The sequence below is a fragment of the Roseovarius carneus genome, assembly GCF_020141465.1.
Classification (GTDB): Bacteria; Pseudomonadota; Alphaproteobacteria; order Rhodobacterales; family Rhodobacteraceae; genus Roseovarius; species Roseovarius carneus.
The window spans coordinates 2567316-2794801 of record NZ_JAHSPD010000001.1; the positions used below are offsets into that span (position 1 = coordinate 2567316).

The 227486-nt window shown below is 61.6% G+C and carries 219 protein-coding genes, 3 tRNA genes, 1 other RNA gene and 1 riboswitch (2 of these 224 cut by a window edge); of the genes, 86 read left to right on the top strand and 137 right to left on the bottom strand.

The window, feature by feature from the left end; all coding sequences use genetic code 11:
• The 4 genes in view from KUD11_RS12740 to KUD11_RS12755 are tightly spaced (each overlapping or abutting the next) and all read left to right on the top strand, a layout consistent with a single transcriptional unit that may run on beyond the window.
• A protein-coding gene (locus KUD11_RS12740; RefSeq protein WP_109387823.1) for a SurA N-terminal domain-containing protein crosses the window boundary here: on the top strand, positions 1-152 show its 3' end. 1159 nt of this gene lie to the left of the window's left edge; the window shows 152 of its 1311 coding nt (coding positions 1160-1311); its start codon lies beyond the left edge, outside the window; the stop codon is at positions 150-152.
• A complete protein-coding gene (gene pdxA, locus KUD11_RS12745) occupies positions 152-1126 on the top strand; it encodes a 4-hydroxythreonine-4-phosphate dehydrogenase PdxA (RefSeq protein WP_109384335.1) in 975 nt (324 codons plus the stop codon). Before KUD11_RS12740 ends, pdxA begins: the two co-directional genes overlap by 1 nt.
• Positions 1123-1962, top strand: a complete 840-nt coding sequence (gene rsmA, locus KUD11_RS12750) for a 16S rRNA (adenine(1518)-N(6)/adenine(1519)-N(6))-dimethyltransferase RsmA (protein WP_109384334.1) — start codon at positions 1123-1125, stop codon at positions 1960-1962. Before pdxA ends, rsmA begins: the two co-directional genes overlap by 4 nt.
• Complete coding sequence (locus tag KUD11_RS12755; RefSeq protein WP_109384333.1) at positions 1959-2552, top strand: nucleotidyltransferase family protein; 594 nt, start codon at positions 1959-1961, stop codon at positions 2550-2552. The genes rsmA and KUD11_RS12755 overlap by 4 nt, the downstream gene beginning before the upstream one ends.
• Positions 2553-2570: 18 nt before the next feature.
• On the opposite strand, the gene KUD11_RS12760 is transcribed toward KUD11_RS12755, so the two are convergent.
• From KUD11_RS12760 to KUD11_RS12770, 3 genes are all read right to left on the bottom strand, one after another.
• On the bottom strand, positions 2571-3158 hold the full coding sequence (locus KUD11_RS12760) for a Hint domain-containing protein (RefSeq protein WP_109384332.1): 588 nt from the start codon (positions 3156-3158) through the stop codon (positions 2571-2573).
• A 385-nt stretch (positions 3159-3543) separates the two neighbouring features.
• A complete protein-coding gene (locus tag KUD11_RS12765) occupies positions 3544-7029 on the bottom strand; it encodes a Hint domain-containing protein (protein WP_109384331.1) in 3486 nt (1161 codons plus the stop codon).
• An 892-nt stretch (positions 7030-7921) separates the two neighbouring features.
• Positions 7922-8005, bottom strand: a tRNA-Leu gene (locus KUD11_RS12770).
• A 183-nt stretch (positions 8006-8188) separates the two neighbouring features.
• On the opposite strand from KUD11_RS12770, the gene KUD11_RS12775 reads away from it, so the two are divergent.
• From KUD11_RS12775 to KUD11_RS12785, 3 genes are read left to right on the top strand one after another with little or no spacing between them, the layout of a single operon-like run.
• On the top strand, positions 8189-8767 hold the full coding sequence (locus KUD11_RS12775; protein ID WP_109384329.1) for a YqaA family protein: 579 nt from the start codon (positions 8189-8191) through the stop codon (positions 8765-8767).
• The gene (locus KUD11_RS12780) at positions 8767-9234 is read left to right on the top strand and encodes a disulfide bond formation protein B (protein ID WP_109384328.1); all 468 of its coding nucleotides are present in this window, start codon (positions 8767-8769) and stop codon (positions 9232-9234) included. Before KUD11_RS12775 ends, KUD11_RS12780 begins: the two co-directional genes overlap by 1 nt.
• 32 nt (positions 9235-9266) lie before the next feature.
• On the top strand, positions 9267-10280 hold the full coding sequence (locus KUD11_RS12785) for an aromatic ring-hydroxylating oxygenase subunit alpha (protein ID WP_109384327.1): 1014 nt from the start codon (positions 9267-9269) through the stop codon (positions 10278-10280).
• A gap of 16 nt (positions 10281-10296) precedes the next feature.
• Here the strand turns inward: KUD11_RS12785 and KUD11_RS12790 are convergent, their stop codons facing one another.
• Positions 10297-10725, bottom strand: coding sequence for an Lrp/AsnC family transcriptional regulator (locus KUD11_RS12790; protein ID WP_109387821.1), 429 nt, complete (start codon positions 10723-10725; stop codon positions 10297-10299).
• Between the two features lie 115 nt (positions 10726-10840).
• On the opposite strand from KUD11_RS12790, the gene rocF reads away from it, so the two are divergent.
• Positions 10841-11770, top strand: a complete 930-nt coding sequence (gene rocF, locus KUD11_RS12795) for an arginase (protein WP_109384326.1) — start codon at positions 10841-10843, stop codon at positions 11768-11770.
• A gap of 21 nt (positions 11771-11791) precedes the next feature.
• The gene (locus KUD11_RS12800) at positions 11792-12844 is read left to right on the top strand and encodes an ornithine cyclodeaminase (RefSeq protein ID WP_109384325.1); all 1053 of its coding nucleotides are present in this window, start codon (positions 11792-11794) and stop codon (positions 12842-12844) included.
• A gap of 127 nt (positions 12845-12971) precedes the next feature.
• Here KUD11_RS12800 and KUD11_RS12805 read toward each other — a convergent pair whose 3' ends face one another.
• Positions 12972-13226 (bottom strand): EF-hand domain-containing protein, encoded by a 255-nt coding sequence (locus tag KUD11_RS12805; protein ID WP_109384324.1) that lies wholly within the window; start codon positions 13224-13226, stop codon positions 12972-12974.
• A 292-nt stretch (positions 13227-13518) separates the two neighbouring features.
• On the opposite strand from KUD11_RS12805, the gene KUD11_RS12810 reads away from it, so the two are divergent.
• Positions 13519-14037: an RNA polymerase sigma factor gene (locus KUD11_RS12810; RefSeq protein ID WP_109384323.1), complete on the top strand. Its 519-nt coding sequence runs from the start codon at positions 13519-13521 to the stop codon at positions 14035-14037.
• A gap of 5 nt (positions 14038-14042) precedes the next feature.
• Here KUD11_RS12810 and KUD11_RS12815 read toward each other — a convergent pair whose 3' ends face one another.
• From KUD11_RS12815 to KUD11_RS12825, 3 genes are read right to left on the bottom strand one after another with little or no spacing between them, the layout of a single operon-like run.
• The gene (locus KUD11_RS12815) at positions 14043-16115 is read right to left on the bottom strand and encodes an ABC transporter permease (protein ID WP_224380235.1); all 2073 of its coding nucleotides are present in this window, start codon (positions 16113-16115) and stop codon (positions 14043-14045) included.
• On the bottom strand, positions 16112-17164 hold the full coding sequence (locus tag KUD11_RS12820; RefSeq protein WP_109384322.1) for a quaternary amine ABC transporter ATP-binding protein: 1053 nt from the start codon (positions 17162-17164) through the stop codon (positions 16112-16114). The genes KUD11_RS12815 and KUD11_RS12820 overlap by 4 nt, the downstream gene beginning before the upstream one ends.
• 9 nt (positions 17165-17173) lie before the next feature.
• Positions 17174-18124: an ABC transporter substrate-binding protein gene (locus KUD11_RS12825; protein WP_109384321.1), complete on the bottom strand. Its 951-nt coding sequence runs from the start codon at positions 18122-18124 to the stop codon at positions 17174-17176.
• Positions 18125-18224: 100 nt separating this feature from the next.
• On the opposite strand from KUD11_RS12825, the gene KUD11_RS12830 reads away from it, so the two are divergent.
• The 10 genes from KUD11_RS12830 (at position 18225) to KUD11_RS12875 (ending at position 27544) form a co-directional block, all read left to right on the top strand.
• Positions 18225-19253: a GlxA family transcriptional regulator gene (locus tag KUD11_RS12830; protein ID WP_109384320.1), complete on the top strand. Its 1029-nt coding sequence runs from the start codon at positions 18225-18227 to the stop codon at positions 19251-19253.
• Between the two features lie 84 nt (positions 19254-19337).
• Positions 19338-20486, top strand: coding sequence for an aromatic ring-hydroxylating oxygenase subunit alpha (locus KUD11_RS12835; protein WP_109384319.1), 1149 nt, complete (start codon positions 19338-19340; stop codon positions 20484-20486).
• Positions 20483-21274, top strand: a complete 792-nt coding sequence (locus KUD11_RS12840) for an SDR family NAD(P)-dependent oxidoreductase (RefSeq protein ID WP_109384318.1) — start codon at positions 20483-20485, stop codon at positions 21272-21274. The genes KUD11_RS12835 and KUD11_RS12840 overlap by 4 nt, the downstream gene beginning before the upstream one ends.
• A 10-nt stretch (positions 21275-21284) precedes the next feature.
• Positions 21285-22022 (top strand): SDR family NAD(P)-dependent oxidoreductase, encoded by a 738-nt coding sequence (locus tag KUD11_RS12845; protein WP_109384317.1) that lies wholly within the window; start codon positions 21285-21287, stop codon positions 22020-22022.
• Complete coding sequence (locus KUD11_RS12850) at positions 22022-22960, top strand: 3-hydroxyacyl-CoA dehydrogenase NAD-binding domain-containing protein (RefSeq protein ID WP_109384316.1); 939 nt, start codon at positions 22022-22024, stop codon at positions 22958-22960. The genes KUD11_RS12845 and KUD11_RS12850 overlap by 1 nt, the downstream gene beginning before the upstream one ends.
• A gap of 153 nt (positions 22961-23113) precedes the next feature.
• The gene (locus KUD11_RS12855; RefSeq protein WP_109384315.1) at positions 23114-23986 is read left to right on the top strand and encodes an FAD binding domain-containing protein; all 873 of its coding nucleotides are present in this window, start codon (positions 23114-23116) and stop codon (positions 23984-23986) included.
• Entirely contained in the window at positions 23983-24459 is a 477-nt protein-coding gene (locus KUD11_RS12860; RefSeq protein ID WP_109384314.1) for a (2Fe-2S)-binding protein, read from the top strand. The genes KUD11_RS12855 and KUD11_RS12860 overlap by 4 nt, the downstream gene beginning before the upstream one ends.
• 1 nt (position 24460) lies before the next feature.
• Positions 24461-26704, top strand: coding sequence for a xanthine dehydrogenase family protein molybdopterin-binding subunit (locus KUD11_RS12865; RefSeq protein WP_109384313.1), 2244 nt, complete (start codon positions 24461-24463; stop codon positions 26702-26704).
• A 12-nt stretch (positions 26705-26716) separates the two neighbouring features.
• Positions 26717-26962, top strand: a complete 246-nt coding sequence (locus KUD11_RS12870; protein ID WP_109384312.1) for a MoaD/ThiS family protein — start codon at positions 26717-26719, stop codon at positions 26960-26962.
• A gap of 204 nt (positions 26963-27166) precedes the next feature.
• Positions 27167-27544, top strand: coding sequence for a RidA family protein (locus KUD11_RS12875; RefSeq protein ID WP_109384311.1), 378 nt, complete (start codon positions 27167-27169; stop codon positions 27542-27544).
• A 110-nt stretch (positions 27545-27654) separates the two neighbouring features.
• On the opposite strand, the gene KUD11_RS12880 is transcribed toward KUD11_RS12875, so the two are convergent.
• The 4 genes from KUD11_RS12880 to KUD11_RS12895 form a co-directional block, all read right to left on the bottom strand.
• On the bottom strand, positions 27655-30162 hold the full coding sequence (locus tag KUD11_RS12880) for a GcvT family protein (protein WP_109384310.1): 2508 nt from the start codon (positions 30160-30162) through the stop codon (positions 27655-27657).
• Between the two features lie 106 nt (positions 30163-30268).
• The gene (locus KUD11_RS12885) at positions 30269-30961 is read right to left on the bottom strand and encodes a hypothetical protein (RefSeq protein ID WP_109384309.1); all 693 of its coding nucleotides are present in this window, start codon (positions 30959-30961) and stop codon (positions 30269-30271) included.
• Between the two features lie 187 nt (positions 30962-31148).
• Positions 31149-32969 (bottom strand): gamma-glutamyltransferase, encoded by a 1821-nt coding sequence (gene ggt, locus KUD11_RS12890; protein ID WP_109387817.1) that lies wholly within the window; start codon positions 32967-32969, stop codon positions 31149-31151.
• A 156-nt stretch (positions 32970-33125) separates the two neighbouring features.
• The gene (locus KUD11_RS12895) at positions 33126-34112 is read right to left on the bottom strand and encodes a 2-hydroxyacid dehydrogenase (protein WP_109384308.1); all 987 of its coding nucleotides are present in this window, start codon (positions 34110-34112) and stop codon (positions 33126-33128) included.
• Between the two features lie 102 nt (positions 34113-34214).
• On the opposite strand from KUD11_RS12895, the gene KUD11_RS12900 reads away from it, so the two are divergent.
• Positions 34215-34715, top strand: coding sequence for an SH3 domain-containing protein (locus KUD11_RS12900; protein WP_109384307.1), 501 nt, complete (start codon positions 34215-34217; stop codon positions 34713-34715).
• A 105-nt stretch (positions 34716-34820) separates the two neighbouring features.
• A tRNA-Gln gene (locus KUD11_RS12905) sits at positions 34821-34895 on the top strand.
• Positions 34896-35086: 191 nt separating this feature from the next.
• On the opposite strand, the gene KUD11_RS12910 is transcribed toward KUD11_RS12905, so the two are convergent.
• Both KUD11_RS12910 and KUD11_RS12915 read right to left on the bottom strand, forming a co-directional pair.
• Complete coding sequence (locus KUD11_RS12910; RefSeq protein ID WP_146190817.1) at positions 35087-35275, bottom strand: hypothetical protein; 189 nt, start codon at positions 35273-35275, stop codon at positions 35087-35089.
• 255 nt (positions 35276-35530) lie between these two features.
• A complete protein-coding gene (locus tag KUD11_RS12915; protein ID WP_109384305.1) occupies positions 35531-36172 on the bottom strand; it encodes a DUF3047 domain-containing protein in 642 nt (213 codons plus the stop codon).
• 303 nt (positions 36173-36475) lie between these two features.
• Here KUD11_RS12915 and KUD11_RS12920 point away from each other — a divergent pair, with 303 nt between their 5' ends.
• Positions 36476-37021, top strand: a complete 546-nt coding sequence (locus KUD11_RS12920; protein WP_109384304.1) for a YaeQ family protein — start codon at positions 36476-36478, stop codon at positions 37019-37021.
• A gap of 315 nt (positions 37022-37336) precedes the next feature.
• Here KUD11_RS12920 and KUD11_RS12925 read toward each other — a convergent pair whose 3' ends face one another.
• The 10 genes from KUD11_RS12925 to KUD11_RS12970 all read right to left on the bottom strand — a co-directional run bounded on the left by KUD11_RS12925 (position 37337) and on the right by KUD11_RS12970 (position 46735).
• Positions 37337-38602, bottom strand: coding sequence for a M20/M25/M40 family metallo-hydrolase (locus KUD11_RS12925; protein WP_109384303.1), 1266 nt, complete (start codon positions 38600-38602; stop codon positions 37337-37339).
• Positions 38603-38990: 388 nt separating this feature from the next.
• Entirely contained in the window at positions 38991-39692 is a 702-nt protein-coding gene (locus tag KUD11_RS12930) for an ABC transporter ATP-binding protein (protein WP_109384302.1), read from the bottom strand.
• Positions 39689-40435, bottom strand: a complete 747-nt coding sequence (locus tag KUD11_RS12935) for an ABC transporter ATP-binding protein (protein WP_109384301.1) — start codon at positions 40433-40435, stop codon at positions 39689-39691. The genes KUD11_RS12930 and KUD11_RS12935 overlap by 4 nt, the downstream gene beginning before the upstream one ends.
• On the bottom strand, positions 40432-41373 hold the full coding sequence (locus KUD11_RS12940) for a branched-chain amino acid ABC transporter permease (RefSeq protein ID WP_109384300.1): 942 nt from the start codon (positions 41371-41373) through the stop codon (positions 40432-40434). Before KUD11_RS12940 ends, KUD11_RS12935 begins: the two co-directional genes overlap by 4 nt.
• The gene (locus KUD11_RS12945; RefSeq protein ID WP_109384299.1) at positions 41373-42299 is read right to left on the bottom strand and encodes a branched-chain amino acid ABC transporter permease; all 927 of its coding nucleotides are present in this window, start codon (positions 42297-42299) and stop codon (positions 41373-41375) included. The genes KUD11_RS12940 and KUD11_RS12945 overlap by 1 nt, the downstream gene beginning before the upstream one ends.
• A gap of 85 nt (positions 42300-42384) precedes the next feature.
• Entirely contained in the window at positions 42385-43566 is a 1182-nt protein-coding gene (locus KUD11_RS12950) for an ABC transporter substrate-binding protein (RefSeq protein ID WP_109384298.1), read from the bottom strand.
• Between the two features lie 110 nt (positions 43567-43676).
• The gene (locus KUD11_RS12955) at positions 43677-44921 is read right to left on the bottom strand and encodes a flavin-dependent oxidoreductase (protein ID WP_109384297.1); all 1245 of its coding nucleotides are present in this window, start codon (positions 44919-44921) and stop codon (positions 43677-43679) included.
• The gene (locus KUD11_RS12960) at positions 44918-45430 is read right to left on the bottom strand and encodes a cupin domain-containing protein (RefSeq protein ID WP_109384296.1); all 513 of its coding nucleotides are present in this window, start codon (positions 45428-45430) and stop codon (positions 44918-44920) included. The genes KUD11_RS12955 and KUD11_RS12960 overlap by 4 nt, the downstream gene beginning before the upstream one ends.
• Entirely contained in the window at positions 45427-46284 is an 858-nt protein-coding gene (locus KUD11_RS12965; RefSeq protein WP_224380236.1) for an alpha/beta hydrolase, read from the bottom strand. The genes KUD11_RS12960 and KUD11_RS12965 overlap by 4 nt, the downstream gene beginning before the upstream one ends.
• 7 nt (positions 46285-46291) lie before the next feature.
• A complete protein-coding gene (locus KUD11_RS12970; RefSeq protein WP_109384295.1) occupies positions 46292-46735 on the bottom strand; it encodes a cupin domain-containing protein in 444 nt (147 codons plus the stop codon).
• A gap of 141 nt (positions 46736-46876) precedes the next feature.
• Between KUD11_RS12970 and KUD11_RS12975 the strand changes: the two genes are divergently transcribed.
• Together KUD11_RS12975 and KUD11_RS12980 are read left to right on the top strand one after the other, a co-directional pair.
• The gene (locus KUD11_RS12975; RefSeq protein ID WP_109384294.1) at positions 46877-47392 is read left to right on the top strand and encodes an RNA polymerase sigma factor; all 516 of its coding nucleotides are present in this window, start codon (positions 46877-46879) and stop codon (positions 47390-47392) included.
• Positions 47389-48117 carry a hypothetical protein gene (locus KUD11_RS12980; protein WP_109384293.1) on the top strand — a complete coding sequence of 243 codons (729 nt, stop codon included), beginning with the start codon at positions 47389-47391 and terminating at the stop codon, positions 48115-48117. The genes KUD11_RS12975 and KUD11_RS12980 overlap by 4 nt, the downstream gene beginning before the upstream one ends.
• Before the next feature lie 42 nt (positions 48118-48159).
• On the opposite strand, the gene KUD11_RS12985 is transcribed toward KUD11_RS12980, so the two are convergent.
• The 5 genes from KUD11_RS12985 to KUD11_RS13005 form a co-directional block, all read right to left on the bottom strand.
• Positions 48160-48513: an aldehyde dehydrogenase gene (locus tag KUD11_RS12985; RefSeq protein ID WP_219930169.1), complete on the bottom strand. Its 354-nt coding sequence runs from the start codon at positions 48511-48513 to the stop codon at positions 48160-48162.
• Between the two features lie 73 nt (positions 48514-48586).
• On the bottom strand, positions 48587-49876 hold the full coding sequence (locus tag KUD11_RS12990; RefSeq protein ID WP_109384292.1) for a sulfite oxidase: 1290 nt from the start codon (positions 49874-49876) through the stop codon (positions 48587-48589).
• A 123-nt stretch (positions 49877-49999) separates the two neighbouring features.
• Positions 50000-51043 carry a lipocalin-like domain-containing protein gene (locus tag KUD11_RS12995; RefSeq protein ID WP_109384291.1) on the bottom strand — a complete coding sequence of 348 codons (1044 nt, stop codon included), beginning with the start codon at positions 51041-51043 and terminating at the stop codon, positions 50000-50002.
• Positions 51033-53417, bottom strand: a complete 2385-nt coding sequence (locus KUD11_RS13000; protein WP_109384290.1) for an ABC transporter permease — start codon at positions 53415-53417, stop codon at positions 51033-51035. The genes KUD11_RS12995 and KUD11_RS13000 overlap by 11 nt, the downstream gene beginning before the upstream one ends.
• Positions 53414-54070, bottom strand: a complete 657-nt coding sequence (locus KUD11_RS13005; RefSeq protein ID WP_181375243.1) for an ABC transporter ATP-binding protein — start codon at positions 54068-54070, stop codon at positions 53414-53416. Before KUD11_RS13005 ends, KUD11_RS13000 begins: the two co-directional genes overlap by 4 nt.
• 210 nt (positions 54071-54280) lie before the next feature.
• Here KUD11_RS13005 and KUD11_RS13010 point away from each other — a divergent pair, with 210 nt between their 5' ends.
• The 3 genes from KUD11_RS13010 to KUD11_RS13020 all read left to right on the top strand — a co-directional run bounded on the left by KUD11_RS13010 (position 54281) and on the right by KUD11_RS13020 (position 58565).
• A complete protein-coding gene (locus KUD11_RS13010; RefSeq protein WP_109384288.1) occupies positions 54281-55300 on the top strand; it encodes a putative 2-aminoethylphosphonate ABC transporter substrate-binding protein in 1020 nt (339 codons plus the stop codon).
• 104 nt (positions 55301-55404) lie between these two features.
• Entirely contained in the window at positions 55405-56541 is a 1137-nt protein-coding gene (locus KUD11_RS13015; protein WP_109384287.1) for a putative 2-aminoethylphosphonate ABC transporter ATP-binding protein, read from the top strand.
• Positions 56538-58565: a putative 2-aminoethylphosphonate ABC transporter permease subunit gene (locus KUD11_RS13020; protein ID WP_109384286.1), complete on the top strand. Its 2028-nt coding sequence runs from the start codon at positions 56538-56540 to the stop codon at positions 58563-58565. The genes KUD11_RS13015 and KUD11_RS13020 overlap by 4 nt, the downstream gene beginning before the upstream one ends.
• Positions 58566-58568: 3 nt before the next feature.
• On the opposite strand, the gene KUD11_RS13025 is transcribed toward KUD11_RS13020, so the two are convergent.
• Genes KUD11_RS13025 through KUD11_RS13050 form a run of 6 tightly spaced genes read right to left on the bottom strand, consistent with a single transcriptional unit; the run spans position 58569 to position 66452 of the window.
• Positions 58569-60251: a Na/Pi cotransporter family protein gene (locus tag KUD11_RS13025; protein WP_109384285.1), complete on the bottom strand. Its 1683-nt coding sequence runs from the start codon at positions 60249-60251 to the stop codon at positions 58569-58571.
• Positions 60252-60278: 27 nt separating this feature from the next.
• A complete protein-coding gene (locus KUD11_RS13030) occupies positions 60279-61124 on the bottom strand; it encodes a DMT family transporter (protein ID WP_181375242.1) in 846 nt (281 codons plus the stop codon).
• Positions 61121-62467: a (R)-1-hydroxy-2-aminoethylphosphonate ammonia-lyase gene (gene pbfA / locus KUD11_RS13035; RefSeq protein WP_109384284.1), complete on the bottom strand. Its 1347-nt coding sequence runs from the start codon at positions 62465-62467 to the stop codon at positions 61121-61123. Before pbfA ends, KUD11_RS13030 begins: the two co-directional genes overlap by 4 nt.
• 56 nt (positions 62468-62523) lie before the next feature.
• Positions 62524-63972 (bottom strand): phosphonoacetaldehyde dehydrogenase, encoded by a 1449-nt coding sequence (gene phnY / locus KUD11_RS13040; RefSeq protein ID WP_109384283.1) that lies wholly within the window; start codon positions 63970-63972, stop codon positions 62524-62526.
• Positions 63969-65213 (bottom strand): phosphonoacetate hydrolase, encoded by a 1245-nt coding sequence (gene phnA, locus KUD11_RS13045; RefSeq protein WP_109384282.1) that lies wholly within the window; start codon positions 65211-65213, stop codon positions 63969-63971. The genes phnY and phnA overlap by 4 nt, the downstream gene beginning before the upstream one ends.
• A 51-nt stretch (positions 65214-65264) precedes the next feature.
• Positions 65265-66452: a 2-aminoethylphosphonate--pyruvate transaminase gene (locus KUD11_RS13050; RefSeq protein WP_109384281.1), complete on the bottom strand. Its 1188-nt coding sequence runs from the start codon at positions 66450-66452 to the stop codon at positions 65265-65267.
• 120 nt (positions 66453-66572) lie between these two features.
• Here KUD11_RS13050 and KUD11_RS13055 point away from each other — a divergent pair, with 120 nt between their 5' ends.
• A complete protein-coding gene (locus KUD11_RS13055) occupies positions 66573-67421 on the top strand; it encodes a LysR substrate-binding domain-containing protein (protein WP_109384280.1) in 849 nt (282 codons plus the stop codon).
• Positions 67422-67659: 238 nt separating this feature from the next.
• Here the strand turns inward: KUD11_RS13055 and KUD11_RS13060 are convergent, their stop codons facing one another.
• Both KUD11_RS13060 and KUD11_RS13065 read right to left on the bottom strand, forming a co-directional pair.
• Positions 67660-68397, bottom strand: a complete 738-nt coding sequence (locus KUD11_RS13060; RefSeq protein ID WP_109384279.1) for an RlmE family RNA methyltransferase — start codon at positions 68395-68397, stop codon at positions 67660-67662.
• Positions 68397-69509: a Ppx/GppA phosphatase family protein gene (locus tag KUD11_RS13065; RefSeq protein ID WP_109384278.1), complete on the bottom strand. Its 1113-nt coding sequence runs from the start codon at positions 69507-69509 to the stop codon at positions 68397-68399. Before KUD11_RS13065 ends, KUD11_RS13060 begins: the two co-directional genes overlap by 1 nt.
• Positions 69510-69772: 263 nt before the next feature.
• On the opposite strand from KUD11_RS13065, the gene KUD11_RS13070 reads away from it, so the two are divergent.
• From KUD11_RS13070 to KUD11_RS13080, 3 genes are read left to right on the top strand one after another with little or no spacing between them, the layout of a single operon-like run.
• The gene (locus tag KUD11_RS13070; RefSeq protein WP_109384277.1) at positions 69773-70069 is read left to right on the top strand and encodes a virulence factor; all 297 of its coding nucleotides are present in this window, start codon (positions 69773-69775) and stop codon (positions 70067-70069) included.
• A gap of 59 nt (positions 70070-70128) precedes the next feature.
• Positions 70129-71061 (top strand): methylenetetrahydrofolate reductase, encoded by a 933-nt coding sequence (locus KUD11_RS13075; RefSeq protein WP_109384276.1) that lies wholly within the window; start codon positions 70129-70131, stop codon positions 71059-71061.
• A 21-nt stretch (positions 71062-71082) separates the two neighbouring features.
• A complete protein-coding gene (locus KUD11_RS13080; RefSeq protein WP_109384275.1) occupies positions 71083-72141 on the top strand; it encodes a methyltetrahydrofolate cobalamin methyltransferase in 1059 nt (352 codons plus the stop codon).
• 211 nt (positions 72142-72352) lie between these two features.
• Here KUD11_RS13080 and KUD11_RS13085 read toward each other — a convergent pair whose 3' ends face one another.
• The 6 genes from KUD11_RS13085 to pdxH all read right to left on the bottom strand — a co-directional run bounded on the left by KUD11_RS13085 (position 72353) and on the right by pdxH (position 79237).
• On the bottom strand, positions 72353-72859 hold the full coding sequence (locus KUD11_RS13085) for a hypothetical protein (protein WP_109384274.1): 507 nt from the start codon (positions 72857-72859) through the stop codon (positions 72353-72355).
• Positions 72860-72976: 117 nt separating this feature from the next.
• Positions 72977-76654, bottom strand: coding sequence for a vitamin B12-dependent ribonucleotide reductase (locus tag KUD11_RS13090; RefSeq protein WP_109384273.1), 3678 nt, complete (start codon positions 76652-76654; stop codon positions 72977-72979).
• A 605-nt stretch (positions 76655-77259) separates the two neighbouring features.
• Positions 77260-77336 (bottom strand) — tRNA-Pro (locus KUD11_RS13095).
• A gap of 44 nt (positions 77337-77380) precedes the next feature.
• Complete coding sequence (locus tag KUD11_RS13100) at positions 77381-77818, bottom strand: DUF192 domain-containing protein (RefSeq protein ID WP_109384272.1); 438 nt, start codon at positions 77816-77818, stop codon at positions 77381-77383.
• A gap of 14 nt (positions 77819-77832) precedes the next feature.
• Positions 77833-78387: a cold-shock protein gene (locus tag KUD11_RS13105; protein WP_109384271.1), complete on the bottom strand. Its 555-nt coding sequence runs from the start codon at positions 78385-78387 to the stop codon at positions 77833-77835.
• A gap of 127 nt (positions 78388-78514) precedes the next feature.
• Positions 78515-79237 (bottom strand): pyridoxamine 5'-phosphate oxidase, encoded by a 723-nt coding sequence (pdxH, locus tag KUD11_RS13110; RefSeq protein ID WP_109384270.1) that lies wholly within the window; start codon positions 79235-79237, stop codon positions 78515-78517.
• On the opposite strand from pdxH, the gene fabI reads away from it, so the two are divergent.
• From fabI to KUD11_RS13145, 7 genes are all read left to right on the top strand, one after another.
• On the top strand, positions 79236-80048 hold the full coding sequence (fabI, locus tag KUD11_RS13115) for an enoyl-ACP reductase FabI (RefSeq protein WP_109384269.1): 813 nt from the start codon (positions 79236-79238) through the stop codon (positions 80046-80048). The genes pdxH and fabI overlap by 2 nt on opposite strands.
• A gap of 40 nt (positions 80049-80088) precedes the next feature.
• Positions 80089-80586 carry a xanthine phosphoribosyltransferase gene (gene gpt, locus KUD11_RS13120; RefSeq protein WP_109384268.1) on the top strand — a complete coding sequence of 166 codons (498 nt, stop codon included), beginning with the start codon at positions 80089-80091 and terminating at the stop codon, positions 80584-80586.
• A 59-nt stretch (positions 80587-80645) separates the two neighbouring features.
• Positions 80646-81851 (top strand): aminotransferase, encoded by a 1206-nt coding sequence (locus KUD11_RS13125; RefSeq protein ID WP_109384267.1) that lies wholly within the window; start codon positions 80646-80648, stop codon positions 81849-81851.
• Positions 81852-81911: 60 nt separating this feature from the next.
• The gene (locus tag KUD11_RS13130; RefSeq protein ID WP_109384266.1) at positions 81912-83759 is read left to right on the top strand and encodes a SurA N-terminal domain-containing protein; all 1848 of its coding nucleotides are present in this window, start codon (positions 81912-81914) and stop codon (positions 83757-83759) included.
• Between the two features lie 27 nt (positions 83760-83786).
• Positions 83787-85298 carry an anthranilate synthase component I gene (gene trpE, locus KUD11_RS13135; RefSeq protein ID WP_109384265.1) on the top strand — a complete coding sequence of 504 codons (1512 nt, stop codon included), beginning with the start codon at positions 83787-83789 and terminating at the stop codon, positions 85296-85298.
• 90 nt (positions 85299-85388) lie between these two features.
• Positions 85389-85988, top strand: coding sequence for a rhodanese-like domain-containing protein (locus KUD11_RS13140; protein ID WP_109384264.1), 600 nt, complete (start codon positions 85389-85391; stop codon positions 85986-85988).
• A gap of 29 nt (positions 85989-86017) precedes the next feature.
• On the top strand, positions 86018-86563 hold the full coding sequence (locus tag KUD11_RS13145) for an rRNA large subunit pseudouridine synthase E (RefSeq protein ID WP_109384263.1): 546 nt from the start codon (positions 86018-86020) through the stop codon (positions 86561-86563).
• A gap of 245 nt (positions 86564-86808) precedes the next feature.
• Here the strand turns inward: KUD11_RS13145 and KUD11_RS13150 are convergent, their stop codons facing one another.
• The gene (locus KUD11_RS13150; protein ID WP_224380237.1) at positions 86809-88332 is read right to left on the bottom strand and encodes a divergent polysaccharide deacetylase family protein; all 1524 of its coding nucleotides are present in this window, start codon (positions 88330-88332) and stop codon (positions 86809-86811) included.
• Positions 88333-88470: 138 nt separating this feature from the next.
• Here KUD11_RS13150 and KUD11_RS13155 point away from each other — a divergent pair, with 138 nt between their 5' ends.
• The 6 genes from KUD11_RS13155 (at position 88471) to lexA (ending at position 93311) form a co-directional block, all read left to right on the top strand.
• Positions 88471-89052 carry an anthranilate synthase component II gene (locus tag KUD11_RS13155; protein ID WP_109384262.1) on the top strand — a complete coding sequence of 194 codons (582 nt, stop codon included), beginning with the start codon at positions 88471-88473 and terminating at the stop codon, positions 89050-89052.
• Positions 89049-90071 (top strand): anthranilate phosphoribosyltransferase, encoded by a 1023-nt coding sequence (gene trpD / locus KUD11_RS13160; RefSeq protein ID WP_109384261.1) that lies wholly within the window; start codon positions 89049-89051, stop codon positions 90069-90071. Before KUD11_RS13155 ends, trpD begins: the two co-directional genes overlap by 4 nt.
• On the top strand, positions 90068-90883 hold the full coding sequence (trpC, locus tag KUD11_RS13165; protein ID WP_109384260.1) for an indole-3-glycerol phosphate synthase TrpC: 816 nt from the start codon (positions 90068-90070) through the stop codon (positions 90881-90883). Before trpD ends, trpC begins: the two co-directional genes overlap by 4 nt.
• The gene (moaC, locus tag KUD11_RS13170; RefSeq protein ID WP_109384259.1) at positions 90883-91359 is read left to right on the top strand and encodes a cyclic pyranopterin monophosphate synthase MoaC; all 477 of its coding nucleotides are present in this window, start codon (positions 90883-90885) and stop codon (positions 91357-91359) included. Before trpC ends, moaC begins: the two co-directional genes overlap by 1 nt.
• The gene (locus tag KUD11_RS13175) at positions 91356-92528 is read left to right on the top strand and encodes a molybdopterin molybdotransferase MoeA (RefSeq protein WP_109384258.1); all 1173 of its coding nucleotides are present in this window, start codon (positions 91356-91358) and stop codon (positions 92526-92528) included. The genes moaC and KUD11_RS13175 overlap by 4 nt, the downstream gene beginning before the upstream one ends.
• Before the next feature lie 81 nt (positions 92529-92609).
• Positions 92610-93311: a transcriptional repressor LexA gene (gene lexA, locus KUD11_RS13180; RefSeq protein ID WP_109384257.1), complete on the top strand. Its 702-nt coding sequence runs from the start codon at positions 92610-92612 to the stop codon at positions 93309-93311.
• Here lexA and KUD11_RS13185 read toward each other — a convergent pair.
• A complete protein-coding gene (locus KUD11_RS13185; RefSeq protein WP_224380238.1) occupies positions 93305-95356 on the bottom strand; it encodes a ComEC/Rec2 family competence protein in 2052 nt (683 codons plus the stop codon). The two genes, lexA and KUD11_RS13185, sit on opposite strands and share 7 nt — an antisense overlap.
• Positions 95357-95432: 76 nt before the next feature.
• Here KUD11_RS13185 and gltX point away from each other — a divergent pair, with 76 nt between their 5' ends.
• The 6 genes from gltX (at position 95433) to KUD11_RS13215 (ending at position 102827) form a co-directional block, all read left to right on the top strand.
• The gene (gltX, locus tag KUD11_RS13190; RefSeq protein WP_109384255.1) at positions 95433-96839 is read left to right on the top strand and encodes a glutamate--tRNA ligase; all 1407 of its coding nucleotides are present in this window, start codon (positions 95433-95435) and stop codon (positions 96837-96839) included.
• Positions 96840-96913: 74 nt separating this feature from the next.
• Positions 96914-98209, top strand: coding sequence for a citrate synthase (gene gltA, locus KUD11_RS13195; protein WP_109384254.1), 1296 nt, complete (start codon positions 96914-96916; stop codon positions 98207-98209).
• 88 nt (positions 98210-98297) lie between these two features.
• Positions 98298-98951, top strand: coding sequence for an alternative oxidase (locus tag KUD11_RS13200; protein ID WP_109384253.1), 654 nt, complete (start codon positions 98298-98300; stop codon positions 98949-98951).
• A 333-nt stretch (positions 98952-99284) separates the two neighbouring features.
• Entirely contained in the window at positions 99285-100097 is an 813-nt protein-coding gene (locus KUD11_RS13205) for a TIGR00282 family metallophosphoesterase (RefSeq protein WP_109384252.1), read from the top strand.
• A gap of 41 nt (positions 100098-100138) precedes the next feature.
• Positions 100139-101032 carry a DMT family transporter gene (locus KUD11_RS13210; RefSeq protein WP_109384251.1) on the top strand — a complete coding sequence of 298 codons (894 nt, stop codon included), beginning with the start codon at positions 100139-100141 and terminating at the stop codon, positions 101030-101032.
• A gap of 79 nt (positions 101033-101111) precedes the next feature.
• Positions 101112-102827: an SLC13 family permease gene (locus KUD11_RS13215; protein WP_263478907.1), complete on the top strand. Its 1716-nt coding sequence runs from the start codon at positions 101112-101114 to the stop codon at positions 102825-102827.
• Between the two features lie 125 nt (positions 102828-102952).
• On the opposite strand, the gene KUD11_RS13220 is transcribed toward KUD11_RS13215, so the two are convergent.
• Positions 102953-104725 (bottom strand): SLC13 family permease, encoded by a 1773-nt coding sequence (locus tag KUD11_RS13220; protein ID WP_109384250.1) that lies wholly within the window; start codon positions 104723-104725, stop codon positions 102953-102955.
• A gap of 328 nt (positions 104726-105053) precedes the next feature.
• Between KUD11_RS13220 and KUD11_RS13225 the strand changes: the two genes are divergently transcribed.
• Both KUD11_RS13225 and KUD11_RS13230 read left to right on the top strand, forming a co-directional pair.
• On the top strand, positions 105054-105437 hold the full coding sequence (locus tag KUD11_RS13225; protein WP_224380239.1) for an ATP-binding cassette domain-containing protein: 384 nt from the start codon (positions 105054-105056) through the stop codon (positions 105435-105437).
• Between the two features lie 187 nt (positions 105438-105624).
• Complete coding sequence (locus KUD11_RS13230; protein WP_258305360.1) at positions 105625-106119, top strand: ATP-binding cassette domain-containing protein; 495 nt, start codon at positions 105625-105627, stop codon at positions 106117-106119.
• Positions 106120-106401: 282 nt separating this feature from the next.
• Here KUD11_RS13230 and KUD11_RS13235 read toward each other — a convergent pair whose 3' ends face one another.
• The 8 genes from KUD11_RS13235 to KUD11_RS13270 form a co-directional block, all read right to left on the bottom strand.
• Positions 106402-107181: an enoyl-CoA hydratase-related protein gene (locus KUD11_RS13235; RefSeq protein ID WP_109384249.1), complete on the bottom strand. Its 780-nt coding sequence runs from the start codon at positions 107179-107181 to the stop codon at positions 106402-106404.
• Between the two features lie 71 nt (positions 107182-107252).
• Positions 107253-107702 carry a cytochrome c-type biogenesis protein gene (locus tag KUD11_RS13240; protein WP_109384248.1) on the bottom strand — a complete coding sequence of 150 codons (450 nt, stop codon included), beginning with the start codon at positions 107700-107702 and terminating at the stop codon, positions 107253-107255.
• Positions 107699-109678, bottom strand: a complete 1980-nt coding sequence (locus tag KUD11_RS13245; RefSeq protein WP_109384247.1) for a heme lyase CcmF/NrfE family subunit — start codon at positions 109676-109678, stop codon at positions 107699-107701. Before KUD11_RS13245 ends, KUD11_RS13240 begins: the two co-directional genes overlap by 4 nt.
• Before the next feature lie 91 nt (positions 109679-109769).
• On the bottom strand, positions 109770-110336 hold the full coding sequence (locus KUD11_RS13250; RefSeq protein WP_109384246.1) for a holin family protein: 567 nt from the start codon (positions 110334-110336) through the stop codon (positions 109770-109772).
• A complete protein-coding gene (locus tag KUD11_RS13255; RefSeq protein ID WP_109384245.1) occupies positions 110327-110938 on the bottom strand; it encodes a holin-associated N-acetylmuramidase in 612 nt (203 codons plus the stop codon). The genes KUD11_RS13250 and KUD11_RS13255 overlap by 10 nt, the downstream gene beginning before the upstream one ends.
• A 65-nt stretch (positions 110939-111003) precedes the next feature.
• Positions 111004-111471 carry a cytochrome c maturation protein CcmE gene (ccmE, locus tag KUD11_RS13260; RefSeq protein WP_109384244.1) on the bottom strand — a complete coding sequence of 156 codons (468 nt, stop codon included), beginning with the start codon at positions 111469-111471 and terminating at the stop codon, positions 111004-111006.
• 18 nt (positions 111472-111489) lie between these two features.
• Positions 111490-112518 (bottom strand): N-acetyl-gamma-glutamyl-phosphate reductase, encoded by a 1029-nt coding sequence (gene argC, locus KUD11_RS13265; protein ID WP_109384243.1) that lies wholly within the window; start codon positions 112516-112518, stop codon positions 111490-111492.
• 75 nt (positions 112519-112593) lie between these two features.
• Entirely contained in the window at positions 112594-113406 is an 813-nt protein-coding gene (locus KUD11_RS13270) for a glutamate racemase (RefSeq protein WP_109384242.1), read from the bottom strand.
• A 339-nt stretch (positions 113407-113745) separates the two neighbouring features.
• Between KUD11_RS13270 and KUD11_RS13275 the strand changes: the two genes are divergently transcribed.
• Positions 113746-114651 (top strand): LysR family transcriptional regulator, encoded by a 906-nt coding sequence (locus KUD11_RS13275; protein WP_109384241.1) that lies wholly within the window; start codon positions 113746-113748, stop codon positions 114649-114651.
• A 308-nt stretch (positions 114652-114959) separates the two neighbouring features.
• Here KUD11_RS13275 and KUD11_RS13280 read toward each other — a convergent pair whose 3' ends face one another.
• The 3 genes from KUD11_RS13280 to prfA all read right to left on the bottom strand — a co-directional run bounded on the left by KUD11_RS13280 (position 114960) and on the right by prfA (position 117672).
• The gene (locus KUD11_RS13280; protein WP_109384240.1) at positions 114960-115574 is read right to left on the bottom strand and encodes a DUF4167 domain-containing protein; all 615 of its coding nucleotides are present in this window, start codon (positions 115572-115574) and stop codon (positions 114960-114962) included.
• Between the two features lie 215 nt (positions 115575-115789).
• Positions 115790-116623 (bottom strand): peptide chain release factor N(5)-glutamine methyltransferase, encoded by an 834-nt coding sequence (gene prmC / locus KUD11_RS13285; RefSeq protein ID WP_318010155.1) that lies wholly within the window; start codon positions 116621-116623, stop codon positions 115790-115792.
• Entirely contained in the window at positions 116620-117672 is a 1053-nt protein-coding gene (gene prfA / locus KUD11_RS13290) for a peptide chain release factor 1 (RefSeq protein WP_109384239.1), read from the bottom strand. The genes prmC and prfA overlap by 4 nt, the downstream gene beginning before the upstream one ends.
• Positions 117673-117736: 64 nt before the next feature.
• Here prfA and KUD11_RS13295 point away from each other — a divergent pair, with 64 nt between their 5' ends.
• A complete protein-coding gene (locus KUD11_RS13295) occupies positions 117737-118027 on the top strand; it encodes a hypothetical protein (protein ID WP_181375241.1) in 291 nt (96 codons plus the stop codon).
• On the opposite strand, the gene KUD11_RS13300 is transcribed toward KUD11_RS13295, so the two are convergent.
• The 3 genes from KUD11_RS13300 to KUD11_RS13310 form a co-directional block, all read right to left on the bottom strand.
• Positions 117962-118390, bottom strand: a complete 429-nt coding sequence (locus KUD11_RS13300; protein WP_181375240.1) for a DUF1499 domain-containing protein — start codon at positions 118388-118390, stop codon at positions 117962-117964. The two genes, KUD11_RS13295 and KUD11_RS13300, sit on opposite strands and share 66 nt — an antisense overlap.
• A gap of 68 nt (positions 118391-118458) precedes the next feature.
• A complete protein-coding gene (gene speB / locus KUD11_RS13305) occupies positions 118459-119424 on the bottom strand; it encodes an agmatinase (protein ID WP_109384238.1) in 966 nt (321 codons plus the stop codon).
• An 80-nt stretch (positions 119425-119504) separates the two neighbouring features.
• The gene (locus tag KUD11_RS13310; protein WP_109387801.1) at positions 119505-120668 is read right to left on the bottom strand and encodes a M20 aminoacylase family protein; all 1164 of its coding nucleotides are present in this window, start codon (positions 120666-120668) and stop codon (positions 119505-119507) included.
• A 64-nt stretch (positions 120669-120732) separates the two neighbouring features.
• Here KUD11_RS13310 and mazG point away from each other — a divergent pair, with 64 nt between their 5' ends.
• Positions 120733-121542 (top strand): nucleoside triphosphate pyrophosphohydrolase, encoded by an 810-nt coding sequence (gene mazG / locus KUD11_RS13315; RefSeq protein ID WP_109384237.1) that lies wholly within the window; start codon positions 120733-120735, stop codon positions 121540-121542.
• Here mazG and KUD11_RS13320 read toward each other — a convergent pair.
• Positions 121539-122699 carry a M24 family metallopeptidase gene (locus KUD11_RS13320; RefSeq protein WP_224380242.1) on the bottom strand — a complete coding sequence of 387 codons (1161 nt, stop codon included), beginning with the start codon at positions 122697-122699 and terminating at the stop codon, positions 121539-121541. The two genes, mazG and KUD11_RS13320, sit on opposite strands and share 4 nt — an antisense overlap.
• The gene (locus tag KUD11_RS13325; protein ID WP_109384236.1) at positions 122696-123724 is read right to left on the bottom strand and encodes a pyridoxal-phosphate dependent enzyme; all 1029 of its coding nucleotides are present in this window, start codon (positions 123722-123724) and stop codon (positions 122696-122698) included. Before KUD11_RS13325 ends, KUD11_RS13320 begins: the two co-directional genes overlap by 4 nt.
• 159 nt (positions 123725-123883) lie before the next feature.
• Here KUD11_RS13325 and purL point away from each other — a divergent pair, with 159 nt between their 5' ends.
• Entirely contained in the window at positions 123884-126049 is a 2166-nt protein-coding gene (gene purL / locus KUD11_RS13330) for a phosphoribosylformylglycinamidine synthase subunit PurL (protein ID WP_109387797.1), read from the top strand.
• A 262-nt stretch (positions 126050-126311) separates the two neighbouring features.
• Here purL and grxD read toward each other — a convergent pair whose 3' ends face one another.
• The 3 genes from grxD to KUD11_RS13345 form a co-directional block, all read right to left on the bottom strand.
• Entirely contained in the window at positions 126312-126674 is a 363-nt protein-coding gene (gene grxD / locus KUD11_RS13335; protein WP_109384235.1) for a Grx4 family monothiol glutaredoxin, read from the bottom strand.
• A 45-nt stretch (positions 126675-126719) separates the two neighbouring features.
• Positions 126720-126956 carry a BolA/IbaG family iron-sulfur metabolism protein gene (locus tag KUD11_RS13340; protein ID WP_109384234.1) on the bottom strand — a complete coding sequence of 79 codons (237 nt, stop codon included), beginning with the start codon at positions 126954-126956 and terminating at the stop codon, positions 126720-126722.
• An 80-nt stretch (positions 126957-127036) separates the two neighbouring features.
• Positions 127037-127570, bottom strand: a complete 534-nt coding sequence (locus tag KUD11_RS13345; RefSeq protein ID WP_109384233.1) for a type III secretion system chaperone — start codon at positions 127568-127570, stop codon at positions 127037-127039.
• Positions 127571-127728: 158 nt separating this feature from the next.
• Between KUD11_RS13345 and KUD11_RS13350 the strand changes: the two genes are divergently transcribed.
• Together KUD11_RS13350 and KUD11_RS13355 are read left to right on the top strand one after the other, a co-directional pair.
• Entirely contained in the window at positions 127729-128673 is a 945-nt protein-coding gene (locus tag KUD11_RS13350) for a glycosyltransferase family 2 protein (protein ID WP_109384232.1), read from the top strand.
• A 204-nt stretch (positions 128674-128877) separates the two neighbouring features.
• Positions 128878-130419 (top strand): DEAD/DEAH box helicase, encoded by a 1542-nt coding sequence (locus tag KUD11_RS13355; protein WP_109387795.1) that lies wholly within the window; start codon positions 128878-128880, stop codon positions 130417-130419.
• A 117-nt stretch (positions 130420-130536) separates the two neighbouring features.
• Here KUD11_RS13355 and KUD11_RS13360 read toward each other — a convergent pair whose 3' ends face one another.
• The 29 genes from KUD11_RS13360 to KUD11_RS13500 all read right to left on the bottom strand — a co-directional run bounded on the left by KUD11_RS13360 (position 130537) and on the right by KUD11_RS13500 (position 155111).
• Positions 130537-132204, bottom strand: coding sequence for a ribonuclease J (locus KUD11_RS13360; RefSeq protein WP_109384231.1), 1668 nt, complete (start codon positions 132202-132204; stop codon positions 130537-130539).
• 7 nt (positions 132205-132211) lie between these two features.
• Positions 132212-132982, bottom strand: coding sequence for a type III pantothenate kinase (locus KUD11_RS13365; RefSeq protein WP_109384230.1), 771 nt, complete (start codon positions 132980-132982; stop codon positions 132212-132214).
• Positions 132966-133745 (bottom strand): biotin--[acetyl-CoA-carboxylase] ligase, encoded by a 780-nt coding sequence (locus KUD11_RS13370; RefSeq protein ID WP_109387793.1) that lies wholly within the window; start codon positions 133743-133745, stop codon positions 132966-132968. Before KUD11_RS13370 ends, KUD11_RS13365 begins: the two co-directional genes overlap by 17 nt.
• 34 nt (positions 133746-133779) lie before the next feature.
• Entirely contained in the window at positions 133780-135222 is a 1443-nt protein-coding gene (nuoN, locus tag KUD11_RS13375; protein WP_109384229.1) for an NADH-quinone oxidoreductase subunit NuoN, read from the bottom strand.
• Positions 135223-135236: 14 nt separating this feature from the next.
• Positions 135237-136784, bottom strand: coding sequence for an NADH-quinone oxidoreductase subunit M (locus tag KUD11_RS13380; RefSeq protein WP_109384228.1), 1548 nt, complete (start codon positions 136782-136784; stop codon positions 135237-135239).
• Positions 136784-138925, bottom strand: coding sequence for an NADH-quinone oxidoreductase subunit L (gene nuoL / locus KUD11_RS13385; protein ID WP_109384227.1), 2142 nt, complete (start codon positions 138923-138925; stop codon positions 136784-136786). Before nuoL ends, KUD11_RS13380 begins: the two co-directional genes overlap by 1 nt.
• A 4-nt stretch (positions 138926-138929) precedes the next feature.
• Complete coding sequence (gene nuoK, locus KUD11_RS13390; RefSeq protein WP_109384226.1) at positions 138930-139235, bottom strand: NADH-quinone oxidoreductase subunit NuoK; 306 nt, start codon at positions 139233-139235, stop codon at positions 138930-138932.
• Between the two features lie 51 nt (positions 139236-139286).
• Complete coding sequence (locus KUD11_RS13395; RefSeq protein WP_224380244.1) at positions 139287-139745, bottom strand: hypothetical protein; 459 nt, start codon at positions 139743-139745, stop codon at positions 139287-139289.
• A gap of 22 nt (positions 139746-139767) precedes the next feature.
• Positions 139768-140379: an NADH-quinone oxidoreductase subunit J gene (locus KUD11_RS13400; protein WP_109384224.1), complete on the bottom strand. Its 612-nt coding sequence runs from the start codon at positions 140377-140379 to the stop codon at positions 139768-139770.
• Entirely contained in the window at positions 140376-140798 is a 423-nt protein-coding gene (locus tag KUD11_RS13405; protein WP_109384223.1) for a carboxymuconolactone decarboxylase family protein, read from the bottom strand. The genes KUD11_RS13400 and KUD11_RS13405 overlap by 4 nt, the downstream gene beginning before the upstream one ends.
• A complete protein-coding gene (gene nuoI / locus KUD11_RS13410; protein ID WP_109384222.1) occupies positions 140795-141289 on the bottom strand; it encodes an NADH-quinone oxidoreductase subunit NuoI in 495 nt (164 codons plus the stop codon). The genes KUD11_RS13405 and nuoI overlap by 4 nt, the downstream gene beginning before the upstream one ends.
• Positions 141290-141292: 3 nt before the next feature.
• The gene (locus KUD11_RS13415; protein ID WP_109384221.1) at positions 141293-142063 is read right to left on the bottom strand and encodes a class I SAM-dependent methyltransferase; all 771 of its coding nucleotides are present in this window, start codon (positions 142061-142063) and stop codon (positions 141293-141295) included.
• A gap of 5 nt (positions 142064-142068) precedes the next feature.
• Positions 142069-143106 (bottom strand): NADH-quinone oxidoreductase subunit NuoH, encoded by a 1038-nt coding sequence (nuoH, locus tag KUD11_RS13420; protein WP_109384220.1) that lies wholly within the window; start codon positions 143104-143106, stop codon positions 142069-142071.
• Between the two features lie 7 nt (positions 143107-143113).
• On the bottom strand, positions 143114-143497 hold the full coding sequence (locus tag KUD11_RS13425; protein WP_109384219.1) for a hypothetical protein: 384 nt from the start codon (positions 143495-143497) through the stop codon (positions 143114-143116).
• Positions 143494-145506: an NADH-quinone oxidoreductase subunit NuoG gene (nuoG, locus tag KUD11_RS13430; protein WP_109384218.1), complete on the bottom strand. Its 2013-nt coding sequence runs from the start codon at positions 145504-145506 to the stop codon at positions 143494-143496. The genes KUD11_RS13425 and nuoG overlap by 4 nt, the downstream gene beginning before the upstream one ends.
• Positions 145507-145513: 7 nt before the next feature.
• A complete protein-coding gene (locus KUD11_RS13435; protein ID WP_109384217.1) occupies positions 145514-145918 on the bottom strand; it encodes a DUF5333 domain-containing protein in 405 nt (134 codons plus the stop codon).
• 128 nt (positions 145919-146046) lie between these two features.
• A complete protein-coding gene (locus tag KUD11_RS13440) occupies positions 146047-146391 on the bottom strand; it encodes a hypothetical protein (protein WP_224380246.1) in 345 nt (114 codons plus the stop codon).
• Entirely contained in the window at positions 146388-146810 is a 423-nt protein-coding gene (locus KUD11_RS13445) for an MAPEG family protein (RefSeq protein ID WP_109384215.1), read from the bottom strand. The genes KUD11_RS13440 and KUD11_RS13445 overlap by 4 nt, the downstream gene beginning before the upstream one ends.
• Before the next feature lie 101 nt (positions 146811-146911).
• The gene (nuoF, locus tag KUD11_RS13450) at positions 146912-148207 is read right to left on the bottom strand and encodes an NADH-quinone oxidoreductase subunit NuoF (protein WP_109384214.1); all 1296 of its coding nucleotides are present in this window, start codon (positions 148205-148207) and stop codon (positions 146912-146914) included.
• 4 nt (positions 148208-148211) lie between these two features.
• A complete protein-coding gene (locus KUD11_RS13455; protein ID WP_109384213.1) occupies positions 148212-148445 on the bottom strand; it encodes a DUF5337 family protein in 234 nt (77 codons plus the stop codon).
• A 40-nt stretch (positions 148446-148485) separates the two neighbouring features.
• Positions 148486-149166 carry a hypothetical protein gene (locus KUD11_RS13460; RefSeq protein WP_109384212.1) on the bottom strand — a complete coding sequence of 227 codons (681 nt, stop codon included), beginning with the start codon at positions 149164-149166 and terminating at the stop codon, positions 148486-148488.
• Between the two features lie 43 nt (positions 149167-149209).
• Positions 149210-150397, bottom strand: coding sequence for an NADH-quinone oxidoreductase subunit E (locus tag KUD11_RS13465; RefSeq protein WP_109384211.1), 1188 nt, complete (start codon positions 150395-150397; stop codon positions 149210-149212).
• An 81-nt stretch (positions 150398-150478) separates the two neighbouring features.
• Positions 150479-151114: a hypothetical protein gene (locus KUD11_RS13470; protein WP_146190816.1), complete on the bottom strand. Its 636-nt coding sequence runs from the start codon at positions 151112-151114 to the stop codon at positions 150479-150481.
• A gap of 80 nt (positions 151115-151194) precedes the next feature.
• Positions 151195-152436, bottom strand: a complete 1242-nt coding sequence (locus KUD11_RS13475; protein WP_109384209.1) for an NADH-quinone oxidoreductase subunit D — start codon at positions 152434-152436, stop codon at positions 151195-151197.
• The gene (locus tag KUD11_RS13480) at positions 152436-153047 is read right to left on the bottom strand and encodes an NADH-quinone oxidoreductase subunit C (RefSeq protein WP_109384208.1); all 612 of its coding nucleotides are present in this window, start codon (positions 153045-153047) and stop codon (positions 152436-152438) included. Before KUD11_RS13480 ends, KUD11_RS13475 begins: the two co-directional genes overlap by 1 nt.
• A 26-nt stretch (positions 153048-153073) precedes the next feature.
• On the bottom strand, positions 153074-153607 hold the full coding sequence (locus KUD11_RS13485) for a NuoB/complex I 20 kDa subunit family protein (RefSeq protein ID WP_109384207.1): 534 nt from the start codon (positions 153605-153607) through the stop codon (positions 153074-153076).
• Complete coding sequence (locus KUD11_RS13490; protein ID WP_109387791.1) at positions 153598-153963, bottom strand: NADH-quinone oxidoreductase subunit A; 366 nt, start codon at positions 153961-153963, stop codon at positions 153598-153600. Before KUD11_RS13490 ends, KUD11_RS13485 begins: the two co-directional genes overlap by 10 nt.
• Positions 153964-154312: 349 nt before the next feature.
• On the bottom strand, positions 154313-154450 hold the full coding sequence (locus tag KUD11_RS13495) for a thioredoxin domain-containing protein (protein ID WP_224380248.1): 138 nt from the start codon (positions 154448-154450) through the stop codon (positions 154313-154315).
• 25 nt (positions 154451-154475) lie between these two features.
• Positions 154476-155111 (bottom strand): glutathione S-transferase family protein, encoded by a 636-nt coding sequence (locus KUD11_RS13500; protein ID WP_109384205.1) that lies wholly within the window; start codon positions 155109-155111, stop codon positions 154476-154478.
• A gap of 241 nt (positions 155112-155352) precedes the next feature.
• Between KUD11_RS13500 and KUD11_RS13505 the strand changes: the two genes are divergently transcribed.
• Entirely contained in the window at positions 155353-155976 is a 624-nt protein-coding gene (locus tag KUD11_RS13505; RefSeq protein ID WP_109384204.1) for an OmpW/AlkL family protein, read from the top strand.
• A gap of 106 nt (positions 155977-156082) precedes the next feature.
• Here the strand turns inward: KUD11_RS13505 and KUD11_RS13510 are convergent, their stop codons facing one another.
• The 3 genes from KUD11_RS13510 to KUD11_RS13520 are packed head-to-tail and all read right to left on the bottom strand — an operon-like array spanning position 156083 to position 158339.
• Positions 156083-156409 carry a hypothetical protein gene (locus tag KUD11_RS13510; protein ID WP_109384203.1) on the bottom strand — a complete coding sequence of 109 codons (327 nt, stop codon included), beginning with the start codon at positions 156407-156409 and terminating at the stop codon, positions 156083-156085.
• A 4-nt stretch (positions 156410-156413) separates the two neighbouring features.
• Positions 156414-157607, bottom strand: a complete 1194-nt coding sequence (locus tag KUD11_RS13515; RefSeq protein ID WP_109384202.1) for a DegT/DnrJ/EryC1/StrS family aminotransferase — start codon at positions 157605-157607, stop codon at positions 156414-156416.
• Between the two features lie 54 nt (positions 157608-157661).
• Positions 157662-158339, bottom strand: coding sequence for an HAD-IA family hydrolase (locus tag KUD11_RS13520; RefSeq protein WP_109387789.1), 678 nt, complete (start codon positions 158337-158339; stop codon positions 157662-157664).
• Positions 158340-158484: 145 nt separating this feature from the next.
• Between KUD11_RS13520 and glmU the strand changes: the two genes are divergently transcribed.
• The gene (gene glmU, locus KUD11_RS13525) at positions 158485-159840 is read left to right on the top strand and encodes a bifunctional UDP-N-acetylglucosamine diphosphorylase/glucosamine-1-phosphate N-acetyltransferase GlmU (RefSeq protein ID WP_109384201.1); all 1356 of its coding nucleotides are present in this window, start codon (positions 158485-158487) and stop codon (positions 159838-159840) included.
• Positions 159840-161663, top strand: a complete 1824-nt coding sequence (gene glmS, locus KUD11_RS13530; protein WP_109384200.1) for a glutamine--fructose-6-phosphate transaminase (isomerizing) — start codon at positions 159840-159842, stop codon at positions 161661-161663. The genes glmU and glmS overlap by 1 nt, the downstream gene beginning before the upstream one ends.
• Before the next feature lies 1 nt (position 161664).
• Here the strand turns inward: glmS and KUD11_RS13535 are convergent, their stop codons facing one another.
• Positions 161665-161976, bottom strand: coding sequence for a hypothetical protein (locus tag KUD11_RS13535; RefSeq protein ID WP_109384199.1), 312 nt, complete (start codon positions 161974-161976; stop codon positions 161665-161667).
• Positions 161977-162115: 139 nt separating this feature from the next.
• Between KUD11_RS13535 and moaA the strand changes: the two genes are divergently transcribed.
• The 3 genes from moaA to KUD11_RS13550 are packed head-to-tail and all read left to right on the top strand — an operon-like array spanning position 162116 to position 165455.
• Entirely contained in the window at positions 162116-163123 is a 1008-nt protein-coding gene (gene moaA, locus KUD11_RS13540; RefSeq protein WP_109384198.1) for a GTP 3',8-cyclase MoaA, read from the top strand.
• Complete coding sequence (locus KUD11_RS13545) at positions 163123-164421, top strand: 3-deoxy-D-manno-octulosonic acid transferase (RefSeq protein WP_109384197.1); 1299 nt, start codon at positions 163123-163125, stop codon at positions 164419-164421. Before moaA ends, KUD11_RS13545 begins: the two co-directional genes overlap by 1 nt.
• Entirely contained in the window at positions 164418-165455 is a 1038-nt protein-coding gene (locus KUD11_RS13550; RefSeq protein ID WP_109384196.1) for a glycosyltransferase family 4 protein, read from the top strand. The genes KUD11_RS13545 and KUD11_RS13550 overlap by 4 nt, the downstream gene beginning before the upstream one ends.
• Before the next feature lie 24 nt (positions 165456-165479).
• Here the strand turns inward: KUD11_RS13550 and KUD11_RS13555 are convergent, their stop codons facing one another.
• Positions 165480-166640, bottom strand: coding sequence for a M20 aminoacylase family protein (locus KUD11_RS13555; protein WP_109384195.1), 1161 nt, complete (start codon positions 166638-166640; stop codon positions 165480-165482).
• Between the two features lie 12 nt (positions 166641-166652).
• Positions 166653-168353 carry a dipeptide ABC transporter ATP-binding protein gene (locus tag KUD11_RS13560; RefSeq protein ID WP_109384194.1) on the bottom strand — a complete coding sequence of 567 codons (1701 nt, stop codon included), beginning with the start codon at positions 168351-168353 and terminating at the stop codon, positions 166653-166655.
• A 238-nt stretch (positions 168354-168591) separates the two neighbouring features.
• On the opposite strand from KUD11_RS13560, the gene KUD11_RS13565 reads away from it, so the two are divergent.
• Genes KUD11_RS13565 through KUD11_RS13575 form a run of 3 tightly spaced genes read left to right on the top strand, consistent with a single transcriptional unit; the run spans position 168592 to position 172240 of the window.
• The gene (locus tag KUD11_RS13565; protein ID WP_109384193.1) at positions 168592-170298 is read left to right on the top strand and encodes a peptide ABC transporter substrate-binding protein; all 1707 of its coding nucleotides are present in this window, start codon (positions 168592-168594) and stop codon (positions 170296-170298) included.
• A gap of 60 nt (positions 170299-170358) precedes the next feature.
• Entirely contained in the window at positions 170359-171366 is a 1008-nt protein-coding gene (locus KUD11_RS13570) for an ABC transporter permease (protein ID WP_109387787.1), read from the top strand.
• On the top strand, positions 171359-172240 hold the full coding sequence (locus KUD11_RS13575) for an ABC transporter permease (protein WP_224380249.1): 882 nt from the start codon (positions 171359-171361) through the stop codon (positions 172238-172240). Before KUD11_RS13570 ends, KUD11_RS13575 begins: the two co-directional genes overlap by 8 nt.
• Before the next feature lie 50 nt (positions 172241-172290).
• On the opposite strand, the gene KUD11_RS13580 is transcribed toward KUD11_RS13575, so the two are convergent.
• From KUD11_RS13580 to KUD11_RS13595, 4 genes are all read right to left on the bottom strand, one after another.
• Positions 172291-173571 carry a DUF3422 family protein gene (locus KUD11_RS13580; protein ID WP_109384191.1) on the bottom strand — a complete coding sequence of 427 codons (1281 nt, stop codon included), beginning with the start codon at positions 173569-173571 and terminating at the stop codon, positions 172291-172293.
• Positions 173572-173797: 226 nt separating this feature from the next.
• Complete coding sequence (locus KUD11_RS13585; protein ID WP_109384190.1) at positions 173798-175297, bottom strand: NAD(P)(+) transhydrogenase (Re/Si-specific) subunit beta; 1500 nt, start codon at positions 175295-175297, stop codon at positions 173798-173800.
• Positions 175298-175311: 14 nt separating this feature from the next.
• The gene (locus KUD11_RS13590; protein ID WP_109384189.1) at positions 175312-176886 is read right to left on the bottom strand and encodes a Re/Si-specific NAD(P)(+) transhydrogenase subunit alpha; all 1575 of its coding nucleotides are present in this window, start codon (positions 176884-176886) and stop codon (positions 175312-175314) included.
• A 146-nt stretch (positions 176887-177032) separates the two neighbouring features.
• Positions 177033-177482, bottom strand: coding sequence for a methyltransferase family protein (locus KUD11_RS13595; protein WP_109387785.1), 450 nt, complete (start codon positions 177480-177482; stop codon positions 177033-177035).
• Between the two features lie 395 nt (positions 177483-177877).
• Here KUD11_RS13595 and KUD11_RS13600 point away from each other — a divergent pair, with 395 nt between their 5' ends.
• Entirely contained in the window at positions 177878-178498 is a 621-nt protein-coding gene (locus KUD11_RS13600; protein WP_109384188.1) for a Hint domain-containing protein, read from the top strand.
• A gap of 19 nt (positions 178499-178517) precedes the next feature.
• On the opposite strand, the gene KUD11_RS13605 is transcribed toward KUD11_RS13600, so the two are convergent.
• From KUD11_RS13605 to KUD11_RS13615, 3 genes are all read right to left on the bottom strand, one after another.
• Positions 178518-179297 (bottom strand): gamma-glutamyl-gamma-aminobutyrate hydrolase family protein, encoded by a 780-nt coding sequence (locus KUD11_RS13605; protein ID WP_109384187.1) that lies wholly within the window; start codon positions 179295-179297, stop codon positions 178518-178520.
• 83 nt (positions 179298-179380) lie between these two features.
• On the bottom strand, positions 179381-179965 hold the full coding sequence (locus KUD11_RS13610) for an HNH endonuclease (RefSeq protein WP_109387783.1): 585 nt from the start codon (positions 179963-179965) through the stop codon (positions 179381-179383).
• Positions 179966-180172: 207 nt separating this feature from the next.
• Complete coding sequence (locus KUD11_RS13615; RefSeq protein ID WP_109384186.1) at positions 180173-180913, bottom strand: YebC/PmpR family DNA-binding transcriptional regulator; 741 nt, start codon at positions 180911-180913, stop codon at positions 180173-180175.
• 164 nt (positions 180914-181077) lie between these two features.
• On the opposite strand from KUD11_RS13615, the gene bchE reads away from it, so the two are divergent.
• Positions 181078-182739 carry a magnesium-protoporphyrin IX monomethyl ester anaerobic oxidative cyclase gene (gene bchE, locus KUD11_RS13620; protein WP_109384185.1) on the top strand — a complete coding sequence of 554 codons (1662 nt, stop codon included), beginning with the start codon at positions 181078-181080 and terminating at the stop codon, positions 182737-182739.
• A complete protein-coding gene (gene bchJ / locus KUD11_RS13625; RefSeq protein WP_109384184.1) occupies positions 182732-183328 on the top strand; it encodes a bacteriochlorophyll 4-vinyl reductase in 597 nt (198 codons plus the stop codon). Before bchE ends, bchJ begins: the two co-directional genes overlap by 8 nt.
• 157 nt (positions 183329-183485) lie before the next feature.
• On the opposite strand, the gene KUD11_RS13630 is transcribed toward bchJ, so the two are convergent.
• The 6 genes from KUD11_RS13630 to KUD11_RS13655 all read right to left on the bottom strand — a co-directional run bounded on the left by KUD11_RS13630 (position 183486) and on the right by KUD11_RS13655 (position 187747).
• The gene (locus KUD11_RS13630) at positions 183486-183959 is read right to left on the bottom strand and encodes an OsmC family protein (RefSeq protein WP_219930168.1); all 474 of its coding nucleotides are present in this window, start codon (positions 183957-183959) and stop codon (positions 183486-183488) included.
• Positions 183952-184512 carry a 5-formyltetrahydrofolate cyclo-ligase gene (locus tag KUD11_RS13635; protein WP_109384182.1) on the bottom strand — a complete coding sequence of 187 codons (561 nt, stop codon included), beginning with the start codon at positions 184510-184512 and terminating at the stop codon, positions 183952-183954. Before KUD11_RS13635 ends, KUD11_RS13630 begins: the two co-directional genes overlap by 8 nt.
• Positions 184509-185894, bottom strand: a complete 1386-nt coding sequence (gene mgtE, locus KUD11_RS13640) for a magnesium transporter (RefSeq protein ID WP_109384181.1) — start codon at positions 185892-185894, stop codon at positions 184509-184511. The genes KUD11_RS13635 and mgtE overlap by 4 nt, the downstream gene beginning before the upstream one ends.
• A gap of 115 nt (positions 185895-186009) precedes the next feature.
• Positions 186010-186465 (bottom strand): CAP domain-containing protein, encoded by a 456-nt coding sequence (locus KUD11_RS13645; RefSeq protein WP_109384180.1) that lies wholly within the window; start codon positions 186463-186465, stop codon positions 186010-186012.
• Positions 186466-186527: 62 nt separating this feature from the next.
• Complete coding sequence (locus tag KUD11_RS13650) at positions 186528-187328, bottom strand: inositol monophosphatase family protein (RefSeq protein ID WP_109384179.1); 801 nt, start codon at positions 187326-187328, stop codon at positions 186528-186530.
• 59 nt (positions 187329-187387) lie between these two features.
• Positions 187388-187747: a helix-turn-helix domain-containing protein gene (locus KUD11_RS13655; RefSeq protein ID WP_109384178.1), complete on the bottom strand. Its 360-nt coding sequence runs from the start codon at positions 187745-187747 to the stop codon at positions 187388-187390.
• A 292-nt stretch (positions 187748-188039) separates the two neighbouring features.
• Between KUD11_RS13655 and KUD11_RS13660 the strand changes: the two genes are divergently transcribed.
• Positions 188040-189002: an NADPH:quinone oxidoreductase family protein gene (locus KUD11_RS13660; protein ID WP_109384177.1), complete on the top strand. Its 963-nt coding sequence runs from the start codon at positions 188040-188042 to the stop codon at positions 189000-189002.
• Here the strand turns inward: KUD11_RS13660 and KUD11_RS13665 are convergent.
• Positions 188989-189861 carry a LysR family transcriptional regulator gene (locus KUD11_RS13665; RefSeq protein WP_109384176.1) on the bottom strand — a complete coding sequence of 291 codons (873 nt, stop codon included), beginning with the start codon at positions 189859-189861 and terminating at the stop codon, positions 188989-188991. The genes KUD11_RS13660 and KUD11_RS13665 overlap by 14 nt on opposite strands.
• A gap of 126 nt (positions 189862-189987) precedes the next feature.
• Between KUD11_RS13665 and KUD11_RS13670 the strand changes: the two genes are divergently transcribed.
• From KUD11_RS13670 to KUD11_RS13680, 3 genes are all read left to right on the top strand, one after another.
• A complete protein-coding gene (locus KUD11_RS13670) occupies positions 189988-190182 on the top strand; it encodes a DUF1127 domain-containing protein (RefSeq protein ID WP_109384175.1) in 195 nt (64 codons plus the stop codon).
• Positions 190183-190309: 127 nt separating this feature from the next.
• Complete coding sequence (locus KUD11_RS13675) at positions 190310-191032, top strand: Bax inhibitor-1/YccA family protein (RefSeq protein WP_109384174.1); 723 nt, start codon at positions 190310-190312, stop codon at positions 191030-191032.
• A 195-nt stretch (positions 191033-191227) separates the two neighbouring features.
• A complete protein-coding gene (locus KUD11_RS13680) occupies positions 191228-191665 on the top strand; it encodes a hypothetical protein (RefSeq protein ID WP_109384173.1) in 438 nt (145 codons plus the stop codon).
• Between the two features lie 89 nt (positions 191666-191754).
• Here KUD11_RS13680 and rpmG read toward each other — a convergent pair whose 3' ends face one another.
• The 8 genes from rpmG to KUD11_RS13720 form a co-directional block, all read right to left on the bottom strand.
• Positions 191755-191922, bottom strand: coding sequence for a 50S ribosomal protein L33 (gene rpmG, locus KUD11_RS13685; protein WP_037309480.1), 168 nt, complete (start codon positions 191920-191922; stop codon positions 191755-191757).
• Between the two features lie 181 nt (positions 191923-192103).
• An RNA gene (gene rnpB, locus KUD11_RS13690) (RNase P RNA component class A) lies at positions 192104-192506 on the bottom strand.
• 11 nt (positions 192507-192517) lie between these two features.
• Positions 192518-193219, bottom strand: coding sequence for an N-acetylmuramoyl-L-alanine amidase (locus tag KUD11_RS13695; protein ID WP_109384172.1), 702 nt, complete (start codon positions 193217-193219; stop codon positions 192518-192520).
• Entirely contained in the window at positions 193212-193955 is a 744-nt protein-coding gene (locus KUD11_RS13700) for a hypothetical protein (protein ID WP_318010156.1), read from the bottom strand. Before KUD11_RS13700 ends, KUD11_RS13695 begins: the two co-directional genes overlap by 8 nt.
• 26 nt (positions 193956-193981) lie before the next feature.
• Positions 193982-195463, bottom strand: coding sequence for an Asp-tRNA(Asn)/Glu-tRNA(Gln) amidotransferase subunit GatA (gatA, locus tag KUD11_RS13705; protein WP_109384171.1), 1482 nt, complete (start codon positions 195461-195463; stop codon positions 193982-193984).
• The gene (gene gatC, locus KUD11_RS13710; RefSeq protein ID WP_109384170.1) at positions 195463-195750 is read right to left on the bottom strand and encodes an Asp-tRNA(Asn)/Glu-tRNA(Gln) amidotransferase subunit GatC; all 288 of its coding nucleotides are present in this window, start codon (positions 195748-195750) and stop codon (positions 195463-195465) included. The genes gatA and gatC overlap by 1 nt, the downstream gene beginning before the upstream one ends.
• 39 nt (positions 195751-195789) lie before the next feature.
• Positions 195790-196446, bottom strand: a complete 657-nt coding sequence (locus KUD11_RS13715; RefSeq protein WP_109387779.1) for a ceramidase domain-containing protein — start codon at positions 196444-196446, stop codon at positions 195790-195792.
• 37 nt (positions 196447-196483) lie between these two features.
• Positions 196484-196936, bottom strand: a complete 453-nt coding sequence (locus KUD11_RS13720; RefSeq protein ID WP_109384169.1) for a nucleoside deaminase — start codon at positions 196934-196936, stop codon at positions 196484-196486.
• Positions 196937-196996: 60 nt separating this feature from the next.
• On the opposite strand from KUD11_RS13720, the gene KUD11_RS13725 reads away from it, so the two are divergent.
• The 7 genes from KUD11_RS13725 to KUD11_RS13755 all read left to right on the top strand — a co-directional run bounded on the left by KUD11_RS13725 (position 196997) and on the right by KUD11_RS13755 (position 204518).
• Positions 196997-197788, top strand: a complete 792-nt coding sequence (locus KUD11_RS13725) for a pseudouridine synthase (RefSeq protein WP_109384168.1) — start codon at positions 196997-196999, stop codon at positions 197786-197788.
• 319 nt (positions 197789-198107) lie between these two features.
• A complete protein-coding gene (locus KUD11_RS13730) occupies positions 198108-199004 on the top strand; it encodes a 5-bromo-4-chloroindolyl phosphate hydrolysis family protein (protein WP_109384167.1) in 897 nt (298 codons plus the stop codon).
• Between the two features lie 43 nt (positions 199005-199047).
• Positions 199048-200244: a toxic anion resistance protein gene (locus KUD11_RS13735; RefSeq protein ID WP_109384166.1), complete on the top strand. Its 1197-nt coding sequence runs from the start codon at positions 199048-199050 to the stop codon at positions 200242-200244.
• Positions 200245-200275: 31 nt separating this feature from the next.
• Positions 200276-201205 (top strand): DUF2927 domain-containing protein, encoded by a 930-nt coding sequence (locus tag KUD11_RS13740; RefSeq protein WP_109387777.1) that lies wholly within the window; start codon positions 200276-200278, stop codon positions 201203-201205.
• A gap of 26 nt (positions 201206-201231) precedes the next feature.
• Positions 201232-202344, top strand: a complete 1113-nt coding sequence (locus KUD11_RS13745) for an SPFH domain-containing protein (RefSeq protein ID WP_109384165.1) — start codon at positions 201232-201234, stop codon at positions 202342-202344.
• Positions 202345-202387: 43 nt separating this feature from the next.
• The gene (locus KUD11_RS13750) at positions 202388-203524 is read left to right on the top strand and encodes a TFIIB-type zinc finger domain-containing protein (RefSeq protein WP_109384164.1); all 1137 of its coding nucleotides are present in this window, start codon (positions 202388-202390) and stop codon (positions 203522-203524) included.
• An 85-nt stretch (positions 203525-203609) separates the two neighbouring features.
• The gene (locus tag KUD11_RS13755; protein WP_224380250.1) at positions 203610-204518 is read left to right on the top strand and encodes a DMT family transporter; all 909 of its coding nucleotides are present in this window, start codon (positions 203610-203612) and stop codon (positions 204516-204518) included.
• A gap of 24 nt (positions 204519-204542) precedes the next feature.
• Here the strand turns inward: KUD11_RS13755 and KUD11_RS13760 are convergent, their stop codons facing one another.
• From KUD11_RS13760 to KUD11_RS13775, 4 genes are all read right to left on the bottom strand, one after another.
• Complete coding sequence (locus tag KUD11_RS13760; protein WP_109387773.1) at positions 204543-205730, bottom strand: HlyD family efflux transporter periplasmic adaptor subunit; 1188 nt, start codon at positions 205728-205730, stop codon at positions 204543-204545.
• A gap of 1 nt (position 205731) precedes the next feature.
• The gene (locus KUD11_RS13765; RefSeq protein ID WP_109384163.1) at positions 205732-207942 is read right to left on the bottom strand and encodes an ATP-binding cassette domain-containing protein; all 2211 of its coding nucleotides are present in this window, start codon (positions 207940-207942) and stop codon (positions 205732-205734) included.
• Positions 207939-209168 (bottom strand): TolC family protein, encoded by a 1230-nt coding sequence (locus KUD11_RS13770; RefSeq protein ID WP_224380251.1) that lies wholly within the window; start codon positions 209166-209168, stop codon positions 207939-207941. The genes KUD11_RS13765 and KUD11_RS13770 overlap by 4 nt, the downstream gene beginning before the upstream one ends.
• Before the next feature lie 153 nt (positions 209169-209321).
• Positions 209322-212564, bottom strand: coding sequence for an Ig-like domain-containing protein (locus KUD11_RS13775; protein ID WP_109384161.1), 3243 nt, complete (start codon positions 212562-212564; stop codon positions 209322-209324).
• A 271-nt stretch (positions 212565-212835) separates the two neighbouring features.
• Here KUD11_RS13775 and argE point away from each other — a divergent pair, with 271 nt between their 5' ends.
• Positions 212836-213999: an acetylornithine deacetylase gene (argE, locus tag KUD11_RS13780; RefSeq protein WP_109384160.1), complete on the top strand. Its 1164-nt coding sequence runs from the start codon at positions 212836-212838 to the stop codon at positions 213997-213999.
• A 22-nt stretch (positions 214000-214021) separates the two neighbouring features.
• Here the strand turns inward: argE and trmB are convergent, their stop codons facing one another.
• From trmB to miaB, 9 genes are all read right to left on the bottom strand, one after another.
• Positions 214022-214735 (bottom strand): tRNA (guanine(46)-N(7))-methyltransferase TrmB, encoded by a 714-nt coding sequence (trmB, locus tag KUD11_RS13785; RefSeq protein ID WP_109384159.1) that lies wholly within the window; start codon positions 214733-214735, stop codon positions 214022-214024.
• Positions 214736-214932: 197 nt separating this feature from the next.
• Entirely contained in the window at positions 214933-216114 is a 1182-nt protein-coding gene (gene metK, locus KUD11_RS13790) for a methionine adenosyltransferase (RefSeq protein ID WP_109384158.1), read from the bottom strand.
• A 5-nt stretch (positions 216115-216119) separates the two neighbouring features.
• Positions 216120-216168: riboswitch (SAM-SAH riboswitch) on the bottom strand.
• A gap of 38 nt (positions 216169-216206) precedes the next feature.
• Entirely contained in the window at positions 216207-217727 is a 1521-nt protein-coding gene (gene lnt, locus KUD11_RS13795) for an apolipoprotein N-acyltransferase (RefSeq protein WP_318010157.1), read from the bottom strand.
• Positions 217728-217740: 13 nt separating this feature from the next.
• Positions 217741-218739 (bottom strand): transporter associated domain-containing protein, encoded by a 999-nt coding sequence (locus tag KUD11_RS13800; protein ID WP_109384157.1) that lies wholly within the window; start codon positions 218737-218739, stop codon positions 217741-217743.
• A gap of 37 nt (positions 218740-218776) precedes the next feature.
• Positions 218777-219280: an rRNA maturation RNase YbeY gene (ybeY, locus tag KUD11_RS13805; protein WP_109384156.1), complete on the bottom strand. Its 504-nt coding sequence runs from the start codon at positions 219278-219280 to the stop codon at positions 218777-218779.
• Positions 219273-220295, bottom strand: coding sequence for a PhoH family protein (locus KUD11_RS13810; RefSeq protein WP_224380252.1), 1023 nt, complete (start codon positions 220293-220295; stop codon positions 219273-219275). The genes ybeY and KUD11_RS13810 overlap by 8 nt, the downstream gene beginning before the upstream one ends.
• Positions 220296-220460: 165 nt before the next feature.
• Positions 220461-220763, bottom strand: a complete 303-nt coding sequence (locus KUD11_RS13815) for a hypothetical protein (protein WP_109384155.1) — start codon at positions 220761-220763, stop codon at positions 220461-220463.
• Between the two features lie 11 nt (positions 220764-220774).
• Positions 220775-221278, bottom strand: a complete 504-nt coding sequence (locus KUD11_RS13820) for an OmpA family protein (protein WP_109387767.1) — start codon at positions 221276-221278, stop codon at positions 220775-220777.
• A 313-nt stretch (positions 221279-221591) separates the two neighbouring features.
• Positions 221592-222914: a tRNA (N6-isopentenyl adenosine(37)-C2)-methylthiotransferase MiaB gene (gene miaB, locus KUD11_RS13825; RefSeq protein WP_109384154.1), complete on the bottom strand. Its 1323-nt coding sequence runs from the start codon at positions 222912-222914 to the stop codon at positions 221592-221594.
• Positions 222915-223026: 112 nt separating this feature from the next.
• Here miaB and KUD11_RS13830 point away from each other — a divergent pair, with 112 nt between their 5' ends.
• Positions 223027-223896, top strand: a complete 870-nt coding sequence (locus KUD11_RS13830; protein ID WP_109384153.1) for a glycosyltransferase family 2 protein — start codon at positions 223027-223029, stop codon at positions 223894-223896.
• Between the two features lie 227 nt (positions 223897-224123).
• The gene (locus KUD11_RS13835; RefSeq protein ID WP_109384152.1) at positions 224124-224984 is read left to right on the top strand and encodes an ATP-grasp domain-containing protein; all 861 of its coding nucleotides are present in this window, start codon (positions 224124-224126) and stop codon (positions 224982-224984) included.
• 105 nt (positions 224985-225089) lie between these two features.
• On the opposite strand, the gene KUD11_RS13840 is transcribed toward KUD11_RS13835, so the two are convergent.
• Together KUD11_RS13840 and KUD11_RS13845 are read right to left on the bottom strand one after the other, a co-directional pair.
• Positions 225090-225881: an enoyl-ACP reductase FabI gene (locus tag KUD11_RS13840; protein WP_109384151.1), complete on the bottom strand. Its 792-nt coding sequence runs from the start codon at positions 225879-225881 to the stop codon at positions 225090-225092.
• A gap of 5 nt (positions 225882-225886) precedes the next feature.
• Entirely contained in the window at positions 225887-227116 is a 1230-nt protein-coding gene (locus KUD11_RS13845; RefSeq protein ID WP_109384150.1) for a beta-ketoacyl synthase N-terminal-like domain-containing protein, read from the bottom strand.
• A gap of 227 nt (positions 227117-227343) precedes the next feature.
• Between KUD11_RS13845 and KUD11_RS13850 the strand changes: the two genes are divergently transcribed.
• Positions 227344-227486, top strand: the 5' portion of a protein-coding gene (locus tag KUD11_RS13850; RefSeq protein WP_109384149.1) for a hypothetical protein. Its footprint extends 127 nt past the window's final position; only the first 143 of its 270 coding nucleotides appear in the window; its start codon is at positions 227344-227346; its stop codon lies beyond the right edge, outside the window.

A 227486-nucleotide genomic window follows, 5' to 3' on the forward strand; every position in this document is an offset into this window, starting at 1 on the left:
CGGCTGAGGGCGAAGAGGGTGGCGAAACTGTAGAGCTTGCGCCTGATGAGACGGCTCAGCTTTCGGCGCAAATCGCCAATCAGCGGATGGAGAGCTTTTCCGACGGCTACCTTGAGCAGTTACGCTCCGAGGCGCGGATCATCGAGTACTGATGTCCGGCCCCCTACCGCCGGTCGCGCTCAGCTGCGGCGAGCCAGCGGGGATCGGCCCCGAGATAGCCGCCCGCGCCCGCACGGAACTGGGTTCGGCGCTGCCGTTTTTCTGGATCGGTGACCCGCGCCATTTGCCCTCCGGCACCGAAATCACCGAGATCGCATCGCCGCAAGAGGCGCTGAGCGCGCGGGGCCTGCCGGTTCTGGTGCATGAAATGCCGGGGCCACTGACGCCCGGCACGCCAAACCCTGACCACGCAGCAGGCGTGATCAGCGCCATCGCGCGCGGGGTGGAGCTTGTTCAATCGGGCGCGGCATCGGCGCTTTGCACGGCCCCTATCCACAAAAAAGCGCTTCAGGATGGGGCTGGCTTTGCCTACCCAGGCCATACAGAATACCTCGCAGCTCTCTGCGGTACACCGCGCGTTGTGATGATGCTGGCCTCTGATCAGCTGCGCGTCGTGCCAGCAACGATCCATATCCCGTTGAAGGATGTGCCTGCCGCGCTTGACGCCACAGGGCTACGCGAAACGATCCAGATCACCCATGCCGGGCTGATCCGCGATTTTGGGATCGAGGCACCCCGGATCGTGGTGGCAGGGCTCAACCCCCATGCGGGCGAAGGCGGTAAGATGGGGCTGGAGGAGATCGAGATGATCGCCCCTGTCGTGGCGGCTCTGCGCCATGAGGGGATGGATGTGCGCGGACCACTGTCTGCCGATACGATGTTTCATTCAGCGGCGCGCGCGCGCTATGACGCGGCGGTCTGTATGTATCACGATCAAGCCCTCATCCCGATCAAGACGCTGGATTTTGATCGCGGTGTGAATGTCACCCTCGGCCTGCCCTTCGTGCGCACCTCGCCTGATCATGGCACGGCTCTTGATATCGCGGGCGAGGCTCGGGCGAATCCAACCTCCCTGATCGAGGCCCTGCGCATGGCCGCGCGCATGGGCGCAGCGCGACGGGCATGAGCGGGGACACCCTTCCTCCCTTGCGCGACGTCATCGCGGCGCATGGCCTCACGGCGCGCAAGTCCATGGGGCAGAATTTCCTGCTGGATCTGAACCTTACGGCAAAGATCGCGCGGCAAGCAGGCGATGTGAGCGCTTGTGACGTTCTTGAGATCGGCCCCGGTCCGGGGGGTCTCACACGCGGGCTTCTGGAGGCCGGCGCGCGGCATGTTCTGGCCATTGAGAAAGATGCACGCTGCCTGCCCGTACTGGCCGATATCGCAGCGGCCTATCCTGACCGGCTTACCGTGCTGGAGGGCGACGCGCTGGCGATTGACCCGCTGGCACATCTCACACCGCCCATCCGCGTGGCCGCCAACCTGCCCTATAATGTCGGCACGGAGCTTTTGATCCGCTGGCTCACCCCGCCCGACTGGCCACCTTATTGGCAGAGCCTCACCTTGATGTTTCAGCGCGAAGTGGCCGAGCGGATCGTGGCCACCCCCGGCTCCAAAGCCTACGGTCGGCTCGCCCTTCTTGCACAGTGGCGCAGCACCGCCCGCATCGCGATGAGCCTGCCACCGGGGGCCTTCACGCCGCCGCCCAAAGTATCGTCGGCAGTGGTGCATATCGAGGCGCTGGCCGAGCCGCGCTATCCAGCCAACCAGAAGGTGCTGGAGCGGGTCGTGGCAAAAGCGTTCAACCAGCGGCGCAAGATGTTGCGCGCAGCCCTCAAAGGGCTTGCCCCGGATATCGAGGACCGCCTGATTGCGGCGGGCATTGCGCCCACCGACCGGGCCGAAACCGTCACGCTGGAGCAGTTCTGCGCGCTGGCACGGACGGTGGAAGCGGGATGAGCCTCGCGATTCTCATGCCCGCCGCAGGCGCGTCCCAGCGGATGGGCGGGCGCGACAAACTGATGGAGCTGGTGGGCGGCGAGGCGCTCTTGGTGCGCCAAGTGCGGCGGGCGCTGGCCACCGGGGCGGAGGTCTACGTGACGCTGCGCAAGGACAGGCCAAAACGGGCGGACGCGCTCAACAAAGCGCCGCGCGCGCGCCATGTGTGGGTGGAAAAGCCCAATGAGGGGATTGCAGCCTCCATCCGTGCAGGTATCGCCGCGTTGGGTGTCGACGTAACGGCGGTGATGGTTCTTCTGCCCGACCTGCCCGAGATTGAGCACTCTGATCTGGAGGCTGTGATCGCTGCTTACCGCGACCATCCCGGAGCCGTCTTGCGCGGTGCCACTGTGGTGGGTGCGCCGGGGCATCCGGTGATCTTCCCGCGGGCGTGGTTCGACGCGCTTGGGCGGCTCAAAGGGGATCAGGGCGCAGGTGCACTGCTTACAGGCAATGACATCCGCCTGCACCCCCTACCCGGTGCGCGCGCGCTCACTGATCTTGATACGCCAGAGGCGTGGGAGGCATGGCGCAAGCGCACTAGCCTGTAGCGAGACTCTAGCAGGACTTCATCGCGCAGGAGCACCAAGCAAGGCTTGCGCCTCGCGTGATTTCAACGACACGCGCGCCGCCCCGAATCCTGCGGTGTCACCATCGGCTAGCTCAGGGAAAAGCTCCAATATTTCAGCCTTTTGCGCAGCACTCACGCTTTGCATCGCCTGCGCGCCGGGTTGAAAGCTTTCGCTCCAGACATTATCCGCCAGAAGCACCTTGTGGCGGTTGTACATCACATGGGCATAGGTCGTGCCAGCATCAGGCATCATGCGCCGCATAGCGCGCAGCCCGGTCAGATCCTTAGCGGCGACCAAAGCCCAGCGCTCATCACACATCATCTCGGCCTCACTTGTCGTGGGAAGCATGTCGTGATTGGGGCTGACCATCATATCGCGGTCCGGCATACCCTCGCCCAACCCTCCCGCCTTGATAAGCACTGGACGCAAGCCGCGCGCGGGCTTCAAATCCGCATGGCTCAGCGCACGAATAAACTTGCCGCGGGTGATGGCCGTGTCGCAGGGGTGCAGATCCTCATCCTCCACCGAGTGCAGGCCTCGCGGCGTGTCCACGGCCGTGCCGCGCGTAAAGCAGATCTGCACCATCAAACCCGATGTTCAGATCGTCTTTATGGGTGCCGCGCAGCGTATCATTCCCTGAACTTCCGAGCATCGTGGCCATGGTTATCTTCTCCACCATAATAATGAAGCCGCATCCCAGCGCCGTCAGGGGCAGAGCCGACAATCTGTTACATATTATTTATGTAGGGGCGGAAATTGCCTCAAAAAGAATTCCCAATACTTATGCGCATATTGGCGTAAATGACGTACCATAACGCACTGTATGCCGCCTTATTGCCAGCCAAAACGAAACAATCCCGGCAAAATGCCGGGATTGTTCCCACTCGAAACCGATATAGCCCCCGCGACCGATTCCACGGGTCGGCCCGCCCCCCAACATGGGAGCCGGGCCCGACCCTGCTGCAAAGGCTTACCTCGTCAGAAGCTTCGCTTCGTGCTTTTTCAGCGATCGGCGTGCGGCCTGATACGCTGCAATACCGTCCGCATCGCGCAGCTCGGGGAAGAGCATATAGATCTCCTCGCGCTGCTCGGTGTCCATATCACCCAAAGTCTGCTCACCGGGTTGGAAGCTTTCGGTCCAGCTGCCGTTGGAAAGCACGACCTCGTGCTGGTCAAACATGAAGTGGATATATGTCACGGCATCCGTATCAACCGTATCCACCCCTTCTAGATCAGTCAGGTGCTTGGCCGCCACGAGAACCTCACGATCCTCGAAGTAGAGCGCCGACTTCTCGTTGTTGATCAGAACCCGGTGGTTCGGACTGACCAGCAGATCTGTCTCAGGCAGATTACGGCCCAAGGCGCCTGCGCCGATCAAAACCGGCTTCATCTGCGGGGCCTGAAGAAGCTCGCGCCCTTCCAAGTCCCGGCGACCAACCCAGCGGATCTCCTGAAGCCCGTTGTCACGGGTGATGACCTTGTCACCCACTTCAAGGTCCTCGACCAGACGCTCACCCTTGGGTGTCGCAATCTTGGTGCCCGGCGTGAAGCAGGGGATGATCCGCTCGATTTCCTGGAACGTCATGGAGCCTGTAACGGCCCCACCAGGTGCATCGAGGAAGTTGATCGTGCCGCTGGTAGAGTTGCCATCGGGATCAACCGTTTGGCCTGTGATCTCAAAATCTCCGGCACCCGTCAGGTCCAGCGTGTCAAAGTCATCGCCGCCCGAGCCACCATCGGCATTGTCGCCAAAGCCGTCTGCCGCGCTGCCGATGATGAACGTATCACGCCCGGTATCGCCCGACATGTCATCCGCACCGGCACCACCGATGATCGTGTCATTGTCGGCGCGCCCCTCGATCGTGTCGTCGCCATCGCCGCCTTCGATGATATCGTCACCGTTGCCGCCTTGGATGTCATCATTGCCGTCCCCGCCAAGGATGCTGTCATCGCCGTCTTGGCCACGGATTTCATCGTCGTCGATGCCGCCATCAATGGTATCATTGCCATCGCCACCGAGGATGGTGTCATTGTCATCCTCGCCAAAGATCACATCATCGCCAGCACCGCCGTCGAGGAAGTCATCACCATTGTCCAGCTCAGGGTCTGTTGCATCAGGGATGTTCGCACCGGCCAAGTTAACCCCACCAAAGATGGTGTCATCGCCATCGCCGCCGAACACGGTATCGCTGCCCTCGCCTGCGGTGATTTCGTCGTCACCGGTACCGCCTTCAATCTCGTCATCATCCAGACCGCCGTCGATCACATCATCGCCCGCGCCGCCAGTGATGGTGTCGGCATCATCGCCAGTGAAGATCGTGTCATTGCCAGCGCCGCCAGCAACCAGATCGCGATCATTGTCGGGGTCGGTATCGGCGGGCACGAAAGGTGTGCCATTGAACCCATCATCGGGCAGAGGTGTGTTCGCACCTGTCAGAGGTGTGTTCGCACTTGTCAAAGGTGTGTTCGCACCTGTCAAAGGTGCGCTCGTGTCGATGAAATCATCACCACCACCGCCAAGGGCAGTGTCCTGACCATCGCCGCCAATCAGGCTGTCCGCACCGGGGCCACCAATCAGGCTATCATCGCCTTCGCCGCCGACAAGCGTGTTGTCGCCCGCATCGCCGCGCAGCGTATCGTCGCCTGCGCCACCATCAAGGCTGTCATTACCATCGTCGCCGCGCAGGCTGTCGTCGCCCGCGCCGCCGTCAATCGTATCGTCGCCATCACGGCCACGCACAGTGTCGTCGCCATCACCCGCTTCGATGATATCATCATCGGTGCCTGTAGGCGTGCCGATCAGGCTGTCGTCATTGTCCACACGGTCGCCATCGGGATCGCCTGTATAGGGCAGGTCGATCACATCGTCGCCCGGCGTGCCGGATACGATCCCATCGGGAAACGCTCTGTCCTCCGCAACGACCACCGTGACTGTGGCCGTGTCCGTGCCGCCATTGCCATCGGAAACCGTGTATTCAAATGTATCGGTGCCGACAAAGCCCGCAGGCGGGGTATAGGCGATGGTGTTGTCGGCATTGACCGACGTCGTGCCGCCATTCGCGCTCGGGGTTGAGGAGATGACGCTGAGCGTGTCGCCTGCATCCGCATCGCTATCATTGCCCAGCACGGTGATGTCCGTCGCCAGATCTTCGACGGTGGATGCGGTATCATCCCCTGCGACGGGGGCCGCGTTTGCAGCAGGAAGTAGGATGTTTTCGATCTCGGTGAACGTGCTTGTTCCCGTCACATCGCCGGTCTCAGGGTCAAGAAACTCAATCGTGCCGCTGGTTGAATTGCCATCGGCGTCATCCACCACGTCAACGATGCGCAGCGGCCCGCTATCGCGCAGATCAAGCGTATCATCGTCATTGCCACCCGCACCGCCGTCAATCGTGTCACCGCCAGTGGCGCCCATGATCAGGTCAGCATCATCGCCGCCTTGGATATCGTCAGCGCCTTCGCCGCCGGTCAGCACGTCATCGCCACCCTCGCCGATCAGGATGTCGTCCCCCTCTTCGCCGTTCAGCGTGTCATCGCCCTCGGCAATTACGGGAACCGTGTCAAAGAAAACGTCCGTAAGCTTGATGCCCGATGTAGCAGGGCCGTTCTGCGCATGCTCAACAATGATCTGCGAAACTGGGCCGGGAATATCGACCAGCACCGAATAAGCTTGCGACGTATCAGGGCCGTAGCCACCATTACTGTCTGCGGTATCCGCACCAGCCACGCTATCGGTGTCCAGCAAAGTGACATTCGCACCGGCGGTGAGGGTCACGGTGATCGGGCCGTCGGGGCCAATCGCCGTGACGGTCACAACGCCGTCACCGTCGACATCGTTGATGCGGAAGGACACGTTCTCAACCGGGGCGGAGAAATCCAGCGTATACTCGGAGCTGTTGCCCGCGCCGCCCAGCACGTTGTCGAGCGAGGAATTGGGGTTCACACCAGAACCATCATCAACAACATCTGAAACCAGGTGGAAGTTATCAGCAAAAATCGTCGGATTGTTCGCACCGGTGGTGGTGGAGGAGAATGTCACATCCACATTGCCAGTGTTCAGCGTAAAGCCGTCCAGCGCATCGCCATTGTCGATACCGGCTGTGCCGTCCGCGCCATCGGGATCGGGTGCCTCGCTCCAGCGGAAAGCCTCGCGCCCGCCGCCGAGATTGTCTGTTGTGTCCCGGTCGCCAGCCAGTAAGTCGTCGCCCGCGCCGCCATTCAACTCGTCGTCGCCCGCGCCACCAAAAAGCTCATCATCGTCTGCGCCGCCAAAGACAGTGTCGTCACCGTCGCCCGCATTCACGATGTCCTGATCACCTGTCTCACCGGGAAGAGATGCATCACCGCCATCGATCATATCACCATCGGCATCGGGGCCCGCGGCTGCATCGATCAGATTATCGTTTTGGTCGCCATCATAAACGCCCGCACCAGTATCTGTTCTGTCAATCGCCATGCTACTCTCCAAAATACACAACCGTTTCCGGCGTGCCGCATAAACGCGGTCTCATTCAAAACGCCGCCGATAATGCCTGCACTCACAGAGCGACCATCACGGGGGCCTCGCATATTAAAATGGGGGAGAATGGTGAGAGCTTAATTGAGCACCACCTTGCAGGTTCAACCCTGCTTTTTTCGCGCGTTCATCACATCGCTAAGCAACATGGCGATCACACGTCTCCCGCATCAAATAATGCGTGTCCCGTGCGGTCGCCCCCGTGACCAAAAACATCGCCCCCCAGTTGGGCTGCACTTTTCTATGACAGGTACCGTGAGCCAGAAAGAAAAATCGGCGTGGACAAGTTCGTCAACGCGTCAAAAACTGGGCTATTTTGCGACATTGTGACTTCAGAAAATGCACGTTTAAAGAGATTGAAATTCATCCTGTGGATAAGTCGGAAGTTCAAATTTAAGCTTTATAAAGGGACTTTGGCGAAGATTATCTTATGGTAAAAACAACCTATGACTGTGCACTTTGTCCTGCACACCGCCAAAAGGGTCACACAAGAAAATGCGTTAACTATGAACAAACAACGGCAGATCTTTCGTCGCTGAATTTCAGTCAATCCTTCAAACTTGTCAGCTTTGACCACGATCTGGAAACTCGACAGCGCCGAATCAGTGAAACAGGCGCTCAAGCTGGTAGCGGTTTTGGGGGATCGGCACGATTGCCTTGATCACGCCACGTTCCAAGTGAGCACGCCAAGAGTCTCTGAGACCGCTTAGCCAGACAGACGCCATGTTTGCGGCCCAGTAAACAGCCATATTCAGGAATATGTCTTGAGCCCTCTTGGGCTGCCAGAACACCGTCAACCGGGGAATGCCGCAACCGGCCAAATTGATGTGCCTGGTACCCATGGCCGGACTCGAACCGGCACGCCTCGCGGCGGGGGATTTTGAATCCCCTGCGTCTACCATTCCGCCACATGGGCACGCGCCCTGCTTAGCGAAGCCGTGCAGGCCCGTCCAGACCCGCCAGTGCGGTTTTTATCCCCGCAGCGTTTACACCCGGTCAGAGCCGCGCCGGGCTTGACCGCCCTGCCCCTGCATGGTTTGACCCAGCCAAGCTTAGCGACCATGCTCTACCCGAACAGTCACCCAAAAGGACCGCCCGAATGATCAGACGCCTTTACGAGTGGATGCTGCGTATGGCCGAGCATCCGCAGGCCCTTTGGGTGCTGGCCTTCGTGGCGTTCATCGAAAGCTCGATCTTTCCCATCCCACCCGATGTCCTGATGATCCCGATGATCCTCGCGCGGCCCAGCCGGGCCTGGCTGATCGCCGGTGTGGCTTTGGCCGCGTCCGTTTTGGGCGGGCTTTTGGGCTATGCCATCGGCGCGCTTGCCTATGAGCAGATCGGACAGCCCATTCTCTCCGCGCTCGGCAAGGCCGATGCGATGGCAGAGTTCAACACACGCTTCAATGATCTGGGGTTCTGGGCCGTTCTGGTCGCCGGTGTCACCCCCTTCCCCTACAAGGTCATCACGATCATGTCGGGTTGGACGGGCATGTCGCTCGGCATGTTCATCTTCACCTCGATCCTTGCGCGCGGCCTGCGGTTCTTCCTCGTGGCCGCCCTTCTGTGGAAGTTCGGCGCGCCCATCAAAGAGTTTATTGAGCGCCGGCTGGGCCTTATGTTCACGCTTTTTGTCGTGCTTCTGGCGGGCGGGGTTTACCTGCTGAAGTTCCTGTGATGCTCGGGCGGCGCGGCCTTATCCTGCTGGCCGCTGGTGGCTCGCTCGTGCTGCTGCTGGCCGCGTTCGGGTTTCAGCATCTGGGCGGGCTGGCCCCTTGCCAGATGTGCCTGTGGCAGCGCTGGCCCCATGCGGCGGCAGTGGCCTTTGGCGTTTTCGCATTGGCTCTGGGCGGCGCGATCTGGCTTTGGCTTGGCCTTCTGTCGGCGCTCACCACCGCCGGGATCGGTGGCTATCATACGGGCGTTGAGCGCGGATGGTGGGACGGCCCCGCCTCCTGCGCTGGCGGCGCGGGGGGCTTGGGTGGATCGGGGGCCGATATGCTCAGCCTCGATGTACCCGCCCTTGTCGTGCAATGCGATGAGGTCGTCTGGTCCCTCGTGGGTCTGTCGATGGCCAGTTGGAATATGCTGGCCGCGCTGGTGCTGGCAGCCATTTGGGCGCTCGCCCTGTGTAAGAGCGCTTGACGCAAACCCCAGCGCGGTCCTAGCGTTGGCCCATGCTCAATCTCGATCCGCACCACTATACAAGCCCCGATATCCACGCCTGCGATGTCACCAATATTTTCACGCGCAGCTGGCAGCTTCTGGGCGCCGCTTCGCGTCTGTCACAGCGCGGCGATTACATCGCGGTAGAGATCGCGGGCCAAAAGGTCTTTGTCGTGCGCGCCAAGGACGGGTTGCGCGCCTATCGCAACGTCTGCCGCCACCGGGGCGCGCGCCTTCTGCCCGAGGGCACAGGGCGCTGCAACACGATCCGCTGCCCCTATCACCAATGGGTCTGGGGCGATGATGGCGCGCTCCTGAACGTGCCGTGGTGGGGCGATGACGCGGATTTCAAGATGGAGGACTGGGCGCTCGACAAGGTTGCGTGGCATATCTGGCGCGGGCTTCTCTTCGTGGCGATTGACCCCGAAATGCCGTTTGAGAAGCAACTTGGCGCAACCGAGGCTGAGCTCGCGCCCGAACCGATGGAGACCTATCAATGGGTGCATGAAGAGCGTCTGATCTTTGACGCCAACTGGAAGGTTTACACCGACAATTTTGTCGAGGGCTACCACATCCCCGGCATCCACCCCGCCTTTCACCGCGCGATTGAGTTTGAGGCGTTTGAGACGGTCGCGCTGGATGGTCTGGTGCGGATGAGCGCGCCGCCGCGTGAGGGGCTGTTTTACCGTGGCAAATGGATGTGGATGTGGCCCAACTGGACCCTCTCGCTTTTTGAAGGGGGTATGAACACGTCGCGGATCAATCCGATTGATCACCAGCGCACAGAGCTGATCTATAATTTCTACTTCACCGATACCTCAGACGCGACAGAGGCCGCGCGCACCAAGACGATCGAGGACAATCTGCAAGTGATCCGCGAGGATTTCGAGGTCTGTCTTGAGACCCAAAAGAACTACAAAAGTGGCGGATACCGCGCCGGGCCCCTGTCGCCGCACCATGAACAGGGCGTCGCCTATTTTCAGGACCGCCTACGCGCAACTCTTGCCCCCGAGGGCGGGCTGTAAGGACCGAGCGCGCCCCCTAACCGCTCGATTTGCGCGTGCTGAGGAGCAAGCTTGTCTCGCTCGTCGCCACCCCCTCCAGCCGCCGGATCTGGCTCAGCACCGCATCAAACGCCTCAAGCGAGGCTGTCCCGATGTCCACGATCACGTCCCAACGCCCGTTGGTGGAATGCACCGCGCGCACCGCGCTCAAGCCCCCAAGCTGGCGCAGCACCCGCTCGGTCCCGCGCCCCTCAATCCCCAGCATCATCAAACCGCGCACCGGATCACGCGCCACGTCCCCGCGCAGCACGACCGAGTATCCCACAATCTCGCCCCGCCGCTCCAGCCGCTCAATCCGCGCGCGCACCGTGGTGCGCGAAATACCCAGCTCCAGCGCCAGATCAGACAGGGCCGCGCGGGCATTATGGCGCAGGGCAGAGATCAGCCTTCGGTCCGTATCGTCCAATTCGGTCATATTTGCCTCCGATTTGATCAGCACTTGTGCGGATCGTGCATTTTGCGCAGTTCCATACACCCTAAATGCGCAGCACAGTACCTCAAACACAAGCGAGGAGCACGCCATGACCCCCAAAACCTGTTTTCTGATTGGCGCGCCCATGGATGCGGGCAAGACCAGGCAGGGCTGTCTCATGGGGCCGGATGCCTACCGCGTGGCGGGGATTGAGGCGGCGATTGCCGATCTCGGCCACAACGCTGTTGATCTTGGCAATATCGTGCCGGATGACGCCGAGGCCCCCGCCACGCTCCCCGATCATCTGCACGCACCTGCCGAGGTGATTGGCTGGACTGCCGCCCTCGCCCGCAGCGCCGAAGAGACCCTGCCGCGCGGCCTGCCCGTATTCCTTGGGGGTGATCACGCGTTGGCGCTTGGCTCTGTCCTTGGGGCGGCGCGATATGCGGCCGCGCAAGATCGCCCGCTCTTTGTGCTTTGGCTGGATGCACATAGCGACTACCACACGCCCGCCTCCACCGCATCTGGCAACCTGCATGGCACGCCTCTGGGCTATGTCACCGGGCGCGAGGGGTTCCACGGCTTTCCCGAGGTGACGCACCCTGTGCCGCATGAAAACATCTGTCTGCTGGGCCTGCGATCCGTCGATGCGCCCGAGCGTGATATGTTACAGAAGACTGCGATCCGCTATCACGACATGCGCCGGATCGACGAGACCGGGATCGCCAGCCCCCTCGCCGCGTTTCTCGCGGATGTGAAAGCCGCAAATGGCATGCTGCATGTCTCGCTCGATGTCGACTTCCTCGACCCGAGCTTTGCCCCCGCAGTAGGCACCACCGTGCCGGGCGGGGCCACCATACGCGAGGCGCATCTGGTGATGGAAATGATCTGCGACAGTGGCCTCATGACCTCGCTCGATCTGGTTGAGCTGAACCCGTTCCTGGATGAGCGTGGCCGCACCGCGCAAGTCATGGTCGATCTGGCCGCTTCCGCCCTTGGCCGCCGCGTGTTCGACCGCACCACCCGCGCCTTTTCATAACGCCTGTCTGAGGAGCCTCCCATGACCAATCTCTTTCCTTCTGACAAGGCCCTCGTGCCCTTTGTCAGCGTCGATCACATGATGCAGCTCGTCCACCATATCGGGATTGAGCCAATGCTGATCGGTCTCGCCGATGCAATCGAGCAGGATTTCCACCGCTGGGAGCTTTTCGACAAGACCCCGCGTGTGGCCAGCCACTCTGCCGAGGGCGTGATTGAGCTTATGCCCACGTCGGACGGCGAAGTTTATGGCTTCAAATACGTGAACGGCCACCCCAAAAACATGAAGGAAGGCCTGCAAACCGTTACAGCCTTTGGTCTTTTGGCGGATGTGAGCAACGGATATCCGGTGCTGCTCAGCGAAATGACTCTTCTGACGGCGCTGCGCACTGCCGCCACGTCGGCGATGGTGGCCAGGCATCTGGCCCCCAAAGGCGCACGCACCATGGCGATGATCGGCAATGGCGCGCAGTCCGAGTTTCAAAGCCTCGCGATGAAGGCGATCTGCGGGATTGATACGGTACGCCTCTGGGATATTGATCCTGCGGCCACGAAAAAAGCCGCTACGAACCTGCGCGGCACGGGCCTCACAGTTGTGGAATGCACCAGCGCCGAGCAAAGCATGGAGGGCGCGCAGATCATCACCACCTGCACCGCCGACAAGCAATGTGCGACGATCCTCACCGATAACATGATCGGCGCGGGCGTGCATATCAACGCCATCGGCGGCGATTGCCCCGGCAAGACCGAGCTTGCCGCCGAGATCCTGCACCGCTCTGACATCTTCGTGGAATTCCCCGAGCAGACCCGCATCGAGGGCGAAATTCAGCAGCTTGCGGCGGATCATCCCGTAACCGAGCTTTGGCAGGTGATCACCGGCACCGCCAAGGGCCGCACCTCTGAGCGTCAGATAACGCTCTTTGATTCCGTGGGCTTTGCTATCGAGGATTTCAGCGCCCTGCGCTATGTGCGGGCCGTGATCAAGGACACCGCGTTCTACCACGATCTGGACCTTCTGGCCGATCCGGATGATCCCCGCGACCTCTTCGGGATGCTCCGCCGCGCAGCCCCCTGAGGCAAACACCCCTAGAAATAGCTGAGGCGCGCCTGTGCCACACAGGCGCGCCTCATTTTCCCTCAGGTCCGTAATCTGCTCAGGAAGAGACCAGCACAGGCCCTGAGGGGTCGGTCACTCCGGCGGCTTAGCCGTCTGTCGCGGTCGGGATCAGGCCTTGTTCCTGACCTGAGACCATTTCGGCATCGTCGAGGGCACCATCGCCATTGGTGTCAATCAGGCTGAAGGTGTCGGCGGTGACTTCGGGGTAGACGGCCTGCACCTCGTCCATTGTCATCAGCCCGTCGCCATTGGCATCGATCTCAACCGCTCCATCGCTCATGGCGATTGCCGAATTGGCGAGTGCGCCGAGGGCGAGGGTCAGTGCGATGAATTTTGTCATGTCAGATCTCCGATTTTTATCGTTGCTGTATGGAAGGCCCCGTTATGCGGCCCTCACATCACAGGACGCATGGGGGCGGGTGTGCATCCCTCACACCTGTGCCGGGTGGGATGTGCGGCAGCGCGCCGCTCATAAAGGCCGCAGGCTTCGGCGCTCTGCCGCCCAAAAAGAGGGGTTTGCGCCCTTTGCGGAGGGATAGGCGGAAAGCCCCGGGATTGTCGGGAGTTTTGCACGGGCGCAGGGTCGCGCGCACAGACATCCCATACCGACACCCAATAAGGAGCCCGAGCCGATGCCCTGCCCCAGCCTCCCGACCCACGCCCCTCTCACCGAGGCGTTTTGCGATCTGAGCGGTGATCTGATGCGGCTGGCCCGGCGGCTTGCGCGCAGCGAGGCTGAGGCGCAGGACCTCGTGCAGGAGGTCCTCTTGCGCCTCTGGCGGCGGCGCGCGGAGGTGGCGGAGGTGGACGATCTGCGCGCCTATGCCCGCACCAGCCTGCGCAACCTCTATCGCCAAGGGCTGCGCCGGTTGCCGATGGAGGCCTTGGAGGACTGCGCCAGCCCCGCCGTGGACCCCGCCGTTTTTGGCGCGCTGGCCCTGCGTGATGTGGCCGGGGCAATTGAACGCCTGCCCGCAGATCAGGCCCGGCTTATCCGTCTGGTGGCGTCGGGCGAGACAAGCCCTGCCGTGCTCTCGGCGCTTACGGGTGTGCCCAAAGGCACGGTCATGTCGCGGCTGGCGCGTGCGCGCGCCGCGTTGCGCGGGGATATGGGGATCGCCCCCGATGCGCCGGTCAGCAGCCTGATCTGAAGGGCCTAGAGACCGAGGGCCTTGCGCCGCTCTGCCGCGAAGCCCTGCACCAGACGGTCCGCCACCAGCGCGAGAATGGCCATCGCCGCCCCCGCCGCGATCCCAAGCCCCACATCCGCCTGCCCCAGCGCCAGGAAAATAGATTGCCCCAGCCCGGTGGTGCCGATGAGGGCCGCAATGACCAGCATCGCAAACGCGTAAAGGATCGTTTGGTTCAGACCCAAAAGGATCGTGGGCGCGGCATAAGGCGCGCGGACCTGCACGAGGGTTTGCCATGTGGTGGCCCCTGACGAGATTGCGGCCTCAATCAGCTCCTCCGGTGTGTCGATGAGGCCTTGGCGCGTGTAGCGGATCATCGGGACGATTGCGTACATGCAGATGGCCAGAAAGGCCGAGAACTCACCGATTTGGAAGACCATCATAACAGGGATGAGAAAGACGAAGAGCGGGATTGTCTGGAGCATGTCACAGACCGGGCGCATGACGCGCCAGAGCATTGGGCTGAGCGCGCAGGCAAGGCCAATACCGCCGCCCACGACCGTGCATGTCAGCACCGCGGCACCAGACAGGTAGAGCGATAAAAGCGCCCTGTCCCACAGCCCCGAGATCAGCACAGCCGCCAGCATCAAAACTGCAAACCGCGCCAAGCGCACACCGCCCGCGACCCAACCAATTGCGCCTGCGCCGATCAGCACGAAAGGCCACGGCAATTGCGCAATGCCCGTCTCCAGCATGCCCGCAAAGATCAACAGCATCAGGCCGAGCGTCACCCGCCCGCTGAGTGCGACCAAAGCGCCGAGGGCGGCTGCCGCCCCGAGAAACCACAGCGACATTGCCCCGGTCCACTGAAAACCCCACGTGAAGGGCAGCACGGCCCCATCCAGCCCAATCTTGATGGGCAAGAGGCCATAGAACATCACCGTGTTCTTGAACCCGTCCAGCGCCAAGCCGTTTTCACGGGTGAACGTGCTGAGGCCTTCGTCCAGCCATTGGGCCGTGGGGGTCAGCAGGGCGAATTCCGACGGGGATGGCAGGCTTGAGTAAAGAACCAAGGCCACAAGGATGCCGATCCCGAAGATCGCAACCGCCACGCGCAGGTCATAGCGTTGCCGCTCCTGCGCCATCTGGCCGCTGATCCGGTCAATCACGATGGCAAATGCCACTATCACGAGCCCCGCCAGAAGCGCCGGCCCAAACTGCGCCTTGCGCATGGTCAAAAGGACTTCCCAGCCGATATCGTTGAACCCGCCGATCACGGCGGCGATGATGACCATGCTGAGGGCCGCCATGATACATTGGTTCACACCGACCATGATCTGGGTCTTGGCCGAAGGGATCTCGATCAGAAAAAGCTGCTGCGCGCGGGTGCCGCCGGACATGATGGCGGCTTCCTTGATATCGCTCTCGACCCGCTCAAGGCCCAGCATGACATTGCGCGCCATTGGCGGTGCTGCGTAAATCGCGCTGGCGATAAGGCCCACCACGGGGCCAAAGCCAAAGAGCAAGAGAAGCGGCGTGAGATAGGCGAAGGTCGGCACGGTCTGCATCACGTCCATCACCGTCTGAATGGCAGATTTGACGCGCGGCACCTCATTGGCCAAAAGGCCGATCGCACCCCCAAGCGCCAGCGCCAGAGGCACGGACACGGCCACCAAAGACAGCGTATTCATGCTCTCGACCCAATAGCCGGAGATCAGAACGAACCCGAGGCCTGAGAGGCTCAGAATCGCCAAAGACCAGCCCCCGACGAACCAGCCAAGCGCCGTCACAGCGGCGATGAACACCGGCCATGGCAGCCAGGAGAAAAACACATTGGCCCAATCCATCGGATAGCCAAGGGTCGCCGAGAAGACCCGCATCACGGGCTTGATCAGCTCCAGAAACCCGCCAAGACCCGTGCCGATCCATTCGGTCGCGGGGATGGTCCACGCACCGGGATATTGCACCAGCCATGGCATGGATGGACCCAGCAGCATGCACAAAGCGCCCGTGGCCAGCACCACAATCGCGGCCCATGTGCCGGGGGTGAGGCTGCGCGGGGCCGCCGAATCCGTCAGGCTGATCTCGGGGGCGCTCACGTCTCGTCCACCTGAAGGGCGGCGGCGAGATCAGAGGGGTGGATGACCCCCACTTGGGTGCCATCTTTGCCCCAGACTGGCACAGGCTCATAGCGCGAAATACACGCGGCAAGCGCATCCTCAAGGGTCATATCCTCGCGCAGGCCCGGATCATCGGCGGCGCGTATGGCGCCTTCGGCGGGGCGCAGGACGGATTTGATCCGCGCATGACGGCCCTTGACCACATCCTTGGAAAATTCGCGCACATAATCATCGACCGGGCGCAGCACGATCTCGGTTGGCGTGCCGATCTGGACGATCTTGCCATCGCGCATGATGGCAATCCGGTCCGCGATCTTGAGCGCCTCGGCAATGTCGTGGGTGATGAACACGATGGATTTGCGCAATGTGGCCTGAATATTGATGAACTCATCCTGAAGCTGGCGCCGGATGAGCGGGTCAAGCGCCGAGAACGGCTCGTCCAGAAACCAGATATCGGGGTTCACAGCGAGGCTGCGGGCGATCCCTACGCGCTGCCGCTGCCCGCCCGACAGCTCGCGGGGGTAGGACGCCTCGCGCCCACCAAGGCCCACAAGCTCGATCACCTCATGCGCGCGCTCCACCCGTTCGCGCTTGCCCTGCCCCTGCATCTTCAACGGAAAGGCCACGTTCTCGGCCACGCTCATATGCGGGAAAAGGCCAAAATGCTGAAATACCATGCCCAGCTTGCGGCGGCGCAGCTCGGTCATGCGGGATTTGGGCGCGTTGAGGATATCCTCACCATCAATGTCGATCTGCCCACCCGTTGCCTCGATGAGGCGCGAGATACAGCGCACGATGGTCGATTTGCCCGAGCCCGAGAGGCCCATGATCACAAACAATTCGCCCCGCGCCACGTCAAAGCTCGCGTCCTGCACCGCAGGCACAAGGCCCTGCGCGCGCAGAGTTTCGGCCACGCCGCCGCCCTCGGCCAGCGCCTTGTTCAGCGCAGGCTTGGCGTTTGAGCCGAAGACTTGCCAAACGCCCCGGCACGAAATGGCCGGGGCATTCTCGTCAGTTGGTTGCGTCATGCGCGTGGCTCAGTTCACCGCCGCGTCGACCACGGGCTTCCACTTGCCCTCATTGGCCTCCATCCACGCGCCCACAGCCTCTTCAACCGAGGCGCCATCGACGTCGATCTGGCCCATCAAGGGCTGCTGATCTGCCACGTCCATCTGGAACCCGGTCAGGATCTCGGCCGCGGCTGGCCATTTATCCGCAAAGCCGGACCATGTCGCCTTAAACACGCGCGTGGGTGCAAAGCCACAATCATTGATCGCATCTGGGTTCGGACCCCAGCTTGCATCCTCAAAGCACGCAGCCTCGCCCACCGGCACATCGACAAAGCGCACATCATAGGCGGACATGGCCCAATGGGGCTGCCAGAAGGTGATCAGCAGTGGGGATTTCTTCTCCGCCGATGCGCGCAGCTCGGCAATCAGAGCGCCCTCGGAGCCCGCAGGCACAGCCTTGAACGGCAGATCAAAACCCGTGAGACGGTCCGCACCGGGTGTGCCCCAGTCAGCGGGGTAATCCACAAGACGGCCCGCTGGGATGGTCTCGGCTGTGGCGAATTGCACGGCGCACTCCTTCAGCGCTTCCCACGCGGGCAGGCCGGGGCAAAGCTCCTCGACATGGGCGGGATAGGCCAGCCCTTCGGTCGCGGCGAGGCCCAGATCACCGATTTCGGTCACGGTGCCTTCCTCGATCTTCTTGGCGTAATCATCCGACACGTTGGACGACCATATCTCAAGCGCCGCGTGCAGCTCACCATCGGCCATGGCCTGATACATGTTCATGTAGCCTGCCGTCACGTATTCGACCGTGTAGCCCGCCTCCTCCAGCATTGCGCCTGCAACATGTGTGGTCACGTTCTGGCCGGTCCATTCGTTCATTGCGAGGCGGATCGGCTCGTCCACAGCGCCCATATCCGACGCAAGCGCCGTGCTGGCGGTGAGGGCAAAGGCAAGGCCAAAGCTCAAATTTTTCATGTTAGTCTCCCAATTGTTTTTGTTTTTACGCGCCTAGTATGGCGACCGCTCAGAGGCAGAATTTTATTGTTTCAGACGCCGTTTATGCGTCAATGGCCGTATGGAACACACATCCGCCGGAATATGCAAGGTAACTATCTTCGTCACCCCGCACTTCAATCTTGCGGCCACGGCGGGCTTCATTGATCCGTTCCGCGCAGCCAACTATCTGGACGGGGCCAGCTATTTTGCGTGGGACTATATTTCCGAGCGCGGCGGGCCAGTGCTTGCCTCCAACGGAATGGAGGTGCGGACCAAGGCCCTGTCGGAGGTATCCGCGCAACGGCGTGATCTTGTCATAGTCTCGACAAGCTGGACACCCGAGCGCCATGGCAGCGCGGGCTTGCGCAGTGCGCTCTGGCGGTGGGCACGGGGCGGCACAACGCTTGGTGCGCTTGATACGGGGGCGTTCCTGCTGGCGCAGGCGGGGCTTCTGGAGGGACGTCGTGCGACCGTGCATTACGAGCATATGGACGCGTTTGGTGAGATGTTTCCCCGCATCGAGTTGAGTGAGGATATCTGCGTCTTTGACGGGCCGCGCATCACCTGTTCGGGCGGGGCGGCATCGATGGATTTCGCGCTGCATATCATTGCAGGGCTGAAAGGTAATGCGCTGGCCAATGCGGCGGCGCGCTATCTTTTCCACCAATCCGTGCGCCCCCCCGGCACCGCCCAGAACCCTGCACCATTGGAGCCTATCGGCAGCGCTGCCCCCTCGCCCGTCCGCCGGGCAATAGCTCTTATGGAGCAACATCTGGAAGAGCCACTGAGCATTGCCGACATTTGCGCGCGTAGTGGCGTATCGCACCGGCAGATGAACCGCCTTTTCGCCACGCATGTGAAAAAGACACCCGCGCTTTATTACCGAGACATCCGGCTGGACCGGGCGCGCGGGCTGGTCACCCAGACCCAGATGCCGATGAGCCAGATCGCGCTGGCCTCCGGCTTTGCCAGTCAGGTGCATTTCAGCCGCGCCTATCGCGCGCGGTTTGGGATGCCGCCCCGGCGCGACCGGGTTGAGGGGCGCGTCCCGTTTGAGTTTCGCGCATGGCCCATGCACCGCGCAGCCCTCGCGCGAGATGGCGGGTAATGTATAATTGACGGCGATCTGCGCATAATTGGGGCGCACACCCTGCGGCAAAATCCAAGCAGACCCCTTCACGCGAGAGACGCCATGACCCAGCCAGCCCTCCCAAATGACTTTGATACGATCCGCACCGGATATGATGAAAACGCCTCGCGGAGCCTCTCGCTGCGGGCCGATGCCTATACCCAAGACAAATGGTGGGACGCCGATCTGCGCGCGGTTTTGGCGCGCACGTGGCAATGGGTGTGCCATGTGGAAAAACTGCGCGCGCCGGGCAGTTATGTGGCGCTCCAAGTGGCGGGGCAGCCCATCGCCGTGGTGCGCGACCGCGAGGGTGTGCTGCGCGCCTTCTATAACGTGTGCAAGCACCGCGCCCATGAGCTTCTGAGCGGCGAGGGTGTGACGAGCCGGATTATGTGCCCCTATCACGCATGGGTCTACAAACTCGACGGGCAGCTTGTCCGCGCGCCCGAGACGGACCATCTGGAGGATTTCACCCCCTCTGATATCTGCCTCGACGCCGTGCAGGTCGAAGAGTTCTGCGGCTTTATCTACGTGAATCTCGATCCAGAAGCCTCTGGCCTTGCTGCACAATCCGGCGATCTGGAAACCGAGATCCGCCACTGGGCGCCCGATATTGACAGCCTGACTTTCGGGCGTCGGCTGAGCTATGATATCAAGTCCAACTGGAAAAACGTCATCGATAACTTTCTGGAATGCTACCACTGCCCCACTGCACATAAGGATTTCTGCGATCTGGTGGATATGGACACCTACAAGGTGACCACGCATGGCATTTATTCATCGCATATGGCCGAGGCGGGCAACGGCACCAACAGCGCCTATGATGTGTCGAACGCCACGGTGCGCACCCATGCGGTTTGGTGGCTTTGGCCCACGACCTGCATCATGCGCTATCCGGGCCGGTCGTCCATCATCATCCTCAACGTGATCCCAATGGGGCCGGACCGGACGTTGGAGACCTATGATTTCTTCCTTGAAACGCCCGAACCCGATGCGATGGAAATAGACGCGATGCGATATCTCGATGAGGTGCTTCAGGTCGAAGATATCGGCCTTGTGGAATCGGTGCAGCGCGGGATGAGCACGCCCGCCTTCACCCAAGGCCGCATCGTCAGCGATCCGGGCGGGTCGGGCAAATCCGAGCACGCGGTGCATCATTTTCATGGTCTGGTTCTGGATGCCTATGCCGCAATTGCGGAGCAGACCGCATGAGATTAGCAGGCAAGACCGCCCTGATCACCGGGGCGCGCGGCGGGATTGGCCGCGCCATCGTTGCGCGGTTTTTGCGCGAAGGTGCCGATGTTTATGCCGCCGATCTGAGCGAGGGCGGCTCGCTACCCAGCCACGAGGCCGAAGGGCATTTCGTGCGCCTTGATGTGAGCTGCGAGACCGATGCGATCGCCGCGATGGAGCGTGTGGGCCGCGAGGCAGGCAAGCTTGATATCCTCGTCAACGCCGCCGGGATCGAGATCGAGAAGACCATCGAGCACACCACCCTTGAGGAATGGAACCGCAGCTTTGCGGTCAACGTCACCGGCACGTTCCTGACCAGCAAATACGCCCTGCCCTTGCTGCGGGCCGCCGCCAAAGAGGGGACCACCTCCAGCGTGATCAATTTCGGCTCCTATGACGGGTTCATAGCCGATCCCGGCCTTGCGGCCTATTGCGCGACCAAGGGTGCGGTCCACGCGCTCACCCGCGCCATGGCCTGCGATCATGGGCCCGAAGGCATCCGCGTGAACGCGATCTGCCCCGGCTATATCGACACGCCGATGCTGCAAAGCTTCTTTGAGGGCGATGGTTCGGGCGGCGCGGGGCAAACGATTGACCAGTTGCAACAGGCCGTGCGCGACGTGCACCCCATGCGCAATTACGGCACGCCCGACGATATCGCCAACCTCGTCACGTGGCTGGCCTCGGATGAGGCACGCTATGCCGCAGGCCAGCTTTGGGTGCTCGACGGGGGCCTCAGCGCGCAAGTGCAGCAGATGAAGTTGTGAGGGTATAGAAATGATATTGCAGGGAAAAACTGCGTTGATTACAGGGGGCCGCCAAGGCATCGGGCGCGGCATCGTCGAGGCATTTCTGGCCGAAGGCGCAGACGTCACGACATGTGGGCGCGGCGCACGGCCCGAGGGGCTGCCGGAGGCGGTGACATGGCACAGCGTCGATGTGGCCGATCCCGGCGATGTGGCGGAATTGGCCGACGCGGTGGGCTGGCTCGACATCCTCGTGAACAATGCGGGCGTGCAGGTGGAAAAGACGGTGATGGACAGCACCGATGCCGATTGGGACCTTGTGATGGGTGTCAATGCGCGGGGCGTGTTCAACTGTTGCCGGGCGTTTATTCCTTTCATGCCTTCAGGCGTCATACTCAACATCGGGTCCATTTCCGCACAGCATGCCGACCCGGCCATGGCGCTTTACAATGCGTCCAAGGCCTTTGTGCATGGGCTGACGCGCTCCATCGCCGTTGATCACGGACCGGGCCTACGGTGCAACGCGATCTGCCCCGGCTGGATCAATACGGGGATGTTGGAGGCGGGGTTTGATCTGGCGCGCAATCCGGGGGCCGCCCGCGCCGATGCGCTCGCCCGCCACCCCGCGCGCCGGTTCGGCGACCCTCGGGACGTGGCCGCAATGGCGGTCTGGCTGGCCTCCGATGCCGCCGGATTTGCCACGGGGCAGATGTTCACCGTCGATGGCGGCATGACGGCCGCCTCACCGATCAATCCGGGGCTGTTCTGATGGAGGTCACCCATACAGCGATCCTTGGCGCGGGCGTGATCGGCGCAAGCTGGGCTGCGCTCTTTCTCGCCTCGGGGCGCAGCGTGTCCGTCTACGACCCATCACCGGGGGCCGAGGCGGCGGCACGGGCCTATATCGAGCTCGCATGGCCCACGCTCACGCAGCTTGGCCTGACCACGCGCGGTGATCCGGGGCGGATCACATTCCACGACAACGCGAAGATTGCTATGGAAAGCGCTGATTTTGTACAAGAAAACGTGCCTGAGTGGCTACCTGTAAAACATGCACTCTTTGCCGAGATTTCTCCCGCGCTCAGCCCGCATGCGATTGTCGCAAGCTCCGCCTCCGGCCTCACGCTGAGCCAGATGCAGGCGGGCTGCCCTGATCCCGCGCGCCTTATCCTTGGCCATCCATTCAACCCGCCGCATCTCATCCCGCTGGTTGAGGTGATGGGCAACGACCGCACCGCGCCGGGCGTGATCGAGACCGCCGAAGCCTTCTACACAGATATTGGCAAGACCACGATCCGCGTGCAGCGCGAGGTTCCGGGTCATGTGGCCAACCGCCTTCAGGCCGCCGTGTGGCGCGAGGCGATCCATCTGGTGCAAACGGGTGTGGCCACGGTCGCGGATGTGGACCGCGCGATGAGCGCGGGGCCCGGCCTGAGGTGGGCGGCGATGGGGCCGACAACCTTGTTTTCCTTGGGCGCAGGGCCCGGCGGGATGCAGGCATTTTGCGATCATTTCCGGGACACGTTCAACGGATGGTGGGACGATCTGGGCCAGCCCTATCTCGATGACGCCACGATCAAGATGATCGTGGAGGGGGCTGCCGAGGCCGCAGAGGGCGAGGATCATGCCGCTTTATGCGCCCGGCGCGATGCGATGATCGCGGCGATGCAGGGCGCTTTGAGGGACTTGCGCGCGGCGAAACCGTAGCTTTTGCGCCCAAATGCGGCGCATGGCACCGCCGCAGCCGGAAACATGATCAAATTATGACCTATGCCCGTTTACAGTGGCGAAAAACCCGGTAGGTTACGCTATATAAAAAAGACAATTCGAGCCAGGGAAACCTGCAAGGGAGAACCAGCGATGCAATATATGAAACCGCAAACCGCCGCCGAGGCGGCGACGCTTCTGGCCCAAAATGCTGGAGCGGCCCGCGTTTTGGCCGGGGGGACAGACCTGCTGGTACAAATGAAATCGGGCATGATCGAGCCGCAGATGATCGTCGATATCAAGCATATGGCCGAGGTGCGCGAGATCGCCGAGGAAGATGGCGGGCTGCGCATCGGCGCGGGCGTCTCTGGTCAGCAACTGGGCGAACACGCAGGCGCTGTTGCCATGTGGCCCGGCGTTGTGGAGGCCGTTGAGCTTATCGGCTCCACCCAAGTGCAGGGACGCTGCACCATGGTCGGCAATATGTGCAACGGCTCCCCCGCCGCTGATAGCGTGCCCGCGATGATGGCCGCGGGTGCTGTGGCCCGGATCGCGGGGCCAAATGGCGTACGCGACTTGGCCGTGGAAGAGTTTCCCCTTGGCCCCGGCAAGATCGCACTGGAGGTGGGTGAGTTTGTCACCTCCGTGTTCCTGCCTGCGCGTCCCAAAGGCGCGTCGGACGCGTATCTGCGTTTCATTCCGCGCACCGAAATGGACATCGCCGTGGCCAATGCCGGGGTGAATATCGCGTTGGCCGCAGATGGCACCATCAAGGCCGCGCGCATAGCCATCGGCGCGGTTGGCCCCAAGGTGCGGCTGGTGGAAGAGGCCGCAGCGGCCATCATCGGCACCAAGCTTGAGCCGGAGGCAGAGGCCGCCATGGTCGCCGCCGCCCGCGCGGCGGCAAGCCCGATCAGCGACAAACGCGGCACGGTCGAGTTCCGCATTCAGGTGGTTGGGGTTCTCGTCAGACGCGCGGCGCATATCGCCATGGCACGTGCCAAAAAAGCCGGAGAAAACACATGAAAAACATACATGTATCGACCAAAGTGAATGGCGATGAGATGGAATTCATCTGCCCGCCCGACGAGACGCTGCTGGACGCGCTGCGCGGCCGGATGGGCCTGAGCGGCGCCAAGGAAGGCTGCGGCACCGGCGATTGCGGGGCGTGCACCGTTGTGATGGACGGGCGCGTCGTCGCCTCCTGCCTCGTGCTGGGGGCCGAGGCTGACGGGGCCGAGATCACCACAGTCGAGGGCATGAGCACCGGCGACACGCTGCATCCGCTGCAACAAAGCTTCATCGACAATGCCGCCCTGCAATGCGGCATTTGCACCCCCGGTATCCTCGTGGCGGCGCAGAACCTTCTGGAGCGCAACCCCGACCCGAGCGAGACCGAGATCCGCTATTGGCTCGCGGGTAATCTGTGCCGCTGCACGGGCTATGACAAAATCATCAAGGCTGTGCAGATCGCAGCCGCAGAAATGAGAGGGGCATGACATGAACTTCATCTCCAAGACAAAGGCCGATTTCAAAGTTGTCGGCACACGTGTCCCCCGCCCTGACGGCGTGGACAAGGTTACGGGCCGCGCGATGTATGGCGCCGATATCACCGTGCCCGGCATGTTGACCGGGCTTGTCCTGCGCAGCCCGCATGCCCACGCGACCATCGACAAGATCGACGCATCCAAAGCGCTTGCCCTTCCGGGTGTGAAAGCGGTCGTGACCTGCGATGATCTGGGTGTGCCCGAGGATGCATCTCTGCGCGATGTGCAGGATAACTGCCTTGCGCGCGGCAAGGTGCTCTATCACGGCCACGCGGTCGCGGGCATTGCCGCCATCGACATGGCGACGGCCAAAAAGGCGCTCAAGCTGATCGAGGTGAGCTACACGCCCCTGCCCCACGTCACGGATGTGGATGCGGCGATGGCCGACGGCGCGCCGGTGGTGCAGGAGGGCCGCGCGGATGAAAGCGTGCCCGCAGGCAGCCATCCCAACGTCACCACGATGCAGGAATTTGGCCATGGCGATCTCGACGCAGGCTTTGCCAAGGCCGACAAAATCATCAGCCGTAGTTTCAAGACCGCCGCCACCCATCAGGGCTATATCGAGCCGCATGCCTGCCTTGCCTCGGTCGGCACGGATGGTAAGGCGGACCTGTGGTGCTGCACCCAAGGTCAGTATTTTGTGCGCGAACTCTGTGCCGGGATAATGGGCATGGCCACAAGCCAGCTGCGCGTCACGGCCTCGGAAATCGGCGGTGGGTTTGGCGGTAAAACCACCGTATTCATCGAGCCTGTTGCGCTGGCGCTGAGCCGCAAGACAGGCCGCCCGGTGAAGATCGTGATGACCCGCGAGGATGTATTCCGCGCCACGGGGCCGACCTGTTCGTCCTCCATCGACGTGAAAATCGGCATGACAAATGAGGGCCGGATCACCGCCGCCGATGCGCAATTGCGCTATCAGGGCGGCGCGTTTCCATGCGAGACGGTCAGCATGGGCGCACAATCGGCCTTTGCCGCCTATGATCTGGACGCGGTGCGCACCCAAGGCTGGAACGTACTGACCAACCGCCCCAAGGAGGCCGCCTACCGCGCGCCCGGAGCGCCAATGGCGATTTTCGCCGTCGAGAGCGTGGTCGATGAGCTTTGCCAAGAGCTGGGTCTTGATCCGCTGAAAACCCGGCTGCTGAATGCCGCCGATGCGGGCACCAAGAGTTCTTATGGCCCCACGTTTGACCAGATCGGCCTCAAGGCAACGCTTCAGGCCGCGCTGGAGCATGACCATTACCGCGCGCCTCTGGGCGAGAACCAAGGGCGCGGCATCAGCTGCGGCTTCTGGTTCAACTTTGGCGGCAACACATGCGTGTCGCTGAACCTCAACTTCGACGGCACTGTGGGCATCACCGAGGGCAATCCCGATATCGGCGGTTCGCGCGCGGCGATCTCCATGATGGCCGCCGAAGAGCTTGGCATCCCTTACGAGAAGGTCCGCACCATCGTGGCCGATACCAACAGCCTCGGCCATAATGACGTGACCGATGGCTCGCGCGTTACTTTTGCCGTGGGTCTGGCCACCATTGAAGCCGCGCGGGCCGCGATCCGCGTGATGTGCGAACGCGCGGCGAAAGTCTGGGGGATCGACCCCGATGCCGTGGTCTGGGAGGATGGCTGTGCCAAACCCTCCGGCCCCAACGCGGGCGCGTTTGATCCGATGAGCATTGAAGAAATTGCCGCAAGTGCTTCGGATACGGGCGGGCCAATTGCGGGTCACTATGAGGTCAACGCCGAGGGCGCGGGTGTCAGCTTTGGCGTGCATATCGCCGATCTGGAGGTGGACCCGGAGACGGGCCACACCCAAGTGCTGCGCTACACCGTGTTCCAGGATGCGGGTAAGGCCGTGCACCCCGATTATGTCGAAGGACAGATGCAGGGCGGCGCGGTGCAGGGCATCGGCTGGGCGCTCAACGAAGAGTATATCTATGGCGAGGATGGCCGTCTGGAGAATGCGGGTTTCCTTGATTACCGGGTCCCCGTGGCATCGGACCTGCCAAGCATTGACACAGTGATTTTGGAGATCCCCAATCCCGGCCACCCCTACGGCGTGCGCGGTGTTGGCGAGACGCCAATCGTGCCGCCGCTCGCGGCACTGGCCAATGCGGCCAGCCGCGCCATTGGGGCGCGGATGACCGAGCTGCCCATGTCGCCGCCCAAGCTGCTCGCCGCGATAATGGCCAAGGGCTGAGAGGGCGCGGGCATGGTGCAGGTCGTATTGACCGGCGCCATGCGCGCGCTTGCCGGCGGGGTTGAGACCGTCGAAATCGAGGCGAGCACCTTCAAGGAGGTGCTTGACGGCCTGCGCGCCGCCCACCCTGCCCTCGCCCCGGTGATCGACCGGGGCGTGTCTCTTGCAGTGGACGGGCTTGTCTATCGCAACTCTTGGTTCACGCCAGTGAAGCCCGACAGCGAGGTTGTCGTGATGCCCTATATGAAGGGTGGGTGATGCAGCTATGTCCCTATGTGCCTGAGATATGCGCTTTTGCACCCACACTTCGATCTTCTAAAGCGGGGCATGTAACCGACGTTCTTTAACGTGCAGCCAAGGTTCAGCTTTTACACAAACAGTGTGTTACTGAGTAGATTGAGCGCACTGCACGCGGCGTTTCACATTGAATACAAACGCATTTAACTTAAAGGACATTCAAGAATGGCCAAACGCTTTATCATCGACGTTCCCGGCGTTCCAAGATCACCTTCGCCTATTTCCAATGCCGTTGTGGTCGGCGATACATGCCATATCTCCGGGCAATTGGCGGTATATGACGATGGGTATCGTGCCGGGACGGCGCGGCAAGAGGCAGAGCGCGCCTTTGATCTAGTCTTTGCTATTGCAAAGGAAGCGGGCTTTGAGCGGACCGACATAGTTTATGTTGATTTGGCCTTTTCAGACCTGAACGAGCTTCCAGAGGTCAATGAGCTTTACGGCGAACTTTTCGATCCTCGGCCAGCCCGCACCATATACCAAGCCGCCAAACTGCCATTTGGAGCCAAGGTGAAAATTCAGGCGATCGCGATGCGAGGATGAATCGTAAGAAAGCCCTTGTTGGGCGGTGATCATTCGGTGTCCAAGTCAGCTGCTACGCTTTGTGAGTTTTAGAAACAAAAACGCCCACTCCCCGAAGACGGGCTACACCCTCACCCATCCTTGCGGATCACCTCGTTTTTCGGATCATAGGGGCTGTCTTCGGTCACGGTCGCGTCCCAAAGCTGGTCCATGATCTTGACCTTCAGCACATTGCCCGGCACCACCAGTTCGGGCCGGATATAGCCCATGCCGATGCTCTTGCCGAACACCACCGAATAACCGCCAGATGTCAGCCGCCCAACACGCTCGCCGCCCGCCGTATAAAGCACTTCACGGCCCCATGGATCGGCACCCTCAGGCCCGTCGATCAAGAAAGTGCAGCATTTCACCCGCATGCCTGTTTCCTCAAGCGCCGCCTTGCCGTGGAAGTCCTTGCCCAGATCGACAAAACGCGGCAGATCGGCCTCCAGAGGCGTGGCGTCCCGGCCAAGCTCATTGCCGAATGCGCGGTAGGATTTCTCCTGCCGGAGCCAGTTTTGCGCCCGCGCCCCCACCAGCTTTAGCCCATGCGGCTTGCCCGCCTCCTCCAGTAGGTCAAAGAGATAGTTCTGCATCTCCATCGGGTGATGCAGCTCCCACCCAAGCTCGCCGGTATAGGCCACGCGGATCGCGTTCACAGGGCACATGCCCAGCTCGATGGGCTTTGCGCTGAGCCACGGGAAGCGTTTGTTGCTGAGCGCCGTGGCGGGGTCCGCATCCTTGATCACAGCATTCAGCACATCGCGTGATTTCGGCCCTGCGATGGCGAAAACGCCCCATTGCGTGGTCACGTCCTGAATTTCGATATAGCCAAACTCAGCCGCTTTATCCTCAACCGCCTTGCGCAGGAAATCGGCGTCATACTCAGTCCACGCACCGGCAGAGACGAGGTAATAGTGATCCTCGCCCAGCCGCACGATGGTGTATTCCGTGCGCGTGGTGCCATGCGCGGTCAGCGCGTAGGTCAGATTGATCCGGCCCACGCGGGGCAGCTTGTTACAGGTGAACCAATCGAGAAACGCAGTCGCGCCCGGTCCCTTGACCACATGTTTGGTGAAGGTCGTGGCGTCGATCAAGCCAACGCCGTGCCGAACCGCCTCGGCCTCCGCCTTCGCGTGCTCCCACCAGCCGCCCCGGCGAAAGCTGCGCGCGTCATGGTCGAAACTTTCCGGCGCATCCAGAGGCCCGAAATAATTGGGCCGCTCCCAGCCATTCACCCAGCCGAATTGCGCGCCACGCGCCTTTTGGCGGTCATAAGCGGGCGCGGTGCGCAGGGGACGGCAGGCGGGCCGCTCCTCATCGGGGTGATGCAAGACATAGACGTGGTCGTAGCATTCCTCGTTCTTGCGCGCGGCAAACTCGGTGGTCATCCACGACTGGCTGTAGCGTTTGGGATCAAGCGAAGCCATGTCGATCTCAGCCTCTCCCTCCACCATCAGCTGCGCGAGGTAATACCCCGTGCCGCCTGCCGCCGTGATGCCGAAGCTAAAGCCCTCGGCCACCCACATATTGCGCAGGCCAGGGGCCGGACCGACCAGCGGATTGCCATCGGGCGTATAACAAATCGGCCCGTTGAAATCATCCTTGAGACCCACCTCCTCCGACGACGGCAGTCGGTGGATCATCGACATATATTCTTCCTCGATCCGCTCCAGATCGAGGGGGAAGAGGTCGGCGCGGAAGCTGTCCGGTACGCCGAATTCAAACCGCGCGGGCGCGCCCTGCTCATAAGGGCCGAGGATCCAGCCACCGCGCTCTTCGCGCACATACCATTTGGCGTCCGCATCGCGCAAAACGGGATGCTCCGCGCCGCCCTGCTGGCGGTAGGCCACAAGCGCGGGGTCAGGCTCAGTCACGATAAACTGATGCTCCACGGGGATGGCGGGCACCTTGATCCCGAGCATCTTGGCCGTGCGCTGCGCGTGGTTGCCCGACGCCGTGACGACATGCTCGGCGGAGATCACGATCTGCTCGTCCGAAGGGATCAGGTTGCCGCCCTTCTCCACCATCTTGGTGCAGGTGACATCCCAGTGATCGCCCTTCCACGCAAACCCGTCCGCCTGCCATTTGCGCTCGATAATAGCCCCATGCTGACGTGCGCCCTTGGCCATCGCCATGGTCACATCGGCGGGGTTAATGTAGCCATCGGTGGGGTGATAGATCGCGCCGACCAGATCCTCGGTGCGCACCAGCGGCCAACGCTCCTTGATCTGCGCAGGGCTCATCCACGCGTAAGGCACATCGCAGGTCTCGGCGGTGGAGGCGTAGAGCATATACTCATCCATCCGCGCCTGGCTCTGCGCCATGCGTAGGTTGCCCACCACGGAAAACCCCGCGTTGAGCCCGGTCTCCGCCTCAAGCGCCTTATAAAAATCGACCGAGTATTTGTGGATATGGGTGGTGGCGTAGGACATGTTGAACAAAGGCAAAAGCCCCGCCGCATGCCATGTGGAGCCCGAAGTCAGCTCATCACGTTCCAAAAGCATCACATCGTCCCAGCCCGCCTTCGCGAGATGATAGGCAATCGACGTGCCGACGGCACCACCGCCGACGACAAGGGCTTTGACTTGGGTTTTCATGGGATGCGCGCTCCGGCTGGGCATAACTCTTGGCCCGTTCTATCACGGCCACAAATCGCGGTGCAGCCCAGCCGACCAAAGGCCGCACAAAACCGACCTGCTGCGTTTATTCCCCCCTCAGCGCGGCATCGAGACCCGCCAAAGGGAAATAAGGCGCAAGGATGCCGCGCAACTCGGCCCGGCGGGGGTTTTGCGGATCATAGAGCGCATGGCACAGGTAATCCTCCAAAAGGGCCGCCTGCTGCTCGTAGCCAAAATCGAGAAAAGTTCCCTCCTCACCCGGCACGTAAAAGTAAGGATCCATCATCACAATGCTCTCGAAGGCCGCGCGCGCCGGGCGGTATCCGGTCAGCTTGCGGTTTTGCCATTGCCAGACATGGACAAGCTCATGCGCAAAGATAAGCGCTTGCGGGAAAAGCGCACCCTCAGGCCAGCCCTCGGACATATCGGTGCGGTAGAGCCCCTCGATAAAATGCATGCGGTTATAAATGGCCCAAGCCGGCGGCGGGCCCGTGGAGGCCTGCGGCGCGGTGCGCGCGCAAAGGCCCGGACGCAGGCCGTCGCTGAGCGAGATAGGCGCGGCGCCGGTGGTCATCTCCGGCGGTGGGGAGAGGCCCAGCCCTTGGGTGACCCGCACCGCATCGGTGTCGAGCGTGGAGCCGAAAATATCCTGCGCCATCCGCGTCTCACCGTCGGTCAGCGGCCGTGCGCAGGCCGCAAGAAGCCCGACAAGGCACAACAAGGCCAAAGTGATCAGCCGCACATGCAAAGCCCCCTTCGCTTTCTCATAGCGCAGCATTGCGCGGATCGTGGCAAAGGGAAAGGGCTGCGCCTATTCAGTGACGCACCAAAACGTGCCGCTTGGGGAGCGGCTTCTCTTTGCCTTTGAGTAATCCAGAAATCTTGTGGTCCATGCATGATATATAGCAGGGAAATAACTTCATATTTTTGAGCGTTTGCTACCTAGTACCGCAGGTTTGCGGCCACTATTGCCCCAGCGCCAGCCCCTCACGGCGCGGATCAGCGCCCCCCGTCAGCCCATCCCGCACCGCGATTGCGTGCAGGCCCGAGTTGAGATCGCGCATATCGACGGCAAAGCCCATCTCCCTGAGCGGGCTAGCTAGAAGCTCCGCAGCCGTGCCCGCCTCCAGATCATAGGTGCCGAAACGATTGACGAGATGCGGCATGGACACCGCCGCCTGCACATCAAGTCCCCAGTCGAGATGAGCGATGATCGTCTTGGCCACGTAAGGGATGATCCGGCTGCCGCCCGGGCTGCCGATGATCAGACGCGGCGCGCCATCCTTGAGGACAATCGTGGGGGCCATCGACGAGCGTGGCCGCTTGCCCGGCTCCACCCGGTTGGCGATCGGCACACCGCCACGATGGCTGCGAAAGGAGAAATCCGTAAGCTCGTTATTGAGCAAGAAGCCACCCGCCATCAGCCGCGCACCAAACGCGTTCTCGATCGTGGTGGTCATCGACAGGGCGTTGCCATAGCTGTCGACGATGGAGATATGCGAGGTCGACGGCAGCTCGCGCCCATCATCATCGGCAAGTTTGAGCGCGTGATCGAACTCAGGGCTTCCGGGCTCCACCTCCGGCAGCGCCGTGTCGCGGTCCAGAAGCTGCGCGCGCTGGCCCAGATAGCCCTGCGCCAAAAGACCCTGAACAGGGACAGGCACAAAATCGCTATCGGCGATGTAGCGGCCCCTATCGGCGAAGGCGAGGCGTGAGGCATCCCCGATCAACCGCCACGCCTCGGCGCTCTCAGGCCCCATCGCGGCCAGATCAAAGCCCTCCAGAAGGCCCAAGGTCTGTCCCACGCTGATCGCGCCCGACGATGGCGGGCCCATCCCGCAGACCTCATGATCGCGGTAAGGCGCGCAGACAGCCGGGCGTGCCTTGACCGCATAGAGCGCCATATCCGCAGCACTCAGAAGGCCCGGATTGCCCTCGGCGGTTTGCACGGCTTGCACGATCTGACGGGCGATTTCGCCTGTGTAAAATGGCTCGGCCCCGTCCTTGGCAAATGCCTCAAGTGACGCGGCATAGGCCGGGTTGACCAAAATTTGTCCCGCCTCAAGCGGCGCCCCGCCGGGCAGGAAATAGTCCCTTGTCGCGGCATAACGGCTGAGGCTTTCGGCGTTTTGCCGGATCGACGATGCCATGCGTGGGGAGACCACAAAGCCCTTCTCAGCATGCCAAAGCGCCTCAGTAAACAGACTTCTCCACTCCGCACGGCCCCAGCGCCGATGCGCCTCCTCCAGCAATTTAGGCGTGCCCGGCACACCCACCGAACGCCCACCGATCACCGCATCGAAAAACCCCAAAGGCTCGCCTTCGGCATCCAGAAAGAGGCGCGGTGTGGCGGCCAGCGGCGCGGTTTCGCGCCCGTCCAACGTGGTGAGCGCGCGCGTCTCCGCATCCCACCAGACCAAAAAGGCCCCGCCACCAAGGCCAGAGCTTTGCGGCTCTACCAGTCCAAGGACAAGCTGCACCGCGACCATCGCATCGGCGGCCGTCCCACCCGAGGCAAGAACCCGCGCGCCCGCCTCCGAGGCGAGCGGGTTGGCGGCGACAACCATCCAGTCCCGCGCACGCACAGGCGGCTCGGCACCGGGCGGGACATCGGCTGAAGGCAAGGGACTGGTGACGATCTCTGGCGCTGGTTCCGTGCGCCCTTCCGGCGCGCTTTCCGTGCGCGCCTCCGGCGCGACATCATCAGCCACCTCTTGCGCCAGCCCCGGCGCGGCCCCAAACCCAAGAGAGATACACACCAACCACGCCGCAAAACTCCGCGTCATGAACATCTCCTTATCTACGTCTCTGTCCCCCGAACCCGTTCCCCTAGAGCGTATCGCGTCTAACTGGATTCAAGTATTCATCGGGCCGGGCGAGGCAGCGCTTGCGAAGCATAACGCGTTCGCTCGGTCCGGTGAATTCAATTGACGCGACACGCTTTAGAGCATTGCAGGCACCACCAGATCCGGTGGGCGGTGACCGTCGTCAAATGTCTTGATGTTGAGCAGAACTTTCTCGCCCATCTCAAGACGCCCCTCCTGAGTGGCCGAGGCCATATGCGGCAAGAGCACGACATTGCGCAACTCACGCAGGCGCGGATTGGCCTCAGCGCCATGCTCATAAACGTCCAGTCCCGCGCCCGCGATCTCGCCCGCGCGCAGCATCCGTGTGAGCGCGTTCTGGTCGATCACTTCTCCGCGCGAGGTGTTCACGATCACCGCGTCCGGTTTCATAAGACGTAGCCGCCGGGCGTTCATCAAATGGAACGTCGAGGGCGTATGCGGGCAATTCACGCTGATCACATCCATCCGCGCGACCATCTGATCAAGGCTCTCCCAATAGCGCGCGCCGAGCGCCTCTTCCGTCTCGGGGCGCAGGCGTTTGCGGTTATGATAGTGAATGTCCATGCCAAACGCGCGCGCGCGCAGCGCCACCGCCTGCCCCACCCGGCCAAGCCCGAGGATACCAAGCCGCCGCCCGGAAACCCGCCCGCCCAGAAGCGCCGTGGGCGACCAGCCATCCCATTTGCCCTCCTGCATCAGGCTCAGCCCCTCGGGGATACGCCGCAGCACAGACAGGATCAGCGCCATCGTCATATCCGCCGTATCCTCGGCCGAGACGCCGGGCGTGTTGGAGACCAAAATCCCCCGCTGACGCGCCGTGGCGACATCGATGTGATCCACGCCTGCGCCGTAATTCGCAATCAGCTTCAGCCGCTCCCCCGCCTGCCCGATCAGCCCCGCATCAATCCTGTCGCCAAGACTGGAGACCACGACATCCGCCTCTTGCAACGCCGCGCCAAGCTCCGCGCGGTCCATTTGCGCATCATCTTCCGACAGGCGCACATCAAACAGCTCCGACAAACGCGCCTCAACCGGCGCGGGCAAGCGTCGCGTTACGACAACACTCAAGCGTTGCTTTGCCACTTCGGCTCTCCTCCTGCTTTCCAACGGCCTCTCTTGCTGGCAGAGTGGCGCAGGAATGGACGGGGCACAAGAACCCCGCGCAAGTTACGGGCACTTTCAACGATGAAACCTCTCGCCACATCGCTCTTGGCGCTGGCCCTTATGCTGGTGCTCCCTGCAAGCCTCGCCGCAGAAGAGCGCGGCTCGGTCACCAATTTGCCGATCCCGCGATATGTCTCCATGAAGGCCTCTGAGGCCAATGTGCGGCGCGGGCCCTCGCGTACCCACCGGATCGACTGGATATTCAAACGGCGCGACACGCCCCTTCTCATCACCGCAGAACATGGCCATTGGCGCCGCATTCAGGACCGTGACGGCGCGGGCGGATGGATGCACTATACGCTGCTGTCCGGTGTGCGCACCGTGATCGTCGAGACCGACATGCTTGAGATGCGCGCTCAGCCACAGCCCGATGCCCAGCCCGTGGCGCAGCTTGAACTGGGCGTGATCGCCCGCATCGAGGAATGCGACGAGACATGGTGCCGCCTGCGCGCCGCCACGCACCGTGGGTGGGTTGAAAAGCAGCACCTATGGGGCGTCGCACCAGGTGAGATCGTGGACTGATTGCGTGAGCATGCGCCGCAAATGTGAGGCCATTTAACCCAGGGCAGTTTTTTGAAAACCGGGCTTGCGCCCCTGCCGCTTGCGGACTATTTAACGGCCCACAGTTGGGATGTAGCCAAGTGGTAAGGCATCTGTTTTTGGTACAGAGTACCGTAGGTTCGAATCCTACCATCCCAGCCATTTTTCAAGACACAGTTAAGAGATACGGAATCTTGTCTGGGCTGCAAGCTTAGGCGTGTTGTCTTTGTGTGGAGGTCTAAAGGGTTGGCTCAAAGCTAGGTAGTGGGTCAGTTTCTTCGCCAGTTGCAATCCTGCCGATCATTACGGCAAGGCCGATGGCGTCGGCGGGCCGCTTCTCGCCCTTTGGTCCTTTATGCATCGTCTTGCATCTCATCATATTGGCGGATCAATTCTTTTAAAAAATCAATCGTAGCGAAGACTCCATCGCGCTTAGAGGCTACTAGTGCAGGATCAGTTTGCCGCTCTATGTCCTGCCACTGGACTTTGATGCCATCGAGGTGACATTCAATCTCAATAGCTAATTTCTCTTTTTCGGTCATAACTTGGCCCTCACGCTTTGAGCTAAGCATAACATAGGATCAGGCCGGACAAGATTCAAATTTCAGACTGAGACACTACCCAAAGCTAAGCAGTACAACAACCATACCGACACAGCCTTGTGATGCAATCACATTGGACAAAGGGCCGTAGTGCCAGCCCAATGCTTGAGACGTAAAGTGACCCCAGAAAACTGGACCGTGCGTTAAGGTGTATCCAGCCCTTTTGGAAGGACACGAGAATGACAAAGCGCCGGGTTATTGCAGCCGTAGATTCCCAATCGCCGCCCGAATAACGCTGTCTGTGTCGTCGCTATCGCCTGATACGGCCAAGCCAACAAGCGCACCCTTCTCGCCCCCGAAAGCGCGTGCGTAATCCGCTGCAAGATCAACGCGTTCATTGTGGGACCCGGTCCCGGCTTGCCGCAAGGCAATGGTCACACCCTGGCCGGGCGGACCGTAGGGGGATTGTATGATCTGCCCCTTGCTATGGTTTCCGCCCCAAGCGTATTGGATCACCCGCACGTCCTCATTTCCCAAAAGGCTGCGGATATTGGCCCCTTTAAGATCCGGCGCAATGCGTTCTGGCACGAACACGAAATAAAGCGAAACATTCCGGTCATCTCCGCCCTTTTGCGCAAGGCTGGTCATCGGGACCGATTGCTCAACTGTCCAACTCCATGAGGCGCCGGTGCGGGTCCAATCTTCCTCTCCCACGCGGGTCCACGCGATTGAGACCGACCCTTCGGACACCATGCTGAGATTGGAGCCGAACACGTAATCATTTGAGCTAAACAGAGACAAACGCTGTTCGCGCCAGCCCTCAGAAAAACTAATTGGCCCCGCCCAAGCAGCGGTTGTTGCGGCGACGAACACCGAAGATAAAAGGGCAATGCGCATTGGTGGCTCCTGTGAATTATCCTATCTAAAATAGCATTTGCCCGCCCGAAACAAATGGGCGTATCACCGACATAACGCGATTGTCATGCGCGCAGTGCAAGCGGCACGATGCCCGGCTTTTACGACGCCGGCTCACCAGCGCGCATGCGTGTGTTGGCTTGATCCAGACCCGCCATCCCACACCATTAAAGTCAGACAAGTTGACCAAACCTGCTTGCCCCAGTTATTCGCGCCCTCTTTATCTACTTTCACACGGTCATCCGACGCAGTAGGTGTTCAATCTTTGAGGTGTTGGGGCAAATCATGGCGCAAAAAGCTACCATATATAAAGTTGAACTTTCAGTCTCCGACATGGATCGTCACTATTACGAAACCCATAAACTGACGGTTGCCAAGCATCCCTCAGAGACGGATGAGCGGCTGATGGTGCGCATTGTGGCTTTTGCGCTTAACGCCCATGAGCATCTGGAAATGACCAAGGGGATTTCGACAGATGACGAACCGGATATCTGGCAAAAAAGCCTGAGCGGCGAGCTTGATGTGTGGGTGGCCCTCGGCCTTCCCAGCGAGAAGGTAATCCGCCAATCCTGCGGCAAAGCCGACAGGGTGATTGTCTACCCTTACGGCGGCAGGACGGCCTATATGTGGTGGGACAAGATTAAAAACAGCACCACCCGTTTTGATAATCTTCAGGTGATAAACTTTTCCGAAACCGACACCGCTAAACTGGAAAAACTGGCAAGCCGCACCATGAAGCTTCAGATCAACATTCAGGACGGCGAGGTCATGGTCAGCGTCGGCGACAGCATCGTTTACGTGACCCCGGTGAAATGGAAGGCTGCTACGTAAGTCACGGATATCTGCTGCAAGAACGCTGGATTGCGGAGGTGCAGCCCCCCGCAATCTCGGCGTGGGTGTCGGCGACAATGACTTTATCGCCAAGTCAGACGGTCAGCTCCGCGCCACAGGGCAATATTTCGTAGGCGTGGGCGATGGACGCCGGGAAAGATCAGGCTTGTTTGAGTTGGCAGTCGCATTTGACCCCGAGGGCGGATCATTGTCGATCTGACGATCGAAATCGCCCGCACGGGCCTGCGCTGACACGCGCAGAGGTCGGTGCAGGTCCGTCCCGTCCAAGCTGACGTTATCTTGAAGACGTGCTGCTTATGCGCCGGGCCGTGAGAGATAGTCCCAAGCCGACAGGGCATGGGTGCGCACAACATGCAGGAACTCCTCGATCTCGACATGTTCGTCATGCGACCCCATGCCGTGCGGATACGGGCCATAGACATAGGCGGGAACCCCAGCATGCCGCCACAGGCGCGCGTCGGTGCCACCAAGGCTGACAATCGGCGACGGACGGGGGCGGCCAAACGCCTCCACATTGTCTTGCAATATCCCGACCATCTCATGGTGCGGATCGCACCACGAGGGCGCGTCCCCACCAATCACCTCCCACTCGACACCCGGATGGCGCTGCGCAATTTCTTCGATCAGCGGCAGCAGGTCCGTCTTGTCCATCCCCAGAGGCAGCCGCAGATCAGCGGTAAAGCGGCAGTCCGAGGGGATCATGTTTGCCTTCGCGCCGCCATTCATCAGCCCAATGTTCAGCGTCACGCGCGACACCAGATCGCCCGCACCCTTGCCCATCATACGGTCCATCATGCCCCGCCCGGCCTCAATGGCGCTGGCAACGTTGTCTGATACCGTGCCTTCCAATTCCGTCAGCTCTTCGAGGTCGCGCGCGACGGCCATGGCGATCTTGGTCGCACTTTCGGTGATATGCACATAGGCCCCATGTGCGCCCTTGGCCTTGACGGTAAATTCCACCCATAGCGGGCCACGCTCACCAAAGCGGATGGATTCGGGGCCTCCCGGCTCCCCGTTCAAAAGGCAATCACCATGCAGTTCGGGGTGGTGCTCCATCAGGTATCGCGCGCCCCAAGGGCCGAAGGTTTCCTCATCCGACACGCATGTCAGCGTCAGCCGCCCTTTGATCTGCTCACGCAGCCGATAGAGTAGACAATAGGTGACAATGGAGGCCGTCGTGCCCGGCTTCATGTCGCAGGCCCCACGACCAAAGATGCGCCCCTCATTGATATCGCCCGCCCATGGATCATGCGTCCATCCAGCGTGGCCTTCGGCCACCGGAAAGACGTCCATATGGCCATTCAGCACCAGATGCCGGCCGGGCGATCCACCATCGAAAGCCGCGACAATATTGGGCATTTCAGGATGGGGATTGATCACCCGGTGCTCTATCTCCGCCGCATTCAGATAGTTTTTGACCACCTCTGCGACGTCGAGCGTGTTGCCCGGCGGATTGGGCGACGGTGCGCACAAGAGCGCCTGTAACAGCGCGATGATCTCCTCGCGCTCATTGTCCAGCCAAGACAGGATCGCCTGCCGCCCACTCTCATGAGTATCCATGTCGACATGCCTCCTCGCGGGCCTCTGTCCGGTTGGGTCGCATCAGGGACCCTGATCCGATATCCCATACCTGAACCGCGATTTTGACAGGTTGCCGCCCAGTTGTGCAATAATCAAGCGCTCTTGGGCGCGCCGTGCCAATGTCTGCGCATCTGGCCCACGAGGAGGGCGCGATTTTTAGCCTCGGCGGTGGAACTGCACGGCTGCCGGTCTGATCAGCGCATGTCTGTACATCCCTGTCGAGCCAGTTGCGGGCGCTTTTGGCCGCGCGCACCTACACGGGAACGGGCGTGAAAAAGCTTTAAAGCCTGAGAAAATCCGAAGGGCTACGCCAGATCGAGCGCTTCACGCGATGCTATGGCGTGTTGGATCATGCGCAGTTGGCCTCTCAGAGGTGCAAAAACTGCTCAACATGGGCCTGCTGGGCGCTGAACTCCGCAGCACAGCCCTTCCAGACGATCTCACCCTTTTCGATCACGAAATACCGATCCGAAATGCGCGCAAGCTCGTCTAGGTTCTTGTCGATCAAGAGGATCGACAGGCCATCCTCCTTGAGACGCGCAAGCATGCCCCAAATCTCTTCGCGGATCAGCGGGGCAAGGCCTTCGGTCGCCTCATCAAGGATCAAAAGGCGTGGGTTTGTCATCAGCGCACGGCCAATGGCCAGCATCTGCTGCTCCCCGCCCGAAAGCTGAAAGCCGTAGGTGCCCTTGCGCTCGGCCAAGCGCGGGAAGGCATCATAGATGCGCGCCTCGGTCCAGCCATCCGCCTCCGGACGTGCAGTGGCGCGCAAGTTCTCGCTGACCGTGAGGGACGGAAAAATGCGCCGGCCTTCGGGGACAAGGCCGACGCCCGCTTGGGCCACTTTATAGGGCGGGGCGGCTGTTATGTCGGTGCCGTCGATCTCAATGCGTCCGGCGGAGGGCGCAAGCAAGCCCATGAGGCAGCGGATGGTCGTCGTCTTGCCCATCCCGTTGCGGCCCATGAGGGTGGTGACCTGCCCCTTGGTCACATCCATCCCGACCCCGAAAAGCACGGTTGTGTTGCCATAGCCTGCGCGCAAATCCTTGATGGTGACAAGCGCGCTCATGCGGCCCCCTCGCCCAGATAGGCCGCGCGCGCATTGCTGTCCGCGCGCACGGCGTCGGGCGTGCCGCGCGCAATAATAGCGCCATCGACCAGCACAGAGACGGTATCAGCCAACTGAAAGATCACATCCATGTCATGCTCGACCAGCAGCATGGGAAGACTGCCACGCAAGCCCCTCAGGAGCGTCACGAGAGCGGCGCCTTCGGTGCGGCCAAGCCCCGCCATCGGCTCATCCAGCAGCAAAAATTTGGGGCGTGCGGCCAGCGCTATGGCAAGCTCCAACAGCCGCAACTCCCCATGCGAGAGGTCAGCGGCGGGAATATGGGCGCGATCCGCGAGGCCCACCTGCGTCAGCGCGGCCAGCGCGGTGTCGTTGAGCGCCGTCTCGCGCGCGGCGTCACGGAAAAACCGCAGGCTGGAGCCGGATTTGGCCTGTGCCGCGATGGCGGCGTTTTCGAGCACCGTAAAGCTGGGCAGGACGGAGGTGATCTGAAACGTGCGGCCAAGACCCGCCTGCACGCGCTCAGACACGCTGAGCGCGGAGATATCGCGCCCCTCCAGCAGTATCTCGCCCGCATCGGCGCGCAACACGCCCGAAATCTGGTGGATCAGCGTTGTCTTGCCTGCGCCATTTGGCCCGATCAGCGCATGACATTCCTGCGCCCCCACGCTCAGCGATATATCGCGGCTCACGGCCAGCGCGCCGAAGCTCTTGCTCAGGTTGCGGATCTCAAGCGTGTTCATGTGGCGCGGCCCCGGCGCGGTTCCAGAAGGTCGCTCAGCCCGCCGCGGGCATAGAGCACCATGAGCACCAGAAGCGGGCCGTAGATGAGCCGCCATTCATGGAGGAAGGAGCCCAGAACCTCCTCCACCACCACGATGAAGAACGCGCCTAATATGGCCCCGTTGCGCGAGGCAAGCCCGCCGAGAACCACCACCACGATGAGATCACCCGAGCGTTGCCACGCGGCGAGCGAGGGGCTGACGAACTCGGCATGTTGCACCAGGAGAAGCCCTGATACCCCCGCGATCATCGCCGCGATCACATAGGCAATGAGGCGGTAGCGCGCGACCGGGAAGCCCATCACCTCGGCCCGCTCGGGGTTGTCGCGGGCCGCACGCAACACACGGCCAAAGCGCGCGCGGCTCATCGCCCAGACACCCCACCACGTCGCAAACATCACGCCCAGCACCACGAAGTAAAGCCCGCCGCCATTCTGCACCACATCGCTGCCGAACAGCGTGGCGAGCGACCAGAGCGTCAGCCCGTCATCCCCGCCATAGGACGCAAGAGAGGTGAGGGTGAAATAGATCATCTGCCCAAACGCCAACGTGATCATCAGGAAATAGACCCCGCTCGTGCGCAGCGCGAGCACACCCGTCACCAGCGCCACCAGCCCGGTGATGCCCAAGGTGATTGCCAGCAAGACAAGGATATTCTCGATCCCGTTTTCCAGCCCGATTGCGGCGGAATAGGCCCCTACCCCAACAAACGCCGCATGGCCAAGGCTGACCATCCCGCCATGCCCAATCAAAAGATCCAACGAAATCGCGGCAATCGCCAAGAGCATCGCCTTGATGATCAGGCCCAGAAGATAGCCCTCGCCAATAAGCGGCAGCACAAAAGGTGCCGCCAGCAAAAGGCCAAAGATCACGCCCGCGACAAGGCTCGCGCGCTCCATCACGCCACACCTTTGGCGGGCAACAACCCTTTGGGCCGCACCACGAGGATCGCCGCCATGAGGATGTAGATCAGCATGGAGGCCAGCGCCGGGCCGACCTGATTGGCAAAGGACGGATCGAACACGAACGACAAGACCATCGTGGCAAGGCTGCGCCCCAGCGTGTCAATGAGGCCCACAAGAAGCGCCGCGACGAACGCGCCGCCGATGGAGCCGATGCCGCCAATGATGATCACCACAAAGGCCACGATGAGGATATTGTCGCCCATCCCCGGCTCAATCGCAAAGATCGGCGCGGCGATCACGCCCGCAAACCCCGCCAGCATCGCGCCCACGCCAAAGACGATCATGAAGAGCCGCTTGATATCCACGCCCAGCGCCGAGACCATATCGGGCGTGGTGGCGCCCGCCCGGATCAACATGCCGATGCGGGTGTAGCTCACGATAACGAAAAGCCCCAGCGCCACGGCGAGCCCAGCCACGATGGTGACAAGCCGGTAGACCGGGTAGCGCAGTGTCTCGGTCAATTGAATAGAGCCGGACAGAAACTCAGGCGGCGCGATGGAGAGCGTGGCGGGGCCGAAAAGGACCTTGGCCAGCTCGTTGAGGAAGATGATGATGCCGAACGTGGCCAGAACCTGATCCAGATGGCTGCGCGCGTAGAGATGCCGGAACACCAGATATTCCAGCAAAAGCCCGATGATCAGCGCCGTGACCAGCGACAAGATCACCGCCAGACCGAAACTGCCGGTGAGGTCCGCGAAAGCGAAGACCAGATAAGCCCCGACCATATATTGCACGCCATGTGCAAGATTGATGAAGCCCATAACGCCAAACACAAGCGTCAGCCCCGCCGCAATCAAAAAGAGCAGCATCCCGTATTGAAGCCCGTTCAGGCACAGGATCAGGAAAAGCGTCATCGACATGGGGGGCGCATACTTTCTGGCAGCACGTTTGGCAACAAAAAGGCCCGCACCAACTTGGGCGCGGGCCTTTCAAAAGGGTCTGTGCTTACATCTCGCAATCTTGGTGGAAGCTGTCCGCGTAATCCTCGGCAATGGTGCGCACGAAGGAGGTGTGGAACTGCCCGTCATCGCGCTTGACCACTTGGAGCATATGGAAATCCTGCACCGGGTAGTGGTTGTTGTTGAACGCAAAATCACCACGCACGGACGTAAAATCCGCCGCCTTGATCGCCGCGCGCACTGCGTCCTTATCGCTCAGATCGCCGCCATTGGCCGCAACCGCGCTGTCGATCAGGTTGGCCGTGTCATAGGCCTGCATCGCGTAGGAGCCGGGGACGTAGCCGTATTTCGCCTCAAACGCCGTCACAAACGCTGTGTTGGCATCATTGGCCACATCAGGCGCCCATGTGCCTGCGGCGAGAAAGCCGACTGCGGCGTCTTTTTGGCCCGGCAGCGTTGTCTCATCCGTGGTGAAGACGGACATGAACTTCATGCTATCCGACAGGCCCGCATTGGAGAACTGATTGACCAACCGCACACCCATGCCACCGGGCATGAAGGTGAAGATCGCATCTGCACCCGAGGTGGAGATGCGCGCAAGCTCAGCCGAGAAATCCTGATGGCCCAGAGGGGTGAAGACCTCATCGGTCACGCTGCCTTCAAAGGTTTGCTTGAAGCCTTCCATGTTGTCGCGCCCCGCTTGGTAGTTGGGCACCATGGTAAAGACGTTCTCGAACCCTTCGGCATTGGCGATCATGCCGCTGACTTCGGCGTTTTGGTTGTTCTGATAAGATGTGACGAAGAAATATGGGCTGCAATTTTGCCCCGCGAAGGTTGAGGGGCCAGCATTGGGGCTGATCAGGAATGTCTCGGACTGCACGATCGGTTTGAACACCGCCGCGAGCATATTGGAGAAAACAGTGCCAACAACGAAATCAACCTCGTCGCGCTCCACCAATGAGGTGGCCTTCAGGAGTGCCACATCAGGTTTCAGCTCATCATCCTCGACGATCAGCTCGACCGATTGCCCGCCCAGCATCCCGTCTTTTTGATCCAGCGCCAGTTGGAAGCCATCCACGATCTGCTGACCCAATGCGGCGGGCGGGCCGGAGAGTGTCACGATCATGCCGATTTTCAGGTCTTCGGCCAAAGCCGCCGTGCTCATACCTGCGCCCATCGCCGCGCTGAGCATCAGCCCCGCCGTGGTGCGTGTCAGGGTCTTTTTCATTTCCGTCTCTCCCTATTGTCTCCCCCCGTTTTGGCCGGGGGTGATGTTGCGAGCAGCACTTTGGCCGCGTCCGGTCCATTCTTTGGTGAATTGGCGCGCGGGTTCAACCGTTAACGTGGCTTTTGCGGTGTCTTCGCCGCAAACCCTGCGGTTTTCGCATAGCCCTTCACGATCGCCTCGCGCTCGGCATGGCTGAGCACGTCCTCCACATCGTCAAACCCGGCGGGGCTGCGCTTTTCCACCTCGTCGATCACACGCTCCGGCCCGCCTGCGCGGTTCATGCGGACGACCTCGGCGGTTTTGGGCAGCCGCTCAAGCTCGTATCGGTAAAGGGCCTCGCGCGGATGCTCGGACCGCGCCAGAAGATCGGCAAGGCAGCGCGCGTCAAGAATGGCCTGCGCCGAGCCGTTGGAGCCCACGGGATACATCGGATGCGCCGCATCGCCCAAAAGCGTGACGCGCCCATGGGTCCAGCGCGGCAGCGCATCGCGGTCCGCCATGGGATACTCGAAAATCGCATCACTCGCGCGGACCAGCGCCTCGATATCCATGCCCGGCACGTGAAACCGCTTGGCAAAGGGCAACACCTTGGACAAGGGCGCAGTCTTTGACCAGCTTTCGGGCGGCGGGGGCGAGACGCTGGCGTCGGCCATGCGGATATTCACGACCCAGTTCATAAGCTGCTTGCCATTCTCAGCCCGCGTAATCGGATAGAGCACAAGCTTGCCGCCCAAGCCCCCGGCGATGGCCATTGTCTCGCCATCCTCCCAGACGGGCCAGTCCACGGCCCCGCGCCACATCACCACGCCTTCCCAGCTGGGCCGCCCCTCACGCGGATAGAACTGCCTCCGCCCGGCGCTATGAATCCCGTCGGCGCAGATCAGAACCTCACCCCGGATCGTGCGCGAGGCAAGGCCATCGCGCGTGTCCTTGAAATAGGCCGTCACACCACCCTCATCCTGCACAAACCCCGACAGGCGCAGTCCCGTCAGCACGGCGTCCGCGCCCATCCGGTCGATCACGGCCTCGTAGAGCATCTTTTGCAGCCGCCCCCGGTGGATTGAGAATTGCGGATGCGCGTGGCCTGCATGGGTTCCGCGCAGCTCGCGCCAGACCTCTTGGCCCAAGCGATTGAGGTAGCGCAGCTCGCGCGTCCTGAGCCCGATCCTGTCGAGCTCAGGCAAAAGGCCCAGCGCCTCCAGCTCGGCAATGGAATGGGGCAATGTGTTGATGCCCACACCCACCTCGCGCACGGTCGCGGCCTGCTCGATCACCTGCGCCTTGATCCCGCGCTGGTGCAGCATCAGCGCGGTGGTCAGCCCGCCAATCCCTGCGCCCGCGATCAGGATGGTCATGTGGCGCCCTCGGCTGTATCCTGTGGTGCGTCCGCAGGTCCATCCGCCGCCCCATCCGCATCGGGCGGCGGCAGGAAATCAATCGCATGGGCCGCAGAGACCGCCACCACCTCGGCCACATTCGGTTCAGGCCCCATATTATTGATCTCCCAGAACAAGTCGTAAAGCCTGAGGGCGGGCGTCACCCAGAAAAGCGTCTTGATCGTCCGGTCGGAGTGGTTGAAAATCCCGTGCGGGATGCCGCGCGGCAGCTTCACCAGATCGCCCGGCTCGCCAATCATTTCCTGCCCGTCCAGCAGGAAATCAAACCGCCCTTCGAGGATATAGAGAAACTCGTCCTGCTCGGGGTGGATATGGGGCGGCACGAAGGTGCCGGGCGGCAGGGTCGCGTGCCATGTGAAGCAATCGTCGGTCAGCTGCTTGGGCACATAGGTCTGCCCGAGGATGTTCCATCGGATGCCCTCAAGGCTGTCTTGAGATTTCACGATCCCCGGCTGCATTTTGGTCATGTCCTATCCTCTCCTTCTGGCGCATCGCCCAGCCATGCCTTGGTGATCGGCGCGTGGGCATCTTTCAACCCCTCCAGCACGGTAAAGTGGTTATGCGTGCGGTCGATATGGAGGTGCACAGGCACGTCCAGCCCCGACCACATCATCGCCATAAGCCGTGCTTGGCGGATAAACTCAGGCCGCTCACCGCCGCCGACCCACACGGTCAGGGGGCTGGTCTGGCCAGGCATATGCAGCACCGCGCTTTCCAACCGCGCCTCCTCCACGTCCATCCGTAGGGTCTCATTCATCGTGGTGTGCAGCAAGGGCCGCAGATCATGCAGCCCGCTGATCGACAAGGTACTCTGGATACGGGCCTGCACGTCCGCTCCGAGCGGCGTATCCTCGCACAGCATCCGCGTCACCAGATGCCCCCCCGCGGAATGGCCCGCCAAACAGATCGGACCGGGCACATGGGCTGCCGCGTGGCTGATCGCCTGCCCGATCTCGGCGGTGATCTCGCGCACCCGCGCATCGGGCGTGAGCGTATAGCTCGGGATGCAGACGGCCCAGCCATTGGCGAGCGCTCCTTCCGCCAGATCGCTCCAATAAGATTTGTCGAGCCGCATCCAATAGCCGCCATGCACGAACACGGCGAGGCCCTTGGGCGTGCCCTCAGGGCGCAAAATATCGAGGACGTGCCGGGGTGCTTGCCCGTAAGGCACACCTTCCTCCAAACGCTCAGGCGGCAAGCCCGCGCGATATGTGGCAGCGCGCCCAGCCCAGAAGGCAGGCAACGCGTGGGAATTTTCCACATGCGCCATATTGGCGAAGGCATCGTCCCAATCTATTTTGGCCGCCATATCTTCGCTCACGCCCCGGTCACCTTGAGGCCTCGGGCGGTGGCAGGAAATCCACCTCATGAAGCGCCGAAATACGCACAAGCTCGGCGGGGTCCGTCACGCCATCAAGCTGCACAAAGAGATCATAGAGCTTGCGCGCGGGCGCCACGCCAAAAATGCACCGCGCCTCCGCGCCGGAGCGGTTGAAAATCCCATGCGCCTTGCCGCGCGGCATCTGCACCGTGTCCCCTGCTGCGGCGACACAAAGCACGGGGCCAAACTCCACCTCAAGCGTGCCGTGCAGGACATAGATCCACTCATCCTGATGCGGATGGATATGCGGCGGCACGAAGCTCTCTGCGGGCAAGGTCGCGTGCCAGACGAACGCCTCCTCGCTGAGCAGCTTGGGCACATAGGTCTGCCCCACCACGCTCCAGCTTTGGCCGTTCAGACCTGCCTCTGCTTTCACCACACCTGATTGCATATCCCATCCCCCGCTTGCGCCTGTAAGGGTTTGACACTGCAATGATCCGGCCCGAAGAGCCAGCCGGAAATCGAAAAGGCCGCGCGAGCGCTTGGGTGCAGGAAACCTTTGCGGTGCGAGATGTTTGCGTTAAGCAGAGCTATGGACAGTTTGTCACACCTCGAACATCTCCTGCCCGAGCTGCGCGCGTATGCGCGCGCCATCTGCACGCAGCAGAGCAACGCCGAGGACCTTGTGCAGGATGCGGTAGAACGCGCGCTCCGGGCTGCAAACCGCCCTACGCTTGTGGATGAGCTGCGCCCGTGGATGTTTCGCGTCATTCGCAACCTGCATTATGACGAGTTGCGAAAAAGGCGGGTGCGGCGGGAATATTTCACCTCCCAGAAACGTCTTTTGGATGAATTGGACACTGGCGCGGATACCGCGCGTGACGTAATGGTGCGCCTGCTCTTTGAGCGGTTGCCCGAGGACAAGCGCGAGGTTTTGTGCCTCGTCGATATAATGGGTTTGAAATACGTGGAAGCGGCAATGGTTATGGATGTTCCTGTCGGCACGGTGATGAGCCGGGTCAGCCGCGCGCGAGCCGCGCTTCTCGATTTGGTGAACCGGCCAGAGGTTCCGCTCAACCCTGCGGCGACGGGTGCGCGCAAGCCATGACCACTCTGAGCGATGAGGATTGGGAGCGCGTCAACGCGTTCCACGATGGCGCGCTTACGCCGCCCGAGGCGCAGGCCTTTGATCAGCGCCTTGCGGCGGAGCCTGCATTGGCCGCAGCACTTGCCGAGGTGGCCGGGCTGTCGCGGAGCCTCGCCGTCTTGCGCCCCGCGATTGTGGCCGAGCCTGTCAGCCCGCCGCCCCCCACGGCCCTGCCCACCCGCCGCTGGTGGATTGGTGGGGCGCTGGCGGCGTGTCTTGCGCTTGCCGTGGGTCTGGCGCTGCCCCAGCGTGGCCCTGCGAGCCTTCTGGATATCCACCACGCCTATCTCGCGCAGGAGTTTGACGTGACCCGCAGCGCGGCGTTCTATGTGGGCACCACGCCCAGCGCAGTGCAGCCGGACCTTACGGGCGGTAACCTCACCCCTGTGGCGCTGCGCACCATACCGGACGGGACAGTGGCCCACTATGCCGGGCGCAACGGTTGTCGGCTGTCGTATTTTCGGGGTAAGGGCACGCTCGGCCTGCCCGCGCAGGCGGCGGTTCAGGCATCGGTTTGGACCACACGCGACGGGGTGCAACATGCGCTGGTGGCGTCAGGCATGGATGTGCCCAAGTTTGACGCAATTGCCAGCTATCTACATCAGGTCACACGACAAAGGGCAATTGATCACCTCTATGCCGCCATGACAGACGCCACGCGAAATGCCAGCCCTTGTGTGGGCTGACACTCGCGTGGCTACAGGTCGGGAGCGTGGTTTGAGGCCGGCTTAGTTGCTCACGGGCGTCGGGAAATTCGGGCGATCCTCGTTATAATGCGCCGCGAGATAATCGAGGATCTCCGTGCGCTCGGGCTCGTCGATCTCCATCATCCCCTGCTCGTCAACCATCCAGACCAGAAGCTCGTCCCAATGATCGCGCGACAGGCCCTGCTGCGCGATGATCATTTCCGAATGGCAGGCGATGCAGTTATAGTAGGTGGACTCCACCCCCGGCGCGTCCAAAAGCAGGCCGAACTCGGCCTCTTCTTCAGTGCTGGATTGCGCGGTGGCGGGGACAGCGCCAAGGGCGAAAAGCGCGCCTGTGGTCACGAGGCAAAGCGCTCGCAATGGTGCAAATGTCATAGTGTGTTCCTTGAGATTGGATGGTCAGGGCGGTCCCGCATAGACCGCCCTTTCATTGGCTTTTGCGCAGGGCTTACCCGACGCGCAGACCAACCCGGTGCATGGTATTGTTGAGATAACCCTTGGCGTTCCAATCAATCGCGAAGGGCTGCATCTCGCCCTCGCTGTCGATTGCGCGCGCCCAGACCTCGTAATACCCCGCTTGCGGGAAGGTCACGTTCGCACGCCAATTCTGCCAGGCACCGTCATTGACGGGCGCATCAAGCTCCGCATCCATCCATGTCTTGCCGAAATCCTTCGACAGCTCGACCTTGGTAATAGAGCGGTCCCCGGCCCACGCATGGCCGCGCACTTCCGTGCCCATTTCCGCAAGGTCGGTGCCATTGGCCGGGAAGGTCACAAGCGATTTCACGGGCATCCGCTCCATGATCACCCAATCCTCTTCCGGGATATCCTGCCCCGGCTCCACCGGATAGGCAGGCACCTTGTAGGATGTGCCGGTCATCTTGGCCCCATCATGCACCACATCGCGCAGCTCGATCCGGGTCAGCCATTTTTGCGAGCATGAGCCCGGCCATCCCGGCACCACCAAACGCAAGGGGGCGCCGTTCATCGGGTGAAGCGCCTCGCCGTTCATCTCGAATGCGATGAGGATGTTATCGGTCAGCGCCTTGTCGATGGGCAGGCCGCGCGACAGCGGGCTTTTCTCCGGATCGCCAGACAGGTGGATATCCGCGCCATAATGCGCCGTGTAGACCACGTTCGATTGCACGCCCGCCTTCTCCAGCACGTCCTTGAGGCGCACACCCGTCCATTCCGAGCAGGCAATCGCGCCATAGGTCCATTGATTGCCCTTGGCGGGCGGATCGAAGAACGCACGCCCGTTGCCACCACATTCCAGCGCCAGCGCACGGGTGACCACTTCGAATTGCTCGCGCAAATCGGCGATGGTCAGCTCCATCGGAGTGTCGGTGAACCCGTCGATGGTCAGCGTCCATGTGGAGGCGTCCATATCATCGGGCAGAAGGCCGTTGTTGCGGATGAAGTGCCGCTCCGTGGGCGTAATCGCATCGTCCAGATTTTCGGGCGGTGTTTCGGCATTGACCGGACGGTCATTGAGCAGCGTAAGCCCGTCCTTGCCCGCAAGCGGATTGTCCTGTGCGGTGGCTGCGGGCACAAAGCCGTGGGGCAAGTTGGCCCCAAACGGAATGGACGTGCCAACGATTGCGGCGATAGACGCCAGAGAAGTGTTTTGCAGGAATTTGCGTCGGTCCGGGCGGGACACTCCACCCTTGTCGCCAGCCTCGATTTGACCGTTTTCTCCCGAAACGGCCTCGATCTTTGTAAAGTCGTCTTTCGCCATTGTTTCCTCCCTAGGCTGCAAATGCGGCTTGCTTGACGCAAACCTTCATTAGGGAAGAGACGTTTGGGGGTTCGGGTTTATTCCGCCTGCGCGCAGAATTGATTTGCCTGACCCGCGCCCCGCTTAGTCATACCCGGTCATCTCAAGGTATCCGCGCCCCGTATGGCTGCCCGTGATGGCCACAGGCCCCTCCCAATAGGGGATCGCGAGGTCCATCCAGGCGCTGGGGTTGAGCGCCTCTACCCTCACATCCACGCCACGCTCGGGCAGGCGGACCTGCCATGTGGTGGGCACCTCGCGCCCCGCGACTTGGGTTGTCTCAAGCGGTGTCGCAGCGAAGGCCCCGTCCGGAAAAGCCGTTGTCGTACCATCTGGTGCGATCCATGTGGCGGCGCTGAAATCGGCGTCATCTGTTTGTCTGAGTTGAAAGCCCATCATCTTCGCCCCATCCTCAAAAGACAGCGAGAACCAGTCCCAGCCTGATTGCCGCTCCGACAAAGGCTGCGACGACCATTCACGGTCGAGCCACCCAGCCCCCGTGACGTCAATATCGCCTGAGGGCAAAGTCAACGTGCCTGAAATGTCATAAAAGGGCTGCGAGTAGTAATAACTCGCCTGCCCTTCGCTGGATTTGACCGAAAAGCCCTTGTCGCCATGGAAAACAAGAGGGCCTTGGGCGGTTAAGTCCATGTCATAGGCAAACTCCGCACCGCCCGCACGCAGCGAGAGCGTGTCGAAATCCGGGCCCTCCAGCGACCACTCGTCGATCCATGCGCGAAACGGCGCGGCCTCGGCCCCCGCCTGCCCAATCCCGCCGCGCGCGAAACGTTCGGTCGCAAAATGCGCCTCGGGCGTGGTGACGGCGGCATGGGCGAACCAGATCTGCGGCGAGGCCCAGCCCTCGGCCTCCCCCGGTGCGAGCGCGGTGCGAAAAAGCGTCCATTGCAACCCGTAAGGCGTGCCATCCGGGCCGCTGAGATTGGCGGTGAGATACCACCATTCGATGCGGTAATCGGGATGGGGTCCGTGATCCGCAGGAAAGCTGAAGGACGGGTTCGGCGCGGGCACGGCAAAATCCGCGCCAGCCTCGGTGCCGAGGCCAGAGAATCCTTGGGACTGCGCCGAAAAGGGCAAAAGCAAAAGGATAGCGGCCAGTCTAACGTTCATTTGCAAACACCTTCAGCAACATGGAGGGCGGCGTGCACATGAGCCGCAAGGCGGGCCACGCGGCGGCCAACCCGGCAGCGATCAGCGCGTAAAGACCCAGCCAGAGATAATCGAACGGGAAGAGGAACATCGGCAATTGCCAGCCAAACGCCTCCACATTCACGATGCTCAGAAGCACCCAAGCCAGCGCCAGACCCACGGGGATCGCGCAAACAAAAACCACCACGGTAAGCGCCATTGCGCGCACGAGTTCCAACTGCCCCAGCTTTCGCCGCGTGAGGCCCATCGCCCAGACCGGGGCAAGCTGTGGCACGCGCAGATCGGCCAGCGTGAGAAGGCTCATGAGGATGGCAAACCCGGCCACACCCAAGGTCAGCACATTGAGCGCGGCTGTGACGGTGAATGTACGCTCGAATACCTCAAGCGACATCGCTTTGATCGCGGCCTGATTGATGAACGCACTTTGGGGGATTCCAAGCTCTTCCTCGATCTCGCGACGGAGTGCGTCTGCGTCTTGCGTGCGGATGCCGAACTGGGCCGCATAAACCTTGGGGTGGAGCATGGAAAACACGGCGTCAGACACGATCACCTGCCCTTGCGGGTTGCCATAATCACCCACCACAGCGCCGATGGGCAGGCGCAGATCTGGCGTGACCTGCACCGTGTCGCCCACCCAAAGATCGCCGCGCCGGGCAAGCTGTTCGTTCACCACCACCGCCTCGCCCGCCGCCACGCGGTCCCACACGTCGGGGCTTTCGTCCAGAAAGGCCCAGTTCTCGCGATAGGTGGGCCCGACGCGGACACCGTAAAGGCGCGTGGGCTGCCCCTCGATCTGCGCGGGCCGCGACATAAGCGGCAGGGCCTCGATCCGCTGCGCCGCGAAATAGCTGTCGAGCGCCGCGCTTTGCGCTGCGCTCTCGACCCGTATGAAAAGCTCGGGCGCGAGACGTTGATCCAGAAATCCGGTAAAGGTAAGCCGGAAGCTCGACACCATCGTGGAGACGCCGATATTGGCCGAGACCGCCAGAAGAAGTGCCATGAGCGCAAGGCTCAGCCCCGGCAATTGCTGGCGCGTATCAGCCCAGAACCATGCCGCGACCGGGGCGTGCGCGCGCCGCTCCATCCAAGACAGCGCCCACGCCGCCAGCGCGGGCAGGACCAGTGCCGCCCCGATGAGCAGACACCCCAAAAGGGCAAACCCCGCGATCAGCCCATCGCCCAGAAGCGCTAAAATTCCCGCCGCTGACAAGAGCGCGATGGCCACCCATGTTTGCGCGCGAAACCGCCCGGCCCCGGCCATGACCCAGGCGCGCGGGCGCACCGAGGCCAGAAGCGGCATGCGCGCGATCTGCCAGATGCGCCCGGCAAGCGCCACCGCCGCCCCGAGCATCGCCAGCAAGAACCCCGACAGCCACCATTCGGACCGCAATTGCAGCGTGCCGGAGATCTGTGCGCCGTAAAGCCCCTCAAGCGTGGCGGCCACATCCGGGATCAAGAGCGCCGCAATCAGATAGCCCAGCACGATGCCAAGGGCGGCCCCAAAGGCCGCAAGCACCAGCATCTCGGCGGTAATGAGCACAATGAGTGTCCGCAAAGGCACGCCAAGCGAGCGCAGCGTGCGGATCATGCCGCGCCGCTGCTCAAAGGCCAGCCCAATGGTGCTGTGCACGATGAAAAGGCCCACGGCAAAGCTCAGCAGGCCAAAGGCGCGCAGGTTAAGGTGGAAACTGTCGGTCAGCTGCGCGACATCGGCCACTTGTTGTGAGGGCTGCACGATGAGGTCTGGTGCGACCTCTGCGAGGGGCACCTGCAAGAGCGGCTGTTCGGGCAACACAATGAGCCGGGTCAAATCCGTGCGCCCCAAAAGCGCCTGCACCGCACCGACATCCCCGATGGCCACCCCCGGCGCGATACCTGCATCGACGGTGATCTCATTACCAATCCCGTCCATCTGCCGAAGTCGCGCTGCCGTCTCGGCATTCGCAAAGAGCCGCCCCGACTGGCCAAAACTCACCGCCTCATCGAGCGCCGCCACCGCCCCAAGCCCCGTGGGCGAGGTCAGCGGATCAATCCCCACCAGCCGCACATCGCCGCGCTCCACATCTATGACGGGCGAGACAATCCAGCCCGCGCCGCGCAGCGCCAGATAAGTCTCCTGTCCGATGCTGCCGCCCTGCCGGGGAATGATCTGATCATACTGCCCCTCCCCAAGGGTCGTGGCGGCGGCATCATAGCTCGCGCGCGCCTCCGAGTTGATCGCCTCCACCCCCGACCAAAGCGCCGTGGCGAGCGCGAGCCCTGCAAGGTAGGCGAAGAGCTGAACCGGATTGCGCACCCAATGGGACAGAAGTGCGCGCAGGCAGACGCGGATCACGTCAATTGCCCGCCAATGAGATGCAACTCGCGGTCCATCCGCGCCGCCACGCTGGGCGAGTGGGTGACCAGCATCAGCGCCGCATCGGTTTGCGCAACAAGCCTGAGCATCTCGTCCAGCACACGGGCGGCGGTGCCTTCATCGAGATTGCCCGTCGGCTCATCGGCCAGCATCAGCTTGGGCTTGGCGGCAAGGGCGCGGGCGATGGCCACGCGCTGCTGCTGTCCACCGCTGAGGGCTTCGGGATATTTATGCATCTGATCGCCCAGGCCAAGCGCGTCCGTCAGGCCATCTATATAGGATTGGTCCGCAGATCCCGAGAGCGCGGCCTGAAACGAAATATTGCCCGCCACACTCAGCGAGGGGATAAGGTTGAACTGCTGAAACACCAGCGCAATATCGTTCCGGCGCACCATTGCGCGTGCGCCCTCATCCATCTGCGCAAGGTCTTGGCCCAGAACGCGCACCGCCCCCGCATCCGGAAACTCAAGCCCCGCCGCGATGTGCAGGACCGTGCTCTTGCCACTGCCCGATTCCCCGGTCAATGCAAGGGTTTGCCCCGCCTTGAGGCTGAAACTCACTCCCTGCAAAACGGGCACGCACCCATCGCTGTCAGTGTAGGACTTTTCGACAGATTCAAGCTCAAGCAACATCACACACTCCTGTTGCTCTCCTACCTAATGCATGCAGCCCCGCCTGCGCAAACCATGTGCTTTTCTCTCACCCCCCCCCTATAAGTATAGCCTATGGGGTTAGCAGAAATATCAATTGGGCTTGCGCTCATTATCTGACAAAATACAAAAATCTATCACGTAAAGAGGCTAACAAAAGCCCGTTACACATTCCCCAGGAGAGGATTTAACATGACCACACTGAAAAAGGCCCTGACCAGCGTTGCCGCCTTGGCGCTGAGCACGGCCGCTGCTCTGGCCGAGACTGAACTGACCGTCTACACCGCGATTGAGGCCGAAGATCTGGCGCGCTACGCCGAAACGTTCAACGCCACCCATCCCGACATCAAAGTGAACTGGGTTCGCGATTCTACCGGCGTCATCACAGCCAAGCTGCTGGCCGAGCGTGACAATCCGCAGGCCGATGTGGTCTGGGGCCTTGCCGCCACATCGCTTCTCCTGCTGAAATCCGAAGGGATGCTTGAGGCCTATGCGCCGGTTGGTGTGGAAAACCTCGACCCGAAATTCGTCGACAAAAGCGACCCGCCCGCATGGGTCGGCATGGATGCGTGGGTCGCCTCGATCTGCTTCAACACGGTTGAGGCCGAAAAGCTGGGCATCACCGCACCGACATCGTGGCAGGACCTGACGGACCCGCAATACAAAGGCCATGTGATCATGCCCAATCCGGCCTCGTCTGGCACGGGCTTCCTGGACGTCTCAAGCTGGCTTCAGATCTTTGGCGAGGACGAGGGCTGGGCCTATATGGACGCGCTGCATGAAAATATCGCGCGCTACACCCATTCAGGCTCCGCACCGTGCAAACTTGCCGCCTCAGGTGAGACCGTCGTGGGCGTGTCATTCGCCTTCCGCGGTGCCAAGTCCAAGGCCGCAGGCGCGCCGATCGACATCATCGTGCCCTCTGAGGGCGTCGGCTGGGACATGGAGGCCACGGCCATCATCGCAGGCACCGATGATCTGGAAGCGGCACAAAAGCTGGTCGATTTCACCGTCACCAAGGAAGCCAACGAGATGTATAACGTGGGCTATGCGGTCGTCGCCTATCCCGGCGTGGCAAAGCCTGTGGAATTCTTCCCCGAAGGCCTGCTTGATGCGATGATCGACAATGATTTCGAGTTCGCGGCCAACAACCGCGCCGATATCCTCAAAGAGTGGCAGAGCCGCTATGACGGGAAATCTGACGCGCAATAAGCGTCTGATCTCTATGAAAGAGCGCCTCAGCGGGGCGCTCTTTCCCTCTCCCTGCCTTCCCTCACAGCCGCGCGGCACCCGCGCTTCAAAAGGATATTGCCCCCGTGACGCCCACAGGACCCGAGCCCTATCTCAAAGTAACCAACCTGTGGAAAGCCTTTGGCAAATTCCTGGCACTGAAGGATGTATCTCTCGATATTTTTGAGGGCGAGCTGGTCTGTTTTCTCGGCCCCTCGGGCTGTGGCAAGACCACGCTGCTGCGCGCCATTGCCGGGCTGGACCTGCAAACCAAAGGCGGCGTGAGCCAAGGCGGGAAGGACGTGTCCAACCTGCCCCCGTCCGAGCGCGATTTCGGCATCGTCTTTCAATCCTACGCGCTGTTCCCGAACCTCACCATTGAGAAAAACGTGGCCTTCGGCCTGGAGAATACCGGCCGTTCCCGGTCCGAGATCATCGCCCGCGTGACCGAGCTTTTGAGCCTTGTCGGGCTGGAGGATCAGCGCCGCAAATACCCCGCACAGCTTTCGGGCGGCCAACAGCAGCGTATCGCCCTTGCGCGCGCCATTGCGACCAATCCGGGCCTCTTGCTTCTGGACGAGCCCTTGTCGGCGCTTGACGCCAAAGTGCGCGTGCATCTGCGCCACGAGATCAAAGAGCTTCAGCGCCAGTTGGGCGTGACCACCGTGATGGTGACACATGATCAGGAAGAGGCGCTGGCCATGGCCGACCGCATCGTCGTGATGAAGGACGGCGTGATTGAGCAGGTCGGCACGCCCACGGAAGTCTACCGCGCGCCGCAGACACTTTTCGTGGCGGATTTCATTGGTGAGATGAACCAGTTCCCCGCCACCGCCGGGTCGGGCGACACTATCGTCATCGGCGGCGGCGCGATGCAATCCCTGCCCCATGAGTTTGCCGAAGGCGAGGAAATCCTTGCCGCGATCCGTCCGGAGGATGTGATTCCGCATGGCGATGAGACAAATATGCTCGGCTCTGACGATGTGGTGGAGACGCCTGAGAATTGCCTTGAGGTGGTGATTGCAGAGATGGAGTTCCTCGGATCTTTCTGGCGCAGCCGCTTGAGGCATGCCCGCTTCGGCGATGGGGATCTGATCGCGGATTTGTCGATCAACGCCGTGCGCCGTTTCAGCCTTGAAACCGGCAGCAAGCTGACGGTTGAGTTGCCCCGCAACCGTCTGATGGCCTTTGCGCGTCCCGAGACGGCAGAGGCCCCGGAATGACCGCCGCTCCCGACACGCCCGATCTCAGCACCCTGCCGCCCGGCCCCAAGCTGCGTCCAAAGCTCTCGCGCGACGATATCATCATGCGCGGCTCGATGATCATTATCGGGCTCTACCTCGTGGCCACGCTGGTCTTTCCACTCTATGCGATGCTGTCGAAATCCTTCTCGACCTTCACCTACAACCTCTCGGCTTACGAGGTGCAGGTGAGCGATGAGGCGGGCGTGAACTTCTCCGATCCGGTGACATTTGCCGAGCTTGACGCGCTGTACGGCGTACTGGACGAAGGCGATCTGATCGCAGGCTCAGACGGGCGCCTTGGTGCGGCACAGTTCTTTCCGGATTTCAGCTTCCGAAGCCCCGTCAATTACCGCATCCGCAACCTCTCGCCCGAGGGGCGCTACCTCATCGGCTCCGATCTGGAAAGCTCCCTCGACTGGGTTGAGCTGGATAGCAACACGTTCCGCCGGGTGCAGTTACGGCCCGAACAATCCTTCGGGTTTGGTAATTTCCAGACCTATTTCAGCACGCCGGCGCTATCGAATTCGATCAAGAATTCGGTCTTCATCGCCACGGTCAGCACGATCATCACCGTCACGCTCGCCTTCTGGTTCGCCTTCGCGCTCAACCGCTCCTGCATGCGCTTCAAGGGGGTGTTTCGCCTGATTGCGATGGCCCCGATCCTTGTGCCGTCGCTCTTGCCGGGTATCGCGCTGGTCTATCTTTTCGGCAATCAGGGGATGCTGAAGGAGCTTCTTTTCGGGGCCAGCATTTACGGCCCTATCGGGATCATCATCGGCTCGGTGTTTTTCACCTTCCCGCATGCCTTCCTGATTATCTCCACCGCCCTGTCGATCTCGGACGCGCGGCTCTATGAGGCCGCAACCTCCCTGCGCGCCTCGCCCTGGCGCACCTTCTGGACGGTGACCATCCCCGGCGCGCGCTATGGTCTTGTGTCGGCGGCGTTCGTGGTCTTCAACCTCGTGATCACCGATTTTGGCCTGCCCAAGGTGATCGGCGGGCAATACAACGTGCTGGCCGTCGATATCTATAAACAGGTCATCGGACAGCAAAACTTCCAGATGGGTGCGGTTGTGTCGGTCGTGCTGGTGCTGCCCGCGATCGTGGCCTTCGCCATCGACCGTTTCGTGCAGAGCAAGCAAGTGGCGCTCCTCTCGGCCCGCTCAGTGCCTTACGAGGCCAAACCTAACAGAAAGGCCGATTGGGTCCTCTTTGGGTATTCCTGCCTGATCGGTATTTTCATCATCGGCATGCTGGCCGTGTGCCAATTCGCGGCACTGGTGAAATTCTGGCCCTATGACCTCAGCTTCAGCCTCAACAATTATGACTTCAACCGCATGGATGGCGGCGGTTGGGCGGCTTATTTCAACTCGATCAAGATGGCGCTTTTGACCGCCGTGATCGGCACTGCGGTGATTTTCTTCGGGGCCTATCTGGTGGAAAAATCCAACGGGTTCAAAACTGGCCGTTCGATTTTTCAGATGTTCGCGATGCTCCCCATGGCCATTCCGGGCATGGTGCTGGGCCTTGCTTACATCTTCTTCTTCAACAACCCCGAGAACCCGCTCAATGCGATCTACGGCACGATGACCATCCTTGTCGTCTGCACGATCACCCACTTCTACACGGTCTCGCACCTCACCGCCTCCACCGCCCTGCAACAGATGGACCGTGAGTTCGAATCTGTCTCCTCCTCGCTCAAACAGCCCACGCTGAAGCTCTTTGGCCGGGTGACGGTGCCGGTCTGTATGCCCGCCATTCTGGACATCTCAATCTATATGTTCGTGAACGCTATGACGACCGTTTCGGCGGTGGTGTTTCTCTATGCACCCGCCACCGCGCTGGCCTCTATCGCGGTGCTGAACATGGATGATGCGGGCGATATCGCCCCGGCGGCGGCAATGGGCATGATGATCTTCTACACAAACGCAGTGGCACGGATCATTCACCTCATCGCCTCACGCGGCATCCTCGGGCGCACGCAGGCCTGGCGGCAACGGTAGCAATCAGCGCTGCCGGATCTCGATATCGTCGATATCCTGATCGATGAGACGCGTCTCCAGAAGCTGCCCGCCGCGGTGCAGGATCGGATAGGCCGCAGAGGCGAGGTAGCTGTTGAAATCACGCAGGCTGCTCGCGGTCTCCAGATGGATATCGCTTGAATCGAAGCTGATCTGGACGCCTTCGCTCAGCCGTTTAAGATGCCGCTTGCGGCTTTTGCGTTCAAGCCGCGCCATCTCCTGCTTTTCCTCCAGCAAGAGCCGCGCCGATTCCAGATCGTCCGAGACCAACAGATTGCACGCAAGCGTCATGTTTGCCTCGGTCTGCTCGTGCATATGCGAAATCTCGGCCTGCCCTCCAGCGGAAAACTTAATGCCCTTCTCGTACTTTTCGCGCGCCAGCGGGATGAGCCGCTTGGCCACGATATCGCCCGCCGCCTCAATGGCGATGGCATATTCCGTCAGCTCGCGCAGGCGTTTGGCCTCGCCCTTCGGCAGGTCTTCGGTGCGGATCGCGGCGGCATAGCGGCGGATATCATCGAGCGCCATGTTGACGAAGCGATCCTCGGCGATGGCGGCGCGCGCGCGGACGGGATCATAGGTGTCAAAAAGCGTCAGCACGGGCTGCATCATCCCTTGGGTCATCTGCACCATGCGCAAGACCTCGCGGCGCAGCGTGGCCAGCGCCAGATGCGGATGCTCCAGCGCCGCCTGATCCAGCACCGAACGATGCAGCGGCGATTGCGCCTCGGCAGACTCGGGCGCATCGGGCAATATCCGCAGGAAGGGCCGTTCCAGCCAGTGCACCACAACGAGCAGGATTAGGAGCGTGGCATTGAAGAGAATATGCGCATTGATCAACCCTTGCGCCGATCCGGGCGCGCCCAGCATCGGCACCAGATCAAGACGCAGCACCGCGTAGAGTGCAAGCATCGCCCCTGCCCCGCGCAACATCAGATTGGCCAACGGCACCCGCCGCGCGGCAGGCACCATCGCGCGGGTGAGCCACACGGGGATCATCGCGCTCCCGAGGTTCGCACCCAGCACCAGAGACACGCCCGCACCAACCGGGATCGCACCCACCTGCACCAGCGTCACACACATCAAGATTGCCGCCACGCTGGAATGCATCACGAAGGCCAGAGCGGCCCCCACGATGAACGCCGTGATCGGATCAGCGGCAAGGTATCCGGCCACAGCTGGCAGGAAGCTGCTGTCTTGAATAGGCTCCATCGTCTCGCGCAGGAAGCGCAGCGAGATAAGGATAAACGCGATGCCGAGGATGATCCGGCCAAACTGGCGTGGGCGGCGTTGGGAGGCCTTAACAAACAGCCCACCCCCCACAGCCAGAAGCACCGGCACGAGCCAGTCCAGCTTGAACGAGAACACCTGAATGAGCAGCGCCGAGCCCAGATCTGCCCCCAGCACCACCGCCAGCCCCGCCCCAAAGCTGAGCGCACCCGCTGCCGAGAACCCCGCCACCAAAAGCGCCACAGCCGCGGAACTTTGCAAGACAATTGCCATCGCCAGCCCCGCGCTCGCGCCACGCACCGGGTTGCGGCTCTGCGTCAGAACCCGTTGAAAAGAGGCGCCAAACGCACGCTCGATCCCCGTGCGCACCATGCGCACGGCAAAGAGTAAGAGCATCGTTGCCCCGGCAAGCTGAATCAGAAATGAAACGATCAGCATATGATATTTCGGGCCCGCGCTATCATCTCAACTTCCTTCAAATCCGGCGATCAGCGCGATGCCAACCCCCACAAAAACCGACGCCGCGATGCGCCCCCGTTTCGGCCCCTCGGTGAACCACCACACCCCGATCAGGGCCGCAAAGATCACCGATGTCTCGCGCAGCGCCGACACGACCCCCAACGGGGCCATCGTCTTGGCCACCAGCACCAGCGCATAGGCCGCCGAGGATACGACACCGCCAAAGATCCCGAGCGCCACGCTGCGCATCGGCAGCGCCCGCATCCGCGCCCACTTCGTGCCCATCACATAGGCCACGACAAACCCCTCCAGCACAAAGAGCCAGCCGATATAGCCCCAAACGCTCTGTGCGCCCCGCACGCCAATCCCGTCAACCAGCGAATAGCTCGCGATCGACAGCGCCACGCCCCCGGCGGCAGCAAACCCCACCAGCGGCATGGCCCCAGCCCGCCCCTGCATGGCCAGCGCCATGATTCCGCCCGAGACGGCCAGGATGCCGATCCAAGCCGCCAGTGGCAGCACTTCGCCCGCCCAGACCTGCGCACCGACTGCGATCAAAATGGGCGAAAGCCCCCGCGCGATCGGATAGACCACGCTCAAATCGCCCACCCTGTAGGCCGTATTCAAGAGCGCGTAATAGGCCCAATGGATCACCGTCGAGGCGATGAGATAAGGCACCGCCCCCGCCCCCGGCGCACCTGCGAAAATCAGCACGACCACCCCGAAGATAACATGGCCAAACGCAATGAGGCCCAACATCACCGCCTTGTCGCCCGCCCCTTTGACGATGGCATTCCACAGCGCATGCAGGAACGCGGCGAACAAAACCAGGCAAAAGACCCAAAGACTCAAGGCGCGCAGGCCCGCACGGACCGCTCCACAATGCCAAGCGCCGCGTCCAGATCCCTCTCGGCAATCACCAACGGGGGTGACAGCGTCAGGACATTCCCGGCAGATATCTTGAAGCTCAAACCTTCCGCAAGACACGTGTAATAAATCGCCTCGGCCAATGCAGGGGCTGGCGTGCGTGCATCCCGGTCGCTGACAATCTCAACCCCCATCATCAGGCCGCGCCCGCGGATATCGCCCACATTGGGATGCGCACCAAGGCTCTGTTGCAGCCGCACCATCGCCACCTCGCCCAACCGTGCGGCGCGCTCCACCAGCCCCTCGTCTTCGATAATCTCAATCGTGGTCAGAGCCGCACGCGCCGTCACCGGGTTCTTTTCATGGGTGTAATGCCCAATCGCAAAATCCCCCGCGACATCCAGATCAGCCCGCGCCAGAACCGCCGCAATCGGCAGGATGCCCCCGCCCAGCGCTTTGCCCAACACCGCGATATCCGGCACCACGCCGTCATGCTCAAACCCAAACATGCGCCCCGTCTTGCCCAGCCCGGTAGGTATCTCATCCATAATCAAAAGCGCACCATGCTTATGACACGCCTCCCGCACCGCCTGCCAATATCCCGGCGGAGGCACCACAGGCACCGCCCGCATCGGCTCGGCCACCACAGCGGCCACATCGCCCTCGCGGGCCAGAACATACTCAACCATGGAGGCACAGGCCAAGCCGCAAGCCTCCGGCCCCGGATGCCCGTACGCACAATGATAGCAATGAAACGGCGCGACATGCTCGGACCCCGGAAGCAAAGGCCCGGCAATGTGGCTACGAAACGTTGCCTCTCCACCCACCGAGGCGGCCCCAAAGCCCGCACCATGAAACGCGTCCCAAAAGCTCAGCGTCTTGAACCGCCCCGTGGCCGCGCGCGCCAGCCGCATCGCCACCTCAACCGCATCCGATCCTCCGGTCGTGAACAGAACCTTGCTCAACTCCCCCGGCGCAATCGTTGCCAGCTTCTCAGCCAACGCCACAGACACATCATTGGTAAACCGGCGCGGTGAAAATGGCAGCCGATCCAGCTGATCCTTCACCGCCGCCACAAGGCGCGGATGCCCGTATCCGATATGATGCACCGAGTTGCCATGGAAATCCATGTAGCGCCGCCCGGCCACATCCTCGATCCAGATGCCTTCGGCCTTCGCAATTGTCGCCACACAAGGCGAGGACAGCGATTGGTGCAAAAACGCCCCAGCATCGCGCGCCAACAAATCGCGCGCAGCCTCGTCCCCCTCGCGCGCAGACCATGCGGCGCGCGCAGCACTGGTATTGGCCTCGCCCTCGGTATGCTGCATTGCGCTCCTGCTTTCTTCTTAGCCTAAATACTCACCTTGCCCCGGACCGACAAACATCACTCCGGCCATGGCAGGGAGTATGTCTTCACATTGGTGAAGAATTTCATCGCCTCGATCACGCCCTCTTTGACACCGTTGCCGCTGTCCTTGATACCGCCAAAAGGCGACATCTCGATGCGGTAGCCGGGTTGCTCCCAGATGTTGCAGGTGCCCACGTTCAGCCCATTGATATAGGCAATCGCGCGGTTGAGATCGTTGGTGCAGACACCTGAGCTCAAGCCAAATTCCGTCCCGTTGGAGATCCGCATCACTTCGGCGTCATCATCGGGCACGCGCACGATGGGAATGATCGGGCCAAAAGTTTCTTCCATCACCAGCTCCGACTCGTGCGGCACATGATCCACCACGATGGGCGGCAGCAAAGCCCCCTCACGGCCCGGATGATAAAGTATCTGTGCCCCCGCCGCCTCGGCCATGAACACGCGACGCTCAAAAAGCTCCGCCGCCTGGGCGTGGATCACGCAGCCAAGCTCGGTCTCGGGATCTTGCGGATCGCCGAATTTGATCCGCTGCGCCTTTTCCAGCACCAGCGACACGAAGATATCCGCCACGCTTTCCTGCACCAAAATTCGCTTGATCGCGGTGCAGCGCTGGCCCGAGTTCCCCGTAGCCCCCGCCACCGCAATCGTCGCCGCGCGGTCCAGATCGGTCTCCGACAAATCATTGCAGATGATCAGCGGATCGTTCCCACCCAGCTCCAGCGCCTGCCGCTTGTAGCCGGCCTTGCTCGCGATCATCTTGCCCACGGGAACCCCGCCGGTGAAGGTGATGATGTCGATATTGTCATTGGTGATCATCTCGTCACCAATGTCCGCGGGCAGGCCTGTCACGACCTGAAACATCTCGGGCGGAAGTCCCGCCTCATAGAGGATATCGGCCAGCGCGATACAAGTCAGCGGCGTCAGCTCCGTGGGCTTGCACACCATGCAATTGTTGGTGGCAATCGACGGCGCGATCTTGTGGCTGACCATGTTGAGCGGGTGGTTGAACGGCGTGATCGCCGAGATCGCGCGCACTGGCTCGCGCTTGGTGTAGATCTTGCGCGCCTTGCCATTATGCGTGAGATCACAGGAGAAAATCTCGCCGTCGTCGTTCATGGATTGCATCGCGGCAAACTGGTAGACGTCCTGCGCGCGCTTGGTCTCGTAGATCGCGTGCTGGTGACAAATCCCGAGCTCCAGCGTCAGCCATTTCGCGAGATACTCCCGCTTCTCGCCAATCAATTCGCCCGCGCGGGTCAGGATCTGGCTGCGCTCATACCGCGTGAGCTTTGCTTGATAAGCCGCTGCAATCCCAAACGCTTTTGCCGCATGCTCCGCTGTGCCCGCAGGCACGGTGCCGATCACCTCATCGGTGTAGGGATAGCGCACCTCGACGACCTTGTCGGTAAAGACAACCTCGCCTCCAATGCGCATGCCCTCATGGCGGATCTCCTGCCCGCTCATAGCGCCGCCGCCGTTGCGGCATAGAAGAACGCATCAAAGTTGCGCAGCTCGGGCTGGTTTGGCAGGTCGATCACCCGGTTCACGATGAAGGGCACTTCCTGCTCGGTCAGGCCCCCGTGACTGCGCAGAGGCTCGTTGAGGGCTGCAAGGTCATGGCGATGCTCGGATGTGCCAAGGGTCATGTTCTCTGTCGAGATCATCACGATATCACCGATCCGGTCGCCCGGAAGCTCAAACCGCGCCACCGCGTCAGCCTTGTTCATAACGTCTAGGATTTCATCGCGCGCAGCCAGCCGCTTGATGATGTCTGCCGCATCCGCGCCCTCGGGCAGATAGGCCGTGGCAAAGCTGCCCAGCGCGCCGTGGTGCACAACATAAGGATCGGTGATGGGCAGGATCACGCGGGCGGCGTCCTTGCCCAGCCATTCATCCATCAGGTCTTGCACGTAGATCACTTTGGGCTCGCCCGCTTCGTCATGCTTGGGCTTCATCCCGTGATCCGCCGTGACCACGATGGCCGCACCCAGCGCGTCCAGCTCGGCCAGGTATTTGTCGAACATGGCGTAGAAATCCTTCGCGCCCTGCTGATGCGGCGCGAATTTGTGCTGCACATAGTCGGTGGTCGAGAGATACATCACATCCGGTGCCCACTCCTTGAGGATTTTCACACCGGCGGCGAACACGAACTCCGACAGCTCGGCGGAGTAGACCTCCGGCACGTCCATACCCAACCACTCGCTGGCCCGGTCAATGCCGTGCTCGGCCACGGTGGTGTTGGCGGACCGCTCGCTTGAGAACGCAATCGCGCGGTCCTCGTCGAAGTGCAGCCCCGCCCCCAGAAGCGCGCGCAGCTTGTCCTTTGCGGTGACCACAGCGACCCGCGCACCCGCCTCATAGAATTTGGAGAAGATCGTCGGCGCGCGCAGGAAGCGCACATCGTTCATCATCACCTCGGTCTGGGTCTCGGGATCGTAGAGAAAGTTGCCACAGATGCCATGCACAGACGGCGGCCGCCCGGTGGCGATCGACATGTTGTTGGGGTTGGTAAAGCTTGGGATCACCGAATGGGCCAGCCTGTCAGTACCCTCCGCCCGCATCCGTTTTAACGTGGGCATCAGGCCCTCGGCAATGGCCACCTCAAGGTATTCCGGCTCACACCCGTCAAGGCAGATCGCGATGGCGCAGGTTTTGGGGGCCGGGTATGTGCGGTCATTTGCGGTGACCGGGGATGTGATGGGCATAGGGGTGTCCTTTTGGAATAAACGTCTGTCTCAGGCTGTTCGGCTACCGCGTCAAGCGGCGAGTTTCTTGCGCTCTTCCAGCGCTTTGGCGGGCGGCGCGGCAGAGACCACGCCCATCTCTGTAAGAGTGTCGCGTGCCGCATCCGTCACGGCGCGCATCACATATTCGTCCATCTGGCCGATACAGCCAATGCGGAAACTGTCCACCACGGTCAGCTTGCCGGGGTAGATGATGAACCCGCGCGCCTTCATCGCGTCATAGAAGGTGGCAAAGTCGAACGCCGGATCGGCGGGGCAGAAAAACGTCACGATAATGGGGCTGAGCCAGCGGTCGGCCAGAAGTGTTTCGAACCCAAGGGCGCGCATCCCGTCCACCATGGTATCACGGTTTTTCGCGTACCGCGCGCCGCGTGCGGCCACGCCGCCCTCGGCCTTGTGCGCGCGCAGCGCCTCAAGGAAGGCCGCGACCACATGGGTGGGTGGCGTAAAGCGCCATTGCCCGGTTTTCTCCATCGCGGCCCATTGCGCATGGATATCAAGGCTGAGCGAATGACAATTGCCCTTAGCGCTCTCAAGCGCCGTCTTGCGTGCGATGACGAAGCCGAAGCCCGGCACGCCCTCGATACATTTGTTGGCCGACGAGACCATGGCAGTATAACCGATTGTCTCGGCCTCCAGCGGGATTGCGCCAAAGGCCGACATGCTGTCGATCAGCACAGCGCGCCCGGCGGCATGGGCGGCGGCGGCGATCTCTTCCACGGGGTTGAGGATGCCGGAGCTTGTCTCGCAATGGATGATCAGCACATGGGTGATCGCAGGATCCTCGGCAAGGATCGCGGCCACTTCGTCACCACGCGGTGGCATATAATCGCCCTTGTCCAAAAGGCGATAGGCGCGTCCCAACACCTCCATCGTCTGTGCTGCGCGCTGGCCATAAGCGCCGTTCGACAGCACCAGCACCTTGCCGTCCTTGGGCACAAACGTGCCCAGCATCGCCTCCACGAGGTAGCTGCCCGAGCCTTGGATCGGCACGCAATCATAGGCGTCCGACCCTGGCCCGATCAGATCAAGAAGGCCGCTGCGCATCTCCCGCGTCATGGCGCGGAAATCTTCGTCCCAGCTGCCCCAATCACGTAGCATGGCCTGCTTGACCGCATAGGATGTGGTCAATGGTCCCGGCGTGAGCAGATAGGGCTCGCCCATCTCTGGGGCAGGAAGGGGGGCGGGGGTGGACGACATGGCGCGCGCTCCTCAGATGGCGTGTATGACGCCTTTCTATGCCGTACGCACCCATATGAAAAATTACTATTTGCAATAGGTCTAGAGGCTGCGCTTATACTTGGCCAAAAGGAGCCCAACATGCGTTATAGCCAGATCCGCGCCTTTCACCATGTCGCCATCCATGGCGGCTTTTCACGCGCCGCAGAGGCGCTGTCGCTCACGCAGCCTGCGGTCTCCGAACAGGTGCGCAAGCTGGAGGTGGATCACGATGTGTTGCTCTTTGATCGCGGCCAGCGGCAAGTCACCCTGACGCAAGCAGGCGCGCAGCTTTTGATCTGCACCAAGAAGCTTTTCGAGGTGGAGGATGAGATTACAGAAGTCCTCAGCGAGGGGCGCACGGCCCTTGAGGGGCGGCTCAGGATCATCGCCGATAGCGCGTTTCACCTCACCACCCGCTTGCGCGCCTTTCGGCAGCGGCATCCAGGCGTCTTTATCTCCCTGCGCACCGGCAATACGGCCCAGATCACCCGCGCCTTGCGCAGCTATGACGCGGAGATCGGCGTGGTCGGCGCGAAAGGTCCCGGCGCCGATATGCTGACCCGCGATCTGGGCACCTCACCCATCGTGGCCTTTGCCGCCCACAGCCTCGCCTTGCCTGCCGCCATGACCTTCGCCGAGATCGCGGCCTACCCCCTCGTGTTCCGCGAGGAAGGCTCCAAAACACGGCAGGAGGTCGAGCGCGCGGCCGCCGACGCGGGCCTTCCCCTCACCCCCGCAATTGAGGCCACGGGGCGCGAGGCGGTGCGCGAGGTGGTGGCGGAAGGCGCAGGTATCGGGTTCGTGTCGCGTGCGGAGTTCGGCCATGACGACCGTCTCGCGCAGATCGAGATCACCGATAGCGACCTCACCATGACCGAAACGCTGATTTGCCTGCGCCAACGCCGCGATGTGCGCCTCATTCGAAGCTTCATGGAGATGGACGGCTGACAGGCCCGCGCCGCAAACGCGCCACGATCCGGGCATAAAATTGGGCCAATGGCAGGGTATCCGGGCCGCTACCGCACCGTAATGAGGCCCCTATGCCGCGCCATGCCCGCCTGTTTGAATTGATCCGCCAGCAAAACCGCGCCACAGACGTGGCCGCACGCCTCGGGGGCGCACCGCTTGATGATACTACGCTGACAAAGATTGCCCAGCGCGCGGCGGAATCGTGGACAAAACTCTGTTAAGGCGTTTCGTCGTCTAGAGCGCCACGGAACCCGGTTGCCACCACGAATTTTTCCGAGCTGTCGGCCCGGCTGCTGGGCGGCTTGACGTTCGCCACTTTGGTAAAGCGCTTTTTCAGAAGCTTCTGAAGATCACCCTCCGCCCCGCCCGCAAGTACCTTGGACACGAAGGTGCCCCCCTCTTCAAGCACGTCAAACGCGAAATATGCGGCCGCCTCGCAAAGCGATATGATGCGCAGATGGTCCGTCTGCTTGTGCCCCGAGGAGGACGCGGCCATGTCAGAGAGCACCACATCCGCCTTGCCGTTCAGCCAGAGTTTCACCTGATCATCGGCCCCTTCATCCATGAAATCGAGCACATGAAGCTCCACGCCCGCAATCGGCTCCATCTCCTGCAAATCCACACCGAGAATGCGCCCCACCGCCTTGCCCTTCTTATCACCCAGCGCATTGACACGCGGCACCGCCACCTGACACCACCCACCGGGGGCCGCCCCCAGGTCGACGATCCGTGCGCCCGGCACGAGAAAGCGGAACTTGTCGTCAAGCTCCATGATCTTGAAAGCAGCGCGGCCCCGGTAGCCCTCGTTGCGGGCGCGGGTGACGTAAGGATCGTTGAGCTGGCGTTGCAGCCAGCGTGTGGACGAAGCCCGCCGCCCGCGCGCCGATTTCACGCGGATCGTGAGGTCACGTTGCCCGCGCCCCGATGTGTTTTTCCCGTCCGGTCCCTTGGCCATCAGTCTTCCTCATCCTCCAGCACGCCGTCCGCCGACATCTGGGCATATAACATCCCCTCGCGCAGGCCCCGATCCGCCACCGAAAGCTGATCTGTCGGCCAACAGCGCAAGAGCGCCTGCAAGATCGCAGCGCCTGACATGATAAGCGCCTGACGGTCAAGGCCAATGCGCGGATCATTGCGCCGCCCTGTGGGCCCGAGGGCGAGGTAATGCCGGATCACCTTGTCGATCTCGTCAGACGTCATGCAGAGCCCGTCCACCCGGTTGCGGTCGTATCGCTTCAGACCAAGATGGGAGGCCGCGACCGTGGTGACCGTGCCGGAGGTGCCGACGATCTGAAACCCCGCGCGCTTTTGTTCTTGCTTGTAGGGCGCGAATTCCGCGAGGTTTTCCTCAAAGAACCAGCTCATCAGCGCAAAGCGCGCGCCGTCATCCTCAACGTCCTGAAACTGATCGCGCAGGGTGGCCACGCCCAAAGGCACCGAGATCCAATCCACCACCTTGGCGCGCGGCACATCATCCGCATCCACATGAAAGCCACCATGCAAGCGCATGATCGCACCACGCCGCGCGTCTTGGGGCACATCGCGCAGGTCGATCCACACAAGCTCGGTCGAGCCGCCGCCGATATCGACCACCAAAAGCTGCTCGGTCTGCTTTGCCACCAATGGCGCGCAGCTGACCACGGCCAGTTGCGCCTCCTCCAGCGGGCTGATCACATCAAGCTTCAGCCCCGTCTCGCGCTTCACCCGCGCCATGAAGGCCGCGCCATTGGCCGCCCGGCGCGTGGCCTCGGTGGCCACCAGTTGCATCCGGCGCACTTTGTGACGGCGCAGCTTTTGCTGACACACGCGCAGCGCCTGAATGGTGCGCCCGATAGAGGCTTTGCTCAGATTGCCCGTCCGCTCCAGACCGGCCCCCAGCTGCACAGATTTAGAGAAGCTGTCCACAACACGGAAAGACGCGCCACGCGGCTCGGCAATCAGCATTCGGCAACTGTTCGTACCCAGATCGAGCGCCGCATAAAGCGGGGCGCGGCTGGGCGGCTTCGGCGCGGGGCTCTCAACCGTATCAGGGAACGCGCCCGCACCTTCGGGACGCTTGGGCGTCATATTGATACGCCCTCCATTTCGAGTTCTCCCAACGGTATGGGCATCCGCGCCCATACGCAAGCTCTGGCGGGATTGCGCGGCCCCCCGCACCGGGCCGTGGGTCGTATTTCGGCAATTTGACCGGGGGGAGCCCCGGCACTACGGTTCTCCCAAGTCGCGCAGCATCGGCGTTCTGTCGGAATTGGAACCTGCCCGCGCCCCGCGCTGCATTAGACAGGGCGAAAGGCGGACCGAAACACACAGGCTTGAGGGAATCACGAACCATGGTGGATGTCACAATCGTTTACTGGCGCGATATTCCCGCGCAGGTCATCGTCGGCAAGGGCCGACGCGGCGCAAAAAAGCAGCTGAGCGAGCGGTTCGAGCAGGCGATTGACCGTGCCGCCATGAAAACTGGCGCGGCTGGCACGGATGATTATCTGGCTGAATGGCGCAAAGCCGCCCCCTATACCGTAGAGGGCGATGCGGAAGCCGTGGTCGAGGCCGAGGCCGCGCGCATCGAAGCCGAATATGACCGTGACAAGCTCAAGGCGCTGATCGCCAATGACGGGCGGGCGTAACGCCATTGGGCCGCTCAACACCCTCTGAACCCCAGTCTAAAACCCTATGGGAGGCCGCTATGGCGCTTTTGAATTTCCGCAAACGTGATGTGGCCGCAGAGGCGGGGCCGGTGAATGGTGCAATCGAGGCGCTGCTCAAGGATTACTCCATCGAGGTGATGCCCCGCACCGCCGAGAAGGTTGAGGATTTCCGCGCCCTGCTGCCCGAAGGCACGCGCGTCTATATCGCCCATATCGAAGGCACACCCATCGACGATATGGTCGCCACCGCCAAGCGCCTGAATGAGGCGGGCTATCCCGTCATGCCGCATTTCCCGGCCCGTATTATCAAGGACCGCGCCACGCTGGTTGATTGGATCGCACGCTATCAAGGGGAGGCGAATGTCGATCAGGCACTTCTGCTCGCGGGCGGTGTGGAAAAGCCGCATGGGGACTATGACAGCTCCATGCAGCTGCTCGAATCCGGTGCGTTTGGCGATGCAGGCTTCAAGCGCCTGCATGTGGCGGGCCACCCCGAGGGCAACCGCGACATTGATCCCGATGGCTCCATGACCAATGTGGACGCGGCGCTGCGCTGGAAACAGGCGTTTTCCGAAACATCCGACGCCGACATGGCGCTGGCCACGCAATTTGCCTTCGATGCAGGCCCCATCATCAAATGGGCAGACGGTCTCAAGGCAAATGGCATCGACCTGCCCATCCATATCGGCATCGCGGGCCCGGCCAAACTGCAAACACTGATCAAATTTGCCATCGCCTGCGGTGTCGGCCCCTCGCTCAAAGTGCTGCAAAAGCGCGCGATGGACGTGACCAAGCTGCTCCTGCCCTATGAGCCGACAGATGTGCTCAGCGAGCTTGCCGCGCACAAGGCGGCGCACCCGGATTTCGGCATCACCCATGTGCATTTCTTCCCCCTCGGTGGCATAAAGGCCAATGCCGAATGGGCCATCAAAAACGGCGGCGCCTCGGGCGTTCCCGCCGACCTTTCCTGACCTCCCCTCAAAGGACCTTCCATGACGCGCACCATCGTCGAGAGCAAAACGAAAACCGCCATCATCGGCTTTGATCAGCCCTTCTGCGTGATCGGCGAGCGGATCAATCCAACGGGGCGCAAAAAGCTCGCGGCCGAGCTTGAAGCCGGGGATTTCTCCACCATTGAATCCGATGCGGTGGCGCAGGTCGCCGCTGGGGCCACGGTGCTCGATATCAATGCGGGCGTGGTCTACAACTCCAACCCCAATCCCAACGAGACAGAGCCGCCCTTGATGACCAAAGTGGTTGAACTGGTTCAGGGTCTCGTTGATGTGCCGCTGTGCATCGACAGCTCGGTGCCTGCGGCCTTGGAGGCGGGGCTCATGGCGTGTGAGGGCCGGCCCCTGTTGAATTCGGTGACGGGCGAGGAAGACCGGCTCGAATTTGTCCTGCCTTTGGTTAAGAAATACAACGTGCCCGTCGTGGCCATCTCCAACGATGACACCGGGATTTCCGAGGACCCCGCTGTCCGCTTTGAGGTTGCCAAGAAAATCGTGCAACGCGCCGCCGATTTCGGCATCCCCGCGCATGATATCGTGGTCGATCCCCTCGTCATGCCCATCGGTGCGATGGGCACGGCGGGTTTGCAGGTCTTCACCCTCGTGCGGCGCTTGCGCGAGGAGCTGGGCGTGAACACCACCTGCGGCGCATCCAATATCAGCTTCGGCCTGCCCAACCGCCACGGCATCAACAACGCGTTTTTGCCCATGGCCATGGGCGCGGGCATGACATCTGCGATCATGAACCCCATCGCCCTGCCCGTGAAACAGGCCGAGATGGAGGCGAAAAAGCTTGAGATCGCCGCCGCTGGCCTCATGATCCCCGACGATATGGATGACGAGACCTTCTGCCAGCTTTTCGGTCTCGGCTCGACAAAGCCAAAGGCGGGCAAAGAGATGGAAGCGATCCTCGCCGCCAATTTCCTGACCAACAATGACCCGCATGGCGGCAACTGGATCGAATTCAACAAGGTCGCCCCCAAAGCCGGGCAAGAAGGCCGGGGCCGCGCCGGCCGCACCGGCGGTCGCCGGCGGCGCTGAACGGCACGCCAGACCGGATCAAGGGCCTCGCTTTCGGCGGGGCCTTTTAATTTTATAGAGGCTTGAGTTTAAATGAAAAGAGGAGGCTACTAACGCCCCCCGATGAAGTTTTGCAGTTAGGCTTACTTTGTGTGAGATCGTCCGATTTTGGAATGCGGCCTGAACGCTGTCCAGAGCGAGCCCATCCGCCCCGTGATCTAAAAATCTTTTCTTAAAGCACGACCCTTACAACCGGTCGTTTTGGCCGCAAAAGTTCGCGTTGAAAGACATCGAGCTGAACAAAGCGCTGTGCTCTCTTTATGTAGTAAACGTCTGAACACGCACGATGCGCCAACTGGAGAGGGTCCCTACTTTTATCTTCAAGAGCAACGCCGCATTGCAAGAAGACAGCTGCAAAATTAGTCTCAAGTTCTTCTAGGGTCGGTGGAATGTTCGACATTCCATTAGGGCCAGAAAAAAGCTGGAAATTCTTAGTTACCGCACTTCTATCATGGTGCCCCAAAGCGACATGACCCATTTCGTGAGCGAGAATAAAGTTTGATAACTTGCAGCCCTCTTTCGCTTTTCTCCAAAGCGTTTCGTCCGCAGTCATTTTCACTTTGTTATCGAAAGCTGCAACACCGGCTTTTCTTTTGTAGGCCTGCGTTTCATCGGAACGGTATGTGTTTACAGACCATTCATCGCTTTCTTCGCACATATACTCCCAAAGTTCTGGCATTCTGAAAAATTGATTGTCGGCGCAAAACTCACGCCGACAATCAATCATTTCTTCGTAAACCTTTACGAGACGAGACGTCGTAAGAGATGAGATTGCTTTCCCCTCATCTCAAACCCCTCAGCTACACCCGCTTGTCGCGCCGCAGGTGTTGCACTTCATGCAGGTGCCGTTGCGGACCAGCGTGTAGTTGCCGCAATCGCCACAGGCTTCGCCCTCATAGCCTTGCATCTTGGCTTTGACGCGGGCGTCCATTTTGACCGCCCCAGTCGCGAGGGTGGTGGTCATCGTGGCTGTCGCCATGTTTCCGGCCACCTCCGGCACCAGTGTCTCCAGCATCGTCACCGGATTTCCGCCACCATCGAAGGAGATGCCGCCCAGCGATTGCCCACCATTCAGCACCACAAGCTCTTGGGGCAGACGTTTGCGCAGGTAGCCTGTGGAGCTGATCTGCTTGAGCACTTCGAGCGATTTCGACGCCGCTGCATCGCTCATCTCGCTGATATTGCTCACGCCATCCTGTTCACCCCGGCCCAGATCGTCAAAGCTGTGGCCTTCGGGCTTTACATGCGCGAGGTCCGTGCGGTCGAGATAGCTGACCGCCAATTCGCGGAAGATGTAATCGAGGATCGAAGTCGCGTTCTTGATCGAATCGTTGCCCTGCACCATGCCCGAGGGCTCAAATTTGGTGAAGGTGAACGCATCCACGAACTCTTCCAGCGGCACGCCATATTGCAGGCCCACGGAAACGGCGATGGCGAAGTTGTTCATCATCGCACGGAAACCGGCGCCCTCTTTGTGCATGTCGATGAAGATTTCTCCCAGCTGCCCGTCGGCATATTCGCCGGTGCGCAGGTAAACCTTGTGCCCGCCGACAATCGCCTTCTGGGTATAGCCCTTGCGCCGCTCCGGCATCTTGTCGCGGTGGGATTTCTGGATTTCCTTGATGATCACCTTCTCGATGACCTTCTCAGCCAGAACCGCCGCCTTCTGCTGTGGGTTCCCGCTCTCCAGAATTTCCGCCGCCTCATCATCATCCTCGACCAGCGCCGCCGCCAGAGGCTGGCTGAGCTTGGAGCCGTCACGGTAGAGCGCGTTGGCCTTCACACCGAGGCTCCAGCTATACTCGTATGCTTTCTGGCAATCCTCAATCGTGGCGTCATTCGCCATGTTGATCGTCTTGGAGATTGCACCCGAGATGAAGCTTTGCGCGGCGGCCATCATGGTGATGTGGCTGTTCACGCCGAGATAGCGCTTGCCCTTCTTGCCGCAGGGGTTGGCGCAATCGAAGACCGAATAATCGCTCTCGCGCAGATGCGGCGCACCTTCCAGCGTCATCGTACCGCAGACATGATCGTTCGCGGCCTCGATATCGGCGCGGGAATAGCCCAGATGCGCCAGAAGATCGAAGGTCGGATCGTTCAGCTTGGCCTCGGGGATGCCGAGCACATTGGTGCAGAACTCCACGCCCAGCGTCCATTGGTTGAACACAAATCGGATATCGAAGGCCGATCCCAGAGCCGCATCCACCTTGGCCAGCTCATTGGGGCCAAACCCATGCCCGATCAGCGAGGTGTGGTTGATCCCCGGCGCATTGCCTATGGTGCCGTGACCCACGGCGTAGCTGATGATCTCTTCGATCTGAGCCGAACCGTAGCCCATCGTCTCAAGCGCTGCTGGCACGGATTGGTTGATGATCTTGAAATACCCGCCCCCGGCCAGCTTTTTGAATTTCACCAAAGCGAAGTCAGGCTCGATACCCGTGGTGTCGCAATCCATAACCAGACCGATGGTGCCCGTGGGCGCGATCACTGTGGATTGTGCGTTGCGGTAGCCATGTTGCTCGCCCAACTTCAGCGCCTCGTCCCAGCTGGATATGGCCAACTCGACCAGACGGCTGTCGGGGCAGTTGGTGAGGTCCAGAGGCACAGGCTTCACGGCCAGCCCCTCATAACCTTCAGTCGCGCCGTAGGCTGCGTTGCGGTGGTTGCGGATAACACGGAGCATGTGCTCACGGTTACGCTCATATCCGGCAAATGGGCCAAGCTCCCCGGCCATTTCAGCCGATGTGGCATAGCTCACGCCCGTCATGATCGCGGTGAGCGAGCCACAAAGCGCGCGGCCTTCGTCCGAATCGTAGCCCAGACCCATATTCATCAGGAGGCCGCCGATATTGGCATAGCCCAGACCCAGCGTACGGAAATCATAGCTGCGCTGCGCGATCTCTTTCGAGGGGAACTGCGCCATCATCACGCTGACTTCCAGCGTCACAGTCCAGAGACGGGCCGCATGCATATAGGCTTCTGCGTCGAACTTGCCGTCCTCATAGAAGGTCAGCAGGTTCATCGATGCGAGGTTACAGGCCGTGTCGTCGAGGAACATATATTCCGAACAGGGGTTCGATCCGCGGATCTCGCCATCTTCGGGGCATGTATGCCATGCGTTGACCGTGTCGTGATACTGAATGCCGGGATCGGCGCAGGCCCAGGCGGCGTGGCCCACATCTTCCCACAGATCGCGGGCTTTGATGGTTTTGGCGACGCTGCCATCGGTGCGGTTGAGAAGCGCCCAGTCGGCATCATTCTCGACGGCCTTGAGGAACGCATCTGTGACGCGGATGGAGTTGTTGGAGTTCTGGCCCGACACGGAGGCATAGGCCTCGGAATCCCAATCCGTGTCATAGGTTGGGAATTCGATCTTGTCATAACCCTGCTTGGCGTAATCCAGCACGCGTTTGACGTATGTCTCCGGGATCGAGCATTTCTTGGCGCCGCGAATCGCGTCCTTGAGCTGCGCGTTCTTCTTGGGATCGACCGAATCCTCGATCGTGCCGTCCCACGCGCCGATTGCCGCAAATATCTCGTTCAGTTTCTGCTCGTGCATCTTGGAGCCTGCGACGATGCTGGCGACCTTCTGCTCTTCCTTTACCTTCCAGTTGATGAACTCCTCGATATCAGGGTGGTCCGCATCGCAGATCACCATCTTGGCCGCGCGGCGCGTGGTGCCGCCCGACTTGATCGCGCCCGCCGCCCGGTCCCCGATTTTGAGGAACCCCATTAGGCCCGAAGATTTGCCGCCACCGGACAAAGGCTCGTTGGCTGCACGCAGGCTGGAGAAGTTGGTCCCTGTGCCAGAGCCATATTTGAACAGACGCGCCTCGCGGACCCAAAGGTCCATGATGCCGCCATCGCCCACCAGATCATCAGCGACCGATTGGATGAAGCAGGCATGGGGTTGCGGATGCTCGTAGGCCGAAGTTGATTTGGTCAGCTCACCGGTTTGGTAGTCCACGTAGAAGTGGCCCTGCCCCGGCCCATCAATGCCATAAGCCCAGTGCAGGCCGGTGTTGAACCATTGCGGGCTGTTGGGCGCCCCCATCTGGCGCGCCAGCATAAAGCGCATCTCGTCGAAATAGGCGCGCGCATCGCTCTCGGCAGTGAAATATCCACCTTTCCAGCCCCAATAAGCCCAGGCGCCCGCGAGACGGTCGAACACTTGCTTGGCGCTGATCTCGCCGCCCTTTTTCACACTGTCGCCATCGGGGACCGACCGCCACAGGAACTCGGGCACGCCTTTTTCTTTGACCTTCTTGAGGCGTGCAGGCACGCCGGCCTTGCGGAAGTATTTCTGCGCGATCACGTCGCTGGCGACTTGGCTCCAGCTGCTGGGAACTTCGACACCCTCAAGCTTGAACACAGTCGTTCCGTCCGGGTTACGGATCTCCGAGCTTGTCGTGACAAATTCGAGCGCCGCATATGCGTCCTGCCCGGCCTTGGTGAATTTGCGTTCAATCTTCATCGTACTGCCCCATCTCTTTTTTCCGTTGTGTACTCTGCGCGACCCTGATTCGGCCCAACGCCTTGTTTTCTGCCCGGCGACAAAAGAAGACCCCCCGCACCCATATTTGCGGGATAAACAAGGCCGGATAGCACTTCCGGATATGTAGATTGGGTCCTGCCCTGTCCGGCTGGGCCACACTATATGTTGTGGCTTACCTACCGGTCCACACAACCTGACGCATTCAGGCATAGGTGGTCAACGCAAAATTTACCGTTTCTTGATCAAAAACTAGTTGACCTATCCGCCTCGGGCTGGGCCACAATCTGCAGTGTGATTCACCCACCGAAACATCCCCAACTTCATCCACCGCACATCGCTGCGCAGCCACCCGTAAAAGCGCTGTCTCTTAGCGGGTTTAGACGTGCACCTTGCCAAAGGGGGTGAAGCGAAGGGGGCGTTTCGGCATGTCGGAACTGTCCACAGGGAAAAAAGATTAACGCGCAAATTTAATATTGCAGCCGCGCAACAGCACTGAACGCGACCGCTCGCGCCACGCCACACGCTGTCAGACGCCACCACACGCCAGAGCGTGTTTGATCACAAATTGTGCGAATGGAAGTATATGGTCGGGGCGATAGGATTCGAACCTACGACCCCCTGTACCCAAAACAGGTGCGCTACCAAGCTGCGCCACGCCCCGAACCATGGCGCGTCTCTACTGCGAATTTTCGGCTTTGAAAACCCCTAACAGGGCCAAGCAGGTGCGCCATTTTCAAAGGCCGGGTGGCGCAGCTCGCTACCGGGCACAATTCCCAGCCGCTCCGACAGGCCGCCATTGATCTCCAGCACCGCCTTGATGTTGGGGCTGTCGCCAAAAATAGGGGTCTCGTCATGGGGGATGGCGTTGGCATGGACCTTGAGAACCGTGCCGGTCGGGTCGATAAAAATCATATCGAGAGGAATCAGCGTGTTTTTCATCCAAAAGCCAACGTGCTTCGGCTCGGGGTATACAAAGAGCATTCCCGCACTTTGCGCCATGCTCTCACGATTCATCAGCCCTTGGGCGCGCTCGTCCGGCTCATCGGCCAGCTCAATGGTAAAGCGTGCCTGCCCCCAATCGCCGCGCAATGTGACTTGATCGTCAGCGCAGGGTCCGGCCACAGCCGCCCCCGCGCTCAGCATCAGAGCTGCTGCAATCAGCCCTCTAACGCGCCCTCGGAGTCCGCATGCGCCGACACTCCAACCGCACTTTCCCATCCACACACCTCCGTGGCCATGCGGCCGCGCTTACCTTCAATCACACGTATGGCCAGCGCCTCGCCCGGTTGCAAGTCTGCAAGGCCCGACCGACGCAGCACTTCTACGTGAACGAACACATCTTCGCTGCGCCCGAAAGTATTGGCAAACCCGAAGCCCTTGCCCTTGTCGAACCATTTGATCCGCGCAGGCTCCAACTTGGCATTGGCGATTAGGGCGGGATCGATATCATCAAGATCCGCCAGCGTGGTGGCAGCAATGCCCTCGGGCGGCGCGATCTCGTGGACGGCGACGGCCTGCACCCCGCGGGTGGTGTCCTGCACGTCAATCTCAATGCCAGCGTCATCAGCGACAGAACTCTGACCGAAATTGCGCAGCACATTGGCGTGCAGCAGGATGTCGGGTCCCCCCTCATCCGCCACAACAAAGCCAAACCCCTTAACCGGGTCGAACCACTTTACGCGGCCTTTAATTTTGCGAATGGATTGCTCCATAGACAGCACCCAATTTTCACGCCGCAAGCTACCCCAAGCGACATGCGGAGTTTGAAGTATTCACTGTTGAGTTGCAAGGCCCGCAGGCCCATATTTTAAGGCCCGTGCATTTCACGTCGCGTGAATTTCACGGGTTTAAGCGTGTAATTCTCCAGTCAGACTGCGTTCCGTCACGCCGCCAGACGAAGCGGTCATGCAGACGAAAATCGCCATCCGCCCAGAACTCAATCTCGCTCGGTGTGATCTTGAAACCACCCCAGAATGGAGGGCGCGGCGGATTAGTGCCAAAACGCGCCGTGACCTTAGCCACCTCAGCCATCAGGGCCGTGCGCCCGCTCAAGGGGCGCGACTGCTCAGACGCCCATGCCCCCAGACGGCTTTTGAGCGAGCGGGAGGCATAATATTCATCCGCCTCCGGCCCCTCAAAGCGCGCAACGGTGCCACGCACGCGAACTTGGCGGCGCAAGCTCTTCCAATGCATGACAAACCCGGCTTTGCCAGTCGCCTGAAGCTCCTGCCCCTTGGCGCTGTCGTAATTGGTGTAGAAAATAAACCCGTCGGCAGCCACTTCCTTCAAAAGGACCATACGCACATTGGGCAGCCCCTCCGCATCGACAGACGCCAGCGCGATCGCGTTGGGATCGTTCACCTCCGTCACCTCCGCCTCAGTCAACCAGCGGCGGGCAATCTCGAATGGGTCGTCGCCGGCAAATTTTCCACTTCGGTCACTCATCTTGCTCTCCTCGTTTGTGCGTGCGCGTGCGAATCGCCGACCATGCGGGCCTTGATGGTCCAAGGGCGTTCCCTTAAGGATCAATCGAGCACCAAGAATGGGTCGAGGACAGCACATGTCAAATCAACTGATGGCCGGTAAGCGCGGCCTTATCATGGGTCTTGCCAATGATAAATCAATCGCATGGGGTATCGCACGGGCCTGCGCGGATGCGGGGGCCGAAATGGCCTTCACCTATATGGGCGATGCGTTCAAGAAACGGGTGGAGCCTCTGGCCGCCCAAATCGGCGTGGAACATCTGTTTGATTGCAACGTGTCGGATCCCGCCTCGATCGACACGGCCTTCGCCGAGGTTGAGCGCGTGTGGGGCAAGATCGATTTTCTCGTCCATGCAATCGGGTTCTCGGACAAGAACGAATTGCGCGGGCGCTATGTGGACACCAGCCGCGACAATTTCCTGATGACGATGGATGTCAGCTGCTACAGCTTTACAGCCGTGGCCCAGCGCGCCGAGAAGCTGATGACGGAGGGCGGCTCGATGCTGACGCTCACCTATTATGGCGCCGAGCAGGTCATGCCACATTACAACGTCATGGGTGTCGCCAAGGCTGCGCTTGAGGCATCGGTGAAATATCTGGCTGAAGATCTGGGCCGCGACGGTATCCGCGTCAACGCGATCTCCGCCGGGCCGATCAAGACGCTGGCCGCCAGCGGCATTGGCGATTTTCGCTATATCCTGAAATGGAACGAGCTGAACTCGCCCCTGCGTCGCAATGTGACCATCGACGATGTGGGCAAATCCGCGCTCTATCTGCTCAGCGATCTCGGCTCGGGCGTGACGGGCGAGAATCTGCATGTGGACGCAGGCTATCACATCGTTGGGATGAAGGCCGTGGACGCGCCTGATATCGACGCCGCAAAGGGCTAAGGCCCCCGGATCAAAAGTCAGACCCAGAAAAGGCCGCGCCATGACCGACCCCCTGCCACATGAAAAAGGCTTCCATGTCAGTTGGGATCAGCTCCACCGCGATTCGCGTAACCTTGCGCTGCGCCTTGATGCGATTGCGCCCGAGGGCGGCTGGCGCGCCGTGGTCGCTATTACGCGCGGTGGCATGGCGCCTGCGATGATCGTCGCACGCGAATTGGATATTCGCACCGTCGATACGATCAGCGTCAAGAGCTATGACCACCAGACCCAATCCCAGGCGCAGGTCGTCAAATCCCCCGATATGGACCTGATCGGCGATGGGACGGGTATCCTCGTTGTCGATGACCTGGTGGATACGGGCCGGACGCTCAAAGTGGTGCGCGCGCTCATGCCGAAGGCGCATATCGCGACCGTCTATGGCAAGCCGATGGGCCTCAGCCTTGTGGACACGTTTGTGGGTGAGGTGGCACAAGACAGCTGGATCTACTTCCCGTGGGACATGGCGCTGCTTTATGTGGCACCCTACCGGGGCGACTGATGCGCCACTTATTTATAAGAGACTGACGTAAAACCGATCCGCGTTTGAGGGCATTGCACATGAATTTCACCGGCCGCACCGCCGCCACGTTCTTCCCGCCCGTCATGGAGGCGCGCCGCTGGCTCGATGGCGTGACGCAGCCGCCGGGCCGTCCGCTGATCAATGTGAGCCAAGCCGCCCCCGTGGACCCGCCACCCGAGGCGCTGCGCCGGGTCATCGCCGAGGCGGCGATGAACACGCCTGAAGCGCATCTTTACGGGGCTGTTCTGGGGATGGAAGGTTTGCGAGCCGAGGTGGCCACGCAATGGAACGCAGGTTATGGCGCGTCGCTTGGACCTGCCAATGTGGGCATCACATCGGGCTGCAATCAGGCGTTTTGCGCCATGCTGAGTACGCTTTGCGCCGAGGGCGACGAGGTGATCCTGCCAACCCCTTGGTATTTCAATCACAAGATGTGGCTGGATATGACGGGGGTGCGCACCGTGCCGCTGCCCACCGGCGCAACCCTGCTGCCGGACCCCGAGGCCGCCGCCGCCCTCATCACGCCGCGCACGCGCGCGATCGTACTGGTCACGCCCAACAATCCGGGTGGAGTGGAGTATCCCGCGACCCTCGTGCGCGCGCTTTACGAGGTGGCCAAGGCCCACGGGATTGCCCTGATCATCGACGAGACATATCGCGATTTCGACGCGCGCTCAGGCGCGCCGCATGATCTCATGCAGGATGCCGATTGGGGCGAGACCCTGATCCAGCTTTACTCCTTCTCCAAGGCTTACCGGCTGACCGGGCACCGCGTGGGGGCTATGGTCGCCTCTGAGGCACGCATGGCCGAGGCTGAAAAATTCCTCGATGCGGTGGCCATTTGCCCCAACCAACTGGGCCAGATCGCCGCCCTTTGGGGGATGCGCAACCTTGGGGAGTGGCTGGCCGGGGAGCGGGCCGAGATCCTCGACCGCCGCGCGGCGATTGAAGAGGCGATGCCACGCCTGAGTGCAAAAGGCTGGCGGCTTTTGGGGTGTGGCGCGTATTTCGCCTATATGGAGCATCCGTTCGATATGCAATCGGACGAGTTGGCCAAACGGCTGGTGGCAGAGGCAGGCGTGCTTCTCTTGCCCGGAACGATGTTCACCCCCGAGGGTGACGCCGCGGGCAAACGCCAGCTTCGCGTGGCCTTCGCAAATGTGGACCGCGCCAGGATCGACACGCTTTTTACCCGGCTGGAGGGGCTGGGCTGGCCCCTTGCCCCGGGCTATACCAGCACGTAAGTAACACGGCATAGGCGGTAGAATTCGCCAAAAGATCACGGCAACAGGGGGCCGCGCGTCATGAAGGGCAAAAGCAGTATTTCGAAATCTGCCATGTGGGTCTTGATGGGTCTCTTGATCCTCGGACTCGGCGGCTTTGGCGTGACCAATCTGGGCGGCAATATCACGCGCGTAGGCTCGGTCGGGGAGGCCGAGATCAGCGTCACGGACTATGCGCAGGCGCTGCGCTCCGAGATCAACGCGGCACAATCTGAGGCTGGCCGCGCCATTTCCTTCCCCGAGGTACAGGCGGCGGGCCTTGATGATCAGATCCTCGCCCGGTTGGTGGCTGAGGCCGCTCTGGACGATGAGACACGCAAGATGGGCATTTCCGTCGGCGATGAGATTTTGCGCGAGCAAATCCTCGTGATCCCTGCGTTTCGCGGCATGGACGGCACATTCAACCGCGAGGCGTATCGCTTTGCGCTGGATCAGGCCGGGCTGAACGAGGCGCAGTTCGAGCAAAACATCCGCGACGAGACCGCCCGCACGATTGTGCAGGGTGCCGTCATTTCGGGCGTGAGCGCGCCCGACGCCTATACAGACACGCTTCTGAGCTACATCGCGGAAGAGCGCGACATCACGTTTACCACCCTTGACCGTGGCGATCTGGTTACCGGCCTGCCGACGCCAACCGAGGCCGATCTGCGTGCTTATCACCAATCCAACCTGCCCGATTTCACCATGCCAGAGGTGAAGCAAATCACTTATGCATGGCTCACGCCCGAGATGATCATCGACGATGTAGAGGTCGATGAGGCCAGTCTGCGTGAGGCTTATGAGGACCGCCTGCTGGAGTTTCAGCAGCCCGAGCGGCGTCTGATCGAGCGTCTGGTCTACCCTGATACCGCCGCCGCAGAGGCCGCTCTTGCATCGCTTGAGACGGGACGCAGCTTCGAGGATCTGGTGACGGAGCGTGGTCTAACCCTCACGGATGTGGATCTGGGTGATGTGGCTCTGGACGAGCTTGGCAATGCAGGCTTGCCGGTTTTCGCCGCCGAGACGGGCGATATCGTCGGTCCCGCCGAGACATCGCTTGGCCCAGCACTTTTCCGCGTCAATGCCGTGCTTCAGGCGCAAAACACCAGCTTTGAAGAGGCCGAGCCCCTTTTGCGCGCAGAGCTTGCGAGCGACCGTGCGTCGCGCGTGATCCTTGGCGCGGTGGACGGTGTGGACGATCTTCTGGCCGGGGGTGCGACGCTTGAGGAAGTGGGTGACGAGACCGAAATGCGCACCGGCACGATTGAATGGCACCCCGGCGTCACAGCCAATATCGCAGGGTATGAGGGCTTTCGCGCCGCAGCAGCCGAGGCGCAGCTGGGCGATTTCCCCGAAATCGGCTCGCTGGAGGATGGTGGGATTTTTGCCCTGCGCCTCGATGCTCTGGTCGATCCTGCGGTGCAGCCTTTCGAGGATGTGCGCGACGCGGTTCAGCAAGGCTGGACCCAAGAGGCGATCACAGAGGCACTGCGTGCCGAATCTGAAGCGACCGTCGCGGCCCTTGAGGGTGGTGCCAGCTTTGAGGATCAGGGCCTTGAGCCCCAAGTGACCGAGGCGCTCACCCGACGCGGCTTCCAGCCCGGCACGCCGGTTCTATTCATCGAGACGGTGTTTGGCCTTGAGCCGGGCGGCGTGGCCCTTTTGGAGGGCGAAGGCACCGGACGTCTCTTCATCCTGCGGCTTGATGCCGTGCGCCCCCCTTCTCAGGACAATGCCGATCTGGTGCAGATCCGCGACGCGCTGACAAATGCCGCCGCCGCCGATCTGAGCCAGGATCTCTATCAGGCGCTCGCCAATGATATCCGCGCCCGTGCGGGCATCGAGATTGATCAACAAGCACTCAACGCGGTGCATGCAAATTTCCGCTAAGCCCCGGCCGAGAAAGAGACCGCCCCCGTGGACCTGACCCCCTCATTTGATGCGTTCGCCGCCGGGTTCAACGCCGGACAGGCGCAGGTGGTTTATACCCGCCTCGCCGCCGATCTCGACACGCCCGTCTCGTTGATGCTGAAGCTGACCAGCGCCGCCCCCGATGCCTTCGTGCTGGAATCGGTCACGGGCGGCGAGGTGCGGGGGCGCTATTCCATCATCGGGATGAAACCCGATCTGATTTGGCAGTGCCACGGCGCGCAAAGCCGCATCAACCGTGAGGCGCGCTATGACAGCGCGGCTTACCAAGACCAGACCGGCGCGCCGCTCGATAATCTGCGCGCCCTCATCGCTGAAAGCCGGATTGACCTGCCCGAGGACCTGCCCGCCGCATCTGCCGGGCTGTTTGGCTATCTCGGCTATGACATGATCCGTCTGGTGGAGCATCTGCCGGATGTGAACCCCGATCCGCTCGGCCTGCCCGACGCGGTGATGCTGCGACCCTCAGTGGTGGCGGTTCTCGACGGGGTAAAGGGCGAGGTGATCGTCGTGGCCCCGGCATGGACGGATACCGGTCTCACGGCCAAGGCCGCCTATGCGCAAGCCGCCGAGCGTGTGATGGACGCCGTGCGCGATCTGGAGCGCGCCCTGCCCCAAGCCAGCCGCACCATGGGCGAGGCGCATGAGGACGCAGCCCCCGTCTCGAACTTCACCAAGGATGCCTACAAAGCCGCCGTGGAGCGCGCCAAGGACTATATCCGCGCGGGCGATATCTTTCAGGTCGTCCCGTCCCAGCGCTGGACCCAGCCGTTTCGGCAGCCGCCCTTCTCGCTCTACCGCAGCTTGCGCCGCACCAACCCCTCGCCCTTCATGTTCTATTTCAACTTCGGCGGGTTTCAGGTGATCGGGGCCAGCCCCGAAATCCTCGTGCGCGTCTTTGGGGATGAGGTCACGATCCGCCCCATCGCGGGCACACGGCCCCGTGGCGCCACCCCCGAGGAGGACCGCGCCCATGAGGCCGATCTTCTGGCCGATCAAAAGGAGCTGGCCGAGCATCTCATGCTTCTGGATCTTGGCCGCAACGACACGGGCCGCGTGAGCAAGATCGGCACCGTGCGCCCGACCGAGGAATTCATCATCGAGCGCTATAGCCACGTCATGCATATCGTCTCGAACGTGGTGGGCGAATTGGCCGAGGATCAGGACGCGCTCTCGGCCCTTCTGGCGGGTCTGCCTGCGGGCACGGTCTCGGGCGCGCCCAAAGTGCGCGCGATGGAGATCATCGACGAGCTTGAGCCGGAAAAGCGCGGCGTCTATGGCGGCGGCGTGGGCTATTTCAGCGCGGGCGGCGACATGGATGTCTGCATCGCCCTGCGCACCGCCGTGGTGAAGGACGAAAACCTTTATATTCAGGCAGGCGGCGGCGTTGTCTATGACAGCGACCCCGAGGCGGAGTATATGGAGACGGTGCATAAGTCGAACGCCATCCGCCGGGCCGCTGCCGATGCGGCGCGCTTTGGCGGCGATGGGAATGGGTAAGCCCCATTTGTGCTAAATCAAAGCGCGTAAGAGGACTCACCTTTAGACAGGCAGTGTCGATTTCACGACCTGTTCTGGAGGGAGACCCAAATGACCAAATTCACCAGATTGATCGCAGCACCTGCTCTGGCCCTTGCGCTTGGGCTGCCCACCTTCGGCATGGCGGGCACATCTATTGAAACCACCGTCCAAAGCAGTGCCGTGAGCGCTGCCAAACAGACGGAACCCGCGCTTTACGTAACGGCCCAAGAGGCGGCGCAGGTTCTGGCCACACGCGAGGATGTGCTCCTGATCGACGTGCGCACACCGGAAGAAACAATGCTAATCGGCTATCCCGAGGCGGCGGATGTGAACATTCCCTTCGCGCTTTTGGACCCCGCTCATGCCTATGACGAAAAGAAGGCCGGCTATAAGATGAGCGCGAACCCCCTTTTTGTCGATGCGGTCAAAACCTATCTGGGTGATCGTATACCTGGGGCCATTCTGGTCATGTGCCGCTCCGGCGCACGCAGCGCCAAGGCGGTCAATGCGCTGACCCAGGCTGGTATCGAGGTGCCGCTCTATTCGGTGATCGACGGGTTTGAGGGTGACAAAGACGACGTTGGCAAGCGCACGGTGAACGGGTGGAAAAACACCAATGCGGCGTGGGGCACAAAGATCAGGCAAGGTTACCTGCAAGGGGTGGACTAAACACCCCGCGCCGTTGCATCACGGGAGCCATGTCCCGGCTGCTCCTTTTCAACAAACCCTACGGCGTGCTGTCGCAATTCACCGATAAGGGAACGGCGGGCAGTCCGCGCGCCACCCTCTCGGATTTCATCGACATCCCCAGCGTATACCCCGCCGGGCGGCTGGACCGGGACAGTGAGGGGCTCATGCTTCTCACGGATGATGGTAAGCTTCAGGCCCGCATTGCCGACCCGAAGTTCAAGGCGCCCAAGACCTATCTGGTGCAGGTCGAGGGCCTGCCCGATGCGGCGGCGCTTGAGGCTCTGGCAAACGGTGTGACCCTCAAGGATGGCCCCACGCGACCTGCTCAGGTCCGCCGGATTGATCCGCCCGACCTCTGGCCCCGCGATCCGCCCGTGCGCTATCGCAAAACCGTGCCAGATAGCTGGATTGAGGTGACACTCACCGAGGGGCGCAACCGGCAGGTCCGGCGCATGACGGCCCATGTGGGACATCCCACGCTGCGCCTTGTGCGCTGGCGCATCGGGGACTGGTCGCTGGAGGGCATCGCGCCGGGCATATGGCGCGAGGCGTAAGCCCGCTTCAATACGTGCCTGCGGACACTTTCCTCAGCGTTTCCAAAATCTTGTCCGTATTATCCACGGTAAGTAGACCCCGTCCCAGCCGCTGGAAAGCTGGACGGAGGTTTCAGCCATGGCCGTCCCAGAACTCATCACCTGCGCCAAGAGCCGCCGCTCCAACTCTTGATGGTATTTTCTGCCATCATCTAAGGGCTTGTGCTCCGCTCAATGCGCGGCGCCTCTTACGGGCCCTATCGGATTTACTCCGCCCCTGCGGTCAAAACCGCCGAGATCGGCGCGAGCGCCACGCTGCTGGCGCGGTCCTGTAGGCCCCAGAGCAGAAGCGCGCTGATCGTGTCGGCCCGCAAACGGCCGAGCATGATCACGCCACCTTCATCGCGACTGGCCTTGAACGCCGCCTGATCCAGAAAACGTCGAATGACCTTTGCGTCCTGCCCATTGGCGTCGAAATCACGGAACACGGCCCCCACCGGCACCCCCTCGCGCGAAATCAGCTTTTGCGCGGTATCAAGCCCGTTCGAAAAAAGCACCAACCCATGCCCGCTTGCGTTCAGGATTGAGGCCAGTTGCTCGCTCACGTCCCGGCCCGCTTGCAGGCCCGTGGTCGTACCTTCCAAAACCGCCACCGCCTCGGGCACGGCGGTGAGGACGGTCTGCATGGTAACTTCCGTATCCACCGCCTGCGCACCTTGGGGCAGATCGGCCAGCGCCATGACCTCGAACCCCTTGTCGCGGTAGCTCTGCATCGCCTCGCGCGCGCCGGGGGCCGCGGCATCCACCGCAAAGGTCAGCGGGTACGGAAAGCTCGCCAGCGCATCGACGCCAATGGGGGACGTGCCGTCATCAATCAAGACGATCCCCATAAGAGGCTTGCCCTCGGGGTTGTCGAACGGGGCGGCAAATGCCTCAATCGCGGGGCGTGGTGCGGCGTCGGCTGTGTCGCTTTGCGCAGCAGGCTCGGCCTCCGGCTCCGGGTCACCCACGGCAGGCAGGCGTCCAGTCTGCACATCCTCGGCAAGATTGCCGATGGTGCTGGCATTCTCTTGCCGTGCGGGCTCTTGCTCGGGCGTCTCCAGTGCCTCGGGGATCAGCACCGCGATCTCCTCTTCGGCGCTCTCGGCCTCTGGGGTCACGATCTCTGCGGTCTCGGTCTCTTCTGTGGTCTCGGCCTCTGCGCCCTCAGCCTCTATGCCCTCAGCCTCTGGAGGCTTCGCGTTCTCCATAATCTCACTCTCGGCAATCTCAGCCTCCGCAGGCGCGACCGCCTCAGGCACCTCTTCAACAGTGGGAAACACCTCCGCCTCTGCCTGAGGCAAAGCGGGCTGCGTAGGCTCTGCCGAGATCGACAGATTCTCCTCCGTACCCTGCTCGGCCATCTCTGGCGCGGCGAGCGCCGGGCTTTCCTCCTGCAACACGATGCCGGAATCCAAAGCCGCGTCCGGCGCGCTCAGATCGGCCTGCGTATCGCCCACGTCGGGCTGTGCGGTGGGCGCGGTCCCGCCCGCATCCAGCACCAATGCGTCAGGTTCAGGCGCCGTCACCGGGGCCGCCTGCCCTATCTCGGTGGGGTCGCTCTGCAAATCCGGCAGCTCTGCGGGCGTGTCGTCGCGGCCTTGCGCAAACCCGCTGCCCGCAGGTACCTTCGGTAGCGCCGATGCGGGCGTGCCCCGGTCGGGTGGCGGTGCCATCACCGAGACCACCCCCAACGCCACACTCGACACAACCGTGCCCGCCAACAGACCTGCAATAAAACTGCGTGTCACGCGCCTCGCCCCTTCTTCTCTCAGGCCCTGACGGCCCCTTTTTCCACCCCTGCGCCCTTGACGGTCCGGCGCAAGCCTGAGCAAGTATACCGCGACCGGGCCCTGTGCCTCCAGCCCCCAATCAATGTGAATGGCAAGATGCTGCTTTTGATCGATAACTATGACAGTTTTACCTACAATCTCGTGCATTACGTGGGCGAGCTTGGGGCCGATGTGGTTGTACGGCGCAATGATGCGCTGAGCGTGGAGGAAGCGATGGCGATGAAGCCTGCTGGAATCCTGCTATCGCCGGGGCCGTGCGATCCTGATCAGGCGGGAATTTGCCTTGGTCTCACGGCGGCGGCGGCGGAGGCGCAAGTGCCGCTTTTGGGTGTTTGCCTGGGCCATCAGACCATTGGGCAGGCCTTTGGCGGCACCGTGATGCGCCATTCCGAGATCGTGCATGGCAAAATGGGCCAGATGCATCACGGGGGCAAAGGCGTTTTTGCCGGGCTGCCCTCACCCTTTGAGGCGACGCGCTATCATAGTCTCGTGGTGGAGCGCGAAACGCTGCCCGATGTGCTTGAGGTCACGGCGGAGCTTCAGGACGGCACGATCATGGGCCTCCAACACCGCAGCCTGCCCATCCACGGGGTGCAGTTTCACCCCGAATCGATTGCATCCCAGCATGGCCACGCGCTGTTGAAGAACTTCCTTGATGTGATGGCTGTGCCAGCATGAGTGACCGCCTCAAACCTTTGATCGACGCGGCAGCGGACCGCGCCCTGAGCCGGTCCGAGGCGGAGCAAGCGTTTGGCATCCTTTTCGATGGTGAGGCCACGCCGAGCCAGATCGGCGGCTTCCTCATGGCCCTGCGCACCCGTGGCGAGACGGTGGATGAATACGCCGCCGCCGCCGCCGTGATGCGCGCCAAATGCCTCGCCGTGCGCGCGCCCGAGGGGGCAATGGACATCGTCGGCACCGGGGGCGACGGCAAAGGCACGTTGAACATATCAACCGCCACCGCCTTCGTTGTGGCGGGCGCGGGCGTGCCGGTTGCCAAACATGGCAACCGCAACCTAAGCTCCAAATCCGGCGCGGCGGATGCGCTGACCCAGATGGGTATCAACGTGATGATTGGCCCAGATCTGGTTGAAAAGGCGCTGCAATCCGTTGGTATCGCCTTCATGATGGCTCCCATGCATCACCCGGCCATGGCCCATGTCGGCCCTGTGCGCGCCGAGCTTGGGACGCGCACAATCTTCAATATTCTCGGGCCATTGACCAACCCCGCAGGCGTGAAACGCCAACTCACTGGCGCGTTTTCGCGCGATATGATCCGACCCATGGCCGAGACGCTGGGCCGTTTGGGGTCCGAGCGCGCGTGGCTCGTGCATGGCAGCGACGGCACGGATGAGCTGACCATAACCGGCGTAAGCTGGGTCGCGGCGCTGAACACAGACGGCAGCGTGACCGACCATGAGTTGCATCCCGAGGAGGCCGGTTTGCCAGTTCATGCCTTCGAGGATATCCTCGGCGGCTCCCCCGCCCATAACGCGGCGGCGTTTCGCGCCCTTTTGGATGGCGCGCCGGGGGCGTACCGCGATGCGGTGCTGCTCAACGCGGCGGCTGCATTGGTGGTCGCCGAGGCCGCACCTGACCTTAAAACCGGGGCTGACATGGCCCGCACCAGCATCGACAGCGGTGCCGCGCGCGCCAAGATTGACCAGCTGGCCCAAATTACATCGGAGGCGACATGAGCACACCGACTATTCTTGACAAGATCAAAGCCTATAAGCTGGACGAGATCGCCACAGACAAGGCCGAGGTATCTACCGAGGAAATGGAGGCGCGCGCCGCAGACGCACCGCCCGTGCGTCCCTTCAAGGACGCGCTTCTGACAGCGTCCAAGCAAGGCTATGGCCTGATCGCGGAGATCAAAAAGGCTAGCCCCTCCAAGGGGCTGATCCGCGAGGATTTTGACCCCGCCACACTCGCCGCCGCATATGCAGAAGGGGGCGCTGCCTGCCTCAGCGTGCTGACCGATACGCCCAGTTTTCAGGGCGCGAAAGAATTCTTGACCCAAGCGCGCGCGGCCTGCAACCTGCCCGTGCTGCGTAAGGATTTCATGTATGACCCGTATCAGGTGGCCGAGGCGCGCAGCCTTGGGGCTGATTGTATCCTGATCATCATGGCCAGCGTGTCTGACGCGCAGGCGCTTGAGCTTGAGGACGCAGCGGCCGCATGGGGCATGGACGCTCTGATCGAGGTGCATAACAGCGAAGAGCTGGAGCGCACGGCCCATCTAAAATCCCCGATGATCGGGATAAATAACCGCAATCTCAATACGTTCGAAGTCACTCTTGACACGACACGGACGCTGGCGCGCATGGTCCCGCCAGAGCGGATCATCATCAGCGAAAGCGGGCTTGAGCGGCGCGAGGACCTGGCCGATATCGCCCGTTATGGCGCACGGTGCTTTCTGATCGGCGAGACATTGATGCGCGCCGAGGACGTGACCTTGGCCACGCGGATGCTTTTGTCTGACCCGCTGACATCAGGCGGTATGTGATGAGCGGTCTCACACATTTCGACGGTAAGGGCGACGCTCATATGGTCGACGTGTCCGACAAGCCCGTGACAGACCGGGTGGCTGCGGCGGCATGCCACATCAAGATGGCCCCGGAAACCTTTGATATTATTTCAGAAGGCCGCGCCAAAAAGGGCGATGTGTTGAGCGTTGCGCGCCTCGCCGGGATCATGGGTGCCAAGCGCACTGCGGATCTTATCCCGCTCTGCCATCCACTGCCCATCGCCAAGGTTGCGGTGGAGCTGACCCTCGATCCCGATCTGCCCGGCGTGCAGATCGCGGCCACGGTCAAGACCACGGGGCAGACCGGCGTTGAGATGGAAGCGCTCACCGCTGCCTCCATCGCCGCGCTCACCGTCTATGACATGGCCAAGGCCGTGGACCGCGCCATGGAGATAGGCGGCTTGCGCGTGATCCTGAAAGAGGGCGGAAAATCAGGGCGGTATAGCGCGGAATGATCTCCGTCGAGACCGCCCTTGCACATCTTTTTGAGTTGGTCGCCCCGCTGCCCTCTGAGACAGTCCCGCTGACCGAGGCGGATGGGCGCGTGCTTGCCGCTTCGGTGACAGCGGGGCGGGATCAGCCGCCTTTCGCGGCCTCGGCCATGGACGGGTATGCGGTCCGGGGCGCGCATGCCCAGCCGGGTGCCAAATTCACCGTGATTGGCGAGGCGGCGGCGGGCCACCGGTTCCAAGGCGCACCCGGCGCATCAGAGGCGGTGCGCATCTTTACGGGCGCGCCCCTGCCCGAGGGCTGCGACCGCGTTATCATTCAGGAGGATGTCAGCCGCAAAGGCGATGTGATCACGCTGAACGCGCCCCTCGATGCAGGGCCTTATGTGCGCCCCTCGGGCGGTGATTTCACCCAAGGCACCGTCTTTCCCGCGCCCCGCCGTCTGGGGCCGCATGACATTGCCCTTCTTGCGGCGATGAATGCAGGCACGGTTGAGGTCACACGCCGCCCGAGCGTGGCCATCCTCGCCACCGGGGACGAACTTGTGATGCCCGGCGAGACGCCCGGCCCCGATCAGATCATCGCGTCCAATTCGCTTGGCCTTGCCGCCATGGTGCGCGCCGAGGGGGGCGAGGCGCGGCTTTTGCCGATTGCGCGCGATACCGAAAGCTCCCTGCGGGCGGCACTCGATCTGGCGCAGAGCGCGGACCTCATCGTCACCATTGGCGGCGCGTCGGTCGGCGATCATGATCTGGTGGGCAAGGTGGCAGGCGATATGGGGCTCAATCGCGCGTTCTATAAGGTGGCGATGCGCCCCGGAAAGCCCCTCATGGCGGGTCGGATCGGCGGCGCGGGTCTTCTTGGCCTGCCCGGCAACCCGGTGTCGGCCATGGTTTGCGGGCATGTGTTCCTGCGCCCGATGCTGTGCGCCATGCTCGGCTTGGGGGCTGCACCCGCCCCGAGGCTCAGCGCACCCCTGGCCTGTGATCTACCGCAAAACGGGCCGCGCGAGCATTATATGCGCGCGGTGCTGAGCGGCGGCACGATCCGCCCCGCACCGCGTCAGGACAGTGCCCTTCTGAGCGTTCTGGCCGAGGCCAATTGCCTGATGATCCGCCCTGCCGGGGAAAGCCCGAAAGCTGCGGGCGCGCAGATGGACTACATCCTGCTTTAATCCGCGCGCCAAAAGGCGTTGACACAAAACAAGAACATCACTAGAACAAACCCTAACCACAATCATGGGAGGGTGCGGCATATGCTGACCAAGAAACAGCTTGATCTGCTTGAATTCATCAACAAATGCGTTCAGCGGGATGGTGTGCCCCCCAGTTTTGATGAAATGAAAGACGCGCTTGATCTGCGGTCCAAGTCGGGCATCCACCGGCTGATCACGGCGCTAGAGGAGCGCGGGTTTATCCGCCGCCTCGCCCACCGCGCCCGCGCGCTTGAGATTGTGAAACTGCCCGAGGCGATGGGTGGCACGCCGGCCCATGGCTTCCAGCCCCGCGTGATCGACGGCGACCGGCCCATGGCAGGCCAGCCGGCGAATGCACACCCCGTCGAGGCGATCCACGCGATGGAGCTTCCGATGATGGGTCAGATCGCCGCCGGTGTACCGATTGAGGCCATTCAACATGCCTCGCACAATGTGGCGGTGCCCGGTGCGATGGTCGCGGGCCCCGGTGAGCATTATGCGCTGGAGGTGAAGGGCGATTCGATGATTGATGCCGGGATCAATGACGGCGATGTCGTGGTGATCCGCGAAACGCAGGTGGCGGATAATGGCGATATCGTCGTGGCGCTTGTCGAGGATCATGAGGCGACGCTCAAGCGGTTCTACCGTCGGGGTGACGCCATCGCGCTCGAAGCGGCCAATCCAGCCTATGAAACGCGCCTTCTGCCCAGCGATAAGGTCAAGGTGCAGGGCAAGCTGGTCGGTCTCATCCGCACTTACTGAGCATCGCGTGGCCCTGCCCGGTCGCGCCTTACCTTCCACGAATTCCAGAGCCGCGCGCCTGTTATATCGCGCGCGGTGATCGTTTTGAGGCCCTCGGCATCCTCATAAAGGGCAATTGCGCCGGTTTGGCGCAAGCTGGCGGGGTCGATCACGGTGCAATCCAGCCCCTCAGGCGGGGGAGTGTTGAACACCAAAATATCGGTCTTTGCACAGCCGCTAAGCTCTGCCGCCGCCTTTTTCCCACGAATGTTGCGGACCTCGACGCCGCCCAAGGCTGCGGCCTCGGGCCAGCGGGCGGCGGCGGCGATCTGTTCGGCCTTGTCGCCATCATTCTCCAGCCATGTCATTGCAACAAAGCCACCCCCGCGCGGCGCACTGAGGGCACGGCCCTCAGGCGTCATGACCCCGACCAGCCCGCCCGTATCGGCGATCAGGACATCGGGCCGCTCGGCTTGGGTCCAGAGGAGCATGGCAAAAAGCGCAGGCACCGCCCCCAGAAGCCGCGCGCGCCCCTGCCAGAGCACCATGAATAGCGCGCCCATTGCCAGCATTGGCAGCACCACCGGACCCGGCGTGACCACCGTGCCGCGCGCGCCCTCAAGCCCGGCGGTCCAATGCGCCACGGCCAATATCCAATCAAGCCCCAGCCCCATGATCCACAGCCCAATCCAGTCGAGCCCGAGAGGCAAAAGGCAGACCGCAAGCACCGCCGCTGGCATCACCAAAGACCCCATCAGCGGCACGCTGGCGAGGTTGGCAATGAGGCCATAATGGGCGAATTGGTTGAAATGCGCCGCGGCGATGGGTGCTGTTGCGATGCCTGCGATGAAGGACGAAATGAAGACCGCCGCCACCGGCTTCAGCCATCTTGGCCCCGGCGGAAGGTTGTAATCGCGCATCATGGCAAACACTGCGATGAGTGCTGTGGTGGCGGCGAAAGACATCTGAAACCCGGGCCCCGTCAGCGCCTCTGGGCGCAGAAAAAGCACGATGAGGGCCGCAAGTGCCACCGCGCGCAAGGAAAATGCCCGCCGGTTCAGCATCACCGCCACCAGCACGACCGCGACCATGATGAAGGCCCGTTCGGTCGCGATGGAGCCGCCCGACAGGCCCAGATACATCGCCGCGATAATCAGCGCGAGCCCCGCCGCCCAAGGCTTGACCTGCACCCGGAGCGCAAGCCACGGGATCGCGGCGAACCCATAGCGCAGCGCCGCGAAAACAAAGCCGGCCAGAAGCCCCATATGCAGCCCCGAAATGGCCAGTAAATGCGCGAGGTTGGACACGCGCAGCGCCTCGATCGTGTCTTGGCCCATGCCGGACCGGTCGCCGGTCATGATGGCCGCCGCAAAGGCCCCCGCCTCGCCCGGCAGGTTGGCCTGCACCCGCTCCGAGAGCCACATACGGATCGCGAAAAGGGGGCGTTTGCCGTCGGGCGGCTCCAGCGCCATAAGCGGCACGCGAGTATAGCCCACGCCGCCGATCTTGAGAAACCACGCGTGGCGCTGAAAATCAAAACCGCCGGGTTCGGTCGGCCCGCTGGGAGGGGATAGATGCGCAGTGGTCATCACGCGGGCACCCGCGCGCGGGGCCACGCCGCCCTCCTTGCCATGCAGCGAAATGCGCACCCGTGTGGGCGTGCGTCCGGGCCGCATGTCGCGCAGCACGACCTGATCAAGCGTCACGCGCACCGCGTCCGAGCCGGAGCGGTCGATATTGACCACACGACCCTCGACAGGGCCGTAGTAATGCCAGCCCAGCACGGGGCCCGACACGCTCTGCGCGCGCCACCCACCCAGCACCATCCCCGCCGCGATCAGCGCCATCCCGATGAACAACGGGCCAAACGCAGCCCCCACCAAGCGCGCCATGATCACGGCGAGACCGCCCGCCCCCGCAATCCCCCAAAGCGCCATGACCGAAGGCTCGAACCCGAGCGAGAAAAACACGCCAATGCCGATGCCAACACAGACAGGCGTCCACCCAAAGAGGTGCCCGCGCTGCACCAGCAGCGCCGTCGCCAAATGGCCCCACAGAGCCGACACTTGTTTCCCCTCCGGCCTCTGGTTAGACAGGCGGCAGCTTGCCCCAAACATCCTTACCGAAAGGTTAACGCGCCTTATGTCCGTCCCTGTCGTGACCCGTTTTGCCCCCTCGCCCACCGGCTATCTGCATATCGGCGGGGCGCGCACGGCGCTCTTCAATTACCTCTTTGCGCGGCGCCATGGCGGCTCGTTTTTGCTGCGCATCGAGGATACGGACCGCGCCCGCTCCACACCTGAGGCGACGGAAGCGATCCTTGAGGGGATGGCGTGGATGGGTCTCGCGCATGATGGCGAAGTGGTCAGCCAATTTGCCCGTGCGCCCCGCCATGTGGAGGTTGCCCACGCCATGCTGGCGGCGGGGGCTGCGTATAAGTGCTTTGCCACCCAAGAAGAAATCCAGACCTTCCGCGACACGGCCAAGGCCGAGGGGCGCAGCACGCTTTTCCGCAGCCCGTGGCGCGATGCGGACCCGGCGTCTCACCCCGATGCGCCCTTCGTCGTGCGCATCAAGGCCCCACGCGAGGGTGCGACCGTGATCCGCGACGCAGTGCAGGGCGATGTGACCATTCGCAACGATCAGCTTGATGATATGGTCCTGCTGCGCTCGGACGGCACGCCGGTCTATATGCTGGCCGTGGCGGTTGATGATCATGACAGCGGCGTTACCCATGTGATCCGTGGCGATGATCATCTCAACAATGCCGCGCGGCAGATGATGATCTATGCCGCGATGGGCTGGCCCCTGCCCATCTACGCCCATATCCCGCTCATTCACGGCCCTGATGGCAAGAAATTGAGTAAGCGGCACGGCGCGCTTGGCGTCGCGGAATACCGCGATATGGGCTATCCTGCGGCGGGGATGCGCAACTATCTGGCGCGACTCGGGTGGAGCCATGGAGACGCCGAGTTCTTCACCGATGCGCAGGCCATTGAATGGTTTGATCTCGAAGGGATTGGCAAGAGCCCCGCGCGGTTTGACTTCAAGAAGTTAGACAATGTGAGCGGGCAACATATCGCCACCATGCCAGATGCTGCACTGCTGCATGAATTGGACGGGTTTCTGGCCGCCACCGGGATGCCCGCCCTGACGCAAGGGCAGCGCAGCTTGATGGCGGCGGGCATGTATTGCCTCAAGGAGCGCGCGCGGACATTTCCAGAACTCCTTGATAAAGCGCAATTTATCGTGAATTCACGACCCGTGGAGATTGACGAGAAAGCGGCCAAACACCTCGATGATGTATCCCGCGGTATACTGAATGAATTGACGCCGCACCTGCAAACTGCTACGTGGGATCGAAACAGTCTGGAGGCCACAGCAAACGATTTTGCCGAGGCCAAAGGCACGAAGTTCGGCAAGTTGGCGGGCCCTATGCGGGCAGCCTTGGCCGGCCGAAGTGCCACACCGAGTGTGTTCGATATGATGCTGGTGCTGGGCCGGGACGAGACCCTGGCGCGGCTCACTGATGCGGCCAATGGCGGTTAACTCCGCCTTAAGGCTGGTGTAATACGCAAGCCCCAGCGCGCCGCGCGCCTGGGTGCGAAAATGGAGGACGCCGCATGGCTGACAGCAAACGCAACGCAACCCTGACGATCGGTGAAAAAAGCTATGACCTGCCCATCCTGTCGCCTACGGCGGGTCCTGATGTGCTGGATATTCGCAAGCTTTACGGCCAGGCGGGTGTGTTCACCTATGATCCCGGCTTCACCTCCACCGCAAGCTGCGACAGCACGATCACCTTCATTGATGGCGACAAGGGCGAGCTTTTGCATCGCGGCTATCCGATTGATCAGCTGGCCGAGAAATCGCATTTCCTCGAAGTCTGCTATCTGCTGCTTTACGGGGAGCTTCCTTCTGCGGCCCAGCTTGAGGATTTTGAAGAACGTGTGACGATGCACACGATGATCCACGAGCAAATGATGTATCTTTTCCGTGGCTTCCGCCGCGATGCTCATCCTATGGCGATTATGGTCGGCGTGGTCGGTGCGCTGAGTGCATTTTACCATGACAGCACCGATATCAACGACCCGTGGCAGCGCGAAGTGGCCTCTGTGCGGATGATTGCGAAGATGCCCACGATTGCCGCGATGGCGTACAAATATACAGTGGGGCAGCCCTTCGTTTATCCGCGCAACGATATTGATTACGCATCGAACTTCCTGCGCATGTGCTTTTCGGTCCCCACCGAAGATTATCAAGTCAACCCGATCCTTAGCCGCGCAATGGACCGTATCTTCACCCTGCACGCGGATCACGAGCAGAACGCCTCGACCTCTACCGTGCGGCTTGCCTCCTCTTCGGGCGCCAATCCTTTTGCGTGTATTGCCGCCGGTGTGGCGTGCCTCTGGGGTCCGGCCCATGGCGGCGCCAATCAGGCCTGCCTTGAAATGCTGCGCGAGATCGGCACCGTGGACCGTATCCCCGAATTTATCGCGCGCGCCAAGGACAAGAATGACCCTTTCCGCCTCATGGGCTTCGGGCACAGGGTCTACAAAAACTTCGATCCGCGCGCCAAGGTGATGAAGCAATCCGCAGATGAGGTGCTGGAGCTTTTGGGCGTTGAGGATAATCCGGTGCTGCAAGTCGCCAAGGAGCTTGAAAAACAAGCCCTCGCAGACCCCTATTTCGCCGAGAAAAAACTCTTTCCAAACGTCGATTTCTACTCCGGCATCATTTTGGAGGCGATGGGCTTCCCCACCTCGATGTTCACGCCCATCTTCGCGGTCAGCCGCACTGTGGGTTGGATCAGCCAGTGGAAAGAGATGATCGCCGATCCTCAGCTCAAGATCGGCCGCCCCCGGCAGCTCTATGCGGGCGACACGTTCCGCGACTATGTGGACATCGAAAAGCGCTAAAATCTGCTATTTTGCCGCATCCCAAAGCTCTGGGATAGCGGCGAAGGCACCCTATCTATACCCTATGCGTTAACAGATAGGGCATAGCATGAAACAGCCGACCGGCTTCGACACACCCGAAGTGTCGTTTGAGAACATCCACCATACGCCGCAAGATTGGCGTGATCGCGCCGCGTTGCGCTTCGTGAAATTCTTGCGTTTTTTCGCAGATAGGCTCTTTGCCGGTCGTTATGGCCACCGGGCGGTCGTGCTGGAAACAGTCGCTGCCGTGCCGGGCATGGTCGGCGGGCTCTTGCAGCATCTCAAGGCGATCCGCCACATCCGCGACGACGAAGGCTGGATCAAAGAACTGATCGAAGAGGCCGATAACGAGCGGATGCACCTCATGACCTTCATCCACATCGCGCAGCCTTCACGCGGGGAGCGGTGGATGATCATGATCACACAGGCGATTTTCTACAACTTCTACTTCTTCCTCTACCTCTTCCTGCCGCGCATCGCGCACCGGGTCGTTGGCTATCTGGAGGAGGAGGCGGTCGTGAGCTACACCCAATATCTTGAGCAGATCGACGCTGGCACGGTCGAGAATGTGCCCGCGCCGCAAATTGCCAAGGATTACTGGGGCTTGTCCGATAATGCCCGCCTGCGCGAAGTGGTCATCGTGATCCGCGCCGATGAAGCGGCTCACCGCGACACAAATCATGATTTCGCGAATAAAATCGCCGATGGCAGCCATAATTAACCCTCTGGGCACCCCTGAGGATACGTTCTGAAGAGGCCCGGCCTTGGGCAATCCCGCCAAAGGCCGGGACCTCACATATCAGGGCGCATTCGCAAATCGCGCATTATTCGTACGCGGTGCAGACGCTGCATGTTAATGCATTTTTCCTTATTTTAGAGGATCAGAGCATTCGCATGCCACTGTATGTGGCGTGTTGCCATAATGAGTTTTATAGCGTTTCGAGAAAGGCTGTGCCTCAGATTTTCTCGAAACGCTTTGCACCAAGAAAAAGACTATTGATGCCAAGTCTTGCGGCCCTTGCGCATTTTCCCGGCGGGGCCTATCGCTGAACCTATGAAAATTCTGTTTTTGGGCGATGTGATGGGGCGCGCCGGGCGCGCGGCAATCGTTGAGGGGGTGCCTCGGCTGCGGGCGCAGTGGGGGCTCGATTTTGTCATCGTGAATGGCGAGAACGCGACGGGGGGTATGGGGCTGAGTGGGCCGCATGCGCAAGATCTGCTGGTCGCAGGGGTCGATTGTCTGACGCTGGGGGACCATGCGTTTGACCAAAAGGATATGCTGCAATTCATTGAAAGCGAGGGGCGGATTATTCGTCCGCTCAACTATGCCAAAGGTGCGCCGGGGCGCGGCGCGCGGGTGTTCTCGGATGCGCGGGGCCGAAAGATACTCGTGGCGCAGGCGCTGGGCCAGGTGTTCATGAAGCGGGCTTTCGATGATCCGTTCTCTGCACTGGATGCGGTGCTGAGCGCGCATGTTCTAGGCGGGGCCGTGCAGGCGTCGGTGATCGACATGCATTGCGAGGCGACATCGGAGAAGATGGGGATGGGACATTTTTGCGATGGGCGCGCGAGCCTTGTCGTGGGCACGCATACCCATGTGCCCACCGGCGATGCGCAGATATTGCCGGGTGGCACAGCCTACCTTACGGATGCGGGTATGTGTGGCGATTACCTCAGCGTGATCGGCATGGAGCCGGGCGAGCCGATGCGCCGTTTCGTGACCGGCATGTCAAAGGGTCGGTTTGTGCCCGCCGCGGGCGAGGCCACGCTGAGCGGGGTTTATGTCGAAACGAATGACCGCACGGGCAAGGCGCTGCGTATCGAGATGGTGCGTCAGGGCGGACGCTTGGCACAGGCCGGTCCGTGAAGAACCGCCCGACCCCCGTTTTATACGGGATATTGCTCCTTATGGGGGCAGGTTGGGGACTGTCAGTGCCTTTGAGCAAGATCGCGGTGAGCACCGGGCATCAGCCTTTTGGCCTGATCTTCTGGCAGCTCGTGGTCATGGTGCTGTTTCTCGGTGTGATCTGCGCGCTGCGTGGTAAGCGGCTTGAGCTGGGGCGGCAATATTGGCGGCTCTATATTGCGGTAGCACTTTGTGGCGCCGTGCTGCCGGATATTTTCTTCTACATGGCGGCGGCAAAGCTTCCGGGCGGGATCATGGCGATCGTGGTCTCTTCGGTGCCGATGTTCTCGCTGCCGATCGCGCTGGCGCTCGGCAATGAGGATTTCGCGTGGCGGCGGTTTTTTGGCCTGTGCTTTGGCCTGATGGGGATTTTGATGATCGTGGGGCCGGAGGCGAGCCTGCCGGATGCCGCGATGGCGGCTTTCGTGCCCATCGCAATGCTCGCGCCGCTGCTTTACGCGACCGAGGGAAATCTGGTCGCGAAATGGGGGACGCAAGGGCTCGATTCCATGCAAGTGATCCTCGCGGCGTCGCTTTTTGGGATGGTTCTGACTGCGCCTGCCGCGCTGATCACCGGACAGTGGATTGATCCGCTGGCGGGGTTTGGCGCGGCGGAAGCGGCGCTTGTGGCCTCGGCGATCATTCATGCGCTGGTTTACGCGACCTATGTCTGGCTTGTTGGGCGGGCGGGGTCCGTCTTTACGGCCCAGACCAGTTATCTGGTGACGGGGTGCGGTGTCCTTTGGTCCATGCTCTTGCTGAGCGAGCGCTATTCGCTTTGGATCTGGGGCGCACTTTTGGTGATGTTCATGGGTATGGCCCTCGTGCAGCCACGCCGCGTTGACGAGACGCTTGCTCCGGCGGCACCGCTCGGGAATAGTGATCCCAACACATGAGGGAGTGCTGCCGGTGATTGCATTTCTGGACCTTTCGCAGACGACGCAGGCTTTGCTGAGCCTTGGGATCGTGGTGGGGATGTTTGCGCTCTTTGTGCGCGAGACCTACCCGACCGAAGTGGTGGCATTGGGCGGGGCGGCTGTGATGCTGGCCTCCGGGCTTTTGCCGTATGATGCGGCGCTGGATGTGCTGTCAAACCCGGCACCGTGGACGATTGCGGTGATGTTCATCGTCATGGGGGCGTTGGTGCGCACCGGTGCGCTGGAGGCGTTCACCTCACTCGCAGACCGGCAGGCCAAGACCAACCCCAAGCTTGCGATTGCGATGCTGATGGCCTTGGTCATTTTTGGCTCTGCCATCATGAACAACACACCGATGGTTGTGGTGATGATCCCCGTGTTTGTGCAACTCGCGCGCACGATGGGTGTATCTGCGTCCAAACTGCTGATCCCGCTCAGCTATGCGGCCATTCTGGGCGGCACGCTCACTCTGATCGGGACCTCGACCAACCTTCTGGTGGACGGGGTGGCGCGGGCGCAGGGGCTCGCGCCCTTCACGATTTTTGAGGTGACGCCGCTGGCGATTATCCTGGTGATCTGGGGGATGATCTACCTCAAAGTGATCGGGCCTATACTGCTGCCGGACCGCGATAGCATGGCCGATATGCTGTCGGATCGCAGCCGGATGAAGTTTTTCACCGAGGCCGTGGTTCCGCCCGACAGCAACCTGATTGGCCGCGAGGTAACCGGCGTGCAGCTTTTCAAGCGCGAGGGGGTGCGCCTGATTGACGTGATCCGTGGCGACCGCTCACTCAGGCGCAATCTGACAGGGGTGAGCCTTGAGGTGGGCGACCGTGTGGTCCTGCGAACCCAGATGACCGAACTTCTGAGCCTTCAGCGCGACAAAAGCCTCAAGCGGGTCGATCAGGTCTCGGCGGTGGAGACACAGACGGTGGAGGTCTTGATCACGCCCGGCTGCAAGATGGTGGGGCGCTCATTGGGCGCGCTGCGGCTCAGGCGGCGCTACGGGGTCTATCCGCTGGCGGTGCACCGCCGGAACCAGAATATCGGGCGGCAGCTCGATGATCTGGTGGTGAAGGTGGGCGATACGCTGCTTCTGGAAGGCGCACCCGAAGATATCGCACGGCTGGCGAGCGAGATGGAGATGGTCGACGTCTCACACCCCTCGGCGCGGGCCTTTCGACGCGGCCATGCGCCCATCGCAATCGCCGCGCTTCTGGGAATCGTCCTTCTGGCCGGGCTCGGCGTGGCCCCGATCCTGCTTCTGGCTGTTGTGGCTTTGGGCTTGGTCCTTCTGGCGCGCTGCATTGATGCGGATGAGGCGTTTTCCTTTGTGGACGGACAGCTTCTTGCGCTCATCTTTTCGATGCTGGCCATCGGCGCGGGGCTGGTCGAGAGCGGCGCCGTGGCCCTTTTGGTCCAAGGGATCGCGCCATTCTTGTCGGTGATGCCGGGCGTGCTTGTGATCTGGTCGGTTTACCTTCTGACCTCGGTGCTGACCGAAATGGTCAGCAACAATGCAGTGGCTGTGGTGGTTACGCCAATTGCCATCGGGCTGGGCGAGGCGATGGGCATCGATCCGCGTCCTCTGGTGGTGGCGGTGATGGTCGCGGCCAGCGCGTCTTTTGCCACGCCCATCGGCTACCAGACCAACACGCTGGTCTACGGCCCCGGCGGATACCGGTTTACGGATTTTCTGCGCATAGGTGTGCCGTTGAACCTCAGTATCGGGCTTCTGGCCTCGGTCCTCATCCCGTTCTTCTGGCCGCTCTAGGCGGTCATAGCGGGTTCCGGCGCGGCCCCCCTTCTTCTTGCTTCAAATATCCATAAGGGCGAAGCCCCCGCTGCGAGCCGCGCAAATCAAACCCTGCGCGCGCAGCGCTCCTTTGGGTCAACCAATCAGAGCGGCCAGAAGATGAGGATCGCGGGGATCGAAACGGCGACGACAATCACTTCGAGCGGCAGACCGATGCGCCAGTAATCACCAAAACGGTAGCCGCCGGGCCCGAGGATGAGCGTGTTGTTCTTGTGCCCGATGGGCGTGAGAAACGCGCAAGATGCAGCGACCGCCACGGCCATCAGAAACGGGTCCGACGAGACGCCGAGAGATTGCGCCATCTGGATGCCCACCGGAGCCGCGACGATGGTGGTAGCGGTGTTGTTGAGCACGTCCGAGAGGCTCATCGTGACGATCATCAGCACAGTGAGGATAGCCCATGCGGGCATGCCATGGGTCAGGCTGATCAGGCTGTTGGCGATCAGCTCCGTGCCGCCTGCATCCTCCAGCGCGGCCCCAAGGGGGATCATGGAGCCCAGAAGCACGACCACGGGCCATTCGATATGGGTATACAGCTCGCCCAGCGGAATGATCTTGGTGAGCACGTATGCCACCACGACAAGGCCCAGAGCGACGGGAAGATAGACGAGGCCAAAGCTCGCGGCAGCCACGGCGGCGGCGAAAAGGCCGATGGCGCTCCATGTCTTTGTGTTTTGGGTGACCGCAAGGCCCCGGTCGGCAAGGGTGAGCGCGCCCAGCCAATCGGCAATGTCCTCGCCCTTGTCCTTTGGCACCAGCAGCAGCAGGATATCGCCCGCCCGGATCACCGTCTTGCGCATCTGGCTCGTGATCTGCTTGCCCTCGCGCGAGATGCCCATAACCACGGCGCGCTGCCGCCAATGCAGGCCGATGGATTGCGCGGTCTTGCCGGTGATGCGGCTGTCGCGTTGGATCACGATCTCCAACAGATCGAGCCCGTCGCCTTCCGCGCGCAGGGCCTCCTCGCGCGGTGCGTCCGCGAAATCGAGCGAGAGGGCGGCGCGAAACTCGTCCAGCGCGTCGGGCTGCGCCTCCAACACCAGCGCGTCGCCCGCCTTGATCCCGGTGTTGAGCGCGGTGCCGTAGCGGCGCTTTCCCTCGCGGATAAGGCCGATGATGGCCACATCGGTCTTGGTGGCGGTGTCTTCAAGCTCGGCCAGACGTTTGCCGATATGGGGCGAGCCTGTGGGCACAGTCAGTTCCGCGATGTAATTGGCGAGGTCCGCGCTGCGCATGGTAGCATCCTCGCGCTGCGGGATCAGGCGCCAGCCGACAAGGGCCACGAACAGCAGCCCCGCAATGGCCGTCACGCCGCCCACCGGGGCGAAATCGAACATCGCAAAGGGCGCGCCGAGCGTCTCCTCTCGGATGGCTGCGATAATGATATTGGGCGGCGTACCGATCAAGGTGACCATGCCGCCAAGGATGGTGGCGAAGCTGAGCGGCATGAGGCTGAGTCCCGGCGCGCGGCCTGCTTTGCGCGCGGTTTGCACATCCACGGGCATGAGAAGGGCAAGGGCCGCCACGTTGTTCATGAAGGCCGAGAGCACGCCGCCGATGCCGCCCATCAATGCGATATGCGCCCCAAGGCCCCGCGAGGCATCGACCAGCGTGCGGGTGATCAAGAACACAGCGCCCGAACGCACCAGCCCCGCCGACACCACCAGCACGAGTGCGACAACCAGCGTGGCCGGGTGGCCGAAGCCGGAAAATGCCTTTTCCGTGGGCACCACCCCCACGATCACCCCGATCATCAGAGCGCTGAATGCCACGATATCATAGCGAAACCGGCCCCAGAGCAAAAAGCCGAACACGGCACCAAAGAGAGCGAAGAGAATGATTTGATCTTGTGTCATACCCAAGGCGTAAAGCGTTTTGCACGGAACGGGAACAGGGGGAATTTCGGAGTATGTTCTGCGTTGGTGTTGCGTCTGTGGTGTTTTGCGGGGTCAAACGGGTGCTGCCCACGCTGCTCTTGCGGAATACGAGACGGGTTTCTATGCTCATATTCATTGATAATACACACAACGGAAGGGCACTTGCTGAACATGCGTATCACCCGCCGACTTCAGCATGGGCCCCGCAGCGCCCTGTAAATTCGTTTGCAGGGCGGGCCGGAGACTTCCTCTCAATCGGTCTGCTCATAACCGCGCGGCGGCCCCTTTGAGATGACGCGTGACACCTATGACACTTATCAACATTAACGCCTTGGGGGTGACCTTGGGCGATCCTTTGTTCACCGACCTGACCCTGACCATCTCCAAAGGAGACCGGATCGGGCTGGTGGCCGCAAACGGGCGTGGGAAATCCACTTTGCTGGCCTGCCTTGCGGGCGATTTTGATCCCAGCGCGGGCGAGATCACCCGCGCGCCGGGGCTGCGCGTGGGGTATGTGACGCAAAATGTGCCGGAGGCGGCGCTGAGCCAGACGCTGTATGACACGGTGCAGGCCACAATGCCGCCCGAGCAGGCCGAATATGAAAGCTGGCGGGTGGATGTGGTTCTGGGCGATCTTGCTGTGCCTTATGAGGTGCAGCACCAGCCTCTGAGCACGCTGAGCGGAGGATAGCAGTGCACAGCGATGCTGTCTGCAGCTTGGGTGGTGGAGCCGGATATCTTGCTCTTGGACGCGCCGACAAACCATCTGGATTTGCACCGGATCGGGCTGTTGCAAGACTGGGCAGAAATGGGTCTTGCCGGGAAACCGGGTCGTTCTGCTGGGCGCGAATGGGACCGGCAAGACGCAGCTAGTAGTTATGATCCAAGCCGCCCTGGAGGGGCGAGAGAGTGCGGTGAAAACCGCGCCATCGGTTGTGGCGGGCTTCTCAGATCAGCATCTTGGCCAGCTGAATGGGCATGATACGCCGATGACGGCCGTGGTCGGGCAGTTTGACATTGGCGATCAGCGGGCGCGCGGTGTTTTGGCCGGGGCGGGTGTTTTGATTCAGATGCAGGACACAGCTATCGAAGCCCTGTCAGGCGGGCAAAAGGCGCGTTTGGCGATGCTTGTCCTGCGGCTGAAGCACCCGAGCTTTTACCTTCTGGACGAGCCGACGAACCATTCGGACATCGAAGGCCAAGAGGCACTGGAGGAAGAGCTTATCACGCAAGGCCCGTCTTGCGTTCTGGTCAGCCATGACCGCACTTTTCTCCGCAATGTCTGCAACCGGTTTTGGTGGATAAACGGCAAAAATCTGGAGGAGGTGGAGAGCCCCGAGGCGTTTTTGAGCCGCACGGTTGAGGCAAAGTGACGGTCTTTGCGCAGTGTGATGTATTGTCTCAGGGCGCGCGCCTCATCTTTAAGGATACGGGGCTGTTTGGACCGCGTGTTGAAGTGTTTCGAGTTATACTTGAGGCACTCAATTGAGGCGAAACGCACGGAACGCTCAAATGATGTGCGCGTCTTACGAAAACCTGTGATTCAGATTGTTCGCGAAACGCCTTGGCATGCCAAACAACGGGCCAGATATCTATTCCGACTGATCACTGGACCGACGGATCAAAGACCTCATCAGGCGTTACCCGCGCAAGTGTCACCGCCCTTCAAACTGGGCGGTGCGCTTTTCGAGAAAGGCCATCACACCCTCTTGGAAATCGCGCGTTTGACCGCAGGTGCCTTGGAGCTTCGCCTCCAGATCCAGCTGCGCATCGAGGCTGTTATCCCATGACCCGCGCATCGCATCCTTCAGGTGGCGGTAAGCCTCGGTCGGGCCTTTGGCCAGATGCGCCGCACGCGCCTTCCAATGGGCGTCAAACTCCATATCCGGCACCGCCTCCCAGATCATGCCCCAGTTTGCGGCATCCGTAGCGCTGATCGGTTCGGCAAAGAGGGCGGCCCCCATGGCTTTGGCTGCACCCATTTGACGGGGTAGCCAATAGGTTCCGCCCGCGTCGGGGATGAGGCCGATCCGGGTGAACGCTTGAAGGAAAACAGCGCTTTCAGTCGCGATCACCACATCCGCGGCCAGCGCAAGGTTGGCCCCCGCGCCTGCCGCCGGGCCGTTCACCGCGCTGATCGTGGGGATGGGACATTCCGCGAGGCTGCGCAGCATGGGCACGTATTCGTCGCGCAACACCCGCTCGATATCGAGCTTGGCAGCACTGCCCCCATCGCTGAGGTCTTGGCCCGAGCAAAACGCCCGCCCCTCGCCTGTGATCACCAGAACACGCGCCGAACGGCCCGCATGGGTGGCCGCATCGGTGATCTCTGCCCGCATTTGCGGATTGAGCGCGTTCATCTTGTCAGGGCGGTTGAGCGTGAGGATCGCGATGCCGCCTTCGATCTCAAGGCGGATGGTGCTGTAGTCTTTCATGGCGCGTCCCTTTCAAGGCTTTGGCGCGATGAAACCCCATTCACTCCAGAGACGCTAGGCCAAACCCCGCGTCAGTCGTCGAGAATTTGGCGCAGGCGGGTCTCTTCCGCATCGCTGAGCCCGCTGGCGGGTCCCTCGGCCTGAGACCGGCGGCGCACATAGCCAATGGCAATTCCCGTCCCGGCTAAAAGCATGGCCGGCCCGGCGAGCCACAAAAACCACGTGCTGCCCGCCGCGCGTGGGTTCAGGAGCACATATTCGCCGTAGCGCGCGACGATGAAATCCACCACCTCATCGTTGCTGTCGCCCGCCACCAGACGGTCGCGGACCAAAAGACGCAGGTCTCGCGCAAGTGTGGCGTTCGATTCGTCGATGCTCTCATTACGGCACACAAGGCAGCGCAGGCCCGACGAGATATCGCGCGCACGCTCCTCCATCACCGGATCGTCCAGCACCTCATCGGGCTGCACCGCAAAGGCGGGGGCCGCGATGAGAGCAAGGATGCACGCCAACCGTCTCATTGCGCAGGCACCCCACCGGGCACGGGTTTTGCCTCGGGCTTTTTCGACCCCGCAGCAATCCGGTACCGCCGATCGCTGAGCGAGAAGAACCCGCCGATCGCCATCAGGATCGAGCCGCCCCAGATCCAGTTTGCCAGCGGTTTGAAGTAGGCCCGCACAGCCCAGCCGCCACCCTCTTGTGGATCGCCGATCACAACATAGACGTCGCGCAGGAAACCATTGTCGATGGCCGCCTCAGTTGTCGGCATGTCCGCAACAGGGTAGTACCGCTTTTCGGGGTGAAGGAAGCTGATCTCCTCACCGTCCTGCGACAGACGGATATCGGCTTTGGTGGAGATAAAGTTCGGCCCCTGCACATCGCGCACGTTCTCAAGCGTGAGCGTGAAGCCCGACAACTCGAAGCTCTCGCCGATGTTGACCACGCGGATATCCTCGGTCTCCCACGCCAGAAGGCCTGCAATGCCCGCAATTGTGACACCAAACCCCGCATGGGCGATGGATTTGCCCCAATCGGCCCGCGGCAGACGGAAAAGCCGAGCAAAGCGGTTGCCCGAACGCCCCGTGCGCGACCAAATATCCACCGCAGCCCCGGCAACAAGCCACGCACCGAGCATCATTCCAATCGGCCCCAGCGCGCTGCGTTCCGTCTGGATCGCCCATGTCAGAGCACCGACAGCCACAGCCAGAACCAGAGCCGGGACCAATGCCTTTGCAACGCGGCCAATTTGCCCACGCTTCCACGGCAGCATCGCGCCAAAGGGCAGCACAATGCCCAAAAGCACCATGAAGGGCGTGAACGCGGCGTTGAAAAACGGCGGGCCGACCGAAACCTTGCGGTCAAAGAAAAGCTCGGCAATCAACGGCCAGATGGTGCCGATGAAGACCACGAAACACGCCACGCCCAATAGCAAGTTGTTCAGCACAAGCATGGATTCCCGGCTGGATGTCGCAAAGACGCCCTTTGCCTGCATGGCGCTGGCCCGGAAGGCAAACATGGTCAGCCCCCCCATCATGAAGATCGCAGTGATCCCAAGCAGGACCATCCCCCGCTCAGGATCATTGGCGAACGCATGCACTGAGGTCAGCACGCCGGACCGGGTGATGAACGCGCCGATCATCGAGAAGCCAAACGCGATGATGGCAAGCAAGATGGTCCAGCTTTTCAGGCTTTCGCGCTTTTCCACGACAATGGCCGAATGAAGGAGCGCTGCGGCAATAAGCCAAGGCATGAAGCTCGCGTTCTCAACCGGGTCCCAGAACCAGAAACCGCCCCAGCCAAGCTCGTAATAGGCCCACCAGCTTCCCAGTGCGATGCCGACGGTCAAAAAGACCCAAGCGGCCAGCGTGTAGGGACGCACCCACCGCCCCCACGCCGCGTCCACGCGCCCCTCGATCAGGGCGGCCACGGCGAAGCTGAAGGTCATGGAGAGGCCGACATAGCCCACGTAAAGAAACGGTGGATGGAGCGCGAGGCCGATATCCTGCAAGAGCGGATTGAGGTCCTCGCCGTCGAAAGGTGGGATCGCCAGACGCTCAAACGGGTTGGAGGTGAAGATGATGAAGGCGAAGAACGCCACACCGATCATCCCCTGAACCGACAGCACGCGCGCCCGCAAGCTGGGCGGCAGATTGCTGCCAAACCAGCCGACACAGGCCCCGAAAAGGGCCACGATCAGCACCCAAAGCAGCATGGACCCTTCATGATTGCCCCACACGCCGGTGATCTTGTAAATCATCGGTTTCGCCGAGTGGCTGTTGAGCATCACAAGGCGGTTGGAGAAGTCCGAGACCACAAAGACATATGTCAGCGCTGCAAAGGACATCGCCGTAAAGACGAATTGCGCGCTGGCCGCGGTGGGGGCAACTGCCATCCACCCGGCCCAGCGTTTTTGCGCGCCAATAAGAGGGACCACCGACTGCACACAGGCAAGGACGAAGGCGAGGATGAGGGCGAAGTGACCGAGTTCATTTATCATAGCCGTGAATATAGACGGAGCCAGCGCCACGGCCAATCACAATCGGTCCAGCAATCGGGCGCAGCACTGGATCAGATTGTCGCGGATGATCTCAGGTGATTTTGCGGCGCCATTCCTCCAGTGCCGGATTGGCCTCGGGCGTGAGGGTGGCGAGGGTCAGAGCCGCATCCCCCTCCGTGGCGGCGGGGGGTGTGCGCAGCCGTTGCAACCCCTCGATATTACGGGCAACTTTGGGTGTGCGCGCGAGCGTGTCGGCAATGCCGCGCTGCAACTCCTGACTTTTGTATTGGTGTCGCGCGCCGAAGTAGAAGCTGACCACGACACCCAAGAGCCACCAGAGCGGCTCGGGCACAAGCGCGATGCCCTGCATACGCGCCGAAAACCATACCGGATCGGCCATGGCAGCGATGAAAAGGCCCAGCGTCCCCAGAGCCATCGCTGGGCGCGGTAGGCGGTTCACACCGTCCATGATCCGGTCAAAAAGTCCCCTCTCGCGCGCTGCGAACTCCGCCGCGAATTGCGCCAGCGCTTGACTGCGCTCATCTGCATCGCGCTGCGCGCCCGCTTCTGCATTCTCGCGAAAGACCTCGGCGGTCTCCACCAAGATGTTGCGCCCGCCGCCAAACACGCTGCTCAAAATCCGCTCGATTATCCCCATGACGCCACCCTCTCGGCAAAATCCGCGCGGCTGAGATGAAAGCGCGGCGAGATGAACTCCTCCGCCCGTTTGATCCATCCGCCCTTCCCGCCTGAGCGGGTGCGCGCGAATTTGCGGCTGGCGGGGCGGCGATCAGCGATGCGGAAATAGTAATTCCGGCGCGCAATGCCGTAAGCATCCGCGATATGGCCCGGGGCGGCGCGCGCAACCGTGGCCGCGGCGGCGGCAGTCTGAGGTCCGATCACGCCATCGACGCTGATATCCTGCCCCATCTCGCGCAACAGCCGTTGCAGGATCTTCACCGCATTGCTGCCCGCATTGACATACATATCAAACACACTGGCCTGAAGCGCTTGGGGCAGTGCCTCGATGCCGGGCCGCGTGAAGTAATGCTCGATGAAGATGTCTTCGGCCTGCGCCCGGCTCAGCCGCTTCACATCGGCCGCCGTCACCCGCCCATCCCCGGTCAGGTCCAACCCCAAACGGCGCATTGTATGGATGGTCACGCCAAAATTCGTGGCTCCGCCCGGATCGTCGGGGTCATTCACATAGCCGCCTTCACGGGCGATAATCTCTTTGGCTATTTCGGCAACTCGGGACACTTGCAGCCCTCCACATGGTCAAAAAGCATGTGGTGGAAGGTGATCCGTCTGGGTTAACGCAGCCTTCAGCTATCGTTCGCACCAGCCTCATCCGCGCTGTAGTCCTTGTAGACGCCTTGCGCCTTCAGCGCATCAACGACTTCCTTCGGCATGTAATCCTCGTCATGGCGCGCAAGAATCTCGGTGGCGACGAAAGTTGTGCCATCAAAGCTGCCCATGCCGACCATACCCTCGCCCTCACCAAAAAGGTCGGGCATCACGCCAGTATACGTCACCGCCACGCTCGCGCCGCCATCCGTCACATTGAAAAATGTGGTCGTGCCTTCGCCGCGGCGCAATGTGCCCTCCTCGACCAACCCGCCGATGCGGAAGACCTCCGTGGGGCTGGGCGGCGCGGCGATCACCTCGCTGGGCGAGCGGAAGAAGTTAATCCCGTCACGCATGGCATATCCGATGAGCGCGGTGGACAGGACAAGCGCCACGGCCAGCATGGAGATCACTTGAATACGGCGCTGCTTCTTGAGCGATTTCATTGGGCTACCTTATGCAAGTCACGGGAAGAGTGGGGCCATCATAAGCCCCGCCGTCTCAGGCTCATTTAACATCAGATTGGCATTCTGCAAGGCTTGCCCACTGGACCCTTTGGTCAGGTTATCAAGCGCTGCGATCACAACCGCACGGCCCTCGATCCGGTCCCCGGTCACGCCAACATGGCAAAAGTTGCTGCCCCTCACATGGCGGGTGCTGGGCGTCTGGCCAAAGGGCAGCACCTCAAGGAAGGGTTCGGCCCTATAGGCGGCTGCCAAGGCGGCATGGATATCATGAGCCTCGCCTTTTACATAAACAGTGGCAATTATCCCCCTGTTTGCAGGTAATAAATGCGGTGTGAATTGCACTTTCACGTCGCGCCCAGCGATGGCGGAAAATTCTTGATCAAACTCGGCAAGGTGCCGATGCGTGCCGCCCACGGCATAGGCATGCGCGCCCTCCGACAGCTCTGCATGGAGCAGATTTTCCTTCAGGCTGCGCCCCGCCCCGCTGACGCCGGTTTTGAGATCAATGATGATGTCATCGAGATCAATCAGTCCGCCTGCGATCAAGGGCCGCAGCGCATATTGCCCGGTGGCGGCATTGCACCCCGTCCCCGCAACAAGCCGTGCCGTGCGAATATCCTCGCGGTAGAACTCGGTCAGCCCATAAACCGCCTCCGCCTGACACTCCAACGCGTCATGCGTCCCGCCATACCATTTGGCGTAGACCTCCGGGTCACGCAGCCGGAAATCCGCGCTCAGATCGACGATTTTCAGATCTTTCGGCAACGCCTTGATCACTGCCTGACTGGTCGCGTGGGGCAGCGCGCAAAAGCACAGATCAATGCCTGCAAAATCAATCTCGTCGATGGTCACCATCATGGGCAGGTCCAGATGGCGCAGATGCGGGAACACATCCGCCATGCTCTGTCCTGCCTTGGAATTCGCACCAAGCGCCGCAATCCGCATGCTCGGATGGGTCGCGATCAGCCGGACAAGCTCTGCCCCGGTATAGCCTGAGGCCCCGAGAATGGCGATATTATGGGTCATTATGTGTCTTTCACTGGCTGGCCTTCGGGATATCCCGGATTGGGCCTTTCTCGCAATATCTGATCGAATCGGCGCCTAGAGCGGCTCAAACCGCACCTCGCGGCGCATGAACTGTGTCGCGCGGTCCGAGACGCGGCGCGCGTCGCCGGTGGTCAGAAATCGGCTCTCGGTGCCACTGCCCATCATACCGGGCCGCCGCGTGAGGTAATCGGCGAGGCTCTCGGCCACCAGATTGGCCTGAGAATAGACCGCCACATCCGGGCCCAAAGCGGCGCGAAACACATCCTCGACCAGCGGATAATGCGTGCAGCCCAAGATCGCCGCCTGCGGATCGGGCATCTTGCGCCTAAGCGCGTCCACATGGCTACGCACCAGCGCCTCGGCGAGGATCATATCCCCCTCTTCGATCGCATCCACGATACCGCCACAGGCCTGCGCCTCCACATCAACGCCAATTGCGCGAAACGCCAGCTCGCGTTGAAACGCCCGGCTGCTGACCGTCGCAGGCGTCGCAAAAAGCGCCACATGCGTCACGGCCACTTCGCGCGGAGGAGAATTGTCGCCCCAGTTCCGCTCGGTCAATGCCTCGATCAGCGGCACGAACACACCCAGAACGCGCTTGCCCTCAGGCACACCCGCCTCCTGCATCCGGCGCAGCGCTGCGGCAGAGGCTGTGTTGCAGGCCAGGATCACCAGATCACAGCCTTCAGCCCACAGGCGCTTGACCGCAGCCTCGGTCAAGGCATGCACATCATCCGCCCCGCGCACGCCGTAGGGCGCATTTGCATTGTCGCCAAGATAGACGAATGGAACCTCAGGCAGCCGCTTTTGCACGGCCTCCAGCACGGTCAGGCCGCCCAAACCACTGTCGAAAATACCCACTGCCATCGCTTTGCCCTCAGCTTCGGGGCACGTATGGTGTCGGCCCCATATGCACGCTCATACGCCGCGCAACCGCAAAATTCCACATCAGATTTCAGGCGGATGCGTGCAGACCAAACGCACTTGCGGCCCACTCACCCCAAACTGGTCTTTCACTGCAATATCGGCAAAGTTCATACTGCTCGGCCTCTGGCCCACCATTTACTTTGCGCAGGCGCCTGAGTATCGGGCACAGCACCTGACCAGCTAAGCGGACTTTCCGCCGCACCGCCGCTTTGAACGGTGCAAGAAGCGCATTTCTCTGTTAAGTCAGGTTGACACAATAGTGAATCGAGAGCAGCGGCCGTGGATTGGGACAAATTAAGGATTTTTCATGCTGTCGCCGATGCGGGCAGCTTGACACATGCAGGCGATACTCTGCAACTGTCTCAATCAGCCGTATCGCGGCAGGTGCGCGGGTTGGAACAATCTCTGAACGCGACCCTCTTTCATCGCCATGCGCGGGGCCTGATCCTAACTGAGCAGGGCGAGCTTTTGTTCGACGCGACCCGCGCCATGCTCAAGCGGCTCGACACCGCCACCGCCCGCATCCGAGACAGCGAGGAAGAGGTCTTCGGCGAATTGCGTGTGACCACGACAATCGGCTTCGGCACGCTCTGGCTCGCCCCGCGTCTGAGCCAGCTTTACAAGAAATACCCCGATCTCAGGATTGATTTGATGCTGGAAGAGCGCGTGCTCGACCTGCCCATGCGCGAGGCAGACGTGGCCATCCGCATGAAGGAACCAAGCCAGGCCGATCTGATTCGCAAACGGCTGATGAGCGTGCATATGGTGCTGGCCGCCAATGCCGATTACATCGCCGAATACGGTATGCCCCAACAACCAAAGGATTTGCAGGCCCACAGGCTAATCTCGCAAAATCCCAATTCGGCGCAGGTCGGCGCGGCGGCAATGCTGGTCAGCGAACTGATTGCCAATAACATCCCGTCGATTCTCACCGTGAACAATTATTTCGGCGTGCTCCAAGGCGTGCTTCATAATCTGGGAATTGGTGTGCTGCCCGATTACCTCTTGCACGATTTCCCCAATCTCGTGCGCGTTCTTCCGGAGGTTGAGTCGGTCGAAGTGCCTGTCTTCCTCGCCTATCCCGAGGAATTGCGCCACTCAAAACGCATCGCGGCCTTCCGTGACTTCGTTCAGGACGAGATTTTCACCTATCGCAAAACGATGAAAGAACAGGCTGTTACCTGACCCTCTGCTCAGATATGCAAAAAATGCATATCAGAAATGCTGCACCTGCGGCATTTTTAACCTTGATCGCTCAGAATTGAGGCACTAATTGCACATGAGACGGGACGCTTCTGGCGCTCCCATCATACCTCCCTGTTGGACTTCGGCCGAGCCTTGTGCTCGGCCTTTTTTTTGGCCCGATTTTTTAGCCCAAGGGCGTTCAGCACCTCATCCTTCAAGGCCACAGTCACGACCACGCAAATGAAAACCGCCGCATTCAATGAAGCGGCGGTTTTCGTGGGTTTTTCAAAAAAATGTATGGCTCGGGGCTACTCAGCTGCCTCTGGCGGAGTGGGTGAATCGGATTTTGCCGCAGACATTTCCGGGGTTGGCTTGCGGCGCGGTTTGCGCGGCGCGCGGGCCTTCGGAGGAGCCTCAGATTTGGCTTCGGACTGTGTCTCGGGCGTCTCCACAAGTATGGACGAATCTTCAGCCTCTTGCGATGTATGTTGAGGCTGCTCGCCCTGTCCGGATTGCTGAGAGTGATACTGGCCGGAATGCTGACCGGAGTTTTTACCACCGCTCTCTGCGTCATGCTCGTGGCGCTGCGGGCGGTCCCTTTGTTCTTTGTCGCGCTCAGCCTGCCGATCGCGGTTCTCGCGCTCCTGCTGGTCACGCTTGGCATCAATTTCCTTTTGCGCCGCACTCAAAAGGCGCAGGTAATGCTCGGCGTGCTGCTGAAAATTCTCAGTGGCCACCCTGTCATTGCTCAGCTGCGCATCGCGGGCCAGCTGATTATATTTCTCAATGATCTGCTGCGGTGTGCCGCGCACCTTGCCCTCGGGGCCCGAGCTATCAAAAACCCGGTTCACCACATTGCCCACCGTATTGGATGAGCGATTGCGGTTCGACTTGTTACGCGAACGTGACTTTGATGATCTCATATTTTTTCTGTCCAGCCTTGGAAAGATTGCCCTCTTTGGACCCGGGAAGCGCCCCTTGCGCTTGAAAAATGAACCGGATCCGCGGCAATTATGGGCTTGGCGTTCTGCGGGACGAAAACGTTCCATCCAGCGCAGAGACAATTTCAATAATCACGCCCCAAGCCTAGGCACAAGCAAAAAGCGAAATTTGCGCCGTATTTTGCCACTTTAGCCCATCACAGAGGGGCGCGTGCCACAACGATCCGGTCACGCCCGTCCATATCGGGGCGGCATGTGACGCCGCTATACCCCGCCGCGTGCGCCATTTCGCAAACCGCCTCGCCTTGGGTCCAGCCGATCTCCAGCATCAGCCATCCGCCCGGAGCGAGATGACTCAGCGCGCCTGCGCAAATCACGCGGTAGGCGGTGAGCCCGTCCGCTTCATCCGTGAGCGCGCAGCGCGGCTCATGAAGGAGTTCCGGCGCAAGGCCCGCCATCTCGGAGGCCGCGATATAGGGCGGGTTAGAGACGATGAGATCAAAGCGCTCGGACAGGCCGCCAAACCAGTTGCTTTGCAAAAGCTGCGCGCGGTTCGCCACGCCCAAGACTTCTGCATTGCGCGCAGCCACGCTCAGCGCCTCTGCGCTGATATCCGTGCCGGTGCCTGTGGCCTGCTCCCGCTCGGACAGAAGCGTCAGAAGGATCGCGCCGCTTCCGGTGCCCAGATCCAAGGCGCGGCTCCATTCGACGTCCAAAGCCGCAACCACAAGGGTTTCTGTCTCTGGGCGCGGGTCCAGAACATGCCCGTTTACTTCAAAATCGCGGCCATAAAAGCTGCGCCGCCCGATGAGATGCGAGACCGGAACACGCGCGGCACGCCGCGCAACAAGTGCATTGAAAGAGCCCAGCGCGCCCTCGTCCAGCGTATCATGCAAATGCAGCGTGAGCCGTCCGGGGGCTACCCCCATCGCATGGGCCAGAAGCCTGCGCGCATCGCCCATCGCACCAGGCACCCCCGCCGCGCCGAGCCGCGCGCGGGCCTCGGCCAGCGCCGTCTGAGCCGTGATCACACGGCCCCCATTTCGGATAGAAGGGTGGCCTGCGCATCCGCCGTCAGCGCATCAATCACCTCGTCCAAATCGCCCTGCATCACCTGATCAAGCTTATAAAGTGTGAGGTTGATTCGGTGATCGGTCATCCGCCCTTGCGGGAAATTATAGGTCCGGATGCGCTCAGACCGGTCACCGCTGCCCACTTGGGCGGCCCTGTCAGCGCTGCGCTCGTTGTCCATGCGCTGGCGCTCCGCATCGTAGAGGCGCGTTTTGAGGACCTGCATCGCAATCTCGCGGTTGCGGTGCTGGGATTTCTCGGAGCTGGTGACGACGATTCCTGAGGGAATATGCGTGATCCGCACCGCCGAATCGGTGGTGTTCACATGCTGCCCACCCGCACCAGAGCTGCGCATCGTGTCGATCCGCAAATCATTCGCGTCGATCTTCACATCCACATCCTCGGCCTCGGGCAAAACGGCAACCGTGGCCGCAGAGGTATGAATACGCCCGCCGCTTTCGGTCTCCGGCACGCGCTGAACCCGGTGCACACCGCTCTCGAATTTCAGGCGGGCAAAGACATGTGCGCCCTTCACATGGGCCACCACTTCCTTGATCCCGCCAAGCTCGGTCAGGCTCTCTTCCAATATCTCAAGCCGCCAGCCACGCGCCTCGGCATAGCGTTGATACATGCGCAGCAGATCGCCGGCAAAAAGGGCTGCTTCCTCGCCCCCGGTGCCGGGCCGGATCTCAAGCATCGCGGGGCGCGCATCGGCCGCATCGCGTGGCAATAGCGCCAGTTGCAGCGCCGCCTCCATCTTGGGTCGTGCGGCGCGTAGCCCCACCAGCTCTTCCTCGGCAAGCCCGCGCATTTCGGGGTCGTCGAGCATCGCCTCAGCGCTCGCCATATCATCGAGCAGGCCCATATATGTGCGGACTTCCCCCACAACAGGGCGCAGCTCGGCATATTCCCGGCCAAGCGCTGCGATATCACCGCCGCCCTGTGCCATCTGCGCCTCGATAAATTCGAAGCGCTGCACGATTTGCCGAAGTCTGTCCATTGGCACCATGCTGGCTTCCTTGAGTTATCTTATCGCTTTGGTCAAGTCGGCACCCTGTGATATAAACGGGACTATGAAGCAACTGGCCATTCTATTACTCATCGCAGCTCCCGCTTTTGGCCCTGCCGGAGCAGTCGCCCAAGGTAAGACCGTCGATTGTTATTGCACCGACAAATCCGGCGCGCGGCTTGAGCTGGGCGAGATGACATGTATTGCCGTGGATGGGCGGATGTTCATGGCGCAATGCCAGATGTCGCTCAACGTGCCGATGTGGCGCGAGATATCGGATGGGTGCCTGTCATCCGCCCTGCCCCAAAGCCTCCAACCAACCCTTGATGCGGGCGCGGTTGACCCCCAGATCTGATTGCCCGAACCGCAGGCGGCTGTTGATTTCGACAAGATCGCCGTCACCGCGCAGCGTGGTGTAATCGGGAAACCCCCAAAGGGCCGAGCGGGTCTGATAGCTTACCATCCCGCTCTCGACAGAGCCTGCGATGACCTTGGTGCGCGGCGTGTCGCGGATGACTGCATCAACCCGGGCCAGAGCGCCCGGCCCAGCAATCGTGCCACGCCACAGATGCCCACCCGCTCGGGGCATATGCCCCACGCCCTCCTGCGCAGCACCGACATGCCAACGCGCCGGGTCCACCGGTGCCAGCCGTACCCAAAGCGCGAACCCCGCGACCACAAGCGCACTCACCGCCAGCACTGCCAAGATCCACTTCACGCCATGCCGCCTTTCACTTGTTCAAAATATCGCAGGGGTTTGAGTGTGCCCACCGGCTGATACCTGCCCTATGTGCCATGCTTATCCCAGCCCAGAAGGCATATCAGCTCCGTGGCCACATGCGCGCCCGCGATCGCCGTGGCTCCAGTTGTATCATATTGTGGTGCCACCTCCACCACATCGCCGCCCTTGATGTTGATCCCGGCAAGATCGCGCAACATCATCGACGCCTGTGCCGAGGTCAGCCCGCCCCAGACCGGCGTGCCTGTGCCGGGCGCGAAGGCCGGGTCGAGCCCGTCAATATCAAAGCTCAGATAGGTCGGCGCATCCCCGAGGATGCCCTTGATCTTCTCCACGGTGGCCACTGGCCCGCGCTCGTGCACCTCGCGCGCGTCGATCACGTTCATGCCCATACGGTCGTCAACATGGGTACGTATCCCCACCTGAACCGATCGTGCGGGGTCGATCAGGCCCATCTTGATCGCCTTGTAGAACATCGTGCCGTGATCAATCCGGTCCATGTCGTCATCCGGCCATGTGTCCGTATGGGCGTCGAATTGCAAAAGGCTCATGGGGCCATATTTCGCGGCATAGGCCTTGAGGATGGGGAAGGTGATGTAATGATCGCCGCCCAGCACGACCGAGGCCGCACCCGCCTCCAAAATCCCCTCAACATGCGCGGTGAGCGCTGCGGGAAACGCAGGCACATTGGCATAATCAAACGCCAGATCGCCGTAATCGGCAATCGCCATCTCCTCCAGCGCGTTGAAGGGCCATCCGTAGGGAGAGTCGGCAGGCTGAAGCGCGCTCGCTTCGCGGATTGCGCGCGGGCCCATGCGGGTACCGCTGCGGTTGGTTACCGCCTGATCGAAGGGCACGCCCGTGACGGCCACATCCACCCCTGTGAGGTCCTTCGTATAGCGCCGCCGCAGAAACGATGTCGCCCCGCCAAACGCATTCTCGAAGCTCAGGCCCTTGAGGTCGCGCCGCGTAAACGCGTGATCCACTTCCTTGTCAGCGTCCGTCAGTGCCATATTAAATTCTTCCTTTCATGGGGCCCATTTGCGCAACGCGGTGGGCCAAAAAACTCAGTTGGGCAGATATGCAACCCGCATCACTCCGACGGTTGCATCCGCTCCACCAGCTTTGCAAAAAACGACGCGCCATAAGGCGCTGCCGCATCGTTGAAATCAAATCCGGGATGATGCAACCCCGCCGCCTCTCCCTGCCCAAGGAAAAGATAGGCCCCCGGCCGCGCCTCCAGCATATAGGAGAAATCCTCGGCCCCCATCTCGCGGATGCGCGCGGTGTCCACGCCAGCGGACCCTGCGACCTCTCCGGCGACCTCAGCGGCACGGGCGGTCTGCTCCGCGTGGTTCACCGTTGGCGGATAGCCCACGGCGATCTCCAATGAGACCTCCACGCCGTAACTCGCCGCCTGCCCCGCCACGATCTCGCGCATCCGTGCGTGAACCATCTCGCGCACATCCGCCTCAAAGGTGCGGATCGTGCCGTTTACATAGGCGGTATCGGGCACGATATTCTCGGCGCTGCCCGTGTGGATCTGCGTGACCGAAACGACCAAATCCTGCATCGCATAGTGGTTGCGGCTCACAATCGTCTGGATCGCCTGCACAATGCCGCAGGCGGCGACCACCGGATCGCAGGTCTGGTGTGGATAGGCCGCATGCCCCCCGCGCCCTTTGATATGGATATCGAACGTATCCACCGCCGCCATGATAGGGCCGGGCGTGGTAGAAAAACTGCCCACCTCTTGGCCCGGCATCGTGTGCAGCGCGTAGACCTCGCCGATGTCATAGCGGTCCATGATCCCCGCCTCGACCATCACACGCCCGCCGCCGGGGCCTTCCTCAGCAGGCTGAAAGATCAGCGCGACCCGGCCCGCGAAATTGCGCGTCTCCGCGAGATATTTCGCGGCCCCCAAAAGCATCGTGGTATGCCCATCATGCCCGCAAGCATGCATCGCGCCGGGCCGTGTGCTGGACCACTCCACGCCAGTGATCTCATCGAGGGGAAGCGCATCCATATCCGCGCGCAGGCCAATCGTTGGGCCGTCCCCACGCCCTTCAATGATGGCCACAACGCCCGAGGTGGCTACCCCCTCCTCAATCTCGGTGATCCCAAATTCGCGCAGCCGCGCCACCACGAAAGCCGCCGTGTCATGGCACTCAAACCCAAGCTCTGGGTTCATATGCAGATGACGCCGCCACGCTGTCATCTCCTCGGCAAACCCTGCTATGCGATTGACCACTGCCACGTGGCTGGACTCCTCTGCGCGCCTCATTCACGCTGCACTCAACCCTAAAGACGGACCCTGCGCAATGGCTGATGACCCTCTGATCCACGACCCATCGGGCGGTCTGCCCCGGCTTCTGGCCATCATGGCGCGGCTGCGCGATCCCCAGACAGGCTGCCCATGGGATATAGAGCAGGACTTCGCCACCATCGCCCCCTACACGATAGAAGAGGCTTACGAGGTCGCCGACGCCATCGAGCGCGCAGATTGGGATGATCTGAAAGGGGAGCTTGGAGATCTGCTGTTGCAGGTGGTGTTCCACGGCCAGATCGCCGCAGACAAGGGCCTCTTTGATTTCCATGCGATTGCGGATGGCATCTCCGACAAGATGGTCGCGCGCCATCCGCATGTGTTCGGCAATGAGAGCCGCGATAAATCCGCGGCCCAGCAGACGCTGGATTGGGAAACGGTCAAGGCCGCAGAGCGCGCCGAGGCAACGCAAACCGGCACGCTGGACGGTGTGGCGATGGGCTTGCCTGCATTATTGCGCGCGGTGAAGCTGCAAAAACGCGCGGCACGGGTGGGGTTCGACTGGCCTGAGACGGCGCAAGTGCTGGACAAGGTGGCCGAGGAGATGGCCGAACTGCTAGAGGCCACGGACCCGGATCACATCGAGGAGGAATTCGGCGATCTGCTCTTTGTTATGGCCAATCTCGCGCGCCACATGCAGGTGGACCCTGAGGCCGCACTGCGCCGCGCCAATGGCAAATTCACCCGGCGGTTTGAGTTTATCGAGGCCGCCCTCAAGGCCGAGGGCAAGACCCCTGAGGACAGCGATCTGGCCGAGATGGACGCGCTCTGGGATGCGGCAAAGGCGGCGGAGCGAGCGGGTTAAAGCACCACAATCTCCGGCCCGCTGAACTGCGTCAGCCGCTCTGCGCCGCCCTCGCGGATCACGATGTTTTCCTCATGCACCATGATCTTGCCCAAGTTTTGGCCGGGGCTGACCTCCGTGCCCGGCTCCAGCGTGATCACCATGCCAGGCTGCAACACGCTCTCGTCCTGCGCCGTCAGCGACAGCCCCTCGGTCAGTTGCATCCCCAGCCCGTGGCCCAGACGCCCCGCCGTCTCGCCACCGCCCGCAATCTGCGCCATCGCCGCGAACACATCGCAGGCCCGCGCACCGGGCCGGGCCGCCGCAAGCCCCACCTCTGTCGCCTCAATCAACCGCGCATGGGCGACCTGCACCTCCGCGCTCGGCGCGCCAATCGCAAAATTCCGATCAAAATCGCAAAAATACCCATCGCGCACTGCGCCGGTGTCCAGCATCATCACATCGCCCAGCGCCAAGGGCATGTCAGAAGCAGGCGAGATCACATCGTCATAGCCGCCTTGCGCCGCAGCCCCCGAAATATAGGGCACCCAATCCGCGCCCTCCTCCAGCAAAAGCCGCTGAAACCCGCGAAAGACCGTGCTGAGCGGCACGCCCTCGCCTGCAATCTCCCCCATCCGCGCGTAGGCCCGCGTGGCGATGGCACAGGCCGCGCGGATCTTGTCGATCTCGGCCTCTGATTTGATCGCGCGCAGGGCCGCCACGATCCCGGCATCACCGCGAAATTCCAACCCCGATGCCGCCTGCACCCGGACATAATCGCCCAGCGGCATCCGCAGATGCGCCTCATACCCCATCGGTACGCCCACTGGGCCACCCACCTCGCGCAGCGTCTCCGCCAGAAGGCTCACACCGTCATCCTTGGGGCGCGGCGCGGGCCATGTACGGATATCGCTGATCCATGTCTGCGCCATCAATGCGGCCCCGATGGAGGGGATCACGGCAATGGGCGCGCCGCGCGCGGGCAGCACCAGAAACCAAGAGCGGCTCGGGCTTTCCCAGAACCGCGTGAGATACCCGGTGAAATACCGCACCTCCGGCTCGGTCGTGAGCAAAAGCGCGCCGAGGCCTTCGGCGGCCATAGCGGCCTGTGCTGCATGCGTGCGCGCCTCAAACTCCGCCCGCTCAAAGCCCCTCGGCGCTGCTATATCCACGCTCAATCAGCCGCCTCGCTCAGCACGCACAGCACCCGCGCCGAGATGGGCAGATCGCTGAGCATCATCGCAGCCAAGCCTGCGGCCCCTGAGGCCGTGCTGACCAACCCAATCGCCTCCAGCTCCGGCAGCACCGCAGCACTCTCCCCTTCTGAGATAAGCGCGAACGCGTCTGCGTCCCGTGCGAGCCCTTTCAACGCAATCATCGACGGCTCCTTGCAGTCCAGCCGCCCCATGGCCGAGACAGGCCCCTCGGTGACCACACTCTCACCCGCCCGAATTGAGGCATAAAGCGCAGGGGCTGCCTCAGGCTCCACCACGATAATGCGCGGCGCATCACCCCAAGCGTCGCGAAAATACGCCGCCGCCCCCCCGGCAAGCCCGCCGACGCCCGCTTGCAAGAAAATATGTGTAGGCACCTCGGGGCATTGCTCCACCGCCTCAGCGGCCATGGCGAGATACCCCTCCATCAAGCGATGCGGGATCTCGGTATACCCCTCCCATGACGTGTCCGACAGCAAGGTCCAGTCGTTTTCCTCAGCCGCCATCATCGCGGCCTCAATGCTTTGTTCATAGTTGGCACCATGCCGGACCACCTTGGCACCCTTGTCGCGCAGCCGCCCGGCAAAACTCTCGGGCACTGTTTCTGCCAAATAAACCACCGAAGCCGCGCCAAACGCCGCAGCCCCTGCGGCAACCGACAGCCCGTGATTGCCCGCGCTGGCCGTCACGTAAGTACGGCCCTGAAGCGCCGTGGCCATGTCTGACGCGCCGGATGTATCCGCCTCATGCGCGATCACATACGCCGCGCCCAGCGCTTTAAAGCTGCCAAGGTTCATCCGCCCACGCTCATCCTTGACCCAAACCGTCGGACCAAACCCCTCGGCCACAACCAAAGGCGTCACAGCCGCAACCGGGCACCGCGCGAGCAATGCACGCGGCGCTTGTGCGTCCACGGAGGGCGCAGGGATTCCCCTCAGCGCGCCCTCGGGCAGGCCCTTGCCGCGCCACTTGTTCTCCAAAACGTCCATCTCGCACCTCCTCGCGGCTCGCGCTACCCAACCCGGCTCGCGCGCCTAGGTCAAGCGATGATGTGCACGCCTGTTTACGTTGCGTGCACTCCCCCTTCCCCCGCGCCGCGCAATGTCTTAAACAGCGCCCAAGCAGCCGCCTTGGGGGACAAAGACAAGATGCAAGAGCCAGCCATCACAGACGATCTCATCGCCGCACACGGGCTTTCCCCGGACGAATACGCGCGCATCCTTGAGATCATCGGACGCGAGCCCAGCTTCACCGAGTTGGGCATTTTCTCAGCCATGTGGAACGAGCATTGCTCCTACAAATCTTCCAAGAAATGGCTCCGCACCCTGCCTACGGAAGGCCCCCAAGTGATTTGCGGGCCGGGCGAGAATGCAGGGATCGTCGATATCGGCGACGGGCAATGCGTTGTCTTCAAAATGGAGAGCCACAACCACCCCAGCTATATCGAGCCCTATCAGGGGGCGGCTACCGGCGTGGGGGGCATCCTGCGCGATGTCTTCACCATGGGCGCGCGGCCCATTGCTGCGATGAACTCGCTTAGCTTCGGGTCGCCCGACCACCCCAAGACGCGTCAGCTTGTTCACGGCGTGGTCGAGGGTATCGGCGGCTACGGCAATGCGTTCGGCGTGCCCACTGTGGGCGGCGAGCTGCGCTTTGATCCGGCCTATAACGGCAACTGCCTCGTCAATGCCTTCGCCGCGGGGCTGGCCGATACGGACAAGATTTTCTATTCGGCGGCCAGCGGCGTGGGCCGCCCCGTGGTCTACCTTGGCGCAAAAACCGGCCGCGACGGCGTGGGCGGCGCAACCATGGCCAGCGCCGAGTTCGACGACACAATCGAGGACAAGCGCCCCACCGTGCAGGTAGGCGACCCCTTCACCGAAAAGCGCCTGATGGAAGCCACGCTGGAGCTGATGGCGACGGGCGCCGTGATCTCGATCCAGGATATGGGGGCCGCAGGCCTCACATGCTCGGCTGTGGAGATGGGCGACAAGGGCGGCTTGGGTGTGAAACTCAACCTTGAGGCCGTACCGCAGCGCGAGGCCAATATGACGGCCTATGAGATGATGCTGTCTGAGTCGCAAGAACGCATGCTGATGGTGCTCGATCCCGCGAAGGAGGCCGAAGCCCGCGCCGTGTTCGAAAAATGGGACCTCGATTTCGCCATCGTCGGCGAGACGATTGCCGAAGACCGCTTCCTCATCCTGCATAATGGCAAGGTGAAGGCAGACCTGCCGCTCGCGGCCCTCTCGGGCACAGCGCCAGAATATGACCGCCCATGGGAGGAGACACCCGTCCCAGATGCGCTCGATCCCGCCACAGTGCCGCAGGTCGATCCCATAGATGCCCTGCGCATGTTGCTGGCTTCGGCCAATTACAGCTCCCGCGCATGGGTGTATGAACAATACGACACGATGGTCATGGCCGACACAGTGCGCGGCCCCGGCCTGGGCGGCGGGCTTATCCGGGTGCATGGCACGGAAAAGCTGCTGGCCTTCACCTCAGACGTGACGCCGCGCTATGTTCAGGCAAACCCAGAAATGGGCGGCAAACAGGCCGTGGCCGAAGCCTACCGCAACCTCACTGCCTTAGGCGCGACACCGCTGGCCACCACCGACAACATGAATTTCGGCAATCCAGAAAAGCCCGTGATCATGGGGCAGTTCGTCGGCGCGATCAAAGGCATCTCGGCGGCGGTCAGCGCGCTCGACATGCCGATCGTGTCAGGCAATGTCTCGCTCTATAACGAGACAGACGGCCAAGCGATCCTGCCCACGCCCACCATCGGCGCCGTGGGCCTGATCGCCCACGCGGACCATGCCATCACCGGCACCGCCCGCGACGGCCATGTGGCGCTGGTCATTGGCGAAACCCATGGCCATCTGGGCCAATCCGCCCTTCTGGCAGAGGTTTTTGGCCGCGCCGAAGGCGACGCGCCCCCCGTCGATCTGGAGGCTGAGCGCCGCAACGGCAACTTTATTCGCTCCAATGTGGAACTGATCCGCGCCTGCACCGACCTCAGCGATGGCGGCCTCGCCATGGCCGCCTTCGAGATGGCCGAAGCAGGCGACGTCGGCGTGATCCTCGACACGGAAGATACGCCCACGCTCTTTGGTGAAGACCAGGGCCGCTACCTCGTTGCCTGCAACTTCGATCAGGCCGAAGGGCTGATGATCGCAGCAGGCCAAGCCGGCGTGACAGTCACCAGCGTGGGCCGCTTCTGCGGTGATGCCGTGAAATTCGGCGCCACCAGCGTACCTTTGGCAGACCTCAAAGAGACCTACCGCTCGTCTTTCGCGGCCATTTTCGCCTGATCCGTCCGCGCAAGGCACACACCAAGGATTTGGGTATTTAGAGCGTGTCGCGTTCAATTGAATTCACCGGACCGGGCGAACGCGTTATACGTTGCAAACGCTGCCTCGCCCGGTCCGATGAATACTTGAAGCCAGTTAAACGCGATACGCTTTAAACCAAGAAAAAGCCCGGCCGGAGTATAATCTCCACGCCGGGCTTTCTTCTTAGCCAAATACTCAAAAAACCGCCCCGCATCAAAGCAGAGCAGCCCGCCAAAAAGGCTCAGGCGTTGGCTTCGCGGATTTTATTGGCGGCAGCTTTGTCGAATGTCACGTTGTTCTCGGCGAAAAGCGTGTCCAACTCGCCAGACAGGGTCATTTCAGTGATGATATCGCAACCGCCAACAAATTCGCCCTTCACATAGAGCTGTGGAACGGTGGGCCAGTCCGAATAATCCTTGATGCCCTGGCGGAGGCTATCATCGGCCAGCACGTTCACATCCATGAAGGGCACGCCCATGAAATTCAGCACGCCCGCGACACGGCTGGAGAACCCGCATTGCGGCATCTCCTTGGTGCCCTTCATGTAAAGCACCACGTCATTCGCTTTGACGGTCTCTTCGATCTGTGTCTTGGCATCGGTCATGGGTGAGGTCCTTGGAATTCGGAATTTGGGGGAAGACAGATTGAATCAATCCGGCGCTTTGGTAGTCAGGGCGAGCGCGTGTAACTCGCCTGCGGGGCCATCCATCTTGCCTTTGAGGGCCGCATAGACTGCACGTTGTTGTTGCACGCGGTTTTTGCCGCGAAAGCTTTCATCAACCACATGGGCCGCGAAATGCGCGCCGTCATCGCCTTGCACTTTGATCTGCGCATTGGGAAATTCCTCGCGAATCAGCGCTTCGATATCGGTGGCGAGAATGGCCATGACCTGCTCCTGTGATTGTCTTGGTCAAATGTAGGGCCAGCGGCGGCCAAGCGCAAGACGAAGCGCATGACGAAACGGGGTCAGATCTCCTCGCCTTTTTTGAGCAGGTCATCAATCAGCTGGCGTTGCAGATTGGGGCTGTCGCCGCCGCCATATTGCAGCGCCCCGCCGGAATAAAGCGTCCCGAAACTCTGCGCGAGATTGGCCACCTGGCCCAGCCCCGAGATGAACTGATCCTTCTCCAAAGGCTCCAACGGCTGAATGAACGCAGCCCACAGGAGGCCTTGGGCAATCGCGTAGCGCGCATCCAAGGCGCTGTCGAAATTGGCCTGCATCATGCGCTCAAGCTCTTCGGGGGCGATCCCTTCCGCCTCGCGTATCGGGGCCATGGCGCGCATCCGGCCATTGCTGGGATCGGCCACGATCAGCACAGATGTCTCACCCACCCGCATCTGCCATGTCCGCTCGCCGATGATTGCATCGGGATCAAGGGCCGCGACAATCGCGCTCAGCCGGTCGGCGGTCATGGCGGGCTCCGGGCTCGGGTCTGGGGCGTCTTGGGCAATGGCGGGCAATGCCAGCGCGGCAAGGAGGGCGATGGTCTGAAGGCGCATGGGGGTTGTCCTTATCTGATTGGATATAGGGTAAGCTGGCATGGGCGCGGCGATCCACGCCAGAGAAAATCCCCCCGCTCGCTGGATTGTGACCCCTTGCGGCGCTCAACCGGCCCCGGCATGGTGGACGAGTGTGCAGTGATGAGAGGACGACCCCCATGACCCTGCCCAAATGGGGCCTCGTGTCGACCATCAAGGCACCGTGCCGCGACATTCTGAACTTTGCCGCGCATCATCTGGATCTGGGCGCGCACCGTTTGCATATCTATCTGGACGTGGACGCACCTGAGGCGCGCGCGGCGCTGGAGGCGCATCCACGCTGCCATGTTACCCTCTGCGATGACGCCTACTGGGCGCAGCGCCGCAAACGGCCCGAGAAGCATCAAGGCCGCCAGAGCCTCAACGCCACTCGCGCCTATCGTCGTCGCCCAGGCGTTGACTGGCTTGGCCACATCGACGTGGATGAATTCCTGATCCCCACGCGCACCCTTGCCGAGGCGCTGGCCGATGTGCCCGGCGGCAACCTCACCGCGAGGGTACGCCCGGTAGAGGCGCTGGCCCCTGATCCAAACGACCCCGGCGGCCCGCTCTATTTCAAAAGCTGCCATATACGCCCGAAACTGCGCGGACCCGAGACCGAAGTGATCTACCCCACGTTTGGGGCGCATCTGAGTGGCGGCTTTCTCAGCCATGTCAGCGGCAAGATCTTCGTACGGACCGGGGCGGAAGACCTCAAGCTGCGCATCCATAACGCCTTTGTTAACAACGTTCAAATCGAGAACAGCCACACCCTGCCCCAGACCCTCCTTGCCCATATGCACGCCCCAAGCTGGGAGCGGTGGCTTGAGGCGTATCGTTATCGCCTCGCCCAAGGCTCCTACCGGGCCGAGCTGAAGGGGGCAGCGGCCGCTGGCACCCCGATGAATACGCTCTTCTCGATGATCGAAGCCGAGGGGGGCGAGACGGCCCTGCATGCGTTTTATGATGAGGTTTGTACCGCAACGCCCGCCCTGCGCGAGCGGCTCGCAGCACATGGCCATCTGCACCAGATCGACCTAGATCTGGACGCAAAACGCAGCACCCACTTCCCCGATCACGCCTGATCGCGTGCTCTTTGGTGCCAAAACCGCAACAATACGCGCCTGCGCGCCGGGATTGACCCGGCAAATCCGTGCCGCATTGACCCGCCCCCCCAGCATCGGATAAAGGGCAAGCAGGGTCCACGCATGTGGATAACCACGGGGCCATAGGGGCCCGGACCCAATCAGATGTACGGGCCGTATCGTGTCCGTAAACTCCGGATGCACATGACCAAATTCTCCGATCTCAATCTCAATCCAAAAGTCCTCAAAGCCGTCGCCGAAGCGGGCTATGAGAGCCCCACCCCCATTCAGGCAGGCGCAATCCCGCCCGCTCTCGAAGGGCGCGATGTCCTCGGCATTGCCCAGACAGGCACCGGCAAGACGGCGGGCTTCGTACTGCCGATGCTGTCGCTTCTGGCGCGGGGGCGCGCACGCGCGCGGATGCCGCGCAGCCTTGTCTTGTGCCCCACCCGAGAATTGGCCGCGCAAGTGGCCGAAAATTTCGATACCTATTCCAAGCATCTCAAGCTAACCAAAGCGCTGCTTATCGGCGGGGTCAGCTTCAAGGAGCAGGACAAGTTGATCGACAAGGGCGTGGACGTCCTGATCTGCACGCCGGGCCGTCTGCTGGACCATTTTGAGCGCGGCAAGCTGCTGCTCACCGGCGTTCAGGTGATGGTTGTCGACGAGGCCGACCGGATGCTCGACATGGGCTTCATCCCCGATATCGAGCGAATTTTTTCGCTGACGCCTTTCACGCGCCAGACGCTCTTTTTCTCGGCCACCATGGCACCCGAGATTGAACGGATCACCAACACATTCCTCAGCGCGCCTGCCCGCGTAGAAGTGGCCCGTCAGGCCACAGCATCCGAGACGATTGAGCAAAGCGTCGTGATTTTCAAAGCCTCGCGCAAAGACCGCGAGGGCACCGAAAAACGTAATCTGCTGCGTGCGATGATCGACGCTGAGGGCGAGAAATGCTCCAACGCCATCATCTTTTGCAACCGCAAGATGGATGTGGATACGGTCGCCAAAAGCCTCAAGAAACACGGCTATGACGCGGCCCCAATCCACGGCGATCTGGATCAAAGCCAGCGCACGCGCACGCTTGACGGCTTCCGAGAGGGCAATCTGCGCTTTCTGGTCGCCTCGGACGTGGCCGCGCGTGGGCTCGACGTGCCTGCGGTGAGCCATGTGTTCAACTTCGATGTGCCAAGCCATGCCGAGGATTATGTTCACCGGATTGGCCGGACCGGACGCGCCGGGCGCGATGGCAAGGCGATGATGATCTGCATCCCACGTGATGAGAAGAACCTCGACGCGATTGAGACGCTGATCCAAAAGGCCATTCCACGGCTCGACAATCCGCTTGGTGGCGGCGCGCCCGCTTCGGCAGAGGCCGCAGCGCCTGCTGAGGACGAAAAGCCCGCCAAACCGCGCCGCACGCGCAGCAGGCGCAAGCCCGATGAGGCCGCGCCAGCGACCGAGGAGGTGCCCACGCAAGCAGCAGAGCTGTCCGAGACACCCCCAGCGACCGAGCCAGCCGAGGCGCCTGCACCGGCGAAAGACATTCAAGCAGCCCCATCCGAGGGAACACAAGACCGCGCCCCCCGCGAGGACAAGCCCCGCTCACGTGGTGGTCGCGGCGGTCGTGGCCGCTCCGGCGGCGGTGGCGGTGGCGGTGGTGACAATAACCGCGTTGTCGGGCTTGGCGATCACATGCCCAGCTTCATCGCCATGAGCTTTGAAGAACGCCGCGATAGCTAAGCTCCACAGCAAAAGGGCGCAGCTATAGCAGCACGCGCTTGTCCACTTAGGTCAGACACATAAAAAAAGGCCGGAGGCACACGCCCCCGGCCTTTTTTCTCGCTGTTGCGTGCCAGATCAGTTCATTCGGCTGACGATCACCGTCACTTCGGGCTTCTTACCGATCTCCGACATGCCCGATTGCCGCGTCACACGGCGAAGCTCATCGCTCAGCTTGTCATCATCCGCCCGCGTGCGCGCATTGGCGCGGCCCAGAAACTGGCTCAGATCCTCTTCCAACACGTCCACCAAGGGCGCGTTGGACTTGCCCAGTTCCGGCAGGCCCATCACCTCGCACCATGGCTCGCCCAACGGCTCGTCATTCTCGTCAAGGATCACATTGACGCTCACATGCCCATTCAGCGCCATGCGGATACGGTCCCGCACGACCCCGTCGAGCGCGCCGTATTTGACAGACCCGTCCAAATACATCCGGCCCGTGTCCACATATTCGGCCACGGTGGGGGTGTTGGCACTGAGGTCCATCATCGTGCCATTGACGGCAAGAACACCGCGCAACCGCTTGGCATTGCAGATTTTCACATGCTCGCGCAAATGCCGATGCTCGCCATGCATGGGGATGACCATCTGGGGCCGGATCAGATCATGCATCGCCTCCAGATCAGGGCGGTTCGCGTGGCCAGACACATGGTAGAGCCCGTCACTGTCATCCACCACATCCACGCCCATCTCAGAGAACTGGTTCATGATACGGCCCACGCCACGCTCATTGCCGGGGATGGTTTTGGACGAGAAGAGGAACGTATCGCCCTCAGTCATGGTCATGCCCATATATTTGCCATTGGCCAATTGGGCCGAGGCCGCGCGCCGCTCACCCTGACTGCCCGTCACGATCAGCAGAAGGTTCTCGCGCGGGATGCCCTTGGCGTCCTCAGGGCTCACCACCGGGGGGAAATCCTTCATAACGCCGGTCTCGACCGCCGCCTCGACCATCCGCTTCATCGCGCGCCCCATAAGGCAAATGGACCGCCCTGCCCGCTCGCCCGCCTCGGCGAGTGTTTTCACGCGCGCCACGTTGCTGGCGAATGTGGTCGCGGCGACCATGCCGCTCGCGCTCGCAATCAGCTTCTCGATCTCGGGGCCGACGGTGGATTCCGAGCGCCCTTCATTCTTGCTGAACACATTGGTCGAATCGCACACCAGCGCGAGGACACCGGGCTGCGCAATCTCGCGCCACATATCGGGGTCAAACGCCTCGCCCACGCCGGGATTCATGTCAATCTTGAAATCCCCCGTATGCACAATCCGCCCGCCCGGCGTGTCAATCACAAGGCCGCTGCTTTCGGGGATGGAATGCGAAATCGGCGCAAAGCCCACCGTGAAAGGCCCCGCTTTCACCGTCTCGGGCCAAGGTGACACGGTTTTCACCGCCTTCTCAGGATGCCCATGCTCGGACATCTTGCGCCGCGCGATATTGGCCGTGAAGGCCCGCGCATAGACGGGCGCGCCCAGACGGTCATAGAAATGCGCGACGGCGCCGACATGATCCTCATGCGCGTGGGTGACAAAGATTGCCTCCAGATCGTTCTTGCGCTTCACCAGCCAGCTCACATCAGGCAGGATCAGATCCACCCCGGGGCTGCTGTCCATATCGGGGAAGGTCACGCCCAGATCCACAAGGATCAGCCGCTCTTTGCCAGGTTTGCCATAGCCGTAAACATAGGCGTTCATACCAATCTCACCCGCCCCTCCCAGAGGAAGGTAGATTACTCTTTCATTGCTCATTTCGGCCTCAGCCTTTCTTGTTATACGCGTGGATCACGGTCAAACCGTGCATCGTCAGATCTTCTTCGAGCACGTCGAACAACGCCTCGGTTTCGTTGAAGAGAGGCGCCAGCCCCCCGGTGCCGATGATCTTCATCGGCGTATCTCGCTCGGCGCAAATACGCGCGCAACATTCCTTCACAAGGCCGACATAGCCCCAGAACACACCGGCCTGCATGCAGGCCACGGTGTTGGTTCCAACTGCGCCCTGCGGCAGCGTGATGTCGATATGCGGCAAGGCGGCAGCGGCCATATGGAGCGCCTCAAGGCTCAGGTTCACCCCTGGCGCAATCATCCCGCCGATATAGGCCCCGTCACCCGCCACCACATCAAAGGTGGTCGCTGTGCCAAAATCCACCACGATCAGATCGCCACCATGGCGGTCAAACGCGCCCGCCGTGTTCACCAACCGATCCGGCCCGATCAACGTGCCCGCATCGACCCGTGGCAGAACAGGCAGCGCGCAATCGGGCTTGCCGACCACCAAGGGGCGGCAACCAAAGAAGCGATCCGAGAACACCCGCAAGTTATAGACGACCCGCGGTACAGTGGACGAGATGATGACCTCATCAATCTCCACCTCAATCCCGTAATGCTTCACCAAGGTGGAGTACCATGTGAAATACGCATCCGCCGTGCGGGCGTGATGAGTCGAGGTGCGCAGCGTGCACAAAAATTGCGTGCCGTCCCAGATCGAGAAGACAGTGTTGGTATTGCCGCAATCAATCGCCAGAAGCATCAGCCGCCCTTTGGAAAAACACATCGGCTGCCGGAATGGCATGCCGCTTTTCGCGCTCTGATAGAACAAGATGCCCTGCGGCGTCCACCGTCTCAAACCGCCCGGTGATCTCTTCGGTTCCCGTCCGCGCCGTGATCACCTCGCCCAGCCGCGCCGCCCGCGACAGCCAGTCCGCGCGGATCGGCGCAAACCCATCGGCTCTGAACTGCGCCTCGCGGGCCGCATAGGCCGGGGCAAGCAGCTCCAGAAACGCCTCCGGGGACAGACTTATTCCCGCCACTTCCCTCAGGCTTACCGGCGCAAACGCTGCCCCCTCCGCCGCGTCCGGCGCATGAGCAAGGTTCACCCCGATCCCCACTGCCAAATGCGCGGACGCCGTCCCGACCCCACTGCTCTCTAGCAAAATTCCAGCCAGCTTTCCGCCCGAAAGCAAAACATCATTGGGCCATTTCAACGCCAAACCCGCGCCTACCCCCGCCGCTTCCAACGCATCATGAAGCGCCAATGCCGCCACAAAACTTCGCAGCGCCACCTGCTCAACGGGCTCCATGGGCTGCATCACCAGCGTGGCTGCAAAATTCCCCTCAGGGTCCGACCACGCGCGCCCGCGCCTCCCGCGCCCCGCCGTCTGGCGCAGGCCCAAAATCCACGTAGGCTGGTCAAGCTGCCGCGCCACGCGCATCGCTTCCGCGTTGGTGCTGTCCACCTCGGCCAACACACGCTTGCCGACCCCCACGGGCCAGGCTTTCTTCTCAGCAGAAATACTCAAATCACCGCCTGGTGCAGATGCACCACGCTCAGTTGACAAGCGTCGCTGCCGCCGCCTGCGCGGCGGCCTCGATCCCAAAAAGGTTCAGGCCGGGGAACCACGACACCCCGATGAGAACTGCCGATACCATCAGGAAGCCCCACAGCACGGCTGAGCCTGGCGGGTCCAGTGCCTCGCGCTCTTCTCCGAAATACATCAAGAAGACGATGCGCAGATAATAATATGCGCCAATCACCGACGCGATAACGCCCGCGATTGCGAGCCATGCCAGCCCACCATCATAGGCCGCGCGCAGCACATAGAACTTGCCAAAAAAGCCCAGAAGGGGCGGCACGCCCGCAAGGCTGAACAACAGCACGAGCATCGCCAGCGCGCGTCCCGGATGCGCCTTGGAATACATATTGAGCGAGGCGATATCCGTCACAGGACGCCCGTCTTTCTGCATCGACAGGATAAAGGCGAAGGTGCCCACATTCATCGTCACATAGATCGCCATATAGATCAGCATCGCCTGCACGCCAAACGCCGTGCCAGCGGCCAAGCCCATCAGGGCAAACCCCATATGCGCAATGGATGAATAGGCCATCAGCCGCTTGATATCCGTCTGGCCAATCGCCGCAATCGCCCCGAGGAACATCGACAATACGCTCAGAAGCGCCACGATCTGCTGCCAGTCTTTCACGACCCCGCCAAAGGCGTCATGCACGACCCGCGCAAAAAGGGCCATCGCCGCCACTTTGGGGGCCGTGGCGAAAAACGCGGTGATGGGCGTCGGCGCCCCCTCATAGACATCGGGCGTCCACATATGGAACGGCACCGCCGAAATCTTGAACGCCATGCCCGAAAGAACGAAGACCAGCCCCAACAACAGGCCCAAGGATGCCTGCCCGTCCGCAGCCTCAATGATGCCCGTGAAGAGCGTTGTGCCCGCATACCCGTAGACCAGCGATGCGCCATAAAGCAGCAAGCCGGAGCTGAGCGCGCCCAGCACAAAGTATTTCAAACCGGCCTCGGTGGATTTGGCGCTGTCACGGCGCAAGGATGCGATGACGTAAAGTGCCAGCGATTGTAGCTCAAGCCCCATATAGAGCGCCATGAGATCGCCCGCGCTCACCATCACCATCATGCCAACGGCACAAAGCGCAATCAGCACCGGATACTCAAACCGCAGCATATCGCGCCGCGCCATGTAGTCCTGCCCCATGATCAGTACCGAGGCCGCTCCAAGCAGGATCATCACCTTGGCAAAGCGCGCAAACCCGTCATCGACGAACATGCCGCCAAAGGCCTCGCGCGTGCCGCTGCCGCTGGTGCCGATCCAGAAGGCAAGTGCCACGAAAAGCCCCGCCGTGAGCCAGACCAGCATCCCGGCCATCTTGTCCTTGCCCGTGTAGACAGCCCCCAAAAGGGCCATCATCGCGTATACCGACAAAACGATTTCGGGCAGAACGACGTTCAGATCAGCCTGCATGTCCGGGCCCTCTCTTATTCAACGCCACTGGCGATCTGGCTGGCGCTATGCGCCTCGGCCAGAGCAGTGTCATAATTGGAAATCAGCGCCTCGACCGAGGGGCCTATGATATCAAGCACCAGGCTGGGATAGACCCCCAGCAACAGGGTCATCACGACCAGTGGCGCAAAGATCGCCCGCTCAAGACGCGTCATATCGGTGATCGAGCGCAGGCTCTCCTTGATCAGATCCCCCATCACGACCCGGCGGTAAAGCCAGAGCGCGTATCCCGCGCTGAGGATAACACCACTCACCGCGACGAGCGCGACCCAGGTGTTCACCTTGAACACACCGACCAGCGTCAGGAACTCGCCTACGAAGCCGGATGTGCCCGGCAGGCCCACATTGGCCATGGTAAAGAACATGAAGATCAGCGCATAGGCCGGCATCCGGTTCACGAGCCCACCATAGGCGTCAATCTCGCGCGTGTGCATCCGGTCATAGATCACGCCGACACAGAGGAACAAAGCACCGGAGATAAAGCCGTGGCTGATCATCTGGAAGATCGCACCGTCGATGCCCTGCTGGTTGGCGGCGAAAATACCCATTGTGACAAAGCCCATATGCGCAACCGAGCTATAGGCGATGAGCTTTTTCATATCCTCTTGGGCCAGCGCCACGAGCGAGGTGTAAACGATCGCAATCGCCGAGAGCCACAAGACCAGCGGCGTCAGGACCTCGGCACCCACTGGGAACATCGGCAAGCTGAACCGCAAGAAGCCGTAGCCACCCATCTTCAAGAGGATCGCCGCCAGCACGACCGAGCCCGCCGTGGGCGCCTGCACGTGCGCATCCGGCAGCCATGTATGGACGGGCCACATCGGCATCTTGACTGCAAAGCTCGCGAAGAACGCAAGGAACATCAGCGTCTGCATGCCGCCCACGACCGTGACACCCATCAGCGGGAAGGTCTCCGAGGCAAACTCATGCCGCAAAAGGACAGTCATATCCGTTGTGCCCGCATCCGCGAACATCGCCACCATAGCGATCAACATCAAGACCGACCCGAGGAAGGTGTAGAGGAAGAACTTGAACGAGGCATAGATGCGCGCCTTGCCGCCCCAGATGCCGATAATGAGGAACATCGGGATAAGGCCCGCCTCGAAGAAGAGATAAAAGAGCACCAGATCAAGCGCCATGAACACGCCGAGCATCAGCGTCTCAAGGATCAGGAAGGCGATCATGTATTCCTTCACGCGGTGCTTGACGTTCCACGAGGCCGCAATGGTCAGCGGCATCATGAAAGTGGTCAGCATCACGAACAGGACTGAAATCCCATCGACGCCCATCTTGTATTGCAGGCCCAAAAGCCATGTGCGCTCCTCAACAAACTGAAACCCGGTGTTGTTGGGATCAAAGTCGAACAGGATAAAGAGCGACACAAGGAATGTGACCGTGGTGGTGGCCAGAGCCACCCATTTCGCGTTGCGCTGCGCCGCCTCATCTTCACCGCGCAGGAAAATCGCAAGGATGGCCGCCCCGATCAGCGGGATGAACGTGGTGATAGACAGAACATTTTCCATCAGTTCGCTCCTCCGGTGAACGTCATCCATGTGACGAGGACCACGATCCCGATCACCATGGCGAAGGCATAGGTGAAGATGTATCCCGACTGCGCCCGCCCTGCTGCGCGCACGAAGAAGGGCACGATACCCAGCGCCAGCCCGTTGATGCCGCCGTCGATCACATTACCGTCCCCGCGCTTCCACAAGAAGCGGCCAAGGAACATTGCGGGGCGCACGAAGATCACGTCGTAGATCTCATCGAAATACCATTTGTTTAGCAAAAAGAGGTAGAGCGGCTTGTTTGTCTCCGCCACGCGCGCAGGCAGTTTGGGGGTCCAGATGTAGAACCACATGGCCGTAAGAAGGCCGATCAGCATGGCGATGAACGGGCTAAGCTTCACCCATTTGGGCACGTAATGCGCATCATTCAGGACCGTGTTTTCCGGCCCGGTGTAAATTGCACCCTCGCCCGGCTCACCGGAGAAGACATAGTGAGGCTTTTTCTCTTTCGCGGCGCCTGTGCCGTGTCCGGCATCCGCGCTCGCGTGCTCATCCGTGCTCTCACCATGATCCGCACTGTGATCCGCGCCATGCTCGGACGCCTCGGCATAGGGCACGCCGAAGAACTTGGCGACCGTATCGGTGTGACCGAAAAAACTGTTGAACCACACCATACCCGCCAGAACCGACCCAACCGCCAGCGCGCCCAGTGGGACCAGCATCACTTTGGGGCTTTCATGTGCGTGCTCATGGGTGTGATTGTCCCCGCGCGGGGTGCCGAAGAACGTGAGGAACATCAGACGCCAGCTGTAGAAGGCGGTGAAGAGCGCTGCGATCACCAGCATCCAGAAGGCATAGCCGCCGGTGCTTGCGGCATAGGCGCTCTCGATCACGGCGTCCTTGCTGAGGAAGCCCGCAAAGCCAATCGGCACGCCACCGAAGGTGAAGAAGACCGATGGGATGCCAACACCCGTGATTGCCAGCGTCCCGATCATCATCGCCCAGAACGTATAGGGCATTTTCTTCCGCAACCCGCCGTAATTTCGCATGTCCTGCTCATGGTGCATCCCGTGAATGACCGAGCCTGCGCCGAGGAAAAGCATCGCCTTGAAGAACGCGTGGGTGAAGAGGTGGAACATCGCCACCGAATAGACGCCCACACCGGCGGCGACGAACATATAGCCAAGCTGGCTCATCGTGGAATAGGCAATCACCCGTTTGATATCGTTCTGCACAAGGCCAATCGTGGCCGCGACAAAGGCCGTGGTGGCCCCAAGGAAGGTCACAAACGCCATCGTCTCAGGCGCGAATTCCATCACCGGGGACATGCGGCAGACAAGGAAAACCCCCGCCGTGACCATCGTGGCCGCGTGGATCAGCGCGGAGACGGGCGTGGGCCCCTCCATCGCGTCAGGCAGCCATGTGTGCAGGAAAAGCTGCGCCGATTTGCCCATCGCGCCCACGAACAACAGGAACGCAATCAAGTTGGCCGCATTCCAATCGGCCCAAAGAAACCTGACCGTCGTCTCAGCCAGCGCGGGAGCGGCGGCGAAGATATCGTCGAACATAATCGACTCGGTCAGATAGAAGATGGCGAAAATCGCCAGAAGGAAGCCCGCATCGCCCACGCGGTTCACCACGAACGCCTTGATTGCGGCGGCGTTGGCGCTTGGCTTGCGGAAATAGAACCCGATGAGCAGGTAGGACGCGAGGCCGACCCCCTCCCACCCGAAGAAGAGCTGCAAGAGATTGTCCGCCGTCACCAGCATGAGCATGGTGAAGGTAAAAAACGACAGATACGCAAAGAAACGGGGGCGGTAGCTCTCGTTCTCGCTGAAGTTGTCGTCATGGGCCATGTAACCCATTGAATACAAATGCACCAACGCCGACACCGAGGTGATTACAACCAGCATGATTGCCGTCAGACGGTCCAGACGGATCGACCATGCGGTGTCCAGCAGCCCCGATTGAATCCAATCGAGGATATGAACCTTCGTGGTGACCCCGTCATGGCCCAGAAACACGACCCAGCTGAGGGCCGCTGCGAGGAACAAAAGCCCCGTCGTGACCCATTGCGCGCCCGCGTCGCCAATGATCCGCCAGCCAAAGCCCGCGATGATGGCCCCGACGAGGGGCGCGAAAAGGATGATCTGTTCCATGGTCTCAGCCCTTCATCACGTTGACATCTTCGACCGCGATCGTGCCGCGGTTACGGAAGAAGCAGACGAGGATTGCGAGGCCGATAGCGGCCTCGGCGGCGGCGACGGTGAGCACGAGAAGGGTAAAGACCTGCCCCACCAGATCGCCGGAAAAGCTTGAAAAGGCGACAAGGTTGATGTTCACCGCAAGCAGCATCAGCTCAATCGACATGAGCAGGATAATGACGTTCTTGCGGTTCAGGAATAGCCCGAAAATGCCGATGACGAAGAGCGCCGCCGCCACTGTCAGGTAATGTTCAATTCCGATCATGTCTGTCCCTCCGGGTCGTTGCCCGATTTTCTTTTGTCGTCGCGTCGCGGGCTAGTCGCCCATGACGAATTTGTCCACCGGCCCGCGCAAATCGCCGTAGAGTGCGGCGCAAGCGCAAGGCTCGGCGCTCAGCTCTGTAATCTCAATGTCACGGGCATTGTTACCCAGGTCCGCCGCGATCCGCTCCAGCGTGGCGAAGACGCGCGCACCGTTCTCATGGCTTGCCACGGCGCGCAATGCCGCCTCGGTCCGGTTGAACGGCAGGCGCGCGTTCATGTTGTCTTCGGCGGTGCGAAAACTGAGCGCGCGGGCGGGCGCGCAATCCACGATCACGTAATCAACCGCACTGCCCTCCTGGCTCCACCAGTTGCGCCACATCACGCGCCCCTCGCCCAGATCGCGGTGCATATCCTCGCCACCATGGCTCACATGGGTCACCCGCGTGCAGGCCCCAAGCTCGGGCGCCGCCATGGCCCCGCTGCCCAACCCAATGAGCAAAAGCGCTGTCATATATGTGCGCCCAAGGCTCATGCTATTGCAGCCCCTGCCCCGGCTTGACGTCCTTAAGCTCCATCGCCTTGGCAGGATCACGCCACATCTGTTGCAGCACATTCTGACGTTTGATGTCGGTGCGGTGGCGCAGCGTCAGCACAATCGCGCCAATCATCGCCACCAGCAGGATCAGACCCGAAAGCTGGAACAAGAGGAAATACTGATCATAGAGCACAAGGCCGATGGCAGCAGTGTTCTGCACCCCCTCAGGGGTAACGGCGGCGCGGGCGGCCTCAGCCGTATCCGCGGCCTCCCAGACACCGAAGGCGAGGCCAAACTGCATCATCAGGATCAACCCGATCAGCAAGGCAAGCGGCATATATTGCGCCATCTCAGCCTTCAGCTCGGCAAAGTCCACATCCAGCATCATCACCACAAAGAGGAAAAGCACCGCAACCGCCCCCACATAGACGATGATCAAGAGCATCGCGACAAACTCGGCCCCCAAAAGGACAAACAAACCCGCCGCGCTGATGAAGGTCAGGATAAGCCACAGCACCGAATGGACGGGATTGCGGCTGATCACTGTGAAAAGCCCGCCTGTGAGGGCGGAAATCGCAAAGAGGTAGAAGGCCATAACGGCAACGCTCATGTCGTCTCTCCATCGGTTTTGGCATCCGGTGCCACGTCCATCACGCTGCGCGCAATCTCCATCGCGCGGGTCATCGACGGCACGCCTGCGAACATCGACATCTGCGCGATGGTCTCGGCAATCTCGTCCTTGGTGGCCCCGGCCTCAAGCAGGTGGCGCACCGTCATGCGGATTTGCGCATCGCTTTGCGCGCCCAGCATAGTCAACCCCGCAAGCGTCAGCAAAAGCCGCGTCTTGGCATCAAGCCCTTCGGCGCTGGCCCCGCGCCCAAAGGTCATTTCCATGATCTCTTTCGGCATGGTCGGCCACAGCGCCTCGAACCCTTTGGGCGAGAACGTATCAAGCGCAGGGTTCATGGCTTTCGCCATCTCCTGTGCCTGTCGCATCATCATCTCGAAAGGGTTGCTGGCATCATTCATCGGTAAGGTGCATCCATCTCAAGGTTGCGGGCGATCTCGGCTTCCCAGCGGTCGCCGTTTTCCAAAAGCTTGGCCTTGTCGTAGAAAAGCTCTTCGCGGGTCTCGGTGGAGAACTCAAAATTTGGCCCCTCCACGATGGCATCCACCGGGCAGGCTTCCTGACAAAAACCGCAATAGATGCATTTGGTCATGTCGATGTCATAGCGCGTGGTGCGGCGCGAGCCATCGTCACGCGGCTCTGCGTCAATCGTGATCGCCTGCGCGGGGCAGATCGCCTCGCAAAGCTTGCACGCGATGCAGCGCTCTTCGCCATTGGGATAGCGGCGCAGCACATGCTCGCCCCGGAATCGCGGGCTAAGCGGGCCTTTTTCATGCGGATAATTCAGCGTGGCCTTTGGCGCGAAGAAGTATTTCAGGCCCAGCTTGAAGCCTTTGATGAAATCCGACAGCAGAAAATATCCCGCCGCGCGTCCGTAGTCGATGTTTGCCATGGCTCAGCTCCTTGCGTCGGGTGTCAGCCGGGTGTCCCCGGCGTTTTCATGTCCGTCCCACCGGGTCTCGTAATCGCTTTGCAGCGCGAAATCCGGCAGGTGGCTGTCTTTGGTCTTTTCGACCTCGTAATAGAGATAGGTCCGCCCCGGCCCGATCTGGTTCTTCAATCTCAGCCGCACGCCGGTTTCCGCCGGATCAGCAAAGGCGACATGCCCGAATGCATCATCGGGATCGATGGGAATCGCCCGGCAGTCTATGACGTTGCAATTGCACGCTCGCCGCCAAAAGGTCCAGACCAGCTCGGGGTTGAATTGATACATCCCGTGGCCATACCACCCGTTCAGCCCATTTGCCGAGATCAGCCGCCCGCCGGGTCTCAGCATCCGGTATAGCCCTTCGAGCGCTGCGGGCACGTTGAACACATGCTCAACCGTGCCACCGTCAAAGATCAGGTCAAACTTGTTCTCAAGGCTCTTCTTGGGCCTCTTGTTCAGATCGTGCAGCACCGTGGCACCCTCGTAATCCGAGAAATCCATCGTCTCGATGGGGCCAAATCCCAGCTTTTCCATCAAGGTCTCGGCATAGCCATCCTCTTGCAGAAAATCAAAGCGCTTGCCCTCGATGCCGTGCTCTTTCAGCGACGCCTCATAGCGTTTGCGGTGCTTCGTCTGAATGGGGAATTTCTGCCGCCCAAGCATCAGCGTGCGGCCTTTCGGCGCGAAACGCGTCGAAAGCTCAACCAGCCGATCAAAAAGGACGTAATCTACTCCCAACCCCCTCAGCCTCCCATCGCATAGCGTGCCCAGAAGGCACCGAAGACTTCGAATTTCGCCAAAAACGCGATGATCACGACCCAAGCAAGGCTCATGGGCAGGAAGACCTTCCAGCCGATCCGCATCAATTGGTCATAGCGGTAGCGCGGCGTGATCGCCTTCACCATCGCGAAGAGAAAGAAGAAGAACGCCATCTTGCCCAGCATCCACAGCACGCCATCAGGCAGGCCGGGGATGGGCGATAGCCAGCCGCCGAAGAACATCAGCGACATCAGCGCACACATCAGAAAAATCGCGATATATTCGCCCGCCATGAAGAGCAGGAAGGGCGTGGAGGAATATTCCACCTGATAGCCTGCCACCAGCTCGGATTCGGCCTCTGGCAAATCGAAGGGCGGTCGGTTCGTCTCGGCCAAGGCGCTGATGAAGAACAAAAATACCATCGGCAGATGCGGCAGCCAATACCACCCGAAAAAGCCGTAGGGCGTGTCCTGCGCGGCGACGATAGCGCCGAAATTGAGCGAGCCTGTGGAGATGATGACGCCCACGATGATGAGACCGATCGAGACCTCATAAGAGATCATCTGCGCCGCTGACCGCAAGCTGCCCAAGAAGGGGTATTTCGAGTTCGACGCCCAGCCGCCCATAATCACGCCGTAAACCTCCAATGAGGAGACCGCGAAGACATAAAGGATGGCCACGTTGATATCCGAGAGCACCCAGCCCTCGTTCATCGGGATCACGGCCCATGCAATGACGGCGAGAACAAAGCTGACCAGTGGGGCGAGCATGAAGACCGTGCGGTCGGCCCCCGCAGGCACCACAACCTCTTTGACGACGTATTTCAGCGCATCGGCCACGGTCTGCAACAGGCCAAACGTGCCCACCACGTTGGGGCCGCGCCGCATTTGCACAGCGGCCCAGATCTTGCGGTCGCCATAGACGAGGAACAAGAGCGAGACCATGACGAAGCCCAGAACGGCCAGACATTGCGCCATGATCAGCACCAGCGTTCCAAGCGGAGTTGTGAAAAATTCAGCCATCAGGTCCTCACACCATCGGTATTCCGTTTTCCGCGCAATCGGCGGCGACGACTTCTGCGTCGATTGTCTTGGCCCCGCGCGGCAGGGCTGACGAGATGGTGTAAACCGCATCCCCGTGCCAGATGCCACCCTCTTCGGCCACATTCGTGCGCACATGGCGCGCAAATCCGTATCCACGGATCAAAGCATATTGCGCCGCAGCACAGGCTGCATAGCGATCCACATCCCGCGCATCCCGCGCGCCGGTCATAGCAACGTGGAAATTCACCAGATCCCCGTCCAGAAGCTGCGTCTCAATCCCTTGATACTCGGGCGCAAAACGGCTGACCTCCTCAGATGGCGCGCAAGCCGCAAGAGCCGCAATCGCAGGGATGAAGGCGATCCGTGTCACTCGGCCGCCACCGCCACGGCGTTGCGCTCTTTCGCGTTCTGGCTCAGCTTGCCCATCAGCTCGGATGCCCGCGCGACCGGGTTGGTCAGGTAGAAATCCGTGATGGCGTAGCGGAAACTCGCATCGCCCGGCTTGGCCAAAGGCAGCGGCGCCCAGGTGTTCTCTGCCACCTCGTCGATTTGGGCCAAATGCGGTGCGGCCTCCACCAATGCACGGCGCAAGCTGGGCAGGCTGTCATAGGGCAGCGCATTGCCCATCTCACCCGATAGCGCGCGCAAGATGGCCCAGTTTTCCTTGGCCTCACCGGGCGCAAAGCCCGCGCGTAGGGCCAGTTGGGGCCGCCCTTCGGTATTCACAAAGAGCCCTTGTTCCTCAGTATAGGCCGCCCCCGGCAGGATCACATCGGCGCGGTGCGCGCCCCGATCCCCGTGGCTGCCCTGATAAACCACGAAGGGGCCAGATTTGATCTCCACCTCATCCGCCCCGAGGTTATAGACCACATCAGCGCCCTCAAGCGCTGCCTCCATGCCGCCTGTCGTGGTGCAGCCCGCATCCATCGCGCCCACGCGGCCTGCGGCTGTGTGCAAGACCAGAAGCTTCGCGCCGGACCCTTCGACATAGGCCATCGCCTGACTGAGAACCGCAGCACCATCCGTTTCCTGAAGCGCGCCTTGGCCCACGATCACAAGCGTATCGTCCTTGCGGGTCACCTTGCCAACCAGATCGGTCAGCGCGGCGCGCCCATCGCCGAAGTGATGATACTCATAGGTCAGGTCCACCTTGGGACCGATCACGCCGACATTCGCACCTTCCAGCCACGCACGCCGAATGCGCGCGTTGAGCACGGGGGCTTCATCACGCGGATTGGTGCCGATCAGCAGGATTGTCTTGGCGGTGTCGATATCCTCGATCGCCGCCGTACCGACATAGCCACCACGATTGCCCTCGGGCAGCTTCGCGCCGTCCACGCGGCACTCGACATGCCCGCCCTGCCCCTCGATCAACTCCTTGAGCGCAAAAGCCGCCTCTGCGGGCACCAGATCACCGACCAGCCCCGCAACTTTTGAAGCAGATTTCATCGCATCCGACGCAGCCCCAAGCGCCTCGGGCCATGTGGCTGGGCGCAGCTTTCCATTCTCGCGGATATAGGGCGTGTCGAGACGCTGCCGGCGTAGCCCATCCCACACAAAGCGCGTCTTGTCGGAAATCCATTCCTCATTCACGCCGTCATGATTGCGCGGCAGCATCCGCATCACTTCGCGCCCTTTCGCATCGACGCGAATGTTGGAGCCAAGCGCGTCCATCACATCAATCGTTTCGGTTTTAGTCAGCTCCCAAGGCCGCGCCGTGAACGCATAAGGCTTGGATGTGAGCGCGCCCACGGGGCACAAATCAATGATGTTGCCCTGAAGATTGCTGTCCAGCGTCTCGCCCAGATAGGAGGTGATCTCGGCATCCTCGCCCCGGCCCGTCTGGCCCATCTGCATGATGCCCGCCACCTCGGAGGTGAAGCGCACGCAGCGCGTGCACGAAATGCAGCGCGTCATATGGGTCTCAACCAGCGGCCCCAGATCAAGATCCTCGGTCGCGCGTTTCGGCTCGCGGAAGCGCGAGAAATCCACGCCGTATGCCATCGCCTGATCCTGCAAGTCGCACTCTCCGCCCTGATCACAGATCGGGCAATCAAGCGGGTGGTTGATCAGCAGAAATTCCATGACCCCCTCGCGGGCCTTCTTGACCATGGGCGAGTTGGTCTTGACCACTGGCGCTTGGCCCTCGGGGCCGGGGCGCAGATCGCGCACCTGCATCGCGCACGACGCCGCAGGCTTAGGCGGGCCGCCGACGACCTCCACAAGGCACATCCGGCAATTGCCCGCAATCGAGAGACGCTCGTGATAGCAAAAGCGCGGAATCTCCACGCCCGCCTCCTCACAGGCCTGAATGAGGGTCATTGCCCCGTCCACCTCAACCTCGGTGCCGTCGATGATTATCTTGCGAAGGTTCGTCATTTTACGTTCACTTTGCTTTCAGAAAGGAGCCGATTTGCGTCTGTCCGGCGATCTCCGCACGGCCCAGCGTGCACAGGCTCTCCGGGTCCAGATTGCTGGCCCCTTTGGATTTGAAATAGGCGTTGCGCCGCTCACGCATCTTTGCCTTTTCCGCCCTGTCATTCACATAGGCGTCAATCTCGGCTTGGGAGTACCCGCGGTCCTTCGCCATATCGGCAAGCGCGCGCGTGTAGGACCGCGCCACCCAAAGCCGCCCGGAAATCGCGCTACATTCACGGCGGATCTTGTCAGCGGCGGCCACGGCCATCAGGCCTGCGTTGATATCCGCTTCCTCGTCCAGCCCGGCGGCGGCAGGGCCGCCAAGGCCCCCGGCAAGCGTGGCTACAAGGGCGAGTGTTGTCATCTTGCGCATGTATCAAACTCCTTTCATACAAAACTGGGGCGCGGGCCGAATGGCCGCCCCCCATGCTTTGCACATGGGTGCGCGGCGCTCTGTTATGCAATAACAGCCCCCGCAGCCCCCAGAGTTTAAGCGAAAACTCACCATTTCACGCAGGACCCCCGCAGGCTCACCGATGCGCCATCGGCACTGCCTGCGAAATCATCGGGCCCTTGGGACGGTGCCCACGTGATCGTGCTGTCACCGAAGGTCTCCACGCAATAGCGTGTACCCTCATAACGACCGGCCTCCAAAGCACCATTGAGGCCCTGATCACTGCGGCGGACGGTGACCTCAAACTGCGTGCGGTCATCGCTCTCTTTCTTGGCTTTGGCGGGATAGTAATTCCCATCAAAGCGGACCCGATCGCCCGGTTTTGCGCAAGCGCTGAGGCTGAGAATTCCAACAAGGGCGAGAGTTGTGATCTTGGTAAATGTCATTGTCATGCTCCAAACGCTGCGACAAGGGCGAGACCGGCGAGGCCGTAACAGCACAGTGCTCCAGCTACGAAAGCAAAGCTGCGCGGGCCGATATTTGTCCGGCCAATACCGCCCACATGCAGCACCAGCATCAACGCCCGCGCCACAATGAAAATAGACGCCAGCCAATTCACCCAAAACGGGCTGGCCCCCGCCAGTATGGCCGCAACAGTCACGGTGGCGAAAATCGCCAAGTTCTCGGAGGCGTTGCCGTGGGCACGATGCCAGCGATAGGCACTGTTGGCATAATCCTCGGGCGGCGTCGCGCCAGAGGCCAGCCCCGTCGCCTGCTTTTTCAACGCCGAGACCGGCCCGATCAACAGAACCAGCACGCCCATTATGGCCAGCGCTGCAATCGCGTGGGTATAGGCATCAAACCCGTCCATATCGGCTCAGCTCCCCATCCGGCAGAGGATTTGGTGTTCCGCGACCAGCGCGCCGCGGGCGGATGCCACGCGCAGGGCCGGCATGAGATGCAAAGCGCGTTTCATTCCGCCGCCACGGCGCTCACGCGCCCTGTCCGCTTGTGCTTGATCCGGTCCTCAATCTCATCGCGGAAATTGCGGATCAGGCCTTGGATCGGCCAGGCCGCCGCATCACCGAGCGCACAGATCGTGTGGCCCTCCACCTGCTTGGTCACGTCGAGCAGCATGTCGATCTCCTCGACCTCCGCATCGCCCGTCACCAAGCGCTCCATCACCCGCATCATCCAACCGGTGCCCTCGCGGCAGGGTGTACATTGCCCACAGCTCTCGTGCTTGTAGAACTTCGCCAGACGCCAGATCGCCTTGATGATGTCAGTGTCCTTGTCCATCACGATCACGGCAGCGGTGCCAAGGCCCGACCGCTGCTCGCGCAGATAGTCGAAATCCATGATCGCATCTTTCATATGCTCGCCGCGAATGCACGGCACGGAGGACCCGCCGGGGATCACCGCCTTGAGATTGTCCCAGCCGCCGCGAATACCGCCGCAATGGGTCTCGATCAGCTCCTCAAACGAGATGCTCATCGCCTCTTCCACCACGCAAGGCGTATTCACATGGCCCGAGATCGCAAAGAGCTTCGTGCCCGCATTGTTCGGACGGCCAAAGCCCGCAAACCACTCAGGCCCCCGGCGCAGGATGGTGGGCACCACGGCAATCGATTCGACGTTGTTCACGGTGGTCGGGCAGCCATAAAGCCCCGCGCCCGCCGGGAATGGTGGCTTCATGCGCGGCATGCCCTTTTTGCCCTCAAGGGACTCCAGCAATGCCGTTTCCTCACCGCAGATATAGGCACCCGCGCCATGCACCAGATAGATGTCGAAATCCCAGCCAGATTTGCAGGCATTGCGGCCCACAAGACCCGCCTCATACGCCTCGTCAATCGCGTGCTGAAGCGCCTCTTTCTCGCGGATATATTCGCCCCGGATATAAATATAACACGCATGCGCCTGCATCGCGAAACTGGCGATCAGACAGCCTTCGATCAGCGTATGGGGATCATGCCGCATGATCTCGCGGTCCTTGCAGGTGCCCGGCTCGGATTCGTCGGCGTTGACGACCAGATAGCTGGGCCGCCCGTCGCTTTCTTTCGGCATGAACGACCATTTAAGGCCGGTGGGAAAGCCTGCGCCGCCACGCCCACGCAGGCCGGACGCCTTCATCTGGTCCACGATCCAATCACGCCCGTTTTGCAGGATCTTCGCGGTGCCATCCCAATGGCCGCGCGCCTGCGCGCCCTTCAGGCTACGATCATGCATCCCATAAAGATTGGTAAAGATACGGTCTTGGTCTTTCAGCATCGCATTAATGCCCCTGATTGTTCTGGCGCGCGCGCCACGTCTGATAGATGAGCCACAAGGCCCAGACGAACCCGGCCAGCGCCGCAAGGTCGATCAGCGCCAGAAACCGCGTCTCCAGCCCAACTGCGCGACCCACAAGCAGGCCGATGACCCAAAGGACACCCGTACCCGCAATGACAAGCGAGGCCCGCTGCCCAGTCTTGTTTGCATCCGCCTTGTTTGCATCCGTCTTTGCCACGTGGCTCACCTAATCCTTTTTCCGCGCCCGTTCGAGGCGCTTAGTAAACGTCACCGCCCTCGACACGTTTGGAGAAATCCGTCTCTCCGCCCGCCGCGAGGACTTTGGCTTGTGCGACCCATTGATCCCGGCTCACACGGCCCTTGAACCCTTCGAGGTTTTGATCGACCCAAGCGATCTCATCAGCGGACCAGCCAGCGATTTGATCGAAATGGTAGAACCCAAGACTGTTGCACAGTTTCTCAAGTTTGGGGCCAATCCCCTTGATTTCCTTCAGGTTATCCGCCTTGCCGCCCCGCGCCACTTTGAGCGCTTCGGGACGCTTACCGCCCGCCGATGGTGCAGGCTCAGCTTTGGCTGGCTTTGCTTTGGGCTTGGCCGCTTTTGGTGCCGCTTTGGGTTTTGCCGTTTTCGGCGCGGCGGCCTTGGGCGAAGCAGCAGCTGCTACAGGGGCTGCCGCAGAAGCCACCACCGTGGTCGTAGGTGCCGCGCTCGCGCTCGCACTCGTGTTGTTGGCCACAGCCGGACCCCGGCTCGCGCGACAAAAGATCACCGAAAAGAGCAGGCCAGCCACCGCAAACGCAACCGCGCCCACGCCAACTGCCGCCACAAGGCGCTGGTCGCCCACGGCCCACATCATAACGCAGGTCAGAAAGCCGACACCGGCAGCCATTGCCCAGCAACCAATCTGGCATTGAAATCCGTCATTCATATCACTCATGGGGTGTCTCCCTATGCTTCACCCGGGTGCGCCATTATTGTTTTCATTCGTACACGCCCCCCTTCTTCGCGCGCTTGGCGAACTCGGTCTCGCCCCCGCTTGCCAAAATATCGGCCTGTGCGACCCAATCATCGCGGCTTACACGGCCCTTAAATCCTTCGAGGTTCTGATCGACCCAGGCGATCTCGTCACCGGACCATTTCGAAATCTGGTCAAAGTGGTAAAAGCCCATGGAATTGATGAGCTCTTCCAGCTTCGGCCCCACGCCTTTGATCATCTTGAGATCATCCGCCCCGCCTTTGCGCGGCGCTTTCATCACGCGGGGTTTCTTGCCCGGCCCCTCAGATTTCGCAATCGGCTTTGTGGCCTTTGGGGTCTTGGCCTTCTCCACATCCTTCGGCTTCGCCTTGGATTTCGCCGCAGCCCCTTTGGCCGCATCGGCATCCGACAGGCGCGCCGTCCCGATCGCCGCAGGCGTCGCGCGCAGCTTGACCGATGGCGCGGCGGGCTTGTGCATCGCGCCATGGGTGGTCCACGGCGTCAAAAGCGGCACTTCGCTGCCGTCGATCCGCTTGATCGTATCGTTGAGGTCGGTCGCCGCCTGTGCGCTGGCGTTATATTTGGCGTGCCCGCTATCGAATTCCTTGAGGCTGGTCAGACCCGTGATCGGCTCAGCGGCGAAGCGCCCGTTTTGCGGGCCGGGCGCAGGGATCTTGCCTGCCGCCATCTCGTCAATGATTTCGCCCATCCGCGCGGCAGTCAGGTCTTCATAATAATCCTTACCGATCTGCGCCATCGGTGCGTTGGCACAGGCCCCGAGGCACTCAACCTCCTCCCAGCTGAACTTGCCATCGGCGCTCAGCTCATGGGGGTTTGGCGCGATCTTCTCGCGGCAAACAGCAACCAGATCCTCGGCCCCGCAGATCATGCAGGACGTTGTGCCGCAAACCTGAATATGTGCAATTGATCCAACCGGTTGCAGCTGAAACATGAAGTAAAAAGACGCCACTTCAAGACCCCGGATATAGGCCATGCCAAGCATCGCTGACACACCTTCAATCGCCGGGCGGGTCAGCCAGCCTTCCTGCTCCTGCGCGCGCCACAGCAAAGGTATAATCGCGCTGGCCTGACGGCCTTCGGGATATTTCGCGATCTGACCCTCGGCCCATGCCTGATTTGCAGGGGTGAAGGCGAAAGTTTCGGGTTGTTCGTGATAGAGGCGACGAAGCATTTTGCGCCCTCTCCTATGCCGTGGCGCGGGGGGTGCCCGCACCTGAAATCATTATCGCGCCGACGCGCAGGGCGGCGGCGCTCAACTGCACGGCCCCCATACAAGGATCAGCGTTTTCTCATAGCCGTAATAGATCACTTCGCCCTCACTCACGAGGGCTTCGATCACCACATCGGTGCGCGCAGGATCAAGCCCCGCCTGGCTCACCAGAAGGTCTTTGTCACGCACACCCACGCGACATTCATTGCCCGCCATGAAGGCGACAAACCCAGCGCGCGTTTCGGGGATAATCGTGGCGGCCAGCTCTTTTGCGCGGTCACAAAATTCTGCCGTCACCTCGATCCGGTCCGCACTTACGCTCAGCTCATCATGGCGCGCCATCTCATCGGCCAAAAGGGCCATTTCATTAGGATTAACGCCATATGCGCCCATCACGGAGGCAAGGCCTTCGGTGCTGCGCGCGCAGGTCCCGTCGCTGGCAATCGCTGCCAGAAAGCGGTTGTGGCGCGTAGGCTCCGGCCCACCTTGGCAGACAGCGCTGCGCAGCATCAGGCCATCGCCCGCCTGTACCGCCTCATTAGAACCAAGAAGTGCTTCGACCACTGCCGCCCGCTCGCCCGCATCCGCAAAACCAGCAGCGGTCAGCGCGGCATCGGCGTTGGTCACGACGCAGGTCTGTGCGCGCAACGCATCGCGCGCCATCTCAACGCGTGCCACATCCGGTATGCCGGCATCAACAGCCAGTGCAGGTGCCCCGATGCTAGCCGCAACAGCAAAACATATGGCGCGCGCGCCTATCATCGGTCGATTTCTCCGAACACCACATCCATCGTGCCGATAATGGCCGCCACATCAGCAAGCTGATGGCCGCTGGCAATATAATCCATCGCCTGCAAATGCAGGTATCCCGGCGCGCGGATCTTGGCGCGATAGGGCTTGTTGGACCCATCCGAGACTAAAAACACGCCAAACTCACCCTTCGGGGCCTCGACTGCCGCGTAAACCTCGCCAGCTGGCACGTGGAAACCTTCGGTGTAGAGTTTGAAATGGTGGATCAGGGCCTCCATCGAGGTTTTCATATCCCCCCGGCTGGGCGGTGTGATCTTGCCGCGCGCAAGGACGTCGCCCTTGCCCTCCGGCGCGCGCAGTTTTTCAATCGCCTGATGGATGATCGAGATGGATTGGCGCATCTCCTCCATCCGGCAGAGGTAGCGATCATAACAGTCGCCATTCTTGCCAATGGGGATTTGGAAGTCGAATTCATCATAACATTCATAGGGTTGCGCCCGGCGCAAATCCCATGCCATGCCGCTACCGCGCACCATGACGCCGCTAAAGCCCCAATCGAGCGCGTCTTGCTCGGACACAATACCAATATCGGCATTACGCTGCTTGAAGATGCGGTTTTCCGTGAGCAACCCGTCAATATCGCCAAGGACGCGGGGGAAATCCTTCGCCCATGTCTCGATATCGTCGATCAGATCCTCGGGCAGGTCTTGATGCACACCACCGGGCCGGAAATAGGCCGCATGAAGCCGCGCACCGCAGGCCCGCTCATAAAACACCATGAGCTTTTCGCGCTCCTCAAAGCCCCAAAGCGGCGGGGTCAGAGCCCCCACATCCATGGCCTGAGTGGTGACGTTGAGCAGGTGGCTCAGGATGCGGCCGATCTCGGAATAAAGCACCCGGATCAGCGAGGCGCGGCGCGGCACTTCAACACCCGTCAGCCGCTCAATTGCCAGGCACCACGCGTGCTCTTGGTTCATCGGAGCTACGTAATCCAGCCGGTCAAAATAAGGCAGGTTTTGCAGGTAGGTGCGGCTCTCCATCAGCTTTTCGGTGCCACGGTGCAGAAGGCCAATATGCGGATCACACCGCTCGACAATCTCGCCATCAAGCTCAAGCACCAGCCGCAAAACCCCATGCGCCGCAGGGTGCTGCGGACCGAAGTTAATGTTGAAATTACGGATTTTCTGCTCGCCCGTCACATAATCGCGCGAGCCGTCATCATAGGTGTTGTTGCGAATGTCGCCGTCCATCAGCCCTTCGCCTCCTCTTTCTTCTCATCACCCGGCAGGATGTATTCGGCCCCCTCCCAAGGGCTCATGAAATCAAACTGGCGGTATTCCTGCACAAGGCTCACAGGTTCATAAATCACCCGCTTTTGCGCCTCATCATAGCGCACTTCGGTATACCCCGTCGTCGGGAAATCCTTGCGCAGCGGATAGCCGCGAAACCCATAATCGGTGAGGATGCGGCGCAGATCAGGGTGGCCTGTGAAAAGGATGCCAAACATATCAAACACCTCACGCTCGAACCAGTTGGCCGACGGGTGCTGGGATGTGATTGAGGGGACCATATCCTCCTCGCGCACAAATGTGCGCAGGCGGATGCGGTGATTTTGGTACATGCTGAGGAAGTGGTAAATCACCTCGAACCGCTTGGCGCGCTCTGGGTAATCAACCGCCGTGATATCCACGAGCGTAGAGAACTGGCAGCTACGGTCGGTCTTGAGAAACTCCACAAGCCCGCAAATGTTGGACAGCGCCACATCAACCGTCAGCTCGCCATGCGCCACGGCCCAACTCAACACGCAATCCTCGCGCTTGAGCTCAATATGCGTGCCCAATTCGTTCAGCGCATCACTCATATCTTAATCCCCCTTATCGCCGGGCCCTAGCGGACCAAAGTGCCTGTGCGGCGGATTTTGCGTTGCAGCTGCAAGATGCCATAAACCAGCGCCTCGGCGGTGGGCGGGCAACCGGGCACATAGATATCGACCGGGACGATCCGGTCACATCCACGCACTACGGAATAGCTGTAATGGTAATAACCGCCACCATTGGCGCAGGAGCCCATGGAGATGACATAGCGCGGCTCGGGCATCTGATCGTAGACCTTGCGCAAAGCGGGCGCCATCTTGTTGGTCAGCGTGCCTGCCACGATCATCACATCCGATTGGCGCGGGCTCGCGCGTGGGGCAAAGCCAAACCGCTCCACGTCATAGCGCGGCATGGCGGTATGCATCATCTCGACCGCGCAGCACGCAAGACCAAAGGTCATCCAGTGCAAGCTGCCTGTGCGCGCCCAGTTAATGATATCCTCTGATGATGTCAGCAAGAACCCCTTGTCCTGCAATTGCGCATTGAGGTCCTGCGTCGCGACCTCACGGTCCGCGCCAGCATGATTGGCGCCAACAGCTACTCCCATTCGAGCGCTCCCTTCTTCCATTCATAGGCAAAGCCGATGGTCAACACGCCCAGAAACACCATCATCGACCAGAACGCCGTCATGGAGATATCCTGGAACGCCACCGCCCACGGGAAAAGCATTGCGATCTCCAGATCGAAAATGATGAAAAGGATCGCCACGAGGTAGAACCTCACGTCGAACTTCATCCGCGCATCATCAAATGCGTTGAATCCGCATTCATACGCGCTGACCTTTTCAGGGTCCGGGCTGCGTACCGCGATGATCACTGCGGCCAGAATGAGAACAAGACCAAGCCCTATGGCGATGGCCAAAAACACGAGAATTGGGAGGTATTCCCTCAACATCTCTTCCAAGAGTGGCTCCTTAATCTGCGCCCGGGTCTGCACATATGGCAGACCCGGGCGGTCAAGTGGCAAAATTGACTGATCTACATCTATCTCTGCCCTATGGCAGGGTCAACCGCGCGAAGGCCGATTTGCCTCCCCTTTTGCACGGTGTCATATCGCAAAAAAACCGATGCATCCGACATGCATTGCCGATTGTGAGGCCTGCGCAGCACATGGCACATTTGAACGCGGTCAGGTGCGGCAATCGCGCCACCAGCCCGCCAAATGGCCCCGATCAGTCTGCCTTGGACCAGCTTCGCGCGCCGCGCAAAAAAGGCCGTGATCCCCTCGCGCGCCTCCGGCCCTTCCCAGCAGGTCAAAGCGTCAGGAGTTCCGGCCCGCGCAGCGTCTTGTCAAACGGCATCTCAGCCACACGGAACGGCACGCCCATTTCTTTCAACAGCCACAAAACGCGCATCGAACAGCTTTGCGGCACATGGTATAGTGTGATCATCTCAGGGTCCTTTTCCGCGCATGTCTCAGGCGCTTAAATCTGGTCGCGTGCGCGTGGTGGCGTCGCGCGCGCCTGCGGCCTCATACCACCGTGTCAGCGCACGGCGCCTTCGCAAAGCAGCACTCCCCTCCGGCACATGGGCGAAATACTCCAGCATTGGCAGCAGATGACAAGACGCAAGGCAGATCACCTCAGGCCTCAACACAAGCCCCTCGGCGGCAATCTCCTCCAGCGCATCCAGCACAGCCTCTGCGGCCTTAAGCCCCTTGTCCACCTGCGCCAGATCGCCCTCATTACCCGCATAAAACCCGTGCGAGAAAACCTGCCGCACCAAGGGCCAATAGCCATAGGCGTCCACCAGCCCAATCACCTGCCGCATCCGGGCCAGCGCGCGGGGTGCCTCAGGCGTCATACGCCCCCCGGCCAACTCCGCATTAACGTAGTCCAAGATCGCCGCCGTCTCCCAAAGGCGAAATGACCCGTGCTCCAGAACCGGCACGCGCCCGAAGGGCTGCAACGGGATCAGAGCCGCAAGGCCCTCTGCCGTGAACGGATCCAGATCGACGACATCAAAGGCCGCTCCCGCCTCGGTCAGCGCAAGCCGCGCCGACCAAGTGTAGACGCTGTGGCGGTATCCCGTAAGCCGCAACGGCCCACTCATTGCGCCACCAGCGGTAAATCCGCTGCCGCCCCTTCCTCGCAAAGCCCCTCAGGACGGACGGCGCGGATGGCAGGATAGGCCATAATCTGCCTGTAAAGCTGGCGTTTCGACATCATCAAAAAGCCTCCTGACAGGGCGCTTGATCCAGATCAAGTCCCAAAAAATCTATCATTTGACGTGAATCAAAGCCCCTCCCCGCAAGCCGTTTTAGCAAGGAGGCGGAAACACAAAGGGACACATCATGAAGACAGCCACTCCCCCCCTCGCGCTCGCCGCCGGCATCGCCATTGCGGCCCTCGCCAGCCCTGCCTCCGCCACCGACAAGGGCGATTTCACCCTTGGCTTCGGCCTTGGCCTCGTATCGCCACAGGCGGGCAACTCGACCACCACGGTGGGCCAGATCAACGTCGATGATAACATCCGCCCGACGCTGACATTCGAGTATTTCGTCGCTGACAAAGTCGGTGTCGAGGTGCTGGCCGCGTGGCCGTTTGAGCATGACATCAACCTCGTGGGAACAGGCCGCGTTGCCAAGACCAAGCACCTGCCACCCACAGTCTCGATCAAATATCACTTCGCCAACCAATCCAGCATCACACCCTTCGTCGGCGTTGGCCTCAACTACACACATTTCTTCGATGAAAGCGGCGTGGGTACGCTTGCCGGGGCCAATGTCAGCATCGACGACAGCTGGGGTGTAGCCGCCGTGGCCGGTTTGGATTTCGCCATCTCCGACCGTGGTGCTCTCCGCGCCGAGATGCGGTATATCGACATCGAAAGCGATGTGAAAATCAATGGCGCGACTATCGGCAAGGTCAAGATTGACCCGGTTGTCCTTAACGTCGCCTATGTTCTTAAATTCTGAGACAGGCACCGCGCGGAGCGACCTGCGCAACATATAAACTCCTGGCCGCCTTTCGGGGCGGCCTTTTGTATCTGGGGCTGGCAGGCAGGGCATGACGGCTGAAACCTCAGACCTGCCCCAGCCGCGCCTCAGGACAGCCTGCATCGCCCCCATGCACCAGCCATCCCACCCGGTTGACGTGATATTCACGCCGCGTGGGCGCACAAAGCGGCCCACAGGCCACGACGATCCAGATCCCCACATCGCCGGGAAAGGCCACACAATCTGTCATCTCGCCCCCCGTCTCGGCGGCATAGAGTGCTGCGTAGTGGTTGATTACATCCGTCTCGGTGATCGTTATCGCAAGATAGCCCATTCGCAATCCATAGGCCCCGGCCCCTAGGGCCATGATGCAAAGAGGTGCCCAGATGAGCCAGCGCATCGGTCCCTGCATCCGCCTATTGCGCCTGATAGACCGCACCCACCTCAGCCCGGATGATCCGGGCAATCTGCGCGCAATCCTCAAGGCTGAACGTGAGCGGCAGGCGCATATCGACGATGCCTTTCAGCACCCGGTCAGTCGCGGGCATCGCCTCCGAGGGCGCATAACGCCAGCTGTCATAGCGGCTGGTGAACCCCGCAGGCTCTGCGCCGCCGAACCATTTCAGCTCCACCCCCCGCTTGAGGCACCGCGCCAGCACTTCGCTGATACGCGCGCTTGGCCAATCAAGCAGCAGGAACTGAATCGACGATCCGACAAATGTCTCCTCAGGCGGACGCGTGGTCAGGCACAAGCCCGGCGTGCCGCTCAGCCCCTCCTCCACCACGCGGTAGCGCGCATTCCACTTGTCGCGCTGCGCATCCAAGTTGCGAAGCTGCGGCCGCAGGATCGCCGCACGCAGATTATCCATCCGCCCCGAGACATTGGGCGTGGTGTATTTCACCTCGTCAAACGCGGCCTCTGGCGGGGGTGTGCCGTGGCGCCCGTAGAGCATGTAAGACCCCGAGAGCATGATCGCACGCGCGGCAATCGCATCATCATCGGTCACGAGAAACCCGCCCTCGCCCGCGTTGATATGTTTGTAGGTCTGCATGGAGTAGCAGCCAACCACCCCCTGCCGCCCCGACGGAATACCGCGCCACGCAGCCCCCATCGTGTGGGCGCAATCCTCGATCACCAAGACCCCCGCCGCATCACAGATCGCCATCAGACGATCCATATCCGCCAGATGCCCGCGCATATGGCTCAGCATCAGAACGCGCGCCAGGCCGGCCTTGGCCTCCAGATCAGCCAGATCAATGGTCAGATTCTCGGTCACACCGACGAAAACAGGCGTGGCACCTACGGCGGCAATCGCCCCGGGGACAGGGGCAAGGGTGAAGGCATTGGTCAGCACCTTGTCCCCCGGCCCGATCCCCACCGCGCGCAATGCCGCCCCCATCGCATAGCCGCCCGACGCCACCGCCAACGCATATTTCGCGCCAACAGACGCTGCGAATTCCTGCTCCAGAAGCCCCACCTCACCCACCTCACCGGGGCCAAGGTTATAGCGGTGGAGCCGCCCGCTGCGCATCACGGCGATGGCGGCCTCGATCCCTTCTTCGGGGATGGGTTCCTGCTGGGTGAAATTGCCTTGAAAAATCTCTGTCATGGGGAATGTTCTACGCCGGTTGCGCCTCTGGTCAATGAAATTGCTCCGCGCAGATTAGCCGATCAAGCGCCGCACAGCGTCTGGCAGCTCCTCAAAATGACCAATCAACGCCTCGGGCTGCAAAGCGGCCATATCGCCCCCGGCAGGCCCGAAGGTGACAAGGATCGACGGCACGCCCGCCGCGCGCGACGTCTCGCGGTCCGTCACCGTATCCCCCACCAGAAGCGATCTCGCCGGATCGCCGCCTGCGCGCCGCACGGCCTCCACCATCGGCGCGGGGTCGGGCTTGCGCGTGGGTAAGGTATCAGCCCCGATCAAAGCGCCAAAGGCCTCCAAGGCCCCCATCCGCTCCATCAGGATGCGCGCCAAATATTCTGGTTTATTGGTGCAAATGGCGACCTTATAGCCTTGCGTTTTCAACGCCTCGACCGTCTCCATCGCTTGCGGGTAAAACCGCGTGTGCACCGCAATCGCCTGCGCGTAATGCTCCAAAAGCGGCTGATACCACGCATCCAGAATCGCCGCATCAGCAGGCCGGCCCAAACGCTCAAGGCCGGCGGTGAGCATCGCCCGCCCCCCGCGCAGCGCCGTGCCCGCATCGCGCGCGGCGTCGAGCACATCGCCCTCGCCATCGCCCAAGCCCATGTCGCGAAAACACGCATTGGCAGCGGCCAGCAAATCGCCGCTTGTATCGGCCAAAGTGCCATCAAGATCGAAAACAACCGTGCGCATGCCTGCCCCCTTTTCCCGCCCAACTGGGCGCTTTTCCGCGCAAGCCTGACACATACGGCAATCTTCTTTGATCGGCCGCCCGCTTGCGCGCGCTGTGTCAGCAGATAGAAGGGGTGAGATTTGATTACAAACGAGAATCCAAAAAATGGGCATAGCTTTGATCATTCTCGGTGCGGGCAAAGGCACCCGTATGCACTCAGACCTGCCCAAAGTGCTGCATCCCATCGCAGGCGCGCCGATGCTGGTTCACGCGATCCGCGCCGGGGCCTCCTTGGAGCCCGCACGCTGCGTGATCGTGGCCGGGCACGGCGCTGAGGCGGTGACAAAAGCCGCCGAAGACTATGAGCCCGCAGCCCAGATTGCCCTGCAATCCGAGCAGCTTGGCACGGCCCATGCTGTTGCTCAGGCGCGCGATTTGCTGAAGGAGCACGAGGGCGACGCGCTCGTGCTTTATGGCGACACGCCTTTCATTCAGCCCGAGACGCTGGAGCGGATGGTGGCCGCCCGCGCCGTGCATGACCTGGTCGTGCTGGGCTTTCACGCTGCCGATCCGGGCCGTTACGGACGGCTGGTGATGGCGGGCGACACGCTGGAGCGGATTGTGGAGTTCAAAGACGCCACCGAGGCGGAACGCGCGATTGATTTTTGCAATTCCGGCGTGATCGCCTGCGACAGCGCCACGCTTTTTGACCTGATCGACGCGGTGGGCAACGACAACGCGGCGGGCGAATATTACCTCACCGACATCATCGCCATCGCCCGCGCGCGCGGCCTGAGCGCCACGGCGGTGGCCTGCGACGAGGCCGAGACGCTGGGCGTGAATTCCCGCGCGGAGCTGGCACAGGCCGAGACCCTCTTTCAGGCCCGCGCCCGCACGCAGGCGATGGAGAACGGCGTGACGCTTCTGGCCCCAGAAACGGTGTTCTTTGCCTTCGATACCGCCATTGGCCGCGACAGCCTGATTGAGCAAAATGTCGTCTTCGGCCCCGGTGCCACGGTAGAATCCGGCGCGCATATCCGCGCGTTCAGCCATCTTGAGGGCTGCCATGTCTCGCGCGGCGCTATCGTCGGGCCTTACGCGCGGCTGCGTCCAGGGGCGGAACTGGCCGAGTATGTGCGTATCGGCAACTTTGTTGAGATCAAAAACGCCGTGCTGGAAGCGGGCGCGAAGGTGAACCACCTGAGCTATATCGGCGATGCGACCGTTGGGGCCGATGCCAATATCGGCGCGGGCACCGTGACGTGCAATTATGACGGTGTGATGAAGCATCATACCACAATTGGCGCACGCGCCTTCATCGGGTCGGACACGATGCTGATCGCCCCGGTGAACGTGGGTGATGATGCGATGACAGGCTCCGGCTCAGTGATCACGCGCGACGTGCCCGACGGCGCTTTGGCCATCGCGCGGCCCGAACAGGTGACCAAGCCGGGCATGGCGCGCAAATTGTTCGATATTCTAAAGAAAAAGAAGGCAAAACAGGCCAAAGGGGCAGAATAATGTGCGGAATTGTAGGGGTTCTAGGGCAGAATGAAGTAGCACCTTTGCTGGTTGAGGCGCTTAAACGGCTTGAATATCGCGGCTATGACAGCGCCGGGATTGCCACGCTTAACGACGGTCATCTCGACCGCCGCCGCGCCGTGGGCAAGCTGGTGAACCTCAGCGATCTTTTGGTGCATGACCCGCTGGCGGGCAAGTCCGGCATTGGCCATACCCGCTGGGCCACGCATGGCGCGCCGACGCTGACCAACACCCACCCGCACCGCGCAGGCCCCGTGGCCGTCGTACATAACGGGATCATCGAGAATTACCGCGAGCTGCGCGCCGAGCTGGCCTCCGCCGGCATCGCCTATCACACCGAGACCGATACCGAGACGGTGGCCCTTCTGGCACAGCACCATCTCGACAAAGGGGCCTCGCCGGAAGAGGCCGCTCGGGCTACCATAGCGCAGCTTGAAGGGGCCTATGCGCTTTGCTTTCTGTTCGACGGCGAGGATGACCTCCTGATCGCCGCACGGCAAGGCAGCCCGCTTGCCATCGGCCACGGGGATGGCGAGATGTTCGTAGGCTCCGACGCCATCGCGCTTGCCCCGTTGACAGACCGTGTCACATATCTCGAAGAGGGCGATTTCGCGGTGCTGACCCGCACCAGCCTGCGGATCACCGATGCGCAAGGCACGCCCGCGACCCGGCCCATGCGCCAGACCCATATTGACAGCGCCCGTGTGGACAAGGCAGGGCATAAGCACTTCATGGCAAAGGAAATTGCCGAGCAACCCACGGTGATCTCCGAGGCGCTCGGGGCGTATCTAAATGGTGAAAATGGCACGATCACCCTGCCCGAAGGCGGTATCAATTTTGCAGGGCTTGAGCGGATCACGATGGTCGCCTGCGGCACCGCGTATTTCGCCTGTGTGACCGCCAAATACTGGTTTGAGCAGCTTGCCCGCCTGCCTGTCGAAGTGGATGTGGCTTCCGAGTTTCGCTACCGCGAGCCACCGATCACCGAGGGCACAGCCGCCCTTTTTGTAAGCCAATCGGGTGAGACAGCCGACACGCTGGCCGCGCTGCGTTATTGCGAGGGCGAGGCGGACATCATCCTCTCGGTGGTCAATGTAGACGAAAGCTCCATCGCGCGCGAAAGCGATCTGGCGCTGCCGATCCATGCAGGCACCGAAATCGGTGTGGCCTCCAGCAAGGCGTTCACCTGCCAGCTTACCGTGCTCTTGCTCTTGGCGCTCAAGGCCGCCCATGCGCGCGGGCACCTGAGTGAGGACGGTCTGCGCGCATATCTCGTCGCGATGCGCAGCCTGCCGGGGATGCTGAACGAGGCGCTGGGGATCGAAGAGGACGTGCGCGGCCTGAGCCAGGAGCTATCGAAGGCGACAGATGTGCTCTTTCTGGGCCGTGGCCTCATGTACCCTATGGCGATGGAGGGCGCGCTAAAGTTAAAGGAAATCAGCTATATACATGCAGAAGCTTATGCATCTGGTGAGCTGAAACATGGACCCATCGCTCTCATCGACGAAAAGATGCCTGTGGTCGTGTTCGCACCCAAGGACGCGCTCTTCGACAAGACCGTCTCCAACATGCAGGAGGTGATGGCGCGCGGTGGAAAGATCATCCTGATCACCGACGCGGCGGGCGCGAAGGATGCAGGCGACGGGACGTGGCAAACCATCATCATGCCCACGATTGACCCAGTTCTGGCCCCCATCCTCTATGCGGTCCCGGCGCAGCTTTTGGCCTATCACACCGCCGTGGCCAAGGGCACGGATGTGGACCAGCCTCGCAATCTCGCCAAATCCGTGACGGTCGAATAACTCAGCGCGTCTTGAAAACCTGCATATCTGGCAGCCCGGTCAGAGGGGCCTCCACAAGGCGCAGCGCCGCCAGAGACATCTGGCTGCATGCCGTTGCAGGGGGCTGAGCGGAATGAGATCTACACTCACCAACCTGCCCTTCACCATATAAACAGCGCGCCCCCTTTGTAGGCACATCAACAAAGCGCGTCTTCATCCAGAAACCCGGCTCTGTCGCCGCCCCGAGCGAGGCAATGGTCCGCCCAATCTCGACGCTGCCCGCAGTCTCTTGCGCCTTTGCGCGGTCCGAGGCGGGGTCAAAAGCGATATGCATTTCATAAATGCCCGACTAAAGCGTTTCGAGAAAAACCTGCGGTACTGTTTCTTTCAAAACGCTTTAAGCCGCCAAATCAGGCATCGCAATCACAAGATCATACTTGCGAGACCGCGCCCCGGCGCATACCTTAATTCTCATGACAGTCCCATTGATTGACCCTTTCCAGCGCGCGATCAGCTATCTGCGCGTCTCCGTGACAGACCGCTGCGATTTTCGCTGCGTCTATTGCATGTCCGAAAACATGACGTTCCTGCCGAAAAAGGAGCTTCTGACGCTGGAGGAGTTGGACCGCATGTGCAGCACATTCGTCGGGCTTGGCGTGGAAAAGCTGCGCATTACCGGAGGCGAACCCCTTGTGCGGCGCGAGATTATGACGTTTTTCAACGCCATGTCGCGGCATCTGGAAAGCGGCGCCCTGAAGGAGCTAACCCTGACCACCAATGGCAGTCAGCTAGAGCGGTTTGCAGATGATCTCTACGCCGCTGGCGTGCGCCGGATCAACGTCTCGCTTGACACGTTGGATGAGCAAAAATTCGCAGATATCACCCGCTGGGGCCGCCTTCCGCAGGTGCTGCGCGGGATTGATGCGGCGCAAAAAGCCGGAATGCGGGTCAAGATCAACGCCGTGGCCCTCAAGGATTTCAACGAGGCGGAGCTTTTCACCATCACCGAATGGTGCGCTGAGCGCGACATGGACCTCACTTGGATAGAAGTCATGCCGATGGGCGATATTGGGAATGAGGACCGTCTGGATCAATACTGGCGGCTGTCGGATCTGCGGCGCACGCTGGGCGAGCACTACACCCTCACCGACCTGCCAGAACGCACGGGCGGGCCCGCGCGATACGTCCGGTTGGAAGAAACCGGGCAGAAGATCGGCTTTATCACGCCTCTCACGCATAATTTCTGCGAAAGCTGCAACCGCGTGCGCCTCACCTGCACCGGCGAGCTTTTCATGTGCCTCGGCCAAGAGGATATGGCCGACCTGCGCGCGCCTTTGCGCAACTACCCCGCCGATACGGCCCCCTTGGAGGACGCGATCCGCGAGGCGATCTCGCGCAAGCCCAAGGGCCATGATTTCGACTATTCGCGGCAAACGGTCGATGGCCGCGTCACCCGCCATATGAGCCATACGGGCGGCTGATGTCCGCTCTAGCGCGGCCGACGCTTTTGTTGCGCATTTATGGCGGGCTGGCCACCGCACTTGCCCCGCTGGCCTATACCCGCATCAAGACAAAGCTGCGCAGTCACAGCATTGATCCGGAACGCTTTTCCGAACGGATGGGCCATCCCGGCCTGCCGCGACCCGCAGGGCGGCTGATATGGTTTCACGCGGCCTCCGTGGGCGAAAGCCTGTCAGTGCTGCGCTTGATCGAGGAGATGGGGAGCGCCCTGCCGGACGTGCATTTCCTGCTCACCTCCGGCACGGCAACCTCTGCCGAGATTGTCGCACGCCGCCTGCCCACGCGCACCCAGCATCAGTTCGCCCCGCTCGACAGCGCACGCGCCATGGCGCGGTTTCTGAATCACTGGCGCCCCGATGCGGGCGTGTTCGTCGAGAGCGAGCTTTGGCCCAATATGCTGCGCAGTGCGGCGGCGCGAGGGGTGCCGCTGGCGCTGATAAATGCCCGTATCTCGGACCGCTCCGCGCGCAATTGGACGCGGGCGGCAGGCACGGCGCGCAGCCTCATGGGCCTCTTCCGGATGATCCACACGCAAGACGCGCGCACCGAGCGACATTTGCGCGGACTGGGCCTGAAACACGCCAAGATGGGCCAGAACCTCAAGTCCTTTGCAGCCCCTCTGCCGGTGGATGAGAACGCGCTCAGCGCCATGCAGGGCGGGCTCTCGCATCGCCCGCTTTGGGTGTTCAGCTCGTCCCACCCCGGCGAGGAGGAGATTGCGCTGCGCGCCCACGCCGCCCTTTTGGCCGCGCATCCGGATCTCCTGCTCATCCTTGTGCCCCGCCATCCCGAACGTGGTGGCAATATCGCCCGATTGATCGCGGATCGGGGGATGCAGACCGCACGGCGCAGCCTTGGTGCGATGCCGGGCGCGGAGGAGGCGGTCTTTCTGGCCGACACTCTGGGCGAAACCGGGCTTTGGTATCGACTAAGCCCGATTGTCTGCTTGGGCGGCTCCTTCACCCCCGTGGGTGGGCACAACCCGTATGAGCCAGCGCATTGCGGCGCAGCCATCCTGCACGGCCCGCTTTATGCCAATTTCATAGGGGTTTACGCAGAATTGCACCGAGCCAAGGCGGCGATGGAAGTGCAGGATGCAGGGGCGCTGGCGCAGGCCGTTGGCAGGCTTCTGAGCAGCGCCGACGCACTGAAAAATCTGCAAAGCGCCAGCACAAGTTTTGCCGCCATACAGGCAGATGCGCTGGGGCACATGGCCCGCGATCTCTGCGCCGCGCTGGAGCTTGCGCCCCCGCCATGACGGATGTGATCGTCACCAATTTCAACCGAAATTTCACTGGTGTCTCGGCCACCGCTGCGGGCGTGCTGCGCGCGCAGGCCCAAGGGCTCGACGTGGCGCTCTGCGGCTATCCCCTGCCCGGATGCCCCGCACCCATCACAGTGCGGCAGGCCCGAGCAGCCAGCCGCACAGCGTCTGAGCGGTTCACAATCTGGCATGTGCGGCGCAACACCGAAATGCGCGCAGCCCTCTGGGCGCGCGATGTGCTGCGCCTGCCGATCAAGATCGTGTTCACCTCAGCGGCGCAGCGGCGGCACTCGGCCTTTCCCCGCTGGCTCATCTCGCGCATGGATGCTGTGATCGCGACCAGCGCGGCAGCGGCGGGCTTTGTCCCGCATATCCGCGCCGTTGTCCCGCATGGCGTTGATACAGAGCAGTTTTATCCGGCGAGCAACCGCGCCGAAGCATGGCTTGAGACCGGATATCCCGGCCGGTTTGGCATCGCCACGATTGGCCGTATCCGACCGGAAAAGGGCACAGACCGCTTTGTCGAGGCGATGCTGCACCTGCTGCCGATGCGGCCCGAGGCGACAGCCCTCGTGATCGGGCGCGCAGGCAGTGCGGATACTGCATTTTTGCAGGGGCTTAAGGATCAAATCGTGATGGCGCAGCTGCAAGATCGCATCCTCTTTCCCGGTGAAATTGCGCCCGAGGCGCTGCCAGCCTTGCTGCGCGGCCTTGGGGCCGTGGTGCAGCTGCCGCGCTATGAGGGGTATGGGATGGCACCGCTGGAAGGCATGGCGAGCGGCGTACCGTTTGTGGCGAGCGATGCAGGGGCTTACCGACAATTCTCGGGCCAAGGGCGCGCCGGGCTGATCGTTGATCCAGACCTCTCAGAAGGTGTGGCCGAAACGCTGAGCGCGCTGATGGACGACCCAGCACGTCATGCCAAAATGGCCCGCGCCGCGCGCGCGGATGCCGAGACCTCCTTTAGCGTCGAGGCGGAAGCGGACGCGATCAACGATGTTTATGACGCGCTCTGGTCCGAACCTTGATCGGGGCCTTGGTCAGGGCCTTGATCAGGCGGGCAAACGCCGCTCAACCAGCTCTGCCCACCAGCTACAACCCATTGGAATCACGTCGTCATTGAAGTCATACTCGGCATTATGCACATTCGCCGTATCACCATTTCCGACGAGAATATAAGCGCCCGGACGCTCCTCCAGCATATACGCGAAATCCTCGCCCCCCATGACCAAAGGCGCCTCGGCACATGCGCCTGAGACGGACCGCGCCACATCGGCCACAAACGCCGTCTGCTCGGGGTGGTTCACCATGACGGGGTAGTTGCGATTGTAATCCAGCCCCGCCTCGCCCCCCATCGCAGCCCCGATATGGGCACAAATCGCACCCATCCGCGCCTCGGCCAGATCGCGCATTTCCGCGCTCAGCGTGCGCACCGTGCCTTTGAGCAGAACGCTGCCCGGGATAACGTTATAGGCCTTTGAGCTGCTCTCGATCGAGGTGACGGAGACGACAATCTCCTCCGTCGGATCGGCGCTGCGGCTGGCAATCGTTTGCAGCATGGTGATGAGCTGTGCCGACATCACGATGGGATCGACCGTGGTGTGGGGCTTGGCCGCATGCCCGCCGCGCCCAGTGATGGCGATCTCAAACACATCCGTCGCGGCAAAGAACGGCCCTGGACGGATGGCGAAACTGCCCGCTGGCATACCGGGCCAATTGTGCATGCCGTAGACCTCCTCAATCCCGAAATCGGTCATAAGCCCCGCGTCACACATGACTTTCGCACCGCCGCCACCCTCCTCGGCGGGTTGAAATATCACCACAACAGTGCCGGAGAAATTGCGCGTCTCGGCCAGATATTGCGCGGCCCCCAGAAGCATCGCGGTGTGCCCATCATGCCCGCAGGCATGCATCACACCGGGCGTGGTCGAGGCATACGTCGCCCCTGTCGCCTCCTCAATCGGCAGGGCGTCCATATCCGCGCGCAGGCCGATCACACGGCCCGCACCGCCGTTTTTGCCATGGATCACGCCCACTACACCGGTCTGTGCGAGGCCCGTCACAACCCTGTCGCAGCCAAAGCCACGCAGCTTATCCGCGACCAGAGCGCCCGTGCGGTGCGTGTCAAATAGAAGCTCAGGATGCGTGTGAATATCGCGCCGCCATGCGGTGATAGCGTCGTGGAGTTCGGCAAATCGGTTTTTGACGGGCATGGGGCGGCTCCTTTAATCCGTTGCTACAAGATGGCCGGGCGCGGGCTGCTTGTAAACTGGCGCGGCGGGGCTTTGGCCGCGCGGCAGGGTGGGCGCGCTGCCCGGTGGGGCGGGGGTGGCGTCAAGCGCGCTCGCGGCCAGAAGGCGCTTGGTATAAGCGTGCTGGGGCGCGTTCAACACACGCTCCGCCGGGCCGATTTCCACGATGCGCCCTTCCGTCATCACCGCGATCCGGTGGGCGATCTGGCTGACCACGGCCAGATCGTGGCTGATGAAGAGATAGGCCAGCCCAAGGCGCTTTTGCAGGCGCTGCATAAGGTGCAAAACCTCACCCTGCACATGCGTATCAAGGGCGGACACGGCCTCATCCGCCACGATAAGCGCGGGCTCCAGAGCCAGTGCGCGCGCAATGGCGACGCGCTGGCGCTGCCCACCGGAGGCTTGGTGCGGATAGCGCGCCATGAGATCAGGGGGCAGGTCCACTTGCGCAAAAAGGCTTGCGATCGTGGCATTGTCCGCAAGGTGGCCATAATTTTGCAAAGGCTCGGCCACTTGGGCCGCCAGCGTGCGGCGTGGATCAAGACTTCCCATCGGGTCCTGAAACACCATCTGCATCTGGGCACGTGCCGTGTGAAGAGCGCGAGCACCAAGGCCCAAAATGTCGCGGCCCTCAAGCTCAACGCACCCCCCCGATACCGGGCCAAGCCGCAAAATGGCCCGCGCGACCGAGGATTTCCCGCTCCCCGATTCGCCGACAAGGGCCAGCGTCTCACCGCGCGCGATATCAAAGCTCACGTCATGCGCGGCCCAGAGGCACCTACGCCCGCCCATGCCCCCATGTAAAATCCCCGTCCCAGCAGGATAGCGCACAGCCAGCCCGCGCACCGACAGCGCGCCCGCGCCCAGCGGCGGCGCGCCCAGCCCATATGCGCGCCCCGGCATCGCGTCGACAAGCGCGCGAGTTTTGGCATGAGCGGGCCGTGCCAAAACCGTATCGACCGGCCCCGTCTCCACCACCCGGCCCGCGTCCAGAACCGCCACATTCCCGCCCATCCGTTGCGCCGCCGCCATGTCATGGGTCACAAACAAAAGCGCCAAACCCTTTTCGCGTCGCAGGCGGCCCAAGAGCGCCAGCAGCGCCGCGCGCAGGCTGGCATCCAGCGCGCTGGTCGGCTCATCCGCGATGAGAAGGCGCGGGGCTCCTGCAAGCGCGATGGCGATCATCACTCGCTGCCGCAGTCCGCCCGAAAGCTGATGGGGGTATTGCGCCATTATCACTTTTGGATCAGGCACCTGACACTCGGCCAGAAGACTCTCGGCCCGCGTCTGCGCCGCCCGCCCACGCAGGCCGCCATGCAGGTGCAGCGCCTCGCGGATCTGCGCCCCTATGCGCAGCACCGGGTTCAAAGCCGCACTCGCGTCCTGAAACACCATGCCCACATCACCACCCCGCAGCACGCGCAGGTCAGCCGCACTCATCTCGGCTATATCGCGCCCGTCCCAGAGCGCGCGACCTGCGGTTACCTGCGCCCCGCGCGTCTCGTCCAGCCGCAAAATCGCCCGCGACAGCGCTGATTTCCCCGCCCCCGACGGACCGATCAGCGAAAGCATCTCGCCCGCCCCAATCTCCAATGACACACCACGCAGCACATGCAGCCCTGCACCATAGCGCAGGCTCAGATCGCGCAAGGTTAAAAGAGCCTGATCGGGCACGTCCAGAACCTTAAAAACAAGGGATTATCCATCAGGTTAGGCCGAGCGTGCGGGCGATGTCAAACCCGGTGGATGAATAAAAATTCAATAAAAACAAAACAAACTATCATTTTAATATAGTTTTGCTTAAGTTTAGCCTACGCTAGCATCGCCATGACTGAGGCTCTTGTGTCGTCGCCTGAGCCTCGTTTTCGCGTGATGCGTCTGGACCTGTATTGTTAAAGATGGATTATTTGTAATGCTCCTACGCTCCCTTTGCGTATTTTCCGCCACACTTACCGCGCTGGCGGGTCCTGCGCCTGCATCCGAACAAGGGCGCGACGGCACACTCAAAATCCTCTACTGGCAGGCCCCGACAATCCTGAACCCGTATCTCAGCGGCGGGATCAAGGATATCGAGGCCGCGAGCCTCGTGTTGGAGCCTCTTGCGCGCTATGGCCCGGACGGGATGATGCGGCCTTGGCTCGCAGAGGAAATCCCCACAATCGCCAATGGTGGGGTCAGCCCGGATCAGCGCAGCATCACATGGCGGTTGAAGGCGGGCCTCACATGGTCCGATGGCAGTGCGGTCACAGCGGAAGATATTCGCTTCACCCATGCCTATTGCACCGCCCCAGGCGGCGGGTGTTCACAGGCAGATAAGTTTCGCGGGGTGGTGGATGTGGACGTGCTCGACCCGCGCACCGCACGTGTGACCTTCGACGCCGCCCGGCCCAACCCTTATGGCCCCTTCGTCGGACCACAAGCGCCTATCCTGCAAGCCGCGCAATTCAGCGCCTGTCTGGGCCCAGCAGCCCCCGGCTGCACCGAGGCCAATTTCGCACCGATCGGCACCGGCCCCTTCAAAGTCGTGGATTTCCGCCCCGGCGATGCGGTGCAATTCGTGGCCAATCCGGGATACCGCGAGCCGGGCAAGCCCGCCTTTGCGGATGTCACGTTCAAGGGCGGCGGCACCCCGGCGGCGGCGGCGCGCACCGTTCTGGAGACCGGTGAGTTTGACTATGCGTGGAATCTGCAACTGCGCCCGGAGATGCTCAGTGCCATGGAGGCGCGCGGCACCGGCCGTATCACCGCCGCGTTCAGCACGCTGGTGGAGCGGCTGGCGTTCAACCTCAGCGATCCCGATCCCGCGCTCGGCGAGGCCCGCTCGACCGTTGCCCATCCCCATCCGGTGCTGAGCGACGGGGCCGTGCGTCGCGCGCTCGCGATGGCGCTGGACCGGCCCGTGATGGTCGAGATCGGCTATGGCGCGTCGGGCCGCACCACCTGCAATATCATCCCTGCACCGCCCGCCTTTGCGTCGGATGCCAATGAGGATTGCCTCGCGCAAGATCTCGACGGGGCGCGCGCAGCGCTCGATCAGGCGGGCTGGACCGATAGCGATGGTGACGGTGTGCGCGACAAGGAGGGCCGCGCGCTCAGCCTTGTTTTGCAGACTTCCACCAACGCCGTGCGCCAGGATTTTCAGGTGTTGATCAAGGAATGGTGGCGTCAGATCGGCGTAGAAACGGAGCTGCGTAATATCGAGCCTTCGGTCTTTTTTGGCGCTGATCCCAGTAGCCCGGACACGTTCCAGAAATTCTACGCCGATGTGCAAATGTTTGCAGGCGCCTCCGATGGCACGGACCCAGAAGGATATCTGAGCACGTGGTTCTGCGGACGCGCGCCCTCGCCTGAGAACCAATGGCAGGGGGCCAATATCAGCCGCTGGTGCGATCCGGCGTTTGACGCGCTCGGCGAGGAGTTGTCCGCAACGGGCGGCCTTGAGGCGCGCGCGGCCCTTGCCCGCCGCATGAACGATATGCTGGTGCAAAACCATGTGGTGTTGCCTTTGGTGGACCGGGGTCGCGTCTCGGCCCACACGCTGAGCCTTGGCGGGGTTGAGGCCAACGCATGGGACAGCGAGCTTTGGAATATCGCGGATTGGACCCGCCTGCCCGGCTAGAGTGGTTTGCCAAGGCGCGCGCACATGCCTAGGCTGCGCGTGTCCAGTCAAGGCGTTATGATGCTTCGCTATACTGCCCGCCGCCTCTTCTTTGCGCTGCCCACGCTTCTGGCAATCTCGCTGGTGGTGTTCGCGTTGCTGGAGCTTGCGCCGGGTGATCCGATGGCGCAGCTGCCGCAAACCATCTCGGCCGAGGTGCGCGCGCAGATGCGTGAGGCGCTGGGGCTCGGCGAGGCCGCGCATATCCGCTATATCCGCTGGCTCACCCAGCTTGCCGTGGTGGAGCCGATGGTGGGCATCGACGCGCTCTTCGGCACCGCACTCTCGGAGGGCGCGCCCCGCCTGCTTAGCTGGCAAACCCGCGCGCCGGTGATGACCCTTCTGGGCGAGCGGTTGCCGCAAACCCTCATCGTGGTTGGACTGGCTTATGTGATCGGGGTGCTTGTGGCGATCCCGCTGGGCGTCTGGTCCGCCTATCGGCGCGGTGGCGCGTTTGACCGGGCGGCCACAGGGGCGGCCATGCTGGGCTATGCGGTGCCGCCGTTTTTCTCGGGCGCGGTGCTGATCTGGCTTTTCGCGATCACGCTGGGCTGGCTCCCGTCCGTCTATGACACCACCCTCGTGGTGCGCGACTGGGACAGCCTTCTGGCGCAGATGCGGCAGATGGCCCTGCCCGTCCTCGTGCTCAGCCTACAGACAACGGCCCAGATCAGCCGTTATATGCGCGCCGCCATGCTCGACGCGCTGGGGCAGGATTATATCACTGCCGCGCGCGCACGCGGCGCGCCTGAGGGACGGGTGCTGAGGGCTCATGGCTTGCGTAATTCGCTTATTCCAGTGATCAGCATCGTGGCGGTGGGCGCGCCGCAAATCTTCGCGGGCGCGATCGTGACCGAACAGATTTTCGGTGTGAACGGCATAGGCGCGCTTCTGGTCAGCTCGGTTCAGGCCACGGATATTCCCACCATCATGGCCATCACCATGGTTCTGGCTACGCTCATCGTGGTGTTCAACCTTCTGGCCGATCTCGCTTATGGCTGGCTCGACCCGCGTATCCGCTATGACTAAAGCGTTTCGCGAAAAACCTGCATCACAGCTTTTCGCGAAACGCTTTAGGGGCGCGCGCATCGCTCTGTGGGGGCTGGGCCTTATCGCCTTGGCCGTGCTTCTCGGTCCGCTCCTTTGGCCACTGGAGGCCGGAGCGATAAACCTCTCCGCCCGCAACCAAGGCAGCAGCCTCGCGCACCCTTTAGGCACGGATCAGCTGGGCCGCGATATGTTCGCACGGCTCTTGGCGGGCGGGCGTGTTTCGCTCGCGGTCGGGCTGGCCGCGATGATCTTGAGCGTGGCAATTGGCGCGGCTGTCGGGGTGGCGGCGGGCATGGTGCGCTGGCTCGACGGGCCCTTGATGCGGCTCACTGATCTCTTTCTCGCGCTGCCGCTGCTGCCGCTCCTCTTAATCGCCGTGATGCTCTTTCGCGCACCACTCAGCGCGGCGTTCGGCCCCGAGATCGGGATTTTCATCCTCATCACCGGCGCGATTGGTGCGACCAGCTGGATGGGCACGGCCCGTATCCTGCGCGGCGATGTCATGGCGCTGATGAGCCGGGATTTCATCACCGCCGCCCGCGCCAGCGGCACACGGCGCGGCGCCATGGCCATGCGGCATATCCTGCCCAATGTCGCCTCGGCGCTCACCGTGTCGGCCAGCCTCGGCGTCGCGGCGGCCATCCTCACCGAAAGCGCGCTCAGCTTTCTTGGCCTCGGCTTTCCGCCCGATTTTCCCACATGGGGGCGGATGCTTTTTGATGGCACCGAAAGCCTCGCCAGCCACCCGGGCCGCGCGCTTTGGCCGGGGGCGATGATCACGGCTGTGGTGCTTTGTGTCACTGTGCTGGGCGACAGCCTGCGCGATCTGGCCGATCCGCGCGGCGCGCCCTAGAGCGTGTCGCGTTTAACTGGATTCAATTGGACGCGACATGCTCCAGCCCGTCACTCGAGGTGCTTGCGCACCCGCCGGATCGCCCACCAGACAAGACCGATAATAGGCAAGGTCACCCCCGCCGTCACCAAGCCCTTGCTGACCCCCATCGCGACCGCTGCCGGGTCCAAGAGATAGACCGCGAGCGACACCGCATAATAGCTGATGGCGACAACCGACAGCCCCTCGACCGTGCGTTGCAGGCGCAGCTGCGCATCCGCGCGCCGGTCCATACTCTCCAGCAAGGCCTGATTCTGCGCCGAGCGTTCCACATCCACCCGCGTGCGCAAAAGGTCCCCCGCCCGCATCGCCCGGTCCGCCATCGCCCTGAGCCGCGCCTCGGTGCTGGAGACGGTCCGCATCGCAGGCGTATAGCGCCGTGACATGAATTCCTCGAATGTCTGCCGTCCCTCGAACCTTTCCTCACGGAGCACTTCGATCCTCTGGGTCACGATTCCCTCATAGGCATGGGTCGCCGAAAACCGGAAAGACGCGTCCGAGACCATCGCCTCAAGCTCCGCCGAGACCTTCAAAAGCCCCTTGAGCGTATCCTCCGGCGGATGCTCCCCGCTGCTCATCTCCGCAATCAGACGGGTGAGTTCCCCGTCAATCCGCCCCATCCGGCCAGACATCTCCCCCACCCGCGCAAAGCCGAGCATCGACATGGTCTTGTAGGTCTCAATCTCACACAGGCGCTGCACGATCCGCCCCATCCGCCGCGCGCCTATATCTTTGTCCGCACTTACGGCAAAGCGCGAATGACCCGCCGCATCAATGCGAAAATCCCCCGCCACCACCGCCGCATCATCCAGAACCCGCGCCACCGCCACGCTCTCACCCACAAACCAATCCGATATCGCGCGGCTCAGCGTGCTTTCCGCCCCCCGTGTCTCCACCCGGATCAAGGCCGAGGTGATGCGCGCGCCGGGGGCCTGCTCCAGCCATTCGGCGGGAAACACCTCGAAATCACTGGGGTCAAACGCCCGCTCGGGCAGATGCTCGATGAACACGGTATAGGTCACAAACTCGGTATGGCTCTCCCATTTCAGGGAATGCTTGCCGATCTTGCCAAAGTAATGATTGCCCTCTGGCGATGGATGCGCCGCCCCGAACCGGTCCAGCAGATCCAGAAGATGCGCCCGGTCGGCCCCCCGGTCCCGCGCCGCCGCGCGCTCGGGCTGCTTGATGGCCAGAAACACCGCCGTGCAAGGTGCCGACAGCGATGGAAAAGGCCGCGCATGAAGCTCGTTGGCCAAAGCGTAACGCAGCGGGTGATCGGTCAGTGGCAGCATGGTCTAGGCTCCGGCAAGTTTTGTGGCACCATAGGGGGATGATGCGGGAATGGAAACGGATTATATCGCGCTATCAAAGGCTTAACCGGATACAACCGCATACCGCTCTTCTTCGTCAAAATACTCAAAAAACACCACCAAAGACGCGCGCAAAGGCCGATGAGGCGGCTTTGCACAGAAAAAGGGCGCCCCGCAAGGCGCCCTTAATCCGTGTTGTCTCAAAGGATCACTCGATCCGGCTCAAAAGGCTGGAGACCGAATCCTTCGCATCGCCGTAGAACATCCGCGTATTATCTTTGAAGAAGAGCGGGTTTTCGATCCCGGAATAGCCTGTGCCTTGCCCCCGCTTGGAGACAAACACCTGCTTGGCCTTCCAGCATTCCAGAACCGGCATCCCCGCGATGGGGCTGTTGGGATCATCCTGTGCCGCGGGGTTCACGATGTCATTCGACCCGATCACGATCACCACATCCGTGGACGGGAAGTCATCGTTGATCTCGTCCATTTCAAGCACGATATCATAGGGTACTTTCGCCTCCGCCAGAAGCACGTTCATATGCCCTGGCAAACGCCCGGCGACCGGGTGAATGGCGAAACGGACCGTCTTGCCCTTGGCACGCAGCTTGTTGGTCATCTCTGAGACCGCCTGCTGCGCCTGCGCCACGGCCATGCCATACCCGGGGATGATCACGATGCTGTCGGCCTCATTGAGCGCTGTGGCCACGCCATCGGCGTCAATCGCCACCTGTTCGCCTTCCACAGCCATCTGCTCGCCCGTGGCCCCGCCGAAGCCGCCGAGGATCACAGACACGAAGCTACGGTTCATCGCCTTGCACATGATGTAGCTCAGGATCGCACCGGAGGAGCCGACCAGCGCACCCACAACGATCAGAAGATCATTGCCAAGGCTGAAGCCGATCGCCGCCGCCGCCCACCCCGAATAGGAGTTGAGCATCGACACGACCACAGGCATATCCGCGCCGCCGATCCCCATGATCAGGTGATAGCCGATGAAAAGAGCCAGAAGCGTGAGCAGCACCAGCGTCCAGCTGCCGCTGTCGCCCAGATACATCGCCGCCAGCACGACCGACAGACCCGCCGCCCCCGCGTTGAGCATATGCCCACCCGGAAGCTGCTTGGCCGATGTGTCCACCTTGCCCGCAAGCTTGCCGTAAGCAATCACGGAGCCAGTGAATGTCACCGCCCCGATCCAGATGCCCAGCACAAGCTCGACCCGCAGGATGGTGATCTCCACGCCCGATTTCTTCGCAATAAGCTGCCCGAAGGACGAAAGCTCATTATAGACCGCACCGGGCAGGCCAACGGCGGTGAAGGCCGTGCCTTCGACAACCGCGCCCAGCTGCCCGCCATTCTCAACGAAAAGCGCGCTCATCGTATTGATCATCAGATCCGCGTTAAAGCCCACGAACACTGCCGCAAGCCCCACGAGAGAGTGCATGATCGCCACAAGCTCAGGCATCTGCGTCATCTGCACCTTGGTGGCCAACTGGTAACCAACAGCCGCGCCCGCCGCGATAAGCACCAGCGACATGAGCCACAGCCCCTGACCGGGTCCAACAATCGTGGCGAGAATGGCCAGCGCCATGCCCGCGATCCCGTACCAGACGGCCCGTTTGGCACTTTCCTGACCCGAGAGGCCCCCGAGGCTCAGGATGAAGAGAACAGCCGCGACCGCATAGGCCGCAATGGTAAATCCGAAGTCCATTATTCAGGCCCCCCTTACGATTTCTGGAACATGGCGAGCATGCGCCGTGTCACGAGGAAGCCGCCGAAAATATTGATCGAGGCCATGAAGATCGCCACCGCCGACAAAAGCGTGATCAGGAACGAACTTGACCCAATCTGGATCAATGCGCCCAAAATAATGATCGACGAAATTGCATTGGTGACCGCCATCAGAGGCGTGTGCAGCGAATGGGCAACGTTCCAGATCACCTGGAAGCCGATGAAAACCGACAGCACGAAGACGATGAAATGCTTCATGAAGCTGGCCGGAGCAACCATGCCCACCAAAAGCACCAAGACCCCACCAGCGGCCAGAAGGCCCACTTGGGTAAGGGTTTGCTTCTTGAACGCGGCCACCTCGGCGGCCCGTTTTTCTGCCGCCGTCAGCTCTTTGGGCGCTTCTTTCTTGGGCTGCGCCGCGATGGCGGCCACTTTGGGTGGGGGCGGCGGATAGGTGACAGCGCCCGCATGGGCCACGGTCGCGCCCCGGATCACGTCATCCTCCATGTTGTGCACCGGCACGCCGTCCTTCTCAGGCGTGAGGTCCGCCAGCATGTGACGAATGTTGGTCGCATAAAGCGTCGAGGATTGCGCGGCCATCCGGCTGGGGAAGTCGGTGTAGCCAATGATGGTCACGCCATTCTCGGTCACGATCTTCTCGTCCATCACCGTGAGCTTGCAGTTGCCGCCCTTTTCAGCCGCCAGATCGACGATCACGGAGCCGGGCTTCATCGCCTTCACCATATCCTCGGTCCAAAGCTCGGGCGCTTCACGGTTGGGAATGAGGGCCGTGGTGATAACGATATCAATATCGGGGGCCAGCTCACGGAACTTGGCAAGCTGGGCTGCGGCAAATTCAGGGCTGGAGACGGCTGCATAGCCGCCTGTTGCCGCGCCGTCTGCCTGCGCTTCCTCAAAGTCGAGGAAGACAAACTCGGCGCCCATGCTCTCAACCTGCTCGGCCACTTCGGGCCGCACGTCGAACGCATATGTGATCGCACCCAACGATGTGGACGTGCCAATGGCGGCAAGACCCGCGACCCCCGCACCCACCACCAGAACCTTGGCCGGGGGCACCTTGCCCGCCGCCGTGATCTGCCCAGTGAAGAAACGGCCGAAGTTGTTGCCCGCCTCGATCACCGCACGGTAGCCCGCGATATTGGCCATAGAGCTCAGAGCGTCCATCTTTTGCGCGCGGCTGATGCGCGGGACCATCTCCATGGCCACCACTGTGGCGCCCGCTTTGGCCGCCTGCTCCATGTGCTTTTCATTCGCACCGGGGTTGAAGAAGGAGATCAGCGTCTGCCCCTCGCGCAGGCGTTTGACCTCTGCATCGCTTGGGGGGCGGACCTTGGCGACAATGTCGGCGGCCTTCCAGAGGGCGGCGGCGGTCTTGACCACCGACACGCCCGCGTCTTTGTAAGCTGCGTCCGAGAAGCCCGCCTTTGCGCCGGCCCCGGCCTCGATCACGCAATCATAGCCCAGCTTTTGCAGCTGAAGCGCCGAGTCCGGTGTCATTGCGACCCGTGCCTCGCCCGCCAATACCTCAGTCGGTGTTCCGATCTTCACCCGTCAATCCCCCTTGTCATTGCCGTTATCTTGTATCGTCAGTCATTTATCGTCGCATTGCCCGGTTCTGTGGGCGAACGTCCAAAATCTATCCCGTGCTTATTTCAGGTTAGCGCCCAACATGCGAGTCGCCACCCGGCCCGTGATTAAGCCCACCTGCGCGTTTCATTGCAATAGCGCGCGAACTCTGCGCGAAACTTGCGTCTGAGGCTGTTCTCCTCCGGCACAATGAAGCGTCGCTCAAGGGTCCACACGAAAAGCGGCACGAGCACCAGGCTCAGCACCGCGTCCCAGCGCAGGATCAACCCCGCAAGGATCAGCACATCGCCCGCATAGATCGGGTTGCGCGTGCGTTTGAAAATCCCAGATGTGATCAGACGGTCTGCCTCAAGATGCGGCACGATGGTCGTTTTTTGGCGGCGAAACTCCATCGCGGCAAGCGCGATCAGGACAAGCCCACCACCGACCAGTATCCCGCCAATCAAATCTGCAAGACCCACACCAAACCCAAGCCCTAACGATGCATACTGCGCCTGCGCCCACGCCAGAGCGAGGGCGGCCAGAAGCCAAACGGGAGGAATGTCGATCCATTTCAACACAGCAATAAGCCTTTGGTGACATGCGGTCTGATTGCTGTGTAGGCCAAGCGGTTGGGCCGGGAAAGTAGATAGTTTGCCACATGTTACGCGGCGCTCACGGTATACAATGGCGGACCGAAATGCGGCAGGTGTGACGGGCGGCGTGACCTCAGCTCGGGTGCCACCACAGATTTCAACGGATGACCTCACGAACGTACACCCACCCCCAGTGGCCGCAAAATTGCCCAGCGCGCATCCAAATCGCGCCGCAATCTGCTGCAAGAGTTTGAGGGCAGGTCGGGGACAGTTTCCCTTGGCGTTTAGACCGACAGTCACCAGTCCGCCGCCTTAAAAGGCCAAAGTTAAGATTTCACCATGTTTACACCTCAGACTTTTGTAACGGAGGTTTTATAATGGCCCCGCTCGACGCACAAACCGCGCCCCCAAGCGCTTATGGCCATACACCCTATCAGGACGACGCCCTCGCCAGCCTTGTCTGTTTTGCCCAAGGCACGCAGATCCTGACAGCATTGGGCGACCGCCCTGTCGAGGCCTTGCGCGCGGGCGATATGATCGTCACCCGTGATCATGGGTTGCGCACCATTCGCTGGATCGGGCAGAGAGAAACCTGCGGCCTCGGTACGCTCGCCCCGATCCGCATCGCACCCGCCGCAGCCTCTGGGCATAACGCCCTGCATGTCTCACCCAATCATCATCTGTTGCTAAGCGGCCCTCTTGCCCGGCAAATCTGCGGCCATGACGAGGTGCTGGCCCCTGCGCACCGCCTCGTCGGACAGCCGGGGATCAGCCGCGCGCCCTGCGCCTCGGTCACGTATTTTCACGTGATCCTTGATGCACATGAGATCATCTTTGCCGAAGGTCTGGCGACCGAAAGCTTCTATGCCCATCCCGGCACGCTCAAGGCCCTGAGACCGCAGGCCCGCGCGGAGCTGTTTGATGTGTTCCCTGATCTGCGCAGCCATATGGGCGGCCATGGCCACCCGGCCCGCCCGCTGATCCCCGCGCAGCCCTGAGCCGCCAGCCCCACTCAGGCTAGGCGCTCAAACGCTCCGATGCACGCCGCCCGCCATTGGCCCAAGCTCGCGCCGCATCGCCAAAGGCCGCAAAAAGTGGGCGCGACACCGGATCATTCTGTGCGTTCCATTCCGGGTGCCATTGTACCCCCATCGCAAAGCCCGGCGCACCATCAATATAGAGCGCCTCCGGCGTGCCGTCGGGCGCGTGGCCGTCTATAATCACACGTGCGCCAACGTCCTTAATCCCCTGCCCGTGAAGCGTGTTGGTAAGCACCTCGGGCGCGCCCAGCAGACGATGAAACATACCGCCGGGCGTAAAGCGCACGATATGGCGCAGCGCGAATTGCTCCTCCAGCGTGCCATCGGGCGGCATCCGGTGATTATCGCGCCCCGGCAGATCCCGGATCTCCGGGTAGAGCGACCCACCCATCGCAACGTTCATTTCCTGAAATCCCCGGCACACGCCAAAAACGGGCTGGCCCCGCTCCACACAGGCGCGCACAAGTGGCAACGCGATTGCATCGCGCGCCCGGTCGAACGCGCCATGCGCCTCAGTCTCCGCCTCGCCGTATTCCTCCGGGTGGACATTGGGCCGCCCACCAGTCAACAAAAAGCCATCGCAGGTCTGCAAAAGCTCATCCACGCTCACGAAATGTGGGTCCGCCGGGATCATCACCGGCATGCAGCCCGCAGCGCCGCTGACGGCTTCGGAATTCATCTGGCCCACCGCATGGACGGGATAGCGATCCTCGATCACATATTGATTGCCGATCACACCGATCACTGCGTGCGTCATGAAATCTCCTCAATTGGCTGCACGGTCTGCACTATACATCGTTCGACGATAGAAACACCAATGGGGCCGCGCAAGCCTATCGCTCAGGCGTCAAGCTCTGCGTCCCAGTAGAGAAAATCGACCCAGCTGTCGTGCAGGTAATGGGGCGGAAATTTCCGGCCCAAATTGTTCAACTGCTCGGCGGCGGGCGCACGAGGCGGCTTGCGCAAACTCATACCCGACCGCTTGAGGCTCTTGGCGCCTTTGCGCAGATTACACTTGGAGCAGGCCGCGACCACATTCTCCCAGCTGGTGATGCCGCCGCTTGCACGCGGCACCACGTGATCAAATGTCAAATCCCCTCGCGCGCCGCAATACTGACAGCAAAACTCATCGCGCAGAAAGAGGTTGAACCGGGTGAACGCCACTTTGCGTTGCGGTTTCACATAGTCCTTGAGGACAATCACAGACGGGATACGGATTTGCATGCTGGGGCTGTGGACCAGCGTGTCATACTCGGCCACGATATCCACCCGGTCGAGATAGGCCGCCTTTACGGCGTCCTGCCAAGACCAAAGAGATAGGGGATAATAGCTGAGCGGGCGGTAATCTGCGTTGAGCACAAGCGCCGGATGATCCTTCAGCGCGCCCGGTTCGCGCACGAACTCCGTTCTGAAATCTGCGTCCATCACCTTATTGCACACCCCCATGCAGCACCACTTGCTACGGTCAGAGGCGGGCCATCCCGCCCCCGGTTGTGTTGACTATATATCGCGTTCTGAGCCTGACAAGCCCGGAATCAAATCAACATCTTGCGGCATTCTATCGCGTGGAGATGTGACGGGGGTATGACGCGCGGCGCAATGGCGGTGTAAAAGCCCCCACGCCAGCACCGCTCAGAGCTGGTCCATCACCTCGTCTGACGCTTCGAAATTGGCGGTGACGCGCTGCACGTCGTCATCATCTTCCAACGCATCGACAAGCTTCATAAGCTTCTGCATGCCTTCAAGGTCAAGCTCGGTCGTGACCGTGGGCCGCCAGACAAGCTTGGTGTTCTCGCTCTCGCCAAGTGCGGCCTCAAGGGCCGTTGAGACGTCATTGAGATCGGTATCCGCGCACCAGATAACATGGCCATCCTCGGAGCTTTCCGCATCCTCGGCGCCCGCCTCGATCGCGGCCATCATCACCGTATCGGCATCCCCTATATCGGCGGAGTAGCTCACCTCGCCCTTGCGGTCGAACATGAACCCCACGCTGCCCGTCTCGCCAAGGTTGCCGCCATGTTTGGAAAAGGTCGAGCGAACGGTCGATGCGGTCCGGTTGCGATTATCCGTCATCGCCTCCACGATCACCGCCACCCCGCCGGGGCCGTAGCCCTCATAGCGAATCTCTTCGTAATCCTCAGCATCCCCGCCCGTGGCCTTCTTGATCGCGCGGTCGATCACGTCCTTCGGGACCGAATTGGATTTGGCCTCTTTCACGGACATGCGCAGGCGCGGGTTTTTCTCGGGGTCCGGGTCGCCCATCTTGGCGGCCACGGTGATCTCCTTGGCCAGCTTGGAAAAGAGCTTGGAGCGCACAGCGTCCTGACGCCCTTTACGGTGCTGAATATTCGCCCATTTTGAGTGGCCCGCCATGGTCTCTCCCGCGTGTTTTCCTGAATTTGCAGGCTTTCTTATCCCGGCGCGCGCGCCCGCGCAACGCCTCAAAGCGCCGTATTGACCTGTGTCAATTTAATCTGACACTCAATGTGTCACATTAAATTGACATTTATAAAGGCGACTCACAGGGAGATATCATCATGCGCATCGTTCTGGTTCACCCCAACTATCACTCCGGCGGCGCAGAGATCGCCGGGAACTGGCCGCCCGCATGGGTCGCCTATCTGGCGGGGCACCTGAGGGGCGCGGGCTTTGACGAGATCCACTTTATCGACGCGATGACCAACCACATCTCCGATGAGGACTTGCGCGCGAAACTCATTGAGCTTCAACCCGATGTCGTGGGCTGCACCGCAATCACGCCTGCGATCTACGTGGCCGAGACGGTTCTGCAAATCGCGAGCGAAGCGGTGCCCGATGCGGTGACCGTTCTGGGCGGCATCCACGGCACGTTCATGTATAAGCAGGTTCTGTCGGAAGCCCCGTGGATCGACGTCATCGTGCGCGGCGAGGGCGAGGAGATTTTCCTCAACCTGATCAGTTGCATCGCCGAGGGGCGCTGGCCCGCAGATCGCCGCGGCCTCAAGGGCCTCGCCTTTATCGACGGAGATGAGATCCGCGCCACACCCGCCGCCTCCACCGTCAAGGATCTCGATGCGATCAACCCGGACTGGTCGCTGCTGGAATGGGGCAAATATATCTACGTGCCCTTGGGCAAACGGGTGGCGATCCCCAATATGGCGCGGGGCTGTCCCTTCACCTGTTCGTTCTGCTCGCAATGGAAATTCTGGCGCGATTACCGCGTGCGCGACCCCAAGAAGGTTGTCGATGAGATCGAGAAACTCGTCAACGACCACGATGTCGGCTTTTTCATCCTTGCCGATGAAGAACCCACGATCAATCGCAAGAAATTCATCCAGTTCTGTGAGGAGCTGATCGCGCGCGGCCTGCCCGAGAAGGTCCAATGGGGTATCAACACCCGCGTGACCGATATCTACCGCGACCGCGAATTGCTCAGCTTCTTCCGCAAGGCGGGCCTCGTGCATGTAAGCCTCGGGACCGAGGCTGCGGCCCAGCTCAAGCTGGACCAGTTCAACAAGGAAACCACCGTCGCCGAGAACAAGGAGGCGATCCGCCTTCTGCGCGAGGCCGATATCTTTGTGGAGGCGCAATTCATCGTGGGCCTCGACAACGAGACCGCAGAGACGCTGGAGGATACATTCCAAATGGCATGGGACTGGCAGCCGGATCTCGCCAACTGGGCGATGTATACGCCCTGGCCCTTCACGCCGCTCTTCCAGGATCTGAAAGACAAGGTCGAGGTGTTCGACTTCTCCAAATACAATTTCGTCACGCCCATCATGAAGCCAAAGGCGCTGACGCGCGGCGAATTGCTCGATGGTGTGATGAAAAACTATCGCCGTTTCTACATGCGCAAAGCGCTCTTCCACTATCCATGGCGCGGCACGGGCTACCGCCGCCGCTACCTTCTGGGCTGTCTCAAGGCCTTCGCCAAGGCAGGATTTGCGCGCACCTTCTATGATCTGGGCAAGGCCGGGTATTGGGGCCCGCAGACCAAGAACTCGGTCGATTTCAACTTTGACGAAACCCGCACCCTGTCGGAGGCACAAATGGCCGATTGGGAGGCGTCCGCCGACAAGGCCGCAAAAGCCGCCGAGCGTCGCGAGGCCCTGCGCGCCCAAGGCAAGGAGCGGGCGATAGAGCGGAATGCCACGTTCAAGATGCCGAATGGCGCCGAGATCATGGCCTGTGGCGGTGGCAAGGAGCAGATGGATGCCTGACGGCGCCGCCCTGCCCCAATCTGCGCGCATCGGGCCCAACGCGCTTTTGCAGTTGGTCCCGGTGCTCGATGAGGCCATTGGCGAAGCCGGACGCATCCGGCTCTTTGAGGCCGCAGGCGTGCCGGACCTGCCCTCAGGCGCAGAGATGATCGACGAAGTCGATGTGATCGCAGTGCACCAGATGCTGCGCCAGACGCGGCCCGATGATTTCCCCACCCTCGCCGCCGCCGCCGGGCGTGGCACGGGGGCCTATATCCTGAACAATCGCATCCCCGAGGCCGCGCAATTCGTGCTGCGCGCGCTGCCGCCCAAGCTATCGTCGCACATATTGGTGCGTGCAATCAGCAAAAACGCATGGACCTTCATGGGCTCGGGCGAGTTCCGCGTGATCCGCGCCTCACCGCCTATTCTTGAGGTTTTCGACAACCCGATGGTGCGCGGCGCACAGTCCGATACGCCGCTCTGTCATTGGCATGCGGCGGTCTTTGCCCGTCTCTTCGGGCGCCTCTGTGGCATGGGCAGAGTGCGAGAGACGCAATGTTGTGCCATGGGCGCACCCGCCTGCCGGTTCGAGATCACCGAGATTTGAGGCAATCGATGACGCGACCCAAAGCCTTTCTAGGAAAACCTTAGACACTGCTTTTCTCGAAACGCACGGAACACGTAAGGTCAGCGCGCGTTTGAAATTATCATCATGCCTCAAGTATAATTTGAGACGATTTCCCCCCCGCCGGAGGCATCCGCGCTCAGCTGCGTGCAATTCGGTAGCGCGCGGGCACATCCACCGGAAAATTCACCGAGCGCGCGATGAAACACGTCTCATGCACCCGCGCATGCAGCGCGTCCAGAAGCGCCAGATCGGTCCCATCCGGCACAGCAATCCTTGGGCGCAACGTGGCGCGCAAAAACCGGCTTGCGCCCTGCGCATCGGTCTCGCCCACCGCCAAGGGCGTGTCATCATAGGCGTGCACGGCGACGCCCGCGTTACTGGCCAGATGCAAGAACCATAGCATATGACAGGCTGACAGCGCCGCAATGAGCATATCTTCGGGGTTATGCAGCCCCGGATCACCGCCCAAAAGCGGATCGTTGGAGCAATGGATGGGCGGCTTGCCCGGCGTCTCAACGCTCCACGTGCGGTCGTAACCCTTGTATGCAGCCGTGCCTTGCCCGCGATTGCCCGTCCAGCGGACATGCGCGGTATAGTCATGCTCAGCCAAAATGGATCACCTCGGCTTCGGTCACCATCATGTCGAGCGGCTGATCCGTGGCCTCCAGCGGTAGGTCCGCCGCCTCCTGCGCTCCAAAGGCAAAGCCGATTGCCAAAGTGGCACGGCGCGCGCGCAACCGCTCCAACGTGCGGTCATAAAATCCGCCGCCATAGCCCAGACGCCCGCCCGCGCGGCTCCATGCAACTAGGGGCACGATCAGTATCTCCGGCTCAAAAAAATCATCGTGTTCCGGCACCGTTGCTCCGAATGGCCCCGCGCGTAGCGGACATCCCGGCGTCCAGCGCGAGAAATCGAGAGGGTGCCCCGCCGCCTTGATCACCGGAACCCCGACAGGCCCATGCGCCGCCGCCTCTGCCATCGCAGGCAGCGGATCAATCTCCGTGCGGATCGGCATATAGCCTGCAAGCGGCACACCGCGATACCCGGCAAGCACCTCGGACAGCAAAGCCGCGCACCCCGGCCCCAACGTGTCAAACGCCACCTTGCGCCGGCCAAAAGCAGCCTTGCGCGCCGCATCCTTGCGCATCACCAAATCGCTCATATCAAAACCAAAGCCGCCAAGCCGAGAAAGGCCGAGAACCCCACCACATCCGTCACCGTGGTCACGAACGCGCCCGATGCCAGCGCCGGATCAATCCCCATTCGGTCGAGGACCACCGGGATCATGATACCCGCCAGCCCAGCCACCACCAGGTTGATCACCATCGCCGCCGCAATCACATATCCCAGCGCCGGGCCACCAAACCAGATCACCCCGATCACGCCCATGACCACCGCGAAAATCAACCCGTTTATCAGACCCACCAACACTTCGCGCCGGATGACCCGCCACACATTCGAGCCGGTAAGGTCACGGGTCGCAATCGCGCGCACAGCCACGGTCAGGCTTTGCGTGCCCGCATTACCGCCCATGGACGCCACGATGGGCATCAGCACAGCCAATGCCACGAGTTGCGAGATCGTCGCCTCAAACTGCGCAATGACCAGCGAGGCGAGGATTGCAGTCGCGAGGTTCACCGCCAGCCACGGAAAGCGCTGTTTCGTGGTCTCGACGATATTGTCGTTGAGGCCCCCATCGCCCACACCGGCGAGGCGCAACATGTCCTCCTCATGTTCGTGATCGAGAACAGCCATCGCATCATCGATGGTGATCACTCCCACAAGCCGCTCGCCCTCATCCACCACAGGCGCGGAAATCAGGTGGTATTGGTTAAACGCATAGGCCACATCGCCTTCGTCCTGCGTGGCGGGAATGACGTGAAATGTTTCCTCCACAATGCTTTTCAGCATCACTTCGCGGCGCGACGCCATCAGCTTGCCCAGCGTGACGTTGCCAACGGGCGCGAGCCGCGGATCGACGAGGATCACATGATAGAACTGATCCGGCAGATCGTCTTGATCGCGCAGATAATCAATCGCCTCGCCCACATTCCAATGCTCAGGCGCCATCACCACTTCGCGCTGCATCAGGCGGCCTGCGGAATACTCAGGGTAGCTTAGCGATTGACGCACGGCCGTGCGGTCGCTGTCTTTAAGAACCTCAAGTATCGCGTCTTGCTGCGGCTGCTCCAGATCCTCGACCAGATCGACCACATCGTCGCTGTCAAGCTCGCGCACCGCCTCGGCCAGAACCTCGGGGCTGAGAAGGCCGATCACTTCTTCACGGATCGACTCGTCAAGCTCCGACAGGATTTCGCCATCAAATTCGGGGCCATAAAGCTCAATGAGCCGGCGGCGATCAAACGCGTTGCTCTGCTCTAGCAAATCCGCAATATCGGCGGCGTGGAGCGGCTCCAGCTCAGCGATCAACTGATCGCGATCGCCCACATCCACGGCAAAGATGATCCGCGCCACAGCTTGGCGATCTAGGACATAAGCGTCCTCATCGCGGTCTTGCTCGGCCAAAAGCCCTTCATCTGCCATGCAAATCGCCCCTCGCCCACCTGACTGTCTCTCGTTAGTAAAAAAGCGCGCGCATCCGCATATTCAATGCCCACACCGCGCTGTCTTTATCGTGTCCGCATAAGTCTCCGCCCGCTCAGCAGCCCGGCCGCCCCAGCACCATCACCCAAAGCTCACCTTCGCCGCGCACCAGAGCGAATTCAGACGCGTTGGGGCTAAGGATATTGCGCCGGTGGCCTTCGGATTTCATCCATCCACTCATCACCTGATCGAGGCTGCCTTGGCCCTTCGCAATATTCTCCGCGATGAAGCAAAACCCATAGCGCGCCTTGCGGGCCCGGTCCCCGATGGAGGAGCCATTGGAGCCCGTATGGCTGAAAAACCCGTTTTGGGCCATGTCGCGCGCATGGGCTGCCGCCGCCTTGGTGAGCGCGTCACTCGGGGCGAGTTGTGCGAGGCCTGCCTCGGCCCGGATTTGCGCCATGGGCGCCGAGGCGGCACCGCTCACATCCACAACTTGTTGCGCGCTCGCAGAAATGGGCGCAAAGGTGGCGGCAAAAAACGCCGCGCAGAGGGTAAGGGTCAAACGCATGAAAATGGTTCCTGTAATTACGCGCGCACCCTAGCGCGCCTGCCGCGCCACGGCCACCCCGGCTAGGCGGTGCGCGACAGTATCTTCAGGGCGGCGGCGTGTTGCTGCGCCCCTGCCGCCGCGATCACGCGCCCGCCTGCATGGGCCGGGCCGCCCTGCCAATCCGTGACGATCCCGCCCGCCGCCTCGATCACGGCGCTCGGGGCCGCGATGTCATAGGCGCTGAGACCCGCCTCGATCACGAGGTCAATATGCCCTGCCGCCAAAAGCGCATAGGCATAGCAATCACAACCATAGCGCGTGAGCTGCGCCTGCCCGGCCACCGCATTGAAGGCCGCGCCCTCATCCGGTGTGCCCACGGCGGGAAAGGTGGTCATCAAGATGGCTTCGCTGAGCGGGCGGTTGCCACGGGCTTTGAGAGGGCGCTCGCCCTCCGGCCCCGTCATCTGAGCGCGGCCCAAGCCGCCCTCGAACCGCTCACCAATATAGGGTTGATCAATCAGGCCATAGATCGGGCCGCGCGCATCGCTGAGCGCAATCAGAACACCCCATGTGGGTGCCCCTGCCAGAAAGCCGCGCGTGCCATCGATGGGGTCGAGTACCCATGTCAGGCCGCTCGTGCCCTCCAAGGTGCCATATTCCTCGCCAAAGATCGCATCATCGGAGCGGCGCAGCTTGAGGATATCGCGCATGGCGACCTCAGCAGCGCGATCCGCCACGGTCACCGGATCAAAACCGGTCTCGGCGCTCACGCCAATTTTGTTCTCTGCGGTCAGGGAGGTGCTGCGAAAATGCGGCAATATCGCCGCGCGTGCCGCATCGGCAAGCGCGTGCGCCGTTTGGATAATGTCTGCTTGGTCCATTCCGGCCTCCCCGCGCGGCGTTTCGTCTCGCGCAGGGTTATCCAGTCATGGCGCGGGGCTCAAGCCACGTCGCTGAGCACGCGGGCCAGATCGAAGAGGCGACGCCGCTGATTCTCGGGAATTGCGTAATAGGACCGCACCAGATCCAGCGCTTCCTTATCACCCAGAAGATCGGAGGGGCCGGCCGCTTTCGTCGCGTCGGTTTCGATTCCTTCGAAGAAAAAGCTCACATCAACATCCATGGAGGATGCTATATCCCAGAGCCTCGACGCGCTGACACGGTTTGCTCCGGTCTCATATTTCTGGATCTGTTGGAACTTAATCCCAACGCTCTCCGCCAGTTGTTGCTGGGTCATTCCCACCAACCACCGACGATGTCGAATGCGTTTTCCGACATGCACATCTACGGGATGAGGCATAATAATCCTTCCTAACTCAACTGTAGCGCTGTGATGGCGTTATCTCTATGTCGCGACGGGTGATCCATCGCACCGAGCAGCCAAATCAACGGTCAGATGTAAAAATACCAAAATGATCAAATTATACAACATCTATCGCAAGGTTAAAGTTAACAAAAGCAATCACAATACCGCTATGCGGGCGTTGGAAGTATCCGCCGGAGCCCGTCAGCGGCTTGGCATCAGGCGATGATGCGCCTTATAATTGCGGCACATTCCGCCCCGCAAATTCCTTTTGTTCCGAGGCCTTGCCATGCGCGCCTACCACCTGACCTCCCTTGATACGCCACCGGAGTTAACCACCCTTGACGCGCCTGATCCCGCAGCCGGAGAGGTATGTCTAAAAATCGACGCTTGCGGCCTGAACTTCGCTGATTTGCTGATGATCAAGGGACAGTACCAAGACATGCCGCCGCTGCCCTTCACATTGGGGATGGAGGTGGCCGGCACGATCTGCGCCCATGCGGCGGATGTGACCGGGCTGGGCATCGGCACACGCGTGGCGGTTTTCGGCGGTGCGGGGGGGCTGGCCGAGTACGGAGTGTTCGATGCGGCCCGCGTAATTCGCATCCCCGACACGATGACCTTCGCAGAGGCCGCAACGTTTCAGATCGCCTACGGCACAAGTCATCTGGCGCTGGATCACAAGGCGCAGCTGAAGCCCGGCGAGACGCTTTTGGTGCTGGGTGCTGCGGGCGGTGTGGGCCTTACGGCGGTGGAGATTGGCAAAGCGATGGGTGCACGGGTGATTGCCTGCGCGCGCGGAGCAGACAAGCTTGAGATCGCGCGCCGCGCCGGGGCCGATCACCTCATAGATGCCAGCCGCGAGGATATCCGCGCGGCCTGTCTGGCGCTTGGCGGGCTGGATGTCGTCTATGATCCGGTCGGCGGGGATCAGTTCACCGCCGCGATGCGCGCCTGCAATCCAGAGGCGTGCATCCTTAGCATCGGATTTGCCAGTGGGGACGTGCCGCAGATCAAGGCCAATCACCTTTTGGTTAAGAATATCTCGGTGATGGGCTTTTACTGGGGCGGGTATCTGAAATTCCGCCCCGATCTGCTGACGCGGAGCCTTGCCACCCTGCTGGAGTGGTACGGCGCCGGGCGCATCCGCCCCCATGTCAGCCACACATATCCTTTGGAGCAGGTCGGCACGGCACTGGAGCTGCTGCGCAGCCGCAAATCCACCGGGAAAATTGTCGTTACGATGACCTGACTGCGGTTGCTGCCGCCTGTGATGCAAAGCCTTGCCGGAGCGTTGCCGCCAGCGCCGAGACCAGCGGGTTCATCGTGGCCGCAGCACCGTACATATTGATCCGCTGTGTGCCGAGATCCGGCAACCCGCCGAGCGGCACCATCTCCAGATGGTCCGCACTGCCCTCCAGAATCGTGGTGACGGCCAAATCCGCGCTGACCGTGGCCTGAATTGCGCCGTCGGATTCCGAATCAATCACGCTCTCCCAAGGGATGCCTGCCGCGTCCAGCTGCCGGATCGCCCGGCCCCGGAAAATGCAATTGCGGCAATTGGCCAGCCGCAGGGGCTCCTGCTTCCACGCGCTGCCCCCCGGCGCGCCATACCAGCGCAGCGGCAGCTCCGTCAGTGTCTCGCCTCCGGGGCCCAAAAGCTGTTCTGTGGTCAGGATCAGGTCGACCTCGCCACGCCCAAAACTGTCCAACAGGGAGGTGGTGAAGGACGCAATCAGGTTCACCTTGACCCGTGGATAGGCCGCGTGGAACTGCTTGAGCACCTTGGGAATGGCCGGATAGATGATGTCATGCGGCAGGCCGAAGGAAATCTCGCCCTCCCAGACCTGATCCGTCAGCCGCCCCACCGCATCATCATTGAGCGCCACGATACGCCGCGCAAAGCCCAGCAATTGCTCGCCCGCAGGGGTCAGCGCAATTCGTCGGCTGGAGCGGTCCATGAGGTTGATGCCCAGAAGGTCTTCGAGGCGTTTGAGCTGCATTGAGACCGCAGATTGCGTGAGATTGAGCGCGGAGGCGGCGCGCGTCACCCCCTCCTGATCCGCCACCGCGATGAAGGAGCGGAGCGTCGTCATGTCGAGATTTCTCATATATCACGTTCCTTGATGGTGATGCGATTAAACATTCATTTTAAATATTGATCATATCGCGCCATATACATCAACAGAAGAAATGCAAAACCACTGATCAATCACCATTCGGAAAGGATCACTCCAATGTTCGCTCTCACCTCCACCCGCTCCCTGTCCTTGCACACACGCCCTAGTATTTCGCTCATGACACGCCTTGATGTGATGCGCAGCCGTCGCGCCTTGGCCGCTCTGGATGATGCCGCATTGATGGATCTCGGCCTCACCCGCGCGCAGGCCGACCGCGAGGCACGCCGTCCGATCTGGGACATGACTGCCTAAGGGGCATATAATTCGTTAAAATGCGCTGAATGCCGCCCTAAAAAACCTTGAAATACGCAGCAAGCCTCCCGATATTATGCCCAAAGCCCCGTGGTGGGGCTCTCTACAACCTAACTCGGAGGCATTGATGGCACAATTTGACACAGTCCGGACGGCAGCGGCCGGCACCCGCACCGCCCAGATTGACGAGGGCCTGCGCGCCCACATGGGCAAAGTCTACGGCACGATGTCCGTCGGCATGCTGCTGACATTCGCGGCCGCATGGGCCGTTGGCAACAACGCGGCGATGATGGAAACCCTGTTCACCGGGATGACACGCTGGATCGTGATGTTCGCCCCGCTGATCATGGTGTTTGCGTTCGGCGCGGTCATCAACAAACTCAGCTATGCTGCGGCGCAACTGTTCTTCTACGCATTCGCGACCGTCATGGGCGTCTCGATCAGCTATATCTTCGTGATCTTCACAGATATGTCGATCGCGCAAATCTTTCTGATCACGGCAATCTCCTTCGCGGGCCTCTCCCTCTATGGCTACACCACGAAGAAAGACATCTCCGGCTGGGGCACGTTCCTCATCATGGGCGTGATCGGCCTTATCGTGGCGTCGATTGTGAACATTTTCCTGGGCTCGCCCGCGATCATGTTCGCCATCTCGGTCCTGGGTGTTCTGATCTTCGCAGGCCTTACAGCCTATGACACGCAGCGCATCAAGAACGACTATGTGGCACACGCGGCGCATGGCGACGCAGAGTGGCTTGGTAAATCCGCTATCATGGGCGCACTCAGCCTCTACCTGAACTTCATCAACATGTTCATGTTCCTGCTGCAACTCTTTGGTAACCGTGAGTAATCTCCGCGCCAAAGCGGGTTGAAAACTGAAAGGGCTGGTCCACATGGACCGGCCCTTTTTTGTTTGAGCGCCCACCCATCTTACGCAAAACTCCGCCCATGCCGGACAGAGCTTGCCTCACCGCTGGGTCAGACCCTATGATCCTTTTATGCTTGTGATAAGCCGCCCCCAGACCTCACCCCAAAGGACGCATCAATGAAACCGCATCACATCGCCCTTTCAGCCGCCGCCCTGACCCCCTTCGCCCTGCCCGCCGTAGCCGAGTCTGACCCATGGCAGTTGCTAAACCAGATCACGGTTGACGAGATCGTCACCGAGACGAGTTACGCGGTGCAAAAGACCTATCCCAGCGCGCTGAGCGAGGGGGCGATTGAGGTGGAGATCACGGGCTATGCCGTGCCCCGCCTGCCCGGTGATATGGTGCAGGACCTGATCTTGATGTCGGATATGGGCAACTGCCCGCTCTGTGGCAGCTTTGATCACGGCACGAACCTTCAGGTGCTGCTGAGCGAGGCCATGCCCGCCTTTGACGAGGGCACGCGCGTGTCCTTCGTGGGCACGCTCACACCCGTGACCGACCCAGAGACATGGCAGACCGTGATCCTCAAGGATGCACGGGTGATCACGCGCTGAGCGTCAAGATTAGACCCAAACCAGCACAAAAGCAAAAAGGCCGCGTCCCCGAAGGGCGCGGCCTTTTTGAATAGAACCAGAGGGCAATGTTACTTGATCTTGCCTTCTTTGTATTCCACGTGCTTGCGCACAACCGGGTCATATTTCCGGATCGTCATTTTCTCTGTCATCGTGCGGGCGTTTTTCTTGGTGACATAGAAATGGCCCGTGCCCGCGGTCGAGTTCAGGCGGATCTTGATTGTGGTCGGCTTCGCCATGGGAGTTCTCCTGCGCCAGACAGCCGCGCTGCCCGTGAATTCTGTATGAGCCTGCGTTTTACCCAAGGGTGCGCCCGAGTCAACCGCCATTCGCACATATCAAAGCCTTGGGCGATACCAAGCGATGTTTTCGCCAGACACATGACCGGGAAGGCGGGGCCTATTGAGGGCAAGGCCATAATTGCGCGGAGGGCCTATAAGCCGGATTCTGTCCACCTTGGGCCGTAACCCAAAGCTGGATGGCCATTCATCTTGGAGCGATGTTGCCACCGCCCCTCTAGCTGCCAACCCGGACCGCCGGGCCAAGACAGGCCCACATGCAGTCCCTATTTGGCATTGCTCCCGGTGGGGCTTGCCATGCCGGCGCTGTTACCAGCCCCGCGGTGGGCTCTTACCCCACCGTTTCACCCTTGCCCAGAAGACCCGCCGAAACGGGCATTCGGGCGGTTTGTTTTCTGTGGCGCTTTCCCTCGGGTTTCCCCGGCCGGGCGTTACCCGGCACCGTTGTCTTGTGGAGTCCGGACTTTCCTCCCACGAACGCAGCCCCGAGAGGCCTTGCCGCAAGCGGCCATCCGGCCCTCCGCGCAAGCGTGGCTTACGCGGGGGGCGCAGGCCGGTCAACGGGAAAGCGCGCGGCAATATCCGCCAGCACGGCCATATCAGCAGGCACAAGCGGCCCCTGCCCCCAAGGCCTGAAGCGCAGGCGCACCGCGCGTAGAAGATCTTCATCGGTGAACGCCGTCCCGTAGCCCACCCGCGCGCAGAGCGTGCGGAAGGCCTCTGTGGGCGCAGGGTCAACAGCGTTCGGCCACACGGCCAGACCCCGCAGCGCCAGACGGCGCCAATCAAAGCGCGGGCCGGGATCATTCTTGCGATCGGGCGCCATGTCTGAATGGCCAATCACACGCTCGGGCGGGATCGACCACCGCGCCATGATGCCACGTACCAGCTCTTCCAACACGTGCATCTGCGGCTCAGGGAACGGATGGGTGCCGCGATTGGCAAGCTCGATCCCGATGGAGCGGGAGTTGATTTCATCCACCGCCCCCCAGCAGCCCAGCCCTGCGTGCCATGCGCGCTCCGCCTCGGGGACGAGCTGCCAGAGACGGCCATCCTCAGCGATGAGGTAATGACACGAGACCGCAGCATCGGGATCACACAGCCGCGCCAAAGCGGCCTCAGCCGTTTGCATATTGGTATAATGGATCACCAGGATATCGGGCAGCACACCGCCCCGGCGCGCGCCAAAATTTGGCGAGGGCTGGCAGATCACAGCGCGCTGTGCAGGATCAGCCATTCACCGCATTGCGAAACGGCATGGGCGACCATGCGCAGGCGAACCCGTCACCATCGGGATCAAGGCCCATACGGTCACGCTCTGGCCCGCCATTTTCGAGAAAATCAATCTGCGCCTTGTCGGAGGAGCTGTATTGCGCGCAATTGCGGGCAAAGCGGGCTTCACGGTTCACGCCCGTGCGGCGATGCACCTGCGTGCCGAGCGGGTGTTTGGTTCTCAGCGCATAGTCCACAATATTGGGCCCCTGCCCCTCGCGGCTGGGAAGCGCCTCAACGGCGGCCACTTCAAATTGCGCGCGGTTGGCCGCGATGCGTTGTGCATCGCCCTCGATGGAGCGTTGGTTGCCCACGGCGTCGAAATCATTCTCGTTCGAGATCCCAACGCTGTTCACAACGGCGGGCGGAGGGTTGTCGGGGCTTGCATTCAAGACCGGCTGCCCGGAATTGGCCGCGATCTCTTCGGCGCTTCCGCCCAGAGCGGCGCGCGTGGCCTCGGCAACCGCGTCGCTTTCGCTTTGCGGGCCAGTGGCACTCAGCGGTTCTGAGGAAATGGTGCTGGGGGGCGGCAGGGATTGTCCGGTCAAGGCCGCTTCCCGGTTGGCCTGATACTCATCATAGTCACCAAAGCCCACGCCTGCGCCCGTGTTGGGGCCGCTTTCGGGGATCGCTGGCGCACAGGCCGTCAATGCCGCAAGGGCCAGAGCGCCCGCACTCACCTTGAAAAATCGCATATTCATCCTGTCGATGCTCATAAAAACGGGGTTTACCACCATTTACCGGGCTTGGCTACAAATCCGGCTGCGGTCTCAAGCGCATAGGCGCAATTCAGCAAATCGCCCTCTTCCCATGGCCGCCCGATGAGTTGCAGGCCCAAGGGAAGGCCCTGCGCATCAAGCCCCGCAGGCACCGAAATGCCCGGCAATCCGGCAAGATTCACGGTCACAGTGAATACATCATTGAGATACATCTGCACCGGGTCCGCGCCTGCCATCTCCCCCAGCCCGAAGGCGGCAGAGGGCGTGGCAGGGGTCAGGATCGCATCGACGCCTTGGGCAAAAACCTCGTCGAAATCGCGCTTGATCAGGGCGCGCACTTTGCGGGCGCGGTTGTAATAGGCGTCATAGAACCCCGCCGAGAGCACATAGGTGCCCACCATCACGCGGCGCTGCACCTCGGGGCCAAACCCTTCGGCGCGGGTCTTTTCGTACATCTCGGTAATACCATCGCCGGGCGCGATCTTGGCCCGGTGACCATAGCGCACGCCATCGTAGCGCGCGAGGTTGCTGGACGCCTCGGCGGGCGCGATGACATAATAGGTGGGCAGCGCGTATTTCGTATGAGGCAGCGAGATATCGACGATCTTCGCGCCTGCATCCTTCATCATCGCGGTGCCATCGGACCAGAGCGCCTCAATCTCGGCGGGCATGCCCTCCATGCGGTATTCGCGCGGGATGCCGATAGTCTTGCCCTTGATGTCGCCGGTCAGCATCGCCTCGAAATTGGGCACGGGCAGATCGGCGCTGGTGCTGTCCTTGGGGTCGTGACCGCACATCGCCTCCAGCATGATCGCCGCATCGCGCACATCTTTGGTCATTGGCCCCGCTTGGTCCAGAGAGGACGCAAAGGCCACAATCCCCCAGCGCGAGCAGCGCCCGTAGGTGGGCTTGATCCCCGTGATGCCGGTGAAGGCCGCAGGCTGGCGGATCGAGCCGCCGGTATCGGTGCCTGTGGCCCCAAGGCAGAGATCCGCGGCCACGGCGCTGGCAGAGCCACCCGAGGAGCCGCCGGGCGTGAGCGCGCGGTCGTCCACCTTCCACGGGTTTACTGCGTTGCCGTAAACGGAGGTCTCGTTGGACGAACCCATGGCAAACTCGTCCATGTTAAGCTTGCCCAGCATGACCGAGCCCGCATCGAGCAGGTTCTGGCTCACGGTGGATTCGTATTCCGGTTTGAACCCTTCGAGGATACGGCTGCCCGCTTGGCTCGCCACGCCCTTGGTGCAGAACAAGTCCTTGATCCCCAGAGGGATGCCGCACATCGCGGGTGCGTCGCAACCTTTGAGCCGCGCGTCTGCGGCGGCGGCCTGCGCTATGGCCAAGTCCGGCGTGTGATGCACGAAAGCGCCCAGCGCACCTGCGCCATCAATGGCCTTGAGGCAGGCCTCGGTCAGGTCCTTGGAGGTCACATCCCCACGGCGCAGCGCATCGCGGGCCTCGGCAATTGTCAGAGCGTTGAGATCAGTCATTATTCCACCACCTTCGGCACGGCAAAGAACCCTTCGCGCGCATCGGGCGCATTGGACAGAACGCGGGCTTGCTGGTCGCCATCGGTGACCACATCCTCGCGGCGTTTGAGGCGCTGGGGTGTTACGCTCACCATAGGCTCGATCCCGTCCACATCTACCTCCGAGAGCTGTTCAATGAAGCCGAGGATGGTGTTAAACTCCTCAGCCAGCGCGGGCAGCGCATCGGGGCTGACCTCGATACGGGCAAGTTTGGCCACGCGGGCGGCGGTTTCAATATCAATGGACATGGGACGGGCCTCCGAAGGGATGCGTGTGTGCGCTTGCGTTTAGCGCCCGCTTGGGGTCCGTGCAAGCATATGGGCGCGGTAAACCTCAATCATCCAAGCCAGCATGAGCCCATTGAGCAAATGCCACGCAAAATGTGTGCCCATGGGGATTGCATCGCACAGAGGTGCGTCCGCCGCCCGCGCCGCCAGAGAGACGCAAAGGATAGCCGCCCCAATTGCGAGGCCTCGGGCGGTGGCCGGGGCCCTGCGGCGCAGCAAGACGGCATAAGTGAAGATCAGGACCGGCAGCGGCGCATAGGCGGAACTGCCGCCCATTATCGGCGCGAAAAGAGGGGCGACCACCGCGGCAAAGAGCAAAAACGCGACCGCCCCAAGGGCCGAGAGCCACCAGCTCAGCCCCCAGAAATCGCGGTTGGCCGCGTAGATATAGACAAGGGTGAAGCCAAGGATCGGCGCCACGTCGAGCAGCGCCGCCCAGACCTGCGCATGGGTGTGGAACGCAAAACTGCCCACGCCTATTGCGGCCAGAAGGGCTGTCAGAGCCCAAGCCAGCCCCAGCCCCGACCCGCGCAAGCGCCGCGTCATCACGAGGGCGGCCAGCAAAAACGCGATGTTAGTCACCGCATTGATCGGCTCGGCCCAGAACTCAGGCGAGATCCGCTCACAATACCCGTCGATCTGCGCCGTCCAGTCCACCTGCCCTATGCTCCCATACCTGCTCTGCCCGCCAATCTCACCCTCGGCGCGCCGCAAAAAATGCCCTCAACAACGCCTCGGCTTCCGCCGCACCGATCCCGTCATATATATCGGGCACATGATGCGCCTGCGGATGCGAAAACACCCGCGCCCCTTGGGCCACACCGCCCGATTTAGGATCGGACGCCCCGTAGTAAAGCCGCGCGATCCGCGCCGCCGCAATCGCCGCTGCACACATCGCACACGGCTCAAGCGTGACGTAAAGCGCATAGCCCGGCAAACGCTCGGACCCCAGCGCGGCGCAGGCCGCACGGATCACAAGCATCTCGGCATGAGCGCTGGGATCGGACATCTCGCGCGTGCGGTTGCCGTCAGCCGCCACCACCTTGCCCTCTGGCGAGACAAGCACGGCGCCCACGGGCACCTCGCCGCGTTCGGCGGCGGCGCGCGCCTCCGATAGAGCGCGGTCCATATGGCTCGTAAAACGCATAGCTCTTGATGGCCGTTCAGCGGCGCTTTCGCAAGCGCGAGATATGGTCTAAGCGGGGGCATGAGCACAGATACCCCCAGAGAGACCAAACCCGGCGACCGGATCGCCAAAGTCATTGCCCGCGCAGGCCGCGCCTCGCGCCGCGAGGCTGAGCGGCTGATCGACGCGGGCCGCGTCAGCGTCAATGGCAAGGTCATTGACAGCCCCGCCCTCAACGTCACCCCCTCCGACCGGATCGCCGTCGATGGCAAACAGCTGAGCGAGCCCGAGCCCTCGCGCCTCTGGCTCTATCACAAGCCCACCGGCCTCGTGACCAGCGCGCGCGACGAACAGGGCCGCGCCACGATCTTCGACAATCTGCCCGACGATCTGCCGCGTGTGATCAGCGTTGGACGGCTTGATATCAATTCCGAGGGGCTCTTGCTTTTGACCAATGACGGCGCGCTCAAACGCAAGCTGGAGCTGCCCTCAACCGGCTGGCTGCGCAAATACCGCGTCCGCGTCAAAGGCCGGCCCACCGAGGACACGTTCACCCCTCTGCGCAAAGGGATCACGCTGGAGGGTGAGCGGTTTCAACCGATGACAATCTCGCTCGACCGCCAAACCGGGGCCAACGCATGGGTCACCGTGTCTCTGCGCGAGGGCAAGAACCGCGAAGTGCGCCGCGCGATGGAGGCTGTGGGCCTCAGCGTGAACCGCCTGATCCGCGTCTCCTACGGGCCCTTCCAGCTGGGACAGCTCAAGCCCGGTGCGGTCGAGGAAATCCGCGCCCGCGTGCTGCGCGACCAATTGGGTGAGGATCAACCGGCCCCGCAAAAAACCAAATCCCCACAGCGCCGCCGCCGCACCTAAGGGCTTGGTCCCAGACCACCCTCTCTTTCGGCGCTTTGGTCTTGATCACGGCCATGATCATCTTGTCCAGCGGGACCGCCATGCGCGCCGCCCCCAAGCGCGCCCCTGACGGCAGCCCCTTGGCAAAGAGCCGCCGGAAAAGCGGATGACGCCTTTGCTACAATCTTCCCCCTTTTAACATGAAGGGTGATTGCATAGCTTATAGGTGTGAAATCAGGGCCAGGGGAGGCCATATGTCAGAGACAGGTCTTCAGAAACTGGCGTTTTTCGTGCTGGTCGCGCTTATCTTCTACGTCTCCTTCACCGGGGGAGGCTGATCATGGCACAACGCTTTGGCGGCAAATTCAGCCCCACGCCCGGCGGCTCTGGCGGCCCGCCCTCCAAAGACGCGTTTCGCGGGGCGCGGCGTACCCGCGCGGGCGGGCGTGTGAACTTTCTTTTTCTGGCACCCCTGCCCCTCATTCTGCGCGCGTTTGCGTCCGAGCCTTTGGGCCTCGCGCTGAACCTCGTGGCGCTGGCCCTGTTGCTTTTGGCCGCATGGATGACGCGTGAAGGCATCCTCGCCCATGAGGCGTATGATGCGCGCAAGATCGCGCGCCGCCCCGGCTTTCCGCGCAAGATCGCGGGCTCCTTGCTGACCGGGCTGGGCCTTGGCGTGGCCGGGTTGGCCGCCGGGGACGGGCTGCTTGCGCCGTTGATCTTCCTGGTGCTGGGCACGGCGTTGCATAGCTTTGCCTTCGGCATTGATCCGCTCAGCGACAAGGGGATGGACGGCATCGACCGTTTCCAGACCGACCGCGTGGCGCGTGTGGTCGAGAAGGCCGAAGAGCATATGGCCGCGATGAACGACGCCCTGCGCCGCGCGGGCGACCGGGGTGCCGAAGACGCTATGGCGCGCTTTCAGGCCTCCGTGCAGACCATGCTGAGCAGTGTCGAGGATGATCCGCGCGATCTCACGGCGGCGCGCAAATACCTGGGGGTCTACCTGATGGGTGCACGCGATGCGACGGTGAAGTTTGCCGATATCTATGCTCGCAGCCAGGACGAGGCCGCCCGTACCCGCTATCTTTCACTCCTCGCCGATCTGGACCAGAACTTCGCCGCCAAAACCGCCAGGCTGATGGAAGACGACACCACAGATCTCGATATCGAGATCGAAGTGCTGCAAAGCCGCCTTGGCCAAGATGGCATCCATTTGACCCGCGATACGTCCTGACCCCGACCCGTTCATGCGCCCACCCATTTGCAAGGAGACCTAAATGTCCCAGACCACCCGCCAGAAAGCCGAGGCCGCACTGGCCGATGTTGACGCGCTCAACGCCGTTGTCCTGCCCGAGCCTGCACCCGCCAACGCCATCGTCCCTCTTGCCAAGGCCGACGCCCCGGCAAGCGCCGAGATCACCAAGCGGATGGACGAGATTGACATGGAGGATACGCAATCCATCGTCTCTTTTGGCTCTGCCGCACAGGCCGAGTTGCAGCAGATTTCGCAATCCATGCTGCAAGGTGTGCGCAACAAGGATGTGGGCCCGGCAGGCGACAGCCTGCGCGGGATTGTCACCACCATTCGCGGGTTTTCCGTGTCCGAGCTTGATGTGCGGCGCAAGCAGACATGGTGGGAGCGCCTTCTGGGCCGCGCCGCACCTTTTGCCAAATTCACCGCCAAGTTCGAAACGGTGCAGGGCCAGATCGACAAGATCACCGAGGATTTGCTCAGCCATGAGCATGTTTTGCTCAAGGACATCAAATCCCTCGATAAGCTCTATGAAAAGACCCTCGCGTTTTATGATGAGCTGGCGCTTTATATCGCGGCGGGTGAGGAAAAGCTGCACGTTCTGGACAACAAGACCATCCCCGCCAAGGTGACCGAGGTCGACAAGGCCCCCGAGGACGGTCAGGTGATGAAGGCGCAAGAGCTGCGCGATCTGCGCTCTGCGCGCGATGATCTGGAGCGCCGGGTGCATGATCTGAAACTGACGCGTCAGGTAACGATGCAATCGCTGCCCTCGATCCGCCTCGTGCAGGAAAACGACAAGTCGCTGGTGACCAAGATCAACTCCACCCTCGTGAACACCGTGCCCCTTTGGGAAACACAGCTCGCGCAAGCCGTCACGATCCAACGCTCCGCCGAGGCCGCGGCCGCCGTGCGCGAGGCCAATGACCTCACCAATGAGCTTCTGACGGCCAATGCGGCCAACCTGCGCTCCAGCAACAAGATCATCCGCGAGGAGATGGAGCGCGGCGTGTTTGATATTGAAGCGGTCAAGAAGGCCAATGAGGATCTGATCGGCACGATTCAAGAATCGCTGCAAATCGCGGATGAGGGCAAAACCCGCCGCGCGGCTGCCGAAGAAGAGCTCAAGAAGATGGAAGCCGATCTGCGTGACACGCTCGCCTCCGCGCGCGCACGTGGAGATGGGCGGGGCGACACGGTCGGCACCGCTGCGGGGTCCTGATCCCTTGATCCGGGCCGGGCGCGCTCTTCGCATGTCGGCTGTCGCGGGCGCGCTTGGCGCGCTGGCCGCCTGCATGGCCGCGCCCTCCCCACCGGGCACCATGCCGCAGGCCCGCCCGGCGGGCTTCGCGCCCGCCACACCGCCCCGTATCGCAGACCCATCGAACGAAAGCCTCGCCCTCAGCCGCTATTACGCGCGCGCACAGTCCAACATGCTGGCGCGCGGGCTGTTGCGCTCGGACGGGGGTGGGGCGGATACGCCCTATACGGACACCGATCTTTTGCGTAATTTCGAGCGGATCGTGTTCACCAACGAGCATTCCGACGCCAGCTTTGCGCGTAGCAACACGCCCAGCCCCTTGCGCAAATGGACCCAGCCCGTGCGCTTCGGTCTCACCTTCGGCCCCTCCGTCTCGCCCGACATGCGCGCGCGTGATACGGCCACCATCTCAAACTACGCGGCGCGCCTCGCGCGGATCGCGGACCATCCCATTGCGCTTGGCGGCACGCCCAATTTTCACATCATGATCGTGAGCGAGGATGAGCGGCAATTGGTCGTCGAGAAGCTGCGCGAAATCAATCCCAACATCTCCGAGACCCTTCTGCGTCAGATCCTCGCCCTGCCCCGGCAAATCTCCTGCACCGTGCTGGCCTTCCCCGAGCGTCAGGGCACGTTCGCTTATCGCAGCGCCGTGGCCGTGATCCGCGCCGAGCAACCCGACATGAGCCGCACCGCCTGCATCCACGAAGAGCTGTCTCAGGGCCTTGGTCTTGCCAATGACAGCCCCCGCGCGCGCCCGTCGATCTTCAACGATGACGAGGAATTTGGCCGCCTGACCACCCATGACGAAGAGCTTTTGCGCATGCTCTACGACCCCCGCCTGCGCGCCGGCATGAGCCTTGAAGAGGCCCGTCCCATCCTGCGCGACATTCTGGCCGAGCGTAGCCTCGGCCCCAGCTGACACCCATCGTTTCAAAGGAGACCCCAATGGGCATTTTCGATTTTCTCAGCGGCCAGTTCATCGACGTGATCCACTGGACCGACAACACCCGTGACACCATGGTCTGGCGGTTTGAGCGTGAGGGCCATGAGATCAAATACGGTGCCAAGCTGACCGTGCGCGAGGGGCAAGCGGCGGTGTTTGTGCATGAAGGGCAGCTGGCTGATGTGTTCACGCCCGGGCTCTATATGCTTGAGACGAACAACATGCCCATTATGACCTCGCTCCAGCATTGGGACCATGGCTTCAAAAGCCCGTTCAAATCCGAGATCTATTTCGTCAACACGACCCGGTTCAACAACCTCAAATGGGGCACGAAAAACCCTATCATACTGCGCGATCCTGAGTTCGGCCCCACCCGCCTGCGCGCATTCGGCACCTATACGGTTCGGGTGGGCGATCCGGCCAAGTTCCTGACCGAGATCGTCGGCACCGATGGTGAGTTCACGATGGACGAAATCAGCTTCCAGATCCGCAACATCATCGTGCAAGAATTCTCACGCTCCATCGCGTCCTCGGGCATCCCGGTGCTTGATATGGCCGCAAACACAGCCGATCTGGGCAAGCTGGTCGCCGCCGCTATCGCCGGACCGGTGGCCGAATACGGCCTGACGATCCCTGAGCTTTACGTCGAGAACATCTCCCTGCCCCCCGCCGTGGAGGCCGCGTTGGACAAACGCACCTCCGCCGGGATCGCGGGCGATCTGGGCCGCTTCACGCAATATTCCGCAGCCGAGGCGATGACCGAGGCCGCCAAGAACCCCTCAGGCGGCGGCATGGGGGCCGGGCTTGGTATGGGCATGGGAATGGCCATGGCGAACCAGATGAGCGCGCAATCTGGGCCACGAGGTGGGCCATGGGGGGTGGTACCTCAAGCCCCACCCCCGCCCCCGGTCGAGCATGTCTGGCACATCGCCGAAGGAGGCAAGACCCACGGGCCATACTCCAAGGCCGCCCTTGGCCGTATGGCGGGCGACGGCAAGCTCAGCCGCGACACAACCGTCTGGACCGCCGGCCAAGATGGCTGGATGCGCGCGGAGGATGTGGCCGAGCTGGCGCAGCTTTTCACCGTGCTGCCGCCTCCACCACCACCGGCATGACCTGCCGCCACCCCCTGACCTAACCTGCAAGGCTCGCCCCGATATGACCTCGCTCAACGCAAACGCCCCCGCCGGGCCAGACGCCCCGCTTGAGGAGCACCGCTTTCCCTGCGTGCAATGCGGGGCGGATTACCGCTTTGATCCGGGCGTGGGCGCGCTCATTTGCGATCATTGCGGGCATCGCGACGATATCGCGAGGGATGCAGGCCCGTGGGACCGCGCCGCCGCCATCACAGAGCTTGATTTCGAGAGTGCGCTGCGCGCGGACATCCCCCAGCAGGACATGGAGGAAACCCGCGTCCTCACCTGCCCCAACTGCGCCGCACAGGTGGAGTTTGCGCCGGACATTCATGCCGCCGAATGCCCGTTCTGCGCCACGCCCGTGGTCACGGACACAGGCACGCACCGCCATATCAAGCCGCGTGGCCTTCTGCCCTTCGCACTGGATGAGGAGACGGCGCGGGACGCGATGAAAGACTGGCTGGGCAGCTTGTGGTTCGCCCCCAACGGCCTTCAGGAATACGCCCGCAAGGGCCGCCGTCTTCAGGGCATTTACGTGCCCTACTGGACCTTCGATGCGGATACGAAATCGCGCTATTCCGGGCAGCGCGGCACGGTTTACTATGAGACCCGCACCGTCACCCGCAATGGCAAGCGCCATCAGGTCCGGGTCGCCAAAGTCCGTTGGCGCAACGTCTCGGGCCGGGTCGCGCGGTTTTTTGACGATGTGCTGGTGCTCGCCTCGCGCTCGCTTCCCAAACGCTTCACCGATGCGCTGGAGCCTTGGGATCTGAGCGCGCTGGAGCCCTACAACCCCGAATATCTCGCGGGCTTTCGCGCCGAGGGCTACACAGTGCTTTTGCCCGATGGATACGCGGAGGCGCGCGCGCATATGGACCGGGTGATCCTGCGCGATGTGAAGTTCGACATTGGCGGCGACCGCCAGAGGGTGTCGGCGGTAGACACGAGCGTGGCCGATGTGACGTTCAAACATGTGCTGCTGCCCGTATGGCTCGCGGCGTATAAATATCGCGGGCAAAGCTACCGTTTCGTGGTCAATGGCCGGACGGGCCGGGTGCAGGGCGAGCGGCCATGGTCCGCGATCAAGATCACGCTTGCCGTGATTGCCGGGCTGATCATCGCCGGGGCCATCGGCTTTGCCTTTGCCATGGTGCAGTAGAGCGGCGCGTTCTGATCCGCCTTGATGGTGCGGAACCCGCAGGAAACGGGTCGCGCCCGGTTTGACCTTCGGGCATGTAGGGCGGATGAGCCAATCACCTGCCCTCACCCTGCCCGCAGCCCTCATGCTGCTCGCGCTCGCCGCGATCTGGGGTGGGTCTTTCTTCTTTGCCGAGATTGCCCTGAGTGAGGTGCCACCGCTCACCATCACGCTCTTTCGGGTCGCCATGGCCGTACCCGTGCTGGCGGTGGTAGTTTTGGCGAGGGGCATCACACTCCCGCGCGGGGCGCCCATCTGGGGGGCGTATCTGGTCATGGGTGGGCTCAACAACGCGCTGCCCTTCTCGCTGATCTTCTGGGGGCAGACCCAGATCGAGAGCGGTCTGGCCTCCATCCTCAACGGCACCACAGCCGTATTCGGTGCCGTGGTTGCGGGTGCACTCCTGGCCGATGAACGGCTCAGCCCACGCAAGATTGCGGGCGCGGCTTTGGGCCTTTTGGGCGTGGCGGTTGTCATGGGCTGGGACGCGCTCACCACACTCGATCCCCGCAATCTGGGGCAATTGGCCGTGATCGGTGCCGCGCTCAGCTACGCGTTTGCAAGCGTCTGGGCCAAGGTCCAGCTATCTGGTCAAGCGCCGCAGATGAACGCGCTGGGGATGCTTACGGGCAGCACGATGATCATGGTGCCCGTGGCCTGGGGCGTGGACGGCACGCCCGATCTCGCCCTTTCATCCGGGGTCTGGGCGGCGCTGATCCTGCTCAGCGTGGTCTCGACGGCCATGGCCTATCTGCTCTATTTCGCCATTCTTGTGCGGGCGGGGGCGGCGAACCTGATGCTGGTCACGGTGCTGGTGCCGCCCTTCGCGATTGCCCTCGGCGCGGTGTTCCTGAACGAGGCGCTAAGTGTTGCGGCCTTCATCGGCTTCGCGGTCATCGCACTTGGGATTTTGGTGACGGATGGGCGTGTGCTGGCATGGCTGCGCGGGGGCTGATGCGGGCTGCGTAACGCGGGCGCATCACGGCTCGCGGAACGCCTCACGGGATTTATAGAGCGGCTTGAGCAAATATTGCAGCACCGTCTTTTGACCGGTGTGAAGTTCCACTGTTGCCTGCATGCCCGGACGGATTTCCACGCTAGCTTGCCGGGGCGTCAGGTCCGTCATATCCACCCGCAGCGTCACCTTGTAATGCGGGTTTCCATCCGCCTCGCGCGCGCGCTCATCCTTGAACGTATCGGCAGAGATGAAATCCACCACGCCTTTCAGCGTACCATAGATCGTATAATCATAGGCCGTGAGCTTGATTGTCGCCTCCTGCCCCTGCCTCAGCCCCGCGATATTTTCGGGCGGCACGCGGGCCTCGACGAAAAGTTCCTCATCGAGCGGCGTGATCGACGCGATTTCCTGACCGGGGCGCACCACGCCGCCAATCGTCGTGACGCTGAGATTGTTGACCACCCCGCGCATGGGGCTCACCAATGTGGTGCGGTTAAGTTGGTCCTGACTGGCCTTGAGGTTCTGGCGCAGGGTCGCGATTTCCTTGAGCGTGTCGGAATAGTCCTGCGCGCGGTCCAGCTCAGTTTGCGTCACGATCTCGTCATAGCGCTTTTGCGCATCCGCGTGGGATTTGCGCGCACGCGTGACCTCAATGAGCGCCACAATCTTGCGGTCGAGCATGTTCTCCAGCAGCTCTTTTTCCGCCGTCGCCTGATCAAGGATGCTCTTGGCCCCTTCGCTGCGTTTGACGAAATCGGCCTGACGTGCAGCCAAAAGCGCGCGCTCGGAGGCGATGATCTCGGGCGTGCGGGTGGCCATCTCGGGCGGCACGGTAAAGTCGTATTGCCCGGCAAGCTCAACCTCAAGACGCAGGCGGCGGACCTCCAGCGCGTTGATCTGATCCAGAAGATCGGTCACCGAGCTTTGAAATTGCGTGCCATGCAGCCGGGCCAGAACATCGCCGCGCTGCACCACATCACCCTTTTGCACCATTAGCTCCGACAGGATGCCGCCTTCGAGGTTCTGGATGATCTGCGGGCGCGAGCTTGAGATGAACTCCCCATCCGCGCGCACGATCTCGTCAAGCCACGCAAATGCGGCCCAGAGGATGAAAAGCCAGACCGAGCCTGCACAGAGCCAGATCGTGAGGCTCGGCCCCTGCATCCGTTCATTGAGTTGCGCGGTGAGGTTCGTGCTGCCTACGGCCATGTCATGCGCCCCCTTGCGTGCTGGCCAGATGCGCCAGAACCTGATCGCGCGGGCCATCGACGGCCATGCGCCCGTTTTGAAGGATCAATGTGCGCGAGGTCAGCGACAGGATCGGCACGCGGTGTGTGGCGATGATCGCGGTGCGCCCGGCAAGCCATGTCTCAAGGCGGCTCACCAGCGTACGTTCCAGCGTCTGATCGAGCGCCGCCGTCGGCTCGTCCAGCAGGCAGATCTTGGGATCTTGCAGCCAAAGCCGGGCCCAGCCGATGGACTGGCGTTGCCCTTGGGACAGGCCCTGCCCGCCATCAAGGATTTCCAGATCTAGCCCCTTGGCATGGCCGCGCACAAAGGGACCCAGCCCCGCAAAATCCAGCGATTGCAAGAGGCGTTCATCATCACGCTCCAGCAAATTGAGGTTGAGGTTTTCGCGCAATGTCCCGGTGAAAAGCCGCACGTCTTGGCCAAGATAGCCGATGAGGCGCCGCAGATCGCGCGGGTCAACCTGCGCCATGTCCACACCATCGAGCATCACGCGGCCCTTGGAGGGCGCGTAAAGCCCCGACAGCACCTTCAGAAGCGTCGATTTGCCCGACCCGTTGGAGCCAAGGATCGCCACCGCTTGGCCCGCGGGCAGCTTGATCGCGGGGATGTCCAGTGTTGGAGCGTCGCCCTCCTCATAGAAAAATTGCATCTCGCTCAATTCGTATCCGCCAGAGGTGGTTTCACGTCGCAGATAGGTCCGCTCAGCCTCGGTATCTTGGGCGGCACCAGCGATGCTTTCCAGCCCGTCGAGCGCGGATTTCACGTTGCCCCAGCGCGCCATGGTCCCGGCCAGTTGGGTGAGCGGCGCGAGCGTCCGGCTGGTCAGGATCGACACCGCGATAATCGAGCCCACGGTGAGCGCGCCTGCGAAAACCATATAGGTGCAGGTGATGATCGCGGCCACGTAGGTGGCTTGCTGCCCCCCCTGGCTCCAGAAGGTAAGCGCCGAGGCGAGCTTGCGCTGATCGGAGGATTTGAGTGCGCTCAGCGTGGTCAATTCGGCCCAGAGACGGCGAAACCGGTCCTCGGCGCGCTGGGTCTTCAGGGTATCAAGCTCAAACACCGCCTCATGGAGCAGGCGCGAGGATTTGGCACTGGCGCCTTGGGTTTCTTCCGTCAGGCGGATCATCCGCTTTTGCAGCAAAAAGCCCGGCACGATCATGATGATCCCGCCGATGATCAGCACCCAGACCACGTTGCCGCCGATGGAGGCCACGAGCAGAAGAAACACGAATAAAAACGGGATATCGACCAGCGTGCCCACGGTGGAGGCGGTGAAAAACTCGCGCACCGACGAAAACTCGCGCATGGATGAAAAGAGCATCGACGGCGATCGGCTGGCGATTTCCGAACGCATTCCAAGCAAGCGCTCCATCAAGATGCCCTGCACCTTGACCTCGATCTGCCGCCCGGCCCCATCCATCAGGCGCGCGCGCGCGATCTTGAGAAATGCCTCCATCAAAAGCGCCAGCGCACAGCCCGCTGCGAGGACCCACAGGGTAGCCTCGGATTGATGCGGGATCACGCGGTCGTAGACCTGCAACGCAAAGAGCGCCACAGCCACGGCCAGAAGGTTGGCCACAAAAGACCCCAACGCGACTTCGGCGAAATGACGGCGAAAGGCACGGAACTGCCCCCAGAACCAATGGGGGGCAGCCTCAGCCGTGACATGGCTGCGGGTGATCTCCGCAAGGCTCGCCTCGGCGCGCACGATGATGCCGGTGAAGAAGGGCTCAAATTCCTCTACCGGCACTTCGGCGCGGTTGTCGGTACAGGTCGTGTCATAGACGATAAGCGCGCCGCGCCGCTGCTCCAGCACGAGGATGAACTGCCCGCTGGTCATCTGCGCCAGCGCGGGCCAGTGATCGCCCGCCATATGCGCAATCGTCACCACCTCGGTGAGCATCCCACAGGCCTCAAGCCCATCAGCGAGCGCTTGCGGCTGCACCTGATCGCCCACGGCAGCGCGCGCAACCATGGCGTCCAGCAGATCGCGCGGGACCACATCGACCCCGAGGATACTGGCATAGACGGCGGCCAGCCGCGCACGCGCCTCGGCCCGTTCGCCATAGCGGCTATTGGCGGGGGTGGGTTGCGGTCTTTGCACGCCCGATGGGACGGGTTTGATCCCGCCGCTCGTGATGCTCAGGGTGACGGGGGGATTGGTCAAATTGCGCTCCCATCAGCCAGAAGGCCCAGGAGGCGGGCAATCTCAAGCTGGCTCTTGGCAAGCTCAAATTTCAGGGCGACGCTGCGCGTTTCGCGCGCGGCAAAGGTCTCGTAGACGCCAACCACATCCGTCACTTGGCGCTGCCCAGCCTCGTATTGCTCTTGGAAGAGATCAAGGTTCTGCTTGGCCTGCGCGGTCAATGCCTTGGCCTCACCCACCTGACGTTCCAAAGCGGCGGTGCGTTGCGCGAGGCGGCTCAGACGACGGCTTGCGTCCTCCTCGGCCTGCGCCACACGGCGGGCGGCTGCGTCCTTTTCCATCTCGATCGCCCTGAGGCTCGCCCCTGTGCCAAAGCCCAAGAGGTCGCCACCCACATTTATCGCGCCATCGTTTGTGTCGCCCAAACTGCCGCTGGCCGACACGCCCGGCAAAAGCCCGGCGCGGCTCACTTTCGCCTCAGCGACGGAGCGGTCCTTTTCGGCTTCGGCGCGCAGAACCGACAGGGCGCGCGCGTCAGCCGCGTCCATATGCACGGGGCTGAGGCCGCTTACGTCATTCAAGGGAACCGACGACATTGCGTTAAGCTCGGCCAAGGCCGCGCTGGCCGCCTCTTGCGCCTCGGATTGCGAGGCGCGGATTTCGCCCAGTTTCTGGCTGAGGATGCTGAGATCGGAGCGGTCGGAGACACCGCCGCGCACGCGTTCCTGCATCACCCATTCAAAATGCGCCATATCCTTGAGGGTGCGCGCATCGAGCGTGGCGCGCTCGCGCCCTTCGGCCACATCAAGATAGAGCGACAATGCCGTGAACACCCGCGCATTGGTATCGTCGGCAAGGCCCACGGCAGCCACTTCGACGTCGTGTTTGGCAAATTCCCGCTCGGCCTTGAGCCGCCCATGATCAAAAAGCACCTGCTCCACGATCAGATTGGCCACCACCTCCGACAGGCTGGTGAGGGAGATCGACGGCCCAATCCGGGGCAGCCAGTTCTTGGAGGCCGCGACCGCGCGCAGACGGGCTGCGCGAAGCTCGGCCTCGGCTGTGCGGCTGTTTGCGTCGAGCACCGCAGCGGCCACCGTGTCAAAAGGGCCGCCCTCGGGCAACGCGCTGCGCCGTGCCTGCAATGTCGTGATAATCGCGCTGGAGGCTGCCTCTTTTTGCGCAGCACTCAGCGGCGGCGTCATGCCGAAGGCAAAACGCGACACCGCGCCATCCTCACCGGCCATGCACCCTGACAGGATCAAAAGAGACGCCACACAAAGCCCCCCCCTACCCGATCCAAACCTAAACACCATATGTCGCCCCTGTAACCGGTAGCTTGTTTTTATACCGCCTCATAGTATCCCCCACCCCTGCGCTGAAGGGTGAAGGTGAATACATTATGTAATTATTTCAATATCTTGATCGATAATGATCTGCGCACTGTCGCCCAGTGTATAGATGCTGTGCACCTCATTATCCACGACTGTGGACCCTGTGCGCTGCGCACCGGAGATGGTGACGCGATCATCTGCCCCGCCGCGCACCACGACCGTATCGGTGGTGTTGGACAGGCTCTCAATCTGGCTCTCGGTCAGGGTCAGCTGGCTGCGATCCCCAAGCCGCAGATCAATCGTTTCGATCTGGAAGCCCGAGAGGTTTGCATTGCCCAGATCAACCACATTGGTGCTTGTCTCGTCCAGCACCAGATAGGTAGATGAGGCATTGCCCGCCGCGTCCGAGCTTGTCACGATAAGCTGCGAGCCATCGGGAATATTCTGCCGCCCGGTGCCTGCCGCATCAAGGAAGTTGTATTCCGTCTCGTTAAAGAACGGGTCGGGGCGGCCAAGGACGTTCACCTCACGCACAGCGCCGGAATTTGTCACCTGATGGAATTCCACCGGGCTATCGGGCGTCTCCAGCGAGACCGAGCGGTAGCCGGCACCTGCCTCGCGGTCATAGGCGACCACATCGGGCTGGTCCGGCACAATCGTGTCAACGACCAGTGTATCGCTCAGGCTGCGGGTGTTGCCCGCGCCGTCGGTGGCGTTGACGACCATCGTGTAGGCCTGATCACCCACGGGGATGGATGAGCCGGGGATATCCAACGTCCATGTTCCGTCATTGGCAACGACCGCCGCGAAGCTGCGGCCAAACACATCTACCGAGACGGTCGAGCCTGCTTCGACCTGTCCCCCAAGGGTCACGCCATCCATGGCCTCGGACGCGTTGATCACGCCATCGGTCTCAACCGGCACGCCATCGCGGGCCAATGTGTTTACATTGGTGTCAACGCGGATCGTGTCATTGAGGCTGGAGGTATTTCCCGCCCTGTCCGTCACGGCCACACTAAGGGCGGCATCATATTCACCGGGGCGAATTGCACCACCGGGGAAGCTTGCCGTCCAATCGCCGTTGCTTTGCACAATCGCCGTTTGCGCGACGCCGCCGATGCTGACGGTGGCGGTCGAGCCGGGCTCAACCGTGCCTGTGATGTCAAAGCCACTGCTGGCCACATCGCCGTTGATGACGTTGGAGCCATCAGTGCTTGTCGCGAACCGTGGGGGGCTGAGGTTAAGGTTATCGACACGCGTGTCCACATTGACCGTGCCGGAGACGTCGGTGCTGTTGCCTGCGGCGTCCGTGGTCATCGCCGTCACGGTCGCTGTGCGCACACCGCCCGTAATCTCATGGGGTTGGTAAAGGGTCTGCCAGACGCCCGCGCCATTGGCGATTGCATCATGCTCGGCCCCATCAAGCGTTACCTTGACCAACGCGCCGGGATCAGCGCGGCCCGATATCACGACGCCCGTCTGGCTCTCGACGAGGTTGATCGTCCCGTCACCCGCGATGCCGCTTGTGTTGAGGTTCAGCGCGCCTGCATCGGTATCGACCTGCACGCTTTGGGTGACGGTGCTTGTGTTGCCCGCCCCATCCGTGGCCGTGGCCGCAAGGGAGGTGGTGTAGGTGCCCGCAGGGATCTGGGCGGCGGTGAAGCTCGCGGTCCAACTGCCATCGGCCTGCACTGTGGCAGGGATCTCGACAGTGCCGAGGCGGACCATCACGCTGCTGCCCGGCTCGCCCGTGCCGTTGACCACAAGGCCCGCGCCCGCCTCTGACGCGTTGATCACGCTATCAGCGCCGCCCGCGGTGTTGGCCATCGTGAAGTTTTCGACGAAGGTATCGACGCGGATCGTGCCGGTTGTGGTGTTGAAATTGCCCGCGGCATCGGTGGTTTGCGCCACCACGGTGGCGTCATACTGCCCCTGCGCGATGGAGCCCGGCGCATAGGTCGCAGTCCACTGACCTTGATCATTGGCTGTCACCGTCCGCGCGACCCCCTCAAGGGTCACAATCACGGTGGAACCTGGGGTCGCGGTGCCGGTCACATCAATGCCAGCCTGCATTTCGCCCGCATTTACAATGCCGTCACCTTCAATCGTCGCGGTGTTGATGCTGATCTCATTGGCCACGGTATCCACGCGCACCGTTTCGGTGATTGTGGTGCTGTTACCAGCCGCATCACGCGACACGATCGTGACCGTCTCGTCATATTCGCCGGTGCGCAGGCTGCCATTTTCGAACAGAACACTCCATGTGCCGCCGTTTGTCACGGTTGTCTCGCGGGTCACATTGTCGATGGTGACTTCGATTGTGGCACCCGCCTCGCCGGTACCCGAAAGACTCACGCCGGTTTGCATTTCATCCGCATTGGTCACGTCGCCAGAGGTCACTGTGCCGTCGGTCACATCAAGAACGGGCGGTGTGGTGTCGATTGTCACGTTCGGCCCTGTGAGGTCGGTGACCCTGCCATCGCCTTCCGTGACTTTGACCTCGACAACATGCGTGCCATCGGGCGGGAACGTGCCGCCTTCAAACGTCACGTCCCAATCGCCGTTCTCGTCGGCGACCGTCTCTTCCGTCTCGCCCCCAATCATCACTTCGATCTTGGAGCCGGGATCGGCCTTGCCACTTATATCAATCGGGCTGTTGGTGGGGCCTGCGCCATCGCCGCCAATGGCAATAGTGCCGCTCTGGTCGATGGAGGGCGAGATACGCGTGGGCACGCCACCTGCGCCACCACCTCCTCCTCCGCCGCCGCCATCACCACCTTCAATCACTTGGCTTGCCACGACGGCCGCTGCACCCGCGCCTGCCGCGCCCAAAAGACCGGAGCCGCCCAAAAGCGCGCCGATACCAAGCATTGAGACTTCATCATCGCCGCCGGTGCCCGTCACGATATCGGCGGGGCCAGCCACTTCGGTGCCATCAAGGAAAATCAGATCGTCCGAAGGGCTCCATTTGCCCCACTGAGCCGTCGGCCCATACTGGCTATAAAGCACGCCATCGGGCCCTTCGGAAATCGTCACCTCATTGAGATAGCCATCCGCAGAGATGAAAAGACGGCTCGCATCGCCATTTTCATTAAAGTAATTCTCGAGCACCACAACACGCCCATCGGCGAGCGTGATTTGCAGATTGTCCTCGGACCGGCTGTAGCCGACGATATCCATCTGCCGCAAATTGAGAGAAATTTCTTCGCCTGAGCCTGCATCAATGCGGGTAATTCCGCCATCTGCTGAAACTGAACCATACTGAGTTGCGCCCGCATTTGTGCGGACGACGAAATCAATCACCTTCATTACACCACCACTCTTAAATCTCAAAAAAGGGCGCTTATGCACCTCTATAAATTAATTGATCTAAGCGTAACGCGGATTTCCACCTGTCGCTAGAGGGTTTTCGCGAGCTACGTGAATTTTGTCAAAATTAAGGCAAATCAGCGACGTAGAGGCCAGAGCTATGCCAAACTAAGCCAAATCAGAGTCTTTCTTGCAACACAGCGTTGCGGCCTTGACGGCCCCCTGCCACCCACGCAATCTGGTCCGGTTGCCCCAGATAAGGTCAGGCCTCATGCCCACACGACTTGAACAGACAACCGCGATCCTTGGCGAGCTGGTGGCGTTCCCCACCATCTCGACCGACAGCAATATCGCGATCATCGCCTATCTGGCCCAAAGGCTGGAGGATGCAGGTGCGCGGGTTGAAGTGCTTCTCGACCCCGGCGGACAAAAGGCCAACCTTTTTGCCACAATGGGGCCCGAGGGTGACGGCGGCGTCGTCTTGTCTGGCCACTCTGACGTGGTGCCCGTGTCCGATCAAGTCTGGTCCAGCGATCCGTTTGAGATGCGCGCGGCAGAGGGGCGGCTTTACGGGCGCGGGACCTGCGACATGAAAGGGTTCGTCGCGGCCTGTATCGCGCTTGCACCAGAATTTGGCGCGCGGCGCCTCACGCGGCCTTTGCATTTTGCCTTCACCCATGACGAGGAAACCGGATGCCTCGGCGCACAGAGCCTTGCTACGCATCTCACCACCTCTGGGCTGCGGCCCTCACTGGCCCTGATCGGAGAGCCGACGATGATGCGTGTGATCGAGGGGCATAAGGGATGCTACGAGTATTCAACGCATTTTCACGGGCTGGCCGGGCATGGGTCGGGACCAGACCAAGGCGTGAATGCGGTGGAATATGCGGTGCGGTTCGTCGCGCGCCTTTTGGAGCTCAAAGACAGGTTGCGCGCGCGTGCGCCCGAGGGCAGCCGGTTTGAGCCGCCTTGGACCACGATCAACACCGGCGCTTTGGAGGGCGGCGTCGCGCATAACGTGATCCCATCAAGCGCGCGAGTGGATTGGGAGATGCGGCCTGTGCAGCTCTCGGATGCGGATTTTGTGAAGGAGGATCTGAGGCGCTATTGCGAAGACGTCCTGCTGCCTGCGATGCGCGCCGTCTATCCCGAGGCCGAGATTGACACACAGGTGATTGGCGAGGTTGCGAGCCTTGTGCCCGCCGAGCCCAACGAGGCGCGGCAGATCTTGATGGAGCTGACCGGGGCCAATGGCGCGGATGTGGTGGCCTTCGGCACCGAAGCAGGGATTTTCCAGAATTTGGGGATGTCAGCGGTGGTCTGTGGACCCGGCTCGATCGAGCAGGCGCACAAGGCCGATGAATATATCAGCCTTGCTCAGCTGAGCGAGTGCCTTGGCATGCTGGAGCGGTTGGGCGAGCAGATGACGGCCTAGCGCCTTCCCGCTTGCAGGTGGCTCAACTCTTGCGAAACGTGAGGTAATGCGGCGTGCGGCCTTCGTCTATGGCCTTGGCCTCATAGCGCGTCTGGGTCCAGTCGGACCACGCCTCACGCCAATCCTGCGGACGCTCGGCCAACCACTCAAAGCCCTGTCTCGGCACCTCTTCCAGCGTTTGGCGGACATAGTCGGGAATGTCCGTGGCCACACGCAGCTCCGCGCCCGGACGCATAACGCGGGCCAGTGGGGCCAGATGCTCAGGCGTTACAAACCGGCGGCGGTGGTGGCGCTTTTTAGGCCACGGATCAGGATAGAGCAGAAAGGCGCGCGCAAGGCAGGCATCGGGCAACACATCAAAGAGGTTGCGCGCATCACCGGGGTGTATGGAGACATTATCGGCTGGTGTCTTCCGCAGCTTGGTCAGCAGCATGGCGACACCGTTGAGATAAGGCTCGCAGCCGATAAAGGCGATATCGGGGTTGAGGTGGGCCTGATGCACCAAATGCTCACCGCCGCCAAACCCGATTTCCAGCCACAGCTCGCGACCGCCAAAGAGAGCCTTGATATCCAGAGGCGTGCGGTCCGGGTTATCTTCCCATCCGATGCCGGGAGGCATACGGGCGGGCAGGTCTTCTTCCAGCAGGCGCTCTTGCGAGGCGCGCAGGGATTTGCCTTTGAACCGGCCATAGAAATTGCGCCACGGGGCGCCGGAGGGGTGTTTTAGCGTTGCCATAGGCGCAGGCTTTAGCGTGGGCTGCGGCGGGGTGCAATCCTGCGGAGGTGGCGGAAGGTTTGAGTATTTTATCTAAGAAGAAAGCAGGGGCATTGCGCCAAGTCTGCGGCATGTGGGGTGCGGCAGCGGCCCCTCTGAGGGCCGCTGCTTGGCTTTAGAGCATGCGCCGCAGGGCGCATTCCTTTGTGTCAGGGCGATCAGACTTCGCTTTTGAGCTTTTCCACCAGATCCGTGCGTTCCCAGCTAAAGCCGCCATCGGCATCTGGCGTCCGGCCAAAGTGGCCATAGGCCGCCGTCCGCTGATAGATGGGGCGGTTCAGCGAGAGATGCTCGCGGATGCCACGAGGCGTGAGATCCATGGATTTCCCAATGGCTTTCTCGATCGCGGCCGGGGACACGTCATCGGTGCCGTGGCAATCCACATAGATCGAGAGCGGTTTGCTCACTCCGATCGCGTAGCTGAGCTGGATTGTGCAACGCTCCGCCATGCCTGCGGCAACTACGTTTTTCGCGAGATAGCGCGCGGCATAGGCGGCCGAGCGGTCCACTTTCGTCGGGTCTTTACCCGAGAACGCGCCACCGCCATGGGGCGCCGCACCGCCATACGTGTCCACGATGATCTTGCGCCCCGTGAGGCCTGCATCGCCATCGGGGCCGCCGATCACGAATTTTCCGGTGGGGTTCACGTGCCATTCGGTTTGCGGCGTGATCCAGCCTTCGGGCAGGACCTCAAGGATGTAGGGCTCGACCATAGCGCGGATATCGGCGGAGGTCAGCGCCTCATCGAGGTGCTGTGTGCTGAGCACGAGCGAGCTGATGCCCATCGGAACGCCGTCTTTGTAGATCACCGAAAGCTGGCTTTTTGCGTCCGGGCCAAGCGCGGGCTCGGTGCCATCTTTGCGCACTTCGGCAAGGCGGCGCAGGATGGCGTGGCTGAACTGAATGGGCGCGGGCATGAGCGCGTCGGTCTCTGTCGTGGCATAGCCGAACATGATGCCTTGATCGCCCGCACCTTCATCCTTGCCCGAGGCCGCATCGACCCCTTGGGCGATATGCGCGGATTGTTCGTGCAGAAGGTTGGTGATTTCACAGGTTTTCCAGTGGAACTTCTCCTGCTCGTACCCGATATCCTTGATGCAGGCGCGGGCGATGTCTTCGATCCTGCCCATGTAATCGTGCAGCTTGTCGGGGTCCGAGAGGCCCACCTCGCCGCCGATGATCACGCGGTTGGTGGTGGCGAAGGTCTCGGTAGCCACGCGGGCTTCGGGCTCTTCTGCGATAAAAGCGTCAAGGACGGCATCGGAAATGCGGTCGCAGACTTTATCCGGGTGCCCCTCCGAAACGGATTCGGAGGTGAGGGTGTAGTTCTGTCGTGCCATGAAAACGCTCCATTGGATTGAATCCGCCACGCCAGGAAGCCGTTGCGACGGTTGCGCATGGAGGTATCGGCAGGGGCCGGGCGCGTCAATCGTTAAAGCGCGGACCCTTTGCCACGGGCCCTGTGACGCAGGCTGAGGCCAAGGCCGAGCGCCAAGAGCAGCAACACCAAAGGACCGTCACCCATACGGGCATAGAGCGTAGGCCGCGCAGGTGGCGGCAGGCTTGCGTCGATCCAGCCCGCCTCGCCCAGCCCGATCTGCGCCGTGATCTGCCCTGCGGCATCAATCATGGCCGAGACGCCGGTATTAGCCACGCGGATCATCGGCAGGCCTTGTTCGGCGCTGCGCAGGCGGGCCTGTGCGAGGTGTTGATAGGGGCCGGAGGCCTGCCCGAACCATGCGTCATTGGTGATCAGCAGCAAGAAATCCGCCCGTGCGGGCGCGCCGCGCAGATCGCGGGCAAAAACCCCTTCATAGCAGATGAGCGGAAGCGCCGTGCCAATCCCCGGCACCTCGATCACCTGCGGGCCGGGACCGGACGAGTAGCCATGGCCCGCCCGCGCCGCGAGGCCCGAGATACCAAAACGCCCCAGCCAATCGCCGAAGGGGATATACTCGCCAAAGGGAACAAGGTGATGTTTGTCATAAAGGGCTGCCAGATCCCCCTGCCCGTCCAACAAGATCATGGAATTGTAGAGCCGCAGCCCATCAAGCCGCTGAATGCCCAGAACCACAGGCGCGCCGCGCGCCGCGTCCTGCACAGACCCCAAGGCCCCCGCCGCCTGATTGAGCAGGCTCGGCACGGATGTCTCGGGCCAGACGATCAGATCGGGGGGCGCGTCTGCGGCGGTATAGTCAAGCTGGCGCGTGAAAAATGTGCGGATATGGTCCGGGTCCCATTTTTGATCCTGCGGCGCGTTGGGTTGCACAAGGCGCACGACGGCTGCGTCCTGCGGCATCTCCGGCGCGCGGGTGAGCATTGGCCCAACCACCAGCGCGCCAGCAAGGGTCACAAGGCCCAGCGCACCGGGAATGCGCCGCGCATCCAGCACATGCCATGCCGCCACAGCCCCAATGAGCGTCGCGCCCGACAGCAACAGCGCCCCCCCAAGCGAGGCCCAGCCCAAAAGGCCGGTGTCGATCCAGATATGGCCCACCTGCGCCCAGGGAAAGCCGGTGAAGATCCAGCCGCGCAAGGCCTCGGTCAGCACGCCTGCTGTGATCCACGCAAGAGCGCCACCGCCGATGCCCCGCGCCCAGGCCCAGCCGATGGCCCAGAAAAGCCCCATGCCAACGCCCATAAGCATCAGCGCAAAAGGCGCCATCCAGCCATGGCGCGCCACATCGACGAGAAACGGCTCAATGATCCAGTTGAGCGAGACCAAGAAGTATCCCGTGCCCGCGGCCCAGCCGGCCCAAAGCCCTTGGCGCAGCGTGCGCGTGATCCGGAAGATCCCGTAAAGGGCTGCAAGCGCGATGATGCTTACCGGCCAGAGGCCCCAAGGTGCCTGCCCCAGTGCCGCCGCAGCCCCAAGTCCCACAGCAATCGCCAAACGCGCCTTCGGGCCAAGCCGCGCGAGGCGCGTCTCCAGCAGGCCTGCTGCCATCATCATGCGTTGTGACCTCTCACGAAGTTTTGGTCTGAGGGGCCATGCCCTGCGGGGTGGCGGGCTCAATTTTAGCCTCGGGTTTTACCTCGGCAGTGGTTTGCGCCGCATCCGCCCCCGGTGTTGGTTGCACGACCAGTTTTGACGCGCTCGGCAAGCGCACGCGCAGCCGCTTGACCCGGCGCGGGTCAGCCTCCAGCACTTCTATCACTGTGCCACTTGGATGCTCGATCAACTCGCCACGCACGGGCACACGGCCCAACATCATGAACACAAGACCACCCAAAGTTTCGATCTCTTCCTCGTCCACCGCATCCATATCGGTGAGCGAATGACCGATCTCAGCCTCAAAATCACTCAGCGGTGTCTTGGCCAGTGCAATGTAACAGCCGGGCTTTTCCTCGGTCCATGCGGTGGCCTCATCAACGTCATGCTCGTCCTCGATCTCGCCCACGACCTGCTCGATAAGATCCTCAATCGTGACAAGCCCGTCTACCCCGCCATACTCGTCAATCACCAACGCCATATGCCGCCGCTCGCTTTGCATCTTTTGCAAGAGCACCCCGATGGTCATTGAGGGCGGCACATAAAGAAGCTGCCGCAGCATGTCTTTAAGATTAAAATCGCACTCACCGGCGTTAAACCCGTGGCGCAGAGCAAAATCCTTGAGATGCGCAAAACCCACAGGCGTGTCCAGCGTGCCCTCGTAGATCGGCACGCGGGTGAGGCCCGTCTCGCGAAAGAGGCTGACCAGATCGTCCTTGGTTATGTCTGCTGGGGCCGAGACGATCTCGGCTTTGGGGATGGCTACATCCTCCACATCCATGTTGCGCAGGTTGAGAAGGCCGTGCCCTGCGCCTGTGCCGTTTCTCGTGGCCTCCGCGTCTGCGTCATCCGCTGAGGTGTCCGTGCTGAACGCCCCCATGATACGGCGGAAAAATCCGCCCTCGGTGCTTGCCTCTGTATCCGTCTGCGCGCCCTGCGCTGCGTTAGAGGAGCCGTCGTTGCTGTCGCCCATTGTGTCCTGTTCCAAAACGAGGCCATGCCCCTTTACGTCAATATGGGCTGGCAATACCCAGTTTGCCAAGTATTTGCACCTCTGTTGTTTCCATCAACGTGGCATCTTCGTCACGGATATGGTCATAGCCCAGAAGATGCAGCACGCCGTGGACCATCAGATGGGTCGTGTGATCGGCAAGGCTCTTGCCTTGTGCGAGGGCCTCAGCGGCGCAGGTATCATAGGAAATAGCGATATCCCCAAGCTCTGCGTCCATGTCAGAGGGGGGGGTGGGCGTCGCGCCGGGGGCCGGGGCCGCGCGCTCCTCGCTGGGCCAGCTCAGCACATTGGTGGCTTGCGATTTGTCCCGAAAATCCGCGTTGAGCCCGGAAATCCGCGTATCATCACAGCCCAGAACGGCAATCTCAAAGGCGCTTGGGTCAATATCCAGATGGCGCAACGTCGCCTCCGCCGCGCGCGCCGAGATCGCCGTCAGACCCGCGGCCTCCCAGCGTGCGTCGTCGATCACCACATCCGTCAGGGCCCTGTCAGGATCAGCCATCGGCCTCATACGCCTCGATGATCGCGGCCACCAGCGGGTGGCGCACAACGTCCTTGGAGGTGAAGTAATTGAAGCTGATCTTCGGGATGGTGCTGAGAAGTCGCTCGGCATCTGCCAGCCCCGACGGCACACCGCGCGGCAAATCAATCTGCGTGCGGTCGCCCGTGATCACCATGCGAGAGCCTTCGCCAAGGCGCGTGAGGAACATCTTCATCTGCATCGACGTGGCGTTTTGCGCCTCGTCCAGCACCACAAACGCATTGGCCAGCGTCCGTCCGCGCATGAAGGCGAGCGGTGCAATCTCGATCTTCTTATCCTCGATCAGCTTGGCCATCTGCTTGCCGGGCAGAAAATCATTCAGCGCATCGTAAAGCGGCTGCATGTAGGGATCGACCTTGTCCTTCATGTCACCGGGCAGATAGCCAAGCTTCTCGCCCGCCTCCACCGCCGGGCGGCTGAGGATGATACGGTCCACATGCCCTTCAATAAACATCGACACGCCCACAGCCACCGCAAGATAGGTCTTGCCCGTGCCCGCCGGACCAATGCCAAAGGCCAACTCATTGGCAAAAAGCGCTCGGACATAGGCTTTTTGTGCATCCGTGCGTGGCTCCACCAGCTTTTTGCGGGTCTTAATCTCGACCCGACCGCCCTTGAAAAGCTCCATCTGATCGCCCGTGCGCACGCCTTTGGTCATGGCGGCCCCCACCTCTGCACCGCCCATGCGCAATTCGCGGTCGATATCGCCATGCTCAACGCCGCGGCCCGCCTCAAGCCGGTCATAGAGCGCCTGGAGTACGCCAGAGGCCTCAGCGACCTGCGCCGCCTCGCCGTGGATGGCCAGTTGATTGCCACGGCGCAGAATCTGCACACCAAGGATCTGCTCGATCTCGGCGAGGTTTTTGTCATGCTCACCGCAGAGGTCGATCAGCAGAAAGTTGTCAGGAAATTCAATCACATCCTTATGCAGGGCGGATGGATCGGCGGCGGCGGTGGGCAGCTCTGTGGGGGGCAAACAGATCTCCGTTGCATTGGCGCGCGGATGCGCGGGTCAGGATGGATGGTGCCAAGCGCGCACGGAAGGTGCAAGCATCATAAAGCGCCACGTGGCCCCAGAGTGTGAAAACCCGCAAGCGCGCGGCCTGCGGGTCTGTCTTTTGTGCACGGGTCGCGCAAATATTTAGATCGGGTCCGACACGACAGACCCACGCTTGAACGCGCCTGTGGCAGTGTTCGGTGGCGCTGTGCCCGAGCAGACGGGCTTGCCGTATTTGTCGAGCCGCTGCGAGAGGTAGCCCTCGATCCCGTCATCAATGATCCAATGATCGCACCCGTTGGGGTCAATCCAGATCCCGGCCTTAAGCTGGCTCAGGTGCTTGGAGTCAAAACCGCGATCTACGGTTTTGTTCTGTTTAGAGCCAGCGGCGCAGCCTGACACGGCCAGAGCGGCGCACAGGGCAACCGAAAGTTTAACGAGTTTCATAAAACGCCCCCCTAGCGAATACAGATGATTTCAACACGGCGGTTCTTAGCCATCCCGGCATGTGTGTTGTTGGACGCTTTCGGCAGCCGCTCGCCATAGCCGCGAATATCCGCGATACGCGCCCCGGTGCTGGCCGCGACACGGGCCACGGAATTGGCGCGGCGCAGGGACAGGTCCATGTTGTAGGCGTCCGATGCGCGACTGTCGGTGTGACCCGTAATAATGTAGGACACGGCCCCAGTCTGGCGGAAGAAATTCGCCAACTGCTGCTGACCCGCGCTGGTAATGCGCGCGCTGTCGGTGTGGAAATACTGATCCGAGTTCATGACACCACAAACATTGCCCCGGCGGCAGACCGGAATGCCCTGGCGGCTGACATGGGGGGTCATATAGCCCTCCCAGCCGTCATCCATGACCCAATGCTCACACCCATCCGGATCAACCCAGATTGTCGGTGTATAATTTTCGCCCACTACCGTCGTTTGCTGAGCGGTGGCAGCGCTCCCGGCAAACATGAATACCGCGCCAAACGCAGCAGCGGCGACACCGCCCCAAACCTTGCGCGCCGACGTGAGAAATCCCTCAGTCACAGCTCTCATCCTTTTTTCTGTTCCCCCAAGGGCACACGCTGTTTACGCACTGTGCCCAGACACTAGATAACCAGTTAATCTTACCAGACTTACCTAGGGTGTGAAGCATAAATAAGGCCCAAAGACAGGGGTCAAACCCCATCTATCGCGGCACGCGGAGCGCTAGACACAAAATGAAGGCGCACAGGGACGTGTGCCGAGCCAGGGGCGAATCGGCCTAGCTGCGCGTGATGACCTTTCAGATCAGATCACCCGCAAGTGAATTGGTCTGGCTTTGCATGATCCGGACACGGGCCAGATCCCCCGCCTTGAGGCTGGGGGCTGTCACGTGAACTGCGTGCAGATACTCGGACTTGCCGGTCATCTGGCCGTCCATCCGTCCGGGCTTTTCAAACAAAACGCTCACTTCGCGGCCCACCATCGCGTCCTGAATCTCGCGCTGATGCTGTGTGATCAGCGCCTGAAGCCGGGACAGCCGGTCGCTGGCGGCGTCCGCATCTACCTGCGCGCGGTCTGCGGCGGGTGTGCCGGGGCGGGTGGAGTATTTGAATGAGTAGGCATAGCCATAGCGCACCTCCTCCACGAGGCGCAGAGTGTCTTGGAAATCCGCCTCGGTCTCTTCTGGAAAGCCCACGATGAAATCACCCGAGAGCACGATATCAGGGCGCGCGGCGCGGATACGCTCGATCACACGCAGATAGCTTTCGGCGGTGTGTTTGCGGTTCATCCGTTTCAGAATACGGTCGCTGCCCGATTGCACAGGCAGATGCAGATAGGGCATCAGCTTGGCACAGCTTCCATGGGCATCGATCAGGTCGTCGCTCATGTCATTGGGGTGGGATGTGGTGAAGCGGATACGCTCCAGCCCGTCCACGTCATTCAGCGCCCAGATGAGCTTGGCCAGCGTCCAGTCGGCCCCATCGGGCCCCGCGCCGTGATAGGCGTTGACGTTCTGGCCCAAGAGGGTGATCTCGCGCACGCCGCGCTCCACCAGCCCTTTGGCCTCGTCCACGATGCGCTGCACCGGGCGGCTGACTTCGGCCCCACGGGTATAGGGCACCACGCAAAAGGCGCAGAACTTGTCACACCCCTCCTGCACGGTCAAAAACGCCGTGGGGCCACGCATGGCCTTGGGCCGCGCTTTCAGCCTCTCAAACTTGTCTTCTTCCGGGAAATCCGTGTCGAGCGCCTTGGCCCCGCCCCCGGCGCGGGACTCCATCTCGGGCAGGCGGTGATAGCTTTGCGGGCCCACGACCAGATCGACCATAGGCTGACGGCGGATGATCTCCGCGCCCTCGGCCTGCGCCACACAGCCCGCCACGCCAATCTTGAGGTCAGGATTGGCCTCTTTATGCACCCGCATCCGCCCCAGCTCGGAATATATCTTCTCCGCCGCCTTCTCACGGATGTGGCAGGTGTTCAGCAGGATCATATCCGCGCCCTCGGGGCTGGAGATTTCCTCGTAGCCCGCGCCGCCCAAAGCTTCCGCCATACGCTCAGAGTCGTAGACGTTCATTTGACATCCATAAGTCTTGATGTAGAGCTTTTTCGCGCCTGCCATGGACCTGCCTCGGATGGTGTGGAACTCGGGGCTTGCCTATACCACAAGGGCCGCGTCTTGCAATGCGCGGCGAATTGGCCAAACTGGCGCGAAAACCCAAATGAGGGCAGGAATGCAGTATAGCAGTCTCGACGATTTTCTGGCCCGTGGGCAGGCGCATCTTGCCAAAGGGCCGATTGGCCTCGTCTTTGCCGAGGATCAGGTGGAGCTGGGCAGCACCCTGCGCCACCATCTTGATGCGGGGTTCAAATCGCTCGTGATCTTCGCGCCCGATGACTTCAAGCTGCCTGCGGACGTGGGCGAACGCGTGGTCCGCGTCCGATATGACGTAACGGGCGGCGACAGCTACATCGCGGCGGTGAACGCGGTGATCAAGGCCGCGGCTGGTCAATGGCTCTATTATTGCTTCAACGCCGAATATCTTTTTTATCCCTTCATCGAAACGCGCAGCGTGGGCGAGATGCTGACCTATCACGCGGAAGAGCGGCGCGATGCCATGCTCAGCTACGTGGTGGACCTTTATGCGGGCGATCTGGATGCGCATCCCAATGCGGTGCATCTGGAAGACGCGCATATGGACAAATCGGGCTATTACGCCCTCGCCCGCGCCGATCCGGCCAACCACAACCACCCCAAGGAGCGGCAGCTTGATTTCTTCGGCGGCCTGCGCTGGCGCTATGAGGAGCATATTCCCGCCGCGCGCCGCAAGATCGACCGGATTTCGCTTTTTCGCTGCAAGGACGGGCTGGAGCTGCGCGCGGATCACACATTCAATGATGAAGAATACAACACCTATGCCTGCCCGTGGCACAACAACCTGACCTCGGCCGTGGTGTCGTTCCGCACCGCCAAGGCGCTGAAAAGCAACCCCGGCTCGATGTTCGATATCCACACATTCAAATGGCACAACTCGACGCAGTTCGAATGGCATTCACGGCAATTACTGGACCTTGGCCTGATGGAACCGGGGCAGTGGTTTTAGAAGGGTGCGGGCGCGGGTTTTTGTCGGGGGAGGTTGCTCTGTGCGATGGCGTGGGGTTTTAGGTTGGGATTGGGTCGGTGGTGGTCTGCTTTGAGGACGAAGCTTCCTTTCAGTGTAACGTGACCCAAGTCCGCTTTAGGGAGGGTGTTCAACTGGTTGACACAAATCCATTACGTGGAGCGCGTACCGTGGACAATGACTGAATCCACCTTACCGAGAGGAACCTTATGCACATTGCCATTGCTGCCTGCAGGACAAACCCACAGCTTTCTTTGTCAAACAAAACCCTGCAATCAGCTTTGGAAACTTGTGGTGCGCGTGTCTCAGTTTTGAACTGGAATGAACACTCTGCTGCGGATTTTCTCTCGTGTGATCTTACACTGCTCAGACAGACTTGGGACTACCAGAATGACCCCGGCGGTTTTGCAGCTTGGTTGATAAGGCTCAATGCAATGGGTGGTCAAATCGAAGCGCGTCCCGACCTGGCCATATGGAACAATGACAAGCGCACGCTGATCGAAATAAAGGCTGCTGGAGTGGAAATTCCGGAAACTTACCGGTCGGTCGAAGACGCCATTGCAAGCCAAGGTGATCGGGGCTCGACGGAAAAACTTGTGCTAAAACCCGCGTTTGGCGGCGACGGTGTAGGCGTAGAAGAAACGTGTCTCTCTGAGATTGAAGCGACACGTACAAAGATTGAGCGAGACGTGCCGGGACGCCCAATTTTGGTGCAAGAGTTTTTGCCTGAAATTGATGACGGCGAGTGGAAAATGACGTGTATCGACGGCAAAGTCGAACTCGCAGTGCAGGCGAAGCCAATGACTGGAGAATTTCGTATCAATTCGCGCTTCGGTCCAACCATTGCAGCTGCAGAGCCACCTGCTGCGGCTCGATCAGCGGCGGAAAAAATCATGGCATTTGTGGGAGCGCCTCTTTGTGCCCGTGTGGACGGTGTCATGCGCGAGGACAGGTTCATCTGCACTGAGCTAGAGCTTTGCGATCCTGACCTACACCTACATTACGCGCCAGAGGTCGCGACGATACTCGCAGAAGCAACACTCCGGCGAATTGACGGTGAGCAAGCCTGACTACAGACATTCGTTTGCGGCGCAGAATTTCGCACTTTGGGCTCAAAGCAGACGCTCTCCCGGCGCCCGCCCCAAAGTCAGACCCTCACCAAACTCCAACCCCCTTCAGATGTTTTCCGCCTGCGGCATGCCCAGCACGTGAAATCCGCCATCGACGTGGATGATCTCTCCGGTCGTGCACGCACCCGCGTCGGAGGCGAGGTAAACCGCCGTGCCGCCCACTGCCTCCAGCGTGGCATTGGCGCGCAGGGGCGCGTTCATGTCGGTATGCTTGTAGGTCTTGCGCGCGCCCCCGATGGCGGCCCCGGCGAGGGTTTTCATCGGGCCGGGGCTGATCGCGTTGACGCGGATGCCTTCGGGGCCGAGATCATTGGCCAGATAGCGCGTGGCGCTCTCAAGGGCGGCCTTGGCCACGCCCATGACGTTGTAATTGGGCGCCACGCGGTTCGAGCCCTGATAGGTCAGCGTCAGAAGCGTGCCGCCCTTCTCCACCATCATCGGATGCGCGCGGCGCGCCACCTCGATGAAGGAATAGCATGAGATATCCATCGAGTTCTTGAAATTGGCCCGGCTGGTGTTCAAGAACCGGCCCGTCAGCTCGGATTTGTCGGAAAACGCCACCGCATGCACGACGAAATCAAGGCTGTCCCAGCGCGCGGCGAGGGCCTCGAACGCCGCATCGAGCGAGGCATCGTCGGTCACGTCCACATCGACCATGAAATCCGAACCCACGCTCGCCGCCAGAGGCTCCAGCCGTTTGCCGAATGCCTCGCCCTGATAGGTGAAGGCAAGCTCGGCCCCGGCCCCGTGCATGGCCTTTGCGATGCCCCATGCGATCGAGCGGTCATTGGCGACCCCCATGATCAGGCCGCGTTTTCCGGCGAGTGCGTGTGTCATCTGGCCTATCCTTCAAACTTGCTCAGAAGCATCGAGCCATTCGTGCCGCCGAAACCGAAACTGTTGGTCATCACCGTGTCGAGGCCCGCATTCTCGCGTAGCTCGGTCGCGATCTCTGCGGGGGCGAGCGCCGGATCAAGCGTGTCCACGTTGATCGACGGAATGATGAAGTCATTCTTGAGCGCCAGCAGGCAATAGATCGCCTCTTGCGCGCCGGTCGCCCCCTGGCTGTGGCCCGTCATGGATTTGGTCGAGCTGATGGGCGGCGTGCTGCCTTGGCCAAACACCCGCCGCACCGCTTCGACCTCGCCCACATCGCCCACGGGGGTCGAGGTGCCATGGGCGTTGATATAGCTCACCTTTCGGTCGGGGCTGAGCGTGCGCAGCGCGCCACGCATGGCCCGTTCCCCGCCCTCACCCGACGGCGCGACCATATCCGCACCATCCGATGTGGCGGCAAAGCCCGTCACTTCGGCATAGATTTTCGCACCCCGCGCCTGCGCGCGCTCAAGGCTTTCCAGCACCAGTATCGCGCCTCCCCCCGAGATCACAAACCCATCGCGATCCGCGTCAAACGCGCGCGAGGCTTTCTCGGGCGTGTCGTTATACTTGGACGACATCGCGCCCATCGCGTCAAAGAGGCACGACAGCGTCCAGTCAAGCTCCTCCCCGCCGCCTGCAAACATCACGTCCTGCGTGCCAAGCGCCACCTGTTGCGCCGCCATCCCGATGCAATGCAGCGAGGTCGAGCAGGCCGAGGTGATCGAGAAATTCATGCCCTTGATCTGGTAAGCTGTGGCAAGGTTTGCAGACACTGTGGACGACATGCATTTGGGCACCGCAAAGGGCCCGATCCGTTTGGTCGCGCCGGTTTTCAGCACCACCTGATGCGCGGCCAGCATGGCCGACGTGCTTGGTCCACCAGATCCCGCGATCAGACCCGTCATCGGGTCCACAACCTCGGACGGCTCCAGCCCCGCATCGGCAATGGCCTGCCCCATCGCGATATGGGCATAGGCGGATCCCGGCCCCATGAAGCGCAGGGTCCGCTTGTCCACATGCTCGGACACATCAAGATCGACGGCGCCCGCGATCTGGCTGCGGAACCCGTGTTCCTTCATTGCCTCATTGGCGGTGATGCCAGAGCGGCCTGCCTTGAGCGCGGACAAAACCTCGCCCGCGTCATTTCCGATGGATGATACGATGCCCAAACCTGTCACGACCACGCGGCGCATGTGCAATCTCCCCTAGCGGTTCTCGGCCCTTGTGTAGGACAGCACGGGGCGCAGGAGCAAGCAGTTAGGCGCGCATGTCTCGCGCGGAACCTTCCGTGGCTTTCTTACATGGCTTTCTTCCGTGGCTTTGCTGAAACGCTTGGTGCGAAACTTTGTGGCGGCGCTTGCAATCGGGCGCGGGCTGCACACACTGTGGCGCAGTGTACCCCCACCGACTGGATTGTCTCATGCGTTTGAAGATTTGTGGCCTGACCCTCGTTGCCTCGCTTGCCTTGAGTGGCTGCACCGAACCGGGAGCGGGCCCTCAAGGAGGCTTCGTTCAGACCCTGCCTGAAGAAATCATCGCCATGGCCGGACCCAATCAGGACCT

Coding starts and splice junctions, on each gene's coding strand:
- KUD11_RS13280 (WP_109384240.1), bottom strand. CDS start 115,574: ATGAGATCATCAAAGTCACGTTCGCGTAACAAGTCGAACCGCAATCGC.
- KUD11_RS13635 (WP_109384182.1), bottom strand. CDS start 184,512: ATGAGCGATTTGGTGATGCGCAAGGATGCGGCGCGCAAGGCTGCTTTT.
- KUD11_RS12960 (WP_109384296.1), bottom strand. CDS start 45,430: ATGACCAAAATGCAGCCGGGGATCGTGAAATCTCAAGACAGCCTTGAG.
- KUD11_RS12865 (WP_109384313.1), top strand. CDS start 24,461: ATGAACTTCATCTCCAAGACAAAGGCCGATTTCAAAGTTGTCGGCACA.
- gltA (WP_109384254.1), top strand. CDS start 96,914: ATGGCTGACAGCAAACGCAACGCAACCCTGACGATCGGTGAAAAAAGC.
- KUD11_RS13515 (WP_109384202.1), bottom strand. CDS start 157,607: ATGACAGAGATTTTTCAAGGCAATTTCACCCAGCAGGAACCCATCCCC.
- KUD11_RS12775 (WP_109384329.1), top strand. CDS start 8,189: ATGATCAGACGCCTTTACGAGTGGATGCTGCGTATGGCCGAGCATCCG.
- KUD11_RS12805 (WP_109384324.1), bottom strand. CDS start 13,226: ATGACAAAATTCATCGCACTGACCCTCGCCCTCGGCGCACTCGCCAAT.
- KUD11_RS13460 (WP_109384212.1), bottom strand. CDS start 149,166: ATGAGTGATATGAATGACGGATTTCAATGCCAGATTGGTTGCTGGGCA.
- KUD11_RS12870 (WP_109384312.1), top strand. CDS start 26,717: ATGGTGCAGGTCGTATTGACCGGCGCCATGCGCGCGCTTGCCGGCGGG.
- KUD11_RS12925 (WP_109384303.1), bottom strand. CDS start 38,602: ATGGATACTCATGAGAGTGGGCGGCAGGCGATCCTGTCTTGGCTGGAC.
- speB (WP_109384238.1), bottom strand. CDS start 119,424: ATGGCACTGACGGACGCTGACAAGGAAGTGGATCACGCGTTTACGCGG.
- KUD11_RS13835 (WP_109384152.1), top strand. CDS start 224,124: ATGCACATTGCCATTGCTGCCTGCAGGACAAACCCACAGCTTTCTTTG.
- KUD11_RS13610 (WP_109387783.1), bottom strand. CDS start 179,965: ATGGACGCAGATTTCAGAACGGAGTTCGTGCGCGAACCGGGCGCGCTG.
- KUD11_RS13510 (WP_109384203.1), bottom strand. CDS start 156,409: ATGCAGGGACCGATGCGCTGGCTCATCTGGGCACCTCTTTGCATCATG.
- KUD11_RS13730 (WP_109384167.1), top strand. CDS start 198,108: ATGGCACAACGCTTTGGCGGCAAATTCAGCCCCACGCCCGGCGGCTCT.
- pdxH (WP_109384270.1), bottom strand. CDS start 79,237: ATGTGCTGTCCTCGACCCATTCTTGGTGCTCGATTGATCCTTAAGGGA.
- bchJ (WP_109384184.1), top strand. CDS start 182,732: ATGCCTGACGGCGCCGCCCTGCCCCAATCTGCGCGCATCGGGCCCAAC.
- pdxA (WP_109384335.1), top strand. CDS start 152: ATGTCCGGCCCCCTACCGCCGGTCGCGCTCAGCTGCGGCGAGCCAGCG.
- KUD11_RS13245 (WP_109384247.1), bottom strand. CDS start 109,678: ATGATAAATGAACTCGGTCACTTCGCCCTCATCCTCGCCTTCGTCCTT.
- KUD11_RS13775 (WP_109384161.1), bottom strand. CDS start 212,564: ATGAAGGTGATTGATTTCGTCGTCCGCACAAATGCGGGCGCAACTCAG.
- KUD11_RS13680 (WP_109384173.1), top strand. CDS start 191,228: ATGAAACCGCATCACATCGCCCTTTCAGCCGCCGCCCTGACCCCCTTC.
- KUD11_RS13405 (WP_109384223.1), bottom strand. CDS start 140,798: ATGAATGATGCCAGCAACCCTTTCGAGATGATGATGCGACAGGCACAG.
- KUD11_RS13065 (WP_109384278.1), bottom strand. CDS start 69,509: ATGACGCCCAAGCGTCCCGAAGGTGCGGGCGCGTTCCCTGATACGGTT.
- KUD11_RS13745 (WP_109384165.1), top strand. CDS start 201,232: ATGGGCATTTTCGATTTTCTCAGCGGCCAGTTCATCGACGTGATCCAC.
- KUD11_RS13340 (WP_109384234.1), bottom strand. CDS start 126,956: ATGGCCATTCTCGCCACCGATATCGAAGCGCTGATTCGCGAGGAATTT.
- KUD11_RS13075 (WP_109384276.1), top strand. CDS start 70,129: ATGGCGCTTTTGAATTTCCGCAAACGTGATGTGGCCGCAGAGGCGGGG.
- KUD11_RS12915 (WP_109384305.1), bottom strand. CDS start 36,172: ATGCGCATTGCCCTTTTATCTTCGGTGTTCGTCGCCGCAACAACCGCT.
- KUD11_RS13535 (WP_109384199.1), bottom strand. CDS start 161,976: ATGCATATCGCTTTTGACCCCGCCTCGGACCGCGCAAAGGCGCAAGAG.
- KUD11_RS13500 (WP_109384205.1), bottom strand. CDS start 155,111: ATGAGTGGGCCGTTGCGGCTTACGGGATACCGCCACAGCGTCTACACT.
- nuoN (WP_109384229.1), bottom strand. CDS start 135,222: ATGCAGGCTGATCTGAACGTCGTTCTGCCCGAAATCGTTTTGTCGGTA.
- KUD11_RS13585 (WP_109384190.1), bottom strand. CDS start 175,297: ATGGACTTCGGATTTACCATTGCGGCCTATGCGGTCGCGGCTGTTCTC.
- KUD11_RS13200 (WP_109384253.1), top strand. CDS start 98,298: ATGAAACAGCCGACCGGCTTCGACACACCCGAAGTGTCGTTTGAGAAC.
- ybeY (WP_109384156.1), bottom strand. CDS start 219,280: ATGGCTGATCCTGACAGGGCCCTGACGGATGTGGTGATCGACGACGCA.
- KUD11_RS12825 (WP_109384321.1), bottom strand. CDS start 18,124: ATGAAAAATTTGAGCTTTGGCCTTGCCTTTGCCCTCACCGCCAGCACG.
- nuoL (WP_109384227.1), bottom strand. CDS start 138,925: ATGGAACAGATCATCCTTTTCGCGCCCCTCGTCGGGGCCATCATCGCG.
- KUD11_RS12820 (WP_109384322.1), bottom strand. CDS start 17,164: ATGACGCAACCAACTGACGAGAATGCCCCGGCCATTTCGTGCCGGGGC.
- KUD11_RS12835 (WP_109384319.1), top strand. CDS start 19,338: ATGACCCAGCCAGCCCTCCCAAATGACTTTGATACGATCCGCACCGGA.
- KUD11_RS13025 (WP_109384285.1), bottom strand. CDS start 60,251: ATGCTGATCGTTTCATTTCTGATTCAGCTTGCCGGGGCAACGATGCTC.
- metK (WP_109384158.1), bottom strand. CDS start 216,114: ATGGCACGACAGAACTACACCCTCACCTCCGAATCCGTTTCGGAGGGG.
- KUD11_RS12830 (WP_109384320.1), top strand. CDS start 18,225: ATGGAACACACATCCGCCGGAATATGCAAGGTAACTATCTTCGTCACC.
- KUD11_RS13675 (WP_109384174.1), top strand. CDS start 190,310: ATGGCACAATTTGACACAGTCCGGACGGCAGCGGCCGGCACCCGCACC.
- KUD11_RS13225 (WP_224380239.1), top strand. CDS start 105,054: ATGACACTTATCAACATTAACGCCTTGGGGGTGACCTTGGGCGATCCT.
- KUD11_RS13235 (WP_109384249.1), bottom strand. CDS start 107,181: ATGAAAGACTACAGCACCATCCGCCTTGAGATCGAAGGCGGCATCGCG.
- KUD11_RS13325 (WP_109384236.1), bottom strand. CDS start 123,724: ATGGACGTTTTGGAGAACAAGTGGCGCGGCAAGGGCCTGCCCGAGGGC.
- KUD11_RS12860 (WP_109384314.1), top strand. CDS start 23,983: ATGAAAAACATACATGTATCGACCAAAGTGAATGGCGATGAGATGGAA.
- nuoG (WP_109384218.1), bottom strand. CDS start 145,506: ATGACGAACCTTCGCAAGATAATCATCGACGGCACCGAGGTTGAGGTG.
- glmS (WP_109384200.1), top strand. CDS start 159,840: ATGTGCGGAATTGTAGGGGTTCTAGGGCAGAATGAAGTAGCACCTTTG.
- KUD11_RS12810 (WP_109384323.1), top strand. CDS start 13,519: ATGCCCTGCCCCAGCCTCCCGACCCACGCCCCTCTCACCGAGGCGTTT.
- KUD11_RS13645 (WP_109384180.1), bottom strand. CDS start 186,465: ATGCGTTTGACCCTTACCCTCTGCGCGGCGTTTTTTGCCGCCACCTTT.
- KUD11_RS12910 (WP_146190817.1), bottom strand. CDS start 35,275: ATGACCGAAAAAGAGAAATTAGCTATTGAGATTGAATGTCACCTCGAT.
- KUD11_RS13230 (WP_258305360.1), top strand. CDS start 105,625: ATGATCCAAGCCGCCCTGGAGGGGCGAGAGAGTGCGGTGAAAACCGCG.
- KUD11_RS12755 (WP_109384333.1), top strand. CDS start 1,959: ATGAGCCTCGCGATTCTCATGCCCGCCGCAGGCGCGTCCCAGCGGATG.
- KUD11_RS13145 (WP_109384263.1), top strand. CDS start 86,018: ATGTCCCGGCTGCTCCTTTTCAACAAACCCTACGGCGTGCTGTCGCAA.
- KUD11_RS12975 (WP_109384294.1), top strand. CDS start 46,877: ATGGACAGTTTGTCACACCTCGAACATCTCCTGCCCGAGCTGCGCGCG.
- KUD11_RS13240 (WP_109384248.1), bottom strand. CDS start 107,702: ATGAGACGGTTGGCGTGCATCCTTGCTCTCATCGCGGCCCCCGCCTTT.
- rsmA (WP_109384334.1), top strand. CDS start 1,123: ATGAGCGGGGACACCCTTCCTCCCTTGCGCGACGTCATCGCGGCGCAT.
- KUD11_RS13155 (WP_109384262.1), top strand. CDS start 88,471: ATGCTGCTTTTGATCGATAACTATGACAGTTTTACCTACAATCTCGTG.
- nuoH (WP_109384220.1), bottom strand. CDS start 143,106: ATGGCTGAATTTTTCACAACTCCGCTTGGAACGCTGGTGCTGATCATG.
- KUD11_RS13250 (WP_109384246.1), bottom strand. CDS start 110,336: ATGGGGATAATCGAGCGGATTTTGAGCAGCGTGTTTGGCGGCGGGCGC.
- fabI (WP_109384269.1), top strand. CDS start 79,236: ATGTCAAATCAACTGATGGCCGGTAAGCGCGGCCTTATCATGGGTCTT.
- KUD11_RS13750 (WP_109384164.1), top strand. CDS start 202,388: ATGACCTCGCTCAACGCAAACGCCCCCGCCGGGCCAGACGCCCCGCTT.
- KUD11_RS13475 (WP_109384209.1), bottom strand. CDS start 152,436: ATGGACGGCGACATTCGCAACAACACCTATGATGACGGCTCGCGCGAT.
- ccmE (WP_109384244.1), bottom strand. CDS start 111,471: ATGAAATCGCTCAAGAAGCAGCGCCGTATTCAAGTGATCTCCATGCTG.
- KUD11_RS12935 (WP_109384301.1), bottom strand. CDS start 40,435: ATGAACACGCTTGAGATCCGCAACCTGAGCAAGAGCTTCGGCGCGCTG.
- KUD11_RS12780 (WP_109384328.1), top strand. CDS start 8,767: ATGCTCGGGCGGCGCGGCCTTATCCTGCTGGCCGCTGGTGGCTCGCTC.
- KUD11_RS13175 (WP_109384258.1), top strand. CDS start 91,356: ATGATCTCCGTCGAGACCGCCCTTGCACATCTTTTTGAGTTGGTCGCC.
- KUD11_RS13080 (WP_109384275.1), top strand. CDS start 71,083: ATGACGCGCACCATCGTCGAGAGCAAAACGAAAACCGCCATCATCGGC.
- KUD11_RS12785 (WP_109384327.1), top strand. CDS start 9,267: ATGCTCAATCTCGATCCGCACCACTATACAAGCCCCGATATCCACGCC.
- KUD11_RS12855 (WP_109384315.1), top strand. CDS start 23,114: ATGCAATATATGAAACCGCAAACCGCCGCCGAGGCGGCGACGCTTCTG.
- KUD11_RS13005 (WP_181375243.1), bottom strand. CDS start 54,070: ATGTTGCTTGAGCTTGAATCTGTCGAAAAGTCCTACACTGACAGCGAT.
- gltX (WP_109384255.1), top strand. CDS start 95,433: ATGTCCGTCCCTGTCGTGACCCGTTTTGCCCCCTCGCCCACCGGCTAT.
- KUD11_RS13480 (WP_109384208.1), bottom strand. CDS start 153,047: ATGAGTGATGCGCTGAACGAATTGGGCACGCATATTGAGCTCAAGCGC.
- KUD11_RS12970 (WP_109384295.1), bottom strand. CDS start 46,735: ATGCAATCAGGTGTGGTGAAAGCAGAGGCAGGTCTGAACGGCCAAAGC.
- KUD11_RS13660 (WP_109384177.1), top strand. CDS start 188,040: ATGCGCGCCTACCACCTGACCTCCCTTGATACGCCACCGGAGTTAACC.
- KUD11_RS13840 (WP_109384151.1), bottom strand. CDS start 225,881: ATGACACACGCACTCGCCGGAAAACGCGGCCTGATCATGGGGGTCGCC.
- bchE (WP_109384185.1), top strand. CDS start 181,078: ATGCGCATCGTTCTGGTTCACCCCAACTATCACTCCGGCGGCGCAGAG.
- KUD11_RS13830 (WP_109384153.1), top strand. CDS start 223,027: ATGCAGTATAGCAGTCTCGACGATTTTCTGGCCCGTGGGCAGGCGCAT.
- KUD11_RS13105 (WP_109384271.1), bottom strand. CDS start 78,387: ATGGAGCAATCCATTCGCAAAATTAAAGGCCGCGTAAAGTGGTTCGAC.
- argC (WP_109384243.1), bottom strand. CDS start 112,518: ATGACCCATAATATCGCCATTCTCGGGGCCTCAGGCTATACCGGGGCA.
- KUD11_RS12800 (WP_109384325.1), top strand. CDS start 11,792: ATGACCAATCTCTTTCCTTCTGACAAGGCCCTCGTGCCCTTTGTCAGC.
- moaA (WP_109384198.1), top strand. CDS start 162,116: ATGACAGTCCCATTGATTGACCCTTTCCAGCGCGCGATCAGCTATCTG.
- KUD11_RS13215 (WP_263478907.1), top strand. CDS start 101,112: ATGTTTGCGCTCTTTGTGCGCGAGACCTACCCGACCGAAGTGGTGGCA.
- gpt (WP_109384268.1), top strand. CDS start 80,089: ATGACCGACCCCCTGCCACATGAAAAAGGCTTCCATGTCAGTTGGGAT.
- KUD11_RS13435 (WP_109384217.1), bottom strand. CDS start 145,918: ATGCGCAAGATGACAACACTCGCCCTTGTAGCCACGCTTGCCGGGGGC.
- KUD11_RS12840 (WP_109384318.1), top strand. CDS start 20,483: ATGAGATTAGCAGGCAAGACCGCCCTGATCACCGGGGCGCGCGGCGGG.
- KUD11_RS12850 (WP_109384316.1), top strand. CDS start 22,022: ATGGAGGTCACCCATACAGCGATCCTTGGCGCGGGCGTGATCGGCGCA.
- glmU (WP_109384201.1), top strand. CDS start 158,485: ATGGGCATAGCTTTGATCATTCTCGGTGCGGGCAAAGGCACCCGTATG.
- KUD11_RS13380 (WP_109384228.1), bottom strand. CDS start 136,784: ATGGAAAATGTTCTGTCTATCACCACGTTCATCCCGCTGATCGGGGCG.
- mazG (WP_109384237.1), top strand. CDS start 120,733: ATGGCTGATGACCCTCTGATCCACGACCCATCGGGCGGTCTGCCCCGG.
- KUD11_RS13060 (WP_109384279.1), bottom strand. CDS start 68,397: ATGGCCAAGGGACCGGACGGGAAAAACACATCGGGGCGCGGGCAACGT.
- KUD11_RS12945 (WP_109384299.1), bottom strand. CDS start 42,299: ATGTCGATGACGCTTTTCCTGATCCTGTGCCTGAACGGGCTTCAATAC.
- lnt (WP_318010157.1), bottom strand. CDS start 217,727: ATGATGATGGCAGCAGGCCTGCTGGAGACGCGCCTCGCGCGGCTTGGC.
- miaB (WP_109384154.1), bottom strand. CDS start 222,914: ATGGCAGGCGCGAAAAAGCTCTACATCAAGACTTATGGATGTCAAATG.
- KUD11_RS13580 (WP_109384191.1), bottom strand. CDS start 173,571: ATGCTGCCACTGACCGATCACCCGCTGCGTTACGCTTTGGCCAACGAG.
- KUD11_RS13365 (WP_109384230.1), bottom strand. CDS start 132,982: ATGCTTCTGGCGATTGATTGCGGCAATACCAACACTGTCTTCTCGATC.
- KUD11_RS13570 (WP_109387787.1), top strand. CDS start 170,359: ATGCTTCGCTATACTGCCCGCCGCCTCTTCTTTGCGCTGCCCACGCTT.
- gatA (WP_109384171.1), bottom strand. CDS start 195,463: ATGACTGATCTCAACGCTCTGACAATTGCCGAGGCCCGCGATGCGCTG.
- KUD11_RS13125 (WP_109384267.1), top strand. CDS start 80,646: ATGAATTTCACCGGCCGCACCGCCGCCACGTTCTTCCCGCCCGTCATG.
- KUD11_RS13650 (WP_109384179.1), bottom strand. CDS start 187,328: ATGGACCAAGCAGACATTATCCAAACGGCGCACGCGCTTGCCGATGCG.
- moaC (WP_109384259.1), top strand. CDS start 90,883: ATGAGCGGTCTCACACATTTCGACGGTAAGGGCGACGCTCATATGGTC.
- KUD11_RS13020 (WP_109384286.1), top strand. CDS start 56,538: ATGACCGCCGCTCCCGACACGCCCGATCTCAGCACCCTGCCGCCCGGC.
- KUD11_RS13445 (WP_109384215.1), bottom strand. CDS start 146,810: ATGGACGGGTTTGATGCCTATACCCACGCGATTGCAGCGCTGGCCATA.
- purL (WP_109387797.1), top strand. CDS start 123,884: ATGCAAGAGCCAGCCATCACAGACGATCTCATCGCCGCACACGGGCTT.
- KUD11_RS12950 (WP_109384298.1), bottom strand. CDS start 43,566: ATGAAAAAGACCCTGACACGCACCACGGCGGGGCTGATGCTCAGCGCG.
- KUD11_RS13400 (WP_109384224.1), bottom strand. CDS start 140,379: ATGAGCGTTGCCGTTATGGCCTTCTACCTCTTTGCGATTTCCGCCCTC.
- KUD11_RS13815 (WP_109384155.1), bottom strand. CDS start 220,763: ATGAAACTCGTTAAACTTTCGGTTGCCCTGTGCGCCGCTCTGGCCGTG.
- KUD11_RS13220 (WP_109384250.1), bottom strand. CDS start 104,725: ATGACACAAGATCAAATCATTCTCTTCGCTCTCTTTGGTGCCGTGTTC.
- KUD11_RS12980 (WP_109384293.1), top strand. CDS start 47,389: ATGACCACTCTGAGCGATGAGGATTGGGAGCGCGTCAACGCGTTCCAC.
- KUD11_RS12985 (WP_219930169.1), bottom strand. CDS start 48,513: ATGACATTTGCACCATTGCGAGCGCTTTGCCTCGTGACCACAGGCGCG.
- KUD11_RS13210 (WP_109384251.1), top strand. CDS start 100,139: ATGGGGGCAGGTTGGGGACTGTCAGTGCCTTTGAGCAAGATCGCGGTG.
- KUD11_RS13345 (WP_109384233.1), bottom strand. CDS start 127,570: ATGCGCCTTCAGACCATCGCCCTCCTTGCCGCGCTGGCATTGCCCGCC.
- KUD11_RS13755 (WP_224380250.1), top strand. CDS start 203,610: ATGAGCCAATCACCTGCCCTCACCCTGCCCGCAGCCCTCATGCTGCTC.
- KUD11_RS12885 (WP_109384309.1), bottom strand. CDS start 30,961: ATGCTGCGCTATGAGAAAGCGAAGGGGGCTTTGCATGTGCGGCTGATC.
- KUD11_RS13725 (WP_109384168.1), top strand. CDS start 196,997: ATGAGCACAGATACCCCCAGAGAGACCAAACCCGGCGACCGGATCGCC.
- KUD11_RS13665 (WP_109384176.1), bottom strand. CDS start 189,861: ATGAGAAATCTCGACATGACGACGCTCCGCTCCTTCATCGCGGTGGCG.
- phnY (WP_109384283.1), bottom strand. CDS start 63,972: ATGAGCGGGCAGGAGATCCGCCATGAGGGCATGCGCATTGGAGGCGAG.
- KUD11_RS13505 (WP_109384204.1), top strand. CDS start 155,353: ATGAAGACAGCCACTCCCCCCCTCGCGCTCGCCGCCGGCATCGCCATT.
- KUD11_RS13205 (WP_109384252.1), top strand. CDS start 99,285: ATGAAAATTCTGTTTTTGGGCGATGTGATGGGGCGCGCCGGGCGCGCG.
- trpC (WP_109384260.1), top strand. CDS start 90,068: ATGAGCACACCGACTATTCTTGACAAGATCAAAGCCTATAAGCTGGAC.
- gatC (WP_109384170.1), bottom strand. CDS start 195,750: ATGTCCATTGATATTGAAACCGCCGCCCGCGTGGCCAAACTTGCCCGT.
- KUD11_RS13440 (WP_224380246.1), bottom strand. CDS start 146,391: ATGACAATGACATTTACCAAGATCACAACTCTCGCCCTTGTTGGAATT.
- KUD11_RS13350 (WP_109384232.1), top strand. CDS start 127,729: ATGACCCTGCCCAAATGGGGCCTCGTGTCGACCATCAAGGCACCGTGC.
- nuoF (WP_109384214.1), bottom strand. CDS start 148,207: ATGCTGAAAGACCAAGACCGTATCTTTACCAATCTTTATGGGATGCAT.
- KUD11_RS13615 (WP_109384186.1), bottom strand. CDS start 180,913: ATGGCGGGCCACTCAAAATGGGCGAATATTCAGCACCGTAAAGGGCGT.
- KUD11_RS12875 (WP_109384311.1), top strand. CDS start 27,167: ATGGCCAAACGCTTTATCATCGACGTTCCCGGCGTTCCAAGATCACCT.
- KUD11_RS13720 (WP_109384169.1), bottom strand. CDS start 196,936: ATGCGTTTTACGAGCCATATGGACCGCGCTCTATCGGAGGCGCGCGCC.
- KUD11_RS12845 (WP_109384317.1), top strand. CDS start 21,285: ATGATATTGCAGGGAAAAACTGCGTTGATTACAGGGGGCCGCCAAGGC.
- pbfA (WP_109384284.1), bottom strand. CDS start 62,467: ATGCAGCATACCGAGGGCGAGGCCAATACCAGTGCTGCGCGCGCCGCA.
- lexA (WP_109384257.1), top strand. CDS start 92,610: ATGCTGACCAAGAAACAGCTTGATCTGCTTGAATTCATCAACAAATGC.
- KUD11_RS12955 (WP_109384297.1), bottom strand. CDS start 44,921: ATGACCATCCTGATCGCGGGCGCAGGGATTGGCGGGCTGACCACCGCG.
- ggt (WP_109387817.1), bottom strand. CDS start 32,969: ATGACGCGGAGTTTTGCGGCGTGGTTGGTGTGTATCTCTCTTGGGTTT.
- KUD11_RS13695 (WP_109384172.1), bottom strand. CDS start 193,219: ATGGCTGATCCTGCACAGCGCGCTGTGATCTGCCAGCCCTCGCCAAAT.
- KUD11_RS13130 (WP_109384266.1), top strand. CDS start 81,912: ATGAAGGGCAAAAGCAGTATTTCGAAATCTGCCATGTGGGTCTTGATG.
- KUD11_RS13360 (WP_109384231.1), bottom strand. CDS start 132,204: ATGAGCAATGAAAGAGTAATCTACCTTCCTCTGGGAGGGGCGGGTGAG.
- KUD11_RS13485 (WP_109384207.1), bottom strand. CDS start 153,607: ATGGGAGTAGCTGTTGGCGCCAATCATGCTGGCGCGGACCGTGAGGTC.
- nuoI (WP_109384222.1), bottom strand. CDS start 141,289: ATGGCAAACATCGACTACGGACGCGCGGCGGGATATTTTCTGCTGTCG.
- KUD11_RS13085 (WP_109384274.1), bottom strand. CDS start 72,859: ATGCCAGAACTTTGGGAGTATATGTGCGAAGAAAGCGATGAATGGTCT.
- KUD11_RS13740 (WP_109387777.1), top strand. CDS start 200,276: ATGTCGGCTGTCGCGGGCGCGCTTGGCGCGCTGGCCGCCTGCATGGCC.
- KUD11_RS13010 (WP_109384288.1), top strand. CDS start 54,281: ATGACCACACTGAAAAAGGCCCTGACCAGCGTTGCCGCCTTGGCGCTG.
- grxD (WP_109384235.1), bottom strand. CDS start 126,674: ATGACCGATGCCAAGACACAGATCGAAGAGACCGTCAAAGCGAATGAC.
- trmB (WP_109384159.1), bottom strand. CDS start 214,735: ATGGCAACGCTAAAACACCCCTCCGGCGCCCCGTGGCGCAATTTCTAT.
- KUD11_RS12900 (WP_109384307.1), top strand. CDS start 34,215: ATGAAACCTCTCGCCACATCGCTCTTGGCGCTGGCCCTTATGCTGGTG.
- KUD11_RS13700 (WP_318010156.1), bottom strand. CDS start 193,955: ATGAATATGCGATTTTTCAAGGTGAGTGCGGGCGCTCTGGCCCTTGCG.
- argE (WP_109384160.1), top strand. CDS start 212,836: ATGCCCACACGACTTGAACAGACAACCGCGATCCTTGGCGAGCTGGTG.
- KUD11_RS13395 (WP_224380244.1), bottom strand. CDS start 139,745: ATGACAGCGCTTTTGCTCATTGGGTTGGGCAGCGGGGCCATGGCGGCG.
- KUD11_RS13295 (WP_181375241.1), top strand. CDS start 117,737: ATGAAGCAACTGGCCATTCTATTACTCATCGCAGCTCCCGCTTTTGGC.
- KUD11_RS12995 (WP_109384291.1), bottom strand. CDS start 51,043: ATGAACGTTAGACTGGCCGCTATCCTTTTGCTTTTGCCCTTTTCGGCG.
- KUD11_RS13770 (WP_224380251.1), bottom strand. CDS start 209,168: ATGGCCGGTGAGGATGGCGCGGTGTCGCGTTTTGCCTTCGGCATGACG.
- KUD11_RS13565 (WP_109384193.1), top strand. CDS start 168,592: ATGCTCCTACGCTCCCTTTGCGTATTTTCCGCCACACTTACCGCGCTG.
- KUD11_RS13670 (WP_109384175.1), top strand. CDS start 189,988: ATGTTCGCTCTCACCTCCACCCGCTCCCTGTCCTTGCACACACGCCCT.
- KUD11_RS12990 (WP_109384292.1), bottom strand. CDS start 49,876: ATGGCGAAAGACGACTTTACAAAGATCGAGGCCGTTTCGGGAGAAAAC.
- mgtE (WP_109384181.1), bottom strand. CDS start 185,894: ATGGCAGATGAAGGGCTTTTGGCCGAGCAAGACCGCGATGAGGACGCT.
- KUD11_RS13070 (WP_109384277.1), top strand. CDS start 69,773: ATGGTGGATGTCACAATCGTTTACTGGCGCGATATTCCCGCGCAGGTC.
- KUD11_RS13520 (WP_109387789.1), bottom strand. CDS start 158,339: ATGCGCACGGTTGTTTTCGATCTTGATGGCACTTTGGCCGATACAAGC.
- KUD11_RS13600 (WP_109384188.1), top strand. CDS start 177,878: ATGGCCCCGCTCGACGCACAAACCGCGCCCCCAAGCGCTTATGGCCAT.
- KUD11_RS13495 (WP_224380248.1), bottom strand. CDS start 154,450: ATGATCACACTATACCATGTGCCGCAAAGCTGTTCGATGCGCGTTTTG.
- KUD11_RS13550 (WP_109384196.1), top strand. CDS start 164,418: ATGACGGATGTGATCGTCACCAATTTCAACCGAAATTTCACTGGTGTC.
- KUD11_RS13050 (WP_109384281.1), bottom strand. CDS start 66,452: ATGTCGTCCACCCCCGCCCCCCTTCCTGCCCCAGAGATGGGCGAGCCC.
- phnA (WP_109384282.1), bottom strand. CDS start 65,213: ATGCCCATCACATCCCCGGTCACCGCAAATGACCGCACATACCCGGCC.
- KUD11_RS13140 (WP_109384264.1), top strand. CDS start 85,389: ATGACCAAATTCACCAGATTGATCGCAGCACCTGCTCTGGCCCTTGCG.
- KUD11_RS13760 (WP_109387773.1), bottom strand. CDS start 205,730: ATGGCCGTAGGCAGCACGAACCTCACCGCGCAACTCAATGAACGGATG.
- KUD11_RS13800 (WP_109384157.1), bottom strand. CDS start 218,739: ATGGGCGACAGCAACGACGGCTCCTCTAACGCAGCGCAGGGCGCGCAG.
- KUD11_RS13270 (WP_109384242.1), bottom strand. CDS start 113,406: ATGGCAGTGGGTATTTTCGACAGTGGTTTGGGCGGCCTGACCGTGCTG.
- rpmG (WP_037309480.1), bottom strand. CDS start 191,922: ATGGCGAAGCCGACCACAATCAAGATCCGCCTGAACTCGACCGCGGGC.
- KUD11_RS13820 (WP_109387767.1), bottom strand. CDS start 221,278: ATGTTTGCCGGGAGCGCTGCCACCGCTCAGCAAACGACGGTAGTGGGC.
- KUD11_RS13100 (WP_109384272.1), bottom strand. CDS start 77,818: ATGCTGAGCGCGGGGGCGGCTGTGGCCGGACCCTGCGCTGACGATCAA.
- KUD11_RS13465 (WP_109384211.1), bottom strand. CDS start 150,397: ATGCTTCGTCGCCTCTATCACGAACAACCCGAAACTTTCGCCTTCACC.
- KUD11_RS13605 (WP_109384187.1), bottom strand. CDS start 179,297: ATGACGCACGCAGTGATCGGTGTGATCGGCAATCAATATGTGATCGAG.
- KUD11_RS13055 (WP_109384280.1), top strand. CDS start 66,573: ATGCGTTATAGCCAGATCCGCGCCTTTCACCATGTCGCCATCCATGGC.
- KUD11_RS13575 (WP_224380249.1), top strand. CDS start 171,359: ATGACTAAAGCGTTTCGCGAAAAACCTGCATCACAGCTTTTCGCGAAA.
- KUD11_RS12765 (WP_109384331.1), bottom strand. CDS start 7,029: ATGGCGATTGACAGAACAGATACTGGTGCGGGCGTTTATGATGGCGAC.
- nuoK (WP_109384226.1), bottom strand. CDS start 139,235: ATGATCGGAATTGAACATTACCTGACAGTGGCGGCGGCGCTCTTCGTC.
- KUD11_RS12940 (WP_109384300.1), bottom strand. CDS start 41,373: ATGGAGCGCGCGAGCCTTGTCGCGGGCGTGATCTTTGGCCTTTTGCTG.
- rocF (WP_109384326.1), top strand. CDS start 10,841: ATGACCCCCAAAACCTGTTTTCTGATTGGCGCGCCCATGGATGCGGGC.
- prfA (WP_109384239.1), bottom strand. CDS start 117,672: ATGGTGCCAATGGACAGACTTCGGCAAATCGTGCAGCGCTTCGAATTT.
- KUD11_RS13555 (WP_109384195.1), bottom strand. CDS start 166,640: ATGCCCGTCAAAAACCGATTTGCCGAACTCCACGACGCTATCACCGCA.
- KUD11_RS13090 (WP_109384273.1), bottom strand. CDS start 76,654: ATGAAGATTGAACGCAAATTCACCAAGGCCGGGCAGGACGCATATGCG.
- trpD (WP_109384261.1), top strand. CDS start 89,049: ATGAGTGACCGCCTCAAACCTTTGATCGACGCGGCAGCGGACCGCGCC.
- KUD11_RS12880 (WP_109384310.1), bottom strand. CDS start 30,162: ATGAAAACCCAAGTCAAAGCCCTTGTCGTCGGCGGTGGTGCCGTCGGC.
- KUD11_RS12920 (WP_109384304.1), top strand. CDS start 36,476: ATGGCGCAAAAAGCTACCATATATAAAGTTGAACTTTCAGTCTCCGAC.
- KUD11_RS13735 (WP_109384166.1), top strand. CDS start 199,048: ATGTCCCAGACCACCCGCCAGAAAGCCGAGGCCGCACTGGCCGATGTT.
- KUD11_RS13655 (WP_109384178.1), bottom strand. CDS start 187,747: ATGCCTCATCCCGTAGATGTGCATGTCGGAAAACGCATTCGACATCGT.
- KUD11_RS12930 (WP_109384302.1), bottom strand. CDS start 39,692: ATGAGCGCGCTTGTCACCATCAAGGATTTGCGCGCAGGCTATGGCAAC.
- KUD11_RS13545 (WP_109384197.1), top strand. CDS start 163,123: ATGTCCGCTCTAGCGCGGCCGACGCTTTTGTTGCGCATTTATGGCGGG.
- KUD11_RS13355 (WP_109387795.1), top strand. CDS start 128,878: ATGACCAAATTCTCCGATCTCAATCTCAATCCAAAAGTCCTCAAAGCC.
- KUD11_RS12760 (WP_109384332.1), bottom strand. CDS start 3,158: ATGGTGCAGATCTGCTTTACGCGCGGCACGGCCGTGGACACGCCGCGA.
- KUD11_RS13845 (WP_109384150.1), bottom strand. CDS start 227,116: ATGCGCCGCGTGGTCGTGACAGGTTTGGGCATCGTATCATCCATCGGA.